This is a genomic window from Paenibacillus xylanexedens (assembly GCF_001908275.1).
GTDB classification, from domain to species: Bacteria; Bacillota; Bacilli; order Paenibacillales; family Paenibacillaceae; genus Paenibacillus; species Paenibacillus xylanexedens_A.
This window is the reverse complement of sequence record NZ_CP018620.1, coordinates 1,384,114-1,614,799: the sequence shown is the minus strand read 5'-3', so window position 1 is coordinate 1,614,799 and position 230,686 is coordinate 1,384,114. Positions and strand designations below refer to the sequence as shown.

201 protein-coding genes, 6 rRNA genes, 3 riboswitches and 1 other annotated feature (2 of these 211 running past the window's edge) are annotated in these 230,686 nt (G+C 47.8%); of the genes, 55 read left to right on the top strand and 152 right to left on the bottom strand.

The window, feature by feature from the left end; translation table 11 throughout:
• Positions 1-1,483, bottom strand: the 5' portion of a protein-coding gene (locus BS614_RS07255) for a DNA topoisomerase III (RefSeq protein WP_074093468.1). Its footprint begins 647 nt before the window's first position; the window shows 1,483 of its 2,130 coding nt (coding positions 1-1,483); it begins with the start codon at positions 1,481-1,483; the stop codon falls past the left edge of the window.
• 367 nt (positions 1,484-1,850) lie between these two features.
• On the opposite strand from BS614_RS07255, the gene BS614_RS07250 reads away from it, so the two are divergent.
• A complete protein-coding gene (locus BS614_RS07250; protein ID WP_074093466.1) occupies positions 1,851-3,785 on the top strand; it encodes an amidase family protein in 1,935 nt (644 codons plus the stop codon).
• Between the two features lie 174 nt (positions 3,786-3,959).
• On the opposite strand, the gene BS614_RS07245 is transcribed toward BS614_RS07250, so the two are convergent.
• A complete protein-coding gene (locus BS614_RS07245; RefSeq protein WP_074093464.1) occupies positions 3,960-4,967 on the bottom strand; it encodes a ketoacyl-ACP synthase III in 1,008 nt (335 codons plus the stop codon).
• Positions 4,968-5,268: 301 nt separating this feature from the next.
• On the opposite strand from BS614_RS07245, the gene BS614_RS07240 reads away from it, so the two are divergent.
• Positions 5,269-5,856 (top strand): NADPH-dependent FMN reductase, encoded by a 588-nt coding sequence (locus BS614_RS07240; RefSeq protein WP_074093463.1) that lies wholly within the window; start codon positions 5,269-5,271, stop codon positions 5,854-5,856.
• Between the two features lie 145 nt (positions 5,857-6,001).
• On the opposite strand, the gene rrf (BS614_RS07235) is transcribed toward BS614_RS07240, so the two are convergent.
• From rrf (BS614_RS07235) to guaA, 6 genes are all read right to left on the bottom strand, one after another.
• A 5S ribosomal RNA gene (gene rrf / locus BS614_RS07235) occupies positions 6,002-6,118 on the bottom strand.
• Positions 6,119-6,199: 81 nt separating this feature from the next.
• Positions 6,200-9,125 (bottom strand): 23S ribosomal RNA (locus BS614_RS07230).
• A gap of 312 nt (positions 9,126-9,437) precedes the next feature.
• Positions 9,438-10,990 (bottom strand): 16S ribosomal RNA (locus tag BS614_RS07225).
• The 16S, 23S and 5S rRNA genes sit together here, the layout of an rRNA operon.
• Positions 10,991-11,749: 759 nt before the next feature.
• Positions 11,750-13,126: an NCS2 family permease gene (locus BS614_RS07220; RefSeq protein ID WP_047841443.1), complete on the bottom strand. Its 1,377-nt coding sequence runs from the start codon at positions 13,124-13,126 to the stop codon at positions 11,750-11,752.
• A 171-nt stretch (positions 13,127-13,297) separates the two neighbouring features.
• Positions 13,298-13,397: riboswitch (purine riboswitch) on the bottom strand.
• Positions 13,398-13,798: 401 nt separating this feature from the next.
• Entirely contained in the window at positions 13,799-14,050 is a 252-nt protein-coding gene (locus tag BS614_RS07215; RefSeq protein WP_074093461.1) for a hypothetical protein, read from the bottom strand.
• A gap of 244 nt (positions 14,051-14,294) precedes the next feature.
• A complete protein-coding gene (gene guaA / locus BS614_RS07210) occupies positions 14,295-15,833 on the bottom strand; it encodes a glutamine-hydrolyzing GMP synthase (protein WP_074093460.1) in 1,539 nt (512 codons plus the stop codon).
• Between the two features lie 119 nt (positions 15,834-15,952).
• Here guaA and BS614_RS07205 point away from each other — a divergent pair, with 119 nt between their 5' ends.
• Complete coding sequence (locus BS614_RS07205; RefSeq protein ID WP_157116039.1) at positions 15,953-16,201, top strand: hypothetical protein; 249 nt, start codon at positions 15,953-15,955, stop codon at positions 16,199-16,201.
• Positions 16,202-16,211: 10 nt separating this feature from the next.
• Here BS614_RS07205 and BS614_RS07200 read toward each other — a convergent pair whose 3' ends face one another.
• The 4 genes from BS614_RS07200 to BS614_RS07185 all read right to left on the bottom strand — a co-directional run bounded on the left by BS614_RS07200 (position 16,212) and on the right by BS614_RS07185 (position 22,217).
• Positions 16,212-18,575 (bottom strand): transglutaminase-like domain-containing protein, encoded by a 2,364-nt coding sequence (locus BS614_RS07200; protein ID WP_074093456.1) that lies wholly within the window; start codon positions 18,573-18,575, stop codon positions 16,212-16,214.
• Positions 18,562-19,827, bottom strand: a complete 1,266-nt coding sequence (locus tag BS614_RS07195; protein WP_074093454.1) for a DUF58 domain-containing protein — start codon at positions 19,825-19,827, stop codon at positions 18,562-18,564. Before BS614_RS07195 ends, BS614_RS07200 begins: the two co-directional genes overlap by 14 nt.
• Positions 19,824-20,813, bottom strand: a complete 990-nt coding sequence (locus tag BS614_RS07190) for an AAA family ATPase (protein ID WP_074093452.1) — start codon at positions 20,811-20,813, stop codon at positions 19,824-19,826. Before BS614_RS07190 ends, BS614_RS07195 begins: the two co-directional genes overlap by 4 nt.
• Positions 20,814-20,915: 102 nt before the next feature.
• Positions 20,916-22,217, bottom strand: a complete 1,302-nt coding sequence (locus BS614_RS07185) for a polysaccharide deacetylase family protein (RefSeq protein ID WP_074093450.1) — start codon at positions 22,215-22,217, stop codon at positions 20,916-20,918.
• 240 nt (positions 22,218-22,457) lie between these two features.
• Here BS614_RS07185 and BS614_RS07180 point away from each other — a divergent pair, with 240 nt between their 5' ends.
• From BS614_RS07180 to BS614_RS07155, 6 genes are all read left to right on the top strand, one after another.
• A complete protein-coding gene (locus BS614_RS07180) occupies positions 22,458-23,105 on the top strand; it encodes a DedA family protein (protein WP_017690726.1) in 648 nt (215 codons plus the stop codon).
• Between the two features lie 133 nt (positions 23,106-23,238).
• Positions 23,239-24,753 (top strand): spore germination protein, encoded by a 1,515-nt coding sequence (locus BS614_RS07175; protein WP_074093449.1) that lies wholly within the window; start codon positions 23,239-23,241, stop codon positions 24,751-24,753.
• 20 nt (positions 24,754-24,773) lie between these two features.
• Positions 24,774-25,976 carry a Ger(x)C family spore germination protein gene (locus BS614_RS07170; protein ID WP_074093447.1) on the top strand — a complete coding sequence of 401 codons (1,203 nt, stop codon included), beginning with the start codon at positions 24,774-24,776 and terminating at the stop codon, positions 25,974-25,976.
• Positions 25,977-25,982: 6 nt separating this feature from the next.
• The gene (locus BS614_RS07165; RefSeq protein ID WP_074093445.1) at positions 25,983-26,219 is read left to right on the top strand and encodes a hypothetical protein; all 237 of its coding nucleotides are present in this window, start codon (positions 25,983-25,985) and stop codon (positions 26,217-26,219) included.
• A gap of 17 nt (positions 26,220-26,236) precedes the next feature.
• A complete protein-coding gene (locus tag BS614_RS07160) occupies positions 26,237-27,361 on the top strand; it encodes a GerAB/ArcD/ProY family transporter (protein ID WP_074093443.1) in 1,125 nt (374 codons plus the stop codon).
• Positions 27,362-27,457: 96 nt separating this feature from the next.
• Positions 27,458-28,585: a GerAB/ArcD/ProY family transporter gene (locus BS614_RS07155; protein ID WP_074093441.1), complete on the top strand. Its 1,128-nt coding sequence runs from the start codon at positions 27,458-27,460 to the stop codon at positions 28,583-28,585.
• A 91-nt stretch (positions 28,586-28,676) separates the two neighbouring features.
• Here the strand turns inward: BS614_RS07155 and bcp are convergent, their stop codons facing one another.
• The 4 genes from bcp to BS614_RS07135 are packed head-to-tail and all read right to left on the bottom strand — an operon-like array spanning position 28,677 to position 31,820.
• Positions 28,677-29,141: a thioredoxin-dependent thiol peroxidase gene (bcp, locus tag BS614_RS07150; protein ID WP_036668208.1), complete on the bottom strand. Its 465-nt coding sequence runs from the start codon at positions 29,139-29,141 to the stop codon at positions 28,677-28,679.
• Positions 29,142-29,186: 45 nt separating this feature from the next.
• The gene (locus BS614_RS07145; RefSeq protein WP_074093439.1) at positions 29,187-29,972 is read right to left on the bottom strand and encodes an ABC transporter permease; all 786 of its coding nucleotides are present in this window, start codon (positions 29,970-29,972) and stop codon (positions 29,187-29,189) included.
• Between the two features lie 5 nt (positions 29,973-29,977).
• Entirely contained in the window at positions 29,978-30,772 is a 795-nt protein-coding gene (locus BS614_RS07140) for an ABC transporter permease (protein ID WP_026081300.1), read from the bottom strand.
• Between the two features lies 1 nt (position 30,773).
• A complete protein-coding gene (locus tag BS614_RS07135; protein ID WP_036614079.1) occupies positions 30,774-31,820 on the bottom strand; it encodes an ABC transporter ATP-binding protein in 1,047 nt (348 codons plus the stop codon).
• A 212-nt stretch (positions 31,821-32,032) separates the two neighbouring features.
• Here BS614_RS07135 and BS614_RS07130 point away from each other — a divergent pair, with 212 nt between their 5' ends.
• Both BS614_RS07130 and BS614_RS07125 read left to right on the top strand, forming a co-directional pair.
• Entirely contained in the window at positions 32,033-33,076 is a 1,044-nt protein-coding gene (locus tag BS614_RS07130) for an LCP family protein (protein ID WP_074093438.1), read from the top strand.
• 131 nt (positions 33,077-33,207) lie between these two features.
• The gene (locus BS614_RS07125; RefSeq protein WP_074093436.1) at positions 33,208-34,527 is read left to right on the top strand and encodes a glutamate-1-semialdehyde 2,1-aminomutase; all 1,320 of its coding nucleotides are present in this window, start codon (positions 33,208-33,210) and stop codon (positions 34,525-34,527) included.
• Between the two features lie 138 nt (positions 34,528-34,665).
• Here BS614_RS07125 and BS614_RS07120 read toward each other — a convergent pair whose 3' ends face one another.
• Positions 34,666-36,060 carry an aminotransferase-like domain-containing protein gene (locus BS614_RS07120; RefSeq protein ID WP_074093434.1) on the bottom strand — a complete coding sequence of 465 codons (1,395 nt, stop codon included), beginning with the start codon at positions 36,058-36,060 and terminating at the stop codon, positions 34,666-34,668.
• Positions 36,061-36,219: 159 nt separating this feature from the next.
• On the opposite strand from BS614_RS07120, the gene BS614_RS07115 reads away from it, so the two are divergent.
• From BS614_RS07115 to BS614_RS07095, 5 genes are all read left to right on the top strand, one after another.
• Positions 36,220-37,155 carry a DMT family transporter gene (locus tag BS614_RS07115; RefSeq protein ID WP_074093433.1) on the top strand — a complete coding sequence of 312 codons (936 nt, stop codon included), beginning with the start codon at positions 36,220-36,222 and terminating at the stop codon, positions 37,153-37,155.
• Positions 37,156-37,182: 27 nt separating this feature from the next.
• Positions 37,183-37,496: a binding site (T-box leader), on the top strand.
• 339 nt (positions 37,497-37,835) lie between these two features.
• Entirely contained in the window at positions 37,836-38,828 is a 993-nt protein-coding gene (gene trpS, locus BS614_RS07110) for a tryptophan--tRNA ligase (RefSeq protein ID WP_074093431.1), read from the top strand.
• 69 nt (positions 38,829-38,897) lie between these two features.
• Positions 38,898-40,004, top strand: coding sequence for a GerAB/ArcD/ProY family transporter (locus BS614_RS07105; protein ID WP_074093429.1), 1,107 nt, complete (start codon positions 38,898-38,900; stop codon positions 40,002-40,004).
• Positions 39,985-41,454, top strand: coding sequence for a spore germination protein (locus BS614_RS07100; protein WP_074093428.1), 1,470 nt, complete (start codon positions 39,985-39,987; stop codon positions 41,452-41,454). The genes BS614_RS07105 and BS614_RS07100 overlap by 20 nt, the downstream gene beginning before the upstream one ends.
• Positions 41,451-42,608: a Ger(x)C family spore germination protein gene (locus BS614_RS07095; protein WP_074093426.1), complete on the top strand. Its 1,158-nt coding sequence runs from the start codon at positions 41,451-41,453 to the stop codon at positions 42,606-42,608. The genes BS614_RS07100 and BS614_RS07095 overlap by 4 nt, the downstream gene beginning before the upstream one ends.
• A gap of 86 nt (positions 42,609-42,694) precedes the next feature.
• Here BS614_RS07095 and BS614_RS07090 read toward each other — a convergent pair whose 3' ends face one another.
• From BS614_RS07090 to BS614_RS07025, 14 genes are all read right to left on the bottom strand, one after another.
• Positions 42,695-43,111, bottom strand: coding sequence for a sensory rhodopsin transducer (locus tag BS614_RS07090; protein ID WP_036614092.1), 417 nt, complete (start codon positions 43,109-43,111; stop codon positions 42,695-42,697).
• Positions 43,112-43,671: 560 nt separating this feature from the next.
• Positions 43,672-44,880, bottom strand: a complete 1,209-nt coding sequence (locus BS614_RS07085; RefSeq protein ID WP_074096724.1) for a rhamnogalacturonan acetylesterase — start codon at positions 44,878-44,880, stop codon at positions 43,672-43,674.
• A gap of 105 nt (positions 44,881-44,985) precedes the next feature.
• Positions 44,986-45,825: a carbohydrate ABC transporter permease gene (locus BS614_RS07080; RefSeq protein ID WP_017690747.1), complete on the bottom strand. Its 840-nt coding sequence runs from the start codon at positions 45,823-45,825 to the stop codon at positions 44,986-44,988.
• Between the two features lie 2 nt (positions 45,826-45,827).
• Positions 45,828-46,730 carry a carbohydrate ABC transporter permease gene (locus BS614_RS07075; protein WP_047841423.1) on the bottom strand — a complete coding sequence of 301 codons (903 nt, stop codon included), beginning with the start codon at positions 46,728-46,730 and terminating at the stop codon, positions 45,828-45,830.
• A 139-nt stretch (positions 46,731-46,869) separates the two neighbouring features.
• Positions 46,870-48,153: an ABC transporter substrate-binding protein gene (locus BS614_RS07070; RefSeq protein ID WP_074093425.1), complete on the bottom strand. Its 1,284-nt coding sequence runs from the start codon at positions 48,151-48,153 to the stop codon at positions 46,870-46,872.
• 222 nt (positions 48,154-48,375) lie between these two features.
• Positions 48,376-49,929 (bottom strand): response regulator, encoded by a 1,554-nt coding sequence (locus BS614_RS07065; RefSeq protein ID WP_074093422.1) that lies wholly within the window; start codon positions 49,927-49,929, stop codon positions 48,376-48,378.
• Entirely contained in the window at positions 49,904-51,691 is a 1,788-nt protein-coding gene (locus tag BS614_RS07060) for a sensor histidine kinase (RefSeq protein ID WP_074093420.1), read from the bottom strand. Before BS614_RS07060 ends, BS614_RS07065 begins: the two co-directional genes overlap by 26 nt.
• A 250-nt stretch (positions 51,692-51,941) precedes the next feature.
• Positions 51,942-53,264 carry an SGNH/GDSL hydrolase family protein gene (locus BS614_RS07055; protein ID WP_074093419.1) on the bottom strand — a complete coding sequence of 441 codons (1,323 nt, stop codon included), beginning with the start codon at positions 53,262-53,264 and terminating at the stop codon, positions 51,942-51,944.
• A gap of 425 nt (positions 53,265-53,689) precedes the next feature.
• Positions 53,690-53,980: a hypothetical protein gene (locus BS614_RS07050; protein WP_047841418.1), complete on the bottom strand. Its 291-nt coding sequence runs from the start codon at positions 53,978-53,980 to the stop codon at positions 53,690-53,692.
• A gap of 24 nt (positions 53,981-54,004) precedes the next feature.
• Positions 54,005-54,868 (bottom strand): inositol monophosphatase family protein, encoded by an 864-nt coding sequence (locus tag BS614_RS07045; protein WP_425320270.1) that lies wholly within the window; start codon positions 54,866-54,868, stop codon positions 54,005-54,007.
• A gap of 107 nt (positions 54,869-54,975) precedes the next feature.
• Complete coding sequence (gene uvsE, locus BS614_RS07040; RefSeq protein ID WP_074093415.1) at positions 54,976-55,977, bottom strand: UV DNA damage repair endonuclease UvsE; 1,002 nt, start codon at positions 55,975-55,977, stop codon at positions 54,976-54,978.
• Positions 55,978-56,132: 155 nt separating this feature from the next.
• Complete coding sequence (locus BS614_RS07035) at positions 56,133-56,456, bottom strand: hypothetical protein (protein WP_017690758.1); 324 nt, start codon at positions 56,454-56,456, stop codon at positions 56,133-56,135.
• A 30-nt stretch (positions 56,457-56,486) separates the two neighbouring features.
• Positions 56,487-57,587, bottom strand: coding sequence for a D-alanine--D-alanine ligase (locus BS614_RS07030; protein ID WP_036614110.1), 1,101 nt, complete (start codon positions 57,585-57,587; stop codon positions 56,487-56,489).
• Between the two features lie 137 nt (positions 57,588-57,724).
• Positions 57,725-58,744: an amidase domain-containing protein gene (locus BS614_RS07025; protein WP_197997991.1), complete on the bottom strand. Its 1,020-nt coding sequence runs from the start codon at positions 58,742-58,744 to the stop codon at positions 57,725-57,727.
• Between the two features lie 362 nt (positions 58,745-59,106).
• On the opposite strand from BS614_RS07025, the gene acnA reads away from it, so the two are divergent.
• Positions 59,107-61,821, top strand: coding sequence for an aconitate hydratase AcnA (gene acnA / locus BS614_RS07020; RefSeq protein ID WP_036614112.1), 2,715 nt, complete (start codon positions 59,107-59,109; stop codon positions 61,819-61,821).
• A 139-nt stretch (positions 61,822-61,960) separates the two neighbouring features.
• Here acnA and BS614_RS07015 read toward each other — a convergent pair whose 3' ends face one another.
• The 5 genes from BS614_RS07015 to BS614_RS06995 all read right to left on the bottom strand — a co-directional run bounded on the left by BS614_RS07015 (position 61,961) and on the right by BS614_RS06995 (position 65,512).
• On the bottom strand, positions 61,961-62,170 hold the full coding sequence (locus BS614_RS07015) for a hypothetical protein (protein WP_074093413.1): 210 nt from the start codon (positions 62,168-62,170) through the stop codon (positions 61,961-61,963).
• A 13-nt stretch (positions 62,171-62,183) separates the two neighbouring features.
• The gene (locus BS614_RS07010) at positions 62,184-62,744 is read right to left on the bottom strand and encodes a VanZ family protein (protein ID WP_074093411.1); all 561 of its coding nucleotides are present in this window, start codon (positions 62,742-62,744) and stop codon (positions 62,184-62,186) included.
• Positions 62,745-62,772: 28 nt separating this feature from the next.
• Complete coding sequence (locus tag BS614_RS07005; protein ID WP_074093409.1) at positions 62,773-63,636, bottom strand: M15 family metallopeptidase; 864 nt, start codon at positions 63,634-63,636, stop codon at positions 62,773-62,775.
• Between the two features lie 99 nt (positions 63,637-63,735).
• Entirely contained in the window at positions 63,736-64,824 is a 1,089-nt protein-coding gene (locus BS614_RS07000; protein ID WP_074093407.1) for a HAMP domain-containing sensor histidine kinase, read from the bottom strand.
• On the bottom strand, positions 64,817-65,512 hold the full coding sequence (locus BS614_RS06995; RefSeq protein ID WP_036668222.1) for a response regulator transcription factor: 696 nt from the start codon (positions 65,510-65,512) through the stop codon (positions 64,817-64,819). Before BS614_RS06995 ends, BS614_RS07000 begins: the two co-directional genes overlap by 8 nt.
• A gap of 84 nt (positions 65,513-65,596) precedes the next feature.
• On the opposite strand from BS614_RS06995, the gene BS614_RS06990 reads away from it, so the two are divergent.
• From BS614_RS06990 to BS614_RS32105, 5 genes are all read left to right on the top strand, one after another.
• Complete coding sequence (locus BS614_RS06990) at positions 65,597-66,547, top strand: helix-turn-helix transcriptional regulator (protein WP_036614123.1); 951 nt, start codon at positions 65,597-65,599, stop codon at positions 66,545-66,547.
• Positions 66,548-66,620: 73 nt separating this feature from the next.
• A complete protein-coding gene (locus tag BS614_RS06985) occupies positions 66,621-67,439 on the top strand; it encodes a zinc ribbon domain-containing protein (RefSeq protein WP_074093405.1) in 819 nt (272 codons plus the stop codon).
• Positions 67,440-67,903: 464 nt separating this feature from the next.
• A complete protein-coding gene (locus BS614_RS31425) occupies positions 67,904-68,071 on the top strand; it encodes a hypothetical protein (protein ID WP_017690769.1) in 168 nt (55 codons plus the stop codon).
• Positions 68,072-68,249: 178 nt separating this feature from the next.
• Positions 68,250-68,939, top strand: a complete 690-nt coding sequence (locus BS614_RS06980; protein WP_074093403.1) for a hypothetical protein — start codon at positions 68,250-68,252, stop codon at positions 68,937-68,939.
• A gap of 228 nt (positions 68,940-69,167) precedes the next feature.
• Positions 69,168-69,944, top strand: coding sequence for a hypothetical protein (locus tag BS614_RS32105; RefSeq protein WP_244898279.1), 777 nt, complete (start codon positions 69,168-69,170; stop codon positions 69,942-69,944).
• 362 nt (positions 69,945-70,306) lie between these two features.
• On the opposite strand, the gene thiC is transcribed toward BS614_RS32105, so the two are convergent.
• Together thiC and BS614_RS06965 are read right to left on the bottom strand one after the other, a co-directional pair.
• Positions 70,307-72,091 carry a phosphomethylpyrimidine synthase ThiC gene (thiC, locus tag BS614_RS06970; RefSeq protein ID WP_157116286.1) on the bottom strand — a complete coding sequence of 595 codons (1,785 nt, stop codon included), beginning with the start codon at positions 72,089-72,091 and terminating at the stop codon, positions 70,307-70,309.
• Positions 72,092-72,508: 417 nt separating this feature from the next.
• Positions 72,509-72,622, bottom strand: a riboswitch (TPP riboswitch).
• A 148-nt stretch (positions 72,623-72,770) separates the two neighbouring features.
• Positions 72,771-73,514: an IclR family transcriptional regulator gene (locus BS614_RS06965; protein WP_074093399.1), complete on the bottom strand. Its 744-nt coding sequence runs from the start codon at positions 73,512-73,514 to the stop codon at positions 72,771-72,773.
• Positions 73,515-73,874: 360 nt separating this feature from the next.
• On the opposite strand from BS614_RS06965, the gene BS614_RS06960 reads away from it, so the two are divergent.
• Together BS614_RS06960 and BS614_RS06955 are read left to right on the top strand one after the other, a co-directional pair.
• Entirely contained in the window at positions 73,875-74,900 is a 1,026-nt protein-coding gene (locus BS614_RS06960) for an alpha/beta hydrolase (RefSeq protein ID WP_074093397.1), read from the top strand.
• A 156-nt stretch (positions 74,901-75,056) separates the two neighbouring features.
• On the top strand, positions 75,057-76,337 hold the full coding sequence (locus BS614_RS06955; protein WP_074093396.1) for a Fe-Mn family superoxide dismutase: 1,281 nt from the start codon (positions 75,057-75,059) through the stop codon (positions 76,335-76,337).
• Between the two features lie 148 nt (positions 76,338-76,485).
• Here the strand turns inward: BS614_RS06955 and BS614_RS06950 are convergent, their stop codons facing one another.
• The 8 genes from BS614_RS06950 to BS614_RS06915 form a co-directional block, all read right to left on the bottom strand.
• Entirely contained in the window at positions 76,486-76,710 is a 225-nt protein-coding gene (locus BS614_RS06950; RefSeq protein WP_036614132.1) for a hypothetical protein, read from the bottom strand.
• 70 nt (positions 76,711-76,780) lie between these two features.
• Complete coding sequence (locus BS614_RS06945) at positions 76,781-77,635, bottom strand: lipoate--protein ligase family protein (RefSeq protein WP_084174437.1); 855 nt, start codon at positions 77,633-77,635, stop codon at positions 76,781-76,783.
• A gap of 189 nt (positions 77,636-77,824) precedes the next feature.
• Positions 77,825-78,418, bottom strand: a complete 594-nt coding sequence (gene folE / locus BS614_RS06940; protein ID WP_074093395.1) for a GTP cyclohydrolase I FolE — start codon at positions 78,416-78,418, stop codon at positions 77,825-77,827.
• Between the two features lie 98 nt (positions 78,419-78,516).
• Entirely contained in the window at positions 78,517-78,780 is a 264-nt protein-coding gene (locus BS614_RS06935; RefSeq protein ID WP_017690778.1) for a YneF family protein, read from the bottom strand.
• Positions 78,781-78,945: 165 nt separating this feature from the next.
• Complete coding sequence (locus tag BS614_RS06930) at positions 78,946-79,977, bottom strand: HD-GYP domain-containing protein (RefSeq protein ID WP_017690779.1); 1,032 nt, start codon at positions 79,975-79,977, stop codon at positions 78,946-78,948.
• A gap of 15 nt (positions 79,978-79,992) precedes the next feature.
• A complete protein-coding gene (gene queG, locus BS614_RS06925; RefSeq protein ID WP_074093393.1) occupies positions 79,993-81,873 on the bottom strand; it encodes a tRNA epoxyqueuosine(34) reductase QueG in 1,881 nt (626 codons plus the stop codon).
• Between the two features lie 171 nt (positions 81,874-82,044).
• On the bottom strand, positions 82,045-82,629 hold the full coding sequence (lepB, locus tag BS614_RS06920; protein ID WP_074096722.1) for a signal peptidase I: 585 nt from the start codon (positions 82,627-82,629) through the stop codon (positions 82,045-82,047).
• 347 nt (positions 82,630-82,976) lie between these two features.
• Positions 82,977-83,402 (bottom strand): GNAT family N-acetyltransferase, encoded by a 426-nt coding sequence (locus BS614_RS06915; RefSeq protein WP_017690782.1) that lies wholly within the window; start codon positions 83,400-83,402, stop codon positions 82,977-82,979.
• A gap of 420 nt (positions 83,403-83,822) precedes the next feature.
• Between BS614_RS06915 and BS614_RS06910 the strand changes: the two genes are divergently transcribed.
• Positions 83,823-84,434: a superoxide dismutase gene (locus tag BS614_RS06910; protein ID WP_036614138.1), complete on the top strand. Its 612-nt coding sequence runs from the start codon at positions 83,823-83,825 to the stop codon at positions 84,432-84,434.
• 310 nt (positions 84,435-84,744) lie between these two features.
• On the opposite strand, the gene mutY is transcribed toward BS614_RS06910, so the two are convergent.
• Together mutY and acpS are read right to left on the bottom strand one after the other, a co-directional pair.
• Complete coding sequence (gene mutY, locus BS614_RS06905; protein WP_074093392.1) at positions 84,745-86,112, bottom strand: A/G-specific adenine glycosylase; 1,368 nt, start codon at positions 86,110-86,112, stop codon at positions 84,745-84,747.
• 29 nt (positions 86,113-86,141) lie between these two features.
• Positions 86,142-86,540 carry a holo-ACP synthase gene (gene acpS / locus BS614_RS06900; protein ID WP_074093391.1) on the bottom strand — a complete coding sequence of 133 codons (399 nt, stop codon included), beginning with the start codon at positions 86,538-86,540 and terminating at the stop codon, positions 86,142-86,144.
• Positions 86,541-86,909: 369 nt separating this feature from the next.
• On the opposite strand from acpS, the gene BS614_RS06895 reads away from it, so the two are divergent.
• Positions 86,910-87,725: an alpha/beta hydrolase family protein gene (locus tag BS614_RS06895; RefSeq protein WP_074093389.1), complete on the top strand. Its 816-nt coding sequence runs from the start codon at positions 86,910-86,912 to the stop codon at positions 87,723-87,725.
• Positions 87,726-87,883: 158 nt separating this feature from the next.
• On the opposite strand, the gene nadE is transcribed toward BS614_RS06895, so the two are convergent.
• From nadE to BS614_RS06880, 3 genes are all read right to left on the bottom strand, one after another.
• On the bottom strand, positions 87,884-88,693 hold the full coding sequence (nadE, locus tag BS614_RS06890) for an ammonia-dependent NAD(+) synthetase (protein ID WP_017690787.1): 810 nt from the start codon (positions 88,691-88,693) through the stop codon (positions 87,884-87,886).
• Between the two features lie 139 nt (positions 88,694-88,832).
• A complete protein-coding gene (locus BS614_RS06885; RefSeq protein WP_017690788.1) occupies positions 88,833-89,267 on the bottom strand; it encodes a BrxA/BrxB family bacilliredoxin in 435 nt (144 codons plus the stop codon).
• A gap of 222 nt (positions 89,268-89,489) precedes the next feature.
• A complete protein-coding gene (locus tag BS614_RS06880; RefSeq protein ID WP_167544385.1) occupies positions 89,490-91,184 on the bottom strand; it encodes a two-component system sensor histidine kinase NtrB in 1,695 nt (564 codons plus the stop codon).
• Positions 91,185-91,379: 195 nt separating this feature from the next.
• Between BS614_RS06880 and BS614_RS06875 the strand changes: the two genes are divergently transcribed.
• Positions 91,380-92,648 carry a BaiN/RdsA family NAD(P)/FAD-dependent oxidoreductase gene (locus tag BS614_RS06875; RefSeq protein ID WP_074093388.1) on the top strand — a complete coding sequence of 423 codons (1,269 nt, stop codon included), beginning with the start codon at positions 91,380-91,382 and terminating at the stop codon, positions 92,646-92,648.
• 142 nt (positions 92,649-92,790) lie between these two features.
• On the opposite strand, the gene BS614_RS06870 is transcribed toward BS614_RS06875, so the two are convergent.
• The 8 genes from BS614_RS06870 to BS614_RS06835 all read right to left on the bottom strand — a co-directional run bounded on the left by BS614_RS06870 (position 92,791) and on the right by BS614_RS06835 (position 100,567).
• Positions 92,791-93,174, bottom strand: coding sequence for a hypothetical protein (locus tag BS614_RS06870; protein WP_074093386.1), 384 nt, complete (start codon positions 93,172-93,174; stop codon positions 92,791-92,793).
• Positions 93,175-93,286: 112 nt separating this feature from the next.
• Entirely contained in the window at positions 93,287-94,534 is a 1,248-nt protein-coding gene (locus tag BS614_RS06865; RefSeq protein WP_074093384.1) for an ABC transporter permease, read from the bottom strand.
• A gap of 19 nt (positions 94,535-94,553) precedes the next feature.
• Positions 94,554-95,285, bottom strand: coding sequence for an ABC transporter ATP-binding protein (locus BS614_RS06860; protein ID WP_074093383.1), 732 nt, complete (start codon positions 95,283-95,285; stop codon positions 94,554-94,556).
• 290 nt (positions 95,286-95,575) lie between these two features.
• Positions 95,576-95,917: a type II toxin-antitoxin system death-on-curing family toxin gene (locus tag BS614_RS06855; protein ID WP_074093381.1), complete on the bottom strand. Its 342-nt coding sequence runs from the start codon at positions 95,915-95,917 to the stop codon at positions 95,576-95,578.
• Positions 95,914-96,159, bottom strand: a complete 246-nt coding sequence (locus BS614_RS06850) for an AbrB/MazE/SpoVT family DNA-binding domain-containing protein (RefSeq protein ID WP_425320269.1) — start codon at positions 96,157-96,159, stop codon at positions 95,914-95,916. The genes BS614_RS06855 and BS614_RS06850 overlap by 4 nt, the downstream gene beginning before the upstream one ends.
• Before the next feature lie 168 nt (positions 96,160-96,327).
• Positions 96,328-97,629, bottom strand: coding sequence for a hypothetical protein (locus tag BS614_RS06845; protein WP_074093379.1), 1,302 nt, complete (start codon positions 97,627-97,629; stop codon positions 96,328-96,330).
• A 49-nt stretch (positions 97,630-97,678) separates the two neighbouring features.
• On the bottom strand, positions 97,679-99,028 hold the full coding sequence (locus BS614_RS06840) for a hypothetical protein (RefSeq protein WP_074093378.1): 1,350 nt from the start codon (positions 99,026-99,028) through the stop codon (positions 97,679-97,681).
• A gap of 207 nt (positions 99,029-99,235) precedes the next feature.
• Positions 99,236-100,567: an MFS transporter gene (locus tag BS614_RS06835; protein ID WP_074093376.1), complete on the bottom strand. Its 1,332-nt coding sequence runs from the start codon at positions 100,565-100,567 to the stop codon at positions 99,236-99,238.
• A 347-nt stretch (positions 100,568-100,914) separates the two neighbouring features.
• Here BS614_RS06835 and BS614_RS06830 point away from each other — a divergent pair, with 347 nt between their 5' ends.
• Positions 100,915-101,376 (top strand): MarR family winged helix-turn-helix transcriptional regulator, encoded by a 462-nt coding sequence (locus BS614_RS06830; RefSeq protein WP_017690799.1) that lies wholly within the window; start codon positions 100,915-100,917, stop codon positions 101,374-101,376.
• 424 nt (positions 101,377-101,800) lie between these two features.
• Here the strand turns inward: BS614_RS06830 and BS614_RS06825 are convergent, their stop codons facing one another.
• The 3 genes from BS614_RS06825 to BS614_RS06815 form a co-directional block, all read right to left on the bottom strand.
• Complete coding sequence (locus tag BS614_RS06825) at positions 101,801-103,306, bottom strand: MDR family MFS transporter (RefSeq protein WP_084174866.1); 1,506 nt, start codon at positions 103,304-103,306, stop codon at positions 101,801-101,803.
• Between the two features lie 46 nt (positions 103,307-103,352).
• Positions 103,353-103,925 carry a GNAT family N-acetyltransferase gene (locus BS614_RS06820; protein WP_074093373.1) on the bottom strand — a complete coding sequence of 191 codons (573 nt, stop codon included), beginning with the start codon at positions 103,923-103,925 and terminating at the stop codon, positions 103,353-103,355.
• A 199-nt stretch (positions 103,926-104,124) separates the two neighbouring features.
• Positions 104,125-104,421 (bottom strand): hypothetical protein, encoded by a 297-nt coding sequence (locus BS614_RS06815; protein WP_036614170.1) that lies wholly within the window; start codon positions 104,419-104,421, stop codon positions 104,125-104,127.
• Between the two features lie 185 nt (positions 104,422-104,606).
• On the opposite strand from BS614_RS06815, the gene BS614_RS06810 reads away from it, so the two are divergent.
• Positions 104,607-105,104, top strand: coding sequence for a GAF domain-containing protein (locus BS614_RS06810; RefSeq protein WP_074093372.1), 498 nt, complete (start codon positions 104,607-104,609; stop codon positions 105,102-105,104).
• Positions 105,105-105,255: 151 nt separating this feature from the next.
• Here the strand turns inward: BS614_RS06810 and BS614_RS06805 are convergent, their stop codons facing one another.
• The 7 genes from BS614_RS06805 to BS614_RS06775 all read right to left on the bottom strand — a co-directional run bounded on the left by BS614_RS06805 (position 105,256) and on the right by BS614_RS06775 (position 113,662).
• The gene (locus tag BS614_RS06805; RefSeq protein WP_074093371.1) at positions 105,256-106,068 is read right to left on the bottom strand and encodes a MerR family transcriptional regulator; all 813 of its coding nucleotides are present in this window, start codon (positions 106,066-106,068) and stop codon (positions 105,256-105,258) included.
• A 560-nt stretch (positions 106,069-106,628) separates the two neighbouring features.
• Complete coding sequence (locus BS614_RS06800) at positions 106,629-108,053, bottom strand: aldehyde dehydrogenase family protein (protein ID WP_074093370.1); 1,425 nt, start codon at positions 108,051-108,053, stop codon at positions 106,629-106,631.
• Positions 108,054-108,230: 177 nt separating this feature from the next.
• Complete coding sequence (locus tag BS614_RS06795) at positions 108,231-108,653, bottom strand: universal stress protein (RefSeq protein WP_084174435.1); 423 nt, start codon at positions 108,651-108,653, stop codon at positions 108,231-108,233.
• Positions 108,654-108,674: 21 nt separating this feature from the next.
• Positions 108,675-109,895 (bottom strand): MFS transporter, encoded by a 1,221-nt coding sequence (locus tag BS614_RS06790; RefSeq protein WP_074093368.1) that lies wholly within the window; start codon positions 109,893-109,895, stop codon positions 108,675-108,677.
• A 229-nt stretch (positions 109,896-110,124) separates the two neighbouring features.
• Positions 110,125-110,577 carry a helix-turn-helix domain-containing protein gene (locus BS614_RS06785; RefSeq protein WP_074093367.1) on the bottom strand — a complete coding sequence of 151 codons (453 nt, stop codon included), beginning with the start codon at positions 110,575-110,577 and terminating at the stop codon, positions 110,125-110,127.
• A gap of 189 nt (positions 110,578-110,766) precedes the next feature.
• A complete protein-coding gene (locus BS614_RS06780; RefSeq protein WP_167544384.1) occupies positions 110,767-111,123 on the bottom strand; it encodes an SdpI family protein in 357 nt (118 codons plus the stop codon).
• Between the two features lie 205 nt (positions 111,124-111,328).
• Positions 111,329-113,662: a heavy metal translocating P-type ATPase gene (locus tag BS614_RS06775; RefSeq protein WP_074093365.1), complete on the bottom strand. Its 2,334-nt coding sequence runs from the start codon at positions 113,660-113,662 to the stop codon at positions 111,329-111,331.
• Between the two features lie 227 nt (positions 113,663-113,889).
• Between BS614_RS06775 and BS614_RS06770 the strand changes: the two genes are divergently transcribed.
• Positions 113,890-114,261 (top strand): ArsR/SmtB family transcription factor, encoded by a 372-nt coding sequence (locus BS614_RS06770; protein ID WP_036614212.1) that lies wholly within the window; start codon positions 113,890-113,892, stop codon positions 114,259-114,261.
• 150 nt (positions 114,262-114,411) lie between these two features.
• Here BS614_RS06770 and BS614_RS06765 read toward each other — a convergent pair whose 3' ends face one another.
• The 11 genes from BS614_RS06765 to BS614_RS06715 all read right to left on the bottom strand — a co-directional run bounded on the left by BS614_RS06765 (position 114,412) and on the right by BS614_RS06715 (position 125,034).
• The gene (locus BS614_RS06765) at positions 114,412-115,572 is read right to left on the bottom strand and encodes an AI-2E family transporter (RefSeq protein WP_036614215.1); all 1,161 of its coding nucleotides are present in this window, start codon (positions 115,570-115,572) and stop codon (positions 114,412-114,414) included.
• A 317-nt stretch (positions 115,573-115,889) separates the two neighbouring features.
• Positions 115,890-116,924 carry an LLM class flavin-dependent oxidoreductase gene (locus BS614_RS06760; RefSeq protein ID WP_157116038.1) on the bottom strand — a complete coding sequence of 345 codons (1,035 nt, stop codon included), beginning with the start codon at positions 116,922-116,924 and terminating at the stop codon, positions 115,890-115,892.
• A gap of 159 nt (positions 116,925-117,083) precedes the next feature.
• Positions 117,084-117,395 (bottom strand): ArsR/SmtB family transcription factor, encoded by a 312-nt coding sequence (locus BS614_RS06755; RefSeq protein ID WP_036668255.1) that lies wholly within the window; start codon positions 117,393-117,395, stop codon positions 117,084-117,086.
• A gap of 114 nt (positions 117,396-117,509) precedes the next feature.
• On the bottom strand, positions 117,510-118,091 hold the full coding sequence (locus BS614_RS06750; RefSeq protein ID WP_074093364.1) for an NAD(P)H-dependent oxidoreductase: 582 nt from the start codon (positions 118,089-118,091) through the stop codon (positions 117,510-117,512).
• 166 nt (positions 118,092-118,257) lie between these two features.
• Positions 118,258-118,680, bottom strand: coding sequence for a MarR family winged helix-turn-helix transcriptional regulator (locus BS614_RS06745; RefSeq protein ID WP_074093363.1), 423 nt, complete (start codon positions 118,678-118,680; stop codon positions 118,258-118,260).
• Between the two features lie 182 nt (positions 118,681-118,862).
• Complete coding sequence (locus BS614_RS06740) at positions 118,863-119,540, bottom strand: NAD(P)H-dependent oxidoreductase (RefSeq protein ID WP_074093362.1); 678 nt, start codon at positions 119,538-119,540, stop codon at positions 118,863-118,865.
• Positions 119,541-119,749: 209 nt separating this feature from the next.
• The gene (locus tag BS614_RS06735; RefSeq protein ID WP_074093361.1) at positions 119,750-121,495 is read right to left on the bottom strand and encodes a methyl-accepting chemotaxis protein; all 1,746 of its coding nucleotides are present in this window, start codon (positions 121,493-121,495) and stop codon (positions 119,750-119,752) included.
• A gap of 195 nt (positions 121,496-121,690) precedes the next feature.
• A complete protein-coding gene (locus BS614_RS06730; RefSeq protein WP_074093360.1) occupies positions 121,691-122,149 on the bottom strand; it encodes a 2-thiouracil desulfurase family protein in 459 nt (152 codons plus the stop codon).
• A 58-nt stretch (positions 122,150-122,207) separates the two neighbouring features.
• The gene (locus BS614_RS06725) at positions 122,208-123,494 is read right to left on the bottom strand and encodes a hypothetical protein (RefSeq protein ID WP_074093359.1); all 1,287 of its coding nucleotides are present in this window, start codon (positions 123,492-123,494) and stop codon (positions 122,208-122,210) included.
• Positions 123,491-124,069, bottom strand: coding sequence for an RNA polymerase sigma factor (locus tag BS614_RS06720; RefSeq protein ID WP_074093358.1), 579 nt, complete (start codon positions 124,067-124,069; stop codon positions 123,491-123,493). Before BS614_RS06720 ends, BS614_RS06725 begins: the two co-directional genes overlap by 4 nt.
• Positions 124,070-124,299: 230 nt before the next feature.
• Positions 124,300-125,034 carry a class I SAM-dependent methyltransferase gene (locus BS614_RS06715; RefSeq protein WP_074093357.1) on the bottom strand — a complete coding sequence of 245 codons (735 nt, stop codon included), beginning with the start codon at positions 125,032-125,034 and terminating at the stop codon, positions 124,300-124,302.
• 162 nt (positions 125,035-125,196) lie between these two features.
• Between BS614_RS06715 and BS614_RS06710 the strand changes: the two genes are divergently transcribed.
• The gene (locus tag BS614_RS06710; RefSeq protein ID WP_074093356.1) at positions 125,197-126,552 is read left to right on the top strand and encodes an MATE family efflux transporter; all 1,356 of its coding nucleotides are present in this window, start codon (positions 125,197-125,199) and stop codon (positions 126,550-126,552) included.
• Between the two features lie 157 nt (positions 126,553-126,709).
• Here the strand turns inward: BS614_RS06710 and BS614_RS06705 are convergent, their stop codons facing one another.
• The 11 genes from BS614_RS06705 to BS614_RS06655 form a co-directional block, all read right to left on the bottom strand.
• A complete protein-coding gene (locus tag BS614_RS06705) occupies positions 126,710-127,063 on the bottom strand; it encodes a FlxA-like family protein (protein ID WP_074093355.1) in 354 nt (117 codons plus the stop codon).
• A gap of 276 nt (positions 127,064-127,339) precedes the next feature.
• A 5S ribosomal RNA gene (rrf, locus tag BS614_RS06700) occupies positions 127,340-127,456 on the bottom strand.
• Positions 127,457-127,532: 76 nt separating this feature from the next.
• Positions 127,533-130,580, bottom strand: a 23S ribosomal RNA gene (locus BS614_RS06695).
• A gap of 308 nt (positions 130,581-130,888) precedes the next feature.
• Positions 130,889-132,441, bottom strand: a 16S ribosomal RNA gene (locus BS614_RS06690).
• Positions 132,442-132,981: 540 nt separating this feature from the next.
• Positions 132,982-134,202, bottom strand: coding sequence for a TraB/GumN family protein (locus BS614_RS06685; protein ID WP_074093354.1), 1,221 nt, complete (start codon positions 134,200-134,202; stop codon positions 132,982-132,984).
• A 183-nt stretch (positions 134,203-134,385) separates the two neighbouring features.
• Positions 134,386-134,670 carry a hypothetical protein gene (locus BS614_RS06680; RefSeq protein ID WP_074093353.1) on the bottom strand — a complete coding sequence of 95 codons (285 nt, stop codon included), beginning with the start codon at positions 134,668-134,670 and terminating at the stop codon, positions 134,386-134,388.
• Between the two features lie 88 nt (positions 134,671-134,758).
• Positions 134,759-136,054, bottom strand: coding sequence for an ABC transporter permease (locus BS614_RS06675; protein WP_074093352.1), 1,296 nt, complete (start codon positions 136,052-136,054; stop codon positions 134,759-134,761).
• Positions 136,047-136,949: an ABC transporter ATP-binding protein gene (locus BS614_RS06670; RefSeq protein ID WP_074096719.1), complete on the bottom strand. Its 903-nt coding sequence runs from the start codon at positions 136,947-136,949 to the stop codon at positions 136,047-136,049. The genes BS614_RS06675 and BS614_RS06670 overlap by 8 nt, the downstream gene beginning before the upstream one ends.
• 20 nt (positions 136,950-136,969) lie before the next feature.
• A complete protein-coding gene (locus BS614_RS06665; protein WP_047840261.1) occupies positions 136,970-137,866 on the bottom strand; it encodes an ATP-binding cassette domain-containing protein in 897 nt (298 codons plus the stop codon).
• A 15-nt stretch (positions 137,867-137,881) separates the two neighbouring features.
• Entirely contained in the window at positions 137,882-138,271 is a 390-nt protein-coding gene (locus BS614_RS06660) for a GntR family transcriptional regulator (protein ID WP_074096718.1), read from the bottom strand.
• Between the two features lie 89 nt (positions 138,272-138,360).
• Positions 138,361-139,074, bottom strand: a complete 714-nt coding sequence (locus tag BS614_RS06655) for a hypothetical protein (RefSeq protein WP_074096717.1) — start codon at positions 139,072-139,074, stop codon at positions 138,361-138,363.
• A 200-nt stretch (positions 139,075-139,274) separates the two neighbouring features.
• On the opposite strand from BS614_RS06655, the gene BS614_RS06650 reads away from it, so the two are divergent.
• Positions 139,275-139,610 (top strand): hypothetical protein, encoded by a 336-nt coding sequence (locus BS614_RS06650; protein ID WP_074093351.1) that lies wholly within the window; start codon positions 139,275-139,277, stop codon positions 139,608-139,610.
• A 111-nt stretch (positions 139,611-139,721) separates the two neighbouring features.
• Here the strand turns inward: BS614_RS06650 and BS614_RS06645 are convergent, their stop codons facing one another.
• The 9 genes from BS614_RS06645 to BS614_RS06605 all read right to left on the bottom strand — a co-directional run bounded on the left by BS614_RS06645 (position 139,722) and on the right by BS614_RS06605 (position 147,337).
• Positions 139,722-140,093 carry a hypothetical protein gene (locus BS614_RS06645; RefSeq protein WP_074093350.1) on the bottom strand — a complete coding sequence of 124 codons (372 nt, stop codon included), beginning with the start codon at positions 140,091-140,093 and terminating at the stop codon, positions 139,722-139,724.
• Positions 140,094-140,235: 142 nt separating this feature from the next.
• Positions 140,236-140,700, bottom strand: coding sequence for a DUF420 domain-containing protein (locus BS614_RS06640; protein ID WP_074093349.1), 465 nt, complete (start codon positions 140,698-140,700; stop codon positions 140,236-140,238).
• A 34-nt stretch (positions 140,701-140,734) separates the two neighbouring features.
• A complete protein-coding gene (ctaG, locus tag BS614_RS06635) occupies positions 140,735-141,658 on the bottom strand; it encodes a cytochrome c oxidase assembly factor CtaG (RefSeq protein ID WP_074093348.1) in 924 nt (307 codons plus the stop codon).
• A 108-nt stretch (positions 141,659-141,766) separates the two neighbouring features.
• Entirely contained in the window at positions 141,767-142,087 is a 321-nt protein-coding gene (locus BS614_RS06630; RefSeq protein ID WP_036613178.1) for a cytochrome C oxidase subunit IV family protein, read from the bottom strand.
• Positions 142,088-142,090: 3 nt separating this feature from the next.
• Complete coding sequence (locus BS614_RS06625; protein WP_047840264.1) at positions 142,091-142,717, bottom strand: cytochrome c oxidase subunit 3; 627 nt, start codon at positions 142,715-142,717, stop codon at positions 142,091-142,093.
• Complete coding sequence (gene ctaD, locus BS614_RS06620) at positions 142,714-144,564, bottom strand: cytochrome c oxidase subunit I (RefSeq protein WP_425320276.1); 1,851 nt, start codon at positions 144,562-144,564, stop codon at positions 142,714-142,716. Before ctaD ends, BS614_RS06625 begins: the two co-directional genes overlap by 4 nt.
• A 71-nt stretch (positions 144,565-144,635) precedes the next feature.
• The gene (gene coxB, locus BS614_RS06615) at positions 144,636-145,688 is read right to left on the bottom strand and encodes a cytochrome c oxidase subunit II (RefSeq protein ID WP_047840266.1); all 1,053 of its coding nucleotides are present in this window, start codon (positions 145,686-145,688) and stop codon (positions 144,636-144,638) included.
• Between the two features lie 565 nt (positions 145,689-146,253).
• Positions 146,254-147,015, bottom strand: a complete 762-nt coding sequence (gene map, locus BS614_RS06610) for a type I methionyl aminopeptidase (RefSeq protein ID WP_074093346.1) — start codon at positions 147,013-147,015, stop codon at positions 146,254-146,256.
• A gap of 133 nt (positions 147,016-147,148) precedes the next feature.
• Positions 147,149-147,337: a hypothetical protein gene (locus BS614_RS06605; protein WP_017690840.1), complete on the bottom strand. Its 189-nt coding sequence runs from the start codon at positions 147,335-147,337 to the stop codon at positions 147,149-147,151.
• 399 nt (positions 147,338-147,736) lie between these two features.
• Here BS614_RS06605 and BS614_RS06600 point away from each other — a divergent pair, with 399 nt between their 5' ends.
• Together BS614_RS06600 and BS614_RS06595 are read left to right on the top strand one after the other, a co-directional pair.
• Entirely contained in the window at positions 147,737-148,012 is a 276-nt protein-coding gene (locus tag BS614_RS06600; protein ID WP_036613189.1) for a hypothetical protein, read from the top strand.
• A gap of 195 nt (positions 148,013-148,207) precedes the next feature.
• Positions 148,208-148,546 carry a DUF4870 domain-containing protein gene (locus BS614_RS06595; RefSeq protein WP_047840268.1) on the top strand — a complete coding sequence of 113 codons (339 nt, stop codon included), beginning with the start codon at positions 148,208-148,210 and terminating at the stop codon, positions 148,544-148,546.
• Between the two features lie 96 nt (positions 148,547-148,642).
• Here the strand turns inward: BS614_RS06595 and BS614_RS06590 are convergent, their stop codons facing one another.
• The 3 genes from BS614_RS06590 to BS614_RS06580 form a co-directional block, all read right to left on the bottom strand.
• Positions 148,643-149,734, bottom strand: a complete 1,092-nt coding sequence (locus BS614_RS06590; RefSeq protein WP_074093345.1) for a DUF418 domain-containing protein — start codon at positions 149,732-149,734, stop codon at positions 148,643-148,645.
• A gap of 448 nt (positions 149,735-150,182) precedes the next feature.
• On the bottom strand, positions 150,183-151,544 hold the full coding sequence (locus BS614_RS06585) for a nucleobase:cation symporter-2 family protein (RefSeq protein ID WP_036613194.1): 1,362 nt from the start codon (positions 151,542-151,544) through the stop codon (positions 150,183-150,185).
• Between the two features lies 1 nt (position 151,545).
• Positions 151,546-152,133: a xanthine phosphoribosyltransferase gene (locus BS614_RS06580; protein WP_036613196.1), complete on the bottom strand. Its 588-nt coding sequence runs from the start codon at positions 152,131-152,133 to the stop codon at positions 151,546-151,548.
• A 300-nt stretch (positions 152,134-152,433) separates the two neighbouring features.
• Positions 152,434-152,533, bottom strand: a riboswitch (purine riboswitch).
• A gap of 271 nt (positions 152,534-152,804) precedes the next feature.
• Here BS614_RS06580 and mscL point away from each other — a divergent pair.
• Positions 152,805-153,299, top strand: coding sequence for a large conductance mechanosensitive channel protein MscL (gene mscL / locus BS614_RS06575; protein ID WP_036613199.1), 495 nt, complete (start codon positions 152,805-152,807; stop codon positions 153,297-153,299).
• A gap of 242 nt (positions 153,300-153,541) precedes the next feature.
• Here the strand turns inward: mscL and BS614_RS06570 are convergent, their stop codons facing one another.
• Entirely contained in the window at positions 153,542-153,844 is a 303-nt protein-coding gene (locus tag BS614_RS06570) for a hypothetical protein (protein WP_074093344.1), read from the bottom strand.
• A 79-nt stretch (positions 153,845-153,923) separates the two neighbouring features.
• On the opposite strand from BS614_RS06570, the gene BS614_RS06565 reads away from it, so the two are divergent.
• Positions 153,924-154,577, top strand: a complete 654-nt coding sequence (locus tag BS614_RS06565; protein ID WP_074093343.1) for an NUDIX hydrolase — start codon at positions 153,924-153,926, stop codon at positions 154,575-154,577.
• 269 nt (positions 154,578-154,846) lie between these two features.
• Here BS614_RS06565 and BS614_RS06560 read toward each other — a convergent pair whose 3' ends face one another.
• Together BS614_RS06560 and BS614_RS06555 are read right to left on the bottom strand one after the other, a co-directional pair.
• Entirely contained in the window at positions 154,847-155,653 is an 807-nt protein-coding gene (locus BS614_RS06560) for a TrmB family transcriptional regulator (protein ID WP_074093342.1), read from the bottom strand.
• A 73-nt stretch (positions 155,654-155,726) separates the two neighbouring features.
• Positions 155,727-156,539 carry a zinc ribbon domain-containing protein gene (locus BS614_RS06555; protein ID WP_074093341.1) on the bottom strand — a complete coding sequence of 271 codons (813 nt, stop codon included), beginning with the start codon at positions 156,537-156,539 and terminating at the stop codon, positions 155,727-155,729.
• Between the two features lie 349 nt (positions 156,540-156,888).
• Here BS614_RS06555 and BS614_RS06550 point away from each other — a divergent pair, with 349 nt between their 5' ends.
• The 3 genes from BS614_RS06550 (at position 156,889) to BS614_RS06540 (ending at position 160,271) form a co-directional block, all read left to right on the top strand.
• Positions 156,889-159,471: a UvrD-helicase domain-containing protein gene (locus tag BS614_RS06550; protein WP_074093340.1), complete on the top strand. Its 2,583-nt coding sequence runs from the start codon at positions 156,889-156,891 to the stop codon at positions 159,469-159,471.
• 20 nt (positions 159,472-159,491) lie between these two features.
• The gene (locus BS614_RS06545) at positions 159,492-159,809 is read left to right on the top strand and encodes a hypothetical protein (protein WP_074093339.1); all 318 of its coding nucleotides are present in this window, start codon (positions 159,492-159,494) and stop codon (positions 159,807-159,809) included.
• A 93-nt stretch (positions 159,810-159,902) separates the two neighbouring features.
• A complete protein-coding gene (locus BS614_RS06540; RefSeq protein WP_074093338.1) occupies positions 159,903-160,271 on the top strand; it encodes a hypothetical protein in 369 nt (122 codons plus the stop codon).
• An 89-nt stretch (positions 160,272-160,360) separates the two neighbouring features.
• Here the strand turns inward: BS614_RS06540 and BS614_RS06535 are convergent, their stop codons facing one another.
• Positions 160,361-161,431: a Gfo/Idh/MocA family protein gene (locus BS614_RS06535; RefSeq protein ID WP_047840275.1), complete on the bottom strand. Its 1,071-nt coding sequence runs from the start codon at positions 161,429-161,431 to the stop codon at positions 160,361-160,363.
• Positions 161,432-161,477: 46 nt separating this feature from the next.
• Positions 161,478-161,954: a GNAT family N-acetyltransferase gene (locus tag BS614_RS06530; protein ID WP_074093337.1), complete on the bottom strand. Its 477-nt coding sequence runs from the start codon at positions 161,952-161,954 to the stop codon at positions 161,478-161,480.
• Between the two features lie 249 nt (positions 161,955-162,203).
• Between BS614_RS06530 and BS614_RS06525 the strand changes: the two genes are divergently transcribed.
• Both BS614_RS06525 and BS614_RS31775 read left to right on the top strand, forming a co-directional pair.
• Positions 162,204-163,274, top strand: a complete 1,071-nt coding sequence (locus BS614_RS06525) for a copper amine oxidase N-terminal domain-containing protein (protein ID WP_074093336.1) — start codon at positions 162,204-162,206, stop codon at positions 163,272-163,274.
• A gap of 137 nt (positions 163,275-163,411) precedes the next feature.
• Positions 163,412-163,756: a hypothetical protein gene (locus tag BS614_RS31775; protein WP_074093335.1), complete on the top strand. Its 345-nt coding sequence runs from the start codon at positions 163,412-163,414 to the stop codon at positions 163,754-163,756.
• 183 nt (positions 163,757-163,939) lie between these two features.
• Here the strand turns inward: BS614_RS31775 and BS614_RS06515 are convergent, their stop codons facing one another.
• The 13 genes from BS614_RS06515 to BS614_RS06450 form a co-directional block, all read right to left on the bottom strand.
• On the bottom strand, positions 163,940-164,803 hold the full coding sequence (locus BS614_RS06515) for an IS3 family transposase (protein WP_084174433.1): 864 nt from the start codon (positions 164,801-164,803) through the stop codon (positions 163,940-163,942).
• Between the two features lie 11 nt (positions 164,804-164,814).
• A complete protein-coding gene (locus BS614_RS06510; protein WP_036673079.1) occupies positions 164,815-165,132 on the bottom strand; it encodes a transposase in 318 nt (105 codons plus the stop codon).
• Positions 165,133-165,358: 226 nt separating this feature from the next.
• Positions 165,359-165,760 (bottom strand): RidA family protein, encoded by a 402-nt coding sequence (locus BS614_RS06505; protein ID WP_074093334.1) that lies wholly within the window; start codon positions 165,758-165,760, stop codon positions 165,359-165,361.
• Between the two features lie 235 nt (positions 165,761-165,995).
• A complete protein-coding gene (locus tag BS614_RS06500) occupies positions 165,996-166,970 on the bottom strand; it encodes a M15 family metallopeptidase (protein ID WP_074093333.1) in 975 nt (324 codons plus the stop codon).
• A 408-nt stretch (positions 166,971-167,378) separates the two neighbouring features.
• The gene (locus tag BS614_RS06490; RefSeq protein ID WP_084174432.1) at positions 167,379-168,191 is read right to left on the bottom strand and encodes a hypothetical protein; all 813 of its coding nucleotides are present in this window, start codon (positions 168,189-168,191) and stop codon (positions 167,379-167,381) included.
• 46 nt (positions 168,192-168,237) lie between these two features.
• Positions 168,238-171,441 (bottom strand): DEAD/DEAH box helicase, encoded by a 3,204-nt coding sequence (locus tag BS614_RS06485; RefSeq protein ID WP_074093331.1) that lies wholly within the window; start codon positions 171,439-171,441, stop codon positions 168,238-168,240.
• 227 nt (positions 171,442-171,668) lie between these two features.
• Positions 171,669-172,100, bottom strand: a complete 432-nt coding sequence (locus BS614_RS06480) for a chemotaxis protein CheW (protein WP_017690859.1) — start codon at positions 172,098-172,100, stop codon at positions 171,669-171,671.
• 703 nt (positions 172,101-172,803) lie between these two features.
• Positions 172,804-173,751, bottom strand: a complete 948-nt coding sequence (locus BS614_RS06475) for an aminopeptidase (RefSeq protein WP_074093330.1) — start codon at positions 173,749-173,751, stop codon at positions 172,804-172,806.
• A gap of 93 nt (positions 173,752-173,844) precedes the next feature.
• The gene (locus BS614_RS06470) at positions 173,845-175,797 is read right to left on the bottom strand and encodes an alpha/beta fold hydrolase (RefSeq protein ID WP_084174430.1); all 1,953 of its coding nucleotides are present in this window, start codon (positions 175,795-175,797) and stop codon (positions 173,845-173,847) included.
• A gap of 60 nt (positions 175,798-175,857) precedes the next feature.
• Positions 175,858-176,424, bottom strand: coding sequence for a TetR/AcrR family transcriptional regulator (locus tag BS614_RS06465; RefSeq protein ID WP_036607516.1), 567 nt, complete (start codon positions 176,422-176,424; stop codon positions 175,858-175,860).
• Between the two features lie 433 nt (positions 176,425-176,857).
• On the bottom strand, positions 176,858-178,156 hold the full coding sequence (locus BS614_RS06460) for an ABC transporter substrate-binding protein (RefSeq protein ID WP_036607334.1): 1,299 nt from the start codon (positions 178,154-178,156) through the stop codon (positions 176,858-176,860).
• A 600-nt stretch (positions 178,157-178,756) separates the two neighbouring features.
• Positions 178,757-179,593 (bottom strand): carbohydrate ABC transporter permease, encoded by an 837-nt coding sequence (locus tag BS614_RS06455; RefSeq protein ID WP_074093329.1) that lies wholly within the window; start codon positions 179,591-179,593, stop codon positions 178,757-178,759.
• Positions 179,593-180,474, bottom strand: coding sequence for a carbohydrate ABC transporter permease (locus tag BS614_RS06450; protein WP_036607341.1), 882 nt, complete (start codon positions 180,472-180,474; stop codon positions 179,593-179,595). Before BS614_RS06450 ends, BS614_RS06455 begins: the two co-directional genes overlap by 1 nt.
• A gap of 143 nt (positions 180,475-180,617) precedes the next feature.
• On the opposite strand from BS614_RS06450, the gene BS614_RS06445 reads away from it, so the two are divergent.
• The 3 genes from BS614_RS06445 to BS614_RS06430 all read left to right on the top strand — a co-directional run bounded on the left by BS614_RS06445 (position 180,618) and on the right by BS614_RS06430 (position 185,363).
• Entirely contained in the window at positions 180,618-182,447 is a 1,830-nt protein-coding gene (locus BS614_RS06445) for a cache domain-containing sensor histidine kinase (protein WP_074093328.1), read from the top strand.
• Between the two features lie 5 nt (positions 182,448-182,452).
• Complete coding sequence (locus BS614_RS06440) at positions 182,453-184,081, top strand: response regulator (RefSeq protein WP_074093327.1); 1,629 nt, start codon at positions 182,453-182,455, stop codon at positions 184,079-184,081.
• A 131-nt stretch (positions 184,082-184,212) separates the two neighbouring features.
• Positions 184,213-185,363 (top strand): IS3 family transposase gene (locus tag BS614_RS06430; RefSeq protein ID WP_157116034.1). Its coding sequence is split into 2 segments (ribosomal slippage): positions 184,213-184,474 and positions 184,474-185,363, totalling 1,152 coding nucleotides; the frame shifts between segments, so codons are not numbered across the junction.
• Between the two features lie 363 nt (positions 185,364-185,726).
• Here the strand turns inward: BS614_RS06430 and BS614_RS06425 are convergent.
• Complete coding sequence (locus BS614_RS06425; RefSeq protein WP_074093324.1) at positions 185,727-186,692, bottom strand: arsenic resistance protein; 966 nt, start codon at positions 186,690-186,692, stop codon at positions 185,727-185,729.
• A gap of 225 nt (positions 186,693-186,917) precedes the next feature.
• On the opposite strand from BS614_RS06425, the gene BS614_RS06420 reads away from it, so the two are divergent.
• The gene (locus BS614_RS06420) at positions 186,918-187,676 is read left to right on the top strand and encodes a tryptophan-rich sensory protein (RefSeq protein ID WP_074093323.1); all 759 of its coding nucleotides are present in this window, start codon (positions 186,918-186,920) and stop codon (positions 187,674-187,676) included.
• Between the two features lie 118 nt (positions 187,677-187,794).
• On the opposite strand, the gene BS614_RS06415 is transcribed toward BS614_RS06420, so the two are convergent.
• The 4 genes from BS614_RS06415 to BS614_RS06400 form a co-directional block, all read right to left on the bottom strand.
• Positions 187,795-188,169 carry a RidA family protein gene (locus tag BS614_RS06415; RefSeq protein ID WP_017690870.1) on the bottom strand — a complete coding sequence of 125 codons (375 nt, stop codon included), beginning with the start codon at positions 188,167-188,169 and terminating at the stop codon, positions 187,795-187,797.
• Between the two features lie 148 nt (positions 188,170-188,317).
• On the bottom strand, positions 188,318-188,974 hold the full coding sequence (locus BS614_RS06410) for an oxidoreductase (RefSeq protein ID WP_074096714.1): 657 nt from the start codon (positions 188,972-188,974) through the stop codon (positions 188,318-188,320).
• Positions 188,975-189,111: 137 nt separating this feature from the next.
• The gene (locus BS614_RS06405; RefSeq protein WP_244898277.1) at positions 189,112-190,269 is read right to left on the bottom strand and encodes an MFS transporter; all 1,158 of its coding nucleotides are present in this window, start codon (positions 190,267-190,269) and stop codon (positions 189,112-189,114) included.
• Between the two features lie 208 nt (positions 190,270-190,477).
• The gene (locus BS614_RS06400; RefSeq protein ID WP_074093321.1) at positions 190,478-191,893 is read right to left on the bottom strand and encodes a sensor histidine kinase; all 1,416 of its coding nucleotides are present in this window, start codon (positions 191,891-191,893) and stop codon (positions 190,478-190,480) included.
• A gap of 239 nt (positions 191,894-192,132) precedes the next feature.
• Between BS614_RS06400 and BS614_RS06395 the strand changes: the two genes are divergently transcribed.
• Positions 192,133-192,786, top strand: a complete 654-nt coding sequence (locus BS614_RS06395; protein WP_036607365.1) for a phosphatase PAP2 family protein — start codon at positions 192,133-192,135, stop codon at positions 192,784-192,786.
• Positions 192,787-192,790: 4 nt separating this feature from the next.
• Here the strand turns inward: BS614_RS06395 and BS614_RS06390 are convergent, their stop codons facing one another.
• The 6 genes from BS614_RS06390 to BS614_RS31920 form a co-directional block, all read right to left on the bottom strand.
• Positions 192,791-194,302: an HD domain-containing phosphohydrolase gene (locus tag BS614_RS06390; protein ID WP_074093320.1), complete on the bottom strand. Its 1,512-nt coding sequence runs from the start codon at positions 194,300-194,302 to the stop codon at positions 192,791-192,793.
• Between the two features lie 191 nt (positions 194,303-194,493).
• Entirely contained in the window at positions 194,494-195,477 is a 984-nt protein-coding gene (locus BS614_RS06385) for an anti-sigma factor (RefSeq protein ID WP_074093319.1), read from the bottom strand.
• The gene (locus BS614_RS06380) at positions 195,474-196,070 is read right to left on the bottom strand and encodes an RNA polymerase sigma factor (protein ID WP_074093318.1); all 597 of its coding nucleotides are present in this window, start codon (positions 196,068-196,070) and stop codon (positions 195,474-195,476) included. The genes BS614_RS06385 and BS614_RS06380 overlap by 4 nt, the downstream gene beginning before the upstream one ends.
• Positions 196,071-197,239: 1,169 nt before the next feature.
• A complete protein-coding gene (locus BS614_RS32100) occupies positions 197,240-197,551 on the bottom strand; it encodes a hypothetical protein (protein ID WP_017690878.1) in 312 nt (103 codons plus the stop codon).
• A 263-nt stretch (positions 197,552-197,814) separates the two neighbouring features.
• On the bottom strand, positions 197,815-197,922 hold the full coding sequence (locus tag BS614_RS31925; protein WP_017690879.1) for a hypothetical protein: 108 nt from the start codon (positions 197,920-197,922) through the stop codon (positions 197,815-197,817).
• 43 nt (positions 197,923-197,965) lie between these two features.
• Positions 197,966-198,070, bottom strand: coding sequence for a hypothetical protein (locus tag BS614_RS31920; RefSeq protein ID WP_017690880.1), 105 nt, complete (start codon positions 198,068-198,070; stop codon positions 197,966-197,968).
• A 447-nt stretch (positions 198,071-198,517) separates the two neighbouring features.
• Between BS614_RS31920 and BS614_RS06370 the strand changes: the two genes are divergently transcribed.
• A complete protein-coding gene (locus tag BS614_RS06370) occupies positions 198,518-199,642 on the top strand; it encodes a PsbP-related protein (RefSeq protein ID WP_074093317.1) in 1,125 nt (374 codons plus the stop codon).
• A 182-nt stretch (positions 199,643-199,824) separates the two neighbouring features.
• On the opposite strand, the gene BS614_RS06365 is transcribed toward BS614_RS06370, so the two are convergent.
• Positions 199,825-200,151 carry an MTH1187 family thiamine-binding protein gene (locus BS614_RS06365; protein WP_074093316.1) on the bottom strand — a complete coding sequence of 109 codons (327 nt, stop codon included), beginning with the start codon at positions 200,149-200,151 and terminating at the stop codon, positions 199,825-199,827.
• 773 nt (positions 200,152-200,924) lie between these two features.
• Between BS614_RS06365 and BS614_RS06360 the strand changes: the two genes are divergently transcribed.
• The 4 genes from BS614_RS06360 to BS614_RS06345 all read left to right on the top strand — a co-directional run bounded on the left by BS614_RS06360 (position 200,925) and on the right by BS614_RS06345 (position 206,856).
• On the top strand, positions 200,925-203,243 hold the full coding sequence (locus BS614_RS06360) for a ribonucleoside-diphosphate reductase subunit alpha (RefSeq protein ID WP_074093315.1): 2,319 nt from the start codon (positions 200,925-200,927) through the stop codon (positions 203,241-203,243).
• Positions 203,244-203,611: 368 nt separating this feature from the next.
• Positions 203,612-204,643: a ribonucleotide-diphosphate reductase subunit beta gene (locus tag BS614_RS06355; protein ID WP_074093314.1), complete on the top strand. Its 1,032-nt coding sequence runs from the start codon at positions 203,612-203,614 to the stop codon at positions 204,641-204,643.
• A gap of 182 nt (positions 204,644-204,825) precedes the next feature.
• Positions 204,826-205,800, top strand: a complete 975-nt coding sequence (locus BS614_RS06350; protein ID WP_074093313.1) for an SMI1/KNR4 family protein — start codon at positions 204,826-204,828, stop codon at positions 205,798-205,800.
• Positions 205,801-205,821: 21 nt separating this feature from the next.
• The gene (locus BS614_RS06345) at positions 205,822-206,856 is read left to right on the top strand and encodes a phosphotransferase family protein (protein ID WP_074093312.1); all 1,035 of its coding nucleotides are present in this window, start codon (positions 205,822-205,824) and stop codon (positions 206,854-206,856) included.
• A gap of 184 nt (positions 206,857-207,040) precedes the next feature.
• Here BS614_RS06345 and BS614_RS06340 read toward each other — a convergent pair whose 3' ends face one another.
• From BS614_RS06340 to BS614_RS31400, 17 genes are all read right to left on the bottom strand, one after another.
• Positions 207,041-208,852 (bottom strand): S9 family peptidase, encoded by a 1,812-nt coding sequence (locus BS614_RS06340; protein ID WP_074093311.1) that lies wholly within the window; start codon positions 208,850-208,852, stop codon positions 207,041-207,043.
• 107 nt (positions 208,853-208,959) lie between these two features.
• The gene (locus BS614_RS06335; protein ID WP_074093310.1) at positions 208,960-209,766 is read right to left on the bottom strand and encodes a 4'-phosphopantetheinyl transferase family protein; all 807 of its coding nucleotides are present in this window, start codon (positions 209,764-209,766) and stop codon (positions 208,960-208,962) included.
• 34 nt (positions 209,767-209,800) lie between these two features.
• A complete protein-coding gene (locus BS614_RS06330) occupies positions 209,801-211,024 on the bottom strand; it encodes a M16 family metallopeptidase (RefSeq protein WP_074093309.1) in 1,224 nt (407 codons plus the stop codon).
• Complete coding sequence (locus tag BS614_RS06325; protein WP_074093308.1) at positions 211,017-212,324, bottom strand: M16 family metallopeptidase; 1,308 nt, start codon at positions 212,322-212,324, stop codon at positions 211,017-211,019. The genes BS614_RS06330 and BS614_RS06325 overlap by 8 nt, the downstream gene beginning before the upstream one ends.
• Positions 212,325-212,349: 25 nt before the next feature.
• Complete coding sequence (locus BS614_RS06320) at positions 212,350-213,327, bottom strand: LpxL/LpxP family acyltransferase (RefSeq protein ID WP_074093307.1); 978 nt, start codon at positions 213,325-213,327, stop codon at positions 212,350-212,352.
• Between the two features lie 2 nt (positions 213,328-213,329).
• A complete protein-coding gene (locus BS614_RS06315; protein WP_074093306.1) occupies positions 213,330-214,511 on the bottom strand; it encodes an arginase family protein in 1,182 nt (393 codons plus the stop codon).
• A 27-nt stretch (positions 214,512-214,538) separates the two neighbouring features.
• Positions 214,539-215,927: an MATE family efflux transporter gene (locus BS614_RS06310; protein WP_074093305.1), complete on the bottom strand. Its 1,389-nt coding sequence runs from the start codon at positions 215,925-215,927 to the stop codon at positions 214,539-214,541.
• 18 nt (positions 215,928-215,945) lie between these two features.
• Positions 215,946-216,914, bottom strand: coding sequence for a hypothetical protein (locus BS614_RS06305; RefSeq protein WP_074093304.1), 969 nt, complete (start codon positions 216,912-216,914; stop codon positions 215,946-215,948).
• A complete protein-coding gene (locus BS614_RS06300) occupies positions 216,907-218,064 on the bottom strand; it encodes an acyl-CoA dehydrogenase family protein (RefSeq protein WP_084174427.1) in 1,158 nt (385 codons plus the stop codon). Before BS614_RS06300 ends, BS614_RS06305 begins: the two co-directional genes overlap by 8 nt.
• Positions 218,064-218,786 carry a hypothetical protein gene (locus BS614_RS06295; protein WP_074093302.1) on the bottom strand — a complete coding sequence of 241 codons (723 nt, stop codon included), beginning with the start codon at positions 218,784-218,786 and terminating at the stop codon, positions 218,064-218,066. Before BS614_RS06295 ends, BS614_RS06300 begins: the two co-directional genes overlap by 1 nt.
• A gap of 15 nt (positions 218,787-218,801) precedes the next feature.
• The gene (locus BS614_RS06290; RefSeq protein WP_074093301.1) at positions 218,802-219,758 is read right to left on the bottom strand and encodes a 3-oxoacyl-[acyl-carrier-protein] synthase III C-terminal domain-containing protein; all 957 of its coding nucleotides are present in this window, start codon (positions 219,756-219,758) and stop codon (positions 218,802-218,804) included.
• Between the two features lie 20 nt (positions 219,759-219,778).
• Entirely contained in the window at positions 219,779-220,657 is an 879-nt protein-coding gene (locus BS614_RS06285) for a hypothetical protein (protein WP_157116032.1), read from the bottom strand.
• Entirely contained in the window at positions 220,657-220,917 is a 261-nt protein-coding gene (locus tag BS614_RS06280) for an acyl carrier protein (RefSeq protein ID WP_017690901.1), read from the bottom strand. The genes BS614_RS06285 and BS614_RS06280 overlap by 1 nt, the downstream gene beginning before the upstream one ends.
• Positions 220,918-220,935: 18 nt before the next feature.
• On the bottom strand, positions 220,936-222,222 hold the full coding sequence (gene lysA / locus BS614_RS06275) for a diaminopimelate decarboxylase (protein ID WP_074093299.1): 1,287 nt from the start codon (positions 222,220-222,222) through the stop codon (positions 220,936-220,938).
• Positions 222,223-223,611 (bottom strand): preATP grasp domain-containing protein, encoded by a 1,389-nt coding sequence (locus BS614_RS06270; RefSeq protein WP_167544382.1) that lies wholly within the window; start codon positions 223,609-223,611, stop codon positions 222,223-222,225.
• Positions 223,550-224,560, bottom strand: a complete 1,011-nt coding sequence (locus BS614_RS06265; RefSeq protein ID WP_074093297.1) for a 3-oxoacyl-[acyl-carrier-protein] synthase III C-terminal domain-containing protein — start codon at positions 224,558-224,560, stop codon at positions 223,550-223,552. Before BS614_RS06265 ends, BS614_RS06270 begins: the two co-directional genes overlap by 62 nt.
• 121 nt (positions 224,561-224,681) lie before the next feature.
• The gene (locus BS614_RS31400; RefSeq protein ID WP_157116031.1) at positions 224,682-224,858 is read right to left on the bottom strand and encodes a hypothetical protein; all 177 of its coding nucleotides are present in this window, start codon (positions 224,856-224,858) and stop codon (positions 224,682-224,684) included.
• 185 nt (positions 224,859-225,043) lie between these two features.
• Here BS614_RS31400 and BS614_RS06260 point away from each other — a divergent pair, with 185 nt between their 5' ends.
• A complete protein-coding gene (locus tag BS614_RS06260; RefSeq protein WP_074093296.1) occupies positions 225,044-226,294 on the top strand; it encodes a helix-turn-helix domain-containing protein in 1,251 nt (416 codons plus the stop codon).
• Between the two features lie 128 nt (positions 226,295-226,422).
• Here the strand turns inward: BS614_RS06260 and BS614_RS06255 are convergent, their stop codons facing one another.
• Together BS614_RS06255 and fosB are read right to left on the bottom strand one after the other, a co-directional pair.
• Positions 226,423-226,626, bottom strand: a complete 204-nt coding sequence (locus BS614_RS06255; protein ID WP_074093295.1) for a hypothetical protein — start codon at positions 226,624-226,626, stop codon at positions 226,423-226,425.
• A 133-nt stretch (positions 226,627-226,759) separates the two neighbouring features.
• On the bottom strand, positions 226,760-227,179 hold the full coding sequence (fosB, locus tag BS614_RS06250; RefSeq protein WP_036672156.1) for a metallothiol transferase FosB: 420 nt from the start codon (positions 227,177-227,179) through the stop codon (positions 226,760-226,762).
• Positions 227,180-227,334: 155 nt separating this feature from the next.
• On the opposite strand from fosB, the gene BS614_RS06245 reads away from it, so the two are divergent.
• The 3 genes from BS614_RS06245 to BS614_RS06235 form a co-directional block, all read left to right on the top strand.
• A complete protein-coding gene (locus tag BS614_RS06245) occupies positions 227,335-228,234 on the top strand; it encodes a glucose 1-dehydrogenase (protein ID WP_074093294.1) in 900 nt (299 codons plus the stop codon).
• A gap of 123 nt (positions 228,235-228,357) precedes the next feature.
• Entirely contained in the window at positions 228,358-229,968 is a 1,611-nt protein-coding gene (locus tag BS614_RS06240) for a gamma-glutamyltransferase family protein (RefSeq protein ID WP_074093293.1), read from the top strand.
• A gap of 368 nt (positions 229,969-230,336) precedes the next feature.
• Positions 230,337-230,686 carry the 5' portion of a BMP family lipoprotein gene (locus tag BS614_RS06235; protein WP_084174425.1) on the top strand. 658 nt of this gene lie beyond the right edge of the window, so only the first 350 of its 1,008 coding nucleotides appear in the window; its start codon is at positions 230,337-230,339; its stop codon lies off the right edge, out of view.

Sequence of the window (230,686 nt, the reverse complement as noted above, 5' to 3'; positions counted from 1 at the left end):
GTTTTTCCATCTGGGAAAGCAAAGCAGCTTCGGTATACCGTTTGGGCGGCATCGTCCGTCCACTTTTAATATGGCAACGCTGAACCGTCACGGACTGCCCTTGCTGCACATCTGGCAAAAGCGCACGCTCATGGTCTGCTGCATCATCAGTACGGTCATCGTCATCATCGCTGTAATCGCCGCCGTATACTTCACGCCATCCACTTTCTTTCACCGTTGTACCTTTAACATGGAAGGAGTCATTCCCCACCTGAACCGTGATCGCAACCGAATCGTACTTCGCTGCCGGATAGAATAGGCTGATAAAACGACGTACGATCAGATCGTACAGTTTGCGTTCCTCTGGATTCAATTGATTCAGAAGCACCGTCTGCTCCGTTGGGATAATCGCATGGTGATCCGTAACTTTGCTGTCATCCACAATACGTTTGGTGATATTCAGATTTTTGCGCAACAAAGGACGTGCCAAAGACGCATAAGGTCCAATGGCTACACTATCCAGCCGTTCTTTCAACGTAGCTGTCATATCGGAAGTCAGGTATCGACTGTCCGTACGTGGGTATGTCACAAGCTTGTGCTGTTCATACAGACGTTGCAGGACATTTGATGTTTGCTTTGCAGAGAAACCATATTTCCGGTTGGCATCCCGTTGCAGTTCCGTCAGGTCATATGCCAGTGGATGTGGCTCTACTTTCTCGCTTTTCTTCACCTGGGCAATCATGCCCTTGCGCCCGTCTACCCGTTTCTTCAATTCTTGCATTTCCTGAGGGTCGAAAATTCGTGAATCTCCTCCAGCTGCCCGCCAGACAGCCTGAAAACCACCCAAATCTGCCGTTAACGTCTCATACTCCTGCGAGCGGAAACCATTAATTTCATTTTCCCTGTCCATAATCATGCCCAAGGTCGGAGTTTGGACCCGTCCAGCAGACAACTGTGCATTGAAACGAACGGTCAGCGCACGGGTCACGTTAAGTCCAATCATCCAGTCGGCTTCCGCACGGCAACGTGCAGATTCATAGAGACGATCGAATTGACTGCCTGGTTTCAGCGAAGCAAATCCGTCTTTGATCGCCTTATCTGTCTGGGATGAAATCCACAGGCGTTTAAAAGGTTTTTTCCACCCTGCCATCTGCATAATCCAACGGGCCAGCAATTCTCCCTCACGGGCTGCATCCGTCGCAATGACAAGCTCACCCACATCCTGACGTTTCATTAGCTGCTGCACGGCTTTATATTGATGGTTGGTCTCTTTAAGTACCTTCAGTTTCGTACGCTCTGGCAGAATGGGCAGGTCCTCCAGATTCCATGTTGCATACTTTTTGTCGTAATCCTCGGGTTCAGCTAATCCAACCAGATGTCCAAGCGCCCAGGTAACGATATATTTTGGGCCCTCCATATAACTTTTATGTTTATCACGCGCACCCATAACTCTGGCTATTTCACGTGCTACAGATGGTTTTTCTGCGAGTACCAATGTCTTCACTTCATATCTCTTCCTCTCTGGTAGAACGTTATGTCTCTTTTATCCCTATCTTTTCATTATATCATTTCACACTAAAGGTATGCTCTGTCATCTCTACTTCCTAACTACTCGCATCCCGTAACCTCATGTTTAATCAACTTATCAAAATGATGTTATATTTATTCACATTATATTATGTAATAGTTTTTCTGAGTACATGTAAACAGAAGCATGAATAAGTATTAACACGGTAAAGTATTGATGTATACGTTTTTTTGGATAAATATAAACCTTGTAAGATTACCTGACATAACTATACAATGTGTCAAAAGCATAGAAACAGAATCGCTACACACATCAATGAGACACAGGAAGGGAGTGTGGATGCATGACTTATCATGGATCTGTATTGAAAAAAAGTGGGGCTTTGTTACTGGCAGGTGCTGTTGTTGCCACAACATGGGGAGGAACGGTACCTTCGGCATCAGCCGCAACGGCAACGCCTACGAGTAAAACAACAGTCGCAGCTGTATCCAAAGGAAAAGCGCCAGCTACTCCTGCAGCATTTGTTCAGGCTATGGAAGAAGCGGCTACACTTGCAGGTGTTCCTTTTACCATGGACAAGCTCTCCGGCACAACCGTACAACGTAAAGATGCTGCGGTCGCCTTGCAACAATGGCTCAAGCTGGATTCGACTACCGTATCATTCAAAGATGTCCCGGATGAAGCCACTTTCGCAGGTGCTGTTGGTGCATTGAATACGGCAGGGCTAATGAAAGGTTATACCGATTCCCTCTTCCTTCCAAACGCTGTACTTACCGAGAATGACCTCTCCATACTGAAAGATCGCATTTATAACTACATAAAACCATTTGTGCTGGAGGAAGCAACCATCATGGATCTCCAGGCCGCAATGACGCAAGGAAAACTGACATCAAAAGAGCTAGTTCAGAAATATCTGGACCGCATTGAAAAATACGATGATCAAGGTGTAAGCATCAACGCCGTATTAACGCTGAACCCGGATGCACTCCAAATTGCGGAGCAATTGGATGAGGAACGTGCAGCCCAAGGTGCCCGCGGGCCTCTGCATGGCGTTCCGGTTTTGGTAAAAGACAATTTCGATACCAATGACATGCCGACAACCGCAGGCTGTATCTGTCTGAAAGATTCCATTCCTGCTCACGATGCTGAACAAGTGAAGAAACTGAAAGCAGATGGCGCCATTATTTTGGGCAAAACGAACCTGCATGAATTCGCATTCGGCATAACGACATCCAGCTCATTGGGTGGACAAACACTGAACCCTTACGCCCTGGACCATTATCCAGGTGGCTCAAGCGGTGGAACAGGCGCAGCCATTGCATCAAACTTTGCTGCAGCCGGCATGGGTACAGACACTGGCGGTTCGATCCGAATCCCATCCAGCTTCAACAGCCTTGTGGGTATCCGCCCAACCATCGGACTGTCCAGCCGTGAAGGCATTATCCCACTGGCTTTGACACAGGATGTAGGTGGACCTATGGCTCGTACGGTTAGTGACGCTGCAATCATGTTGGATGCTACAGCCGGATATGATAAAAAGGATGTCGCTACAGCTTACGCGGTTGGAAAAATTCCTTCCAGCTACACTGATTTCTTGGATGTAAACGGGTTGAAAGGTGCACGCATCGGTGTGGCCACAGAACTCATCCCAAGTACCAAAGCTGAAGAAAAAGCCGTTGCTGACGTAATCAACACCGCTGTGGAAGAACTGAAGACACTGGGCGCTACCGCAGTTCCCATTTCCATCCCGAACTTGACTGAGATCAATAAATATCCAAGCCTTAGTGGATATGAATTCAAGTTCCAGTTGAATGACTATCTAGACTCATTGGGTGCAGACGCTCCTTATCACAGTCTGTCCGAGATCATCGCTTCTGGAGAGTTTGATAAGTCCCAAGAACAATCCATGAAAACTCGGGATGCACGCCAAACATTGGAGACTACCGAATACAAGGACATCGTCCTGAAACGTACCCAAGTTACACGTGAGTCCCTGCTGAAAGTTATGGCAGACAACAACCTGGATGCCATCATCTATCCTACGTCCACACAAGCCGCTGGTGTTATCGGCGAAGGACAAAACTCTGGTGGTAACAACCGATTGAGTCCTTTCTCCGGCTTCCCGGCGATTACGGTCCCTGCTGGTTTCACAACTGATGGTTTGCCCGTAGGTATGGAATTCCTGGGTCGTGCCTTTGATGAAGGTACCTTGATCAAGCTGGCTTACAGCTACGAACAAGGAACTCATCACCGCCAAGCGCCTAAGCTTACGCCGTAAAATATTTATGGGATTAAGCAATTCCGGTTAACACAAAAAATAGATGCAATCATATCACTTTTTTGAAACGAGTTAACCCACTAAAGAGACCCCCCTCTTCATGACTACATGAAGTTTGGGTGGTCTCTTTTATGTTCTCTATTTATTTTTGTATTGCATACAGTCGTATGATACTCATTCCTGAACCTTGTCCGGCACGCCCCATTTCAGCACCAGACCTGCGTACGTCAGACCACCGCCAAAGCCAAAGAGAGTTACGCTCTGTCCTTCTTTCAATTTCCCTTCATCCACTGCAAGCTGTAAAGCAAGCGGAATGGAAGCAGCAGAGGTGTTCCCACGATACTCCACACTGGTTAAAGTACGTTCCAAAGGAATCGGACCACGCTCGCAAACAGCCTCAATCATTCTCATATTGGCACTATGCGGGACAAACCAGTCAATCTGCTCAGGTCTTAATCCAGCTTTCGTTATAAGATTACCTAATTGCTCTGGGATCGTCCGTACAGCCCACTTATAAATCTCTCGACCATTCTGAACAAGGCATCCCTCACCCTGCAAAGGCACACCATTCATCTCCGAAGACAGACCACTCTTATAGAGATGTACACCACCTTCTCCATGTGTACCTGATATGGCTGCCATAAAGTCACCTTCAGCACCCGATGATCTCTCGACCAAGAAGGCCCCCGCTCCATCACCAAACAGTACACAAGTCGTGCGGTCTGTGTAATCCGTAATTTTGGATAACGTCTCTGCTCCCATAACCAGTACTTTGCGGTACATTCCACTGGTCACCAGACTGTCAGCAAGCTGTAGCCCGTAGGTAAAACCTGCGCATGCAGCATTTAAATCCAGTACGCCCGTGTGTGGGATCTTAAGGTTAGCCTGTACTCTAGATGCGGTACTTGGGAAAGCATATTCAGGTGTACTTGTAGCCACAAGGATCATATCCACATCTTCTATACTTACATCATAACGATGTATCATATCTTCTACAGCCTTCGTAGCCAGGTCAGATACAAATTGATCTTCAGCTGCAATTCGCCGTTCTCTCATGCCTGTACGTTGCACAATCCATTCGTCACTTGTCTCGACTAATTTCTCCAGATCAGCATTCGTTAATATTCGATCCGGTACATACGTCCCCATTGCCGTGATGGTTGCCTTTGATTGATGATTCATACCGGTAGTCACCTCACTTGTTTTTTATCATTATAGCACTAAGTATTAGTACTTGGTACTAATTTTATAAAATATTTATTATGATTCTTTCGTTAGTTGTTTATTTTAAAGTGATCTCTTCATTCTATTACCAAGAGTAATACAAACGATGGCATGCATTTTTGATGAAGAATTGTGGATATTCCCTGACTAACATGAAGAATGCCTTAATTATATGCGTTTTTTATAGACAGCTCATTCAAACAGGAGGAAAATAAACAGATTGCCCTACATTACTACAGAATAGAGATGATCTATACCCATGAAAGAATTAAATATCCTTGCCATTTCCGGAAGTCTGCGCAATCAGTCCTCCAATACGTTACTAATGCACGCCATGATTAAGCTGGCTCACACTAATCTTAAGTTTGAAGTATATGATGGATTAAATGGTCTACCGCATTTTAACCCTGACCTCGATGTCGAGGAGGGTCCCGTGTCCGTACAGAACTTGAGAGGCCAACTTAAGCATTCGGACGGTGTCCTTATCTGCACGCCAGAGTATGGAAACGGCGTTCCCGGGGTCTTAAAAAACGTACTAGATTGGGTTGTATCTTCTGGAGAATGGCTCAATAAACCCACCATTGCCATCGCTGCTTCCCCAAGCCCCATGGGAGGTGACAAAGCCCATGCTTCCTTATTGCTGACACTAAACATGATCAATGCACAAGTTCTACAGGAGGGCTGTATAACTATTCCTCATATTACATTGAAAATGAACAAACAAGGCGTCATCATTGATTCGGAAACCCAGCGTGCATTGCAGAACTCCCTTACAATCCTTGGGGAGGCTTGCAACCAAATGAAAGTATATACAGATGTTGTACTTAAATCGATGATAGAGAAATGAACCATTTAAAGTTATTTAACATTCTCATAAATATTGAAATAAAAAAACAGCCTTGGTTATTTACCAGGGCTGTTAAGGTTTATACAAGTATTTAGGATTAAAATAAAAAAGACACACTCGATATCATCAAGTGTGTCTTCCTGTTGCTTGGCGGCGTCCTACTCTCCCAGGACCCTGCGGTCCAAGTACCATCGGCGCTAGAGGGCTTAACGGTCGTGTTCGGGATGGGTACGTGTGGAACCCCTCCGCCATCGCCACCAAACGCATAGCTTAGCTTACATTTCAGAGTTGTTGTTCTCTGAAAACTAGATTCGAAACGAAACATGCGAATTACAACTTGCTATTGGATAAGCCCTCGACCGATTAGTACTGGTCAGCTCCATGCATTGCTGCACTTCCACCCCCAGCCTATCTACCTCGTCGTCTTCAAGGGGTCTTACATACTGGGAAATCTCATCTTGAGGGGGGCTTCACGCTTAGATGCTTTCAGCGTTTATCCCGTCCGTACATAGCTACCCAGCGGTGCTCCTGGCGGAACAACTGGTACACCAGCGGTACGTCCATCCCGGTCCTCTCGTACTAAGGACAGCTCCTCTCAAATTTCCTACGCCCACGACAGATAGGGACCGAACTGTCTCACGACGTTCTGAACCCAGCTCGCGTACCGCTTTAATGGGCGAACAGCCCAACCCTTGGGACCTACTTCAGCCCCAGGATGCGATGAGCCGACATCGAGGTGCCAAACCTCCCCGTCGATGTGGACTCTTGGGGGAGATAAGCCTGTTATCCCCAGGGTAGCTTTTATCCGTTGAGCGATGGCCCTTCCATGCGGTACCACCGGATCACTAAGCCCGACTTTCGTCCCTGCTCGACTTGTAGGTCTCGCAGTCAAGCTCCCTTATGCCTTTGCACTCTTCGAATGATTTCCAACCATTCTGAGGGAACCTTTGGGCGCCTCCGTTACTCTTTAGGAGGCGACCGCCCCAGTCAAACTGCCCACCTGACACTGTCCCCGCACCGGATTACGGTACCAGGTTAGAACCTAGATACGATCAGGGTGGTATCCCAACGTTGCCTCCACGCAAGCTGGCGCTCACACTTCAAAGGCTCCCACCTATCCTGTACAGATCGTACCCAAATTCAATATCAAGCTGCAGTAAAGCTCCATGGGGTCTTTCCGTCTTGTCGCGGGTAACCTGCATCTTCACAGGTATTAAAATTTCACCGGATCTCTCGTTGAGACAGCGCCCAAGTCGTTACGCCATTCGTGCGGGTCAGAATTTACCTGACAAGGAATTTCGCTACCTTAGGACCGTTATAGTTACGGCCGCCGTTTACTGGGGCTTCGGTTCACAGCTTCGGATTGCTCCTAACCACTCCCCTTAACCTTCCAGCACCGGGCAGGCGTCAGCCCGTATACTTCGCCTTACGGCTTCGCACAGACCTGTGTTTTTGCTAAACAGTCGCTTGGGCCTTTTCACTGCGGCCCCCTCGTGCTATTCACACTACCGGGGCACCCCTTCTCCCGAAGTTACGGGGTCATTTTGCCGAGTTCCTTAACGAGAGTTCTTCCGCGCGCCTTAGAATACTCTTCTCGCCTACCTGTGTCGGTTTGCGGTACGGGCACCATCACCTGGCTAGAGGCTTTTCTTGGCAGTGTGAGATCATGACCTTCGCTACTATAATTTTCGCTCCCCATCACAGCTCAGCCTTACAATGTGCGGATTTGCCTACACATCAGCCTTACTGCTTAGACGGACATCCATCAGTCCGTGTCACTACCCTACTGCGTCCCCCCATTGCTCATAACGGCTTACGGTGGTACAGGAATTTCGACCTGTTGTCCTTCGACTACGCCTTTCGGCCTCGCCTTAGGTCCCGACTTACCCTGAGCGGACGAGCCTTCCTCAGGAACCCTTAGGCTTTCGGCGGATCAGATTCTCACTGATCTTTTCGTTACTCATACCGGCATTCTCACTTGTATAATGTCCAGCGCTCCTTACGGTACACCTTCAACCCTTATACAACGCTCCCCTACCCCTGATGCAAAGCATCAAGCCATAGCTTCGGTGGTGTGTTTAGCCCCGTTACATTTTCGGCGCAGAGTCACTCGACCAGTGAGCTATTACGCACTCTTTCAATGGTGGCTGCTTCTAAGCCAACATCCTGGTTGTCTGTGCAACTCCACATCCTTTCCCACTTAACACACACTTGGGGACCTTAGCTGATGGTCTGGGCTGTTTCCCTTTTGACAATGGATCTTAGCACTCACTGTCTGACTCCCGGAAGTAAGTCTATGGCATTCGGAGTTTGACTGAGCTTGGTAACCCTTGCGGGCCCCGCACCCAATCAGTGCTCTACCTCCACGACTCTAGTTTCCGAGGCTAGCCCTAAAGCTATTTCGGGGAGAACCAGCTATCTCCGAGTTCGATTGGAATTTCTCCGCTACCCCCACCTCATCCCCGCATTTTTCAACATGCGTGGGTTCGGGCCTCCAGTGCGTGTTACCGCACCTTCACCCTGGACAGGGGTAGATCACCCGGTTTCGGGTCTACGTCCACGTACTACATCGCCCTATTCAGACTCGCTTTCGCTGCGGCTCCGGCTCTTCACCTTAACCTTGCACGGGAACGTAACTCGCCGGTTCATTCTACAAAAGGCACGCCATCACCCCTAAAACGGGCTCTGACTTTTTGTAAGCACACGGTTTCAGGTTCTATTTCACTCCCCTTCCGGGGTGCTTTTCACCTTTCCCTCACGGTACTGCTTCACTATCGGTCGCTAGGAAGTATTTAGCCTTGGCAGATGGTCCTGCCGGATTCATACGGGGTTTCACGTGCCCCGCACTACTCGGGATCCGTCTCGGAGGGAACCAACTTTCAACTACAGGGCTTTTACCTTCTTTGGCGGGCCTTTCCAGACCTCTTCGCTTAACCGGTTCCTTTGTAACTCCATGTGAGACGTCCCACAACCCCAAAGAGCAAGCTCTTTGGTTTGGGCTTCTCCGCGTTCGCTCGCCGCTACTGACGGAATCACTATTGTTTTCTCTTCCTCAGGGTACTTAGATGTTTCAGTTCCCCTGGTATGCCTCTACACAACCTATGTATTCAGTTGTGAGTAACTGGAAATTACCCCAGCTGGGTTTCCCCATTCGGACACCCCCGGATCAAAGCTTGCTTACAGCTCCCCGAGGCAGTTTCGTTGTTCGCCACGTCCTTCATCGGCTCCTAGCGCCTAGGCATCCTCCGTGTGCTCTTAGTAGCTTAACCATTTTGTTCCGGTTTCGGTCGCTCGCTTCCCTTGGTTTGGACTGCGTCCAAATCCAAAAGTCGCTCTCACCCGATACCATCACAAAAGCAATTTAACTACCTTTATACACTTGACTTGTTTACACAAAATCAGCTTAAAGGAATGTTCTAATTCGCGTTTGTTTCGTTTCGATATCTAGTTTTCAAAGAACAAGCTCCATGCAAAAGCAAGCTGTTTGAGAGTTTGAGCTCTCAAAACCGAACAACGAGTGAGTGTTTTGCAGCTAAGCTGCGTATTTGAATGTTTCCGTTACAGGAAACGATTCTCCATAGAAAGGAGGTGATCCAGCCGCACCTTCCGATACGGCTACCTTGTTACGACTTCACCCCAATCATCTATCCCACCTTCGGCGGCTGGCTCCTTGCGGTTACCCCACCGACTTCGGGTGTTATAAACTCTCGTGGTGTGACGGGCGGTGTGTACAAGACCCGGGAACGTATTCACCGCGGCATGCTGATCCGCGATTACTAGCAATTCCGACTTCATGCAGGCGAGTTGCAGCCTGCAATCCGAACTGAGACCGGCTTTGTTGGGATTGGCTCCATCTCGCGATTTCGCAGCCCGTTGTACCGGCCATTGTAGTACGTGTGTAGCCCAGGTCATAAGGGGCATGATGATTTGACGTCATCCCCACCTTCCTCCGGTTTGTCACCGGCAGTCTATCTAGAGTGCCCACCCGAAGTGCTGGCAACTAAATATAAGGGTTGCGCTCGTTGCGGGACTTAACCCAACATCTCACGACACGAGCTGACGACAACCATGCACCACCTGTCTCCTCTGTCCCGAAGGAAAGATACATCTCTGCATCGATCAGAGGGATGTCAAGACCTGGTAAGGTTCTTCGCGTTGCTTCGAATTAAACCACATACTCCACTGCTTGTGCGGGTCCCCGTCAATTCCTTTGAGTTTCAGTCTTGCGACCGTACTCCCCAGGCGGAGTGCTTAATGTGTTAACTTCGGCACCAAGGGTATCGAAACCCCTAACACCTAGCACTCATCGTTTACGGCGTGGACTACCAGGGTATCTAATCCTGTTTGCTCCCCACGCTTTCGCGCCTCAGCGTCAGTTACAGCCCAGAGAGTCGCCTTCGCCACTGGTGTTCCTCCACATATCTACGCATTTCACCGCTACACGTGGAATTCCACTCTCCTCTTCTGCACTCAAGTCACCCAGTTTCCAGTGCGATCCGGGGTTGAGCCCCGGGATTAAACACCAGACTTAAATGACCGCCTGCGCGCGCTTTACGCCCAATAATTCCGGACAACGCTTGCCCCCTACGTATTACCGCGGCTGCTGGCACGTAGTTAGCCGGGGCTTTCTTCTCAGGTACCGTCACCTTGAGAGCAGTTACTCTCCCAAGCGTTCTTCCCTGGCAACAGAGCTTTACGATCCGAAAACCTTCATCACTCACGCGGCATTGCTCCGTCAGGCTTTCGCCCATTGCGGAAGATTCCCTACTGCTGCCTCCCGTAGGAGTCTGGGCCGTGTCTCAGTCCCAGTGTGGCCGATCACCCTCTCAGGTCGGCTACGCATCGTCGCCTTGGTGAGCCGTTACCCCACCAACTAGCTAATGCGCCGCAGGCCCATCCCCAAGTGACAGATTGCTCCGTCTTTCCAGTCTCCTTCAGGCGAAGAAAACAACTATTCGGTATTAGCTACCGTTTCCGGTAGTTGTCCCAAACTTGAGGGCAGGTTGCCTACGTGTTACTCACCCGTCCGCCGCTAACCATCAGAGAAGCAAGCTTCTCATCAAGTCCGCTCGACTTGCATGTATTAGGCATGCCGCCAGCGTTCGTCCTGAGCCAGGATCAAACTCTCCAATAAAGTATGAAAAGAGCGATAAGCTCATTTTGAATCTGACGAGATTAAAAATCTCATTTGTGCTCCAGTCGATTCAAGCCAAGGCTTGTCTCAACTTTCGCGTTCATTCTGCAAGCAGAATGTTTACTCACTCGTTGTTCAGTTTTCAAAGATCAAACTTGTTTTGTTACCGAATGTCGTTCTCTTCAGCAACTCTTATATAATATCATGTCCGAACCAACTTTGCAAGTTCTTTTTTTAAAGTTTCTTTCGAAGCTTATTTCATTCGCTTGCCGCACCGTGTATCTCGTGTTTTTTTGGCCGGAAATAGAATATACCATGTACAGTTATGAAACGCAAGTCTTTTTTAGATAAACATTAAATTCTTATAAAATGAGTACCCTATAGACCTTTTAACAAGTATCTCCTTATAACCAGCTAAATGATACATCTGCGCACTAACTTTAATGATCGGAGTAATTAAAAAAGGTTTTTCATATAATTCCTAATCCAATTATAGAGAAATCAAGTTGTATAGAGTACATACTCATCACGTTATAGAACTTATTAACCGATGATTTCATTGGATAAACAACCAACAGATCATAGAACATTATACTCATTCCTTCTATATAGAAGGAAAACATTTTTGAAATTCATTTTGCTCAAGAAAAGAATACAAAAAAAGCGAAAGCTCCGGGTTTAAATCCCGTGGCTTCCGCTTCTTTCATATATAAGGTATCAAACTTATCTCCGTATTCTTCATTAAAACCTAATGTACGCTTACTCCCCGCCAATAAATACGTATCGGCAGACTACAATGAGCGCCAAGATCCACATAAGCCAGTGAATTTTCACTTTACGCTCTGTAACCAAGTTACTGAACACTGCCAGAATCACATAAGATACGATACCTGCGGAGATCCCGTTTGCGATTCCACCTGTGAAAGGCATCAATACAATGGTAAGGAATGCAGGGAAAGCTTGCAGGAAATCATCCCACTCAATGCTGCGCACTTGACTCATCATAAGTACACCCACGATGATCAATGCCGGAGCCGTCGCAGCGGATGGAACAACCAGCGCAAGCGGTGCGATAAACAGGGCCAAAATGAACAATAAACCTGTCGTTACCGAAGTCAGTCCTGTACGTCCACCTGCCTCAACACCTGAAGCACTTTCAACGTATGCCGTAATGGTACTTGTACCTAGTGCAGCACCTGCGCTGACACCAACTGCATCGACGAGCATCGCTTTACCAATCGTTTTCTCGCCTTTTTTCTTATCCTTCATAATCCCCATACGCGTTGCAGTACCTACCATCGTACCAAACGTGTCGAACAATTCAACGAAGGTAAAGATGAAGATGATCTCAAACAATCCGAGACTGATGGCACCTTTCAAATCCAGCTGTCCAACCGCCAGATCACTGAAGTTAGGCAACCAGCTTGCGCCTGAAAGACCACTCAGATTCGTAACGCCCATCGGAATACCAATCAGCGTTGTTGCTACGATCCCGATCAGCAGAGCGCCTTTGACGCGCATAACCATTAATATAGCAATAAGGAGCAAACCAATCAGGGCCAGCAACGCATCGTGATGTGTTACAAAGTTGCCCAATGACAAGTTAAAACTGCTACCTGGAATCGGCTGACTCAGATCTGCGTCTGGTGCAACATTAACTGTTACAGCCACGAGGTTAGCAAGTTTGAAACCAATAATGGTAATAAAGAGACCGATACCAACCGTAATGGCCATTTTGATCGACTGCGGAACTGCAACAAGCAGCATTTGACGAATCTTCGTCACGGTCAAAATAATGAAGACGATACCGGAAAGGAATACCGCTCCGAGAGCCGCTTGCCAAGTAATCGCTCCATTCGAACTTAGAACGACAGTCATGAAGTACGCATTCAGCCCCATACCTGGTGCAAGTGCGATCGGAATATTCACGAACAATCCCATAATAATAGTCATTAATCCGGCGCCGACGGCTGTTGCAAAGAATACTGCATTATCCGACATCCCCGCACCGGCTTGTCCCAAGAACAACGTATTTACAAAAAGAATGTAAGCCATTGTCATAAACGTAGTGAGACCCGCAACAATCTCCGTTCTAACGTTTGTTCCGTTTTCTTTTAATTTAAAGAAACGATCCATAATTACTAACTCCCCCTTAGAGATGTTGAAGCCATATTGAAAAACGACAAATGACCCTGATGAAGATTCTTCACCCAGGGTTCAGCTGACAAGGAGTGGCAGGATGCCTTTACTAAGAACAAAAAAAATTCTAATGTGCGTGATGTCCCCGCAATCATGTAGAATTCATGTGCTTAGCCTTCTCCTCTTCGTAGCCAGATCATTAGGGTGATCTCGTAGAGACTCCCGGGCCAATCCCCAGGATTATACGAATAAGTATGCGCTATTTGTTTGTTTCCCATCACTATTTTAGGAGGGCAGTATGTTTTTGTCAATGAGAAAAACGAATATTAATATCACGCTTTTAGAATATCGTTCGTATTATTTAACAGATTGAACCAGTTCAGCGGTTTACAACCCAATTGAATACGCTTTTTTCGGTGTAATCTCAATGGGATATGTCCATTCTTTCAGACTGAAAGTTCCGCAGGATAACATAAAAAGCTAGCCTGATCAAAGAGCAGAAGCGCTCTAATCAAGCTAGCTTATATTTCTGATGCGTTTTAGCAATCAGGTGAATGATGATCTAGGAATAACGATATCTCGTATTCCGAAGGCTTATACTCATTAGGTATATGGAGCAATTTGCGACATGTTCCGGAGCTATTTTTTACCGGATCAGTCCTATGTTAATTATATCTCTGTCTGCGGAGCATCTTGTACCTCTTGTTGTTCCTGATTTGTGTTTGTTGTTGAGTCAGAGGGTAAATCCTGGTTTCTGGTCTGATCGGAAGAAGCATCCGCTGCCTCTAAATTCACAAATGGAAAGTCCCCCGAACCGGAAGCCAGATCTTGCATACCTGAACCGCATCCTGCCAGCATCACCATCAGAAACGCACTTCCAATACCCATCTTCCATTTGCTCATATAGTCGGTTTTACGCATACATTCAATTCTCCTTTCAGTAGCCATATAGCTCTTAGTATGTACTTATTGTACAGGCCCTACCTGAAAGGATCATGAAGTGAACTTTAAAATGGGATTAATTTTGAGAGTTTATTACTTGTAAAAAAAGTAGCCCTACAAAAATTTGATCACAATATTCTTCTTAATAAAAAAACGCCCTTTTATTTGCGAAATACCGCAGATAAAAGAGCATTTTTTAAATCTATCGTTAAGAGTCTATATCCTATTCCCACTCAATCGTTGCAGGTGGTTTGGAAGTTACGTCATAGACGATACGGTTTACGTTATCAACTTCGTTAACGATCCGTACGGAGATTTTCTCCAGCACATCCCAAGGGATACGTGCCCAGTCCGCAGTCATACCGTCGATGGATGTTACTGCACGAATACCTACTGTGTAGGAATACGTACGCGCATCACCCATAACGCCAACACTCTTCATGTTCGGCAGGGCTGTGAAGTACTGCCAGATTTCGCGGTCGAGACCGGCTTTGGCAATCTCTTCACGCAGGATGTAGTCTGAGTCACGAACAATTTTAAGTTTCTCTTCAGTAACCTCACCTAGAACACGGATCGCAAGACCTGGACCTGGGAACGGCTGACGGTGTACAATTTCGTCCGGCAAGCCACACTCGGTACCGACTTTACGTACTTCATCCTTGAACAGCGTGTTCAGTGGCTCGATCAGTTTAAAGTTCATGTCCTCAGGCAGACCGCCCACGTTGTGGTGAGATTTGATGGTCTGTGCAGTCGCTGTACCACTTTCCACGATGTCCGTGTACAGTGTACCTTGCGCCAGGAATGCAAAGTCATCGAACTGCTTGGACTCTTCGTCAAATACGTAAATAAACTCGTTACCGATGATTTTACGTTTTTGTTCTGGATCATCCACGCCAGCCAGTTTGGACATGAAGCGCTCTTGTGCATCAATTTTGACAACTTTCATGTCGAATTTGCCGACAAATGTCTCCATTACACTTTCTGCTTCGCCTTTACGCAACAGACCGTGGTCAATAAACATACATGTCAGTTGATCACCAATGGCTCTGTGAAGCAATGCAGCTACAACGGAAGAATCTACACCGCCGCTAAGTGCACACAGTACTTTACTGTCGCCCACTTTTTCACGAATGTCTTTGATCGTGTCATCGATGAATGTCTCCATCGTCCAGTTGCCTTCGCAACCACAGATTTCGAACAGGAAGTTACGAATCATGTCGTTACCGCGAACAGAGTGACGTACCTCAGGGTGGAACTGGACAGCATACAATTTACGCTCATCGTCACTCATGGCAGCGATTGGCGCACTTTCCGTGCCTGCATCCAGTTTGAAACCTGGAGGAAGTGTAACCACGTGGTCACCGTGACTCATCCATACCGTATGTTCGCCTTCAATACCTTTTGCCAGTGTAGATCCAGCGGCAAACTCAAGGTCTGCTTTACCGTACTCTCGCTTCTCGGAACGTTCTACTTTACCTTCGAGCTGTTGGGCCATAAGCTGCATTCCGTAGCAGATACCGAAGATTGGCAAGCCTAGGTCATAGACACCTGGGTCCACGTGTGGCGCATTCTCAGCGTATACGCTGGACGGCCCACCTGAAAATACGATTCCTTTTGGTGCCATTTCTGCGATCTTTTCCGCCGGTGTGTTATACGGCAAAAGCTCGCTGTATACGCCAAGATCCCGGATTCTTCTGGCGATTAACTGGTTGTATTGGCCCCCAAAGTCAAGGACAACCACAATCTCATTCTGCTTATTCATAACCGTGCCTCCCTCAATTCAATGAAACTAATTATACGCAACGACAAAACATACCGTCAAGGAAAGGCGAAACTCCTTTTTTCGACATATCAAAACAGGATTACCAAATGCCTTTAAATATGAAATTTCGAACAGAAAAGCTTGGCAGCAAGATACTGGTTCAAGTGTATGATCGTGGAAAGACGCCTCGTTCGCAGCGCAGCGCGAAAGGCGTCTTATGTATGGCATGCAGCGTAAACCAAATGCTGCGTTTAAAAACAGTGCGCCAGCCAATGGCGATCTTCATCTGCCCACATGTGGCCAAGCTCTATTGGAAAGCGATAGCGATTGTATGGCAGCTGCTTCGCATCTTTGGTGTAACGTTGTAACATCCTTGTGTTACAACGTCTGCAACCGCCGGGCCAAACGAAGTGCCCGGCGCAGGAAGTTCAGACTGTCCGCGCGCAGCGGACGGTCTGGCCCGTACAGCAGCCGTTCCCAGTCGGCTGCAAACCGCGCGATGTCCGCGCCGTCCGCGCCTGCGGCCACAGCTGGTGACGCTGCATATTCACGCAGCGTCATCCCCGGCGGCCGCGGGCCGTACCGGCGCGCGAGCGCCGCCCAGACCGGAGCGGCGGCACCCAGCAGCCGCTCGCGGTCCGGAAAGCTGCTGCGTGGCCACGCCAGCAGCAGCCCTAACCGCAGCGCGGGGCGTAGCCGCCGCATGCGGACCAGAGCAGCGGCGCCCAGCAGGGCCGCTGCCACAAGGGCTGCCGCGAGCCATGGCTCCGCGGCAATGGCCCGTGTGCGGGCGAGCAGCCATGCGCCCGCGTAACCCAATCCGCCGCTCATATTCGGCGGATTCTCCGCAACAGGCTGCGGCCCGGCGAGCGCTGCGACATCTTCGCCTGCGCCTTGCGCCATGGTGAAGCCAGGCGTGGCCTCAAACGGCATCCAGCCTGCACCCGGAAAATATACCTCTACCCAGGAATGTGCATCTCCCTGTGAAATCACATACTGACTGGGCACATCCGGGTCAGCAACTCCGGGGCCAAAACCTTTAACCCAGCGTGCGGGGATGCCCTCTACACGCAGCAACACAATCATGGCTGTGGAGAAATGATTGCAATACCCCTGCCGGGTGACGAATAGAAAATCGTCCACAAAATCGGTTCCACGCGGTGGCATACGGGTATCCAACGTATACTCGGCATGAGCAGCCAGATAAGTCTTGACGGCTTGCACTGCGTCATACCGGGTCTCACTGCCTTGAATGATTTCCTTGGCGAGCGTCTGCACTCGACCAGGGAGTGATGTAGGCAATTGCAGATAGGTCCTGCGAATGGCTGCCGGATCTTTCCCTTTATTCGTTTCCTCAAGCAGACGTAACTGTTCAGGTGTTGCGACAGGAACCATGACGTCTGCCGAATAATGTTTAACCATCTTATCGTCCCCTGAGCTCGAGAGCCACAGTGTTGCCGAATCGCGATTAGACAGCAAAGAAAACATGTTTTCCTGATTATCCTTGTTCTTATCCTGGAACGATACGTTGACCGGTATGCCCCCGGTAAAGAGTGGATTTGGCCCTTTCCACTCTCGCTGCATCGTAACGGTTTGGCGGATGCGACTCCAATAGGTTGGATTCTCCCATCCATCTGTGCGTAGCATTCCGGATGGACTGTTCGTTTCGAAGCTTTGACCCGGATCACTCCAAGTACTACCGTTATAATATGAACGGGTCTCCCCTCGCCAATACGTCACTTTCGGACTCTTCGCTATAAAAAAGATGGAGTTCCCCTGCACCAACGGTGCTCCCATAGGCGCGTCCGCTGTGCTATATCCCGTGACTGTCGTTGCAGCAGGGATACTACTGTGCTGTGTATAACCTGCCCAGCGAGCTATGCGTTCACCCATCTGCTCCAAAGATATGCGTTCCGGTTGAGGAATGGAAGCAAACTGGCCAGGTAACGCGGAGAGAAGCACCATACCTGCGGAAACAACGATAGTTACGGCACTCCAACGGCCATAGGGGCTGCCGCGATAACTCGGAGTAGTGACTCCTCCATTGAGACGTAATAGCTGGAGCAGAGCCTGAATAAGAAAAGTCCATAGGACAGACCGTATTACAGAAGCATACACTTCCAGCCCCGCAAAGGATTCAAGCAAAAGCAAATAGAGCAGTGTTGCACTGCCAAACAGCATAACGCTTCGACGTAACAATACAAGGGATTGCACAGAAGCCATGAGCATGCTCCAGCCGCACATCATGAACAAACCTCTCGTTTCTGTACTAATCGAGTGGAATCGCCAGTTATTTATAAACGTGTCCATATCCGCTGAAAATATCCCCGGATAAGCGACCGCCCAACGGGCAGGATCACTTCCTCCGTACATCAGACATAAAGCAGCGAGTGCAATGAATAATCGGATCAGTACTCCGGTGATCCATCCTGTACTAATTAACCCCGCGAGCAACAATGCTCCCGTTAATCCCGCCATTACGGACAAGAACCGTTCACTGCCCTGCTGATTTGATGATGTAACAGGATATATCCACTCCAGAGACAGTATAAGTAAAATGGCCGAAATAAAAATTTTGTACAGGACAGGTACGATAACATATCCCTCATCCTTTATATCCGTCACAGAATTCTGGTTCACAGCTTTATATACAGAATAGGCCGATTCTAATCTCGTACGGGCCGTTGACTCTAAGTCGGCCACAGTGGAATTGGGTTGCTGGTTACCATTACGCTCCCACATCCGTTACCTCCACCTTTCCCAATGAAGATAACGCAACGTCTGTAACCGCGTGGATCGGCACCCCGCTGTGACGAAGCCGCTCCAAACTTAAGTTGTCATATCCCAATCCATTCATCAATCTATCCGTTGATCCTAATTGGTCTTGGTTCGCTTCAGTCAATTGCACCTCTACACGATAACCCGACCCGATTGCAGTTATGATCCATTCGGCCAGAAACTGATCCATCTTACCTGTGAGAACCACAATTCGCGACCCGCTCGCCAGTCCATCCAGCATCTCCGTTCGAAGCGAAACCGAGCCTGATTGTGTTTTGGATATTCGTGCCCCCGCTAACTTGTCCAGTCCATGATTCTCATCATCTGCATGGAACGGCCCATGTTGCCATTGATCTTGTGCATCATAGTTCTTATCGCCGCCTTCCATCCACAGATGATAAGGAATGTCATCCCGCTCAGCGGTATGAATCCAGCGGGCAGCTGCACGAACCACTCGTTCAAAAGCAGGTGCATCCATGTTCTCCCGTTGTATTACGTCATAACCCGACGCGCCTTCATACACCAGGATGCCGAGAGAGGCTATATCCGTGGTATCAGGCAGAAAGGTCTGAAGTTTTCCCGTTTTGGCTGTACTTTTCCAATGAACTCTTCCCAGTGGGTCACCCTGCTGATATTCACGAAACTCAGGGCTACGGTTTCCCTGGCTATTTCTTCGCTCCGACAGAGTCCCTTCGATCATCGCAGCGAATTCTACCGAATCCCCCTTCCCCCAAGCCGTTGCTTGAGGAACAACAATCAGGGGTGTACCTCCTTCGGTCTCTGCGGAGAGGGTATTCCAGCCAAACATATCACCCCAATACAATCTGCCCGTATCCCATCTGTAGACTCCTCTGCGTAACCCGGAACATTCATATTGATAGGAAAATTGTCGCCGTGTTCCCGGGAAAATCAATTTGCGATGAACACCTGCAGGTGTGTTCTCACACAGAACGATCCATAACAATGGAATAACGCAATTGAATTCCAGTTCGACAAGAACCCGTACCTGCTCGCCTGCCTCAATCCGGTTCGTGTGTATTTTCCGACGGATGTGAATACGCCGTGGTCCGAACCAATGGAGAAGCAGACCTCCTGTAAACATCAAGAAAGTTATAACGGATAGAAACAACGCCGCTTTGCCCCCATGCCACTGATACAAGGAAGCAAAAGCCACCACCAAGACAGCACTCACAATCCGTTGTCCCAGCGCAGTCATTGCCTCCGTCCCCTTCCCTGTGATGCCATCTGTACAGGTACCGGGACCGATGACAATGCTTCTTCAATGACTTGAACTTGCCCCCAAACCTCCGCTCTGTTCTGTGCCTTCAATTGAATACGGTGGGAAAGGACAGGCACAGCTACCTCTTTCACATCATCCGGGATGACATAACTGCGTCCTTGAAGATAGGCAAATGACTGCGCCGCAGCCATCCAGGCCAGTGTTCCACGCGGACTGATGCCCAGTCTGACTGCCGGAAGGTTGCGAGAGGCTACAGCAACGGCCACCAGATACTGTTTGACGACCGGATCAACATGTACCTGTTTGACTTCACGCTGCATGGCTACGACCTCTTCAGCAAGTAGGACAGGGCGAAGTTCATCAAGCTCCTCTCTACCTTGCATGCGCGTTAACAATTCTAATTCCTGTTCCGGATCGGGATACCCAAGTCCAATTCTCATGATAAATCGATCCAGTTGCGCTTCAGGCAGACGGTACGTACCCTCGAACTGTAACGGATTCTGTGTCGCCAGCAGAAAGAAAGGGCGTGGCAAGGCATAGGTTGTGCCATCAACCGTAATACGTCGTTCCTCCATTGCCTCCAGCAGGGCAGACTGAGTGCGTGGTGAAGCGCGATTTATTTCATCAGCCAGGACAACATTGGACATGACGGGTCCGGGCCGAAACTTGAATTCAGCTGTATGTGGATGATAGATTGAAGTGCCCGTAACATCTGCCGGCATGACATCGGACGTGAATTGAATCCGGCCCATGGAGCAGTCCAGTGCAGAAGCAACGGCACGAACCAGCATCGTTTTCCCGGTACCCGGCACATCTTCCAGAAGTACATGACCTCCACTGAGCATTGCAGTGAGGACATAACGAATCTCTGTTTTTTTGCCAATAATCACACTCTCAACACGCTTCATGACCCTGTTTAACAATTCGACCGCATGTTCATGTTCCATTCGGATATAAGACATTTCTCTGATCTCCTTCCGTTCATCAGCATTCCTGAACCATAGTAATCTATGATTCAGTGTTGCCCGGAAGTAGAGAGAATAGTCCTGCAAGAATGACTTTCTTCAGATCATTTTATAATTAAATATGCTGTTCATTGCCGAAATGGATCTGGAAGTGCCCGCCTTTACCGTCCACTCTGCTTCATTACTGGTTAAGGAATTCACCCTCAACCCCATCTGCTCCAGTAACTCACGTAACGGAACCCAGATGGTTCCACCCTGACTCTGTACTGCTTCCGTTTCAATTGCCCCTGTTGTTGTCAGTGTTCCGCTCACACTGTCTGCATGAATCGTTCTTTCCTTCCATACTGCTATGGCCGTCCTTGTTTCAGAGTTCCAGCGAGTGCTGCCCCCGAATTTTTTCATAAACGTACGCAAAGGCACCATGATTCGCTGACCCTCCATGCGGAACTCACCCGGTTGCAAGGTAGCCGCAGCCAATCCCACCTCTACCTTCAGCTTCTTGCTTGCAAGCCATAACGTCGCGTTCGCTTCTACATGCTCTGCGATCCAGGCCTTTCCCGGCGCCTTGCGGGCCTTATACTTACCATCTGGATGTACACGGAATTGAACTGGTTGATCTGTACTCTTTATGGTGTCAAAACGATATCCATGATCACGATAATATTTGATAATACCCGGAAGTGCTTTGACCGTTTCAGCATGTGCACCACCGTCATGCATCAGGACAATGACCGAACGTGCTCCCGCAGGTACTTTGGTCGAATTGCTGAGGATCTCTTTGGCCGGAACACCTTTACGCTTGGAATCTCCACTATCGACGTTCCAGTCCATGACGGTGTATCCACCCAGTTGGAGCAAATCAAAATAACTCTGGTCAAAATGCCCGTAGGTACCACCTGGTGCTCGCACCAGATTCGGACGGAAACCGGTTATACGCTCCAGCACTTCCTCTGTTTGCTTGATCTGTTTCCAGAACACTTTAAAATCACTGTACAGCTGTTCGTATTGATGATTAAACGTATGATTCCCCAAAGCATGTCCATCCTCCACAAGTCCCCGGATTAACTCGGGATAACGCTCTGCCTGCTCACCCAGCACAAAAAATGTAGCCAAAACCTTCTCCTTGCGCAAAATATCCAATACTTCACGGGTATGGTTACCCGGTCCATCGTCAAAACTCAGATAGACTACCTTGTCTTGAGTATTCTTATCTTCCGAAATTGGATCACCTGAGCCGGAAGCAGAAGATGCATAAGCCGTGCCTGCATATACAGCAAATGCACATAACAATATCGCAATCCGCACGAGAATGACATACCATTTTCCAGATAAAAACGTATGTATGATTGTTGCAGAGTTTCCCCCTAATTCCTTGATTCTGAATTCCGGTCTCTGTACCATTTACGAATCGACCTCCACCGTCTCTAGTAATTTGCTGATAGACTTCAGCAGATTTGTTAGAATTATATGGAGGCTACATTGAAAAAAGACGTGATTTTGTTTAATATTTTTTCACAATTTGCTATGTAGCCTGATTGATTCTTCGCTTCAGATTAGGTAGCATAATGAACAGGCAGAACACATTAAAACACCTTGGAGAGTATTCATGCTCCCACCCCGTATTCAGGAGAGTGAAATCTATTGGAATTGCTTGAGAAGATCCAACATCTGTTTGGGTCCTACGGATACAGCGTTTTGTTTTTTGGCTTGTTGCTTGAATTCATCGCACTTCCCTTTCCTGGTGAAACAACGATGGCTTACGCAGGGTTTCTCTCCTACAAGGGGCATCTCGACTTTGGAATCCTCACCATACTGGCTTTTCTGGGGACAACGATTGGCATGACCATCACTTATTTTATTGGAGCCAAGGCAGGACTGCCCTTTATAACACGATACGGAAAATGGTTTCTGCTAAAGCAGGACAAGCTCGATAAAACGCAAAAGTGGTTCGCCAAGTATGGTAATGCCTTAATCTTCATCGGTTATTTCATTCCGGGTGTAAGGCATTTCACAGGATATTTCGCGGGCATAGCCGCTGTTCCCTTTCGCAAATTCGCTCTCTACGCCTATTCAGGCGCACTGTTCTGGGTTGTACTGTTTCTGGGCATTGGCAAAATATTTGGCCCTCAGTGGAACGCCGTATTCCATCTGGCTCATCAATATGCAGCATATATCGTGGGAGGAATCGGCCTATTGCTTATCGTAGCTGTGCTCTATCGTTACCGCAAAGCATGGACAGCAAGATCCACCGTATCCAAGCCAGCCCCTGTTCGACAAAGACAAAAGTAAATTCGGACAAAAGTCCATATATAATAAACAGGCAAGGAGTTGCGAATAATCGCAGCTCCTTTTTTTTGTGATAATCCGAATTCATCCAGGTCATACTAACTTGAAAATATAGGGTGTATAGGGAGGTGAAGGCATGAGTGAATCGTCGCTGGAACGCCAAGATCAGAGGCAAATCTCTCCGGATCTAAGCGAAAATATGGAATACTGCAAGCAAGTGATGGGGAACAGCAACGACTTGATGATGCGCCCGCTCCAGTGTTTACATAAATGGCCTGCAGTGATGTTGTACATTGATGGATTAGTGGATGTCCAGATTCTGAATCATTCCATCCTGGAATCCCTGTTAAAGACACATGAACTTCCGGAATTCTCTGCAGATGATGAGCATCTGAGCTACCTCCAGAATGACATTCTGGCTGCGAGCAATGTAACATTTGTGGATGACATGGAAGATGTGCTTAATGCTCTCCTATCCGGTTCGGCCATCCTGCTACTCGAAGGCTGTGCACGAGGATTGAAAATTGCCGCAGCTGGGTGGGAAGACCGTGCTGTTGGTGAACCCATCTCACAGACCGTTGTTCGGGGTCCTATGGAGGGATTTAATGAAAATTTGCGTACAAATACATCCTTGATTCGCAAACGCATTCGTGACCCTCATCTCTGGATCGAAGAAAAGGAGATTGGTCGTATCACCAAAACAAGGGTTGCGGTCTTATACCTGAAGCATACCGTTGATCCGGAAGTGGTAGAGGAACTAAGGCGCAGGCTCGATGAGATCGATATTGACGGGATTCTGGAGAGCGGGTACATCGAGGAACTTGTACAAGACGAAACCAGAACGTTATTCCCCACGGTTTACAATAGTGAACGTCCAGATACGGTTTGTGCTGCCTTACTTGAGGGCAGAGTAGCCATCATCGTGGACGGTACGCCTTTTGTGCTACTGGTTCCCGCCTTGTTCGTGCATTTCTTCCAATCGCCGGAGGATTACTATCAACGGGCCGATATCAGCACATTGATTCGCTTGATTCGTTATCTGTCCTTTTTTATCGCTTTACTAGCACCATCCTTCTATATTGCCATTACCACCTTTCATCAGGAAATGTTGCCCACCAATATGCTCATTAGTCTGGCAGCTCAACGTGAAGGCGTTCCTTTTCCAGCATTCATTGAAGCCATACTGATGGAACTGACCTATGAAATTTTGCGAGAAGCAGGTATACGTATTCCGAAAACGGTCGGTCAGGCCGTTTCCATTGTCGGAACACTGGTCATTGGCCAAGCAGCCGTAGATGCAGGAGTTGTCTCCGCTGCAATGGTTATTATCGTATCCATAACGGCCATATCCAGTTATGTCATTCCAGAGAATGGACTGTCCATCTCTGTCCGAATTCTGCGATTTGTATTGATGATACTCGCGGCAGCTTTTGGTTTCTACGGTATTCTAATTGTTTTGCTCATCACGGTTACACACCTGTGCAGCTTGCGTTCTTTTGGCGTACCGTATATGTCTCCCTTTGCGCCTCTGATTCAGAAAGATCTGAAAGATACGCTGTTTCGTGTACCCTGGTCCCGTATGAAAACCCGTCCACTCTCTACGGGTACACCGAACAAAACCAGACAAGGCAGCAAAAAAATGAAGCGTTAATTCGGTAAGGAGAACAACGTATGAACAAGAGCTTCCGATTAATTGTATGCATTGCATTCCTGCTCCCTCTCCTTACCGGATGCTGGGATCGCCAGGAACTGAATGAACTTGGCATTATGCTGGGTCTTGGTGTAGACAAGGATGGCGATTTGATTAAAGTGAGTGCTCAGGTCGTTGTGCCGAATGAAGTATCCTCCAAGTCAGGGGGAGGCAATGGCACTCCTGTCACGCTGTACGAAGCGTCCGCGCCCACGCTGTTTGAAGCGATTCAGAAGCTGACCGAGACAAGTCCACGCCGTATATTTATGGCGCATATCCGTGTGTTGGTATTCGGAGAAGAATATGCACGCAAAGATGGCATCTACGATGTCATGGAAGCGTTAATGAGGGAACCTACTGCTAGACCCGATTATTACGTCATGGTTGCACGAAATACTACAGCTTCCAAAGTACTGGACGTACTTACCCCATTGGAAAACATTCCTGCGGAGAAGTTATTTAATTCTTTGGACGTGTCTGCCAAGACCTGGTCTCCCACAACAACCGTAACCGGAGACCAATTAGTTGAATATATGCTGACACCTGGAATACAGCCTGTAATCACTGGTGTAGAGGTCGTTGGCAATTTAGCGAGAAGCGGAAGCAAAGATAATATTGGGACAATCAAGTCTCCTGCTCGACTGAATTCTACGGGATTAAGCATCTTCAAAAAGGACAAACTGGTTGGCTGGTTAACGGAAGATGAATCGAAAGGATACAACTATATCCGCGACAATGTGGTGTCTACCGTCAGTCACATGCCTTGCCGAAAGGGAGGAAATGTGACGTTCAAAGCTCTCCGCACCAAGACCCAACGAAAAGCAAAGGTCATTGACGACCAGCCTGTGATCCACATCAAACTCAAAAATGTGTCTTCCATTGGTGCAGTAGAGTGCGGAATCAGAATTGGTTCAATGAAGACGCTCAAAGAGTTGGAAAAGGACAGTGAGGAGCGACTGATAGACCTGATGGAAAAATCCGTGAATTCAGTGCGGCGAAAGTTCCATATTGACATTTTTGGATTCGGTCAGGAAGTGTATCATGCCGATCCTAAATTTTTCAAAAAGATTGAGAAAGATTGGGATCAATATTTTGAAAATCTGGATGTTAAGTATGAAGCCAATGTACAGATCAAACGTGTAGGTACACTGGATGATTCATTCAAGGAGGATTTGAAGGAGTGAGACCGGATGTTGATTACAATTACTGTCATTGTCATAGGGGGCCTCGTAGGCTTGGTTGATCTTCCAGGGCTCTTCCGCCGCAAGGAATGGAGGGAAACAGCTGTGTACAGCGGAATGCTCGTCATAGCCACAGGGTTCAGTGTGATTGCAGCCAACCTGTGGGATTTCCCTAGTCCGCTCTATATCATCATGTGGATCTATGAACCTGTTAATCAATTCTTGGCACATCTGACGGGAACCTAGAAAAGGAGAGGACCATTATGCTTGAACAGGGGCGCCTTGGAACAAGACAATTGACCACTCTCACTTTTATGATGGTGGTCGGGGATATGATGCTGATCTACCCCTCAGTTATCACGTCCTATGCCAAACAAGACTCCTGGATTTGTGCTTTTATAGGCGTTCCTCTGGGGATGGCACTAATGGCCATGATCCTGAAGCTATGCAGTATGCACCCAGAAAAAAATCTGGTGCAGATGGCACGAAGTATTCTAGGGTTCTGGCCAGGTACTTTCTTTTCCTGCTTCTACCTTTTCTTTTTCATTATCGGTGCCTCCACCCATACGAGAGAAGTCGGAGATTTCATGACCACTCAAATCTTTCAATACACTCCGATTCGCATCATCATTCTGATGTTCGTCATCGTGATCGGCTGGGGAGTCTGGCATGGATTGGAGACGATGGGACGAAGTAGTGAACTACTGATGCCTGTCGTTATTGTGTTTATTGTCGTTCTTGCAGTCTGTCTGCTTCCTGAGGTGGATACCAGCAATTTGAAGCCAGTAAGTGATACGGGTGTCGTCTCTATTTCCCAGGGCATTCTGGTGAGCATTATCTATCCCATCGGTGAGGTCGTCCCCATCATGATGATACTGCCCTATGCCGCCAAGCAGGCTCATCGAACACGGGATATGCTTATTGCAGCAGGCTTAGGCAGCTTGGTATTGGCAACGCTTGTTACCATATCCCTGCTGGTTTTGGGCGCCTTTCTCACGCAACATAACATATATGCTTCTTTTATTTTGTCCCAGAAAATCAGTATTGGGGGCTTTTTCGAACGTATTGAAGCCATTATGGCTTCTTCCTGGCTGATCTCTACGTACTTCAAAGCGATGATATACTTATACGCCTTTATTGTTGGCTGTGCGGAACTGTTCAAGCTTAAGCAGTATCGAATGCTTGTAATCCCCGCGTCCGTACTCGTTTTCGGATTAGCCAATCTGGTCTCACCCAGCATTACCTTTATCGTCATCACCGTTGTTCCATACTGGGTAGATTGGGATACCACATTGGGGATCATTCTCCCAGGCTGTCTTCTGTTGATACAATGGCTCAAGTCTTACAGAAAATCATCGGTTTCTGACAATAATTCCTCACAGGGATGAATACTTTTTTTGGGGAAGGAGCCTGGTATGGATGGAAAAATGGAGTTCATCCATGAGTATCATCCATGCTGAATATAGAGAAGGAGAACGGTGTCTATGTTAATTAAAGAGAAAATCACCATTAGGCAATTTGCAGTCCTTACCTTTCTGGTCATGATTGGGGACATGATTCTACTCTATCCCTCCGTGGTTACTGCTTCGGGTCAACAGGATGCATGGATCTGTTCTCTTATCGGTCAACCGATCGGCATACTCATCATGTGGGTGCTATACAAACTTCATCAGACGCATCCAGATCTTTCCCTTATTGAAATCTGCCAAAAAATACTTGGCCGGTGGGCAGGGTCTGTTTTGTCAGCTGCATATCTATTTTATTTCGCCATAGGTGCTGCCATATGTATCCGTGAGGTTGGTGACTTTATGACCACACAGATCTACCTTCAGACCCCCATCCGGGTCATTCTAATTATCCTTATGTGCGCTCTGGTCTGGGGGCTTATGCATGGCTTGCATACAATAGGAGGAAGCAGTGAAATGCTGACCCCCATCGTTGTTGCCTTTATGATTTTGTTGTTTCTCGGGCTGATGCCCAAAGTAAACAGTTCACATCTGCAACCTTACTTGAACACCCCTTGGCTCCATCTGGTTCATTCCATCATTCGGGGAGCATTTACTTCCTTTGGTGAACTCATCGTAATCACCATGGTTCTTCCTTACGTGATGTCCGGGCCTCATATCAAACGGGACATGTTACTCGCCACCTTATGTGGAGGGTTACTGCTAACTACACTTTTGCTCATTTCGCTCATGATTTTTGGACCCTTTCTGACCCAACATGACATCTATATCTCCTATACCCTGTCCCAGAAAATTAATATCGGCAACTTTTTCGAACGAATTGAGGCCTTCATGGCGACTGCTTGGTTAATTGCTACCTATTTCAAAAGCCTGCTGTATATGTTCTCCTTTGTCGTTGGAACAGCTCAGCTATTTCGGTTAAAGACATACAAACCTCTCATCCTGCCATCAGCGATGTTATTATTTGCTTTAGCTGTACTGATTTCTCCCAATGTCATTTTCTACACCAATACGATTATGCCCGCTTGGGTGGATTGGGATATCACGGTAAGCTTTATTATTCCTCTTTTCCTTCTGCTCGTGCATCGGCTTCGTTCTGGCAAGAGCAATAACAATTCATCCAATCAAAAACGATTGCCCACCTAAAAAGGCTGTGTTCACGGTAAATTCCGCGAAGCACAGCCTTTAATGATGAAACGGATAAGATGTATTTATTCACACCTGCCTAAATCATTTATTACAATGTCTTCAAAGCCTCAAGCGCAGCCTCGATATGTCCTTTGACCCGAACTTTGGACCAGTCCTTGATCAATTTCCCCTCTTCATCAATTAGAAAAGTGGAGCGAACCATACCCATGTACTCCTTGCCATACATTTTCTTCAGCTGCCATACACCGTATTGCTCGGCTACAACGTGCTCTTCATCCGACAACAAAGTGAACGGCAGTCCATATTTGGCGATAAACTTGTCATGTTGTTTCATCGGATCGGTGCTGATTCCGAGAATGACCGTGTTCAGCCCTTCAAATTCAGCATGTCGATCCCGGAAATCACAAGCCTGTTGCGTACAGGACGAAGTCATATCCTTGGGGTAAAAATAAAGCAGTACCCGCTGTCCGCGGTAATCCGAAAGCTTTACCGATTCTCCCGTACTGGACGGAAGCTCAAAATCCGGTGCCAATTCGCCTACATTTAACGTCATGTCAGTTCCTCCCTAATCTCCCCCATGAAATGCTATAGGGCGTTATTATGAACCTGCTCCGCGATACCGCTTCACGCCAAAATTCCACAACAGCAATCCCATAGAACCAAACACCAATCCCATCACAGGTGTAAGCAGCGCCATGCGATGCATCTCGGACCTCTCAAGGAATAACGCTGCGGGATAGATGCCCACGAAGGCAAACGGAATGATCCAGGTTAACAGCACCTGAATGGCACGGTTATAGATCGTTACCGGGTAGCGTCCATATCCTTGAATGTTATACATCAACGGCAGAATACCTGTTGGCGCGTCCGAATAAAAGGATAGTGAAGTCAATGTGGTATAGATGCCCGCATAGATCAAGACTGAGCTGAGTGCCAATATAATTAAGGCAGGGATATGCCACCACTCCAGCATCAGACCCATCTCTGCTCCGCTGAAGATCATGATGATCAAGCCAATAAACGAGCCCACGAGTGCAGGCGGATCTACATTTTCAAGCAAGATCTGGAACAGGTTATGTGCAGGACGTGTCAGGATCCGATCCATCTCACCTTTGACGATGTACCGCTCACTGAATCCCCACAGATTGATAAAACAACTGAAGATGCCATAGGGCACCATAAAATATCCATAAACAAAGAGCACTTCACTCTCACTCCAGCCGCCCAGGTTATCCGTGTGGCGGAAGACCACAAAGATAAAGATCAGGTTGGTTGCCTGGAACAGCAGATCCGATAGGATCTCCACCCAAAAATCAGCACGGTACGTGAGTCGTGTTTTCATGTAATTTTTCAAATATTCCCAGATCAGACCCATATAGTACATATCTGTTATCCCCCTTGCACGAACAGACGCTTGCGCGCCTTACGCCAGATCAATACCATCGGAAGCAGCAGTAAGGCAAACCAGAACACCTGAATACCGAGTACACTCCAGATGGCGGTACCTTCCACTCTTCCAGTGAAGACGGAACCGGGCAGATACGTAATGGCCTGAAAAGGCAATACTTTCATCACCGCGGACATCCAGCCTGGATACAGGCTGATCGGGATGATTAGACCGGAGAACAAATCAACCACGACGCGTTTCATACGCATCATGCCTTCATTGTTTTCCACAAAGAATGCCGCCAGTCCGGTTATCACATTAATCTGGGAATTAATGAGGAAACTGAAGAACAGCATGACGAGAAAGCCAATCCACGCGGATGGCGCCGTAGGCAATTCAACCGGGAACAGCAGAATGGCGATGAGCATCCCCGGAATCATGAGGAGCAGGAAGCGGAAAATACCTTCACCAAGCCCTTGCATCATTTTGACCATAACGTAATTGATCGGCCTGATGAATTGAATTGCAATGGAACCATCCCGTATATCTGCGGCAATCTCCCGGTCCAGGTTGTTAAAGTAAAAGGCACGTGCCATCCAGGATACAGCGATGTAAGTGGTCATCTGCGCTGCCGTGAAGCCGCCGAGTTCACCACTGCTACCGTAAATGGCTTGCCAGGTAAAGTAATACACGCCGATATTCAGCGTATATATCAAAATGCCGGAGTAATAATTCACCCGGTATGCCAGCATCGTTAGAAAACGGATGCGCATAAAATCAATAAATGCACTATTCATCTCAGGATACACCCACCGCTTCTTTCCCTGCTCCCACAATCTCGGGACGCTCGGCGGAACCGGATTGGTAAATACTGCGCACAATCTCATCCGTGTTGATCTCAATAATCTGAATATCGGTAATATCGGCTTGTCCAACGACACGTCCGAGTACATCCGAAACGTTCAGTTCCAGCGGAATCCATACGGATGCGGACAATTCATTCTCAACCGTCCAACGTACAGGCAACGCAGCAGTCCATTCCTGCATCTGACTGATGTTGTGAGCTGAACCAAACTTGAAGCGGATCTCCCGCTCCTTCCCCCACTGTGACTTGAGATGATCCAGACCACCATCATAGATGATGTTGCCCGCATCAAGCATGATCACCCGGGAACACAGGGCCTCAATGTCCTGCAAATCGTGGGTGGTGAGCAGGATGGTCGTTCCATGCTCCTTGTTCATATCTTTCAAGAAATCCCGAATTTCCGACTTCACCACAATATCCAAACCAATAGTTGGCTCATCCAGGAAAACAATACTCGGATTATGCAACAAGGCTGCCACTAACTCGCAGCGCATACGCTGACCAAGACTGAGCTTCCGCACCGGACGGCTTAACAGGTCCTGAAGCTGCAATCGCTCAACCAGTTCATCCAGACGTTTCCGGAAATCGACCTCTCCTACACGATATACTTTGCGCAATAAATGGAAGGATTCGATTACGCCAATATCCCACCATAATTGACTGCGCTGACCAAAAACAACACCAATATTCTGTACAAACTTCTCCCGTTCCTGATACGGAACATATCCACCAACCGATATTTGCCCTGAAGTAGGCACCAAAATGCCGGTCAACATCTTGATCGTTGTTGATTTACCGGCACCGTTCTCCCCAATATATCCGCATATTTCGCCCTGCGGAATCTGAAATGAAATATCATTTACAGCCAATACCTCCTGGTATTGACGTGCAAACAGGTCTTGGAATGCGCCCTTCAGCCCACCTCGGCTTTTCTGGACGCTAAACGACTTGCGCAAATCTTTGACATCAATCGCCAGCATGATTATACCTCACTTGGATTTTGTTGAAATTGCTTGTAGCCCAAAAAGAAATTATAATGGTATCAGTCAAAATTCAGCAAGCTTTAAAATAGTCTGGAGCCGCGTCCTGCCCTTATGTTGGGAAAAGACGTGTACGGAAAGCTCCGACTAGTTCTTACTTGAATACTCGAACTCGTTTTTTTATTTTATCTCAAATACAAAGGAGAGCTAGCATGACCAGAAAGACGAAGAGAACCATATGGATTTCTCTTGCCGCCTTCGTGTTAATTATTGGAGGAGCAGCGGCATATTATTTCGGTTCTATTCTCAATCAGTTGGACGGTTTGGCAAAGGACGGCGACGATTCACCATTCGCAGGCATCGAAAATGTGGAGAAAGTAAATACTCCTGACCCACCCAAATGGGAAGGCACAGAAACGGTAAATATTCTCGTTATGGGTGTCGATGCACGTGGATTGAAAAAAGGTGAAGTTCCTCGCTCCGACAGCATGATGGTTGTATCGCTCGACCCACTGACCAAAAAAATCAATCTGTTCTCCATTCTGCGCGACACTTACGTCAATATTGACGGATATGGCAAGGAGCGGATCAACACCGCTATCACCCACGGCCCTAATGCAGCGATGCAAGCTGCCGGCGATCTGCTCGGCATTCCTGTACAGTATTATGTGTATACGGATTTCCAGGGATTCATCAAATTGGTGGATGCCGTTGGCGGTGTTGATTTTGATGTGGAGAAAGACATGCACTATACAAGTAAAGCAGACAATAACGAATACGATATTGATCTCAAAAAAGGGTATCAGCATCTGGATGGCGAGACAGCGCTCATGTATGTTCGTTTCCGTCATGATGCGATGTCGGATTTCGCTCGTTCCGAGCGTCAGCGTGAGTTGCTGAAAGCTGTGACGGCGAAAATGCAGTCAACAACAACCATTGCCAAGCTGCCTTCCATTCTGGAACAGGTTAATCCTTATGTGGATACGAATCTGACACTCTCCGATATGTGGAAACTGGGTGGCCTCGGTTACCAGAGCAGCATGAATGGCAGTGAGCAGATCCCGCCAATGAACCTGCTGAAAGAAGAACGTACAGCAGGCGGTGCGCAAGTATTGACGGTTACCAATGAAGAGAAATTGAAGCAGCATATTCAGGATATTATTCACCCGCCTGCTACAACCGATGATAGTACAACCAGCACCGAAGATAAAACAGCCAGTGGTGACGATCAAAAGTCAGAGCAACCGGCTCAGTAATCCAAACATGCAGAGGGCAGCCATTACGCTGCCCTCTCGTTGTGCCCGGCTATACTATTATGAGAAAATCATCATATCTTTCTGTAGCTTGTACCTTTATCATATTTTGAATTACGAAAGGAAGTTATCTTATGAATACATCACGTTCCCGTTCCGAACTTCTATACGCAGAAGCACTTGAGCATATTGTAGGAGGTGTTAACAGCCCTTCACGCTCGTTCAAAGCCGTTGGTGGCGGTGCACCTGTATTTATGAAAAAAGCCCAAGGGGCCCACTTCTGGGATGTCGATGACAACCGTTATATTGACTATCTGGCTGCTTACGGTCCAATTGTTACAGGACATGCCCACCCGCATATTACGCAGGCCATTACGGAAGCAGCAGCAAATGGCGTGCTGTACGGTACCCCGACTGAACTTGAGATCAAGCTCGCCAAAATGCTGAAGGAAGCTATTCCTTCCATGGATAAAGTACGTTTTGTAAACTCTGGTACAGAGGCGGTCATGACTACGATTCGCGTAGCTCGTGCCTACACCAAACGTAACAAGATCGTAAAATTCGCCGGCTGTTACCATGGTCACTCCGATCTGGTGCTTGTGGCTGCCGGTTCTGGCCCTTCCACGCTCGGAATTCCTGACAGTGCGGGAGTTCCAGCCAGTATTGCACAAGAAGTCATTACTGTGCCCTACAATGATCTGGAAGCCCTGAAGGATGCTTTGGAGCGCTGGGGTGATGATGTTGCCGCAGTCATGGTTGAACCGATCGTTGGGAACTTCGGTATGGTTATGCCGGAGCCTGGCTTCCTGGAAGGTCTCTGTGCCATGACACGGGCCAACGGCTCACTGGTTATCTATGACGAGGTTATTACGGCTTTCCGTTTCCATTACGGTTCTACACAGACGTATGCCGGACTCGATAATCATGCGGAGATTGAACCCGATCTGACGGCTCTTGGTAAAATTATTGGTGGCGGCCTGCCAATCGGTGCTTACGGCGGACGCAAACATGTTATGGAGCAGGTTGCTCCACTCGGCCCTGCTTATCAAGCAGGAACGATGGCTGGTAACCCTGCATCCATCTCGGCTGGTATCGCATGTCTGGAGGTCCTGCAAGGCGCAGGTGTATACGAAGAGATGGAACGCCTTGCTATCGACCTGACAGCAGGTCTGCAAGCTTCTGCTGACCGTCATGGAATTGCACTGACAATCAACCGGATTCGTGGTGCATTCTCCACCCATTTCTGTGACCATCCGGTTACGAACTACGATCATGCTCAAGACACGGATGGAGAGCTGTTCGCTTCCTTCTTCCGTCACATGCTGAACCGTGGCATTAACTTGGCTCCATCCAAATATGAGGCTTGGTTCCTAACCACGGCTCATACAGACGAGGATGTTCAGGCTACATTGGAAGCCGCAGAAGCTTCCTTCAAGGCGATGGCTCAGGAATAAAACGGATTATTTCCATCTACAATATAGCGTACAAGCTGTATGGTCGGTGGAAAACAATTCATGGAAAAGGCGTCCAACAAGTGATCAACTTGTGTGGACGCCTTTTGTTATATACGGACAACACTCCGATTCTTCACGTTATTTCTGCCTGATCTGAAGTTTCAAAATTTCCTCCCGGATCACCTGCATCCCTTCTTCGATTCTCTGCTTCGGCACATTGGAGATGTTCAATCGCAGCATTTGATCCTCATGCACCTGATATGTTCCCTCCGGATAATACCGTTCTGTTGTATCAACGATGACACCACGCTTTTGAAGCCGGGACAGCAGAACACGAAGTGGGATATCACCCGCCAAAGGCAATACGGTATGCTCCCCTCCTGTTCGAGGAGCGTCCATAAACGGAGCAAATTCTGGATATGTGTCCAGTTGCTCATGTACTGTGTTCATCCGGGCAGCATAGCGGTTACGAATCACTTTCCTGTGATGAGCAAACATTCCGCTGTGGACATAGATCTCCAGCGCAGCTTGAGACAGGACTGAAGTGTCGATATCGAGCATTTTTTTGTACGCACCAAACGACTGGATCAGGGGTAAGGGCAGAACAGCTACGCCAATGCGCAGGCCTGGAAACAGAATTTTGGAGTAACTCTTCAGATAGATGACCCGGCCTTCCGTATCATAAGACCATAACGGGTCCTGTTTCGTATTGTCCTCCAGATCAGCCAGATAATCGTCCTCCACCAGATAGACATCGTACCGCTGAGCAAGCCGGATCAATCTCTTCTTCTCCGCAACAGTTAACGATGTGCCAATTGGATTGTGAAAGCGCGGCATGACATAGAAAAACTTGATATCTCCCTCAGCGAACTGACGTTCAAGCGATGCCCAGTCCAGCCCATCCAGGGTACGTCTAACACCGGCAATCGGCACATTCAATCCAATCAGTAGCGAGGGCATATTATGATAGGTCGGTAGTTCAAGCAGTACTTTTCTCTTTCCATTGGGAAAAGGCATCAATGCAAGTACAGCCAGTGCCTGTTGCACACCTGACGTGATAAAGAACTGCTCTGTTCTCGCAAACACCTGATAATCCGAAAACTGCTTCTGCAACAGCAGAATTAGCGAAGGTAATCCCTGATCCGTGCCATACATAAATAACTCTGCCTGCTTCTTCTCCATCGCCTGATCCACACAGTGACGAAAGTCTGCATAAGGGAACACCCTTGGATCGGGAGCAGCTGAAGCAAAGTCCAACGCTCCCTGCCAATCCATGTCCTGAGCACCTGTCCCGTTCTGTACAGCATAATAACCGGATTGAGGTATGGCGTACACCAAATGCCGCTGTTCCAGCCACTCATATGCTCGAATCGCTGTACTTACACTGCATTGATATTGTTCTGCTACAACTCGAACTGCTGGCAGTCGAATGCCCTTATCCGCCCACTGGCGACGATCCTGCTGCTGCATCTGTTCCTGAATCCATTGCTTTAACGCTTCGGCAATCACTTCGTATTTTCTCAATGCACCCATCCCTCTCCAACAACTGTACCGATACAGTTCAACCTTTTATCTATTGTAGCACGATGCACCCGGCAGTATATTGAATAAGGCCAGCACATGCCTCGAACCTGACATAACTCAGGATAATGAAAGATAAAACGCTATGACTACTGTATTGGAGGAGCATTCATGAACACAACACACACTCGGGGATATGCTTATATCGCAGCTATACTGTACGCAGCTATTATCGGTCTATCTTTTTTATTTGTTAAAATGACCGTCACTGTTGCACATCCGATTGATGTGCTTGCCCACCGATTCGCGCTGTCGTTGATCGTTGTCAGCATTCCTATCATTTTTGGCTGGATCAAAATTCGACTTAGCCTTCGTGATCTGTGGAGAATTATTCCACTTGGGCTGTTATCTCCTGTCTTATTTTTTGCCTTTCAAGCCTTTGGACTTGTCTCTTCCAACTCATCGGAAGCCGGAATTATTCAGGCTATGGCCCCTGTATTCACACTCGTTCTCGCTTCAGTATTCCTGAAAGAACGCACATCAACGATGCAGAAGCTATTCCTGCTTCTATCTGTCGCTGGAGTAGTTTTTATCTTCATAATGCAAGGAAGCGGCATGTCTATAGGTAACCTGAAAGGGATTGCATTATTGCTGCTATCCACAGTCTGTTTTGCAGGGTATGGTGTGCTTGCAAGACCATTAACCCAGAAGTACAAACCAATGGAACTAACATGGGTCACATTAATGGTTGGCTGTATTGTATTTAACGCCGCTTCCCTGATCCGTCATGCTTCCAGCGGTTCCATGATGGACTACATCAAACCACTTGGAGATACATCCTATCTGGGTGCGCTCGCTTATCTGGCAATTCTCTCCACCATGATCTCTACCCTGCTCGCGAGCTATGCCCTTACTCATCTGGAGGCTTCGCAAATGAGTGTATTCAGCAATCTGTCCACGCTCATCTCCATCGTAGGAGGTGCATGGATATTGCATGAACCAGTGGGTAGCTATCACTATATTGGTGCATTGTTAATTATCGCCGGTGTGCTTGGCACCAATATGAGCGGTCGTAAACATAAGCTGGTCAGTGGAATCAAAGCGTGATATAATTCTGGAAATTGTAAACATTTGTTATCCGCGATGATGAAGAGAAGTACGTATGTCAGGATGCTACAGAGAGCCGGCGGGTGGTGGAAGTCGGTGCATCGGATATGTGGAAATGGGCTTCGGAGTTCCGAGTTGAACAGAGTCTGTATCCGTTCCTAGGAATACACACTTTCAGTAGGCGAGGCGGCATGTCCAGCCGTTATCCATGGACAGGATATCGATAGGCATGGAAGCTCATAAACGGGCTCCTGGTAGATGCCTCATCCGTATCCCTCAAGTGGGCCGCAACAGAGCGGCCAATGAAGGTGGCACCGCGAGGCACAAGCTTCGTCCTTTATTCTGTTCCCAACCGGGGAATGGAATAAAGGACGAGGCTTTTTTTTATTAAATACCTATATAAGTTAACTAAACATTTACACGAGAACGTAGAGGACAGAAATAACCTGAAGAAGCGGAGCGGTCGCCTTTATCACCAGATTTTTACCTTTGTAAATTTGAATCAAAAAAATCGGGGGATAACAGCGATCGGAAGGTTGTTCTGTCATCGGAGTGGCAAGTGTAAATAGCCTTTAGTTCAACTTATAAAGATGCAGGCTGAAAGGAGGTGATGGTCGTGGAAGACGGCTGGTGGCGACAGCTCAACGTTGAAAAATTACAAAACCAAAGGAGAATAAACCATGGACAAAAACAAGGATATTATTTTGACAGGAGATCGGACTACCGGACAACTTCATCTCGGCCATTACGTAGGCAGCCTGCGCAGTCGGGTGCAATTGCAGGAAGAGTACAAAACCTATATTTTACTGGCAGATGTTCAGGCACTCACTACCCACTATGATCAACCTAGCCTGATTGCAGATAGTGTTCATCAAGTCACGCTTGATTACCTCGCCGTAGGCATTGATCCGAACAAAGCTACCCTGTTCATTCAATCCATGATTCCGGAAATTGCGGAATTGACTGTGATCTTCTCCATGTTTGTTACCGTCAATACACTCCGGCATAATCCGACCATCAAGAGCGAAGCACGTGATCGTGGATATACCGACCTGTACTACGGATTTCTTGGATATCCGGTCAGTCAGGCTGCTGATATTGCATTCTGTAAAGCCACCCTTGTTCCGGCAGGGGAAGATCAGATTCCTCACATTGAGACAGCACGAAAATTGGTTAGCCGGTTCAACGAGTTATATGCTCCCATTCTCCCCGAACCCCGCATTTTGACCGGAGAGCGGCTTGGAGGACTGGATGGCGTTGGTAAGATGAGCAAAAGCATGGGGAATGCGATCTCATTAAATGCAAGTCCTGAAGATGTAAAAGCCAAATTGATCAAGGCCAAGACTGATCCTGCCCGCATCCATCGTTCTGATCCAGGACACCCGGATATCTGCCCTGTTTTTGCCTTTCATCAGCTTTTCCGCAAGGAGAACGCAGACGAAATACATGCCAGTTGCAGTCAGGGGCGGATTGGATGCAAAGATTGTAAACAGATCGCAGGTGAAGCCATCAATGATCTGCTTGCTCCTTTTCGCGAACGACGGAATTATTATGAACAGCGTGATGATCAGGTGAAAGAGATTCTTATTGAGGGTACCCGTGAGGCCAGGAAAGCGGCCCGGGAAACGATGTTAGAGGTAAGAGAAGCCATGGGTATTCGTTATTTTGACTGACAGTATGAAGCGCTCCAATCCCGTTAACACTGCTGAGGACAGTCTATCGGGAAAAGGAGACCCCTCAGCATGAAACGAACACAACCTTCTTTTTTACAAGCTATGATGTTGATCATGTTGTCCGTTGGCTTGATCAGCCATGTTCTGATTATTCCTGCCCTTTTGGCTGCGGCCAAAAGGGATTCTTGGATTTCCGTCCTGCTATCAGCCGGACCATTTCTGATATTTGCGCTAATGCTCGCCTATGTCTCTCGTTTCCTCCAGCATCAAACCCTGCATGAATGGTTAACATCCCGTCTCGGCAAGCCTATCGGCCTGTTCTTTCGAGTTGGTAACAGTCTTTTTTTTCTGAGTGCAATCTATTTAACTCTGCACGATACCACGACTTGGGCCAAAACAAATTACCTGACAGAAACGCCAATATTGGTAACCAGTATTGCTTTGATGACTCTCTGTGCCTACGCTGCGTATAAAGGTATTCGCTCACTGGCATTTACGGCAGGATTGATCCTTCCACTGGTGGTACTGCTGGGTTTCTATGTTGCAATCGTGAACACTCAATACAAGGATTACAGTCGTCTCCTGCCTGTGTTAGAACATGGCTGGCATCCGGTGCTGAATGGCATGATTTACAGTCTTGCAGGCATGTTTGAACTGCTGTTCATCTGGTATATCCAGCCTCATCTCACCAAACGCATACGTGTATGGCAGTATCTGATGCTCGCACTCATTCTTGTGGGACTAACAGTCGGCCCACTCATCGGGGCGATTGTGGAATTCGATCCTTTTGAGGCTGCCAAAATGCGATATCCCGCCTTTGAAGAATGGCGAATCGCCTCCTTGGGCAAGTACATCGCCCAGACCGACTTCTTTTCCATCTACCAATGGCTCGCAGGCTCGTTCACCCGGATTAGTCTCGCCATGTATATTGTAGTAGAAATATGGAATATTAAGAGCTCTACCAGAAGGCTTATCAGTTGTATCTCGTTAGGTGTCTTCTTTATTCTAACCATGTTGTATCCTCTGGATGATATGACCTTCGAAAAGCTTCTGGTCGAATACATATTTCCGTTCAATCTCATGTATCTGAGCGGACTTGCGATTATCGCGACGACGGTTGCCTTTATCCATTCACGCCATCAGAGGAGGAAACATCATGGAGCATCAAGCGATTGACACCACGTCCCATGAAACACTGCTTGCCTCTTTGAAAGAGCAGTTCAATCCATGTGCAGATGTTGTTATTCAGACCTTTCCTGTCAAAGATGAATCTGATCAGCCCGTAATCCTGCTTTATTGTGACGGTCTCGTCGACGGTAAACAAATTAACCAATTTATTATTCCCCGTCTGGAAAAGCACTCCCTGATCATCGAGGAATCACATCCTAAAGAACTGGGATTAACCTTGAATCCGTTGGATGACCTCACAGATACTAACAAGCTTAATATGTTGATATTTAGTGGACAACTACTGATCATTTTCGGTAATGGTGTACAGTCCTGCAGTGTGGATATTGCTGATATCCCGGGACGCAGTCCCGAAGAATCAGCTATTGAGACATCAGTTAAAGGCCCGCGCGATGGATTCACCGAAGAACTCACCACGAACGTTGCCCTTATTCGCAAACGAATGAAAACCTCTTCAATGTGTTATGAGAAATATGTCAAAGGCGGTCGTACCCAGACATCCATCGGGCTTCTATATGTAAAAGATATTATCAATTCAGACATTCTGAAAGAAGCAAGACACAATCTGGATCAGATTGAGATTGACGGCATTCTGGGCACCTCAATCATGGAGCGAGCTGTCATGGGAGGGATTCGGAGTATCTTCCCACTTACAGATAATACCGAACGTCCTGATTTTGTCGTCGATTCCCTGTTAAATGGACGTTTTGCCGTTCTCATTGAAGGTTCTCCTGTAGCTGTCATCGCACCAACTACACTTTTCAATCAATTGAAGTCTCCGGAGGACGAAAGTACACCCTTTTTCATCGTTACCTTCGAACGGATTTTGCGTATTTCCGGTCTGCTGATTGCCTGTTTCTTCCCAGCCTTCTATATCGGCCTGACCAGTTTCAATGTGGAACAGATTCCGTTACCTCTCTTGGCTACGATTGCCGGTACTCGGATGGGCCTGCCCATGCCGGTGACGCTGGAAGCATTTCTAATGATTTTTATGTTTGAGCTATTTAACGAAGCCGGTCGCAGGTTACCACGTGCATTGGGCCAGACCGTCAGTGTGGTCGGTGGACTTATCATCGGGGATGCAGCCATTCGTGCCGGGATTACGTCTCCCACCATCATAGTCACGGTAGCGATCTCAGTCATCTCCAGCTATATTCTCGTGAACACCGTGCTGAGCGGGGCTACTGCACACATTCGTATCGGAATGCTCATTATGTCTTCGATCCTTGGATTATTTGGCTTTATGATCGGACTGTTCGCTCTTTTGGTGCACCTCGTATCGTTGGAGTGTTATGGCGTATCCTATCTGTCACCCGTATCTCCCTACATTCCAGGAGATTTCACGCAGGCCGTATCCATGCCCCCTTCTATGAAAAGAACCAAACGTCCAGCAGCACTTCATACCCAGGATTCCACCCGCCGGAGGAAGCGTCCGTGAAAAGATGGGTATCCATAAGTGGGCTTCTTATAAGCTGTTTGATCCTGCTAACGGGGTGCTGGGATTCCAAAGAGGTGCAAAGTATTAACTTCATCACGGCAATAGGAATAGACTATGTGGACAACCAGTATATTACGTATGCCCAACTGATTGACTTCTCCAGTATCGCAAAACAGGAAACGCCAACTTCCCGGGAGACAAGGGATATCTGGATTGGACGGGGCGAAGGTACAACACTGAGCATGGCTATTAACGACTTGTATGAAACGTCACAGCAGCAAACGCTCTGGACTCATGTTAAAGCCATTGTTTTATCCAAAAGAGCCTTGGATGGTCGACTGGAGGATATCTTTAATACACTTCTTCATTCAGGCCAATTGAGATATACTCCCTGGATCTACGCTACAGAGCATAACATTCCGGATATACTCTCTCCCTCTGCATTGTTGAACCAATCCGCCCAGACCATTGAATTATTTGAGCCCATGAGACTATACAAACAGCATTCCGCTTATGAACCTATTCGCCTCCATCAGCTACTTGATGGATTACGGGAACCCGCTTCTGTCGTTCTTTTACCCTCGGTTTCAACAAGGAACGAGACTTGGTTCAACGGGGATAAAACTCCCCCCCTTGTTAGAATGGATGGATTTTATGTTATTTCCAAAGGCACAAGTCAGGGTAGAGTTGCAGGAGCAGACGCAGACGGTACAAGATACGTAAATTATGAGCGCGTACATCAGTACCCACTATACGTATATGGGAATGGTCGAAAGACTCCTGATTTAACCCTGATGCTTCGTGATCCCAAGACTAGAATCAAGGCAAGGAAACAAGGAGATGGCGTCACATTTGATCTGGTTACCTCAGTAAAAAGTTCCATCACCGAAGACCATGGAGCCCCACGCACGCCTCATGCCATGGAACAAGAAGCCGAAAAACAGATCGAATCCCAAATCCGAGATACGTTCGAAAAAACCAAGTCACACAAGATTGATTCATACGGTCTTGTGGAACACTTATATCGCCACAACCTTCCCTTATGGAAACAGGAAGTCTACAACCGGGCGGACCCACTCCAACGTTTTAAGCTTGGAAAAGTGGAGGTTCACGTGGATATCCTGAATGCGAGCACGTATAAATACAGTGAATAAATGAAGAAATAGAAGCCCCGTACCTGCATTGAATGCAAGGTTACGGGGCTTCTTACCATCTCCAGCTATGCGGTCAATTGGGGAAGTTATCCTAATGGATACGCCATGACACTCATCAAAGCCAATTCAGGCTGGGTCGTGTCCAAACGACTGTACTGGACGATAACGGGGATATTGCTCGAAACCGTAATCGCATAAGGCACGCCCGGCGGAATAGACTGCTCCCCGGATCGTAGCGATGCAGTACGAATGTGCTTCGTCCTTCTCGCTGGCACTTCAGCGACCATACCTTCGAGTGGTTCTCTGTCTTCAAAGTAAATCGTGATGTGCAGCTCCGCATCCGTGGCACTGGTGTTCAGTACACAGATGCTCTCATGACTCTCCAATGTGCCCCGGCTCTCCGGGGGAATGTAACCATCCGGAATAACCCAGTAGGTGTGACCTGTAGCTGCTGAAACATTCTTACTTGCAGATGTGCCTGATTCTGTCTGGTCAGGTGTCATTGAAATACCTCCTCCTTTTTTTTTGCGAGTGCAATATAGGTTAAAAACAAATGGGCTCGCGGGGCAGTCGCTTCGGCGGACGGATCGGGCTACAGGCCGCTGTTGGCTCGGGATTTCTATTCAATTCCCCCTCAGCAGGGGAAATCCCGCTCCAAAGGCGGACGCTTCGCTCCCTCTACCCGATTCCGCCCTTCTTCGCTGCTACGCTCGCCGGACTGATTTAAAAGATTATTGCCTTCGCTATTCGCTGGGCAACTTTTGCTGGCTCGTTACTTCGTTTAACTCGCTACAGCTTTTAAACCCTGAATAGCTCGCAGGGCAGTCGCTTCGGCGGGCGGATCGGGCTACAGGCCGCTGTTGGCTCAGGATTTCTATTCACTCCCCCTCAGCAGGGGAAATCCCGCTCCAAAGGCGGACGCTTCGCTCCCTCTACCCGATTCCGCCCTCCTCCGCTGCTACGCTCGCCTGTTTTTTTAAAAGGTTATTGCCTTCACTATTCGCTGGGCAACTTTTGCTGGCTCGTTATTTAATTAACTCGCTTAATTATTAAGGGCATGAACCTACCGCAGATACATCTGCAACGGTTGCAATTGCAACTCGCGGATGGCTTCTGCCACCTGTTGGGCAAGCCGGCGGGCGCCTCGTTCCTGAAAATGCGTGTTATCCTCCACGCCTGAGGGGAAGTTCACATACTCGCCTGGCAGTACCCACATAAAGTCGTCCTTGGTGCCTTCAACGCCCGCCTGCTCGAACAGAAGACGGCTGCGCTCAGCCAGATCGATCAGCGGAACATCTTCCTCTTCTGCCAGCTCACGCACGGCGATGATATAATCGCCGTGCGTATCGGTCAATGTGCCATCATCCGCAAAATAGCGACGATGCACCGGGGTGATGAGCACTGGACGAGCCTTGGCTTCGCGCGCAGCATCGATATACTTTTTCAAATATTCCTTATATGTTGTGAATGGGTCAGTCCCACGTTCAGGGTCCGGCTTCTCATCGTTATGTCCAAATTGAATAAACAGAAAATCTTCAGGCTTGATTCGCTCCAGAATGGCGCTTAATCTGCCTTCATTAATAAAGCTGCGGGAACTGCGCCCTGACTGTGCGTGATTATCTACTGCCACATCATGTTTGAACTGTGCCGGCAATAACTGGCCCCAACCGCAATACGGATATCCACTTTCCGGCTGATCCGTTACGGTTGAATCCCCCGCAAGAAATACGGTCATGGTCTGATTCGCAAGGGTAATCTCCAAAGCATTAATTCTCGGTGCAGGACCGGAGAATGATAGACGAAGTCTGCCGCCGCTAACAACCACCGAGAATCTAATCTCTGCGTATTGTCCGGGAAGTGTGCGAATGGTTGGCAGTACAAGCCTGCCTTCACCAGCTTTCACGCGGGTCACTGTCTCAGCCAATTCATCACCTGCAACGAGTAATACTTGGTAGGTTCCGTCGGGAACATCCACGATAAACGATGCTTTTAGAGGAATACAGAAGCCTGAACGCAATCGGGCAGACATGTTTGTCTGCCCCGGATTGATATGATGTTGTTTCGTGGGATCCGACACATCGTCATCACTAATGCGTTGTTTTTCATACACCAGAGATCCTGCCTCGAATCCGTATCCTCCGCGTTCCTCATATGCGGTTGTTGCAGTTACTTTCAGATAATCCCCTGTCTCATCTGCTCTTCCCGAGTCCGGTCCAAAGTTAAACTTCCAGCTGGTCACGGACACTGCCTGGCCCTCTGCCGCTGCCTCCATGGCAACGGCCTGACTACCCTGAGCTTTATTCAAAAGCGATAACCTCCTTGGTTAACTTTCGTAAACGTTCATTCGGGCGAAGATACGAAGATACAGTAATCTGGCTTATCCTTTCAATCCGCTGGTGCTCATCCCTTGAACAATTTGTTTCTGGAAGATGAAGAACACAGCTACAACCGGAACCAGACTGACGATGGACATGGCGAACATTGCGCCCCAGTTGGAAGCAGATTCACTATCGAGGAACATTTTCAGCGCCATCGACACGGTGTATTTATCTGGCGAGTTCAGGTACAATACCGGACCGAGCAGATCCTCCCATCTCCAGTAGAAGGAGAAGATGGCTGCAGTCGCCAGAGAAGACTTGATTAGCGGCATAATAATCTGGATATACAGTCTGAATTTGTTACATCCATCGATGGTTGCAGCCTCATCCAGCTCCTTCGGAATCGTTCGAATGAACTGTACCATCAGGAAGATGAAGAACGGCATCCCGAAGAATGTAGGTACAACGATTGGCAAGATAGTATTCAGCCAGCCGAGCTTCGTGAAAATGATGTACTGAGGAACCAATACCACATCATGTGGCAACATCAGTGTTAACATCATCAAGGAGAACCAGAACGTGCGTCCCTTGAAATTCAGTCTGGCAAAACCGAAAGCGATCAGCGATGACGATATTACAGCACCGATGGTGGAAATCACCACGATTACAAGTGAGTTGGTGATGTAATCCATAAACGGTCTTCCAGCTGTGCCTTTCCAGCCATCCACATAGTTGCTCCAGATCCACTCCGCAGGAAACAGGGTATCCGCTGTGACAAAGATCGTACGGCTTTCCTTAAATGAACTGAATAGCATCCATAGGACGGGATAGAGCATCAGGAGGGCAAGAGCTGCAACGAACAGGTGATAAATGGGCCATTTCACATTTCTCCAAACCATCGTTACTTCCCTCCTTCAGATTCGTAAAACACCCAGTATTTGGATGTCAGGAACACAGCTACCGTGAGTATACCGATCATGATGAGCATGATCCAGGCCATTGCCGAAGCATAACCCATGTTGTTAAACATAAACGCCTGACGGAACAGATACAGGGAGTACAGCATCGTACCGTCCATTGGACCACCTTCGCCTTTGGAGATAATATAGGCAGGTACAAACGTCATGAATGCTCCAATCGTCTGCATAATCATATTGAACAGGACGATCGGGCTAAGTAGTGGCAAGGTGATGCTGAAAAATTTCCGTATAGGATTCGCGCCATCCACACCTGCTGCCTCGTACATCTCAGTAGGGATATTTTTGAGACCAGCCAGGAAGATCAGCATGGACGAACCAAACTGCCACACAGACAGTGAGATGAGCATAACCAGGGACGCATTCGGGTCACCAAACCAACTGATAGGCCCGATCCCAATTGCCGTTAGAGCACTGTTGATAACACCCTCATTACTGAAGAGGTTACGCCACATAATGGATACGGCCACACTACCACCGATAATAGATGGCAGGTAATACAGCGTCCGGTACGTTCCAATCATACGAGAGCCAGTGTTTAGGACCATCGCTACGAAGAGGGCAAAGATCAACCTTAACGGTACCCCAATGAATACATACAAAAACGTCACTTTGACCGAGTTCCAATATTTCGGGTCATCAAAAAACATTTTGGTGTAGTTATCAAGCCCAATCCACCGCGGAGAAGTGAACAAGTTATAACTTGTAAACGACATATATAAGGACACAAACATGGGGATGAGTGTGAAGCCCAGGAATCCAATAATAAACGGGCTTATGAACGCATATCCAGTTAAGTTTCTACGTAACGACGAATACTGCCTCAATGGAACGAACCTCCTTCATGGATCAGCTTGCTCCCTCATCCTGGCTTCGGTCATCTGGACGGGGAAAGGCCCTCGCATTCGCGAGTAGCCCCATTCCCGACCATCCCTGAGGTGGGACGAGCAAGCCATCATTCAACTGTTATTTATTGTTCGCAAGTACAGATTCGGCGTTCTTGCGGAATGTTTCTGCTGCTTGTTCAGGTGTAATTTTGCCAAAGTTCAACTCTTCAACCACATCTGCCAGAGCAGAGATTACTTCAGGTGAACCAACCGGTGGCGGAGAACTCATTGGTGAAGCCTTAGGCTCCATGGCTGCTACGAATTCAAAGACCTGTTTTGTTGCGTCACTCAGCTCAGGTGCGATAGCTTCTTTGATTGCTCCTGAGATTGGCACACCGCGCTCACCTTTGATCAGTTTGTTGGCTTCCACGTCATTCACCCAGAAATCAATGAATTTAGCCGCTTCTTCCTTCACTTTGGAGTTGGACGTTACACCCCAATACATACTTGGTTGCATATATAGTCCTTTTTCCATATCCGGTCCTGGCATTGGAGCGATTTCGAGCGGACGGTTCGCTACCTGTTGCAAGGCTACGAACTGGTTGGACCATTGCCATACGCCAATTCCTTTTTCCTTCACGAGATCTGATTCCTCAATAATGCCCTTGGTTTGGTTGGCTACATCCGGTGTAGGTGCTGCGCCCTGCTCGATCATGCGGCGCATAAGTCCGAAGAACTCTACAAACAATTGGTCATCATCATATCCAAGACCTGTACCTTCCGCATTGTATAGCGACAGTCCTTTGGTACGCAGGAAGTAGTGGAAGAAAATATCAGGAGCTACTCCTCCATCTAGATACAGACCTTTCTCTGCGGCTTGTTTACCCAGTGCTTCGTACGATTCCCAAGTCATATTGTCAGGGATTGCATCCACGCCTGCTTTTTTAAGCAATGCCGGATCATATTGGAAGCCCAGAACGTTAACGCCGGCAGGTACACCGTATTGTTTACCGTTAATTACACCTGTGCTAATAACATTCTCGGACACATCGTCCACTTTGATCTGGTTGCCCAGATAAGGTGCTAGATCCTCAAGCTGACCATTCTGTGCATATTGGCTGATGTAGGAAATATCCATCTGAACGATGTCAGGCAACTGATTTGCAGCTGCTTGTGGTGCGAGCTTTTTCCAGTAGTCATCAAATGAAGCATATTCCACGTCGATTTTGACATTCGGGTTTTTCGTTTTGTACAGGTCGATGACCTTCTGTGTATATTCATGCCTTGCATCCGAGCCCCACCAAGCGATCCGCAGGGTAACCGAGTCGTCCCCAGACGCTCCTTCAGTTCCTCCACCTGAACTACATGCCGCTGTAAACACGAGCAAAGCAGCCATCATCAGGAATATTGCCTTTTTCACCATGCCAATCTCCCCTTTTATGTTGATATGGTTGTGTGAACGAGTTATCTTTTTATTTCTGATAACGCTTTCACAAACTTGTTAATGTCATTTTCGCAAATGTACGACCATAGTTGAATACACAAAACCGTCTTGTTGGTTCAAAAAACAGAGGAGGGCAACAGTCCCCCCTCTCGGCGCTGTTCGTCCTCCCCAGACACGAATCACATGATTGGTAGCCCATTGTTATATGCCGATCCTGCGGAATTCCGTAGGTGTCATACCGGTCCACTTTTTGAACACCTGACTGAAATATTGTGAATTCCCACCAAATCCGAACAATTCAGCAAGCTCAAACACTTTCACATCCCCGCCTCTGCGAATATGATCACATGCTCGTTCAATGCGCAGACGATTCACGTAGTTGGAGAAATTCTCTCCCGTGACTTTTTTGAAAATTTTACCGAGGTAATCCGGATTCATATACAACATTTGATGGGCGACTCCATTGAGTGAAAGATCTGCCTCTCCATAATGACGATCCACGATGTCCATCATCTTCTCCACGGCTGAAGACTGGCGACTTATATGATTTTTGTAATAACCAGAGGTTAACCGGGCTGCACTGCTCGCTACAAAAGACTTCAAAGCAGATAACGTGTCCATATGGGGCAACTCTGCCATACGCTGAGTAAATTCTGTTGCCTCTTCAGGAGGACAGACATGAATCATCGCCGAGTACAGCTGCACTACATACGAACGTGTCACCTCAATCTCCAACTGCTGACCCGATAACAGATCGAAAAGACGATCAACCACTGCGGCTGTTTCCTCGCTATTGCCCGATTTGATCAACTGACACAACTGCTCGGCATCCTGTTCTACATGCAACCCGTCGCATTCTCCGGCCAGGACCAGATCGTTCTTGGTAATCAACTTGCCTTCACCGATAAAGAAGCGATGATTCAAATATTGTAATGCCTCACGGAATAATCGCCGAGACTGGATCATTCGATCTGCTTCACTCAGCGCAGCGGTCACTTCCAATTTATATAGTCTGGTAAATGCAGCCCGAACCTCTTCAATATTCTCGTTCAGTCCAGCCGGATCAACTGAATCCGCGAGCAGAATGAGGAGTTTGCCTTCAATGGTTGTGCTTAACAGTACATGTGGGAGCAGATCACTGGCGATATTTTTGATGGCAAATAAATGACTGTAATCATGTTCATCTGCAATTCGGAACAGCAGTAACCGAACTTCTGTATCTTCAAGTTCCAGATCAAACAGCTCCTGGTAATATTCCAGATCAACCGGCCCATAGGTTCGGTTCGTCATGAACTCCAGCAAAAATTGTTCCTTTACATGGGGAAGGACCCGTTGCAAACGCTGTTTCATCTCACCAGCGACATGCTCCTTCACCTGCGCATCCTGATGTTCCTGCAACAGTTCAGTTAACGCATCATGGATCTGATTCTCGTTGCAAGGCTTGAGCAAATAATGCTTCACACCATACTGCATCGCTCTACGGGCGTATTCGAACTCTTTATAGCCAGATAACATAATGAACCGTACTCCTGGGTATGCTTCGGATGCTTTCTCTATGAGTCCCAGACCATCCAGACCCGGCATGGAAATATCCGTAATGATAATATCGGGTTTCGACTGCCCGATTTTGTCCAGCGCTTCAATCCCATTCCGCGCCGTACCCACTAATTCCGTACCTGCTGCGGCCCAATCGACCACTTGGGATATTCCCTCCAGAATGACACGTTCATCATCTACGAGCATCACTTTGTACATCGTCATCGTCCTCTCTAATCCAAGGTATGCTGATCGATACTACAGTTCCTGATCCGGGCTTGCTGCTCATCACCATTCTGCCTTCTTCGCCAAAGGTCAGTCTGATTCGTTCCTGGATGTTAGATAACCCAATGCCCTGTCCTCTTGTCTGTATGCGTCCTTCTTGTAATTGTTCGAGGAATTCCGGTGTCATCCCTGGACCATCGTCCTCGACTTCAATAATGACTTGTTCTCCCTCTGCTCTCGCCCTTATTCGAATTCGGCAAGGATCAATGCTTGGTTCGAGTGCATAATGTATGGCGTTCTCTACCAGCGGTTGCAATGTTAACTTGGGAATTCGTGCTGATCCCACCTCAGGTGCAATCTCCATATCAAAATCCAGTCTCTCTTCAAAACGGGTGCGCTGAATTGTAACGTAGCTGCGGACAATGTCCAGCTCTCTTTCCAGCGTGATCCACTTCTCCGTCATATTCACAGAGCTGCGCAGCAGGAATCCAAGCGCCTCAACCATTTCCGAGATCTGACGTTGCTTCTGTACTTTGGCCATCCAGTTAATGGATTCAAGCGTGTTGTATAGGAAATGAGGATTAATCTGTGCTTGAAGCGCTTTCAACTCAGTCTCACGAATCACCAGTTGCTTCGCATAATTCTCATCAATTAATTCACGTATCCGTTGAAGCATCATCTTGAATGTGCGATGCAGCAGCCCAACCTCATTCTGTGGAGACATCGGAACGTTACCTAAGGCAGCTTCCTCCAATTTATCCAGATCACCTTTTTCGATATTACGCATCTTTTTGATCAGCTGCGCAATCGGATGGGTAATACTGCGGGAGAACTTTGCTCCAATTATGAGTGCCGCCAGAAAAATCATGATAAAAATAACCGTGACCAACTGTTTAACAAACTGAATCTTTTTAAACATCTGGTCAAAAGGAGTGGTGTACAGGTACGTCCAGTCTGTGTAGGAAGAATTGGCACGGGCTACAAAGTGTCTCCCCTGCTCAAACATGGCAATTCCATAGGGTTGGGTACGCTTCAGTTCCGATTCAATCTCAGCTTCACTTACCGAAGATTCGGTTGGATAGATTACTTGTTTTCCATCCGAAATCAATAACTGTGAGTCCTCTGCGGGTTCCTGCATCTGATCCTGTACGATTCGGTCCAGACGCACTCGGATAATTAGAGTCCCGAGCTTATCCAGTGTAAATGCGCCCCCAGTAAAAGATTTCACCTGTCGTACAGATAAAAGCCTGGCTTGTTTATCCCCGCTTGTGTGCCAGACATTGGAGCCTGTATATTGATCCCCCAGCGATACCAATTCCCTTTGCTTCGACTCCGAAATCCCTTCCCGGTTCCCTGCAGCCATGACGTTATTATCATTATCGATAAATAGCATGGAATAGACGTATTTCTCAGAACCCGCATAAGCAACCAATCGGTTGGTAATTTTCTTGCGCAGACCATTTCTCTCATATCCCGTCTCGGCCTTTTCAAGTTGAAGCAAATATTGTTGAAGCGGCTCGTCTGACATCACCTTGAAGGAGAGATTAGAAACTTCACGTAGTTGATTCTCAATGCCTACTGAAGACATATTGAGGACCTGCGAGGATTTCTCATAGATCTGACGGTCATAGATACTGAACACATATCGGAGTACGGATGCATAAAACGTAAAGCTGATTAACATCAAAAGTCCGATGAGAAGAATCGTTTTGTGATGAATCGGCAGTGTTGTGAAAGCGTTCTTAATTTTATTCATCCTAAGCGCTCCTTTGGCTTGCGAGGGGTGCCTGTCATGCTATAGGTTAGTGGTTTTATTGTAAGTTATTTTCATATTTACACATCCATTGGTCATCTGACAAGATATATTTATGCAACATTTTAGGTCATTAGAGAAGGTATACATCTGTGTCAGCAACTCAAAAAGAACACAAAACAGCCAGAATACCTTGAACAGATCAAGGTATTCTGGCTGTTGAATAACATCATGCTAAAGCATGAACTACAATTTACGGATTCACAAAAACAGTTTTCAGCTTCGCTACATATTGCACATCAAAGCCAAGACCTTCAGCCACCATGGCAAGGGGTACATATGTTTTGGACTCTTTGCCTACCTTATTCAGGAATGCAGGTGTATCCACAGTGACCGATGCTCCATTTACCTTCACAGCATTGGCACCAATCTTCACAGCAACTTTCCGGTCTCCATATGTAATGGTTGCGGTTGAAGCTTTGTTATCCCACACCGTAGTAGCCCCGACAGCGTTTACGATGTCTTGAATCGCCACAAAGTTTTTGCCGTTACGGATAATCGGTTTGTACGGAGTATTTAATGTTTTGCCACTCACAATAATGTTCATCGGCTCACCTGTCGCAGGTGCAGTCAGCTTGGTGTAGTCGCCCCAGATCGTTTTGGCAAATACTTCGGCAATGGCCGCATATCCAAATTGGTTCGGGTGGAAATCACGATCTTTGATCATATGTGTCATCGTGCCTTCACCACCAACAAACTCCTTGGCCACGTGTGCGACTTTGACATCGGTACCCTGAGCAGTAAATTGTGCTGCAATGCCATCAATGGTCTGTGTGAAACCTTGGGATGCCTCCATCAGTTTGGCATAGAGTGCCTTGCCTGCTACTTCTGGCATCGGTTGATACTGGTCAGCGATGACAATTGTAGCTGTCGGATTAATTTGATGGATATCATTAATCGTTGCACTTACATTGGCTGTATATGTTGCGAGTAATTCTTTTACCTTGGTTTGCAGTTCCTGATCACTCAGTTTGTCTGCTGTACCGAGAAGCTCAGATACATCATTACCCCCAATGGTAATTGCAATCAGATTGGCCTGTTTTACACTCTCACGGATTGCAGCAGTATTGGCTCCGATCTGTCCCGCTCTTGGATCAGGAAGACTTGGTTGAATGGCTTCAGAAGTCAGCGTTTTGCCATCCTTAATTGCAGTAGTAAAGTTTTTCAGGCCACTGGTTTTCAATCCGGCGATCCCGTAGTTGTCCACCTGTGTACGTCCATGCAGCAAACCTTGCTCCTGGAGACGTTCTACATAACCATAAGGCAATTCTTTTGTGTTGGGCTCATAACCTACCGTTATGGAATCTCCCAATGTGACGATGCGGAACTCTTTAGTTACGGCTACTGCATCTTTCTTCGCTGTCAGCGAAGTCTCGTTTGTACCCGCTGGCAATACACCGGTTTTGGTGTCAGCCGCGTGTGCAGGCAATGCAGATGATGTGAAGAGCAGCATTCCTGCCAACATGCTTACCGTTAAACCGGCAGCTGTATTTTCCCATATACGTTTACGCTTCATTCAGGTAACACTCCTTCTCGCAAATCTATAATTACACTAATATACGTGTTCAAAAAGGTCGGTTTTCAGTACCGAGAAGATGGGATGAAGCTAGAAATGGAGTAGCGGAGCGTAGGAAAACTACGTGAGCAACCAAAATGTTTCCTTCGGAAACATACTTCGTAAGCTTCCCGCTTATTTCGGCTAAATTCCATATTCGATGCTGATGATGCCGTTAGGCATCCTTCGTAATCAAAAGCGGACTTTTTGAACAACCTCACTAATATATAGTACATTGGTCATTCCAATGACATAGGTTGGTGTTACTCTATTCTATCATTTTAAAGTAGGTGTTGTCCTCTCTACTGAGAGCACACATGAAATAACAGACTCCCTAAAGGGGAGCCTGTTACTGGTTAAGCTCAGCTATGACGTTCAGTGATTAGTTAAGATTGCGGCTTATTCGAGTCTTCAGCAATCGAATGACCCTTGTCACTCTCCGGTTTGTTCCCGGTAGCTCGCTCCAGATACCGATCATAACGATCATCCACTTCGCGTGCCATCTTCCGGTACTTTAACGTTTCCTCGACAATTGGATCACGTTCCGTCTGGATTCGCACTTCATACTTGGGAGGAATCAGCTGGCGTTCACGCTGATTGGTGTCGCCGGACTCTTCCATGTCCCCTTCCGTCAGCATATCACTGAGCCGTCGTTCCAGTTCTTTGGATTCATCCATTGTTTTCGCTCCTTATAATGAATTTCATTCCAAGCCGGTAGCCTTCGCTTCCTTCAACACATCCATCAGTGCATCATGGATTTTGCCATTGCTGGCAACGACATGGTTCACAGACAGTTGGTAAGGCGTTCCGATGGTATCCGTCACCTTGCCGCCTGATTCTTCAACCAACAGTGCACCTGCGGCAATATCCCACGGTTTCAATCCAACTTCGGTGTAGGCGCTGAGACGTCCTGCAGCAACATATGCCAGATGAAGAGCGGCAGATCCTCCTGCACGTAAGTTACGAACTTGCGGAGCAAGCGCCTGCACAGCAGCCATATTCAGTGGCAACGCAAAGGTCGTGTCTGCGGGGAATCCAACCGCAATCAGGCTCTGAGCCAGTTTTTGTTCACCAGATACAAGCATCCGGTTTCCGTGAACATATGCTCCTTTCCCTTTTTCCGCAACAAACATTTCATCACGGGAAGGGTCGTAGATCACGCCAACAATGACTTCACCATTGTGAGCCAATGCGATGGACACCGAATAAAACGGGAATCCGTGTACAAAGTTTGTCGTTCCATCCACAGGATCAACAATCCACAGGAACTCTTCTTCCTCTGCTTCTTTCAGTGCTTTTGCCGAAGCTTCAGGTCCCGGTTCGACGCCTTCTTCACCCAGAATGGCATGGTGGGGAAAATGCGTAAGAATCAGGCGGCGGATCATCTGCTCCGCTCCTTTATCCACTTCGGTCACCAGATCTTGGGGTGAATATTTGGTGCCAAGTTCAGCTACCGTCCCAAGACGGCTTTTGATCCATTCGCCAGCTTTGGAAGCTGCATTAATGGCAACGGCAGTATAGCTTTTGCTTGTCACGACATAAGGTGTCTTTTCCTTCTCATTCAAAGCGTTCACTCTACTTTCTATATCAATCTACGAAAAGTTGAAATACTTGTTAAAAGTATACGCCCCACAGGTCGTAAAGTTTCTCGTTGCCCAGGCCCCTTTTGGCACTACGGATGAATGATGACGGTAGACTCGTCCACCCACTCCACACCCTCTTCGTGATAGAATGCCAGCTTCTGCATCAGTTGCACAAGTGCCTCATCCTTGCGTTTGGCTTCAATCATCACGTCAAGCCTTGGGGTGTCTGCTGCGATATGACGCAAGAAATCGAGCACAGGCTCTACCTCCACACCATCGGCATGACCTCGCAGATCCTTCTCACTCTTTGGACTGGAGACATGGATTTTGGGTGGCAATGGCTGATCAGCCGGTGAATCCGCCTGGGCAAGCGGCGACTGCCAGGTCTTTAGAATATCAGGCCACAGATCCCATGCCTGTTCTCCTTCGTTGTTCACCCAATGGTGATGGATATCCAGTACCATGGGCAATCCCAAGCGCTGGCACACGGCAAGTGTCTCAGGCGCATTGAACGTTTTGTCATCATTTTCGAGTGTGAGCCGCTCCTGAATGTCCCGATCCAGCTTCAAAAAGTTTTCTTCAAAACGAAGCGCCGCCGAAGGCTTGTCCCCGTATGCACCACCAATATGTATATTGTTCTTGGCAGTGGCATTCAGACCCATGGCATCCAGCATCCGAACATGATGACGAAGGTCGCGAATTGAGTTGTGCAGAACTTGCTCGCGGGGGGTACTAAGTACGGTAAAATGATCCGGATGAAAGGACACACGCATATGATTTTCCTTCACAAAATCACCAATGGCCGCAAAGTCCTGCTTCAGTGCCGGGAACGGGTCCCAGTCATTCAGGTCTTCGTGTGTTGCCAGTGGAATCAATTTGGAAGAGAAGCGATATACATGAATATGGCTACCCTTGTTGTGCCTGAGCAAACGTAATGTATTGTGCAGGTTCTCGGCTGCAATCCGTTCGAGCTTGCGGATCGCCGCTTCCCTGTCATCGATTTTGTTAAAACTCGACATGGTCATGGTCCGGGAAGGCGAGGCGTTCTCTATAAGCACGGACATTGCCACGTAACCAAAGCGTACGAGCATGAATCTCTTCCTCTCTATTAGGGCGGAGAACCCGCACGGCATATTCAGCCGTCAGGATGTACCGTCACTGTATATAACCAAGTTTTACCCTAAAAGAGTGACCATAATCGTATTCTGGCAAATCAGTCCTTCCGACCCGCACTTACAGTCAACAACTACTCCTGTGCTTGCTCCCCAAAGAACATCTCATCCGCAAGGGCAGTCTGGATGCGTGATTCTTCCTCAGTCAATTTGCGGATGAGTAGCATCTCCACCTCGGTTACCTCTTGCCCCTGGAAGTTGATCTCCGCAATGGAAACCACGATCTTGACGATGGCTACAGCCACGTTATCCGGTGTGTATGCAATCACTTTCTGGCCGGTAGGGAATACCCGGAAGCCCTGTTTGACCATTTTGCCGCGTCCGTATTCAAGCAGTTCGAACAGCTCCTGCTCATTCTTGAACTTGCATACGGAATTGAATTCAGTCTGAAATCCCATGCATATCCCTCCTGATCTTGTGGTCGCAGGCTACGCCTGTACGCCGTTCTCGTAATTCAGTGCCTGCTTGCGGTTGTAACGCTCCAGTGCCAGTTCAATCATGCGATCCAGCAGTTCGGCATACGATACACCTGTCTCACGCCAAAGAAGTGGATACATGCTGTATGGTGTGAAACCAGGCATGGTGTTGACTTCATTAATAAGCAAAGCGCCGTCATTTTTCCGAATGAAGAAGTCCGCACGTGAAATACCGTTACCTTCAATCGCACGGAACGCCTGCAAAGCCGCCTCGCGAATGCGATCTGCGGCCTCTGGGTCCAGTGGAGCTGGAATCAGCATCTGTGATTGACCATCAATATACTTGGCTGCATAGTCATAATACTCACCGGAGGATACGATCTCACCTGGAACGGAAGCCATGGGCTCGTCATTACCGAGGACACTGACTTCAACTTCGCGGGCTTCAACGAACTCCTCAATGACAACCTTCGTATCATACCGAAGTGCGAACTCAACAGCTGTCTTCAGCTCATCGCGGTTACGCGCTTTGGAGATGCCCACACTGGAGCCCAGATTCGCCGGTTTGATAAAACAAGGATACCCCAGCTGATCTTCGACCTGTACGATCATTTCGTGCTCTGTCTGCTTCCATTGTGTAGCATTAAAATACGTAAAGGCACATTGGTCGATGCCAGCCTGTGCAAACAGCTTTTTCATGACCACTTTGTCCATGCCGCCAGCCGAAGCCAGTACACCTGCACCTACATATGGCATATCCGCCATCTCGAACATGCCCTGAATGGTGCCATCCTCTCCAAACGTACCATGCAGCAGAGGGAACATCACGTCAAGCGCTTCTGCTCCGCCATACAAACGGCCAAACAGGGCGTTCAGCGCATCCTGTGTTCCACCCGCCGATTGCTCCAGCTTCAGATCTTCAATCTGCGCGAACGGCGCATGCATGACAGGTCCTTTTTTCCACGTCCCCTGCTTGGAGATATAAAAAGGAACCAGTTCATACTTTTCATAATCAAATGCGTTTGTTACAGCAAACGCCGTTTGCAGCGACACCTCATGCTCGCCCGATTTTCCGCCGTACACGACGCCTACTTTTAATTTATCCATACTCATGTGTACCCTCCGATTATCTGTGCCTGATGCTGTCATGCTTGCATGCTCAGCACCCTTGTTATTCTGCTTGCATTATCTGGTCTTATTTTACACGGAACTGGATGTCTGCGTCACCGCATCCCGAAAATCTTTCGTCATCAAAACTCATCTGCAATATGAAAAAGCCGGTATACCGTCCGCTCCGTCCAAGCGTAAGAATCCCGGTAATCCCAAAAGCGGTGACGGCTGCTAACCGTATGTGCGTTAACAAGCGGCATACCGCCTGCATCAAACGCGGTCACAACGGTGCTGTGCTGAAATCGTCCATCTCCATCCCAATCGTAGAGAATAACATCGCCGAGCATCAGCTGCTCAGGACGCTCCACTTCTGTCGCGGTCAGACCCCAGCTGCTGCCTGACAAATAACGCTCCAGACTGTTGGAAACTGCCCAACTGTAACTCCACATTTCGGAGCCGTTCACATATCCTTTATACCACCAGCCGGCTTCTCTTCTACCAGTATAGTGGATGGGTGCGCCCCCTGCAAAGAGACATTGGGACACGTAATTGGTACAATCCACATCAAATTCCTCAAATGCCGGATTCCCCGCATTCCACCATCGATCTGCATAGGCAACCGCCAGATCTCTGCGATATGACTGTTGCCGTGAGCTTCTTCCTTGACCCAACACTTCCCGATTCAGCAGCGGCCGATTCATCGCCTGTACAAAATCAGCTTGTTGAAACGGACGCCCTTCCCCAGCAGGGCGACGCTCCGGCACTTCTCGCTCGACCCGTCCAATAATCCATCCACCACTCTGCCGCAGAAAGGTTAACCGCTCCCGCTCAATCCGGTCCTCCCGGTGGGTGATCCCGCTCTTCTCGTAGAACAGTCTGCTGTACAATTGTACATCCACCACCGCTTCTTCCTGGCCATCCATAAGCGTGCGCACAAGCTTGGCGCTGGTCTCGCTGCGAAGAGGCACGGCGCGCCGCTTACGATACCATTCGTCCAGCCTTGCCATACGCTCTCCCCGTTCCACCACGAAGTCAGGATCAGTAACGATCCGTTCGCTGGTCTGTGGACGGTAGTCGATCTCACAGCGATTGTACTGGTTCACGTAAGTATATAAGGCACTCTTCCATTCCCGTTCCAAGCCTATGTCCCCCTTTGGCATGAGTTCTGTCTGGAATATTTCATTGCGTATATAAACTCCTACTATTCATATGAAAGGGTCTTCGGTTGTATGTACACGGCTCAGGAGGGAGATCCGAAATTCGGCAAATACAGGTACACAAGATATCTTATTCCTGCTCGCTTCACGAAAACGCCTTCATCGGTCCAAAAGCTTGCTTGATCAGGCAAAAAGACCTTTACGTACGGAGGTGAAAACGGTATACTTAAAACTAAAGTTATGATTATGAAATTACGTTTCATCTGATGAAACTAACGAACAAGAACACGGAACGATGAAGGCCTGTTCTTCACCTAAATGAACGTTTTCTTCATCTCACCGACACATCCCAAGGAGGTACATGTATGTCAGCAAAGAATCATTTCTCCGCCGCTCGCAGTCTTGAGGTTGGAGGCAAGTCTTACCGCTACTACAGTCTCGATGCTCTTCAGGAAAACGGCCACGGCGATCTTTCCAGGCTTCCTTTCTCCATTAAAGTGTTGCTTGAAGCAGCAATTCGTCAATTCGACGGACGTGCCATCACCGAAGAACACGTAAAACAACTGACCGGCTGGGCAGATGGCCGTGACAATAACAAGGAAATTCCATTCATCCCTGCACGTATCGTTCTGCAGGATTTCACCGGTGTACCGGTTGTCGTTGACCTCGCTGCAATGCGTGATACTGTAAAAAAAGCAGGCGGCGATCCAAAACAGATCAACCCGCTCGTACCGGTCGATCTCGTTATCGACCACTCCGTTATGGTTGATGCTTTTGGTACCAACGATGCACTTGATTACAATATCAAAGTTGAGTTCGAGCGTAATGAAGAGCGTTACCGCTTCTTGCGTTGGGCGCAAACGGCATTCAACAACTTCCGTGCAGTTCCACCATCCACAGGGATCGTTCACCAGGTTAACCTGGAGTATCTGGCTTCCGTGGCAGCAACCAAAACCGTGGACGGCGAAACCGTTGTATTCCCGGATTCCCTCGTAGGTACAGACTCCCACACCACCATGATCAACGGACTTGGCGTTGTTGGTTGGGGTGTTGGTGGAATCGAGGCCGAAGCAGGTATGCTGGGCCAACCGCTTTATTTTGTAACACCAGACGTTATCGGTTTCAAACTGACAGGGAGCCTGAGCGAAGGCGCAACAGCAACGGATCTGGCACTGACCGTTACCCAATTGCTTCGTAAAAAAGGCGTTGTTGGTAAATTCGTAGAATTCTACGGTCCAGGTCTTGCCAACATCGGTCTGGCTGACCGTGCAACAGTAGCCAACATGGCACCAGAATATGGCGCAACGATCGGTTTCTTCCCTGTTGATAGTGAAACGTTGAACTATTTGCGTAACACTGGCCGTCCTGACGAGCAGGTAGAATTGGTTGAAGCTTATTACAAAGCTCAAGGCATGTTCCGTACTTCAAGCACCGTTGATCCTGAATTCACAGATGTGATTGAACTGGATCTCGGCTCTGTTGTACCAAGTCTCGCAGGACCAAAACGTCCACAGGATCGCATCGAGCTGACACAAATGAAAGAAAGCTTCAACAGCATCATTCGCACACCTGTAGATAAAGGCGGCTACGGTTTGAGCGATGAGAAAATCGAACAATCCGTACCTGTGAAGCATCCGGACGGTTCCAACAGTGAACTGAAGGCAGGCGCAGTTGTGATCGCGGCGATCACAAGTTGTACGAACACTTCGAATCCAAGTGTTATGGTTGGAGCGGGACTACTGGCGAAAAAAGCAGTTGAACGCGGCCTGACCAAACCAGGATATGTGAAAAGCAGTCTGACACCAGGTTCCCTTGTGGTTACCGAGTACCTGGAAAAAGCAGGTCTGATCACGTATCTCGACAAACTCGGATTCAACGTTGCGGGCTACGGTTGTGCAACATGTATCGGTAACTCCGGCCCACTGCCGGACGAAGTGAGCGAAGCTATTGCTGAGAACGATATGACCGTAGCGGCTGTATTGTCCGGTAACCGTAACTTCGAAGGCCGTGTACACGCACAGGTTAAAGCCAACTACCTGGCATCACCACCACTCGTTGTGGCATATGCACTTGCGGGTACCGTAAATATTGACTTTGAAACCGATCCAATCGGTTATGATACGAACAATGAGCCTGTATTCCTGAAAGACCTCTGGCCTACCTCCGAGGAAATCAAGGATACCATCGCTAGTTCCCTGAACGCTCAGATGTTCCGCAACAAGTACGAGAATGTATTTACAGCCAATGAGCGTTGGAATTCAATTTCTGTACCGGAAGGTGAACTGTACGAGTGGGATCCGAACTCCACGTACATTCAGAATCCTCCGTTCTTCCAGGAGCTTGGCGACAAGTTGAACGATATCGCAGATATCCGTTCTGCACGCGTTATGGCATTGCTTGCGGATTCCGTAACAACGGATCACATCTCGCCAGCAGGTAATATTGCACCATCCAGCCCGGCTGGACTGTACCTGAAAGAACATGGCGTAGAGCGCAAAGACTTCAACTCCTACGGTTCACGCCGTGGTAACCATGAAGTCATGATGCGTGGTACGTTTGCCAACATTCGTATTCGTAACCAGGTGGCTCCGGGTACCGAGGGCGGTATCACGAAGTACCTGCCAACGGACGAAGAAATGTCCATCTACGATGCTTCCATGAAGTATCAGGATGAAGGACAGAACCTGATCGTTATCGCTGGTAAAGAGTATGGTACAGGAAGCTCTCGTGACTGGGCGGCAAAAGGAACATTCCTGCTCGGCGTCAAAGCCGTTATCGCAGAAAGCTTCGAGCGTATTCACCGTAGTAACCTGGTCGGCATGGGCGTAATGCCATTGCAATTCCAGGAAGGTCACGGCTGGTCCAGCCTTGGTCTGAACGGACGTGAAACGTATGACATTACTGGCCTCAGCAATGATGTGAAGCCAGGACAAGAGTTGAAAGTTACCGTAACTCGTGAAGACGGTACACAGTTCGAATTCCCTGTCATCGCTCGTCTGGACAGCATGGTTGATGTGGATTACTACCATAACGGCGGTATCCTGCAAACTGTATTGCGTCAAATGATGAAAAAAGCTTAATGATATAAATCATTATTGTGATGAAGTTATACAGAAAAGCTCCCCACCACGTGCACTCAGCACGTGGTGGGGAGCTTTTTTTGCTTTTCTTTTTATAATCGGGATACATTTAAAAATCATTCCTCAGCCTAACTTCCTTCTAATGCCCAATGTGATGTGAGGCTTGATCTAACAGTTGAATCGTGCCCATGATCAGAAACAAACACGACAGAGCAATTAACGAGCCTCCGACCCATCTAGACATGATCACTCGCTCCGTAATCTGTTTTTCCGAAGCATCCGTTACCTTGTGTGGATACACGAGAAACATTAGCCCTGCGCTAATGAACAGTACAGCCATTATAATCAAGTTCTTCTCCTCCTTACACGTGACTTTCCTTAGAATTTAACTTTTTCGTCGTCACGCGGGATTCTCCTCCCACCAACACCTTTTTCAGGCCGATGACCATGGTATAAATGATATATCCAATCAAGCCGCCGAGTGTATTAAGCATCAGATCATCCACATCAAATATGCCCATGCCAGTCACTAACTGTGTCACTTCATAACCCAGACTGAGCAGCAGTGACAGCAGGAGCACCTTTACTCCGGAGAATAACTTGTTACCCGTCAACACAGGAATGAAGATGCCCAGCGGGATAAAGGCCAGTATATTGCCTACCAGATGGATTGCGGTGCCCGGACGATGTAACGACAGACTGTTCCAGTCTCGTGAGATTTCCTGAAATGGTGTCAGGTTGACGGTTCGGGTATGGACCAGATCCGGTTGTTGCAAGAACGCCATCAGTCGATCCTTCACGATGCCAAAATCGACCGGGCTTCCTTTGAACAGGATCAGCTTCGTCAGCAGATATAAATAGATAATGAAAACGGCAATCCAAAGGATGTAATGTTTGCTTTTCTTCTGGTTGTTGTGCTTCATGTTGTTTCGCCTCCTTTGTGTTGCCCTGTTATTTCTTTACGGTGACAATGACGCCATCCATGTTATCACCCGATATTTCAGTTTGGCCTTGCTCAGGTATGTAAACGGTTGTGTCTCGGGTGGCCCGATAATAACGGATATGATACTCCTCACCCTCTACTTCAACAGTAATGTTCTCTTTTTCTTTTAACAAATCAAGATACTCTTCCAGCACCAAATTATTCTTATACATGACAGCACTGTGCGGCAGCCCTACATATCGAAAGTGCCATGGTTCATACTGAATACCGGTGATGCGCACTTTATCCTTTGGGTAACGTAAAATAAATCCGTATTTCCATGCATTCTTCTCCAGCCAAGCACCCTCTGGTGCTTCATTCATGGCAGCCAAGCTTGAGCCGATATCCAGGGATAACCCAAGATTGTGCTCACTGTGTCCCGCAGGAAGCGCATAGTCTGAACCCTTTTCCCGATATAACTCGTCCTGCTTTTCAAAGTCCCTGTATCCACTGCTGACGAGAAAATATCTGACTCCCTCTTCGCCTGCTGCTTCAACCATCCTCTGAAACTCCTGCGCCACCTGTCGTGATAACATGATTTTCTGATCCAGTATTCCATATCCACGAAGCAGATCATCCTCATGTGCCACATATACAATATCGGATTTAACTCCTTCCGGGTGAACGGGGTACTGCTTATCAACTAGTAACAAGTTGCCCTTATGTACCTGATCCTGAATGCTTCCGGTGACGGATACGGTATAACCTGCGGGATTTTCAAGCGTATTCTGAATCTCTATGGGCAACTCATCCTTCTGCTGAATCCATCCCGGTGATTGCGTAACGATATATCCGATCAAAACGATACATATCAAAAAGCCCCACTTTTTCATGCTTGTTCCTCCTTTTACCTCATACATCAAGGATAGACAACACAAGTTAAAGAAAAAGCAGGGCAATTTTAAAGTTTTTCTTAAATTTGAAGTTAGACCTCATTGAAATACGGGCAAACGAACTTCGAATAACGTCCGTACCACGTCGCTCTGAGCCGAGATCGTACCGTCATGCTGCTCCACAATATTACGAGCGATAAACAGTCCAAGGCCTGTCCCACCCTCCTGAGGGGTCCTGGCACGATCTCCGGTGTAATACATATCGAAGATATGTGGCAATTCCTCTGGACGAATATGTCCACCATAGTTAATTACCTGAATGATGACCTGTTCTGCATCCCGATATCCATTAATATCTACGTACATGCCATCCTTGCCATGCCGTGCAGCGTTAATTAGCAGATTCTCGAGCACACGAGCCAGTAGCTCGCCATCACCGGAGACCGTAAGGTCAGTGTCTATTTTTAGTCGGGCGACTAGTTGGTTCTTTTCAAATACAGGATAGAGCTCTTCGTTCATCTGCTTCAGCAGTTCGCTAAGATCCAGCTGTGTCTTGTTTATAGGCAGCATGCCATAATTCATACGGGTAATTTCGAACAAATCATCAATCAGCTTCTCCAGACGCTGTGATTTGGTGAATGCAATCGACGTAAAGTGCCGTACCTGCTCCTCCGTTAGCTGATCATCCTTCATGAGCAGATCCAAATATCCAAGCACAGACGTCAGCGGTGTTCGCAGGTCATGCGCCAGATTGACAACAAGCTGGTCCTTACTATTTTCAGCAAAATCCCCTCGTTCTACCGCTTCCCTTAGCTTCTCACTTGCCAAATTCACATCCTCCGCAATCGTACCTAACTCGTCCTTCGAGGAGATCTGCACACGATGCTGAAAGTCACCGTTGGCCAAATGCCTGATCCCTGTAGAAATGTCCTTGAAATACGTCGCGTAGGGCTTGGTAAACCAGAAGAAAAATAGAATGGCGAGTGGGATAAATAAGATCAGGAAGAAATAGATATCCCCGATACTTCTCATAAAATGACGATATTCAGCGAGCTGATCTTCTGCACGGACACCCGAATAATAGGCTTGCATAATCTTGTAAATCCCATAGGTAATTGCACCAGAGGCAAGCATGCTTAACCCTAGCAACATAATCATAGTTGTACGAAAACTTCTTCGTTTAGTCATTAAACGTGTACCCCACACCCCAGATGGTTTTGATAAACTTGTTCTTGTTCACATCTTCCCCCAGCTTTTTGCGCAGGGTCCGAATGTGGACCATCACAGTATTCCCACTCTCGTAATAGGCTTCTCCCCATACCTGTTCAAAAATGCTTTCTGCACTGAACACCTGCTTGGGGTGGCTCGCGAGCAGATACAAAATGTCAAACTCCTTCGGTGTTAGTTCCACTGGTTTGCCGTAGAGTGTAACGCGATGTTGATCTGGCGTGATGATGAGCCCACCTTTCTCCAGAATGGACCTCTGCACAGGCGCAGACTGGCTGAATTGCAGCGAACGACGTAACTGGGAGTTAACCCGGGCAACAAGCTCCATCGGATTAAACGGTTTGGTCATATAATCGTCCGCACCCATCACGAGTCCCGTAATTTTGTCCATATCTGATGTTTTGGCACTCAGGAAAATGATCGGCAAATGATGCTGCTCCCGAATTTTACGGGTCACCTCATACCCGTCCATGCCAGGCATCATAATGTCCAGAATCGCCAAATCTATCGCTTGGGTCTGAACAGCTTGAACCGCCGCTTTCCCGTCAAAAGCCTTGATGGTGTGATATCCTTCTTTTTGTAAATGTAAAGCAACCAGATCAGCGATCTCAACTTCATCGTCTGCGATCAGAATCGTAATTCGCTTCATTGCTTATTCCACTCCTATGTGTGATGCTCAACAATATAACATATTTGAATCCAACAGATAAACCAATGAAAGGAATCCATACATATGAAACTGGAGCGTTTATTAGCCATCGTAGTGTTGCTAATCAATCGTGGACGGGTACAAGCCAAAGACTTGGCAGATATGTTCGAAGTATCGATCCGGACCATCTATCGGGACATCGATACACTGGGTCAAGCAGGCATCCCCGTGGTGACGTATCAGGGGGCAAGCGGCGGGATTGGCCTGGCTGAAGGCTACCGGCTGGATCGAAACGTATTAACAGACAAGGACCTCGCTTCCATCGTCACTGCACTGCGCAGTGTATCCACTTCCCATGCTAATGCTGCGCGAGAGCTTCTGGTCGAAAAACTCAGCAGTATCGTACCTGAATCCAAAAATGACGATTTTCAGGCCAATACCAATCGATTCATCGTGGATTACTCAACTTGGACGCATCCCGAAGCGCTGAAAATCAAGCTTGAACTTATCGAACAGGGTATGGATCAATTACGCCCCGTAACCTTCACCTACTGCAGTGCGGAAGGTATCCATACTCACCGAACTGCCGACCCTCATACCATCGTACTCAAGAAACATTCCTGGTACCTGTATGCTTTTTGTCACGAGCGGAATCAATTTCGCATGTTTAAGCTTGTGCGCATGCAAGATGTCACGCTTGCTAATGAGCACTTCGAGCGTAAAGTCATCAACCCGCAGGACAGACCCTGGCAACAGGAATGGAGCCGTCCGGACAATCAAGCTAGATTAACCTTGAAATTCCATGCTCGCGTCCGTCATATTGCGGAAGAATGGTTTGGGATCGAGAACGTCATGCCTGATGGGACTGGTTATTATATTAGCCAGGTTGCTTTTCCCGAGGATGGCTGGTTATATGGGTTCATTCTGGGCTTCGGCGCGGACGTTGAAGTATTGGAACCTCAGCATATTCGGGATGAAATCTGCCGTATCGCGGAGCAAATTGTACAAAATTATATACCTCCGACTCAAACCTGACAGACAGCTGTCCAGTTCCTACCCGTATACTTCAGATATATTCAATCTGTACATATATGAGGAGGAACTAATCATGAACGTCACTGTATGTCAAAGCTGCGGCATGCCGCTCACAACCCCTGCCCAATTCGGAACGGAAGCAGATGGAAGCACAACCCGTGAGTACTGTATCTATTGTTACAAAGAGGGCAAGTTTGAGCAGCCCGGTATGTCACTTGAAGGCATGACGGAGATGTGCACTGCCATTCTGAAGGACGAAGGCATGGATGAGGAATCCGCTCGTTCGATGCTGCGTAACCAGCTTCCTTTTTTGAAACGTTGGCGCACGAATACAACGAATCAACATACAGAATCTCTGGCTGAAAACCCTACTGTTTCCGCTAATCCTGATCAGGTAACAACAGATCATTCGTTCTCTGCCCAGCCCGTTCGTTATGTCACTCTCCCTGGAAAACGTATTGCCGGCGTATCCGCCCGCACAACCAACGCCATTGAAATCAGTGGCAAAGGTTGTATTCAGGGACTCTGGAACAATTATTTTGCCTCAGAGCACCTCCCTGCACCTGAAAGTGCTCGCTATGGTTGTTACACGGATTACACCGATGGGATAACCGGAGAATACACCATACTGGTAGGGCATGAGGTCAGTCCGAACGAATCATTGCCTGAAGGATTGGACGACATTTTACTCCCTCCTGCAACTTACGCCGTATTCACTTCCAGAAAAGGACCGATGGCAGAGGTTGTTGGCGAAGCTTGGGGAGCCGTGTGGGCATGGGACAAACAAAGCGATCGTACGTTCACCGGGGATTTTGAATTGTATGATGAACGCAGCCTGAATCCCGAAAGTGTACAAGTAGATATCTACATCGCTGTTCGTCAAAATAGATAGAGACAACACTGTATACCTCAGACAAGATCAAATTTTCCTCGCATCCTTATTCATATCACGCAAGCTGCCGAGTTCGCTCGGCAGTTTTTTGTTATATCCGGAACTACATTACCACCTAAACAACCCGACCATGGTACCAAGTTAGTTAGCATGATTTGCATCATTTAACCAGACAATATGCCTCATAAGCGGGTACCATTGACTTCCTTAAAATTGGGACTATTCACATAACAACCATTGCTATCCTCCCACACAAAACCTTTCAAATCAGGTCCTTTACTCCTGAATTTCCCTAAAAACGTTTACATCTCCTTAAAACCGGGTAAAATCACTACAATCCAATTGGAATTACGCTTTAAACTCTTCTATTTCGTCTAACAAGTCACATGTACCTATATGCGCACCTGGCATGGTAACCAGTCGAAATACATAATTCAAAAAAATGCATCAAAGGAGGAACCAAGATGATCCGCATGCCTATTCAGCAAATGATCCCGTACCATCACCAATATCCGCGCAACACGGCGACCACTGCTCCTAAAAAGGAGAATGAGAACACTCAAGGTCTATCCTTTCATGAAATTTTACAGCAAAAAATGGCGAAGAAAAATGCTTCTCCTTCTCTTAGATAAAAATGGACACCGGACCCTATTCGAATCCGGTTATCAACCGTCTTTCCGCAGCTTGGCGGAAGGGCGGTTATTGGCGTTGAGCCATAAACGACTGTACAGTTCTCAGGCATGTTTCTATAATGGTTTAAATATCTAAGAGATCCATGACATATACGAACTGTAAAAGGGGACTTAACACATGATCACCATTGGTTGTTTTCACGCTCACTATTCCAACATCGCCTTAATTGAAGAAACGCTTGCTCCTTATGAAGTTGAATTGGTCCATTACGTCGATCCAGGTCTGGACCGTCTTAAACATGACGCTGACTTTTCGGAGGTCGTTATTCACGAGAAGGTAGCCCAGACGCTCCAATGGATCGCAGAGTGTCATGCCAATGCCATTCTGGTTACGTGTACCCTGTTTGCGACAGTATTGGAGCAGGAAGCCATACAGGTCCCTGTGCCTGTGATCGGCATAGATGATCCGTTATTGCAGGAGATGCGGCGAGTACCAGGAGATTACATAATCGCATTCACCAACCCGGCAACCGTTGAAGGAACGATGGCACGGTTGAATCAGGCATTACAACAAGAGGATGAGAATGGGCAACTACACGTTGCCAAGACCTCTCAGACGGAAGCGGTGTGCATCCCTTGGACATTTGAGTTGATTATGCGTGGAGATCAGCAAGGGTATCTCGAAGCGGTACGAGAAGGCTTACAGCAGATTGCTGAGCAGTATCCGGGTAAAACGGTAGTGGCAGCCCAACTGTCTATGGCTCCCGCAGCTGCACAGGTTACAGTAGATCGCGGTATTCCAATCCATAGCCCGCTGGCATTGCTTGCGGCGTATTTGGAGAAGAATTTGGGCCTGGCTCGACAGTAGATTCATCAAACAATTAATTGATACAAATTGGATGTGCTCCTGTGATCTAGTTAAGAGTTAGTAGAGTAAGTATAAGTATGTTTAATTTATTATTTACATAAATACATATTAATCCTAATTTTTAAAATAATAATTAAATATACATAATTTAGGTATACAAACCTAGGGTTATATGATAAATTTATATTGTTATAATTTAACAAATTACTCAGAGGGTGAGGTTTTACATTGAGATTATTGCGTTTATCGAAGTTACTGTTGGTTTGCTGTCTATGCCTATTACTTATTCCTACCAGTGCTTTCGCTTCTGCAGAGAATAAAACTGTGAAATTGGACATAACTTTATTAAAGCAGGGTATTCCTTATGAAGTAATAGAATCCTGGAGCCCTGAGTTTAAGAAAAGTCTTTCGAAAGAAGATGGATCAATTGAAGTAGTGGCTCATGAAAAAGCCTCAGCACCTGAATTCAACGGAGAGGTTGGACCACTCGGAAATATCAAGGATGATCAATTTGACTATTATATAACCATAGTTCGAACTGATAATGTTAATAATCGTGAGCGGTTTATGGTTGCATTAACAGGAAAGTGGAAATCAATGCCTTTTTGGCGCTTATCTGATGCTTATGGCGCTTCTTTTGATAAAGAAATTTGGAGAACAGTGCCAGGTTCTGGGTATTATGAAGATAAAGTCAAGTATAGCGGAAACTCTACGTTTACAACTTTAGGAAGTGGACGTAATTTCTCATATACTGGTGAGAATGGTGTTGGATTCAATGCTGATCTCAAAGGGGGCATTATTATAACAGAACAGGTTGCCTCTGCCGTCTTTACAATAGAACATAAAAAGCAAGGAAATCAAAGTGGTCTATCTCAAATACAATCCAATTACTACCACATTAAAGGTACGGGCAGTGTAGGATTGAGTTTTGGAGCTCTAGAGGTTAGCTTCTCAGGCTCTGCTGATAATGATTCCAGAGGTACACTTAAAAATTTTAATTATTAATGAAGTCTTTGTTAAATATGTATATGTAATATAAGGTAGAATAAAGTTAAATTCAAAAAAGAGAACGATATAAAAATCGTTCTCTTTTACACATTTCACTCAACAAGAGAGGTGAATAAATTAATGCGATTTTTATATATTCTTATCTTGTTCCTAGTCGGTATGGGTTCTTCCGCACTTCTACATGCTAGTAATCTTAAACTTTCTGATGGCGTGCTGTTTGTCATCGCAGGCATCCTATTTCAGATTTGGCGTAAGTTGGATTGAATCCAAAAGTTACGGTGAAGCGGGTTTGGCCTTGTCCAAACATTAATCAATATTTATAATTTAAAGCTTCAAAAAACCTTCATCACCTGGCTCCCTTAGGAGCGTGTCCGATATTCCTCGGCCTTTTCCTGCATCCCGGTAGCTACAGCCTCATTCTCGGACAATCCTTTATCAGCGGCAAAGGCACGAATGTCCTGCGTGATGCGCATGCTACAGAACTTTGGTCCGCACATGGAGCAGAAATGAGCTTCTTTGGCCCCTTCTGCTGGCAGCGTCTCATCATGGTAGGACAGCGCACGTTCAGGGTCTAGTGACAGGTTGAACTGGTCCCTCCAGCGGAACTCGAACCGTGCTTTGGACAATGCGTCATCCCGGCGCTGAGCACGCGGATGTCCCTTCGCCAGATCGGCGGCGTGAGCTGCGATCTTGTAGGCGATGACCCCTTCCCGCACATCATCCTTGTTGGGCAGGCCCAGATGTTCTTTTGGCGTAACATAACAGAGCATGGACGTGCCGAACCAGCCAATCATGGCTGCCCCAATGGCGGACGTGATGTGATCGTAACCCGGGGCAATGTCGGTCGTCAGCGGCCCCAGCGTATAGAACGGTGCCTCTTTACATATCTCCATCTGCAAGTCCACATTCTCCTTGATCTTGTGCATCGGCACATGACCCGGGCCTTCGATCATCACCTGCACATCATGCTTCCATGCGATCTGCGTCAGTTCCCCAAGCGTAGCCAATTCCGCCATCTGAGCTTCGTCATTCGCATCGTAGATACTGCCTGGACGAAGTCCATCTCCCAGCGAAAACGCCACATCATACCTTTTCATAATCTCGCAGATTTCTTCAAAATGGGTGTACAAAAAATTCTCCTGATGATGCGCCAGACACCATGCTGCCATAATGGACCCGCCCCGGGACACAATGCCTGTCATTCGCTTGGCGGTCATGGGGATATAACGCAGCAGTACACCTGCATGAATCGTAAAGTAGTCCACGCCCTGCTCTGCCTGCTCAATGAGTGTGTCACGGTACAACTCCCAGGTCAGCGCTTCTGCTTCGCCATTCACCTTCTCCAGCGCCTGATACAGCGGCACCGTACCAATCGGCACAGGTGAATTACGGATGATCCATTCCCGGGTGGTATGAATGTTTTTGCCTGTGGACAGATCCATTACGGTATCCGATCCCCAGCGTACCGCCCAGGTCATCTTCTCGACCTCTTCCTCGATGGATGAAGATACAGCAGAGTTGCCAATGTTGGCATTGATCTTCACATGAAAATGACGACCGATCAACATCGGCTCACTCTCCGGGTGATTGATGTTGGATGGCAGAATGGCCCGTCCACTCGCCAGCTCCTGCCTCACAAATTCCGGTTCCACGCCTTCACGAATGGCGGCAAACTCCATCTCTGCCGTAATGACTCCTTGCCTCGCGTAGTGCATCTGGGTCACACAGCGTCCTGGCTGTGCCCGCAGCGGTTTGCCACGTAATCCAGGGTACTCTTCGGCTCCAGCTCTCTTTCCTCCGGGCTTCAGTCCGTTATCCACCGGTTTAACCGTACGGCCTTGATAAGCTTCGACATCGCCGCGCTCTGTGATCCAACGGGTGCGCAGGGCTGGCAGACCTGCACGGATATCCGCATGAAATGCGGGATCGGTCATCGGGCCGCTCGTATCGTAGACACGTAGCGGTTCGTTATGCTCCACCCCTTGGGGAGTATTCGTGTCATGAAGGGCTATCTCACGCTCCGGTACAGCAATGTCCGGCCGTGAGCCCTGAATGTAGACTTTGCGGCTGCCCGGAAAGGGCTGAACCCGTCCGGCCGCTCCTGTTTCTTTTTCCACCTGCTGACCGTTATGTTCCTGTTCCATCGCTTGTTGTCCCGTTTGATTTCCTGTACTCATGTTCGCTTTTCTCCTCCTCAGTGTTCGTCGCTTGTTTGGTTGGAATAGTCATTAGCTCACTTACGTACCTGTCCCAAATCATGCGCATTGCAGAGAAGAAAGAGCGATCCTACACCAGACCAGGGGAGACACTTTTCATGTACAGTTAACAACAGACGGAGGCTACCACAGATCATCGATCTATAAGACTCCCCTCCTCATCCAAGCCCACTTCCGCAGGTTATCGAAAAAGAAGCCCATAAAATCCGCGCTATATCGCCCGTTCCCTGTATATAAAAAAGCCGGTCCCCGAAGGAACCGACTTTTATGTCCATCACCAATAATGCACCTTTATGCAGCTCCTTAACGGAGCCCTACAAGGGTCACATCATGTGGTGGTTGTGGTCATATCGCCGATTACTTCCCTACGCTGGTATGATCCAGATCAGGTGCAAAGGGTCCGGAATCTCATGCGATTCCGTCTCAGTCCGGACAATTCGGACTCCCCCAGTAACGTTAACAAGTTGCGGCTTACATAAGCCGCCGTTCATATTCAATGAAGCTGGCCCCGCTGGGCCGTCCATAACAGAGTAGCGCAACCGGAACATAAAAACAACCTTTATATTCCAAATGATCAACTCTATTGGAGAAAAACCTTACCTCAGCATCAGGATAACATGAGCCCCATTTGCGTAGCAGCATCCTTCAACACAGGTGCGTATTCATGCAATGTCTCCTGCGAAAGTCGACTGACAGGTCCCGAGACCGAGAGGGCAGCTGCGATATTGCCTCTGCGATCCATAATCGGTACAGATACCGCGGCAGCTCCCGGCTCACGTTCCTCATAACTCGTGGCATATCCGTTATCCCGGATATCTATCATTTGTGCCAAATACACCGCCGGATCAATAAACACCGGCCATTCCGGCCCGTTCATCAGTTCTTCACGATCCTCGTCCGTGGCAAACGCCATTAGGACTTTGCTGGAAGCGCCCACAGACAGCGGGAGTCTAACACCCACTGGAGCGACTCGGCGAATCGCCTGATCACTTTGCACAGCCTGAATCCGAATCCGTTCACTCCCATCACGCAGGTACAGACTCACAGTCTCCCCCAATCGATCTCTCAGTCGCTCCATCGCAGGCAGTAGCAGAATAGCGGGATCATCACTACGGGACATATGAGCTGACAGCTCCCAGATTCGGATGCCAAGTCGGTACTTCTCTGTTGCTGCATCGCGGATCACGAACCCTCGATCTTCCAGCGTAGCCATCAAACGGTGCACTGTACTTTTGTGCAGGCCGATCTGGCTGGCAATTTCGGTGAGTCCCAGATCACTGCGTGTGGTAAAACATAATAATATATCCAGCGCCCGTTCCACAGCCCGGACGGTTAACTTGCGATCTTCCATGGCATAATGCCCTCCTCATGTTTCATCACATGAAACTTGGTTACATAAATTATATGAGAAACGGTCTCATCTGTAAACCAAAAAGAGCCAAAATCAAAATAGGCCAACGTGTAAATTTTTCCTTTTTATAAGACTTAATCCCCTGTAATTTGCACACTAAGGTAATGTTACCCATATATCTTAAGAACTATATAACAATTGCGTAACAAATGCCCTCAATCAATTGACTTTGACTATATTGGAACATACGATAAAGATATATTACATTAAGATATCGCTCTGAAAACAGGCTCTGAAATCGACGCAATTCTCTTATCATGTCGTTGTTATCTTCAACTGAACTTCAAAGGAGGGGCATTCATGTATCAATCATCCCAGAGCGAAGCCCCGCTGCAAACAAAAGTGTCCGATCTGCCCTCTTCCCTATCACCGAGGCTGATTCGGTTCAAACATATTATCGTAGCGTTGCTGCTCTCCGTTGTATTTTTTCTACTGTTTTGTTTTATTGCACTGCATGGTTATATCGCATGGGTATTATCCAATCCAACGGTAGCGCCTGTCTTCTCCAATCCGATGCAAGCCAAGAACATGAAGTATGAAGACATCACGTTCCCGGCAGCAGATGGCAGCCGCACGATGCAGGGATGGTATATTCCTGCTGACAATGCTGCAAGCAAAACGATTATTTTCAGTCACGGCTATGGTGCTAATCGTGAAGAAACATGGGTACCCATGTATGACCTGGCACACTATGCCCATCAACTTGGGTTCAACGTGGTGATGTTCGATTACGGCTTCGCTTCTCAAGTGAACAAAGCTGTAGCCACAGGTGGCAAAGCTGAGTCACAGCAATTGCTGGGTGCCATCCAGTTCGCCAAGCAACGTGGTGCGCAGGAACTGGTTGTCTGGGGCTTCTCGATGGGTGCCGGTACAGCGTTACAAACCGGACTGATTACGAAGGAAGTGGATGCAATGATTCTGGACAGTGCGTTCCTGCTGGAGCCAGATACGCTGTACCACAACATTCACAACCAGATCGATCTCCCGCGTCAGCCTACACTGGAGATCATGAAACTGTTGTTCCCTGTTCTGAATGGTACCGGATTACAACAGATTCCATACCAGGAAGTGAAAAAGAAAGATTATCCGTTCCCGATTTTCTTCATCCATGGTACAGAGGACGAGAAGGCGCCTTATCCAATTGCGGAGCAACTCGCCGCCAACCAGACCAATCCGTACTCGGATGTATGGATTGTCCAGGATGCGCATCATGAGTTGATCTTCCGGGAGCATCCAAAGGAATATCTGCGCCGTGTCTCAACTTTCCTGAGTCATGTAACGAAAACAAGCAGTGACGATGTGCAAAACACGAATAATGGAGAATAACCAAATTTCAATCACCGAACTTTTCGTTGATTCCAGAGCCCTCAGGGGCTCTTTTTTTTGCACTCATAGGACAACAAGCTCGCGGAATATACTCTTGGGACGCATGAACAGACGGTCTGCATGCAATGTATTTCATCTGAAGGAGGTTCAACATAGATGAACTGGTATGAATATGGTCACCTGCTGCCTCTGCGGACATTGGAGGAAATCCGTTTCTGGAAAGAGCAGGAGAAAGAACATACACTCGTCATTCGTGCCCTGGTTCCTGATCTGGAGCCCCCATACGTCAAGCTACTGGAGGAATGGGAGGTTACCTTTGCAAACAGTGAGCGAGTAGCCAATCAGCTTTTAAAACAACTATTGCCCGCAACCCATCCACCTGCTCCCTACATGGTTCGTTGTATCGATCAACTTGTTTTGGCAGCTCGGCAGCAATCGAGAGAGTTCATCAAACAGCTGTATGTTCTTCTGGAGCAAAGTGCTGCTGTGCAAGCTGTTCCGCTTGCCAAAGTACTCATTCTGCATTTTATCCGCGAGTCGGAGTATTTTCTGGGCGTATTGGATACGCTTGGCCAACCTGGCATCTTGCGTGAAACGGATTCGGAACCGTCACTTTTTCTGGAAAATGCGCTGCATACGTCAGGGCCAGGAAGCATCCATCGCCAAGCTTCAGAAGCCCCAACTTCTCCAGAGGGAAATGTAAATGCACCTGCCGGTTCAGCTCATATCCAATCCGCAACCATTCAACCACCTTCTACCGGAACAACACAAGCCACACCCAGCTCTACAGCACCTCCCGTAAAAGAGAAGCCGGTTCCCATCGGAGGACACACACTGCCTCCTCTCCCCTATGCGTACAATGCGCTGGAGCCACATATTGATGAGCTGACGATGCGTATCCATCATGACAAACACCATCAATCTTATGTGGATGGACTAAATGTAGCAGAGAAGAAGCTGGCGGAATCGCGAAAAAAGAATAACTTTGAACTCATCAAACATTGGGAACGTGAACTTGCCTTCAACGGGGCAGGCCACTACCTGCATACGATCTTCTGGACAATTATGAACCCTGCTGGCGGCGGCAAACCTTCCGGTATGCTCGCAGAGCAGATCAAGCGAGATTTCGGGAGTTATGAAGCGTTTAAGAATCAATTCACAGAAGCCGCGAACAAGGTGGAAGGCAGTGGCTGGGCGATGCTTGTCTGGAGCCCGAGAGCACATCGTTTGGAGATTTTGCAGGCGGAAAAACACCAGAACCTGTCCCAGTCCGATATCGTACCACTCCTGCCACTGGATGTGTGGGAACATGCCTACTATCTGAAACATCAGAATGAACGCAAAAAGTATATCGAGGATTGGTGGAACGTTGTCTACTGGCCCGCTGTGGCCGAGCGTTACGAAACGGCACGCAAGTTGTTGTGGCCGCCTTATTAAGCTTGGGGTTAGATGGTTTAGAGAAAAAAAGAGATATCTCCAGCCGAATGACTGAACGATATCTCTTTTGGTGTATACAAAAAAGCAAGCCTCCTGTAAAAAGAGACTTGCTTGTATTTTGAGAGACTTCCTATTTCTAAATGTTCACTTAAGAAGCACAGCCCTCGCAAGCCACATAGTTGTCGCCAACCTGTTTGCTAATGGAGATCAGATCGCCCAGCTTGATATCAGACTCATCTGTAAACTCCAGATCGGCTATACGTGCAACGATCAGTGCAGCAGCCTCTTCCTTGCTTGTTGCCATTTGGCTGAACTCGGATTTTTCGCCTGTTGATACAACCTCATATAAATACGTATATCTCAATGTGTCCATCCTAACACTCTCCTTCCGAAATCACATCATATCATCTCTATTAACCAATTCCAAGCCCTAGTAAAAAGTGTTAATCGTAACGTAGCTTCATCTGCTCAGCTATCAGGCGTACTTCTTCAGAGCCAACGCTAAGCACCCTGCTGGTCTCCGCCTGTGGATAGCGATCGCGCAGTGTTCGAACCAAAGCCGCAGTATATGCCGCAGCTGAAGGTACACCTGCCAATTCGTTCAGACTTGCCATCGTGCCAGGCTGAACATCGGGATATCCTTCACTCGCCCCGCCTGCTGCATGCTGATAGAATTGTCGCACATCTGCTGCCAATTGATCACCCTGACCGTCCACGATGATAAAAGCCGTAATGATATACGCCTTTGCCTGCCTGCGCTGGGCAATACCACAGAATTTCAATCCACCTACACTGACATCATAATCTCCCGGGCAAAAAGCACCCTGAACCTCGCCAGTTTGCGCCTGATTCGACCACGGCTTTAGCGACTCCGCAATAATCGAAGCCATCTCCCGGAAATCATCATGAATATTGATGGCATGTCCGGGATTAGGCAGAATCAGCGACACATTAACTACCCCTGGGTTCAAGGGTACTGCCGCTCCACCGGAAGGCCGAACACAGACCGCTGTCCCTTGGCTTCTAATCTGTTCCATCGCTTCTACAGCCTGTGGCAACCTGCGGTCACGCAGACCCGCTACAAAGGCATCTGGGTGTCTCCATATATGTGCAACTGGTAGATGCCCTGCCCCAACCCGCCTGCACATAACTTCTTCCCAAGCAAAAGCTTCGAGTACACTGCTACCTTGTCGCATGAGTGGTGTCTCCCAGATTTGCAGACGCATTGAAGCCTGCTGATCTGCCTGTAGTCCCTTTTCCGGCTGAACCGGTTGATCTGAATGGGAAGGTACACTCATCGTTCCATTACCTCCGGCTTAACGAATTCATATGTATCCAGTATATAGGAATGACAACGCATATATAAATAAGCCGGTTCCCAGGGAACACGGCTTATTTATATCACATCCTATGGCTTAGAAACTGCTGCTTCCAAAACCAAAGGAACTTACTCATCAGGCTTGTCCAGCGAGTGGACATACCTGATCTTAATCTTTCATCAAAGACAAGAACTCCGCACGTTGTGCCGGATTCTCACGGAAAGAACCACGTACAGCAGACGTTACCGTCTTGCTTCCCGGTTTCTTCACGCCGCGGGAACACATGCACAAGTGCTCGCCTTCCACAACGACCATAACTCCATGAGGTTCAACGGCCTCTGTCAGAATGTCAGCGATCTGTGAAGTAATACGTTCCTGAACTTGCAGGCGACGTGTTACTGCTTCGACCAGACGAGCCATTTTGCTCAGACCAACGATCTTGCCGCTTGGTATATACCCAATGTGTACCTTGCCGAAAAACGGCGCCATGTGGTGCTCACACTGACTGTAGTAGACAATATCCTTGACGATAACCAGTTCTTCATGATTCTCGTCAAACGTTACACCGAGCACATCGCGCGGGTCTACTTCATATCCGCCAAAAATTTCTTCATACATTCGGGTCACACGTGCAGGCGTTTCAAGCAGCCCTTCACGTGTACTATCTTCTCCGATCAATTTCAGGATCTGCTCTACATGATACTCGATCTTCTCCCGGTTGTCGGATACTTTTGAATTCAAATAATCTTTAACGCCAGCCACTGCCAAACGCCTCCTTTCGAACCAAATACTTTAAGAGGTTGTTCAAAAAGTACGACCCAACTTTTTGAACACACACTTTAAGCAGTTATTCACTGCTATTATTTTCGGCGGCCCGAACTTTTACGCGCAGGATGCTGTTGCGGCTGAGGCATTTTCGCTCCTGGCTGCTGATTCTTCATCATCTGCTGGGCACGCTGCATTTGCTTGCCATTCAGGTTGTAGCCCATTTGCTTCGCCATTTTCTGAAGCATGTCCGGATTGCTTTGCATTTTCTCAAGTTGTTTACGCAAGTAGAACACCCCGATGAAAAATCCCCCGACCAGACCAACAATCAATGTAATAATCGGTATAACAATATCCATCTCTTAGACACCTCTGTATGCATTCTAAAAAGCCTGATAATCTGTGTCACTTCATGATGTTCGACACATAAGTTGTAAACCTGACACAGAGCGGATTTCCTGAAAGTATCATAGCATTTCCGCACGCCTTGAGCAAACGGATTTTCCAGTTGAACCGCACACAAGCTACGTCATGACAGCTTCAATGAAAACGGTTGTATGCTGAGCAAGATCGATTTCAACCACATCCAGAGAATAACGCGTACTTCCGCGCGCCACCCTGATTACAGGTCTGCCGGGCAATCCCCGATGTTGACGCACAATGACTCCAGTCTCTTTGGTAGACAGTCTTACCGCTGTACCATTGGGATACACGGATACACTCTTGTTGAACTCAATCAGAATGTCCCGATCCAGCTTTGTACCAGACAACGCCATCATCTCTTCACAGGCCTCATGTGGCATCAAACTGTCCTTGGATAAACCATTAATGAGATTATCATAGATATTAGCCACACTAACGATTCTCGCAAACAGATGAATGTCACTCCCCTTGATCCCTCTCGGCATGCCTGTACCATCTACATGCTCATGATGTTGCAGGGCCGTATGGGCGACCAACAGACTGAACTCCCGTTTGTTCTTAATCACTTCGAATCCACGCCATGTATGGTGCAGCGAAGAATTTGCAGCAGAGCCACTGCCAGGAGGTTCCCCCACTTTGCCAATATCATGCAATAATGCCCCCACAGCAAGGTCCTTCAGTTGGTTATAATTGAGTCCCATATTCAGTCCGATGACCGAAGACAACAAACATACATTCATCGCATGAACATACTGTGCATTGTCTTTGGTACGAATATCGGTGAGCTGCACAAGCATTTCACGCCCGTTCAGTACATCATTCAGCAACTTCTCTATACTGAGGGCAACTTTCCTCGGACTCCAGTCTTTCCCGGATCGAATGGATTCGAGTGTGACACTCATTTCGTTAATTATTGCCCGTTTCGTGGTTTCATCCAGAATGTCTTCTGCATCCACATCTTTATACGCTTCATCCTGGATGTATAACATGGTCACGCCAATACGCTTCAGCGTATTGACCATGTATACGGTGAGCTGGACTCCGGCAGACAGCAGTACCGTGCCGTTACTGGAATATACCGTCTTGCCCAGAAGCTCCCCCGCTTCCACGCTCTCCACGTTTACATACTTCATGAACGTCCCCCGCTCTTACGATAGCTGCTCCAATGCGAGCAATTGCTCCTTGGTTTGCAGACCGCCTACATAACCCACCAGGGTACCGTCTTTACCACTGATACGGTGACAGGGAATAATAATCGGAATCGGATTCTTGCTAATGGCGTCCAGAACTGCACGAACAGCCTTGGGTCTGCCGATGATTTCCGCAACCTGTTGGTGTGATGAGGCCTCTCCATAAGATATATCGGACAGAACTTGCCATACTTGTAGTTGGAATGGTGTTCCAAGCCGATCAAGCTGCAAGTCGAACGTTTTTCTCTCCCCTGCAAAATACTCCTTTAACTGCTTTGCAGCTTCGCTGAGCTTCTCTTCGTTCTTCTCATATCGATACTCGCCAATCCAGATGCGGGCCCATTGTTGCAGATGAGCTTCGCGTACGTGAAAGGCGCCAAAATCAATGTGACACAGTCCTTCATCCGTCGCGCATAACGTAAGAGTACCAATGGGTGTCAGTACCTCATCGTAGTATACAGGCTTGCCATGAAGACCCGTAACGGCTGAAGGTTTCCACGCTGCGGCTTCCGGTTTGGCAGGCTGTGCAGACTGCTCACTACCCGGTTCAATCCCAGCTTCCATTTTCAAATCCTGTTGTAACGCACGTAAGGCATTGTTCTCGTTGTTCTGTTCCTCTGACTGCTTCTCACTCACTTGTCCAGCCTGTGGCTGTTTGGGTAAGGTCTCGGACGAACTCAGTCGCTCCTCGGCCTTCTGCAGCATGCTTAGTACGTTCCCATCTTGTTCGTTAGCGGCAGCTTCCCCAATTGCTCTCATGGCGTCTTCTCCTCCAATTCTGCTTAACGCCCAGGCTGCGGTTCCCCGCAACTCGGGGCGCGGATCACGTTTTAGTACTTCTGTAAGTTTCGGTACAGCACTTTTGTCTTTGAAATTGCCCAGGGCAATAACGGCGTTGCGTTGAATCGGTTTCTTGCCCCGCCAAGCGGCGGAACTCTGACCGAAACGTTCCTTGAATTCCCGGTTACCGATGTCCAGCAGCGGCAGTAGGAGTGGCTTCACAATCTCCGGATCGGGGTGAAACTCGGGATGGTGATCCCAGTTCTTACCCCGGTTCTTCGGACAGACAATCTGACACGTATCACAACCGTATAGACGGTTGCCTATTTTCAGCATAAATTCTTCATCCACGAACCCTTTTGTCTGGGTTACAAAAGAAATACAGCGCTGTGCATTTAACTGCCCCGGCCCCACTAATGCCCCTGTAGGACAGGCATCAATACATTTTGTACATTCACCGCAGTCTTCGGTCACAGGTGTGTCTGGTTGAAAAGGAATATTTGTTACCAGTTCTCCGAGAAAAATCCATGAACCAAATTTGGGTGATATAATGGCACAGTTTTTGGCACTAAAACCAATCCCCGCACGCTGGGACACCGCACGATCCACCAATGCTCCGGTGTCTACCATGCTTTCGATCATGGCTTCAGGTACGCGTTCCTTTATAAAATTGACCAACTTGTCCATCGCTGCACGCAGGACCTGATGATAATCCTGACCCCAAGCCGAACGGGCAAAAATGCCTCGATACGCACCAGGCTCCGATTTCGGCGGATTCACCATTTTGGATGGGTATGCCACGGCTATTGCAATAAGTGAAGCGGGCTCGCCATCCTTTAAGGCGGGATGCACTCTTTTTTCAATATCCGGCTCTTCAAAACCTGAAGCATACCCCTTATCCCGCGACTGCTCCAGCAGCGACTTCAGGGAAACAAAGGGATCAGCCGAAGCAAATCCGATATCATCAATGCCCAGTCCGGGGCCAGCTGCCTTGATCTCCTGTTTTAACTTCTCCCATACGGAGGCATCCTGTGCTGCCCCGGTCTGTACGCTCGTCATTTCTCTTCCCTCTCTTCTTCCGACACTTATTCCGTAAATAGTGAACGCCCGCCTCACGGTAAGAGGACAGGCGTTAATTTCTATATATGCCTTGCATACTTGAATTCAAACGGAACAAGTCTATATGGTTTAACGCAAAATGCAGTCTGAAGTTGTTGTCCTGTCAGCATTTTACAATTTCTTCAATTCAGAAAACGGCCAGAAAATAAATTCAGCCTTGCCTACAATCTGGTCGGATGTAATACTGCCAAACACTCGGCTATCCTTACTTTTGCCTTCATGACGATTATCCCCCATCACGAAGAAATGATCCGGCTCCAGTGTGATTGGACCAAAATCCGGGTCCTGCACCTCAATATCGGTGTACGTTTCCGCTTGTTGCTCGCCGTTCACATATAGATGGTGATCCCTAACCTCAATTGTATCTCCCGGAAGTCCAACGATCCGTTTCACCAGAAAATCCTTCTTCTCCACGCCTTCGCTTGGATCACGAAGTACGATCACATCTGATCGGGAAGGAGTACCCAGATGGTATACAATTTTGTTGACGAAAAGGCGATCTCGCTCAACCAGTGTCGGCTGCATGGACTGTCCCTTGACCATCGACAGATTGAACACAAACAGGTTCAGCAGCATCATGATTACAAAAGCAACAACAATCGTTTTGACCCAGTCCCACAGCTCGACAACCCAGGATTTGCCCGGTTGTTCAGGCTTTGACGGTTCATTTCGTTGCTCGGAAGTCACATGTTCCATTGAATGATAATTGGAATTCAAAGGGACACCTCATTTATTAAATAGTTGAATTAAACTTGTAACATGGTAACCAAACTCCCTTTCAGTCTACTCCATTTGGGAGAGTGAAACAATTGGTTATGAGCACCAATACCTTGGTTATCGTGAATACAGCCGGGATAGTCAGGGTGATTTAAATAGAATTCAGGGACTCCGAAGCATGTTCAGAAAATGAGGGAACCAGAGGAATATGACGTGAAGAACACTCATATAAATAGAAAGGCACATCCCTCACGTTCTTACACGTTAAAGAGATATGCCTAATATGAAATGAAAATCTTTTTTTTATTTCTTTTTAAACATGCAAACTAAGCTTTGGACAAAATACTAAGAGTCTGGAAAGCGCTCATAATCTGATTGGCACCGTAACCCATTGCTTCATATAGAGGCATGGCTACTTTGTTGTGCTCATCACCCGCCACCCATACTTGGCTGACTTTACGCTGCTGGAACCGCTGTTCCATAGCCTCGACAAGTGTTTTGCCGACTCCACGGCGACGATAGTCTGGATGTACCGCAATACGGTAGATACAACCCTGGTTGTGATCAATCGTACCGATCAAAGCGCCTACGAGGTCTCCCTCTTCTTCCGCAACCATGATCAGGTCTGAATCCCATGACAATTGACGGGCAAACGGGCCCATCGTGTTCTCATAACACTCTTCCGATAGTGCAACCTGGAGAAGCTCCGTCATCTGGCTTGCATCACTCAACTGAAAGGAACGAACGTGCATGTCTTAAATCTCCCTTTTCGTTAGCTTAGATGAGGTTTTTTACAAAAAGGGAATCCCTTTTTACCAAAAACCCAATGTTCATATAATGACAAAAAACGAGAAAATACCGCTTCTTCGTCAATTAAACCATACTTTTCTCCATAAAACACGCATTTTCTTTTGAAAGCGCTTAATTGTAACCGTTTACATACGAATATTAAACTTTTAATCTATTTAAACGCCTGAAAACACATAAATAGTTGCATAAAGGGTAAAATATGTTTGTTATCTCTGGCCCATCATTAGATCAACGCCTCGGGGGACTTAATAAACAAAAATGTTGCTTAATTAGCTCGAATGCGGTTTAATATTAGTGGCAAGGGTATTATTACATATGTACCTGTTTTCAAAAAAACCTAAAATCTCAGGAGGTATTTCATTATGACTTTTCAATTACCAGCACTTCCTTACGCTAACGACGCACTGGAACCACATATCGATGCAAAAACGATGGAAATCCACCACGATCGCCATCACAATACTTATGTAACTAACTTGAACGCAGCTCTGGAAAGCGCTCCTGAACTGCAAGAAAAAAGCTTGGAAGATCTGATTGCTAACCTTGACAGCGTACCTGAAGGCATCCGCACAGCGGTTCGCAACAATGGTGGTGGACATGCTAACCACAGCCTGTTCTGGGAAATCATCGGACCTAACGGCGGCGGCGCTCCTACAGGCGATATCGCAGCAGCTATCGATAGCGAACTGGGTGGCTTTGATAAATTCAAAGAAGATTTCGCTAAAGCAGCTACAACTCGCTTCGGTTCCGGCTGGGCTTGGCTCGTAGTTGGTAAAGATGGTAAGTTGTCCATCACTAGCACACCTAACCAAGACAGCCCTCTCTTCGAAGGTCTGACTCCGGTTCTGGGTCTGGATGTATGGGAGCACGCTTACTACCTGAACTACCAAAACAAACGTCCTGACTACATCGCCGCTTTCTGGAATGTAATCAACTGGGATGAAGTGAACAAACGTTACGCTTCTGCAAAATAAGACTGTTAGCATGCAACAGTTAACATAAAAGAGAGCCTGATTCGGTCATCATGACCGTGATCAGGCTCTCTTTTTGCTATCACTATAGTTAATGGGTGTTTTGTTTCTAACGAACCCAGGACACGCTATTGCTCCATATTTCATCGTATCGCGAACCTAACGAATCTCAGAGTAGCTATTTCCCCAGATACGGGCTTTGATACGCACTTTTGGGTTGATTTGGCTATGATAACGTCACTCAGGTTCGTTAGAATTCATAATTGTGGTATATCCACATGATAAGACCTCTGGAGTTCGTTAGCTCCCCCATTTAATCATTCACTTGATCATACGCACCAGCAAAATAACTGCTGATCAGCTTCAAAAATATGTTGGGGAATGCCATCTTATCCATATCTTCCGGTCCGATCCAGCGGTAGGTCAAGCCATCACCTTTACCTGTCAGTGTCGTAGTACTCAGTGCTAGGTCACTAACGTCAGATGTTGACATCAACATTTCTCCATCGTTAAGCGATGTTGCGATGTTCTGCGCATTAGGCGTGCCTGGCTCCGATGAATGCGTTGTGTCTGACTCAGGTGACACAGCTGATGATGAGGCTGTACCCTCCCTTGTTGCCGCCTGTGCATCGTAGGCGGCTCTGGCTTCCGCTGCGATCAGCGGAAGCTCACTGCTCTGGTCCTGCTCGGTACACTTGTACACCTGCAGGCTCCAGACAATGTGGCTGAACACATGCTCCGCATGGGTAGCCAGCCCTTCCGGGCGGGCAGCGAAGCCTTCCGCCCACAGACTGCCGGCCAGCAATGCCATGGCCGGCTCATCCGCCAGCGGCGCCGCCTTCTTGCTCGCTGCGGCGGGCGCCGCGAGCACATGCGGCAGCTCCCACATACGGGCCAATAGACCCGTGTCTGGGCGCTGGCGTACAAGCACTTGGCCGCGATGAGCACCGCGGCCCTCCACAATCGCGACCAGCCGCTGCTCAGGGCGCGGCGGCTTCGCCTTGGTCTTGACCGGCAGTGTAAGCTCTCTTCCGGCGATGCGACCGGAACATTGCTCCATGACCGGGCAAGTCAGGCAGTGCGGCGCTTTGGGTGTACACACCAACGCGCCAAGCTCCATCAGCGCCTGATTGAAATCACGCGCACGCCCTTCCGGAATGAGCTCTCCTGCGAGCTCTTCCATCAACACCCGGGTGCTGCCCTTCATAATGTCCTCATCGATGAGGAAGTATCGGGACAGTACCCGCATGACATTGCCATCTACTGCAGGTTGTGGCTGGTTGAAGGCAATGCTGAGAATGGCCCCGGCAGTATACGGGCCCACTCCTTTTAATGCAAAGACAGCCGGCTTGTCCTGCGGCATCTCGCCTCCGTGCAGCTCCATGACTTGTCTCGCGGCTGCCTGAAGATTACGTGCACGGGAGTAATAACCGAGTCCCTCCCAATTTTTCAAGACATCCTCTTCGGGTGCTTCCGCCAACGCCTGTACGGTCGGGAAATTCCCGATAAAACGATTGAAATACGGAATTACCGTATCGACTCGAGTCTGCTGAAGCATAATCTCCGATACCCATGTGAAATACGGATTGTTGTGGCGACGCCACGGCAAATCCCGTCTGTTGACCATATACCAGTCCAGCAAATTCACGCTGAAATGTTGTTTCTGTTCCTGTAAACCCATATTTCCGTCCTCTCCTATTGCCAAGCTAACTACTTTTCCATCTGTTCCACGATCGCAAAGGCCGCTGCCAATTCCGTCTGATGTGTAATACTCAAATGAATGTCATATTGCTTATCATATGGCAGCTGCAGACGTTCCCAGGCTTGACTGGACAACGAGGCCACTGGACGTCCTGTCCCATCAGGTAGCACCTCAATGTCAGTGAAGCCCATGACACCACCAATACCGCAGCCAAATGCCTTAGACACCGCTTCTTTCGCTGCGAATCGACCGGATACAAACTCCGTCATCCGCTTCCCTCGACGAACCGCGATCTCCCGCTCTGCTGGCGTTAAAATTCGTTTTATGAAAGCTTCCGCATGGCGACCGGACAATAACTTCTGCATACGTCCAATCTCCAGCACATCATTACCTATGCCATATATCATCAACGCTTCACCCGCTTAATCTTTTATACTGTAAGAGGTTATTCAAAAAGTCCGCTTTTGATTACGAAGGATGCCTAATGGCATCATCAGCTTCGAACATGGAATTCAGCCGAAATGTCCGTTGCTCACGTAGCTTATACTACGCTCCGCTACTCCATTTCTAGCTTCATTCCATCTTCTCGGTACTGAAAACCGCTCTTTTTGAACATGCATTGTAAAAGATCTCCATTCAATCACATGGTCCGTAACTCTCCGAACACGTATTCTATTGTAGCAGGAGGGGCGATCAGAAGCGAGTACCTATCCGCATTACCATATATGCTAAAATATGAATCAGGAATCGTCTGAAATTCTTAGGAGGTCTGAATAATGCCCATAACTTTTGAATTGCCCACTGACGTAGATGCGATCATTCGCGGAGACTTTTTTCCTGCACAACAACCCGCTCAAGGTGTTATCATTCTGGCTCACGGATACAAAGGCTTCAAAGACTGGGGCATGTTCCCCTATGCAGCTGCACAGCTGAGCGATACGCATCATGTGTTGACCTTTAATTTCTCTCACAACGGTATCGGCGAATATCTGGAGCAATTCTCTGAACTTGAAAAGTTCGCAGTGAATACCTACAGCCGGGAGCTTGCCGATCTGGCCCTGGTATTGGAACATGTGGCTACACAACCTGAACTCACTGGACTTCCTGTATACCTGGTTGGTCATAGCCGCGGTGCGGGCGTAAGTCTCGTCTATGCACTGGATCATCCCGAGCAGGTGGCAGGTGTCATCTCCTGGAATGGCGTAACCAATCTGGATCTCTTCACAGCGGAGCAAAAAGAAGAAATGCGTACGCATGGCCGCAGCCATGTCCTTAACGGACGAACAGGCCAGCAGATGCCACTGGACGTGGCTATTCTGGAAGACCTGGACAAGCATAGCGAACGTTACGCTATCATTGACCGCTTGGGTGCTTCACCTGTGCGAGTCGCACTCATTCAGGGAACAGAAGATCCCCAGCGTCTGCGTGACGGTTCTGCCGCACTTGTGCAAGCACGCCCTGATATCCAATGGCACCAGATACCTGAAGGGAACCACACCTTTAATACGGTACATCCATTTAAAGAAACCACTCCACAACTGGAGCAAGCCATCACCCAAACCCTGCAACAGATCAAAGACTGGAATAACTAACTCATCTTTAATATAGTAGTCACCTGGATTTTGCGGTTTCTCGTTCCACATAACAAAAGAGTCACTGCGTGAGCAGTGACTCTTTTGCATTCCCTAAGAGGGACGTTATTTCAATGTTGGTGTTAACAGCTTATAACGATCATGCTCATCCACCCGTATTAGATACCAGGAATGGCATTGCGTTTGTGATGTGTGCGCGTATAGAACGCTTCGAGGCGCTCTTGTGCAGCCGGATCGATCTGTTTGCCTTCGAGATAGTCGCTGTTCGCTTCATACGAAATTCCCAGCTCATCTTCGTCCGTCTGACCTTCCCATAGCCCTGCCGATGGTGCTTTGTCCAAAACAGCCTGTGGAACGTTCAGATATGCTGCCAGCTGGCGTACCTGACGTTTGTTCAGAGTGCTCAGTGGTGTAATATCCACAGCACCGTCGCCCCATTTGGTATAGAAACCTGTGATGGCTTCGGACGCATGATCCGTACCTACAACGAGCAGGTTCTCTTCAAACGAAAGCGCATATTGCATAACCATACGAGTTCTCGCTTTGACATTACCTTTGCCTTGGTGAGTCATATGGCGTGGGCTGCCCAAGGATTTGAAACCTTGCTCCACTTCGAGTGCAATCTCGTTAACTGCATCTTCGATATTGGTTTCCACGACATGCTTCAGATCGTATGCTTTGGCTACAGCGTAGCTGTGGTCGATATCGGATTGTTCACCATAAGGTTGGAACACACCAAGCGTTTTGTACTCTTGGTTGTTCTCTTGCGTAAGCTCGTCCGTCGCTTTTTTGCAAAGCGCCGTAGCCACTGCACTGTCAATACCGCCGCTGATCGCAATCAGCAAACCCTTGGCACCCGCATTTTTCACATACGTCTTCAGAAAATCAACACGCTTGCGTACTTCCTCTTCCTCATTAATGCTTGGTTTAACCTTCAATTCAGCGATGATCTGTTGTTGCAAACTCATCGTTCACACACCCCGTTTCTAAATGAATGAAATTTGATGTCCAGCTTGAAAGGTCCGAATGGTTCAATAACCTTATCTATCCAAAATGAAACGCCCCGGCATCGGTGATCCGAAGGGCGGGGCGTTCTATTGGGGCGAATTAACGGCAGTAACGGTCAAATGCACTTTTGAGATCAGCCGCAATATCCTCTGCAGAACGGTCTTCCACTTGATGACGCTCGATAAAGTGAACGAGTTCTCCGTCTTTCATCAGAGCGATGGACGGTGAAGATGGAGGATACGGTGCAAAGAATTCACGTGCTTTTGCAGTTGCTTCTTTGTCCTGACCAGCAAATACAGTGTACAGGTGATCCGGTGTAATATCGTGCTGCAGTGCTTGGGACACACCTGGGCGACATTGACCTGCGGCACATCCGCATACAGAGTTAATGACAACCAGCGCTGTTCCTTTTGCATCCGGAAGACTTGCTTCCACTTCTTCAGGAGTACGCAACTCCTGGATTCCTAGACGAGTTAAATCATCCCGCATCGGTTGAACCATATCTTTCATGTATTGATCAAATGACATCGACATTCGGTTTCACTCCTTATAAATGGTTGTTCTATGATCTCGATAGAATTAAAGGCCAATAAACTTTCCAAAACAACGTTACATTCATATCGAACATTATGGATGTAATGATGTGCTATTCCTATTATACATCCATAAGCAATGAAAGCAAGATTCAGAAACCGCTTGCGGAAAGGCTTCTTCCATAATATTATGTCTCAATGTCTGGCAAAATATGCTGAATGACTAACGTTCAAATGCCACTTTGAAGGTCGTGCCCTGGCCTTCCTCCGATTCCACAGTAATGGTTCCATTATGTCGTTCCACAATACTCAGGCACATGGACAATCCAAGTCCGGTTCCCTTGGCTTTTGTCGTATAGAAAGGTTCAAACAGCTTTTCCTTCTTCACTCTGGGTAGACCAGGTCCTGTGTCACGTACACACAGTTCCACCTTATCATCCACTATCCGCGTCTCCAGCGTAAGCACACCCTTCTCATTCATGGCTTCCATCCCGTTACGGGCCAGGTTCAACACCACCTGTTTGATTTCCTTAGAATTGAGATGCAGCTTTGGCACATTATGGGCCAACATGAGTTCAATACTCTGACCACGCAGGTTCGCATCCGCCCATAACAACGGACTCAGTTCATGTATGATATCGTGCAGCTGGGATTCTTCTTTCTCGGCAATACGATTCTGAGCCAAAGACAAGAAATCATTAATGATACTGTTGGCCCGGTCCAGCTCTTCCAGAACGATCCGGTAATAGTGATCGAGGGAATCAGGACTCTTTTCCTGCATAAGTTGAAGAAACCCCCGCACAACCGCCATTGGATTACGCACCTCATGCGTAATGCTTGCAGCCATCTGCCCCACCAGACTGAGACGATCCACATTATCCAGCTCACTTCGCAACATCTCAAGCTCCGTGATATCCTGAATGATCAGCATGGCTCCTGTAACTTCTCTCGCAGGCTCTGTTGAAAAGGCATAGATCGGTACAGTTCGGGATTGAAATACGTGTGCACCGTAACGAACGGTCAACCCACTAATCTCACCATGAACGACGGCTTTGCGAATGCTTTTATCCATTTTATCCGCCTGACCTTGTTCAACAAATTGACTGGCAGGCTGTCCAATGAGATCTGGCGTGGAGGTGCAAGGCAACTGCTCCCTTGCGGTTTGCTCCATCATCTCATTGACAAACATCACTGTGCCTTGTTTATCTACGGTGGCAATGGAGAGAGGCACTGCGTTCAGAATCTGATGAAGTTTCTCCGTTTCGGCTATGTATCGCTGGTGGACTTCCGAAAGATGCTGCTCCAGCCCGCGATAGTGCTTCATCCGTTCCAGCCATAGCAGACTCAGACTGCCCGCAACAATGGCTCCAGCGGTATATCCAAGTGCTGTAAGTATCATGTAGGTCGCAGAGTATGTGGATTCATTCTGGAGGGATGCGATCCATAACAGACTCGTTACAATCAGTTCCATTGTAATCAGGATGATGAGGATCGCCATTTTGCGTGAAGGTGTATTATGCTTGAATCGTTTGGCAGACAACCATACAATAGGATAGAGAAGAATGCCCGTATGAAGGAGAAATCCGTACAGATCATAGGGATGCGCAAAAAGAAAATAGAAGAGAATATGTAGAATGGACAGCGTTACGCCTATAGCGGACTTACAATACAAAATAACAAGTATCACAGGTACGATGCTTAATGATATGGGTACGGCCACCGGGCTTGCATAGAGCGCAAACAGCAGACACAATAACATGCTCGCGACACTTGTCACAGCAAAACTGGTATGAACGATTCCGGCATGTTCCATTCTGGCAATAGCCCGCTTGGAGAGTACCAGACGGAATAAGGGAATCAGAAATACCGCCGACCCTGCCAACAGTACTTGTAAAAGCATGTCCTTTAACGCAACCACAATGCCATCTCCTCCTCTGCCTGCACATTCCCTCATGTATTTCTGATTAAAACATAGGCGACAGTATATTACAATATATCCCTTAAGACTGCAGAATAGAACTGCTCATAACTCCATTATATTTCAGAAAAAGCCAGGAGTAGACACATTTTTCGTAAAACAGACAAAATCAATGAAAAAAGAGGGTAATAACATATGTATGATGTCATTGTAATTGGTGGTGGATCTGCGGGCCTGATGGCTTGCGTTGCTGCTGCCGAGCATGGAGCCTCCGTGCTTCTGCTGGATAAAGGAGATCAACTGGGTCGTAAACTCGGCATCTCTGGCGGAGGTCGATGCAATGTAACCAATGCCAAGGAAACGGATGAACTCATCCGACATATTCCGGGTAATGGACGCTTTTTATATAGTTCGTTTCAGAATCTGGACAACCAGGGAATCATGCGTTTCTTCGAGAATCTCGGAATTGCCCTGAAAGAAGAAGACAACGGCAGAATGTTCCCTGTAACCGATAAAGCGAAAACAGTTGTGGATGCGCTGGTTGGCAAAATTGTCTCCCTCGGCGTTGAGATTCGCACCAAAGAACCGGTCAAGGAAATTATTCAGAATGGTCAGCAGATACAAGGTGTTAAATTGATATCCGGTAAAACCATTCTTGGGCGCTCTGTCATCATTGCTACCGGCGGCAAGTCCGTACCCCAAACCGGATCTACCGGAGATGGTTATCCTTGGGCTGAGGCTGCAGGCCACACGATAACGGAGTTATATCCGACCGAAGTACCCATTGTGTCTGGAGAGAGTTGGATTCAGTCCAAAGAACTGCAAGGTTTGTCTTTGAGGGATATCGCTCTATCCGTAGTGGATGCCAAAGGAAAAACAGTCATCTCCCATCGCGGGGATATGATCTTCACGCATTTTGGAGTGTCTGGACCGGTTGCACTGCGTTGCAGCCAATTTATTCGCAAGGTTCAGATGAAGTCTGGAAACCCACAGGTCATTATGAGCATTGATCTGTTCCCGGAACTGTCCTTAGGTGCATTGGAAGCACAGGTGCAACAAGTATTGGAACAAGAATCCCGCAAGGCTGTCAAAAACATTTTAAAAACATGGGTTCCTGAACGTATGATTCCCTTAATGATGAAACGGGCAGAGATCAGCGATGACCTCACGTTCCACCATTTCCCCAAAGGTATGTTAAGCAACTTGTGTGGGCTAATGAAAGCTTTTACCTTCCGTGCAGACGGAACAAGATCGCTCAAAGAAGCCTTTGTTACTGGGGGAGGAATCCACTTAAAGGAGATATACCCAAAAACAATGGAATCCAAGCTGCTGCCTGGACTATTCTTTTGCGGTGAAGTTTTGGATATTCACGGCTACACCGGAGGGTATAATATCACCGCTGCATTCTCCACAGGATATACGGCTGGTATGCATGCAGCTGAATATAAACACGCTACATCATAATAGGTATTACACACTTTAAGCGCATGATGAATTAGCTCAGATGCCAAAAACCCCGATATCCACATCTGTGGACGATCGGGGTTTTTGGGTATTGTTCCATTTTAGAAAAATTGGCTCGAACTGCTCTTAGCTTGTGATGCTTCTATGCTTTCACACTGCCTGAGAATCCATCAGCCGAATCATCGTATGTCGGGTCATCGCTATAGTTATATCTGCCTTGCTCCGTCTGGCTTCCCTGGTTTTGGCTCGCATAACCCTCATTCCAGTCTTCATTCACGAGATGAGCCGGAATCGATATATTCTGAAACTGATCCAGTTCTTCCGTTTGCGAGGCAAATACGGCACTACCTCCATGAGATTGTACAATCTCTACGGCAGACTGAGGATCTTGGCGATCTGTAGGGATGTACAATTCCAGCGGGCCGGATTGATACGGCTTATATCCCAATTCTTCCAAGGTTGCCCTGGCGGCATTCAACGCTGAATCGTCTGAAAAGTGCACCTGTAGTTCGCTATTATCCATCATCGTCTCTTCCTCCTTGCTACAGCTAATCTCTCATCGTCCATAGATGAGATACTTCTTCTATAGCATGGGCAGAACTAGCGCACGATATGCTCTGATTTAGAAAGGAATTCCTTTAGGCCTTGGTCAGCCGGACCCATCCGGCAATAGATAAGACGCAGAGTCCAAAAGCCACCGCACCTGCAGCTGTGAGAATACCGACGATCCAGCCGAGCCAGGCCAATCCTAGCGTGAAACCCATAAGAATGCCAATCGGGATGAACAACATCCGAACCATCATTGAACCTGCAAGATGCAGTGCCTCCGTGTCATACGTTATAAGCTGAACATAGTCGGACGTGGCAAAAACATCCCAGGAACGATAAAACATCACCGTCAACATGATGATTAATAACGCACACACAATGACATTGACCGGAAAAGGTGGTAATGCAACTGCTGCGATGGATAGTCCGCCAAGCTGCAGATACAATTTCATCGTGGCCGAGTTCCGGAAAAATGCCTTGAATGCAATCTCCGCTGTCCGATTCGCGATGGAACGATTACGTAACAGTTTACGCGGTTTACGGAAGATGATGGACCGTGTTCGTGGGGCTTTCGGCTTGATCACCGCCCGGCTTAACATTAGAGCTGTAAGCTGCAACCTGCTCCGCAGATCCTCCCGCACATCCCCTTCAAACGTTCCCTTCATCAATAGCCTCATCTGTCCAACTGTAATTAGAAGAAGCATGATAATTACGATTCCAAAACTGATTTCCCACGTCTGTCCATGCATCCATGATGTCGTATGAATGGTCATGTAACCTATGCCAATGACGAGAGGGATCATCTGAATCCAGCGTCGCCATCCAGTATGTCGAACCTTCGTCATATGTAGTGTTATGGCTTGGAATGAAGCTACCGCACCAAACCAGACAGCCATAAGTGCAATCTGGAGATTCGACATCTCATAGACACGGGACCACAGGGGTGCGGTCAGCGCTGTAATCAGGATCATTTTGCCCAGATGTTGCAGACAGGACCGGTAGAGCCCTTGCCTCATTAACGTGCGCATCCACAACGGCCTTGATTTCAAAAACAATACATCCGCTTCCTCCACAAATATCAACACACCACCGGTAAGCATAACGACGTCAATCAGCCCAGTCAGTACGGGGAGCGGTAATCCTGTCGCCCATGCAGGCAGTGATTTGGTCCACAGACTCGTGTACCATCCAATCAGATAGAGCAGACCCGGAACAAGCAGGTATACCCACACTGTCCAATCCACGACGAGTCTGAGATTTTTCATCTGTTCCTTGAAATGCTCTTTGCGTCTTCGTCTGTATAAACGAAGTGGGGTATAACGCTGGGAAGTTTCCATTCTCTCTCACCCTCTCTATCTAAGACGTCAGTACATCGAAACAATCAAACAAAGAGGCTCCCGGCAATCCTGCTGCTTCACGGATCTCATCCAATGTTCCCTCGGCAGCAGATCTGCCCGAAGCAATCAGAATAAACCGGTCGCAGATTCGTTCAGCGGTATCCAGTACATGCGTAGACATAAGCACACCCGCGCCGCGGCGACGTTCATCATCAAGTAATTTTAGAAAATCCTTGGTTGCACGAGGGTCCAGTCCGATGAACGGCTCGTCCACAATATAGATATCCGGTGAAGACAGAAATCCGATCATCAGCATCATTTTCTGCCGCATGCCTTTTGAGAAACTGGCTGGAAGATCATTCCGAACGTGGTCCATACCGAAACGAATCAACAGTTCCTCCGCTCTGGCAACAAAAGCTTCTTCCTCCATTTCATACGCCGCTGCCGCCAGATCAAGATGTTCCCATAGCGTCATATATTCATAAAAAACCGGTTGCTCCGGGATATAGGCATAACGACCATCTCCCCCAATCGTCACTTCATAGTTCGCATGTTCCAGCAGACCAAGAAGCGTTTTGATTGTGGTACTTTTGCCCGCACCATTGGGTCCGATAATACCTACCAGCTCTCCTCGCCCCACATTCATTCGAATATTGCGTATGGTCGATTGTCCTGGCTCGTATCCTGCCTCTGTAATATGTACGTCCAATATGGACTCCTGTATGGCTGTACCTTCATGCTCTATCTTCATATCGAACACTCCTGTTCTGATTCGGGCTTGAACTAAAGACTATTTACACTTGCCACTCCGATGACAGAACAACCTTCCGATCACTGTTATCCCCCGATTTTTTGAATCAATATCACAAATGTTAAAATCGGGGGATAAAGGCGAACGCTTCGCTTCTTCAGGTTCTTTCTGTCCTCTACGTTATCGTGTAAATATATATTTCGGGCTGCGTGTTTGATTATTTGAACGTTGTTCTTTTCTTAAAAAAATAAAGCAATAAATCATAGTAATGAATGACTTATTGCTTACTATTATATTTCATTTTCAGTAACACAGTATGTACGAATAATTGAGACTAGTTGTTCAAATGTGAACTTGTGGTTCACCATATCAACAGTAAAGTCCTCAGCAAACGTTTGATCCATTTTAAGATACACATTGTTATAACGCAGAAAGACTACCAATGCAGTAAAAGCCGTTCTTTTATTAGCATTATGAAAAGGATGGTTTTGACCCAAAGATTGAAAGATCGCAGCAGATTCAAGCAGACCAGAATCTTTAACTCCAATCTGCTCTCCAGGACTGTAACACTTAATCATAGCGACGTTGATCGCAATAACCTCTTGAATACTCAAATACCAGGTCATGCTCATCTATCCTTGAGACCTTTCAAGGTTTGATCATATTCACCCATCACATCAGCCAATGTATCCATAAAATCACTACTGATTCCGTTAGGCAAATTAACTTTTGTAGCCTTTTTAATAATAATCTCCCCATTAGACTGATTTACCTCGATTTGAACCATATCGCCTTGCTCAAGACCAATTTGTTTGAAGGCATCTGTCATTTTTAATCCAAGACTATTACCGAATTTCGTTACTTTTCGTTCCATCTTACTCACCCTATTCATTCATTACTACCTCTAGTTATACTATTTAATTGGTATAACAATTATAGTGAAACTTTTATCAATTTGTATATTATTTCGAATTTTGAAATGCAAAAAAGAAGCAGGGGTTCCGGAGCCCCTGCTTCTTCATATTACAGTGAAAATCTCATATTACCGATTTGTCTCCACCACGGAAGTAGTTTCACTCTCTGCATCTGCATCCACGTTCAGACCCAGATCCAGGGCTCCGCGGCTTTCACTCGCGTAGCTGCTGTTGTCGCTACGTTCACCGTCATTCACGCTGTTATTGCGTTCGGATTGAGTCCATGTCGCACTCTCTCCTTCTGCTTTGGCGTTCAGCCCCAGATCCAGGGCTCCGCGGCTTTCGCTTGCATAACTGCTGTTCACGTTACGCTCACGGTCTTTCACACTGTTGTTGCGTTCGGATTGAGCCATCGTTGCACTCTCACCTTCCGCTTTCGCGTTCAGACCCAGATCCAGTGCTCCGCCGCTTTCGTTTGCATAGTTACTGCTCACGGTACGCTCACGGTCATTCACGCTGTTGTTGCGTTCAGATTGAGCCATCGTTGCACTCTCACCTTCCGCTTTCGCGTTCAGACCCAGATCCAGTGCTCCGCCGCTTTCGTTTGCATAGTTACTGCTCACGGTACGCTCGGTGTCTTTCACGCTGTTGTTGCGTTCAGTTTGAGCTACTGTCGCACTCTCTCCTTCTGCTTTTGCGTTCAGACCCAGATCCAGCGCTCCACGGCTTTCGCTCGCAGTGCTACTGTTTACGTTACGCTCACGGTCATTCACGCTATTGTTGCGTTCAGATTGAGTCCATGTCGCACTCTCTCCTCCTGCTTTCGCGTTCAGACCCAGATCCAAGGCTCCACGGCTTTCGCTCGCGTAGCTGCTGTTTACGTTCCGATCACGGTCATTCACGCTATTGTTGCGTTCGGATTGAGTCCATGTTGCACTCTCTCCCTCCACTTTCGCGTTCAGACCCAGATCCAGTGCTCCGCGGCTTTCGTTCACGTAGCTGCTGTTTACGTTCCGATCATCGCCGCCTCGTGAATAGTCGCTCATCGTTGTACCTTCTCCCGACACATTGGCATTCAGGCCAAGACCCAGCTTGCCAGAACTGCTATGCTCAACTGTGTGGTCGGAAGAACGATCATTGTAACGGTTCATACTCTCGGAAGATAAGCCGGCGTTAAGGCCAAGATCCAGATTCAATGCTCCAGTTGCACTGGATGAACCTCCGTAGCTACCATGGCCTCCGTAACCTGTGTCACGGTGTCCTGACAGAAGAGATCCTAGCTCCAGGCGCAAACCTGCATTTAGATCCAGATTACTGCTGCTGTTATTGCTATAGCTATCTGCGTAAGTTGCCTGCGAAGCTCCCAGCAATCCAGCCACCAACGTACCCGACAATACCGACAATTTTACCCAACGATTCACTTTTTTCATGATGATATACACTCCTTCTCAATTTTGGTTGAATTAACGCCATTGTTGCCTATGAGAAAGAGGTATATTGCGGCGGCCGCCCAGGCGGTGCCTGTGACCATTGACTGAACCCATCGAGCCGTTCCATTCGGAAGGCAAAATCGTAATCTGGTGTAACCAGACCTGTTGTTGCTCCCGGAAGTGCAGCGGCTGGAGCCGTTGCTCCACCTCCAGTTACACCGGACGAACCGGAGCTTGTCCCGGCGGAAGCATTAGCTGCTCCGGGAGAAGTTGCTGCAACAGACCAACTGGTTGGTCGTTCTGTGCGAGGTTGCAATGGAGATGCTGCATCAGCATCATCTGGTTTCAGATTGGCTTCCAGGTTACTCTGCACTTGTTCAGTGACAGCTGGTTTAGCAGTTGTCTGATCTACGAGGAATAACTCGTTATCGGGCAAACCTGCACTAACATCGGAATCCGACGTCAGATCGGTTTCTTCCACAGGCAATGCCTGCGGGACAACAGGTTGTTCTGGACGTACTTCTGGTTCCGAGGCGACTTCAATCACTTTGCTCGTAACCTGTACTGCGTCTTGTCCTTCCTCGTTGTTCTGAGATGAGGCAGGATTTGCGAGCGCACTCGTATTGGAAGTTTCAACATTCGGTGTTTTGACGAGCGTCGGCTTTTCCGGAGTGACTACAGGCGGTTCCGGCTTCACACTGGGAATCTCCACCTTTTCCTGATCAGGATTGAGTTCAGCGGATACGTCTACAACTGGAACCTCTGCTCTCACAGAAGGAAGCTGGACATTTCCCTTACTCAGATCCACACGGGATGAAGAGATATTGACGGAAGTAACCTCAGGCACATCCACCTTAACGGAAGGTAATTCAACCTTGCCCTGCCGAAGGTCTGTTTTCACAGCAGACGTCTCTGCCTTGACCACCTCGGGTACCTCTGCGGTAACGCCAGGCAAGGAAGCTGTACCTTCGTTGAGGTTCACCTGACTGCTTGATACATCGGCTTTGATCACCGGTGTATCCGCCTGTACAGATGGCAGTTCGACGGTTCCCTTCTTCGCATCAATCCCAATCTCTGATGTTCCGGCCGATCCAAGCGGTGTATCTACTTTCAGCTTAGATACACTCAGCTTACCTGTCGATTCATTCGCTTTGATCGACGGAACTTCAACATCCAGCAGTCGTGTGGATACCGATACTGACGGAGTCAGGTTCAACCCGCCATCCGAATCACGTGAAAACAAACTGAGCGACAATCCGCTGGAAGGTTTTTCAGAAGATACCTGAGCCTCGTCTGCGTATACATGTGACGATCCAAACCCCAGCATCAAAGTCCCGGCAAGTATTGCCAGTGGTATGCTTCCAAGACGCACAATCGATTTTGGTAACTTTACATTCAAGTTGCTTCACCCCCTTTCCGCTAATGCGTTGGTGGGACAAGGCATATGAGTTTTCCCCTAGGAATAATTAGAATACAGGGATTTCTGCCTGTTCCTCATTAAACATGAAGGCGTTTACTCAAACGCTTTTTAATCATAAACTTAAAATTCGAAGTAAATTCAAACCTTCATTTTAACTGTTCTAACCTGAGCAAATCCGGCCTGTTTTCAGTCGCCTGCAATCATGGTCTTGGCTTCAATGGAGCCATTCAGATCGGCTTTTTCCCCGCTACGTTTCATCAAATAAATCAACCCAAGCAGGGTCAGCAAAATGCCTGAACAGACAAAAGCCGGCACTACACCAAACGAGGTGACCATAAATCCGCCTACCACCGGGCCCATAATATTACTGGCTGTCATCACGCTGCCTACCGTTCCAAATACCCTGCCTGTCATCGCCTCAGGTGTCTGTTCCTGCAACAGGATCTGAAAGGGTACAATCGCAAACCCAATTCCGACACCTGCCAGGGCAAAGAGGGATACTAACAACAGATTGGCACCTAATCCGGCGTGCGGCCAAATCCCAACAATAACTCCGGCTCCGCCGATAACCAGACCCATGAGTATGGTACCCAGACCCATTTTCAAAACATGCCCTGCATGCTTCCACTTCCGTACACTCATCGCTGCAATTAATGTACCTGCGCCACTTGCTGCCACGCACCATCCCAGCAGATCACTTGAAATTCCGGGAAGTTGTCTGAATAACACCACAGTCTGTGAATCGGCAAATTGCAGAAAAAGTATGGCTGAAGCAAGCAAAATCAGAGACGTTCCTACATGAGGGAGAGATGCAAGCATGCGGATACCCTCCAGTGTTTCTTTCCAAAAAGAGCCTTTTGGGCGGTTGCGAACACCCCCAGCTGTCTCTTCCTCTACTTCTGTTACGTTATGAATTGCGGTTTGGATCACCCGAGTCCCAGGAATCCACAATAAAATGATGCCAGAGATCAGAAAAGACGCTGAATCGAGAACAAAACACCAGGTAATTCCAAAAGCGGCTACCAAAAGTCCGCCAAGCGCCGGACCAATAATTTTGGACATCTGTTCGATCACCGAGCTGATGGATACAGCTTGGGCAAGGTGTTCGCGAGGTACAATTTCCTTCAGCTTTCCGTTTTTGGCCGGAGAGAAGATTACATCAAACAGGGATTTGAGGACAAGCAGTATGTAGACGTGCCAGATCTGGTCAGCAAAAATTAACGCACCCACGATGATGATCCGTGCACCATCGGCTACAATCATCAGCCATTTACGGTTCAGGCGATCTGCAAGCGTGCCTGCGAATGGCCCTGTCAACAGAATGGGTAGTGCTGCGGAAAGTGTGACAAATGTAATCTCCCAAGGCGTTGCATTCCAGCGGATACCCACGAGGGTCAGAATTGCGAGCAGATGCAGCCAATCACCCAGATTGGAAATGGCCTGTGCCACCATCAATGTTACAAAAGATCGGTTATTCTTCAGTGGTCGTTGTCCTTCAAACGTTAAATCACTTGTCATCCTTCTTCTCCTCCATTATATTCCAATTCATAGTATGAACTCATTATATAGAGCAGCCATTGACTCGACCTCCTGCCAGAGGCGGAGAAAAAGCGACATCTGAAGGATGAATTTTCAGCATGATGAATGATCAAATTTTAAATGCTAAAAATGCAAATCTTGTGACATATCGCATGTTTTTCGTAGAAATAGAAGTTTACAATTAAACCATGGCGACAACCTGAATCGTCAAACATAACTAACCAACTCATATAAGTTGAAATACTCTTTTACATGAACAGCATAACGGAGAGGACCCCTCTTCATCATTTCAACTTATAAAACTAATCTGAAAAGGCGGGATCAGCATGCTGGAATTACAAGAAATCGGAACCGAACGTTCACTTCATCTGTACCGCACCTTGGCCCAGACATTCAAGAGCGTGAATGAACACGCTGTATCCGGAAGCAAAGTGCATGGCTTCAACCCCACCGCGTACGGGGTACTCGAAGTGTTATATATGAAAGGAGCTCAGCCGATTCAACAGGTTGGCGCACAACTTCTGCTGCAAAGTGGTAATGTGACCTATGTGATCGATAAGCTGGAGCAAAAAGGATTGTTACACCGCAAACATTGTCCGCAAGACAGACGTATCATCTTTGTGGAACTGACCGAAGAAGGACAGCGCACCATGGATGACATCTATCCAGGCTATGCGTTGAAGATTGATCGGGCGGTAAGTGGACTAAGTGAGGAAGACAAGGAATTGCTGTCCGAACTCTTGGGAAGACTTGCACATTCCGCAGACCGTTTATCAGCGAGCAGCTAGAGCGTATCTTAAAACCTGTCGAAAGCGGGAGCGCTAACGCTAACGAACCTGTGACGTCTTATTCAGGGGTCTGAAGCGCTCGCAGCATTTTAAGGAATCTGACACACGCTATCTTTGGATAAACAGCCGTTTACAACGTGTTTTTCAGGTGATTTCGGGAAATAACGTGTCTCATGTTCCTTACAATTTAGAAAGACGAGCAGAAGGTCAAATAAGACGTCCTCGGTTCCTTAGAAATTCGTCTGGACAATTCATCAGGATCAGCCAGCCTGTACTTCAAAATGCTTTTGGCCCAGACACCCCCAACATATCACTTGCCTGAGTTTGAAGATGTAATCTAGTCCACTGCACGTGTGCCATCAACAAAAATAACCGGATTTGCCTGACATCGGCGAATCCGGTTTTTCGTATATATATCTTCTTTTTACTTTGAGCCTTGTGGCTGCGGTTGAGCATCTGCATCTTCGGGTACAATTAAACGTTTGCGTAGAGCCAGCGTCGTTACCCACGATACCAGTGCAATGACAAACATAATGACAAACAGGGAATGCAAGCTTCCTTCCAGCACGTTACGCAGCAGCGCCCATTTGTCATCCGATAGGGCAGCATCCGTATGTGGTGCGAGAAGCTCGTTCAGATCATTTTCCGAAATTCCGGCTTCCGCCAGATTCTGCTCACTGGATAACGTGGAGATCCGATAGTTCAACCAGGTACCAAAAGCCGCTGCACCAATCGTCTGTCCCAACGTACGCATGAACGTATGCAGTGCCGTAGAGGAGCCACGCTCCTTATACCCTACAGACGACTGCGCAATAATGGTGAAGATTGTAAACGCAAATCCGAAGCCGATACCATAAATAAAGGTCAATATAAAGAGCACAGCCTGCGGGGATGTCCCGCCAACCAGAAAGAGTCCACCCGATCCAATCGCAATACCGGTTAACCCAATCAATGCGGTCATACGTGATCCAATTTTCATTAACAGACGGCCTGCCATCACACTACCAATGAGCCAACCCACCGACATCGGTGCGAGTAACAGCCCGGATTCCGTCGCATTACCTCCCCGAACCCCCTGCACCCAGAGCGGCAAATAACTGGTCAGGCCGATCATCAAAGTACTGGTCAGCAGTCCGGCGATATTCGCTACACGGATGTCCCGAATTCGGAACAGATGTAGTGGAACCATAGGGGCCTGAGCTCTTTTTTCCACCACAAAAAATAAAATAATAAACAGAGCGGCGACCACACTCAGCACAACAATCAACGGAGAACTCCAGGCATAATACTGCCCACCCGCCGACAGGACAAATAACAATGCAGTAATGCCCACAGTGAAGGTCAGTGCACCGACATAATCAATCTTGGCCGTACGTGGAGAGATATCTTCCTTCAGATAACGAAATACAAACCACATCGCGAGCAGACCAAACGGCACATTAAAACCAAAGATCCACTGCCAGCCGAGATTATCTACAAAATAACCGCCAAGCAGCGGTCCCGCCAGAGAGGAAATGCCCCACACGGAGCTAATCCATCCCTGGATTTTGCCACGTTCTTCAATCGCGTAGATGTCCCCAATAATCGTAAATGTAACAGGAACTACCGCACCCGCACCAATCCCTTGAATAGCACGGAAAATAATCAATTGCTCCATGTTCTGCGACAGACAGCACAAGAGTGAACCCAGTAAAAATAACGCACAGCCAATCAGAAATACAGGCTTTCGTCCATACAAGTCACTGATTTTACCGAAAATGGGCGTACTCACAGCCATCGTCAACAGGTATGCGGTGAAAATCCAGCTCAGCAGCTGTACACTCCCCAGCTCACTGACAATGGTCGGCCCTGCCGGACCAATTACGGTGCCTTCAATCGCTGACAGAAATGTCGCGAGCAACAGCCCCGTCAAGATGAAACTGCGCTTCAAACCTCCAGTTGCATTCACACAAACCCTTCTCTCTTCGTTTCTCTCTTTATTTAGCTTTCTTGCGAAGGAACTCATCATACAACATGGAATACATTACCATATCCTTGTATCCAGTGGACGTATGTTGCACCTGTCGCAGCAATCCTTCACGCGTGAAGCCGCGGTTTGTCAGGAACTCGCCGGAAGCCAGATTACGCGGATCAACCAGCGCTTCAATTCGATTAAGACCCATGGTCTCATATCCAAAGGGCAGCAATGCGGAGAAAGCCTCCGTCATATAACCATGGCGCCAATAATCACGTCCCAGCTCATAACCGATCTCACCCCGGAATGCGCCTTCAAGCTGCCATGTGTTAAAGCCACAGCTGCCGATGAGCTTGCCTGTTTCTTTGAGTTCGATCCCCCACCGAATCGCATCCTCTTCTCCTGCCATTTGGTTGAGCAGTCCAATCATGTCTGCCGCTTCGCTTGTCCCAATCATGGGTGCAAGATTCATGTAACGGGTCACCTCGCGATCTGACCAGCATGCGAACATCTGGGCCGCATCCCGGCGACGCATTTTACGCAGACGAAGCCGCGCAGTCTCCATTTCGGGAATTCTTCCTTTGCATTTATACATATAAAGACACTCCGATCCGATCTATCTCCGCAGACCATAATATTCACTAGTCATCTAATCATAACCTGCGCCGAATGGCAACTATTCAGTCATGCACACACGTCAAAAAACCGGGCCAATTTCGCTCCCGGTCTTGTTGTACGTATGGATCCATTCAAGTTTGAGTGAATTACGGAATCATGGCTTGTCCAAATGAATTTTAAGCTTTGGACGTTTTCTTGCCCTTCCCCAGTAATTCATCGCTAACTCGGCCAAACACAGCCGTGATTTCCTTGAATTCTTCGATGCCAGTCCCGGTTAGGCTCCATTGGTCCCCGTGGGCGGTCAGGAAGTTCTCCTGTGTCAGGTGTTCAAGCTCCTGCTTGATCTCCCGCTCTCCAACGCGATATCCCCGTTCTTCCAATAGGGGCAGTGCCTCGCTAACGTTCAAATCCTGATTTTGCGCGAAATATAGTAGATGAATCCGTACAAAAAGATTCTGTACCTCTGCATGCATAAGCCAAGCTCCTTCCCGGGTTGTAGCCCTCCGTGGTTGCTAAGTAATTACCCCACGTAAGAAGCTGAGAAACAGGAGGATTCTTCAGGTATTCCCTTCCCTTTCCGAAATCCTCCGCTTGACTAACCGCATCCTCTGCACTATCTTGAAAATAAGTACCATTTTGCTCGGGAGGGTGATTTACCATGTTTCAAGCTGTTTCCTATGAAGGAACACGAAGTGAGCAGCACACCGCCGTCCTGGGACAGTTAAGTGCTCTGATCCGCGATGAACCTAGTGCGATTGCCAATCTGGCGAACGCTGCTGCGCTGCTCAATGTATTTATGACCGACACCAATTGGGTCGGCTTCTATCTGTATGATGGAAAAGAACTGGTCCTCGGGCCATTCCAAGGACTTCCTGCCTGTATCCGAATTCCACTGGGACGTGGTGTATGCGGCACTTCTGCTGCGGAAAAACGTACCCTGGTCGTTGATGATGTTCATGCCTTTCCAGGCCACATTGCCTGTGATGCAGCATCGAACAGCGAGATTGTCGTACCTATTATCAAAAATGGCGAACTGTACGGGGTGCTGGATATCGACAGCCCGATCAAAAACCGTTTTGATGACGAAGACCGCGTCTTCCTGGAGAAAGCCGTAAGCCTGCTCACAAAGCAGTTGGAGGCAACCATACCCCTTTAGGAAATGATGAATAAGGTGATCGGAGTCTCATCACACACGATGATGAAGAACCCGTAATAACAAAGAGCGCAGTCCTCTCAGAGGTCTGCGCTCTTTGTTATCCATTATGATTCACACCCATGTTCTTGCTCGCCCATGTTACTTTATGCATCTAGGATAAATCATGTTCCGCTTTAATCATCATCCCATCCCGCAGGAATTCAGCCAGCCTCGGGTGGTAACCATCGTACATCTGACGGAAATTTTTATGCTCTACATACAGATTGGCCAAATCCCGATAGATCTCAGCTGTGGGTGTATAATAACCTTTGATCCATTCAAGATGCCTGCCAATAATCTGTTGTACTTTTGCACTACCGGGCTCCAATCCATCCTCAATGGCCTGTTGCAAGTCCAGATGAACTTGATCAATTTTCGCCTGGGAATCCAGATAATCTTCTTTTGACTTCATCTCCTGATTTTCAGGCAATGTGGATGAATTGGAAGATTGGATGTCGGACCTCTGAACACCCTCTGTCTGCACATGGTTCATATCATTATTGACTACAGGGTTAGAACCCGATTCATTCAGCAACTGGTGACGCCCCTTATTTACAAAACCGATATACAGCTCATGTTCATCAAGTTCCTGTTCACCTTGCAAATGAGAGATCGTTTTGTCCAGTGTCTGAATCAATCCATGCAGACGAAGTGCCTTCTCCAGAATATCAATGCGATGCTGCTTCATGATGCGTATGACATCCTGAGGATTATCCCGGAGCATCGGGGCAATCTCATTCTCCTTCATACCTACTTCCTTACAGAAAAGGATTTGCTGGAGTCTCAACAATTCTTGCTTTTCATAATAGATGTCCTCATCTACATCCCCAAAAGCCGGATTTAGAAGACCAGTCTCTGCATACTGACTCAGTTCGTTCAGACTTACGCCTGACATTCCCGATACGTCAACCATGGAATACGCCATTTGAATACACCTCCTGCCTGTCCTGCAACTCCAGAGTTCAGGCTTAATTCATACTGCATTGTATTTGAATAATGAGAGAATATAAGACTTTCGGCAATGCTGTACCGCTTCATTCCGCTCGTGCTCTGGATGGGTACATCATGCTTCGGTGATATGAGCGGCGTTTGGTCAGTTATGTTGCGGTATGTTAACTATGTTTTACCCGTCTCATCAGATGTGAACCCGCAGTCAGTGAAGAATTCGTATGTATTTTTTTGATATATAAGTTCAAACAAATAATATTTACACTGGCCACTCGATGACAGAATAACCTTCCGATCACTGTTATCCCCAGATTTTTTTGAATCCCTTTTTAAAGGGAAAAATCCGGTGATAAAGGCGAACACTTCGTTTCTTCAGGTTATTTCTGTCCTCTCCTTTATCAGTGTAAATATTTAGTTGAACTTATATAATTTCTATGATCTCCTATAAAAAAAATCCTGTGCCATTATCGTGGCACAGGATCATATGATTATGTTTTCATTGGCATACGGAATATAGAGCACAGGAAACGAAAAGAATCACCCTTTGTTAAACATGACAAACTTCAATTCCGTCATTTCCTCTACAGCATATTTTACACCTTCACGCCCAATCCCACTTTGTTTCACCCCACCATAGGGCATGTGATCCACTCGGAATGTGGGAATATCATTAATCATAACTCCACCTGCTTCGATCTGATCGACAGCATGGAGGGCGGTATGAATATCGTTTGTAAATACCCCTGCCTGAAGCCCGTATATCGAATCGTTAACATGTTCAATACCCTCTTCAACGGAATCTACCGTATTGATCACAACGATGGGTGCAAACACTTCCTGACAGGATACCTTGGCATCACGCGGAACGTTAATCAGTACCGTTGGACGCAGAACGCCTCCTTCAGCTTGACCGCCTGCTGCCACTTCAGCCCCGGCCTGTTTGGCTTCTTCAATCCAGTCGAGTGTACGCTGTACATCCTTGGAGGTAATCAGCGCAGAGACCACCGTATCCGGGCTCAGCGGGTCTCCGACCACCACTTGTTTAGCCGCTTCAGCGAAACGCCGGATGAATTCTTCCGAGATGTCACGATGTACGTAGATTCGCTGTAGCGAGATACATACCTGTCCCTGATACGTGAAAGCTCCGGTCACACATCGAGGAACCACTTTGTCCAGATCTGCGTCCTTATCCACGATCACCGCTGCATTCGATCCAAGCTCCAGTGTCACGCGTTTCAGTCCTGCTTTGCTACGAATGCTCGTCCCTACCGCTGGACTGCCTGTAAACGTAATATGAGCAACATGGGGGTGCTCCACAAGCACATCACCAATCGTTTTGCCATCACCGCTCACCACATTCAGTGCACCATCCGGCAATCCGGCTTCCTGAAGCAGATTAGCAATGTAATAGGAAGACAGAGGCGTCTGCTCCGCAGGTTTGAGAACAATCGTATTGCCCGCTGCCAGCGCTGGACCTACCTTGTGGGCTACCAGATTCATTGGAAAATTAAACGGCGTTATGGCTCCAATGACGCCTAGAGGTTGCCGCATCGTATAACCGATACGCCCTTCCCCACCTTTGGCTGCATCCATCGGAACCGTCTCTCCGGTCAGTCGCTTGGCTTCTTCAGCGGCAAAACGATACGTTTCCACCGTCCGGTCAACCTCGGCCAGTGCTGCGGTAATTGGCTTCGCCGCTTCAAGCGCAATGATTCGCGCTGCTTCTTCCTTGCGTTCTTCAAGCATGGAGGACAACTTGTACAGAATATCTGCACGCTGATGTGCAGGCATCTGGCGCATTGCCTTCCCAGCTTGAACCGCAGCTGCAACAGCAGCCTCCGCTTCCTCGGCTGAAGCCGAAGAGACCTCTGCCAGCATTTCCCCGGAGTATGGTGCTTGAAGTGCTTTATAATCTACGGATTCGGTCGGTTTGCCACCGATAAACAGATGTTGTTTTTTCATATGCTGCATCCTCCATCCAATAATTACTTCAAGAATATGGCGGTATATTACCTTATCTATTTATACACTATTTCCGTTCCATCAACCCACTACGGTGTTCGGCAATCATAGCTTGTAACGTACCTGATGAGCCATTGTGGCGATCTTGAGCTGTTGCATTATAAAGGATTTCACAACCTATTTAACCGTCAGGACGGGGCACTCTGCATGTTTTAACACGCCATGGCTGACACTGCCCACGATCATCTCTGCGAGCATGCCTTTCCCGCCGGTACCCATCACGATCATTCCACAATCTCGTTCTCGCGCTACACGGCTGATCTCATTAACGGGATCACCTGCAATCAGCAGTGTTTCATACGCAACGTCCCGTCCAGACAGCTGTCTGGTCACTGGTTCTATAATATGTTGCCCTTCTTCGGCAATCCGAGCTTCCAGATCAACACCCAATGCAGGTTCATTAATGGAGATGGCAGGATTAACATGCACGATCAACAGACTTGCGGGTTGTTTCATATTCTCAGCCAGAATCAGTGCTTGCTCCAAAGCTTTATGCGCATGATCCGAACCATCAACAGCAACCAATATATGTTTCAGCATTGCAATTCCTCCTCCAGTGAATTAATGAGATGTAATGGCGGAATCAATATCCCGCAGATGATGACGGCGTACCAGCAGTACCACGACACCAACCAGAACCATTAATGCGCCAAAATAAAACGGCGTTTCCGGCAGGAACCACTCGGACAATTTACCTGCAAGCCATGGAGCAAGTGCACCACCCAGGAAACGAACGAAGCTGTATGCGGCAGAAGCAACAGAGCGTTCCACAGGTGCAGCTTCCATAACAGCCGTTGTAATCAATGTGTTGTTAATCCCAAGGAAAATCCCCGCTACAATAACTGCCACAATAACGGTAGTTGGCGAACCCATCACCGTACCTACTGCCATAACAACCAGATCAATCGCGAACAATGTAAGCATGACACTCATGGACGGAACTGATCCGAATCGGCGTTGCAATCTTGGTGCGACGAATACCGACGTAATCGCCAGCATCAGCCCCCAGCCAAAGAATACATAACCCAACCCGTGCTCATCCAGATTCATGACATATGGTGAATAAGCCATCAAGGTAAAGAAACCAAAGTTATACAGGAAGGCGGTAATCGCCAATGTTTTCAATGAAGGATAACTTAATGCTTTGAATGGATCGGACAAAGAACTGCGTGTTTTCGGTTTAGCCATTTTGGGCAGCATAAATGTAATGCTGATAAAGGCAATCGCCATCAGGACAGCTACGCCATAGAACGGGCCACGCCAAGAGATGGAACCTAGCTCACCACCAAGCAGCGGACCAACCGCAATCCCGAGACCAAGTGCTGCTTCGTACAAAATAATTGCCTTGGCTGTCCCTGACGTGGACAGTCCAACAATGGCAGATAACGCCGTTGCAATGAACAAGGCATTCCCAAGTCCCCAACCGCCACGGTAACCAACCAGTGCACCTACCGTGTCTGAGGTACCGCCGAGGAAAGAGAAGACAATAATCAACAATATACCGCTGAGCAGCGTCCACTTCACACCAATCCGGCTGGATACGACACCTGTAATCAGCATCGCTACCCCGGTTACAGCGTTATAACTGGTAAATAGCAGTGACACCTGGCTTTTCGAAGCATGCAGCTGATCTGCAATCGCGGGCAGGATCGGGTCAACCAGACCCAGACCCATAAAGGATATGATACATGCAAAGGCAACCGCCCATACCGCTCGCGGCTGGGATAACAGGCCCCCACGTGATGACGGCAATTCATCCGGTAATGATGGCTCTCTTTTCATACGTAATTCCTCCTGTGAATAATTTATGTGGTTAAGCTTTATATTTGAAAACGACCGTGAAAATAATGAAAAAATTCTATACATTTTCAGAATTAGAGGTAACAAAACGGCACAAATGACACCGAAACATCCGGTGTTTGTACAGGATCGCCACAGGTACTATGGTGCTCACTCCATGTAGCGATATGTGTATACAGTTTTGTTTATTAAATATTAGATGCCAATTCGGTTAGCCGTCTTCATCACTCTTCGGATCATGTGCCTGTAACTTCTGAATACCGCTCCGAACGCGTTCACGCAGCTCTTCCAGTTCAGTCTGTACGGCATGTATGCTCTGAAGTTTCTGCTCAATCAGTTGCAACTGACCATCCAGCGTTGTTTCCATCGCGGTAAGCTTCTCGATCCGTTCTCTTACTTCGGTCGTCTGCTGGTAGTCAAAACGTTGTTCGTTCAAGGCATCTGCCGTTGCCACATAGGTATGTAACTCCTGAAGGGAGAATCCAAGTACCTCTTTGGCGCGAACCACCTTCTTCAGATAATCGATATCCTCCCGAGTGTACAACCGCGTCCCACCATCTGTCCGCTGAGGTGAAGGCATGACACCGATCTCTTCATAATACCGAATGGTTCGCTTGGTCAAACCACATTCCTTGGCTACGTCGTCGATTTTATATAAACTCATTTCCCTCACCCCTCCCATATGTCTATAATTTTATGTACATAATTATATATAATATTAACGTTAACGTCAACGTTAGATTTTATATATGAAGTCTTAGCAAGTTGAACATCCTCTACAAATTTCTTTTCAACAAAAAAAGACCCGCTTCACACGCAGGTCTTCCTCTGTACACTATTCACTAATCTTACCTTAAGCGTTCTGCTCATTCTGTTGCTGTTGTGCACGCTGCATTTGCTTCAACCGGCCTTCAACTCTGGTAAACAATCTGAACGTATAAAATCCTGTAGCAACCAGACTCAGAACCAAAGCTCGTACATCTGTAAGCCAGAAACCGATAATGCCGAATATCGTGATAATCACACCAAATTGCATCATCAGATTGGCGCTATAACTTTGCGCTTCGTCCCATAACTCGGGATTACTCATTGCACGCGGGGTCCGATAACCATATATTCCGTTAATCATTTTCGGTGGTTTTTTGAACACCATGAACCCCAGAATGAAATAACACACCCCAATGATGATCCCTACTACTGCTCCTGTCAAAACGTTCTCCCCTTCACTGTTGTCTTCCATAGAGCTGCTTACACTGGCACTCCGATGACAGAATAACCTGCCGATGTAGCTTCACCTCTTCAGGTTATCTCTGCCCTCTCCGTTCTCGTGTAAATGTCTGGCTAGACTTATCTACATAAAAATATAAAAACGGCTCTACGTATATACGAAGAGCCGCCTGGATCGTTTCGTAAACTTAGATATTCTTCACTCGAAGTACACGCATGGCGTTCAGTACAGCCAGCACTGTGACACCGACATCCGAGAATACCGCTTCCCACATGGTAGCTATGCCGAACACACCGAGTAACAGGAAGATCGCTTTAACCCCCAGAGCAAACGCGATATTTTGCCACACAATCATTCGTGTACGCTTAGCAATGCGGATTGCACTCGCTAGTTTCGACGGTTCATCTGTCATGATGACCACATCTGCCGCTTCAATCGCGGCATCTGAACCAAGTCCACCCATGGCCACACCCACATCGGCGCGTGCCAGCACAGGTGTATCGTTGATACCGTCACCGACAAACACCATTTTCTCCTTCGGAGATTTGGTAGCTTCCAGTTGCTCCAGACGTTCGACTTTGTCCTGTGGCAGCAATTCAGCATAGACCTCATCCACACCCAGCTCACGTCCTACCGCTTCACCTACGGCTTTGGCATCACCTGTCAGCATGACCGTTTTGCGAATGCCGAGTTTCTTCAGCGCCTGAATGGCCGCGGCTGCGTCATCCTTCACTTCATCGGCAATGATCAGATGACCAACATACGTGCCAGCTTCAGCCACGTGGACTATCGTTCCAGCCGTCTCTGGTGTGGTATAGGATATACCCGCCTGCTTCATTAATTTGGCGTTGCCTGCCAGCACTTCCCGACCATCGACGCTCACCTTAATCCCATGTCCGGCAACTTCGTCATAACCTTCAACACCTTGCGTGGGAATGGCTTTGGCCCAAGCTGTGCGAATGGATTCAGCAATCGGATGATTGGAATTGGCTTCGGCAATGGCTGCAAGCTCCATCAGTTCTTCTTCCGTGCGTCCACCTTCGGGATGAATGGCTGTTACTTTGAATACACCTTTGGTTAGTGTACCCGTTTTATCAAAAACAACGACTTTCACATCGTTCAACGCTTCAAGGTAGTTACTGCCTTTAACGAGAATCCCGTTACGTGAAGCTGCTCCGATACCACCAAAGAATCCAAGTGGAATAGAAACGACCAGCGCACAAGGACATGAGATAACCAGGAAGACCAAGGCACGATAGATCCAATCGGCAAATGTTGCACCACTAAGTATCAACGGCGGAACAAATGCAATCAAGGCTGCAAGGATAACAACAACCGGTGTGTAATAACGGGCAAATTTACTAATAAAATGTTCTGTTTTCGCTTTTCGGCTGCTCGCGTTCTGCACCAGGTCCAAAATTTTGGATACCGTTGATTCACCAAACGTTTTGGTCACTTCAATCGTCAATATACCATTTTTGTTCACAAATCCACTCAGTACATCACTTCCGGGCTCCAGCTCACGAGGTACCGATTCACCTGTCAGAGCAGAAGTGTCCACCATGGAACGCCCAGCTCTAACGATACCATCCAGCGGTACTCTCTCTCCTGCTTTCACGACAATACGATCACCAATCCGTACGTCTTCTGGAGATACACGTCGGGTCTCGTCACCCGAACCCGTCAGGATATTCGCGTAGTCCGGGCGAATGTCCATCAGTGACTGAATCGACTTGCGTGACCGATTAACCGCCATGCCCTGAAACAGCTCCCCGAGCTGATAAAAGAGCATGACCGCTACCCCTTCGGGATACTCTCCAATAGCAAAGGCACCCAAGGTAGCGACAGACATCAGGAAGTATTCATCGAACACCTGACCACGGATGATGTTTTTGGACGCCTGGAGCACGATATCTCCCCCGGCAATCAGATATGCGAGCGCATAGAGAGTAAACTGTGCCCAGCCCTCCAGCGGCGACCAGATTGCAGCTGCGAGCAACACAGATCCTGCAGCAAGACGAGAAAGCAACACTTTTGTCTGTCCTGCGCCATGTTCATGCGAGTGGCCTGCATGGGCATCATCATGGGTATGGTTGTGATCATGCCCAGCATGACCCCCGTGCTCATGGGTATGATCATGTTGATGTTGATCATGAGTATGCGAATGTTTGCCATGTGAATGTGAATGTCCATGATCATGTCCAGTATGGTCATGACTGTGGTTATGCGCACCACCTGCACTCCCTGTATGGGTGTGCACATGTCCGTTCACGTGTTTTCCTTTTTCCGAAATGCGAATATGAGGCTCCAGCCGAAGCACTTTGCGCTTTGCTTCTTCCACTACCTGTTCATCCATGTCGGAAGTGGTGTGTAGCGATAATGTTTTGGTAACAAAATTGACAGAGCATTCGTTAATGCCCTTAATTTTTTTGACGCCATTCTCAATCTTTAATGCGCAGTTCGCACAATCCAGTCCATCAAGCAGCAGTTCCCTTCTCACCTGTTCCTGTCCGGTTCCCATGTGAATTCTCCCCTTTGCAGTACAAAACCGATGTTATATTTCAATTGTATTCAATATATGAGCACTCATTCATATGTTTGGTTACCCCTATTATATGCACGCCTAAACATGAGTGTCAACAATCGTTGTTGATTTTTCATACAGATTATGCTAATAGTAATCATTTCGCTTTAGGCGGGTTTTGGATATAATAGAGCTATAGTTGTTAAAATAGGCGGTGATAGGAAATGGAACAACCGGTTAAAGCACCAAGCGAATGTGATGCAGCCTGCTCAGGTACTGAAGCCGACGTGCAGACGATTCGCACTTCACTCATAGATCGGGAGACCTCTTCCGAGATGGCAGATTGGTTCAAGGCATTCAGCGACCCCACACGTCTACGTATTATTGATGCGCTGTTACAGAAGGAATTATGTGTTCATGACCTGACGGTTCTGCTCGACATGGGACAGTCGGCCATTTCACACCAGCTGCGTTCACTCCGCAACATGCGGATCGTCAAGCGGCGCAAGGAAGGCAAGACCGTGTACTACTCTCTGGATGATGCTCATATTGAGCAGATTTTCCTGCAAACGCTCCAACATATTAAACACAGCTAGGCAGCAGCCAAGCTTGTTCATGAAGAAGAACCCCCGCCTCTCGGCTATTTGCCGATGGACGGGGGTTCTTCTTGGTAAGGGTACCGTTTTATACAGGATACAAAGTGACTAAATCTTCTGATTAACTATCTCTTGGAGATTGCCACTCGGTTATAAAAGATTGTTCTTGTTCGGGTCGTACAGGCCCGATCTGTCCTTGAACCAGTTGAAGATATGTGATACACATACTTTGAGCACCGCGTATCCTGGAACAGCGAGCAGAATGCCCACGACTCCAAACAGATTACCCGAAGTCAGAATGACAAAGATAATCGTGATAGGATGGATTTTCAGCGTTTTACCCATGATCTGTGGTGAGATGAATTTACCTTCAATTAACTGTACGATCGTCCATACGGCAACCATTTTCAGCAGCATCACCGGAGAAGTGACGAGTGCCACGATCAATGCTGGTGTAATCGCAATTGCAGGTCCCAGATACGGAACAACACTTGTGAACGATGCGATAATGGCAAGAATCAATGCATAATCCAGACCAATGACCATATAACCGATGTAGAGCAGAATACCGATGCAGAAGCTGACGATAATCTGTCCACGAATGAATGAACTGATCTGGTGATTGATATCTTCCAGCACATGCATTGCGCCCGTACGGCTCTTGATCGGCAGGAAAGACAGAATTTTCGCTGGCAGCTTCTTGCCGTCTTTTAGCAGATAGAACAGAATGAACGGAACCGTTACGATGGACAGCACGGTCTCCGTGAAAGCTCCGAGGAATCCGCCCAATTTGGTCCAGGTCGAGTTCAGAATTTCAGTAGCCTTTTGGGAGATTGTTCCCCACCAGTCCTGCGAATTCAGATTCACCGTTTCCTGGAACTGACCGAACAATTTACTGCCCGTAAGCTCCTCAAACTGCTGTTTTACCGTCTCACTGTACGTTGGGAAATTTTCAATCAGCCCCACAATCTGGTTACGCACAACCGGAATGACCGCCAATACTACGACTGTCAGAATGCCTCCAATCGCAAGATACAGGATCAGAATGGACCAGCCGCGCTTGATTTTCCACCTTTCCATCACATCCACAATCGGATTCAGCAGATAATAGAGTATGCCTGACAGAATAATAGGTAACACAATGGTTTTGATGAGTACTGCGAGCGGATGAAGAACAAAGGATACTTTGGTCAGAACCATCACGTTCAGTCCCACCAACAGCAAAATTAGCAGAAATAGCACAAACTTGTTGTTAAGAAAAAATCGCTTGAACCGCTCCGGCCAAACGCGGGGTTGCTCAGGTTGCTCCATAGGCGTGTCGTCCTCTCTTATGACCCTTAATCAAAACTAAACTATTAAGCTAGATAAATGCCCCTTGCATCTGAAAAAAATAAAATACCTTGTACAAGCCAACATATGTATAACACTCTGGATTTATACGTATGGTGCTGATTAACCGTTTCAAATTAAACCGGTAAAGTCATTTTACCCCAAAATGAGTCTTCTGCCCCACACGAATCATTTGCAAATTCTCCCTATTCAAAAACAGCTCGCCTCACTGGGAGACGAACCGTAAATTTATAGCTATACCCTGCCATTAAGCCAGCTTTTACGCTGAAAATTTAAGATTAGGCTTTTCCCGCCAATTGTGCGATTAACTCATAGGAATGCAGACGTGCCTTATGATCATAGATCATCGACGTAATAATCAGCTCATCTGCCTGCGTCTGCCGAATGAAGGATTCCAACTGCCCACGTACGGTTTCTGGTGAACCATTAACAGCTGCCTTCAACGTCTGCTCAACACCAGCTTTCTCACGATCCGTCCATTTGCCTTCCATCTCTGCCGGAGGCTGTACCAATCCCGTTGTGCCGCGAATAATGTTCAGGAACTGCTGTTGCATCGTTGTACCCAGCCATGCTGCTTCCTCGTCTGTATCCGCAACAACAGCGTTGACACCAACAATCACATGTGGCTCCTTCAAGCTTTCAGATGGTTGGAAGTTGTTTCGATACGTCTCTAGTGCAATCCGGGTGTAATCGGGCGAGAAGTGGCTGGCAAAAGCAAACGGCAATCCCAGCTGACCTGCCAGACGTGCACTGAAATCACTGGACCCCAAGAGGTAAATTGGAATATTCAATCCTTCTCCAGGAACTGCGCGAACAGGTGCATGATAAGATGTCGCCGAAGCATCAAAGTATGCTCTAAGTTCTGCCAAAAGCTCAGGGAAATCTTCCCCACTGTTCAGATCTTTGCGTAGCGCAAGCGATGTACGGCGGTCACTACCTGGTGCGCGACCCAGTCCCAGATCAATTCTGCCAGGATACAAGGATTCCAGTGTGCCGAACTGCTCAGCGATGACAAGCGGTGCATGGTTAGGCAACATGATGCCTCCTGAACCCAGACGAATCGTTTTGGTACCACCAGCCAGATATCCAATAACGACCGAAGTTGCGGATGAAGCAATACCCGGCATGTTGTGATGTTCAGCTACCCAGTAACGGTGATATCCCCAACGCTCAGCATGCTGTGCCAGATCCAGGCTGTTGCGCAAAGCATCAGCAGGTGTTGCACCCACTACAACAGGAGCCAGATCCAGGATGGAAAGCTTAACGTCATTGATGTGTTCTTTATGGGATGAAGCCATATTTTCTGTAGTCATTATCGTTTAATCTCCTCGATGATTATATTTTTGTATATCCAGATATATAGATTAATTAAATCACAACTGGATATGGTGATGTGTTCATAAACTAGCCGTTTACATCCGGACGGAATCCCTGCCTGCATATGCATCCTAGCTTCCGTTCCGGCATCCGGCTTATAACTCGTTCTGTACGTATTCGGCAAACTGACGTATCGTCTCTTCGTTGCGCCGATAATACGTCCATTGTCCTCTTCGTTCGGAGAGCAGCAACCCTGCCTTGAGCATAGTCAGCAGATAACTGGAGATAACCGACTGAGCCAGTCCAGCCTTCACTTGAATCGTGCCAACACAGATTCCGTTCTTGCCACCATCCGGATGCTGAGATAGTTCCAGCGGTGGGAAGTGTTGCTCCGGGTTTTTGAGCCACAACAAGATTTGTCTACGTGTCTCGTTCGATAATGCTTTGAATATAAGTATAGGTTCCATGGGTACGATTATACCCCCTTTCATCCATTTTGCAAACACATGAACAAACAAACCGACTCATGATCGAGTCGGTCTGGAATCATATGGAATTCCTATAGGGTACCAACATCTATATTAGAATTTGGTTGTAACCGTTTGTTTAACCTGATCCAACATGGCTTGATATGCGGGTGCATCCAGGTATCCAATACTTCCAAAGAGCAGATGATCTACGGCTTCAATGCCTACAAAATCGAAGATACCTACGTCTGAAGTTATTTTCAATCCAGCAGTCATGCCAATCTGATCATAAATTTCACTTGGTGTACCATGTGTGTTGATGATGAGTCCTTTTTTGCCTGTCAGCAATTTCTCGATTCCCGCTTCACCTGCTGCATATGCAAAACCATAGGCGAATACACGGTCAACATATCCTTTCATAATGGCAGGAAGACCTGTCCACCAGATCGGATAGATGAATGTGATAACTTCTGCATCCGTAACAAACTGTTGCTCTGTAGCGATATCCTGGGGTGTCTGTCCTGCACGCATGGAAGCTGTGTCAGCTTCGGTCAGTACGGGTTGGAATCCAAGTTTGTACAAGTCACGAACAACCACTTCATGGCCTTGAGCTTCGAGAGCTTCTACAGCAGTATTGAGGATTGCGTTATTCAAGCTGTCTGTGCGCGGGTGAGCATATACGATAAGATGTTTCATAGTGTGAATCCCTCCAGGTTTGGTTTGAGTTAGGTTGGGAAAATGAGGTTACATTGATACGCTTCCACATACATAGATATCTATGTATGTGGGTAAAAAATATTTGGGCTCCTCTGCCTCCATCCCAGTCAAATCTGGAAGGGTTGCAGACAGAAGAGTTCATTCATTATAACTTTCGGACAATAATGGATAACAAGCTCTCCAATTGCTCCGACTGTTCATCGGACAAGCCACTATAGATGATGTCATTAATCTGCTCTGATACCTGATGAAAGATCGGTTCGAGTCGCTTCCCCTGTTCGGTTAGGCGAATCATCGTCACTCGGCTATCTTCGGCACTCTTGCTACGTTCAACATAGCCAAGCTTCTCTAGCTTGTTGACCAGTACCGTTACCGTTGGTTGCGTGCGTTGAATACGTTCAGCCAACATCTTGATCGACAACGTCTCTTCCCGGTACAAGAACATTAATACATCTCCATGAGAAGGTACAATCCCTGTTACCTCATGCTGTTCCAATTCGTGTACAATCCGTTTATTGACATGGTCTCTGATTCTTGCAATCAGTGCAATTGCGTTATATTTAGGCATGACCCCATTATACATAGATATCTATGTATTTTCAAGTTCTTTTTTATAAAAAAGAAAAACAGCCCTTTCCATCCTGCTAACATGTGGAAAATATCGGGCTGTTTCGATTCTACTTTAAGCCTGATCTATAATGTTAGATCTTAGCTAATCGTTTTTGAATTCATGTTGGATTCATGCTGAATTCAGTTAATCCATTGCGTGATTTTCTCAACGGATTGTCGGGACTTCTCACGCTGGGGCTCCTCTGCCCGATAACCGAAGGCTACCATCATAGAGACGCCCCATGCGCCATTTTCCAGCAAGCCCTCTTCTTCCATAATACGGTGGACGCCCTCGCGGCTGAAACCTTCGATTGGACAAGAATCAATCTCGATCTGAGCTGCCGCCGTCATCATGTTGCCGAGTGCAATATAAGTTTGTTTAGATGCCCAGTCGAATAATGATCGTGGATTATCCAGAATCTTCTGGTTATTTTGAAACTTTCCATAAGCCTCACTTGTTAGCTCAAATACGTTATCTGGCATTCCCTTTGTTTCCTTCAGCATGTACTCCGCATAGGGAGAATTATAACTGGCGTCGGACCGGGCCAAAATAACAACAAAATGGCTTGCTGTAGCCAATTGCTTTTGAGCGCCGGAAGAGACTTCGGACAGACGCTTACGCAGGTTTGGATTTTGTACAATCAGAAACTTCCACGGTTCAAGACCAATGGAACTTGGAGATAATCTGCCTGTTTCCAATATAAATTGGAAATCCTCATCCGAGATTTTGCGGGTATCATCAAATATCTTTGTTGCATGCCGGAAATGATATGCCTTTAAGATGTCTTCCTTTGTCTTAGACTTTGCTGTAACTTCCATGGAGCTCCACGTCCTTTTTATATATTTTTTATGTTGAACAATAATGTTAAAGTGGTTTCATCTCAAGTAGTATTTTAGGTCCTATGTGTATAAATTAAAAGTACGCACATTATTGTTTCTTGGTTTATAAAAGTAAGTATTGGATGAAAGACAGCAATAATCCACTGGGCACTTACATGGCCCAGTGGATTATCTATAACTCTTTTCTTTTAAATCTTGAAATCTTCAACCAGCTTATTCAGATTTAATACACTATCCTTCACTTGATCAGATTGTTTAACTACTTCCACAGATTGCGTAGCAGAAGCGACCATGTGTCCTGCGATTTCCTGACTGGATGCGGCTGATTGTTCACTTGCTGATGCAATCTCGTGAATGGAGCCCACTAGTATTTTGATATTTGCAGTCACTTGTTGTGAGGTTGCATTGAGATCTTTAACGGCATTGGCATGATCAAGGGAATCGACATAATACTGTTCAGCTGTATCCTCCAATAATTTATAATCTTTGCCAACCTGATTGAACATAAAGGATAGCAATTCTTTGGCATTCGAGGACAGATTGGTTACAGACTGCATAACTTCTTCCGTGACCTGCTGAATTTGATCGGCAGCCTGTCTGGAATCATCAGCCAACTTTCGAATCTCGCTTGCTACAACCGCAAAACCCCTGCCTGCTTCTCCAGCCCTTGCAGCTTCAATGGATGCATTGAGTGCAAGCAGATTAGTCTGCGCTGTAACATCCAAAATAGATTGAGATAATATACCAATCTGATCTACAGCAGTTGCACGTTCCAGCGCTTCTGACATCTTCTTACTCGTATGATCGTACATGTCTATGGCTGCTCGGCTCGATTCGCGGGCTTCCTGCTTCAACTTTTCAGCCTTCGTGCTGGTCACATAGGCGGACTCTGCTTGTTTAGATGTCTGTTCCGATATATATTCAGCTCCCTGTTGCATCTCTTTAGCCGAATGATTCATATTTTCCGTATGGGCTGAAGCCTCTTCCATTGCAGCAGAGAGCTCTTCAACTGTAGCTGATACTTCACGAATTCGTTCATTCAGACCAGCCATGTTCTGGTTGGTAAGATCGCTAACCTGGTTGATATGATGAGATTCCTGAACTACACCACGAATGACATTTGTTGTGGAATCGGTCATTGTACGAATAGCTCGTGCGATGACACTTATCTCATTATTTCCCTGTGTTAGATGCGGATCTAAGGATGCCGTTAAGTTGCCTTGTGTTATTTCTTCACAATAACGGGTGATAGCTTTCATTCGTTGACGTATACTGCGAATCACTACAAATGAAATAAGAATGAGTGCTGCAAGTGAAAACAAAAGAACCGAACCGAGCACCAATGCTCGCTGCTGAATCACTTCCTGTGTATCCGCATAGAGCTTGGCTGACTCTTCTTCGTTATGCGCACTCAAAAGGGTGATCGTCTCCACAATCGCTGTACTGCTTTTGTTAATTCTTCCTCTCTCATCACTATCGTAGGTGCCCGACATCTTTTTGGTATCCATGATTTGCTCAATATCCTGATAATATGTATCCATCTTTGCTGCCAAATCTGCAAATATCTCTTTTTCTTTGGTATCCAATGTTCTTGCTGAAAATTCATTCAAACCATCCGTGATACTCTTCTTACCTTTCTGAACCTGATCGTACTGTTTGTCGGTATACTCTGCATTATCAAGAACCTTTGTATAATTGGCACGCATATTATAGAAATTACTTTTCAATTCAAGAACATTGGTTTGATGCTGGAAGCGGTCATTGTAGAGGATACCTTGTCCCGTTTTTGCTTCGTTCATTCCGAAAATCCCAATCAGAAAAACAGTAAACAAGCCGATTAGACTAATCACAGTCATGATGATCATCGTTGTTGTTAATTTCATATTTTTGAGTTTATTTCCTTTCTTATATTTTGGCTTAGACTGAATTGACATGATTATTCCCCCACTTTAAATAGTAGATAGCCTTATATATCTTATATCTATATCGTATGTATCCATATTGTTTGTTAGCATTTCAGGAAAATCGACTTTATTCATTTAATGAGAAAAGTAATGGGAGACAACAGAAAAGCCGCCAGGATATAATCCAGCGGCTTTTCTGTGAATATGAAACGATATCTGTGCGACCTATAGTTGCTCCATCCACTCATTTTCAGAAATGACGGTATATCCTTCTTGTCTCAGCAATGCTGAGGTGACACCTTCTCCAGTTACCTTGTGATTGGCAAAATTCCCATCATAGATCATCTGTGTACCACAGGACGGACTAAACTCCTTCAGTACCACACACGATACATTCAATTCTCGCGCCCATTCGAGCGTCTGATAGGCTCCCTTGATATACAGCTCTGTGACGTCCTTGCCACTTTTCTCGATCACTTTTGCTGTGCCTGCCAGTACGTCCTTGCCCGTGCCACCGATAATTTCAGCCGATTCCCGTGGAGTGGAGAATCCGCCAAGCAGCTCCGGACATACCATCTTAGCCTGCTCCTGCTCCACCAGCTGCTGAATCTTCTCATCCAGACTCGCTGTTCCATTGTAACGGCAAGCTACCCCTGCCAGACATGAACTCACCAAATATTTCATCGTTATCTCCTTATACTCATTCCATCTATGAAGTAAATTGTAACATATAAGATCAGCCCTATAACTCGCCTCTGGTGATCATCTTGATCCGTCCATCTTCCCTGTATTCAACCTGAAAAACATCCGTGCTCGACTCCAGTTCAAATGTGACGACTCCCAATTGCTCGGCATTTCTATGAAGTTTATAGGCGTCAAAATCAATGTTAAATATCTTCTTAACTATTGGCCCCACTTTTTCTCTAAGAAGAGACTCATCTATATTATATAATTTTTCATGATAAGCCTCCATCTCTTCGATGTTGCCTATTTCTTGTTGCTCATAATGATTAGCATCCCCAACGGTATAACCCAAGCCCGCTTTTCCTTCGGTTATCTGGACAAAGTAGTTATCTTTAAAGGAAAAAAAGACTGTATCCTTGCCGAGTTCATCATCTTTGCTTCGGCTTACTCTTACCAGATCAAGATTGGCTTTACCAGACAATGCCTCAATCGCTTTTCTGGCATCCGCCAGTGCTGCCTGGGATACATGATCAGGTCTAAGGTCGCCTGTGATCGAGACAGCCTTGTCCTGCTGCCATACAATCTCCCCATAACCATCGCCAGTCTCATTCTCTAACGCTAATGTCGTATGCGATATTGGCTCCAATTCCCCTTGCTTCATACTCACAAAACGTTGGACTGATGCAGGTTTAAGCGTTGGAGTGCTGCCTATACTTTGCAAAAGCGACGGAACTTGACGCAGATAACGGTGCTCCAGCTCGCTTGGCTGCATCTCTCGTCTCATCTGTACTTCACGCAGATTTCCTGTTGTCGCATCGAGCCATATCTGTGCATACTCCTTCTCGCTTTCATTTCCAGCCTCTACATATACTCTGCCGGACACAGGCAAGTCTTCCACTTTCTTAATCTTCAGCTGTTTACCCAGATCATCTCGCATCGTAGTCGCAACATTTCTTTTCATTTTGTCGGTTAGCAGATTTGTGTTCAAACCATCGGATAACTGTAACGCTGCTGTCGGATAGACCTGCTCGATCACGGGTTTCACCAGCTGTCCATCATCCCAGATCCATAGGAACAATCCAGCAGCAATAACCAACGCACCCATACCGGCAACAAGAGGCCCTCTTCTAGGGCGACGCTTGTGTGACACGTTACCTACTTGCGGTCTAAACGGCCTGGATGACCTGGAACTGTCCTCTAACCTATCTCCCTTGCTTTCCTCTTCCGACTTCTTCATCCACTCCACCTGTTGAAGCACCTTTCGCTTGTGATCCTCTGTAAAAGGAGACAAAGCAAACGGTCCCTTCCGGATTTCCTTCTCCCATTGCTCATCCTTGTGTCTCATTTGCTTCGCTCCTCCCATTGTTTCCGTACCTTATCCTTACCTCGGGAAAGTCTGGATTTAACTGTGCCTGAGCTGATTTTCAACATCTCAGCAATCTCACTCGTCGTAAGCTCATACTTCAGATTCAGCAAAAGAATCTCCCGGAACTTCTTTGGCAACGCCAGAACAATATCCCAGATTTCATGGATATGCTCCTTACTCATCACTTCCATCTCGCCCGAAGGATGTGCAGAGTGCTCTGCAATCATGACTCTTTGGCTCGAACCCCCACGCTCTGTCTCAATGGGTAACGTCTCTCCCCACAGACTGCTACGAAAAAATCTGGATTTTCGATATGTAAAAGTGGTGTTCCTAGTAATCGTCAACAGCCATGTTTTCAGTGAGCAATCTCCACGATAATGAGCGATCCCCGAATACGCCCGAATAAATACCTCCTGTGACAATTCATCTGCCTGTTCGGCACTTTTGGTCAGAAAATAAGCGTAATTCCACACGTCATTTCCGTAGTGATCCATTATGCTGCTAAGTGTGTAATTGTCTATGGTCTGAGCCTGTGCCAGTAATTGATCATCCAACTGTTGTTCACCTCACTTAATATGACTGAGTCTAATGTGATTTGGTTCCCTGTTTTGGACATTATTTCTTATTAATGTAGCAAAATAAAAAAACAGCATGTTCATCATCGCTGAACACGCTGATCCCTTCAAGTTTACTTAGTTAGTAATCTCTAACAGAAATCTTTTAGGCGAACGCTCCACTTCCACAGTCTCTTTCTGCCCTCTGATCTAACGTACCATTTTCATCGTTATACTTTCACCGCAGCAATCATCAGAAACATCGGTCTCCGATTCTCGTCTCTCATGCCTGGAACCTGTTCGATCATCTCTGGTGATGGCTTGGATTCAGCTAACTGTTGAATAGCAAACCCTGCCTTTATGAGTTCATTCATATGTGTTGCCAGTGTGCGATGATATTTAACCACATCCTGATTCAGAAAGTTCGCCACACGCTTCCCTTCATCGTGATAATCATCCACGGGCCAGTGTAGGATCTCACCTTCGGGTCCATAATGCCAATCCTGCGCAGCGCGAGCGGTGAAGATAGGATGTTCGGAAGATAGTACAAATGTGCCCCCTTCTGCGAGACAATCATTGATCTTAGCATACACCGTGTCTAACCGTTCAATATAATGCAAAGCAAGTGAACTAATCACAACGTCGAATTGTCCCGGTGCAAAATCAATATCTTCAATCGCCAGCTGCTTGTACTGGATCTGTGGATCGTCCGTCATTTCACGAGCACGCTGAAGCATATTTTCAGACAGATCCACACCGATCACTGAACTCGCTTGTTGCTCTCGCGCATACCGGCAGTGCCAACCAAAACCACATCCCAAATCCAGCACACGCTTGTCCTTCAAATCAGGCAAAAGAGTCTGCAGTTCATGCCACTCCCCCGCTGCATCCAGCCCTTGAATGGAACGAGCCATCTTACTGTAGTTGTCGAAAAACTCAGCTTCATCGTATTTATTTTGTTTCATCAAGCGATTCCTCCCGCCTTATGAATATCCACCTACTCTAACACTTAAACGATATTGAAACGTAAAAGTTGCCAAGCGAATTCATGGCGTGTTATCATACAGAACGAACGTTCAGTATTATTGAACACAGAATGAACATTCAGTTTACTAACGGAGGTCATTATGAATACGAATTGGACGCATCCATTGGAAGGGCAATCAGTAGGTAAAGCTTTTATAAGCTACCTCGTGCCTTCTGTATTAGGGATGCTGGTAGTTGCTTTTAATTTTATTATCGACGGCATTATGGTTGGACACAAACTGGGTTCTACCGCGATGGCCGGAATCGGCATTGCCTCACCTGTCTACACGCTCTTTGTTGCCATGTCGCTGTGGATTGGTATGGGCGGGGCAACGTTGTACTCCAACGCTATGGGTAGAAAAGATATCACTTCAGCCAAACAAATTTTCACCAAATCCATTATGCTCATTATGTTAGTTACGGTAGCCATTGGATATGTTGCATTTACATTCAAAGACAAACTGGTATACTCCCTCGGTGCGAACGCCGAGACCTTCCCGTTTGCTTCGGACTATATGAATATCATGTTATTGTTCGGGTTTGTTTTCACCATTGAGAATGCACTCTCTGTCTTTGTACGAAACGATGGGAATCCCAACACGTCCATGTACGCTCAGATTACGTTTGCTGTAGCCAATATCATTATCAATTATATAACATTGTATGTACTCGAATGGGGTGTACGCGGTGTGGCCCTCGGTACAATTGTATCGGCGTCTCTTGCGCTACTTGTCCTGTTCACTCACTTTTTCAAAAAAACAAATAATCTCACGTTCACCCGGTTCAAATGGAACAACAAACTGTTGGCATCCCTTCTACTCATTGGTTTCCCCAGCTTTCTGGCTGAACTAGGCATGTCGGTCTTCTCTGTCTCCCATAACATCTCGATGGACCGCATTGCGGGCACGGATGGCGTAGCATCCTTTACCGTATTGAACTATATTCATGGTGTTGTATTGTTGGCTTTCCTGGGTCTGGCATCCGCTGCCCAGCCTCTGATCAGCTATTATCACGGTGCCAATCAGATTAAACGGGTACAACAAACGATACGGTTAGCCACTATAACAGCTCTGGCATGCGGTCTATTGTTACTGGTTGTTGTTCAGATCGGTGCACCTTATTTCGTACAAATTTTTGGAAACTTCAGTAGTGGCGTAACGGATAATGCCGTTTATGGATTACGTATATTTACATTTGCCTATGTGTTTATGGGTGTTAACTTTGTCATGAGCACCTATTTCCAATCTGTAGGTAATGCCAAAATGGCCATCTGGATCACAGCTGCGCGTGAAATGATCATCATGATTGCGTTGATTGCAGTCCTGCCTTCATTCTTTGGTGTCACGGGTGTGTGGCTTGCCGTACCGCTGTCCGAAATGCTGGTTCTCGCAACCATAGCCCTGTACTATAGAAAACGATCCCTTACGGATCGAATTAACGCGTTACAGTCAGAATAACGTTAACAGGTAGTAACAGCAACAGATAGAAGATCAATGGAACGTAGATAAAATGTAGGTAGACCTCATAAATAATCTAATAAACAAATTAATAAAGCCCTGCACGATCAATATAGATCGGGTCAGGGCTTTTGTTTTATCCTAAATTTAGATGGAATTAGATACGTATATCAAATCGACCATTGCTGTCTGTCGTTGCGTTTGCAATCTCCTTAGGGGTAGCTAATCCCATTCCATTGGATGGTGGTTGGGCCCGTGGAGCCTCCTTCGTAGCAGTTGTACCGGTTCCTTGGGAGCTTTGCTGTGCAATCTGTGCCTCAATCTGCTTGATCTGCTGTTCAAGCTGTTTGGTCTTTGTCTCCTTGGTTTGCTCATCGTCCTTGCTGGATTGCACTTTCTCCAGTTGAGCTTCGAGCTTCGTCTTTTGTTTCTCCAAGCTACTTGAATTGTCCGAACTCGAAGATGTCGATATGTATGATGTAGTGGAGCTGGCTGTAGAAGATATATTCATTATGGTTCTCCTCCTCTTTACTTGGCTTCACTATACCCTATCCCACTGAAACGTACGTTAAATTCAACTGAAAGGTTGCTGAACGAGCTAAGATTCAGAAGTTGATCATATGGAAGTATGTATATCAGCATTACTCCGTAGTCCAATTATTAATACTGTGAGTTTTCATATAAATGATTATATTGATGCTGTCTTATCTATATAGTTAGTTCTTTCTCGGCAGAAAATAGTAAAACAAAAAGACACACTCGATATCATCAAGTGTGTCTTTTTATTGCTTGGCGGCGTCCTACTCTCCCAGGACCCTGCGGTCCAAGTACCATCGGCGCTAGAGGGCTTAACGGTCGTGTTCGGGATGGGTACGTGTGGAACCCCTCCGCCATCGCCACCAAACGCGTAGCTTACATTTCAGAGTTGTTGTTCTCTGAAAACTAGATTCGAAACGAAACATGCGAATTACAATTTGCTATTGGATAAGCCCTCGACCGATTAGTACTGGTCAGCTCCATGCATTGCTGCACTTCCACCCCCAGCCTATCTACCTCGTCGTCTTCAAGGGGTCTTACATACTGGGAAATCTCATCTTGAGGGGGGCTTCACGCTTAGATGCTTTCAGCGTTTATCCCGTCCGTACATAGCTACCCAGCGGTGCTCCTGGCGGAACAACTGGTACACCAGCGGTACGTCCATCCCGGTCCTCTCGTACTAAGGACAGCTCCTCTCAAATTTCCTACGCCCACGACAGATAGGGACCGAACTGTCTCACGACGTTCTGAACCCAGCTCGCGTACCGCTTTAATGGGCGAACAGCCCAACCCTTGGGACCTACTTCAGCCCCAGGATGCGATGAGCCGACATCGAGGTGCCAAACCTCCCCGTCGATGTGGACTCTTGGGGGAGATAAGCCTGTTATCCCCAGGGTAGCTTTTATCCGTTGAGCGATGGCCCTTCCATGCGGTACCACCGGATCACTAAGCCCGACTTTCGTCCCTGCTCGACTTGTAGGTCTCGCAGTCAAGCTCCCTTATGCCTTTGCACTCTTCGAATGATTTCCAACCATTCTGAGGGAACCTTTGGGCGCCTCCGTTACTCTTTAGGAGGCGACCGCCCCAGTCAAACTGCCCACCTGACACTGTCCCCGCACCGGATTACGGTACCAGGTTAGAACCTAGATACGATCAGGGTGGTATCCCAACGTTGCCTCCACGCAAGCTGGCGCTCACGTTTCAAAGGCTCCCACCTATCCTGTACAGATCGTACCCAAATTCAATATCAAGCTGCAGTAAAGCTCCATGGGGTCTTTCCGTCTTGTCGCGGGTAACCTGCATCTTCACAGGTATTAAAATTTCACCGGATCTCTCGTTGAGACAGCGCCCAAGTCGTTACGCCATTCGTGCGGGTCAGAATTTACCTGACAAGGAATTTCGCTACCTTAGGACCGTTATAGTTACGGCCGCCGTTTACTGGGGCTTCGGTTCACAGCTTCGGATTGCTCCTAACCACTCCCCTTAACCTTCCAGCACCGGGCAGGCGTCAGCCCGTATACTTCGCCTTACGGCTTCGCACAGACCTGTGTTTTTGCTAAACAGTCGCTTGGGCCTTTTCACTGCGGCCCCCTCGTGCTATTCACACTACCGGGGCACCCCTTCTCCCGAAGTTACGGGGTCATTTTGCCGAGTTCCTTAACGAGAGTTCTTCCGCGCGCCTTAGAATACTCTTCTCGCCTACCTGTGTCGGTTTGCGGTACGGGCACCTTCACCTGGCTAGAGGCTTTTCTTGGCAGTGTGAGATCATGACCTTCGCTACTATAATTTTCGCTCCCCATCACAGCTCAGCCTTACAATGTGCGGATTTGCCTACACATCAGCCTTACTGCTTAGACGGACATCCATCAGTCCGAGTCACTACCCTACTGCGTCCCCCCATTGCTCATAACGGCTTACGGTGGTACAGGAATTTCGACCTGTTGTCCTTCGACTACGCCTTTCGGCCTCGCCTTAGGTCCCGACTTACCCTGAGCGGACGAGCCTTCCTCAGGAACCCTTAGGCTTTCGGCGGATCAGATTCTCACTGATCTTTTCGTTACTCATACCGGCATTCTCACTTGTATAATGTCCAGCGCTCCTTACGGTACACCTTCAACCCTTATACAACGCTCCCCTACCCCTGGATCGACTTCACTCCAGCTTCGAAGTCCTGTGTTTATCCCCTGGAAAGCATTTGGTCATCCAAGATAGAGTCTCTTGTCAGACAAAAATGTCCTTGTGGTAAACACCGCCTCAAAGAAGCAGTGAAGTCGATCCAAGCCATAGCTTCGGTGGTGTGTTTAGCCCCGTTACATTTTCGGCGCAGAGTCACTCGACCAGTGAGCTATTACGCACTCTTTCAATGGTGGCTGCTTCTAAGCCAACATCCTGGTTGTCTGTGCAACTCCACATCCTTTCCCACTTAACACACACTTGGGGACCTTAGCTGATGGTCTGGGCTGTTTCCCTTTTGACAATGGATCTTAGCACTCACTGTCTGACTCCCGGAAGTAAGTCTATGGCATTCGGAGTTTGACTGAGCTTGGTAACCCTTGCGGGCCCCGCACCCAATCAGTGCTCTACCTCCACGACTCTGTTTTCCGAGGCTAGCCCTAAAGCTATTTCGGGGAGAACCAGCTATCTCCGAGTTCGATTGGAATTTCTCCGCTACCCCCACCTCATCCCCGCATTTTTCAACATGCGTGGGTTCGGGCCTCCAGTGCGTGTTACCGCACCTTCACCCTGGACAGGGGTAGATCACCCGGTTTCGGGTCTACGTCCACGTACTACATCGCCCTATTCAGACTCGCTTTCGCTGCGGCTCCGGCTCTTCACCTTAACCTTGCACGGGAACGTAACTCGCCGGTTCATTCTACAAAAGGCACGCCATCACCCCTAAAACGGGCTCTGACTTTTTGTAAGCACACGGTTTCAGGTTCTATTTCACTCCCCTTCCGGGGTGCTTTTCACCTTTCCCTCACGGTACTGCTTCACTATCGGTCGCTAGGAAGTATTTAGCCTTGGCAGATGGTCCTGCCGGATTCATACGGGGTTTCACGTGCCCCGCACTACTCGGGATCCGTCTCGGAGGGAACTAACTTTCAACTACAGGGCTTTTACCTTCTTTGGCGGGCCTTTCCAGACCTCTTCGCTTAACCGGTTCCTTTGTAACTCCATGTGAGACGTCCCACAACCCCAAAGAGCAAGCTCTCTGGTTTGGGCTTCTCCGCGTTCGCTCGCCGCTACTGACGGAATCACTATTGTTTTCTCTTCCTCAGGGTACTTAGATGTTTCAGTTCCCCTGGTATGCCTCACACTAACCTATGTATTCAGTTAGGTGTAACTGGAAATTACCCCAGCTGGGTTTCCCCATTCGGACACCCCCGGATCAAAGCTTGCTTACAGCTCCCCGAGGCAGTTTCGTTGTTCGCCACGTCCTTCATCGGCTCCTAGCGCCTAGGCATCCTCCGTGTGCTCTTAGTAGCTTAACCTCGTTCTCCGGTTTCGACTGCTCGCTTCCCTTGTTTTGCTTGCGCAAAGCCAAAAGTCGCTCCCATTCGATACCATCGTACGTGCAATCTACCTTATAAAAACACTTCACTTGTTTACACAAGATCAGCTTAAAGGAATGTTCTAATTCGCGTTTGTTTCGTTTCGATATCTAGTTTTCAAAGAACAAGCTCCATGCAAAAGCAAGCTGTTTTGAGAGTTTGAGCTCTCAAAACTGAGCAACGAGTGAGTGTTTTGCAGCTAAGCTGCATATTTGAATGTTTCCGTTGCAGGAAACGATTCTCCATAGAAAGGAGGTGATCCAGCCGCACCTTCCGATACGGCTACCTTGTTACGACTTCACCCCAATCATCTATCCCACCTTCGGCGGCTGGCTCCTTGCGGTTACCCCACCGACTTCGGGTGTTATAAACTCTCGTGGTGTGACGGGCGGTGTGTACAAGACCCGGGAACGTATTCACCGCGGCATGCTGATCCGCGATTACTAGCAATTCCGACTTCATGCAGGCGAGTTGCAGCCTGCAATCCGAACTGAGACCGGCTTTGTTGGGATTGGCTCCATCTCGCGATTTCGCAGCCCGTTGTACCGGCCATTGTAGTACGTGTGTAGCCCAGGTCATAAGGGGCATGATGATTTGACGTCATCCCCACCTTCCTCCGGTTTGTCACCGGCAGTCTATCTAGAGTGCCCACCCGAAGTGCTGGCAACTAAATATAAGGGTTGCGCTCGTTGCGGGACTTAACCCAACATCTCACGACACGAGCTGACGACAACCATGCACCACCTGTCTCCTCTGTCCCGAAGGAAAGATACATCTCTGCATCGATCAGAGGGATGTCAAGACCTGGTAAGGTTCTTCGCGTTGCTTCGAATTAAACCACATACTCCACTGCTTGTGCGGGTCCCCGTCAATTCCTTTGAGTTTCAGTCTTGCGACCGTACTCCCCAGGCGGAGTGCTTAATGTGTTAACTTCGGCACCAAGGGTATCGAAACCCCTAACACCTAGCACTCATCGTTTACGGCGTGGACTACCAGGGTATCTAATCCTGTTTGCTCCCCACGCTTTCGCGCCTCAGCGTCAGTTACAGCCCAGAGAGTCGCCTTCGCCACTGGTGTTCCTCCACATATCTACGCATTTCACCGCTACACGTGGAATTCCACTCTCCTCTTCTGCACTCAAGTCACCCAGTTTCCAGTGCGATCCGGGGTTGAGCCCCGGGATTAAACACCAGACTTAAATGACCGCCTGCGCGCGCTTTACGCCCAATAATTCCGGACAACGCTTGCCCCCTACGTATTACCGCGGCTGCTGGCACGTAGTTAGCCGGGGCTTTCTTCTCAGGTACCGTCACCTTGAGAGCAGTTACTCTCCCAAGCGTTCTTCCCTGGCAACAGAGCTTTACGATCCGAAAACCTTCATCACTCACGCGGCATTGCTCCGTCAGGCTTTCGCCCATTGCGGAAGATTCCCTACTGCTGCCTCCCGTAGGAGTCTGGGCCGTGTCTCAGTCCCAGTGTGGCCGATCACCCTCTCAGGTCGGCTACGCATCGTCGCCTTGGTGAGCCGTTACCTCACCAACTAGCTAATGCGCCGCAGGCCCATCCCCAAGTGACAGATTGCTCCGTCTTTCCAGTTTCCTTCAGGCGAAGAAAACAATTATTCGGTATTAGCTACCGTTTCCGGTAGTTGTCCCAAACTTGAGGGCAGGTTGCCTACGTGTTACTCACCCGTCCGCCGCTAACCATCAGAGAAGCAAGCTTCTCTTCAAGTCCGCTCGACTTGCATGTATTAGGCATGCCGCCAGCGTTCGTCCTGAGCCAGGATCAAACTCTCCAATAAAGTATTGAAAAGAGCGATAAGCTCATTTTGAATCTGACGAGATTAAAAATCTCATTTGTGCTCCAGCCGATCCAAGCCAAGGCTTGTCTCAAACTTTCGCGTTTCATTCTGCAAGCAGAATGTTTACTCACTCGTTGTTCAGTTTTCAAAGATCAAACTTGTTTCGTTACCGAATGTTGTTCTCTTCAGCAACTCTTATATAATATCATGTCCGAACCAACTTTGCAAGCTCTTTTTTTAAGTTTCTTTCGAAGCTTATTTCAATCGCTTGCCCCACCGTATATCTCGTGTTTTTTTTGGCCGGAAATAGAATATACCATGTAGAACACACACTTGTAAAGAGTTAATTTCAAAACTTATCAAATCCACGATCTAACCATATTAAGGACCTTCAATCTACCATGAACTCTTAGGTTCAATTTTATTATCCTGCAGCTTAATCTTCTTTATTTAAATCTGTCTTTCTTCTATATATAAGAAGGCAACCCTCTCAACTCTTATATTCGAGACGAAAGGGTTACCTTCTATAGTAATCTATATTTATTTCCGTTCTACTTTATATCCTTTATACTCAAGCAGTTTCACGATGCCGTGATCGCCCAAGTAGTGTGCCGCACCAACAACAATGAAATACTCCTCACCTTTGCCGTTTTTCAAGTAACCATCGATTTTGTCCGCCATACCAATGTTACGATCAACCAGCATTGCTTTGTTATATTCCTCGTTAGTGGAGAAGCTGTTTGTCAGTTCAAGCAGTTGCTCGTCATTACCCGTTTTCCACATCTCAGCCATTTCTTTCACACTGTTATCCAACACGTCGAAGTTTTCGATTGTCGCTTTCAGTGTTTTCTCTTGTGTTTCTTTGGAAAAGTCGTTAAACATGCCAAGTTGAGATTGATAACTCTCCAACTCAATAACTGGAAGTTTGCGCTCGATCGCTTTCTGGATGAAATACAGATCCACTCCTGCTGACGCTTCATATCCTGCCGTTGTGGACTTCAAACTTGCAAGTGTGCTCTCTACTACCCAAGGCTTAAATGCATCCAAGGCGTTAGACTCCAGACCATTTTTCTTCAATACATCACCCAGCTTAGTATACGTTTCACTGGAAATGTGGTCTTTCAGTGTTGTTCCATCTTGATACGAACCCAGACTTAGAACCAGCTTTTGCTGCTCTTCATCAGCGGCTTTGCTAATATCAATCTCTACCCCGAGATAGTCAGCTTCCGCAAAGGCTTCTTCAAACTCCGGACGCAATGGATAGAAGCTCTCATCAGCAATATGCATGGACCCTACCAGATAGACCGTGTTGCCATTGCTTTCAACTTCCCACATGAAGCCACGTCCACCGGTTTGAGCAGTTTCAGTTGCTCCACCTTTGGATACCAACAGCACCGTGCGCGTTGCAGCATCCCAGCGAACTTCGTAACCTGCTGCATCACCAACGATGCGGATTGGAGCATACGTTACACCGTTGATACGTGTAAGCTTGCTTTTAAGTGTAATCGTTTTGCCATCTACCACTGCCGTGATCGTATCATCTGTGGCAGTTGTTAGCTTCACATCCATAGCATCCAGCGTAGTCCGCAGTGGAACCAATGTTGTACCTTTCTCCAGGATCGGCGCTCCTGTAGCATATTTCACAGCTTGGTCATTAACCTTGACGGAAGTTCCTTGTGGAGCAGCCATAGCTGGCACTGCAGATGCAAGCAAACCTACTGAGATGGTAAGAGATAAGAGCATGCGTTTCCAATTCTTCATATTATGTAATCTCCTTTAAGGAATATAGTTGCCAATCCAATTTTTAATAGAATAGACATACTTAGATACTACGGTTAAAGATGGGAATTGGTGCCACTCCACAAACGAAGCAGCACGTTCTCCCTTCATTACTCTCATTTAGATAAGAAACAATAAATGCGAAACCATCATATATGTTCGATGCTAGATATTCACAAAATCCAAGCCATTCCATGATAAATAGATACTGATCAGTGCCAGGAAAAAGAACGCTATAGCAATCTTCCGATTCCCCCGCAGCTTCACTCCATATGCGACGAAGAAAATAGCAATAGCTAATTTAGAAATGCTTTGGTAATAGCCCTGCTCTGAAAAGGCTGTACTACTAAATACAATGGAAAGTAGCAGTGTAGAGAGAATTAGTGCTTTAAACCACAGCGGTTCCCTCAAGAACTGTATAAAGAACCCTTTTAACTGCTGCATGATCATTAACCCTCTCCTGAACTCGATCTAATATGACAGCAACCACACAGCCGCACGCACACTGACCTTTTTTTTAAAAAAAACACCATCTATCTTAGATCTTATAAGCCTTCATCGCTTTAAACAATTCCTTGAAGGTTGGGCGTTTACCGTACATCAGCACACCTGTGCGATAGATTTTGGCTGCAAGCCATCCGAAGATGATAATGGATACGATGAGAATCGCTAAGGACGTTAGAATCTCCCAAGTTGGCGCAACTCCTGCGCCAATTCGTACCAGAATCGCGGTCGGCGACGTGAATGGAATGAAGCTTGCGATTTTCAACAACAGAATGTTCGGCGTAGAAATACTGAAGATCGCAATATAGAAGGAAACAAGCGACAACATCGTAATCGGCAGAACAGCCTGACCGAGTTCTTCAGTACGGCTTACCATTGAACCAATGGCAGCAAACAACACGGCATACAGGAAGTAACCCAGAATGTAGAATATGAGTCCGTACACAATAACTGCAATATTCACATCACTCAGACTCATATTGAAATCACCTAATACTGCACGGTTATGCGGCAGCAAGATATTTCCGGCAACCACCGCTCCGAAGATCCCGATTTGCAGCATCCCCACCATGAAAATACCGATGATTTTACCAAACATCTGACTGAGCGGTGATACACTCGTAATCAGAATCTCCATAATACGTGAGCTCTTCTCCGCCGTGATCTCGGAGGCAATCATGTTGCCCGTCATCATAGTCGAGGTGAACAACAGGATGATCAACAAGTACACTACAATATAGTTAATTGGGCTCATGGCACCTTCTGACTCTGCACCGGCCCCATTTTCATCTGTGCTCAGGCTTTGTTCGGTGAGCTTCACAGGTGTTGTAATCAGTTCCTTCTGATCTGCTGTGAGTACATCCTTTACAACCACATCCAGCTTCACACTCTGCAACGCTGCTTCAATAGATGCAATGATCTGAGGTGAGACATCTTCTGCTGAATAGAGAATCGGCTGCGGGAACTCTTGCCCGGCAACGGCTTCAAACTTCAGATAGCCATCAGTAACTCCTGATTCCGCATCGGCTTTGAGAGCCGCCTCATCTTTGTCACCACTGTTGATGAATCGATAAGCCTGATCTCCTTGAGCCGCAGAGAAACTCTCCAGTTTCTCGGAAATTTCAGGCTGCCCTGTACTCAAAAGACCAATATTTACAGGATTACTACTTGAAGCTCCACCAATGGAACCCCCATTAAACAAGGTAATGAAATACGGGACATTGAGTCCGATTGAAATTAAAAGTGCAAGTACAATGGTCGTTACCATGAATGATTTCGTTTTAACTTTGTTTTTGAATGTAAAACCCGTAATCGTTCCCATTTTATTCATTCGACTCACCTACCTCACGAATAAAGATTTGGTTAAGCGTTGGTTCCTTCAGTTCAAAGTGTTCCACTGTCGTCTGAGTCATGGCTGTTCTCAGAATCTCTTGAGCCGCTTCCACCTGACGAATATGTATCAGGTACCCACGCTCATTCCGCTCGACTTTCTTCACACCAGACAACTGTTCGAGTCCTTCCACACTACCAATCGTGCCCAGGAATACCTGTTCACGCGGATACCGGCTCTTGATCTCCTTGATCTCTCCTTGTACCACCGTGTTGGAACGATGCAGAATGGTGATCTGACGACACAACTCTTCAACGTGCTCCATACGGTGTGTTGAGAACAGAATGGCCGTGCCTTCATCACGCAATTCCTTGACGGTGGACTTGAGTAATTCCACGTTCACAGGATCCAGTCCACTGAACGCTTCATCCAGAATGAGAATCTGCGGTCTGTGCACTACAGCCGCGATAAAGCCCATTTTCTGCTGATTACCTTTGGATAACTCCTCGATCTTCTTATCGTAATACTCAGGTACCTCAAACCGATTCAGCCAGTACTTGAGGCTCTGATCTGCGTCTTTACCATTCATGCCACGAAGTCGTGCCAGGTAATTAATCTGTTCGCTGACTTTCACCTTCGGGTACAATCCGCGCTCTTCCGGAAGATAACCCATAATCTGTTGCAGCTCCGTATTATAGGGCTTGCCGTTGTACAGGATATTCCCTCCGTCAGGGTGAATCAGTCCAAGCACCATACGCATTGTTGTTGTTTTACCTGCACCATTGGCTCCGAGCAGTCCGTAAATCTCCCCCTCTTTTACATTGAGCGTGACTCCATTAACGGCTGTTTTGTCTGCATATTGCTTGACGACTTGCTTCAATTCCAATCGGTTCATCATTTATCGTCTCCCTTCGGTTATTTCCACTGTACGGGTGCATACCCGGCAATCCAGAATGCCAGCACTTCATCCAATTCCAAGTTACGGATTCTCAATACTCGGTTATTGGACAGCTCCAACCTTTCCTGTGCTTCGCTGACCCGGGTTGTAATTACGCGAACCAGACCTCCCTCTTCTATAGAAGATTCCACAACACCGGGGATACTCTCTGGTCTTAAGTCTCCTTCATACCAGACTTCCTTCCACTGATCGAGCACCATATCTTTCTCGGCCATCCCCAGCGACTGACCACGGTGCATCAATACGATGTAATCCGCAAGCCTTTTGACTTCGTCCGCAATATGTGTGGCAATCAGAATCGTGGTGTCTCCCCCCGCCATGAAGGTACGGAACTGCTCAACCATCACTTTCCAGGCAAAGGGGTCCAGTCCTGATGAAGGCTCATCCAAAAGCAATAGTCTTGGGCGAGCTGCAATTGCAGCTGCAATCTCAAATTTTCGCCGTTCTCCCTTGGACATCTTGTTCAGCTTCACATCAACAGGTACTTCCATATCCTGAATCAGTTGGTCGAACAACTTCATATCCCAACGTGGGTACCAGTACGCCCGGAAATGGGCTGCTTCCTGTGCTGTTATCCGGTTCTCTTCTGAACCAGCGTTATCTGCCACAAAACCAATCTGTTGTCTCAGTTCAATGGGAAGTGGCCCATCATGTTCCTGACCAAACCATATAATCTGACCAGCATCTGGCAGCACAACTTGCTGCAGCATGTTAAGAAGGGTGCTTTTGCCTGAACCGTTGTGACCGAGAATAGCCACTATATACCCTTCCGGGATGGTCAGATCAATTGGGCCAATAACTCTGCGTTTGCGCATTTTGGATACGCCGTTCAACTGGATTGCTATCGGTTCCACGTATGAATCACTCCCTTACTTCACGTAAATAGCCTTCAGGACTTCCCGGAACAGGATCTCCATCTCTTCTTCCGTACAGCCTACCGATTTCCCGGACTGTACCGCTGCCTGCATCGCTTCCTGTGCGGCCTTCAATCTATAATTTTCTCTGTCGCCGGCTTCTACCTGAGCCACAAATGTACCTGTCCCCTGCTTCGTACGAAGCAAGCCTTCATTCTCCAGATCCTGATAGACCCGTCTAACCGTAATAACACTGCAATTCAGTGCTCCGGCGAATTCACGAATGGACGGCAAATGTGTTCCCTCCCCCAACTGACCCGTAATTATCAACGATCTTAACTGATTTTCAATTTGGTGGTATAAAGGTTCAGCGCTATTTTCATTAATTTGAATGGGTATTTTCACATCTTGCACCTCGCCCTCCGGTACACTCCAGTCTGTTACCTGACCGTGCCGGTTTCATCCTGTATTCGTACATAAGCTCAATTCTCATTTTAATTCAAATCCCGATGAACCAGCTTCTTCAGCGTAAACCGACTAAACAGCCATAATCCCACTACGCCAGCCACCAGAGAAATCCACATGATCGGGGAAAGCAACCCCCATGTTTTACTTTCATCCAGTACAAGCCGTAATCCGTAACTACCGGACATCCGAATCAATAAGGACATGCCAATGGCGATTGGTACAAAAAGCGTACTGAGAAACAAATATTTCTTGCCACTGTTCAGAAACTCTCCGTAAATATACAATCCTGTTACCACAAGTCCATAACCTGTACAGGTAAGGCTAAAGGCCAGGTATTGATCCCATCGGAATCCTTCGGAATGAAGGTTAACCACATATAGCGATCCGTAGAAAAAGATACCGTTGTAAGCAAACGCCATCAGAGACTGCTGTAACCTGGACCACATCACCGCTTGTTCAGGGATAGGAATTCTACGATAGTAGGCCAGCATCTGTGTATAGGAATCCTCATGTATGTAACGGAAGGATCGCCTGCAGAACATAAACCCTTGAAATGGAAGCATAAGTAAAAAGAAGGCATCCACTACCGGATTAATGAAATCTGTCTGTTGTTGTCCTATTAACATCACACCGCTCATGCTGCCAGTGTATATCATGAATATTGCAGACCATAGCCATTGGAGCTTATCCTTACTCATCTGGCTGCGGGTCAACCACCACGCCTGCTTCCATTCGTTCATATGCATGCCTGCCTTTCACCTGTCATTCACTCATGTTGCTTACTGTGATTACTGTATATATCAATATACACAGTATACAGACCTATTTCTCATCCCGTCAACCCCTAATTTTCCTGAATCAGGAAGACGGGATGGGACACAGTACGAATTTACGTTAAAATAAATTATAGTAACAAATCAAAGAAAGGAAGGATACAGCTATGGATTGGCTGGTAGAGATCGGATTTGTTCTCCTTTTCCTTATCGTCGTTATCTGGTTGGTCCTCCGGGATGAGCCTCATCGTCATTCTGCCAAAAAAGGCAGACACCGCATCGGCCGTAACAACGGTTATACCGACTCTGCTTCGGGATATCCGGTCATTATGGGAGATGACTCCTACGATCGACATGCTAGACACACACCGGATCACAAACATCATGATTCGGATTCTTCAGGAGGCACACATTCTCATCACAACAGCGATAGTGGTAGCAGCAATGACAGCGGTGGAGATAGTGGCGGCGGAGACAGTGGGGGTGGGGGTGGCGGGGATTAAACATCATTCCCCCAATCACAAAAGAAGGGCTGTACCCGTTATTGTGTAAACACAATTCGGGTACAGCCCTTTGCCGCTCTCTAGCACCTGTTAGAAGAAGAGGCCTTACGATTAAACGAGGTTATAACCACTAGGCAGACTGCGGTTGGCGCGGATCGCACGAATCTCGGCCAGAGTCAGCCGCTGATTCGTAGAGATCAGGGATTCCACGTCATTGCCACGGATCAGATCATCCAAATCTCTCAAGTTGGTGTTGCCACGGAAGACCCGGAATCCACCTTGGAAGTTAGGACGTGTAAACACAACCAGTGTTGCATTGGAACTTGTTGAGAAAAAGCGCAGGCTCTCCACCCCATCCAAAATATTGTCCAGGTTACGAAGACCCGTGTTGCCACGATAGATGCGGCTTCTCCCTCTGTAGTTCTCTTCTGAATACACGGTAAGACGTGGATACGTCTGACTGACGTTGACTGTTTTTTTCATTTTCTTTCCCCCTCTCGAACTCATTCTATGAATGAATGAGAGAGGAAGCGTGGACGAATCGTCTACTAGATTCGTCCATTTTCATATTTTCAGAAAGTTATAGTGACGCACGCCAGAGTAGCCGGTGGTTATATCTATACTTTTATACGCCGAGGATAACTTCCCATACCGGACGTGTATGACCACCAGGATATAAGAGATATAGAAGAACATACACGACAACACCTGTTAGCGCTGATCCGAACCAGATCATGGAGGTGAACTTACCCCAGCGGCGATGTTTTCCGAACTTCTTTTTGAACCCCAGCACCAGTGTGGAGATGCCGAATATCGCTGCCACGGTAGCCAGGATAATATGAAAGATCAGAAATATCCGATAAAAGATCTCCAGATCCGGGTCCCCGCCCCAAGCTGTATTGCCCACGAACACTGTACGAGACATATAGATTACAAAGAAGATTAGAGCTGCAATAGCACCTGCTACCATGGCGGACTGATGAGCCTCACGTTTACCCCGAATAATCAGTACCCATCCAATCCCCACCAGTACTGCACTAATCACAATGAAAGAAGTACTGATCGTTGGTAGCCAAAAATACATATCCATCGTGTGTTCCCCCTCTTGTCAGAACATTACTTCATTATTTGGCAGTCGGATTGAGCGGCCCCCCTGTGCCCCCTGCAGGATACGAATCATCATCATCTTCCTGCTTCTCTTTCCGATACCATTGGAAAAAGACATAAGCCAGCATGGAGGCAAAGATTCCTTCCTGAATAAACTTCATTACAATGCCACCGACCTGCTGATCTTCCTTCGCGGAAGACAAAAAGTTGAAGAACGCAGGCCCACCGAATGAGCGAAGTAACGCCGTAGAATCTCCTGACACACAATACCGCATGGCTTCAGCCCATACTGCCGGGTTGCTGTACGTCTGATACAACGGCTCGGACGCAAAAATAATCAATCCACACGCAGGCGTGAGCAGTACCATATTCAGAAAAATAAAACCAATCTTGGATAACCCCGATGCTTGTCTGCCTTCTGGCAATGGATTCAGCAATGTCCACCACATGAGCATCGAGGTGATGAACAATGCAATATAATACAACCGGTGAACGGTAAAATTCAGCATGACGTAATCATGTACAATCGGTAGGTGATACAGCGAGAACAGCCCGTTAAAGAGCACTGCCGCAACAATTGGATGAGCCAGGAACGATAGCTGGCGTGTTGGCAACCAGGTTACGATTTTGCGCCATACCCAGATCGGCAAACCTTTCATCATCAGCGGCGGGGCTACCAGATAGGAGAACGCCATGCTCACCATGTGGAAACTAAACATCACGTGACCAAGCAGATTAAATGGTCCAGCCTGAGCCAGATACAGGACAAACAGCCCTGTAATAAACATGATTTTCTGTGCAGCAGTCGCAGGCTCTGCATCCTTTATTTGCTCGCTTAACGGTCCCACGAGCACCAGATAAGCCGCAGCAATGATCAGAAATAAAGCCAATATAAGCGGACTCCATAAGTCGTTGAAGCTAAAATATTGCAACCCGAGCATACGGGAAACCTCCCCGTGACCTGATTTGGTTGTTGCCTTCATTACTTTGTGAAGATTCATTCGCCAAAAAGGGGAAAAGACGGCGGCATTGCGCCGCCGCCATCTCCTTTACCACCAGACCCAATAGAGTGCCATAATGATGCACGTAAAGGCTACGAAAAAGCCAAAGGCCATGAACAGAATCGGCATCAAGTGCCCTTTGTCCTTCAAGTGCATCCAATAACCCAATTGAACGAATACTTGAAGAATAGCCATGACGAGCAAAATAATAATGATAAAGGTTGTGTTGACCCCTCCGGCAGAAGCAGCCGCAAACGCAATCAGCGTAAGAATAATGGAGAAGATAAACACCACGACGTGTTTCTGTGGCCCTTCCGTCCGGTGACGGTGTTTCACAGGCTGTTGATCTGTCTTATCCTGTGCCGACATGTGCTACCCCACCTTTCCGAGCAGGTACACGACCGTAAAGATGAACACCCATACCACGTCAATAAAGTGCCAGTACATTGCGGAGACGTATACTTTAGGTGCGGTTACGACCGTCAATCCTTTTTTGAACAGCTGACCGATAATGATTCCGATCCACACAATACCAAAAGCAACGTGGGCTCCGTGGAACCCGACCAGTGTATAGAATGCTGAACTGAATGCACTCGTGGTCATGCCAAACTCTTTATGTTTCACATACTCGTAGAACTCGTAAATTTCCAGTGCGAGAAATCCCATACCCAGCACTACCGTGATGCCAAGCCACAACGCCAGTGCATCTCGCTTGCCCTTATGCATGGCCTGAATCGCAAATACACTCGTCAAACTACTGACCAGGAGAATGAACGTTGCAGCGGCCACAAGTGGCAGGTGGAACAGTTCATTCGCCGTAGGTCCATCATTGGTTTGGCCACGAAGAGCCAGGAAGGTAGCAAAGAGTGTACCGAACAGTACCGTCTCGCCGCCAAGGAACAACCAGAAGGCGATAAGTTTGTTACGGCCTTCCAGCGTTGCTTTCTCCGGTTCATGCGGCAATTTGTCGTTCACCGGTTCGGCATGTGAGGTTGTCATGTTCTAGCCCCCTTCTCATCCTGATCCTCCGGTTCAATATGCCAGCCATGATCATCATAAAGTGAACGAAGTGCCATTGCGCCAAATGTGATTACGAGACCAATAATAACTACAATATAATTGTTGAAAATGACATTCATAAACGCATTACCAAATTCATCATTGCTGAACATCAAGCCAAGTCCGGCGATAAAGATACCTACTGACATTACAAACGGCAACGGCGTTGCTGAAGGCATATGAATCGAACCTACAGGTTCTGCCGGTGTCATCTCCGTATGTCCTGCCATTTTTTCCTTCCAATATGCATCAATTCCGCGTACCAGCGGTGTCTGCTTGAAGTTATATTCCGGCGGCGGAGATGGAATAGACCATTCCAGTGTACGGCCGTCTTCCCACGGATCGTTTGGCGCGCCAGCTGGTTTTCTCATTGTGATTACGATGTTCACGAGGAACAGGATAACCCCAACACCCATTAGAAACGCACCGACGGAGCTGACCAGATTGAGCAGGTCAAAGTCCTGATTCGGCAAGTATGTAACGATCCGGCGCTGCATCCCCATCAGACCGAGGAAATGCTGTACAAAGAACGTTAATTGGAAACCGATCATAAATGTCCAGAACGTCCATTTGCCCAGTGTTTCGCTGAGAATACGTCCGAACATCTTCGGCCACCAGTAATGCAGTCCCGAGAACAATCCAAGTACGAGTCCCCCTACAATAACGTAGTGGAAGTGGGCTACCACAAAGTACGTATCATGGAACTGGAAGTCTGCCGGAGCAGATGCCAGCATAACGCCTGTAACGCCACCCATAACGAAGGTTGGGACGAATCCAACAGCAAACAGGTTTGCCGCTGTAAAACGGATCTGTCCACCCCACATTGTAAAGAGCCAGTTAAAGATTTTGATCCCGGTAGGTACGGCAATCAACATCGTGGAGATGGAGAAAAGCGCGTTGGCTACATTACCCAGACCTGTTGTAAACATGTGATGCGCCCATACCATGAAGCCCAGAAAGGCAATCAGGATGGTGGCAAATACCATGGAGCTGTATCCGAACAACCGTTTACGCGAGAAGGTCGGAATAACCTCCGAGATAATACCAAATGCCGGCAAAATCAGAATGTATACTTCCGGGTGCCCGAAGATCCAGAAGATGTGCTGCCAGAGTACGGGGTTACCGCCACCTGCGACATCGAAGAAATTCGCTCCCAGTATACGGTCAAACGTCAAAAGTACAAGCCCTACCGTGATGGCAGGAAAAGCAAAAAGGATAATGGCAGATGTAATAAATGTCGTCCATGTAAACATCGGCATCCGCATGTAGGACATTCCTGGAGCACGCATTGTAATAATCGTTGCGAGAAAGTTAATGCCCCCGATGAGCGTTCCCAGACCCGCGATCTGAAGGCCGATGGTGTAGAAATCCACACCATGCGTTCCACTGTACTCACTGCCCGAAAGCGGCGTATATGAGGTCCAGCCCGCATCCGGTGCTCCGCCCATAACCCAGCTCAGGTTCAGCAACAATCCACCAAACAGGAATGTCCAGAAACCCAGCGCGTTAAGAAACGGGAAAGCAACGTCCCGTGCCCCGATCTGCAAAGGCACGACAGCATTCATAATGGCAAAAATAAGTGGCATGACACCAAGGAAAATCATCGTTGTTCCATGCATTGTAATCAATTCGTTGAAGACCTGTGCCGATACAAAATCATTCATAGGCTTCATCAGTTGAATCCGAATCAAAATGGCTTCAATGCCGCCGATTCCAAAGAAAAATCCACCCGCAACCAAATAGAGAATGGCAATTTTTTTGTGATCGACGGTGGTGATCCAATCCATCAAGCCCCTGTACCTCTTGACGCTATGCGCATGAGCCAAGGTTGTGTACCCCCTTCTTCGTCCTTGCTGTTCTATTCATAGTCCAATTTGTAGTTGGCCAGATATTCGGCAATTCCGTCGATTTCTTCATCCGTCAACCCAAGATCTTTGGGATTCGGCATGGTATTGCCCGGCTTCACGGATTGTGGATCATGGAGCCATTCTTTCATGTTATCCAGTACCGGACTACCTTCTTCCTGTCCCTCGCGAGAATTCAGCAAAATGCCTGCGACAGATTCCTTGCCGCCGATTCCCGTCAGGTTAGGTGCAACCGGTCCACCTTGATCACCAACAGCGTGGCAAGAAAGGCAGTTTGTTTTGAACTTTTCAGCCAATTGAGTGTCTTCAGGAAGGACTGCGGGTGCTTTCATCTGGTTCACCCATCTGTCAAAGGATTCCTGACTTACTGCTTTTACCTTAAACTCCATGAAAGCATGCGATCTGCCACATAATTCGGCACATTTACCACGGTAAACGCCTTCATTCGGTGCAGAGAAACTGAACTTGTTAAGTGTTCCATCCGGGTTTGTGTCCATTTTGCCCGCAAGTGACGGCACCCAGAAGGAGTGAAGCACGTCCGCGGTTTTTAATTCGAATGCAATTTTTGTTCCGGTCGGGATGATGAGATCTTGAGCGGTGGTTACGTCATATTGAGGATAAGTGAATTCCCACCAGTACTGATGCGAGGTGACTTGGACCTTAAGTGCATTTTTGTCATTGGACAGATCTTCGCCTTGGGCAAAAATCGTTTGGACCGTCGGTACTGCCAGAACAATAACCAGCAATAACGGAATGGCTGTCCAGATTACTTCCAGCTTGAAATTACCTTCAACCTGTTCGGGCATCTCAGTCTGCCCAGCTCGTCTACGAAACCGGATCAGAACATAGGCCGCTATGGCAAATACAATGATGAGCACCACGATCATAATCGCGATGGATAACTTCATCAGATCATATTGGCCTTGCGCTACAGGACCCTGAGGTTTCATTACCGACAAGTCTTCCCGCCCGCATGCGGATAGCAGCAAAGAGAACACCGCCAGCAAGGGGAGAATTCGCTTTGCAACCTGCCACTGTTTCATCATTGATCTACCCCACTTTTTTACGTTTTCGTAGATTACCGTTGTCGTTCGGTAGAAAGGCAACAAAAGGTACGTTTCAGCACGATACGCATAATCCTCTTCATCATACAGAACGCTTAGAAAAATAACGCTTCCAGTACTCCCGTGATTTCCTGCTCAGGGCATGTCTGCGCATTCTTCCAATTCATTCTATATGCTTCAATCACTTATTAAATATAAGTTGATGGTATGATTTTGTCAATCTTTGGACACATGTTCACAAATTGTTCACTTTATGTAAAAAACCGCTCTACAACTTGATTTGCAAACGATTTCAGTTAAAAGTATTACACTCTACATTTGAAAATTTTTGCCAAATTTCGGTGATAAAACTCGATTTATTGGTGAATTTTCTCACAATGAAAACATGTGCTATTATGCAAAAGAAAGATCAGAATTTATGGAAAACCTCTTCCATATCCATTCAGAAGACATGCCTATCGCTCCATACCGCTATCTTCAAGCTCAAAACAGCATGGAGCATTTGGGAGAAAGTTCAACTCAAGTCCTCTTCTTCACTGACTTCATCTCACGTACCATCGGTCAGAATCAAGGGGCCATTCCCAGTAATCGCAACCGTATGCTCATACTGGACCCCCCAGCTGCCATCTACCGTCCTTACCGTCCATCCATCTTCATCCCACACAACGGCCCCGGAACTGCCTTTTGTAAAGATTGGTTCAATCGTAATAACCATGCCCTCGGTGAGCATCGTGCCCGTTCTGCGTTTGCCATAAGGCAGAACATTTGGGGGTTCATGAATATATTGACCAATCCCATGACCAATGAGAGGCTTCACGATTCCGTACCGATACAATCTGGCTGTTCGTTCAATGGCACTTCCAATATCTCCGAGTGTATTCCCTGGAACTGCCTGGGCAATCGCCCGCTCAAGTGCCTTCTCCGTGCGCCTCATCAGCTTGCGAATGGATCTGCTTGTTTCACCAATTCCATATGTCCAGGCCGAGTCAGCAAGCCAGCCGTCTTTGTTCACCACCATATCGATGGTCACTACATCCCCGCTCGCCAACTCCTCTTCCCCCGGAAATCCGTGGCAGACCACTTCATTGACAGAGGCACACGTCGCGTACGGATATCCTTTGTACCCTTTTTGCTCCGGTGTGGCTCCTCGTGCTGCCAGAAACTCTTCCACCCGCTCATTAATCGCTGCGGTCGTGATACCAGGGACCATCCACTGCTCAATATGCTGGTGACAGCTCCACAAAATTCTTCCTGCTTCCCGCATGTAGCCAATCTCTTCTTTGGTTTTCAAAATAGGGTCCACATGCATTCATCCTTCCCGCTGTAGGTGTACTCCCATATATATGCAGCAGGAACGCAAAAAAAACCGCCTTCCGGAGCTTAACGCCCGAGAGACGGTTCTATTCATTATCGGAACAGTATAATCAGAGTTGTGTGTTGTTTCAGGACACGGAAGAATCCATCTTGACAAGCTCATGCTCAACCACAGAAGTCAATTCTTCCTCATATCCACCCGTAATCCGGTATTTTCTCACGTACTCCTTCACGAATTTTTTTGGATCTTTAGGACGGAAAATCCGAGTCATTTCCCTCAAACTTTCTTTGACCTCATTGTGACCTTTCGTTGCCATTGTAATTCCCTCCCAAAACGTTGAAAGTGAATGCTCCGTTTAGAGAATGCCGAATAAGTCTTAAATGCCATCCATGAAGTTGTGTGCGCGGCTTAAAGCAAGCTTTAGGTCGGGAACCTCGCTAGAAAGCAAGTACCTGACACTATAAATACCCGATATGATTCGGAATGAATCATAATCTTATTGTAGCATATTCGGAAGTATCTTACGACTTGACGATTTCCTCTAATAAATATAACGGTTTTCATGCCCAAAAAGTTTAATTCCGAATCATATCTTAAGATTGCCACCATTCTATACGGAATTAATATATCCAGCATAACACTGAACTATTCGGGGGATATTATCACGGACAACCCATACAGTTAAATTACTGGTATCCAAAGGAGGCGTCGTCTCATGGACCGCAAAGAACAAGATATGCTGCCCCTTTCGCATGAAAAGGTGGAAGTAGACGGAGTTTACATCAATGAAGCTGGACGTGAGGAACATCTGCACCGGGGGCAACATTTCCCGGCCGATCCCGTTCTTGGCAAGTCGGAATGGAAACTGACCGAATATGCATATGATAATCATCACGAAGGACGAACCGATGAGCGGTTGGTTCCCAAAGAAAACGACACCGATAAAATGGGCAAGATTACAAACCCTCGCAGACAGATCGAGGGCGGATAACGATTTCGTTCGTGCAACGTATTAATCGTAAACGACAATAGGGGCAGAGTAAGCTGTACAATGGCTTACTCTGCCCCTGTTTGCTTTTTCCTATGTGTTGCATCCCCATCCGTTCACAGGCAAATTAATTCATCGGTTCAGTTCTATACATCTCTCTCATAGCCTAGTTAAAAAGGTCAAAGGAGGCTGGACCGGATGTCCCCCATGAAATCGTCTAGCGGTCTGGATGAAAATATTGCCGGTATGCTTTGTTATCTGTTTACATTTGTAGGTGGGATTGTCTTTCTCGCTGTGGAGAAGCGGAGTCGGTTCGTGTTATTTCATGCGCTGCAATCTGTAACGGTCTTTGGCATCATTATGGTCGGGCATGTATTATCAGCTTTCCTTCCGTTGTTCGGACCACTGGTGGCATCGCTGTTATCCCTGCTTGGTGTAGTGGTCTGGCTTATTATGGTCGTTACCAGCTTGCAGGGGAAATGGCTAAAACTGCCGTGGGTTGGCGATTTTGCAGAAAAACAGCTGCGTCATCTGTAACTTCAAACAAAAGGTATACGTGTTCCAAAAAGAAAAGACGATCCGTTTCCGTTCAACCGGATGTGGATCGTCTTTGATTATAACGAGGGAAACGAGTCAACCTCTAGCCCTTGTATCATGAACACGTGGCTCAGAATGCTTTTTACGGATCGGAATGAAACTTAGATAGGTACCACATCTCCATACCCATTCCAGCGGCCCATACTGGTACCAGCGCATCCACAGATTACTGGCGATGACTTGTAAAATAACCATACCAATGCACACAAGGGTAGACACCATATACGATACAGCAGCATCTGCAAATATGAGTTGGTATACCACTAACAAAATGATGGTCTGTGCAATATAATTGGTCAGGGCCATTCGTCCGAATGCATGCAGGGGACTTAATATTTTGGAAAAGGTCATGTTCTGGTTCAATCTCAGTAATGTACTTAGATAAAAGATGGATACCACCGGACCAATTGCCACACCGATATGTTCTAATCGAAAAGCAGCATCCATATTGGCTTGCTCAGCAACAGGCAGGCTCGCACCAATCACTTCGTATAGAAACGGACTCATCGCATCCGGAGGAGCAACCCACCACATGATACCGATCCCCACCGTAGAAGCGATGAATGAAATGAACCAGATTCTGCCCAGATACGGAAGTCCTTTCTGGATCTTCTCCATCAGTTGATATTGACCTGCTGACAATCCCAGTATAATTAAAAAAGGAATCGTTAGCATTTTGACACCTATCGCGGCGGCTGCAATAAATCCCACCACACCGAGCACCAAATTCACAGTTCGAGGTGCCCAATATAACGGAATGACAACCAGCCCTATGATGGCATAAAGAAATAAAGCTTCTCCAGACTGATACTGTTGATGAATATATCCCAGCGCTAATAAAATAAGCATCCTGCGGATATAGAGAAACAGCTTGGTTTGACCTTTGGCAGCTGACCGGCTTAGAAAAAGATAAAATCCAAGGCCAAATAAAAAACAGAAGATATCGTAAAAACGTGCCTCCACCAAAAAATATAATGCTCGTTGGATCCAAAAATCTACACGAGTATCCGGCTTCAACATAACCCACAATGCCAATACATTTACGAATGGTAGGCCTATCAAGGAAAACCCTCGAAACAAATCCAGAAACTTCATTCGATCTTGTTTTAATACAGGTTGATAATTCATCGTTCCTCCCAGTGAAATTATTGTTATGTAATCAAAAAGCGATTGGATCGCTTATCTCTTTGGTGTATATCCCCATGCATGATAACAGTCTATCCTTCATACAACATGGCTTGCCATCGAATTAGGTGAATAACTTCTTACAACCGGCATAAGGTCTTGTTCCTGTATTGTTCCTGTACAGCAGCACATTGGACGCTATGCTGATGATAAACAAAGCAAAAAACACCGAAAACATGACTCTGTTGAGCCTGTATCTTCGGTGTTTCACATATAAAGAGGGCTTGTTCATGCGATTGAATATTCATAGCATAAATGATGTATGTCATAAACCATTCATGCTGTATATCACCATGATTAACCTGATTCATTATTTATCTTGTGAATCGTCTATTTATAACAGTTAACATAACAATACTGCTGGATAATAATCCTAGCCTAATTCGGCTATTTAAGCTGACTTGCCCGTCTCTCCGAGGATGGCATCTGCCTGTTGTTCAGCCATTTTGGCAGCCGTTTCCTTGGTACCCAGACCGTTGAACAGCAGGTTCATGAAGATCGCCGTGAAGCTTCCTGCAATGATACCATTACCGAGCATAATCTGAGCCCAGGCCGGTGCACCTGCGAACAACTCAGGTACAACGGTAACCCCAAGCCCCATACCTACAGAACAAGCGATGACAAACAGATTCTCATGTCGGTTCAGATCAACCTGACTGCCGATAATCCGAATGCCTGATGATACCACCATGCCAAACAAGGCCACCATGGCTCCGCCAAGTACTGCCCCTGGAACGAGCTGTGCGAGGGCTGCAATTTTTGGTACAAATCCAATGACCACCAGGATTCCACCAGCCACAACAATGACATCACGTGTCTTCACACGTGTCATCTGTACCAGTCCTACATTTTGCGAATACGTTGTATACGGGAACGAGTTGAAAATACCACCTAACACAATGGCTAGACCCTCTGCGCGATAACCGCGCGCCAGATCCTTGGACGACAGGTCCTTGTCCAGAATTTTGCCCAGAGCCATAAATACACCTGTGGACTCGGCCACGCTGACAATCGCCACCAGAATCATCGTCAGGATCGGTACAATCTCAAATGTCGGTCTGCCGAAGTAAAACGGCTGAACAACGTGGAACCAACTTGCATCGCGAATAGGAGCAAAATTAACCTCGCCCATAAACCCTGCCGCAATCGTACCTACGAGTAGACCAATCAATACTGAGATGGAACGGATAAAACCTGTAGTGAATCGAGTCATTAAAATGATAAAGAGCAGCACGCCGAAGCCGAGCATTAGATTAACTCCGCTGCCGAAATCTTCTGATCCCTGACCGCCGCCCAGATCGTGGAAAGCAACGGGAATCAAGGTTAAACCGATGATCGTAACCACCGAACCCGTAACCACTGGTGGAAAGAGCCGAATAAGCTTCCCAAAGATTCCGGAGAAGATTAATACGAACAGCCCTGAGGCAATAATTGCTCCGTAAATGGCAGATACTCCACTGTTCATCCCGATTAGGATCATCGGAGACACGGCCTGGAATGCACAACCGAGCATGACAGGCAGCCCTACGCCGAAATATTTATTTCCCCATACCTGAAGCAATGTAGCCACACCACATGCGAGCAAGTCAATGGCAATGAGATAGGTTAGTTGTTCCTGTGTAAAACCCAATGCATTACTAACGATCAATGGGACAACAACAGCTCCTGCATACATTGCAAGCACGTGCTGTAGTCCGAGGGAGAATGTTTTGATTGGATGCCGATGACGCTGAAAAATACGTTCGCGTGCCATATTAGTTCGTGCCCTCCTCGTCCGCAAATGTAACCTGTCCATCCGACAGTGCCCCGATGCGAACCAATGATTCCACACGGTATCCTGCTTCTTTCAGCAAGCGACCTCCCGGCTGGAATGCTTTTTCAATAACAATACCGATACCCACCACTTCGGCTCCAACCTGCTCCACAATGCGAGCCAGACCAAATGCTGCTTCGCCATTCGCCAGAAAATCATCAATGATCAGCACGCGATCACCAGGCTTCATGAACTTCTTGGCAACGGTAATTTCATTGGTCTCTTGCTTCGTGAAGGAGTAGACCTTCTCTACCAGAATGTCTTCCGTCAGTGTGAGCGACTTCTGCTTCCGTGCAAAGATCAGCGGCACGTTCAGCTCCAACGCAGTCATGATACCTGGGGCGATCCCTGACGACTCAATCGTCAGCACGCGAGTAATATTCTCGCCTTCAAAGCGGCGAATGAACTCCTTGCCCACTTCCTTCATCAAAACCGGGTCCATCTGGTGGTTCAGGAATGAATCCACTTTGAGTACTTGCTCGGACAGGACAATACCTTCCTGTCTCACCTTGTCTTTTAACAATTGCATTGTAATTCTTCCCCCTGAATGCCCTCCGCACAGAAGCTCACATGCTCTTCCAATCGCATGGTAAAAAAGCAAAAAGCCCGCCTTTTCACACGCTGCGGAATAACCGGAGACGGGAAAGACGGACTTGTACGTATATGGACAAGCCGTATGGATGCTGCAAGTGTACTGGATGGACAGAATGACAGGAGTTCAATCCTGCTGTGAGAAACCTCAAACAGTGTAGTCAGAAACAGATAAAAGCCACTTGAACCTGCTCTTCAGTCAAACTGTCTGAGAATGATCTCATGCCAACCCTACAAAACATTGCAACATCTTTCCCGTAGTCCGATCATTCCGGTGATCAGGTAGAGACATGCAGGCCTATTCCTGCACATATACGAGTAACGGCATATTTAATTTTTTGGCTCCATGATTCGTTACAATGTATGATCGCGAACCTGAATGTAAAAGGTTAAACATAACTGACAATGTTAGAAGTATACCGAATCGACGGCGTGAAATAAAGAAGTATTTTCATGGAAGTTGCGGAAACTTGTCTTAATTTGCAAACAGGGGGTGATTGGAATCTATTTTTTATGTACAATATGAGAACGGAAGCGCGGATCTGAACGGAGAATGGATGGAAACGCGGCCTAGATTTTGAATCGAATGATCAAAGGAGATATGTAAACATGAAAGGCGTACTTAACGAATTCAAGGAATTTGCCGTCCGCGGCAACGTCATCGATCTGGCGGTCGGTGTCATTATTGGGGCTGCTTTTGGTAAAATCGTCACCTCCCTTGTGAATGATATCATCATGCCCCCGGTTGGAAAACTGATGGGTGGAATCGACTTCAGTCAGAAAATCATCAACCTGGACCGGGATATCAAAACAGCAAACGGACAGGACATCACCACCCTCGCTCAAGCCAACGAAGCTGGGGCTACCGTGATTGCTTATGGACAGTTCATCAACGTCATGATTGATTTTCTTATCGTTGCGTTCTGTATCTTCATGCTTGTGAAGGGCATCAACTATCTGAAAAGCAAAGAACACAAAAAGCCCGAGCCGCAAAAAACGACCAAGGCTTGCAAGTATTGCCTATCAGAAATTCCAGCCGCGGCCACCCGCTGCTCGCACTGTACTTCAGAGCTCGAAGCTGAAGGCACCGGTGCTCTAGCATAATCACGATGAACGTTTAATGACGCACCGAGTTGAATTACGGATATAAATCCTGATGCGGGGGACAACCTCTTACGTGCTAGGGTTTATGTATGAAAAGCTAGCCATATGGGCTTCATTAACTATGGGTTGCGTAGCTTAAAGGTTTGAAGGTTCCACCGTAAAGGTGGGGCCTTTTTTTGTGCCTAACATACATGTATTACATATGCTCCCCCATGAATTTCATTTGCGGCCATTCTCATGAATTAGAAGCGGCGTGGCAGCAAATGCTCCAGGATCGACTTCAGATCCTTATCTTCCTTGTAAACTTCTTCCCCAGTATCAAGCTCTGTCACACGAATATATTCAAAGTTTGCCGAAGCATCCACTGGCTTGAACAACAATTGGGCCTCATCTTCCAAACGTACATTAAATCCCATATCCTTAAACATGCTGGTTAACTGACTGTTAGCCGGTTCCTGACCTTGCCCTACAAATATAAGTCCTCTAAGACTTTTACGTTCCTGAGGTTGCGGATAAATCACCTGAAAGTGTACAATGCATTCCATACGATGGTTCCCCTTTCGTTTAAAACATACTTTGTGAAATTTTGAACTTTAAAATCTGCTATATAAGGAGATACGTTTCATGACCCCAGAACGTTTCGACATTTATGACGATCAGCAAAATTGGATCGGCACTTCACTACGCAGCGAGGTCCATGCCAAAGGATATTGGCACCGTTCATTCCACTGCTGGATCGTGCGTGACGAAGGCGAGCAACGACAGGTTCTTTTTCAGCGGCGGCGTGATATTAAGGATACCTTCCCCGGATGTTATGACATTACAGCAGCAGGTCATCTCACCGCAGGTGAACAACTGCAAGACGCCAGTCGTGAGCTGGAGGAAGAACTGGGTGTGAATACTCCATTCGAGGCACTAACCTATCTACTCACGGCTACACAGCAGCTCCAAGGAGAGGTGCGTGGTGTCCCATTCATAGATCGGGAATTCAGCGCCGTCTATGGATTATGTCTGAACCAGCCGCTCGAAGCCTACGTTCTGCAGCCTAGCGAGGTGGATAGCCTGTATGAAGTGCCGCTGGATGATCTACTCGCTTTGTTTCGTAATGAGATCGACGTCATTCAAGCTACCGGAGTTCAGACCCACCCGTCTAGTGATCATGCAGCTGATGAGCCGGGACGTATCGTTCGCGAGATTCGGGCAACGGAATTTGTACCCCATGGTACAGCTTATTATACGGACGTGCTGGAAGCTCTATATCACGTGCCAAAAGAATGATCATGTAGTATCCTGTTCAACCCGATCCAGTTCAATCGAATGTTCATAGCTTCATTTTCTCAAAAATAGCATAACTTCATACCTTTACTATCGACTTGACTGGAAACAGATGCTGTGACGAACATCACTGTCATATCTCAAACCAGCACAAACAGGCGTCTGCCTTCGGGCAGCGCCTGCTTTATGTACACACGTATTCGTTTCATCAAGATAGATACCTTTGTGCTGGCATGTTCACTCCATCAGAGGTGAATTAGTCGCCGATATGTCTAGCTCTGGTCACCCTCTCCTGAAGGAGAAGACCAATAACGCGCAGAGAGTTCTTCGTACCGGTGCCCATAGCGGGACTCCAGTTCCTCCCCCATATCCTGTTCCAGTTCGTACAACACCAGCTCTTGAGCAAAATGATTCAGCAGCAGTCCGGTCATTACCGGATGCTCCGTCACCACTGCCTGTGTGGCGCATGATTCCCCGCGCATGCCCAGCATGCACCAGCGGCGATCCACCACCAGGGAAAATTTCCGACCATTACCTGTACCATACATAGGCAAACCCGGCCAAGGGACAGGCTGATCAAGCATGCCTTCGCCACCATCACACGACCATAACAGCCGCACACCCCGAGCTTCAGCCTGCTGTAAGTCATTACGCAGCAACTCTGCCTCTTCACGCCAAACGTCTACGACAATCTCATGCCGAGCCTCGGCCAATTCACGGCTCAGATTCTCAAACACATTTTTGTCCCCTTCGACGTTATAGAAGACAGGCTTCTCCGGTTCACTCTTGGGCATGCTGTTCTGAACATAATCCAGCGAGGTACGCATTTGATCGGAGATCATACGTGTCATCTCCTCCGGCTTCAGCACACTATACTTCGCCGGTTCCCCCGGACTACACCGCAAGAACCCACGCTGTTCCAGCCGTTGCAGGGTCGCATATACATTGGAACGGGACACACCCAGCCGCTTCGCAACCTCATATCCTGAGGCTGATCCCTGACGGGCGAGTTCCACCATAATTTTAGATTCCATCTCGGTAAACCCGAGATGACGCAAATGATGCAGCAGTTGGTCCATATTCCCGTCCCCCCATGCTGTCAGCAACCCGCACTGCCTAACAATGATGCGGCAGTGCTTCTACTGCATCAGATCAGATCTGTTCGGCACCACAGCGCGGGCACCACTTCGACCCTTTGGGTAGCTCGGCTGCACAAATCTGACAATTCACCATTTCACGTGACACTTCGGTCTGTACGTCCACCGTATTCACGATCGGATTGTTTTCTTTCCAGTAGCGGATGCGTTCGTCCAGTTCCTGCTGACGCTCACGTTCCCGTTGCATCTCTTCATCTCTGCGACGTTCCCACTCGGCATCAAACGCTTCCTTTTCTTCCTGGGTAAATTCCGTACTGTTATATTCGGATTCCGTTTCCAGATCCGCTATGGACGGAATGACCGTATGGTACGGCTCGTCTTCCTCCAGTTCCAACTCAGGTGGCGCATCGTAGAAGTCCGGCTCTGGAGTTGGGGTCTGAGCTACAGCTGCCTCCTGTCTTGCGGCTGTGGTGGCTCCTGCAACTCCTGCTGCTACTTTAGGCGCTGCTGTCTTGAGTTCACCCAACTTACGTCCGCATTTAGGGCAGAAGTTGGCATCCAGGGAAGCGACGTGTCCACACTCGCACAACCGTTCGTTCTTAAGTTGTGCAATCTTGTTGCGCAGACCATCAATCTCGTCCTGCAATTCGTCGCAGAGCTGCGACAGATCCACCATTTCTTTTTCCGCACGCGTCATATCCTGGGCCCGATAACCCTCATAGAAGATGCGACCCATATCTGTAAAATGGACTTCCTGTTCCTGTTGCAAGCCCACAATCTGGTTGTTCAGTTTCCCAATCTCAACGGCGTGTTGGGCACGCTCTGTTGCTTTGTTCGCTCCGTCTTTGATGCGCTGAAGCAGTTTCATGACCATTCCTCCTCTGTCCCGTCAAAACCAATATTATCATTTCTATTTAGTAGTAAATTAGCATATTACATCTTTCATGCAAAATGCTCAGGCATATAACTTATACGATATCATGCCAAAAAGTTGCGTAATCTCGTGCAGGTGCCCGTTTTATACCGATACTGGATGAAATCGGGGGCTTTCGTCAAGACCATATGTTCGGGTATAATGAAGCTTTGGCCCTACTTAACCGCCTGATTAGGCGACTAACTCTATCATACCAATTTACAATGCGATTGTGAAAAGGGCAAATGGTTTACTTTTAGCCGGGATAGTCCTATCCCTGAATGCATACAGAGGTGGATGAAACATGTTAAGTCCGAACTCAACGTTCTACCCCCGTCCGCTCGGGGTTACCCCGGCGGCGTCCCTGCCCCAGTCCCCGTCTGCTCCGCTGGAGACCAGTCGGCAACTCGTGGGTAATGAGCAACAGGATGCCTTTTATTTTCGTTCTCTGGAAGAGGCCGGCATCAAGTTAAACGCACCACAAATCTCGGCAGTCCGTCACGGCAGAGGACCGATTCTGACGCTCGCCGGAGCCGGTTGTGGCAAAACAACTGTACTGGCTGCAAGAGCCGGCTACCTCATAGAGGTCAGTGGCGTACATGCAGGCAGTATCCTGCTGGTGACGTTCACGAACAAAGCCGCCACCGAGATGAAAGACCGGATCGCCGCATTGCCAGGCATACGCCCGACAGCCGCGAGAGCCGTACAGGCTCGCACCTTCCACTCTTTTGCGCTGACATTATTGCGTCATTACGGTGTGCAGGAAGAGATCTTTGGCGAGTCGCGAGCCCAGCATACGGTGCTGAAGATGCTTCTTCGCCAAAATGGCATGAGTGAAGCCTTCCAGCCTGAAAGTCTGCTGGCTATGCTGTCCGCATGGAAGATGCAAGGATCGGAAACAACCGATCTGCCTGAAAAATCGCAGGAAGAACGCGATGCCAAGCGTGTTCTGCTTGGTTACGAAGCCTGGAAGCAGGATCGCGGCAAAATGGATTTTGATGATATATTACTACGGGCAGCCGCGCTGCTTCGTGATCCTGCTGTTCTGGGGCCGCTTCAGAAGCGTTTCCAGTACATTATGGTGGATGAGTTCCAGGATACCAACCATCTGCAGTATGAAATTGTGCAAAAACTGGCTTCCGCTCACCGCAATCTGATGGTTGTGGGAGACGATGACCAGACGATCTATACCTTTAATGGCGCACGCCAGGAATCAATTTTGGAATTCGATAAAGTATACCCCGGTGCACGCATCGTGACGCTGGATATCAATTATCGTAGTGATGCACGTATTCTGGGACTCGGAAGTGAACTGGTCGCCCGCAATAAACGCAGACGTGACAAACGGCTACGTGCCGCTGGAAACCGCGGCGATGCCCCCCGTTTCGCTACACCCTCCAATGCGGAGGAAGAAGCAGCGTGGGTCGTAAACCAGCTGTGCCAGCAGGTTGAAGAAGGACAACACACCTATCGCGATATTGCGATTCTTCACCGGACAGCCAGCAGCAGCCGGGCTGTATTCGAGCAGCTTGTGTTGAAAGATGTGCCTTTTGTACAGCATGGTGCTTCTCCGGTGTTCTATGACCAGTCTCTCATCAGACCCCTGATGGATCATCTGCGTCTGTCCCTTGACCCACGAGCCATGGATGCTCTTCCAAGTGCACTGGGTCCGCTCTACGTCTCACGCGATGCGGGTCTGGAATGGATACAGCGTTGTGAACAACAACAGGCTAAGAAATATCCGCTCATCCATCTGGTGAAATGGGAAAAGCTGAAACCATTTCAGCAGGAACAGGTCAAAGAACGCATCAAACTGATCAAATCACTGCACAAACTAAAACCCATCATCGCCATTCAGGAGATGCGCAGGCAGTTCTACGACAAGTATATGGAAAGTGGTGATCCCAGCATCTTCACCCACTATAAGGAAACGATGCTGGAAACTCTGGATGAATTCGAAGCTGCTGTCAAAAAATTCGAAACGGTAGAAGAGTTCATCCAATTCGCGGATGAGCTGTCCCGCAGACACCGTGAGATGGAATCTTTGCGCCGTGCGCAGGATAGTGACGCGGTACAGCTGATGACCATTCACCGGGCCAAAGGATTGGAGTTCCCTTGTGTGTACTGGATTGGAGCCAGTGAAGGCATTGTGCCTCACAGTACCGCACTACGTCAGGATATTCCTGAGGATCAGAAAGCTGCGCTTGCTGTGCAGCAGACAGATGCCGAACTGGACATGGCGCTGGAGGAAGAACGCAGGCTCGCCTACGTTGCCATCACACGGGCCAAGCAGTACTTGTATGTCACCTCACCGGCTAGCCATCACGGAAAACCAGCGGATGTGTCCCGTTTCCTGCTTGAAGCCTTCGGTATGGAAGTACCGGACAAACGCAAACCTCGTGAGGAGAGCCGGACCAGCAGTCAGGCTTCATATGGTAAAGGTAATGGACAGTATGCCCGCTCGTCCGGCTCGGGTGCCCGTTCAGAAGGTCGGGATGCGGCACAGCGTCGTGCCATCAGCCACAGTGACCGTCGTGACTACGAGGTCCACAACGAACGTGATGAGGATCGCCTCGGTGAACGGCGTGGTAGTGGGGAGATTCGCAACCATAAGGCATTTAGCACCACAGGTGTGAGTCCAACAGCTGCGAGTTCCTCCAGTTCACAGTCGCACACTTCAGGTTCAGGTAATGCTGAGCGTACGGAGACCGTTGCGGTCTGGAAGTGTAGTTCATCCACCTGTAAAGCGTGGCTAAGACAGAAGCCGGCTGTGCCTTCAAAAGCAACCAAGAAGGCATCCTCGGGCCCTCCCGCCTGTCCCCTGTGTTCAGGATCGATGGAGGCCGGCACCCGCCAGGTGCCCGTAACGGGGAGATTTGGGAAATAACTCAAAGGAAGAGGTCCCTTATGGAGTTAGACATGATTATTAAAGAGCGGATTCAAGAAAGATTCGACATCCTACAGGAATTGTACGATATGTGGTTTACCGAAAATCCGGCTTATATCGCTCCCAAAGAAAAACTTTTTCCACAAGCACATATTGAAAGACTTAGAACCATTACTTATCTATTAGATAAAGGGTTCATCGTGGTTCATCCCGTTAAAGATGAACCATCACTCGTGTCAGTTAGCATCACAGTAGATGGAATTGATTTTTTTGAACAAAGTCGATTAGAAGGTAAAGGCAATGGCTGGTCATATGTGACTGAACATATTGATGAGTAAATAATACGAGCATACTAGCTCGTTTCAGGGCGCTTTTTGCTGTTTATTAACAGTAGAAGCGTCTTTTTTCCATTTCAGAATGGGGGTTGGATTATGCAGGACGACAAACAACATCTGTATGTATCGGTAACTCATAACCTGATTGAACGAACAAAGAACGAATCTACACCCTTTGAAGTGTTGGTGGATGACGGGCAGTTGGGCCGATTGAAGGATCTGATGAAGGTGCTGGAGGATGACGATGCCTATACCTTGCAACGGGCCCCGGTACCCTACAAATCAGCAGACCACGATGAGGCAACAGAGCAATTTTCGGATGGCATGACCTTGCTGTACACCTTTCTGTATGACCATGGCACGCCGGACTCCCGGCAGGCGATTGAGAGCATGAACGTTCTTCCGAGGCTGCAGGATACGGATTACGATGATCCGGGGTACGAGAATTCACCACTGAACAAATGACTGATGCCAAAAAGCATGCGTAACCGCAGATCACGCGGAAGACGCATGCTTTTTAATATAATGAAGGACAACCGCAACGTGGACTGGATTCAATCCAGACGAATCTCCTGCCCCTTCTCAGCGGATTCGTAGATTCCGCACAGCATACGCGTGGAAGCCACACCATCCGCAATTGGGCTGATTGGCTCTGTGCCGTTCAGACAACAATCCACAAAGTGGTCAATCTGGTTCTGGAATGCACTATGAATATGGAGACCCGTATTGTCCGTCTGGGGTTCAATATTCAGGATAGTATTATTTTTCTCCGTGACGATCAGTGTCTCTGGCTCCAGTTCGAACCCACCACGCTCGCCATATAACTTCACCGATGATTCATCTCCGCGTGCATGCAAGGTAAAGCTTACATCCACCGCCAGCGAAGCCCCGTTCTCAAATCGAATGAGCGCATTCGCCATATCTTCTACGTCATTCACAGCTGCGCTGTAGTCGGCTGCTTTGTAAAAAGAAAGATGTTCGATATGGGCACGATTGCCCAGCTTCCGATACGTATTACCACTGACCGAAACAGGTTTCGGCCTGCCCATGAGGTACCAGCATTGGTCGATAATATGTACACCGAGATCAATCAGGGGGCCGCCGCCGGAACGGCTTTTGTCAGCAAACCAACCACCTGGATTGCCGTGACGCCGCAGAATGGAGGCTTTGGCATAATACAGTTCACCAAACTCCCCGGCATCAATGAATCTGCGCATCATCTGCATATTGTTATCATACCGACGCACAAATCCAACAATAAAGGTACGTCCGCTCTTCTTCACCGCTTCTTCAATCCGCAGCGCATCTTCCACATTGGTTGCTACTGGTTTCTCCAACAATACATGCTTGCCTGCCTCCAGTGCAGCAATGGCAAATTCGGCGTGTGTATTGTTCCAGGTACAGATACTGACAGCATCCACATGCGGGTCCTCCAGCATCTCCCGATAATCGGTGTATACGGATTGAGCATCATACTTTTGCGCAGCAGCCTTAGCCCGTTCTTCGTTCAGATCGCAAATGGCATAGATGACGGCATCCTCGTTTTTGGCATAACACCTCATATGAAGATCCGAGATTGATCCTGTACCGATCATTCCGATGTGCAACATTTGTTTCGTGCTCATCATCGTCCTCCCTTCCTTTTCCACAGCTTCCACAACATCATTATCGTTAGTCTGCCCGCAGCATGCCTTCGTAAATACCCGGCGTTGAATTTTCAATCTTCACGGCACCCAGCGTCCGGGCATAGAAATCCACAGGTCCCGCTGATCCGATAATCGCATACCCGTAACCGTCCGCCTTCATTGCATGCATACAGGCCAGTAACAGGGCTGTGCCTACACCTTTGCCCCGTGCATCCTGGCTCACACCTGTCGGTCCAAAGAAGTTGCGACATGTCGCTTCGTAACAGGCAAATCCAATCATTTTCCCATGCTCAACCGCAATATAACAGGACACCGGCTGACGCGCAAAAGCGACCTCACATTCATCCACCCAAGCCTGACTAAAATGTGACCTCACCCAATCCAGTACAAGCTGTTTCTCTGGGGCAATGGCTCTTCGAATCACAATGGAGGATTCCTCCAACGCGCTCAGTCCACTCTCTTGCTCCGGTAAACGATAGAGCGCTACCAACATATCACTCATCTAATCCGTTCCTCCTCGTACTTGAATGTGAAATAGGACAAAGGTTTGGCCACTTACCTGAAATTAACCTGATCCTGCTGCGGATAACCTGCAATACAAGCGATATTTCTAATTTAAACTAATCTACCGCTTACATTCATTACAATTCAACTGCAACACTTAGACGATTTGTCCCGTCTATTAACTTGAAGCGCGGCCCTAAGGAAGATTTTACCGCGTCAGTACACAGATTAGAAGGGATGAATATTGATGAACAACAACATGAAAAAAGTAAGTGCACTGATGGCCCTATCCATGGCATTGGGTGGTGGAGCCGCTTATGCAGCAACACTGGACAACACACAACCAGTCCATCAAACATCCGTTTCAGCAGATAGTAACACAGTGAGTGTAGTAAACGTATCCGTGAATGGTGCATCCATCTCCGATGGTTATTGGAACAAGGATGGCAAAGTAGCCATGATCCCGCTGCGTGATCTTACCGACGCACTGGGTATTGAACTGGAATGGAATAAAGAAACTAAAACTGCAGAGCTGACTCGTGGTGCTCTGTGGACACAGGTAATTACAGGCAAGGACCAATATTCCGTAAATAAAATGCTGCTCACGCTGGGCACAGCGCCCGAAATCACAGGCGGCAAATTGTATGTACCGGCTTCTTTTGCGGAAAAAGCTCTGCATGGACAAGTGAACACAACAGGAAATCAAGTGACTATCTCCAGTGAAGAGGACGTGAAGACGGTTACTGAACGTGGTGTAATTACCAGAATCTCAAACCAAGATAAATATCAGTCCATCCAGATTGGTGGTGCAGGTACGGAGGGTATTGTGCTTAATCTGAGCGATGAGACGAAATTCATCTCAGTTGAGGGGAAAGAGATTGCACTGACTGATCTGGCCATTGGCATGAACGTGGAAGCTGAGCATTCCCTGATCACCACCCGCAGTCTGCCACCACAAACGCCGACCTATACAGTCACTGTGTTGGATGCGGCTACAGCATCTGAGGCACAACCTAAAGAGCTTCTGGGTACAGCGGGTACAATTGAAAATGTAACAACAGCTGAAGGCAGCATCTCACAGATTGAGATTACAGGTACACGGTTAACAGAAACCGCTCCTGACCATGTCGTGCTGAACATTGCTAAAGACACGCTGATCGTGAACCACGAAGGTGAAACGGTGAAAGCTGAAGAACTCACCAAAGGCGCTAAAGTCATTGGGTTCTACAGCCCTGTGCTGACACGCAGCCTGCCTCCAATCGGAACAGCTTGGAAAGTGGTTGTTGAAACACCTGCAGCAGAGCTGGAAGCGAAATAATACGGTTAGAAAAACGTCTGGCTGAAACACATGTTATATGTTGTTGCAGACGACCGCGTGCATCGCTTAGCGCGGGATCATGAGTGTGGAGCATCATAAGACCAGCCATCCGCATGTAGCTCCTGGCGCGCGGTGTAATGAGTTTGGTGCATCAAGAGCTCAGCCGTGCGGCCAGGCGGCGAAGTCAATTCAAAATAACCTTATCCGCTTGTCTTCTGACAAGCACGGGTAAGGTTATTTTTTGGGGCTTTTTGGGTTTTGGTTTTGGTTTTGGCTTTGGCTTTGGCTTTGGCTTTGGCTTTGGCTTTGGCTTTGGTTTTGGTTTTGGTTTTGGTTTTGGTTTTGGTTTTGGTTTTGGTTTTGGTTTTGGTTTTAGTTTCTTAGAGCGTGTCTACAAACTGCTTCAAATCAAAGCGTACCTGAAACTTGTCCAGAGCAGACACGTGCGATGTGCGATGCATACGAAATACGTTGCATACTGAATGTAAGAGCAAGCGGCGTTAACGCTAACGAATCTGAGACGTCTTATTCAAGGCTTTGAAGCGCCCGCAGAAATCTAAGGAATCTCAGGCACGCTAATTTGAATAAATAGCTGTTTATAGCATTTTTATCAGAGGAATTTGGGAAATAACGTGTCTGATGGACCTATGTCAAAAAAGTAGACACTACGCTGCCGATTTGTCCGTAAATTTCATTGCAAAACGAGCAGGGGAAAGATACCCTAGCGCGCCATGCATTCGCTTGCGGTTGTAATAGAACTCAATGTACTGGTAGATGGCAGTATAAGCCTCTTCCGGTGTCTTAAAACGAGGGTTGCAGTAAATGAGTTCCTTCTTTAAAATACTGTGCCATGACTCAATACAGGCGTTATCATAACAGTTTCCTCGGCGGCTCATGCTTGATTCCATTCCGTATGATTTTAGTTGCTCCACGTATTCTTTTGACGTGTATTGAGAGCCGCGATCCGAGTGAGGGAGTAATCCCGGAGCGGGGCGTTTGGCCGTGTAAGCTTCCTCCAGTGCACCCATCACCAAACTGGTTTCCATATGGTTATATAGACGCCAGCCTACAATTTCACGTGTGCACAAATCCAGAACGCTGGCGAGATATAGACGACCTCCTCGGCAAGGAATGTAGGTGATGTCGGTAACCCATACCGTATTCGGTTTGGACGTTTTAAATTGCTGATTCAGCGTATTTGGCGCAAGGGGATGGTCGTGTTTGGAATCCGTCGTCTGAACGCGATATTTGGGCATGACCACAGAACGTAGATTCATTTGACGCATGTATATACTGACGGTACGGGAAGAGATTCGCAACCCTTCTAAATGGAGCAGATACGTAATTTTAGGGCTTCCACACCGCATCTGGTGGTCGTAAAAATGATACCGAATACGCTTCATGACCTCGTCTTTACGGTTCTGCCGCATGCTGGTTCGGTCCATTCGCCATTTGTAATATCCGCTCCGTGATACTTGAAAGGTTCTGCACATCTTCTCCAAAGAAAACTCGGAGCGATGATCTTCCACAAACTGAAATCTTAGCTCTTTGGTTTGCTGAAGATGTGCACTGCTTTTTTTACAATCGCCAGTTCTTCTTGTGTATCCGCAAGCGTGTGCTCTTTCTCTTGAAGCAACCGGCGCATCTCTTGAAGCTCTGCTTCCAGTTCCTTCACTCGATCTACGCTGGCAACAGGCTCATGTTTTAGTTCGCGGTACTTACTCATCCATTGGTGCAACGTACTTTTTGGAATGTTGAGTTCTTCTGCCAAATCTCCAAGTGTCTTCGTCTGCTCTTGAATGAATTTGACCGTTTGTTTCTTGAATTCTTCGTTATATCGTTGCCGCTGTTCTCCCATGTGGACACCTCCGTTAGTCCTATTATCCTTCCGTCCGTTAACGGGTGTCCACTTTTTATTCTAGCTCCACAGGCACGCTAATTTGAATAAATAGCTGTTTATAGCATTTTTATCAGAGTAATTTGGGAAATAACGTGTCTGATGTTCCTTACATTTTAGAAAGAGGACCTTATCGCCAAATAAGACGTCCTGGGTTCCTTAGAAATCATCCGGATAACCGTCAGAATCAATCGGCTGTGACTTCATCTTCAACAATCGCTTCCACTTCAATCTCAACCATCAACAAGGGATCAATGAGTGCGCTAACTTCAACCATGGTGGCTACAGGCTGGATCTGTCCAAAAAATTCACCGTGTGCCTTGCCAACTTCCTCCCATCTGGAGATATCGGTCACAAACATCCGGGTTCTCACCACATGCGACATGTCAGCCCCCAGTTCTTTCAGTGCATTCTCGATCGTCTGCAAAACGAACCTTGTCTGTGCATACGGATCACCCGCTCCAACAACTACACCATCTTGCATCGCGGTTGTACCCGCCACTTCAATTCGGTTCCCTACACGGATGGCACGGCAATATCCCACCAATGGTTCCCATGGGGAGCCCGTAAATACCTGCTGTCTGCTCATTCTCTCGTCCCTCGCTTTGGTTGTATTTGTCTCTTCAGATTAAACATGAATTATATCAGTCCCCCATCATCTCAGACAATGGAATGAAGTTTAATTCTATCTTAATTCCATTAACATTTTTGCACAAAAAATAAATCCCCTGAATGACTGCCCATTGGTTAGATCAAGGACGGTTCATTCGGGGATTTATGAGAATTAGTATTAGTATCTTTTCTTTAAGGATGAAACATCCAAATTACAACTTGATATTAGCCTCATCGAAGTATTCTTCCAAAGTTAACCCACTCTTCGCCACATCCGGTGCCAAATCTGTACCGATGTACCGGATATGCCAAGGCTCATAGACGTAACCTGTGGTATCTTCTTCACCTTGCAGATAACGGATGACATATCCGTATTCTGCAGCGTGTTCAGCCAACCACTGGCCTTCCTTCGATGTGCCAAATACCTCTTCCAGCACATTGCCCACACTCGGGCTCGATACATCGATGGCAAGACCCGTCTGATGTTCGCTTCTGCCTGGCACAGAACTCACACGATCTGTGTATTCTTGACCTTTGGTTTTGACATTATTGTTATAGATGGATACCTGACGCTGATATGAACGATAACCGGACACCGCACGAAGCTCAATGCCATCCGCTTTTGCACCTGCAAACAACTTCTCCAGTGCCTCCGCAGCTTCCTTGCGCATATGCCGCTTCTCGTGTGGTTCGTCGAAGGAGAACGGTACATTCGGCTCTACCAGATCGTCCGGCTCGTAACCGTCAGGCAGACTCCGTTGTTTGTTCACAATGACGGTCATAGACTCGGCATTGGTCACCACGGATTGTGCATCAATCGTCGTTTGCAGTGCGCTGATACTGCGTTTCTCCAGCAATGGATCTTCCGCTGTCGCACCATTCCCATTGTCCGAAGAGCCCTGCCCTTCGCCCGCTGAAGCATTCCCAGACTCGCTATCCGTGCCTTCACCGCTGTTGCCAGAAGATGATGTGTCATCACCGCCAGCATTGTCGCCATCCGTTCCTTTATCCTCCGTAAAATGAACCGTTGTGCCGTCCGTCTCCTGTTGTGTGTTACCTGTTCCATTCGGATTCTGGCTCTCCTCTGTGCCTGAACCGTTCTGGCACGCGGCAAGCAATGCTCCGCATATCATCAATGAGGACAGCATAACCACCATGCGGCGCTGTCTTCCCGTAGTTGATTTCATGTAAAAACTCCTATCGCAATAATATAAATGTTATATAGTTCTCAGCGTGCAATGTTCCCTGCGACAGTATACCTTAATTGAGAGCGAAGCTCCACCGGTAAAGACCTCCTTTAGAAGAGATCCGAATGAACATATACGGGCTGTACAGCCTGTATGATCGTTTTTTGGACTTTTAGAGCAACATCCCCGTGCTGTACACAATAGAATTGAAATGGGAATATACCTTCATATATCCAATATGCAAAAAAATTGATTATACCGAGATGCACTTTATTAATGAGCATTAGCATTGTTGGATAAAGACAAAATTCATCTTGTACCGGGAAATGAATTAAATCAAATAATGCAACATGCTGCAATAAAAACAAGCAGGGGTGATCTGAGATCTCCCCCGCTCTGATGGGTGCATCATTTGGTTGCCGGGCTGTCCGTCTTCTTCTGGACAGCCTGCCACATCCGCGCGGCTACACGCTCGCGGATCAAATCCAGCCCTGCGGTGGCTGGCACGCCCGGCAGCAGCGCCGTCAGCTCCGGCAAGGCCGGCGGCTTGCCCGGCTGCGCGAGGCGCACCTCAACGGCGCCAAAGCCCGGCCCCGGCTGGTGCATGGCGCCGTCCGCGGCGGCCTCGGCGATCCACTCGCCGACGGCCGCGCCGCCTTCGCCGCCCCGCACTTGCGGGCGGCCAGCCGTTTCCGCTGCGCGGCCGGGGCCGCTGGGATCATGGGCGAGTTCCTCCGCCCATGCCCCCAGCACGCCGGCGAGCAGCGCTTCGCGCGGCAGGCCGGCGTGCGCCAGCTGCAGCAGCGGCTCGGCCGCGAGGCGCGCGGCTACGGCGCGCTCAGCGGCCGCGGCATGCGCGCAGCCCGGGCGGCCGCAGGTGCATGCCACGGCCGCACTGGCCGTTGCTGCGCCTGGCGAGCCCTCGGGCGCTTGCGCAGCCGGCAGCAGCCCGGCGAGCTCCTCGGACGCCGGGCCGCCGCGCAGCAGGGCGTACAGCGTCAGCGGGCGCTTGCGCAGCTGAGCCAGTACAGCCTCGCGCTGGGCTTCGCTCAGTCGGGCGGGCGTTCCCGTGACCGTGAACATGCCTGCGGCCGATCCGGTCTTGCCCTCAACAGCGGAAGCGGAAACGGAAACTTCCTGGTCCGCTTCCGCTGCTGTATTTACTTCTGCTGTCCATCCACCGGGGGACATATGCAGCTCGATCTTCCATTTTTCGCTCACAATAATCCCCCTTTCTCAACATCTATATTCCCCTGAATGTTCAAGGTCACAGCCACGTCTCACCCTGAAGAGAAATCAGGCCACGCAGCTCATCATCCGACATCTCGGTCAGCCAGTTCTCACCCGAACCAACGACCTGCTCGGAGAGTGCCTTCTTGCTCTCAATCAGCTCATCAATCCGTTCTTCCAGTGTTCCCTGACAGATCAACTTATGCACCTGCACGTTGCGATTCTGCCCGATTCGGAATACACGGTCCGTCGCCTGATTCTCAACCGCAGGATTCCACCACCGATCATAGTGAACGACATGACTCGCTCGTGTCAGATTCAGACCCACACCTCCGGCACGAAGAGATAGAACAAACATGGACGGCCCCTCTCCTTTTTGGAAAGTCTCCACCATATCATCTCTTTGTGCCTTCGACACACCGCCGTGCAGGAAATAAGGTTCTTCCTCATATCGCTGTTTCAACCTCGATACCAGCAGATCTCCCATAGCAACATACTGCGTGAAGATCAGAGCCGATTCCCCGTTATCACGGATGGCGTCCAGCAGCTCAAGCAAACGTTCCATCTTACCAGATGCCTCAGCCTTGCCGTGGTCTTTCCGATTGCTGTCCGCCAGCACCGGATGATCACAGATCTGCTTGAGCTTGGTCAGGGAGGACAGAACAATCCCCTTCCGGGCAATGCCATTTCTGCCGTCCAGACCACCCATCAGATCATCCACCACACGCTGGTACAACACCGTCTGCTCCGGCGTCAGAGAACAATAGGATTTCAGTTCAAGCTTCTCTGGCAGATCCTTGCGAATATCCGGATCACTTTTCAGCCTGCGCAGCATGAATGGAGATACCAGTCGATGAAGCTCACGCAAGGATGCTGCATTTTCTTCGGATGGCCCCAGTCCCGTATACCGCTGGCGGAACGATGAAGCTGTGCCCAGATACCCCGGATTGAGAAACTGGAAAATCGACCAAAGTTCGCTCAGCCGGTTCTCTACAGGCGTTCCCGTCATCGCAATACGATGAAGTGTAGACAGACGCATCACGCTTTGCGCTTGTTTGGTACGGTAATTCTTAATATATTGTGCCTCATCCAGCACAATGGTGGACCAGTGCAATGAAGCCAGATCCGGGCCATCTCTGCCTGCCAGATGATAGGTCGTCAGTACAATGTCATGCGTCTGTGCTTCTGCCTGGAATTCGTTCCCGTGCAACCGTTGTCCGCCATGATGAATATATAGCGACAGATCCGGGGCAAACCGCTTCAGCTCACGCTGCCAGTTTCCAAGCAGCGAGGTAGGACACACAATAAGTGCAGGCAGATGAACAGGCCGCTCATTCGTGTGCTGATCCGCCGGGAAAGAATGATCTGATCCATTTAACAGCTCATTCTCACGGGCTTCCTCTTCAGCCGCCTGGCGTTCCTCGTGTTTGTGGTCCAGCAGACAGGTAATTACCTGAATCGTCTTCCCAAGTCCCATATCGTCCGCGAGACATACGCCAAAGCCCAGCTCACGCATCGCGGATAACCATTGGTAACCTCGTTCCTGATAAGGTCTGAGTTCACCATGCAATTCTGCCGGAACCTGACGAGGCTCAATGCTGCGAAGCACCTGTCCATCGAGCAGGAAAGCAAGCATCCCATCAGATTCGGCACCAAAGACGGAGAGGCCCTTCCATGCGGAATCCTCCCCTTCATCCGCTGCCAGATGCAGCCATTCGGAGAGAGGCATATATTGTTCTTCTTCTTTTTTCATATAACGCAGGACTTGGCGAATCTCTTTTGTATCCACTTCAATCCATTCACCACGGAACATAACATACGGAACTGTAGATTCAGCCAGTGCTGCCAGTTCCTCCGCCGTGACCGGTTTCCCATCCAACATAGGCTCCGCCTTGAAAGCAACCAATTGTTCCATGCCCAGTGCCGATGTGGCTCCAGGCAACCGCTCTGTTCCCCGATTCAACATCTGCAGACGCAGTCCCGCACGACGTTTCCCGGCACGACTCCACCTTGAAGGCATGAGAACGGTTATCCCGGCCTTCTGCAAACGTGGAACCGCATGCGTGAGAAACTCAAAGAAACCCTGCTGCTCCAGCTTAATTTCCTCCGGACGAGCGATAAGCAGCGCCGTCTCCAGTTCAGGTGCCATTTCTGCTGCTTGCCCGAGTGCCATCAATAATTGCTCTGCCGCCGAGGTATATAACACCTTCCCTCGGTCCAGATCTCGCTCTGGATGTGCCCAGATCGTCCGTGCAGGCAACCTCAAGCTTGGTTCCTGCTCACTGTCCGCCCAAAAGCTGATCCCCCAGATCGTTTCATGTTCGCCCAGCGGCGGCTCCAAGCGGAGCACCAGCTTCAATTGGCCTTCAGCAGGCGCCAACTCTTCTGCTCCCACGATCGGCATCGACGTTCCACCAACTTCTTGCAGCGTATGAATAAACGCTGTCATATCGTCCGTCGGCCCTTGCACCGTCACAGGACGGAACATTGAGATCAGACTATTCCACCAAAGTTCGGCTACTGGCGAAGATCCGCGTCGATATGGCGTGCGGTAACGGGACAGTTCACTGTCCATGCCCTCCAGTTCACTTGTCACTACAGCATGAATCATGCCACTCATGAATGAAAATAATACCGCAGCCCCTGCTTCTTCACGCGTTTCCGGTTCCAATGAAGCATAAGCTCCAGGAGCAGCCAATCCAATTGGAGGCATCGCTTCTGCAAGATCGCGGAAGCGTTCAATGTCCTCCTCCTGCTGCAAACGTGGCCGCCATACGCCTGTTAATGTCTCTTGCCCGGTCCGTCGCCGTGCTCCGGTTTTTGCTGCGAATTCAGCCGATGGAGCAATTGCTCCCCGCAACAGCAGCTCCTGTGTGAACTGCGCCGCCTTGATCCAGTAACGCATCTCTTCTCCAACCTGAATTCCAGCTGCATTTAACAAACGGTCATCCCATTGCAGCAGCAGCCTGAAGGCATCCTTAGGCGAGACTGCCAATCCTTCCAATGTGCGTCCCAGCAGTTGACGCCGCTTCGTGTTCTTCGCTTCAGCCGTGTTCCTCAGCGGATTCGGCCAGCGCAACTCCGCAAGACGCAGAGCGGCAGGCTGAAACAGACGACCCCCGTCGCCAAAATTCAACCTTCTTACCACGTGGCTCCATGCATCCACACGTGGTTCCGATGTTTCACCGGAAAAACAAAAAAATACGTCACCAAGCCATACTCCATACAGCGATTGCATCATTAAAGTCTCCCGTCATCCCTTCGCATTGTTACTCTCCATCATATACGAAAATGACCGGATTTAAAAACCTTTGCCCATAAAAAGTGGTTATTTCGATGGTTAGGGCGTGTCTGAAAACGCACTAGCGGCACAAAAAAATGTCCCTTCTCCCGAAAAGCGGATGAGGAACATTTGGGTCAACCGAAGGATAATACTGAATATTGAAAGAATTACGGATCGTTATACTACTATGATCTGATCAAGCTGCCCAGCAATACATCCAGGTTCAAAATACCTGCACGATGATCTTCACAGAACCCGATTTTGTCAAAAACGCCAAGCATGAAACGGCGGTGTTCCTCAGCTGGTTCCTCAAAACGATCGTAACTTACGACAGAATCGACCATATCTACGATCAGCGGTACAAATCCACCTTTGTAAGGCACCACAATAATACGTGTAGAAGAGGTATCCTCCTGGTCTGGCATGCCTAACAATACACGAAGACTCACCACCGAAACGACCTTACCGTACAGCGAAGCAAAACCTCGGATCTCCGGGCTTCCAAATGGGACCGTTGTCACCTGCACCATTCTGATGATCTCATGAACTTCATCAATTCGTAGTGCAAAGATCTGGTCTCCTACCGAAAAATTAATATATTGCATTCCCTCGTCCATAGTTATCCCATATCCTCTCATTCCGTATAATCAGATCATTATAAAATATAAAAACAAAACCACATGAAGAGCACTTTATTTGGCTAAGTGACCTGCTTGTGGTTCGCATTCACCAAGTCACCACAGGTACTTTCGTCCCATTAGATGTTACTTTGGTGTATCGGTTATTTTTGATCAAATGTTTAGGCTTCAGATCAATTTTGCCAACTTCAACAGACGTTGCATTACGGTTGCTGTCTCCGCTCTGCTCATTTACCCTGTTGTGGAGGGTGGTGGAAGTCAGTCGTTTTAGAATTGAGCGTAAGTAACCTGACATAGGATTGAAAAATTATATTCATAAAAAAGACCCTAGATCAGCTTTATGCCGATTTCGGGTCTTTTTTATCCCCATATATTATGGATCTGTTTCTATGTTTTCAAATACTTGGAACAAAAAAGCGATATTCCTGTGGATAACTTGTTTCATTACTCCAAAACGACTGTTTTATCGGATGAAAACACGAGTTATACCTGATTTGTGGATAAGTTGTGCACATATTGCACACATGCTGTGGATATCTTTGGCGTTTCATGTGGATATTCATTAATTTAATGTGGACATGTTGTGTATTTGTTTGTAAATCTGACGTAAAATCCGAATTTCCGCTTCAGTTATCCATTACTGTGGACACGTTGTGGACATGCCCATTTTCCTTCGCTGTAGTTATTCGACCAATTCACCCTGACGCATGATCAGCCTGTCATCGATGTACACGTCCGGCTTTTGTACAACTACATCAATATGAACACCTGCGGCAATCGTTCCACCAAATGTGTTATTGCTGCCAAAGGCCACATGAATTGTGCCGTACACCTTCTCATCTTCCAGCACCACACCCGTGATTCGTGCCTTGTTATTGGTACCGATCCCGAATTCGCCGAGAAAACGACCATCCCCCTCACCCAGCGTTTCCAGTAATTGAGCCCCATCAGGTCCTTCAGCTGACACCAACCGTCCTTCACTAACGGTTAATATCATCGGTTCACGGAGTGCCCCAATTCCAGCAACGGAACCATCTACAACAATACTGCCCTCGCCCTTGCCCTCAACGGGAGCAATATAGGCTTCTCCTGACGGCAAGTTGCCCGATTCACCAGGGTTCAAATACATACCTGTGCTTGGTACACCGTTACGATCTTCAATGGAAAAGGAAAGACTATGGCCCTGCTTCTCTATTCGCACATGGCGACCTGCGGTTAATAGAGCCGTTACCTTCTCGGTCAACGCCTTTACTTGCGAATATTCAGCTGTAATGGCTCCGTTCACAAACATATCCTCTGTCATGCCGGGCATGGTTGCCACTCGGGTCCCTGAAGCAGCGGCTTTTTTGCGTGCCTGGGTATGTGTTAATGAATATTTCGTTACACACACGGCTACATCTGCTCGAATCATGGCCTCTGCAATTGGCGCAGGTGGCTCTTCGCCGGATCTGCTGCGTTCCTCCATGATTAACAGGACTGATTCTGCTCCAAGTGCTTTGCCTGCCTCATAGATGGATTCAGCCAGGTCCCGTTTCATATCGTCTGCGATAACTACCAGATTCTCTCCGCTGCGCAGTCCGAGACATTCGGTTAGCACATTTTTACTGATTTCCACACGTTGCTTGCTCATACATTCATCTCTCCTGTCTTTGGTTCAGCTCTCAAAAGTCGACTTGACCCTTTCGACAATTGGCACGGGATTCCTGCATGTCCAAACCTGAACTCACCTTAAGGTATCGGCCCATTCGGCGAGAATTGCAGCTGTTTCCTTATACTGAAACGTCGGAAAGTAATGTCCATAGGGTACATCTATCCGTTTGACCTGTGAGTTCATATCCTGGGGATAGTGATATTCCTGATCTTGATTGGCCCATACAACTAATACATTCTTGGCATAATGCTGACTTTCCATTTTCGCCCACAACGTTGATCTGGCGCCTTTCCTCTGACCCGAGTGGATCCACCGCAATAAGTCTGCATGTGCTCCTGCAATGCGAGGGGACTGGAGACTGGAGCGTATTCTCTTGCCCATGGTATCGGCCATAACACCGTTGTCGCCTACGCCGCTATGTGAACTGAACATTTGATTCCAACTTTTCTCCGATCTGCCACGCAGCAGGGAGCGCATCACTCCTCTTGGCAAACGAGAAATCCATCTCAGCACATTCGGATTCGAATTGTCAGCTACTGGCTGAAGCAACCCCAGTCGAATGTCTGTCCGCCCGCTACGCACCTGTGCCGCAGCTGCAATAGCAGCCCCGATCGAATGACCAACCAGCTTCACCGGACCTTCAAACTCACCAAGAGCCGTAAGCAGTGCATCCACCTGACCTTCAAACGCTTCATCCCCCTGATGCACCGGAGACCGTCCGAATCCAGCGAGATCGATTAACCATACCGGGTTCCCGGTCCGGTCCCTAAGCTGTTTTCCTAACGGTAACATCTCATCCGCAGATTGAAGCAAACCATGCACAATAATCCAAGGCTCTCCCTCACCCTCCCAACCAAGCATAGCCATATTTCCGCTCCGCGACCGAATATAATCTGTCGGAAAACCCTCAGGTAACGGTGTATACCGAAAACGATAGTCCAGATCGGCTGTAACCAGCGGAAGCTGTTCCCGGATGTCCGGCCAGGATTGCCCCATACGTGTGAACAGAGCCTCAGTCTCTTCAACCGGGAATGACCTGTTGGTAATAAAAGCAACCGACTCCGCTGGAACACCACTGATGCGTGAACCACCTGACTTCATGATCCATTGAATCCATGGTAGTGGCACAGCCCCTTTGGGCTTGGGTACGTCCAATTGCTGCGCCAAGAGTTGCAGCAGTTCCTTCATATTGGGACTGTCTTCCTTCCGCGCCAACAGTGGATAAGTTCCTCCGACTGGAGCAGCTTCCCTGGATAGAAAAACCAGCGTCTGTGCAACAAGGTCATTCTCCACAAGCGGTAACCAATAGGATGAACCTCCCGGTACTACCGGCATAAGTCCTTTCTGAATCGCCTGAATGAGCAGCCCAATCCCACCCGTTTGCTCGGTTTCACCTGTGGGACGTGGCCCAACCACTGTACTCGGATTTACAACGGATAAGGGATAGTGATGCTGTTCTGCATGCTCGCGAATGTGCAGATCGGCATGGAACTTCATCTCTTCATATGCACTTTCATTGTTATCCACATGCTCAACCTGTAGATAATTCCCCTGTTCATTCCGCTCTCCATAAGGACTCATATAACCAACAACGTGGATAAAGTGTCTCAATCCATGAGTAGAGTGGATTTCCTGTGCTAGCTGTGCCAGTTCCCTGGCCCCGTTCATGAATATCTGCTCGGCTACTTTTCGTTCCAAAGTGACGTCCATCGTCCCTCCCGCATGAATGATCACATTTGCTTCAAGAGCACGCTCCCGATCTGGTGCGGTAAGGCCAAGACCCGAAATGGACAAATCACCTTTAATAAAGGTAATCCGGTCGAAATCCTTCACTCCATAAGCCTTCAGCACAGTTCTGGCTCGCTGTTCCGAACGAACCAGCAAGAGCAATTGTGCCTCTCCCTGCGTGAGTTGTTTGACCGTTTCTTTCCCGATAAAACCTGTACTTCCTGTCATAAAAATGGTCGTGGCTGCAATATCAGACTCTCTTATTACCTGATTCATGTTTGTTGTATGTACAATCATTCTGTTTCGGCTCCTTTTAGTACTATACAGTACTAGTTATATTCAAAAAAAGAGCTTCGATTAACGAAGCATCTGACAAAACGTACGTGCCGATTGTTCTATAATCCCTACATCACGGGCAGTTCCCGCTAGGATTAGTGAACCTTCCAGTGCTGCAATAAACAACAACGCAGCCGGTCCCGGCTCGATCTCTTTGCGAAATTCACCGCGATCCAAACCTTGCTGAAACAACTTCTCCACCATCGGTCTAAGCTCACGAAAGAATCTGGATATGCTTTCCTTCACTTGGGGTGCACTGTCCGGTGTCTGCATATATAACGTAACAAAAGGACAGCTCCCTTCGTAATTTCGGCCCTCAATGCCTGCCGACAACAATGCCATGAATGAGTATATGCGCTCCTCTACTCCTCGCTCACGCTGACTGAGCAGCAGATACAGCTCCGACTCATACTGGGCAATCCAGTATTGTACCACGGCTTGGAGCAGTTCCTCCTTGTTTTTAAAATGATAATAAATATTCGACTTGGATACCCCACTCACTCGCACGACCTCATCCATGCTGACGTAGCTGTACCCCTGACGCAGAAATAATTGTGCCGCTACTTCTACTGCCTTGGTCCGGTTCACCGGATTGGAACTTTTGGATTTGGCGGGTCCCGTGTTCATTTTTGGATTTGTCATATTTAGAACTATAAAGTACTAGTCAGTTTAAAACAAGTATTTCTGTTAACAAAAGAGGACCTCCCACTCCAACCACTCCATACTTGTCCACATTTAGAGTGTTATACACACAGGATATCCACATATAGTATTAACTCTGTGTTAAATACGTCATGAGATCGTTAAACTGCTTTCGGGTTATCCACATTTCAGGAATATAGGTGACTTTGAACTTTTCAGAGAGCGTTATTGACTCCTTGGAAAAACAAAAACAGGCCAACCAGAATAAGATTTCTGGCTAACCTGTTTCAATTGACTTATATATCCGATAGACTAACTTTTCTATCCAAAAATTTCTGAGCCGTTTTTGGTAACCTGTGGATACCGTCCATGATCCGGATTATTTTTTCAGACTATCCCAGTTCTGTTGCAATGCGTCGAGCAATCCGGCTTTATCCGATTTGCCTGCAACGTAAGCCTGAATTGTGCTGCCATACTCTTGTGGAACCCCCTCAGGGAAGCGGTTGAAGTTCCAGCTGAGTGTTTTATTTTCCTGGCTATACTTCATGATCTCTGTGGCGAGGTCACCCAGATCCTCTTCGGATGCTGTGATGGAACTGAACGCCGGGATGAATTTGAATTCTTTTGTCATGTATTGTTTCCCGATATCCGAAGTTACGAGCCATTCCAAAAACTCTTTTGCTTCCGGTTTCACTTGGGAATTCTTGTTCACAACCCAATAGTTCGGCACGCCGACAAACAATTTGTCATTTGGTTCATTGTTAATTGGCATCGGCAGAATACCCAGATTCAGATCCGGATCGATTCCATCGATCTGTACTTGAGTCCAGTTCCCTTGCTGCATCATCGCCGCTTCTCCACTCGCAAACAACGTAACTTGTGTATTATAGTCGGTTGTCAGCGGGTTTTTGTTGCTGTATTTCAGCGTTAAGTCGAGCAAGTTGATCCAGTCGGCGAACACTTGGTTGCCAGGAATCTTCTCCGTACTTTCGTTGAGTCCTTGGATGAATTTCACCGGATCTGCCTGATTTGCAAATGCGACGTTTACGTTATGATTGCCCAGCACCCACCACTCCTGATACCCGTTAGAGAATGGGGTAATGCCTGCGGCTTGAAGCTTCTGTGCCGCTTGATCCAATTGTTCCAGTGTCGTTGGAATTTCGGTAATACCTGCTTTTTGGAAGAGGTCTTTGTTATAAATGAAACCATAACCCTCCAGCGCGAGCGGCTGTCCGTAGAGCTTGCCGTCTTTGGTCATTGGCTCTTTGGCTACTTCGAGTGCATCCTTGGCCCATGATTCTCCAGACAGATCTTCCAGATATTCAAGCCATGTATCCAATTCACGATAACCACCTACGTTGAAAATGTCCGGTTGTTCGCCTGCGGCAAACTTGGCTTTCAGTGCAGCACCGTAGTCACTGCCGCCACCTACAGTTTGAATGTCCAGTTTGACGCCTGGATGGGAGGATTCATATTCCGCTTTGAGACGATTGAGCGCTTCCGCGATTTCGACTTTGAATTGGAAGATCTTAATGGTTTTATCTCCAGCAGCAGCCTCGCCACCACCTTGAGCATCCGTGTTGACCGGACTGCCACTCTTGTCCCCATTGCCACAACCCGCGAGCATTACCGAAAAAGCAATCAGCATAAGCAACGTCAACTTTGTCATTCTTTTCATACATACACTCTCCCTATAGTAGTTTCAGTATAACCGTTCCACTAATGAATATTTACACTGGCACTCCGATGACAGAATAACCTTCCCTTGAAGCGTGTTTTCATTCTAACGAACCGAGCGCACGTTATTCGCACCTATTTGCGTAAATCTCCAGCCTAACGAATCACAGAGACGCTATTTCGTCGATTTGGTCAATTTTTAGGGCTCTGACGCCGTTTTACATCCAAATAACGTTACTGAGGTTCGTTACAATTTGTATTCCTTGATTATCCACCTATTAAGATGCGGTGGATTCGTTAGCGCCTTGAAAAAGGAGCATACCATCACTCTGTAAAAGAAGTTCCTGGCTATACAAGCGTCTTTCTTGGTCTTTTCTCTTGATTAATCTTTTCCCCAGGAGTTATGCCCAAGCTATACGGGCATGACTCCCTTTGCACACCTCCATGCGAGGTGGGAGCAAAGGGATCAAGAATGCGTTGTAGGAGCGGAGCGTTCGCCTTTGATACTCGGTGGCTTCCTTGCCCTAATACATTCAGGCCACCGAGGAGCAACAGCGACCGAAAGCGCAACTTGATCCCGGCAGCGACCCTTCCCTCGCACTTACCCTTTAACTGATCCAGCCGTAATCCCCTGAATGATGTACTTCTGCATCAGCAGGAAGAAGATAATGATCGGCATGATACCGAGCACAAGTGCCGGCAAGGCTAGATCCCATTGCTTCGTATACTGACCGAAGAGTGCAAAGGTGGCAATCGGGATCGTACGTAGGTTGGAGCTTTGCAGGATCAGGGATGGGAGCAGATAATCATTCCAGATCCAGAGTGTGTTCAGAATGATGACGGTTACATACATCGGTTTCATGAGTGGAAATACGATCCGGAAGAACACCCCGTAGACCGAGCTTCCATCCACCCGGGCCGCTTCCTCAATCTCCAGTGGGACGGATTTCACGAATCCGTGGAACAGGAAGACAGACATCGGTGCTCCGAAACCGAGATAACAGATAATGAGACCGCCAAGGCTGTCGATCAATCCCAGATTACTGGTTACAGTAACAAGTGGAATCATGATAGACTGGAACGGAATCACCATCGCGGCAATGAACATGCCGAACAAAATACGGTTGAACCGGGTATCGCTGCGGACCATTCGGTACGCGGCCATGGAACTGATCAGCACAAGCAACAGATTGCTGACCACCGTAACGATAAGCGAGTTCATCAGCGCGGACGGGAAGTTAATTTTCTCCCAGGCGTTAGCATAGTTGCCCCACTGAAATACTTCCGGCCAAGCAGCCGAATTGGTGAGCAGATCACCGAAGGTTTTGACCGAATTCACAAACAGGAAGTAAAACGGAACCAGGAATAAAAGTCCAAGGAGTACCATGACTATCTCGGTAAAAATGGTACTGAAGCGGTAATTTTTCGTCGTCTCCATTAGGCTTCTACCTCCTTGCTCTTCGTCAGACGTACCTGAATCATGGTGATGATGGCAACGATTACGAAGAACACGAGTGCTTTGGCGGTTCCGATGCCATATCTGTTATTCACAAAGGCTTCATTGTAAATATTAAGTGCAACCGACTCTGTTGATCCGAACGGTCCACCTTTGGTCAGTGACAGATTGAGATCGAACATTTTGAACGACCAGGAGATCGCTAGGAACAGACAGATCGTTACACCCGGCATAATGAGCGGAAGAATGATGCTCCGCAGTACCTGCCAGCGACTTGCGCCATCAATCTCGGCGGCTTCCAGCAGATCAGGGGATACATTTGTCAGAGATGAGATGTAGATGACCATCAGATATCCTGCAGTCTGCCATACAAACACAATCACGATTCCCCAGAAGGCGGTTGGTTCGTCTCCCAGCCAAGGAAGGTTGAAGAAGGACCAGCCGGTCACATCGCCTACTGCTGAAAACCCTTTCACAAATATGAACTGCCAGATAAAGCCGAGCAACAACCCACCGATCACGTTAGGCATAAAAAAGATCGTACGCAGAATGTTTCTCGTCTTGAGCGGTTTGGTCAGGAAATACGCCAGGAAAAAGCCAATCACATTGGTCAGTACCACACCAACCACGGTGAAGCGCACCGTAAACCAAAACGCCGTTTGGAACTTGGGATCATTCGCAAAAACATGCACGAAGTTATCAAACCCTACCCAATTAATGTTCTCGGATACCCCGTTCCAATCCGTGAAGGAATACACCATGCCAAGCAGGAAAGGGACCACGATGATGAGAATAAAAAACACGATGGAGGGACCCACGAACACAAGCTGCTGTAACAGCTGTGAAGATTTGCGATGCTTCATATCGTTCTCCCCTTCTATAGATGGATGAAATTGGTCTCTTTTTCTATTAAACCCCATTATCACCGAGGGAAACACCGACCCTTGTGAACAGTTGGGGGTAAAATATTGTCCTCTCTTAACCTGCAACCAGAAGGGGTGTTCCGATGTCCAAATACTACAGTATACGCACCAAATTGATTGCCTTTATGCTCATCGCTACCACCCTTCCGCTGCTCGCATCGATCAGCATGACGTTTATCCAGACCAAGACGGCCCTGCGGGAACAAGCTGTGGAAGAAAACAAACGCCTGATCTACCAAGCGTCCACCAATCTCAACAACTATGTGGATAACGTGGCCAGAGCGTCGCTCGCTGTGTATAACGACCCGAACTTTCTGCGTAACTTGGCAAAAATTCCTGGTGATTATCGTGCGGTGGCCGAAGTGTACACCACTTTGCAGACGATACGCGCGGCTGTGCCGGATGTATTCCAGCTGTATTTGCACTCTTTTGCCGCCAATCAATCCACCTTAATTACAAATCCCTTTCCGAAGCGGGAGGAACGAAAACAGGCCTATTCCGGCTCGCTTCATGGAAAAACAGGCGGTGACAGCCCGGATATCTGGGTGGAATCGGCCCACATGAGTCACACGTACGGATTCAAGGCCGCCTCACCCGATGACCCTGCAAGAACGGTCATTACCCTGCATCGGGTGATCAAGGATATTCCGTCCACCGAGCGTCTGGGTGTACTCGCCATTGATCTGAATATGAATACCATTGCAGCAATCTGTGGCAGACTGTATGATCCGGCTAAGGAACAGATCTATGTTGTGGATGGTCAGAATCAGATTATTTACCAAGGACGTTCCGAGGTCAATCATACGGATGCACTACGAGAGGAAACGGCTAGTGAACTGAATATCGCGCGATCTAGCACAGGTACAGCCCAGAATGTCGCAGGGCATTTTGAACAGGATCGTTCCATGTATGTATACCAGCAACTTGGCAGCACGTACGCCGACTGGACCATTGTCAAACAGATTCCGAATGAGACGTTATATGCCAGAGCGACCACACTTACGTGGAATAACGCGATGATTGCCATTGCGGCACTTGTATTGGTCATTGTTGCAACCTTGTTCATCTCCATCCGAATCACCGGTCCGCTCAAGCAACTCATGCGGTATATGAACCAGATTCAAGCCGGGCGTCTGCATGTGGATATCCATCTATCCAGCCGAGATGAATTCGGGGTACTCGCTCGTCATTTCCGGGATATGATGGATACGGTAAATAATCTTATTTTGCGGGAATATCGACTCGAGATCGCCAATAAGACAAATCAGCTCAAAGCGTTGCAAGCGCAGATTCATCCGCATTTTCTGTATAATACACTGCAATCGATCGGTACACTTGCCCTTCAACAGCAAGGACAACGGGCGTATACACTACTCTCTAGCCTGTCCAAAATGCTGCGCTACAGCATGCGGGATCAGACCTGCGTGACCTTACGCGAAGAGGCGGAGCATGCCCGATTATATCTGGAACTGCAGCAGGAGCGGTTTGGTGACCGCCTTGAGGTGGATTTGGATTTTGCCGAAGATACCCTGTCTGTCGAAATGCCAAGAATGACGTTACAACCTTTAATTGAGAACTATTTCAAACATGGAGCAGATATTCAGCCTGGCAAAGGTCACATATCCCTATCCAGCCGCCGGATCAATGATCATTGGATTGAAATAGAACTGAATAATAACGGCCCCTCCATACCTGAAGATAAATTACTGGAGATCCGCGGATGGCTGCATCAAAGTCATACAACAACCGGGTTATCCACACAAGAATCCGACGAGTCTGAATCCATCGGTCTACGAAATGTAATACGCCGACTTCAATTGAACTCACATCCCGGTCACTCAGCCAGGCTTGAGATCAACAATCAGGAACCCAATGGTGTGAAGATCACGGTTAAACTATACGCGGGAGAGTGAACAACATGAAGGCACTGCTTGTAGATGATGAAAAACATGTCCGCGATGCCATAAGGTTGCTTGGTCATTGGGAAGAGTTTGGCATTGATACATTACTTGAAGCAGCAGACGGGGATGAAGCCATCGCCGCCATCACGGCACATCAACCTCAAATCATACTCAGTGACATGCGTATGCCGGGCAAGGACGGTATGGCATTGCTTGAATGGATATCGGCTCATGCCCCACACAGCAAGGTGCTGGTTATTAGTGGATATGATGATTTTGAACTCGTGAGGCATGCAATCAGACATGGTGGCATGGACTACCTCCTGAAACCTGTGGAAGCAGATGAGCTGAATGCCTCTCTATTAAAGGCCGTTACAGCTTGGGGAGAGGAAGACGCCATTCGGATACAATCCACCAGGCAATCCATTGTCGTTAATCGAATGCGCCCCCACTACCAGGATCGTCTGCTCACTGAACTTGCCGTCGGAAGAGGCAGCAGTTCATCACACATGCAGCGATTGCAGGATGAGTTAAATCTCCCCTGTCTAATCCCTGTCTGTAGTGTCGCTGTCACCAGCCTGTCCCATCTGGATGCAGATTGTCTGGCAAAATACCGCAGTCAACCGGACCTGCTTGTGTTCTCGGTGCTCAATATCTGTGCCGAGATGTTATCCACACCAGACGAAGGCGTAATGTTTCGTCAGTTGGATCAACCGGACGAGATTGTTCTGCTGCATTGGGGTCCATCCACTTCATTGGAACATATTCTGGACAAGGTCAATCATGGATTGGAGCAGACGATTCAGCGCAGGCTTCATTTTGGCATCTCCACCTGTGAGTCCTACCCTGGCGGAATCTCAGCGGCCTATCTGGAAGCGAGTTCAAGGTTGTGGCGACGTAATGCTGTGCAAATTAAACAGCGAATCCATGCCTCAGTGGAATCATCAAATGGGAATAAAATCAGGCGTTTAACCGCCCATGAAGAACCCCTGCGTATGGCAGCCATGAGCTGCCGGGCTTCCAGTGTATCTGCTGCGGTCGCCGAGTGGCTTGACCCGATTACTGATCTTGAGGTTGTCAGTGCTGAGCAGATCCAGCAATGGATCGATGAGCTGGAATGGATGCTGAGCCGCTGGCTTGATGATACGGCAGGTTCGTCATTCCATGAGGAAGAAGTGACGGAGGAACAGTCTATTCCCTTTGCCGAGTTACCTTTGGACGCTGAAGGACTGTTATCCTTCCCCCTGCTTCGTTCATTGTTGGAACAACGGCTGCTTGCCGCAGGAAAGGCGCTCACCGCTCATCACCATGCCAATCCTGATCCCATGAGTGAGATTGCACGTTATATGGACGCCCATTATCAGGAGGACCTGTCCTTACAGCAGATTGCCGCGCGTTTCTATCTGAGCCGGGAGTATATCTCCCGTAAATTCAAACAGCAATTTGGTCTGAACTGGTCGGAATATCTGGGCAAACTGCGGATCAACAACGCCAAGCTGTTACTGCAAAATCCTTCCCTGCGAGTCGTCAAAATTTCGGAGATGGTTGGATTCCAGGACGAAAAGTATTTCAGCAAAGTGTTCAAAAAAATAGAGGGCATCACGCCAGCGGAATATCGTAAAACATTATTGGAGGCTGGTACGTAACGAGTATTTGATCCGAATTAAAAAGAGTACTCCCGGCATGGCCCATTGGTATTATCCCCTCAAGGTAGACAGTGAAAAAAGAGATCATGTTAAAATGAACTCAACACTGAAAACCGGAGGGGATTTTTGCTATGCCAGCGAAAAAAGGCCAAACTTTTAATCAATATAGTGAAGAAACGAAGAAAGAGGCTGTTCGTCTGCGATTGGAAGAAGGTTGGACATACAGTCGGATCATGGAGAAGTTTGGTATTAAGAGTGAGAGCCAGATTATTACTTGGGTACGGAAAAGCCAAAATGGAGAGAGTTTTGAGGATTATCGAGGACGTTGGACGAAGAAGCATTTTAGCAGTGCAGAAGAAGAAAATGCTTATCTGAAAGCGCAGGTAGAATATCTAAAAAAGCTCAATCCGAATTTGCACGGAGAGGGAAGCTGGATTTCGAAGCCCGGTGCCAGTCCGTTCGAGAAATAAGTAAGTGGGCACCTGTGGTTTGGTTGTGTAAAATTGCTGAAATTTCTCGTGCAGGTTACTACAAATGGAAGAAGAATATCGTCCTCCGAGAGAAACGAGCAGATCGGGATGCGGATCTAAAAGCACATATTTTAGGCATTCACCGGCTTCGTCCTTATTTCGGCTACAAACGTATGCGAACCGCATTAGGAAAGGAAGGCCTCGTGGTGAATCACAAAAAGGTACGCCGCTTAATGAGAGAACTCCAGATTCGTTCCGTGATTCGCAAGAAACGTCCATTTGCTGGCCGGAAACCGTCAGTTCTATTCCGTAATGTCTTAAATCGGGAATTCTCGGCGGCAGCTCCTGTACAGAAACTCGTGACGGATATTACGTATGTCCGGATCGGGCATGATTTTGCTTATCTCTCGGTTGTGATGGATCTATACAACAACGAGATTGTAGCTTGGGAACTCTCCGAGCGAAATGACTTAAAACTTGTGATGGAAACGGTAAAGAAACTGAAATGTGGACCGGCCTTACTCCATTCCGACCAGGGGTTCCAGTATACAACACAGAGCTATGCCAAATTGCTTGAAGAGAAGAAGCTAACAGGAAGCCATTCTCGGCGTGGGAACTGCTATGACAATGCATGTATTGAGTCGTTCTTCTCCCACTTAAAGACAGAGAAGTTGTATTTGGAGAAGCCTCAGAATTTGGAACAAGCAAGGAACCAAATTACAGAGTATATGTTGTTTTACAACAAGGACCGTTTCCAAAACAAACTCGGCGACCTCTCCCCAATTGAATTCCGAGAAAAAGTCGCCGCTTAATGGAGTTTCTCTTTTTTTATTGTCTACTTGACGGGGCTATGACCACATCGGAAGTACTCTTTTTAATTTTACTTTTACAGAAAATAGCCTATATCATGACGATTTGTTGACTCTTTCTTTTCTAAGATAGGATACGATCCGAGAGATTGTACCTATTAAAATTACAGCCATAAATCCATAAGCCATATTATTTCCTGTCTTATGAGCTACTACGGGGAAATAGATGAGGCTGAACAGTAATAGGACAATATCCAGGTAGAACATAATCTTTCGATAAATAGGGATTCTCACCTCCCCCTTTTATTTACCAAAAATGGTTTTATTAATTGTAATATATCATAACATAGATACACCCTAGTACGCTCACCGATCCCGCAAAATCACCGCAGGTACAAGTCGAATGTAGATTAGCTCCCCTGCAAGTTCCACCATCGTCTGTGTAACGATGACTGCCGCAGCTATAGTTGCCCATTCTGGCGGCAGTGCGAGGGCCAGCGGCAAAACGACCAGCGAATTCCGTGTGGCTGAACTGAAAATTAACGCCCGCCCTGCACCCGGATTCAATCGAAATCCATTAGCAATGATCCGAGATATCCAAGGCATAATGATCAGAAAAGCAATGTAGATCGGGATCACGTTTACGATGATCGCCATATCATTGTAAACTTTGCCAATCTGGGAAGCGACAACCACGATCAGTGCAAGTGCCATCATGGGAACCGGGAGCCATGCCGTCGCATTCATGAACCGCTCCCCGCTCACTGTACCTCTGGAGAAAACTTGTGTAACAACAGCGAGCAGCAGTGGAATAACGATCAGGAACAGAAAAGCCTCTACAAACGGCCCTACCTGCATGATCTGCGCTACCTCGGTACCCATCAATAACCATAAATAAAACGGCAACAGGATCATTTGTATAACAAATAAAAAAGGTGTTGCGGCGAGCATCAGCTTCTCATTGCCCCGGCCGAGCTGTGTGAACACAATGACGTAATCAATACAAGGAGTTAACAGTACCAGATAGACTCCGACCAGAACGCCTGGTGATTGCGGAAAGACAAGTGTGAGCAACCATACAACTACAGGTACTACGATAAAATTAGCCACCAGTAGCGCCACCATAAATCGAAGATTCGACCAGGACTCTTTTAACTGTAAAAAGGGAATCTGTACAAACATGCTGTATAACAGAACGGCAAGAACCGGGGACACGGTGTAGTGTAAAACATTCCCCCATACCGGATTACTCAGCCCTATCACTGCTCCTACGAACAGTGCAACTACATAGAACCAAGTTTGCTGTTGCTCCATCGTTTCTCTTGTGAGCATTCTCTTCCTCCTCTTCCAGTGGGACATCGTGGGCATGGACATATTTCTGCTTCGTTTCGCGTACATTGGGACAGAGTGCCGTTCCAACATAGCGGCAGAGCACAAGGATCTGAAAGATCAACTTGTGAATTTTTTGCGGCTGTTATTAGAATGTGCAAGAACTGGGTATATTCATTGTAGACTGACCCGTGGTTCATTCATTCGTTAAACCAAGGAGGAAACACAATGTCACGTAACAATCCGTACAAGTGGTTAAACGCCATTGGTTTTATCGCTGTAATTATCGTGAACTACCTCTCCAACGCTCTGCCAATCGGAGGCAAGACCAATAAAGAAGTATCGGATATGTACCCTGTGCTGCTCACACCTTCTGGCTATGCCTTCTCTATATGGGGTTTAATCTACTTGCTGCTGGCAGGATTTGTGGTCTATCAGTTCGTGCCCGCTTCCTGGAAAAGGGACTCGATTACCCGTCTCGGGTATTGGTTTCTGGCAAGCTGTGCTTTCAACGTAGCCTGGATTTTTGCTTTTCAAAACTTGCAGACCGGTCTCGCTTTACTGATTATTGTACTGCTTCTGTTGTGCCTGATCATGCTGTATGTAAAAACACGTACCATTACGGTTCCAACCACTGCTGAGATCTGGCTTGTGAAGCTGCCATTCAGCATCTATCTCGGATGGATTAGTGTGGCAACGATTGTCAATGCAGCGGTACTATTATATAAAATAGGCTGGGATGGTTTTGGTATCAGCGAACCGACCTGGACGATCATCATGCTGATTGTCGGTATGGTTCTAGCTGTTCTCGTTAGCTTCCGTTATCGCGATAGCATATACCCTCTTGTATTCACATGGGCGTATATCGCCATTGCACTTAAACAGAAGGATGTCACTTCCGTATATTATACGGCAATCATCATTGCGATCGTACTGGCCATCTACGCGGTATGGCTATTCTTCGCCCGTAATCAGGATCGCGATTGAGTAGTTTCCATCATATATAACGCTTAAATATAACGAAAAAACATAAAGCAAAAAGCCGATTCTAGTCATTCGACCTGAAATCGGCTTTTTATGTATACTGCAGCGAATGAAGGTTGTCCTATTTAAGGGCAATAACTTCAATCTCCACCAGTGCATCTTTTGGCAAACGAGCAACTTCCACAGCACTGCGTGCAGGGTACGGCTGTTCAAAGAACGTGCTATACACTTCATTCACAGGAACGAAGTCATTCATGTCCTTCAGGAACACCGTTGTTTTCACGATTTTATCCATACTTGTGCCTGCTGCTTCAAGGATAGCCTTCACATTGCTCAAAGACAGACGTGTCTGCTCCTGTACATCTGCACCGAATTCTCCCGTTTGAGGATTCAGGCCAAGCTGCCCGGAAGTGTAGATGAAATCGCCTGCATCAACGGCTTGACTGTATGGACCAATGGCGCCTGGCGCCTGATCGGTAGAGATTGGTTTTTTCATGGACGAGTTCTCCTTTGTGTTCGTTATCCTGCTGCCGCATGGAGTCAGGGTTCGAACTCATTTTTGTTGCCTATTATACCACGATCTACCTCAAGCGAGAAACGCTCCTCACTAGCCACATGAAGCAAACAGCTCGTTCAAAGGTTTCTTAGCCCCCGTCCACACCAAGGACATGAATGACTTCATTTGAATACACATGGTTTCCCTTGGCTTGCACCAGCGCAATATTGGTCATGGCCTGTGCAATGGTTGCGGCGTGGACCGCCCGGTATTTGTCCGCTCCGCCTTTCATCCAGCGATCCAGAAACTTCATGGCATAGGCAGCCATCTGCTCACCGAACCGCTTCTCGTTTCGATCTCCCAGAATTAAAGAAGGGCGGAAGATATGCAATGACGGAAAACCGATATCGGACAATGCATCCTCCATTTCCCCTTTGGTCCGACTGTAAAAGACCCGGGAACCTGCACTCGCTCCCATGGAGGAAATCACCAGCATCTGTGATACACCATGTTGCTTCGCAATCGTAGCTGCACGAACCGGGTAATGATAATCCACCTGACGGAAATTGTCCTGACTGCCTGCTTTTTTGATCGTTGTCCCCAAACAACAGTACAGGTCATCGATTCCATCGAATAAGTGGTCTTGGCTCTCCAGCTGTTCCCAGTCCACCACATGCTGTTCCAGTTTGGGATGTTGCAGCTCAAGCGGACGTCTAACCAGAACGCGAACCAAGCTGTATGCCGGGTGCTCCAGCAGATGATGAACCAGTAATTCGCCTACAAGCCCCGTGGCTCCAATCACCATGGCTTTCCGTTCGAGACGATTCAATTACATCCCTCCACTTCGCCAACTTTTTTTGAAGTCATACCAGATATATATGATCAATCTAAACATTTACAAGGTTGTTCTGTCATCGAAGTGCCCGAGTAAATATTCAATATCTATTTTAACAGCACACGACGTCCAAGGGTAAATGTCAGAATCAGCATCACGACACCAACCCCCATCTGAAATCCATAGGCTGAGATCCAGGCCAGCGCATCGGACCAAGTCCCCATCTTTTCATACAACCAGCCGCCCAACAGCGGCCCAATAAATGAAGTTACTCCGGTCAGAGCCGAATACACCGCGACAAACATCGGTCTTTCACTTTTGGGCGTGTCTCCAATCGTAAAGTTAAATGCCAGCTGATTGAATCCACCTACACCAATCCCAAGGAAAATATGCGATAAAAATAGTGCGATCAATACAGGCATGAACGACATTAACCCCCACGACAGACAGGAGAGCGCAATGACTGGCAATGTCCAAAATAGGAGCGTTTTGTTGCTGAATCTGGCATTCAGATTGCCCCAGACATAGAAACCGGCCATCATAACCAGCGTCTGGACTACCGTGATCAGGGATACGGTCTGATAATTAATATTCAATAGATCCAACATCACATAGGAATAGAGCGGAACAATCAAGGTCTGGATCAATAACCAGACAGCCAGGAACAGCGTTGCTTTCAGGAAAGAACGATCCTGGAACGGCTTGATGAACATGCGCCAGAAAACCTTTTCGGTAGAACGTTCAAATGGAACGTCCGGATAGAAGAAATAAATGACTGTGTTGGCAATGGCACAGATCCAAACCGGAATAAACAGGATCAGAAAGCCCATTTCTCCGGGGTAACGGTCCAAAACAATACCACCAGCGAATAAGCATACGCTTCCAAGAGCATTCAGAATCGTATTTCGAATTCCAAAATAACGCCCTCTCACCTTGGCAGGTACAATATCGCCAATTAGTGAAGTCCAGATCATACCGCCGATGGTATTTGATATAAAAGCAACCGTATACACGCCAATATATACACTTACCCACCACTCTTTGGGGAATATGAACGGGATCAGTCCCGTTGCACTCCACAAGATGCGATGTGTGCCCACAAATAACAGCAGCATGCGCTTACGGCTGCGAATACGCTGCATCCAGTAAGCTGCTCCGATCTGGGCAATGTTTACAAACGTCGTAATCGCGAGCACAAAGCCGATATGTCTCGACCCGGCCCCAAGGTACAGCAGAAATCCGGTTAAAAATGGGCCTCCCAGCAAGGTCTGTAAAATAATTGCCGGTACACCCTCCCATGTTGCAATCGATAAATTCGTGCGTTGTGTCGAACCCTTGCGCCGTGGTTTGCTTGCTAACGGGGGAGGGTTAACGTTGACCGTCTTCTGTATGGGGATACACTCCTTAGACCGGGTCTCAAAAGCCGGTCGATGCTAGTTGTCATCCCAAATTCTACTCACGGCGCGAAGGTTGTCAACTCATTTTTTCACGGTCCAACGGGAGATAGAGATGGAAGGTGCTTCCTTTACCTTCAGCGCTCTCCAGTTCAATCGATCCCCCTAGTAATCTCGCTAAATCCCGACTGATCGACAGGCCTAGTCCGGTACCGCCAAATTTTCGACTAATCGACCCGTCAGCCTGCTGAAATGCTTCAAATATGGAATGATGCTTGTCCTCCGAAATACCAATGCCTGTGTCCTGAACGGAGAAAATAAGCCATCGATTCTGAATACCTGCATTCTTAATCTGCTTGGTGCTTACGGTTAGCGTGACCTTCCCCCGGTGAGTGAACTTGATGGCATTGGACATCAGATTCCGCAAAATCTGTTGAACCCGCTGAGGATCAGACCAGAGCGTCTCGGGCAGTCCCTGTTTTTTGTCCAGAACCAACTGAATACCTTTTTTCTCGGCAACAAGCTGAAAGTGGCTCATGGCATCTTCTGTAAGTTGTGCGACACTGATATCCTCGAGTACAATATCCAGCCGCCCCGCTTCTACTTTGGAGAGATCCAGAATATCGTTAATGAGCGTAAGCAGTTCCTGCCCGGAGTGGTCGATCATATTGGCAAAACGTACAATATCCTCCTGATCCATCGTGTCGGCATTCTCGCTGATCATCTGGGCAAAGTTAATGACACTGTTCAGTGGTGTACGCAGTTCATGGGACATATTGGCGAGAAATTCGGATTTGTACTGTGAAGCAATCATCAATTGTTTTGCTCGATCCTCCAGTACAATCTGGGCTTTCTGTAACTCTTCCTTTTGCACAGATAAAAGCCGGTTTGTACTCTGGATCAGCAAAATACGATTCTGTTCATTCTGAAAATCACGTAAAATAAATGCAAAAATAAGGCTCAGCAAAATGCCTGTAGGGAGTGTATAAGGCATAATATGTGAAAAGAAGTATGTAGCCGGGATCACACCAACGATAGCAATGTTTATACTATTGACCACATTGACGATAACTGTAACAAGGATTCCTTTAATAATCAGCCTGTAGTTGCTACGTCTCATCCATATATTCAGACCTGCACATATCACGCCCAAAACAGACATGTTAAGTACTGCCGCCAATGTAGCATCCGTGATGCCAAAAGTCAGCCTCGACAGCCCAATTCCAATACCCACGATAATTACGCTATAGGGTTGTCTATACGTTAGAACGGCTACAATTAAAGGAACATATCGAAGATCAAAGACCACTTCATCGTTGAGTTGAAACCCAAAAACCGTACTGATCCAACCTGCAAATATAAGGACAAGCACGGAGCTGATCTGCTTCACTCGGGAAGAGGTACGTATGACGACATATTTATAGAACACACTAGCAAGATATGCAATGGTAATAAGCATCCCCATATTCAATACGAACATTTTTGAAAATTGCATTCACTCACTCCTGTTGAACCGACTTTACTGGCCAAATTACCTTCGTCCGTATGTGTCTCTATCATATCATGCCCATTGAAGCTTCGGCATTCCTTCTTCGTCAAAAAAATACACAAAAATACACAAATCAGGATTCAATTTGTGCGCTGGTCGTAGTAGAATATATTGTTGTTTAAATTTGAATTAGTTATTTGCTGGGGTCATGTTCGTCGGAACATGAATGAAAGGAGAAAGATGTTGTGCAATTGTTAAAAAGCAAATCCTATTGGCTGTCATTGAGTTTAATGCTGTCTTTGGCCGTCATGGGGCTCTTCTATGATATTCTTAATAGTCCAGAACGCGGGTTCGTAGTGCTTGATTCGCCGCTCGACCGGATCATTCCCTACGTGCCTGGCATGTCCATTCCATATTTGGGCTGGTACCCGTTTGTATTCGGTGTGCTCGCTTACCTGTGTGCCAAGGATCGCCTGACGTATTACCGCGTCTTGTTATCCATGAATATCTGTGTCTGGATATGTTATCTGATCTACTTCAACTTTCAGACCATGGTACCGCGCCCGGAACTGACGGGTACAGGCCTGGGAGCATCTGTTCTCGGATGGCTCTATAGCCAGGATCGTCCTTATAATTGTTTTCCAAGTATTCATTCTCTTCACTCTTATCTGGTTATGCGTGCCGTTCTCTCGGTTCCAAGCATCCGCAAACCCATCAAGATTTTGGTAGCCGCCGGGGCAGCAACCATTATAGTATCCACGCTAATGATCAAACAACATGTGATCTATGACGCCTTGGGTGCAGTCATACTCGGCGAATGTGTTCTCACCATCATAACAGGCCTCGCTCTTCACCGGAGACGCAGAAAAGAATCGAAGTGGACAGAGGGAATCAGCTGATCCCTCACTTCGATTCTTTCTGAAGATGCTGTTGTCGTCTCCATTCATCAATAAACAAACCTGCAAAATAGGGGTCCCATTGGGTCCCTTTTCCTTCTTCCAAAATCGTTAGCGCTTTCTCGTGACTCATCCCATTCCGATAGGGTCGATCAGACGTCATGGCATCAAAGGCATCCGCTACCGCAATGATGCGGCCAAAAAGGGGAATATCGTCACCAGCCATCCCATCCGGGTATCCTTTGCCATCGTATCTTTCATGGTGAGATCGTACACCAGGCAGAAAATCCGCCATGGCATCAATGGGTTCTATCTGGAGCAGAATACTCTCTCCCTGCACGGGATGTGTACGAATAATCGCGAATTCCTCATCGCTTAGTTTTCCATCCTTCAGCAGCACCTCATCAGGTATGCCGATTTTCCCAATATCATGGAGCAGAGCTGATTTGTATAATAAATCCGCCTGTTCCTCATTCATTCCGCTCAGCTTGCCAATCATCAGCGAATACTCTGCCACACGCATGGAATGCCCTGCCGTGTACTTATCTCGGGCGTCTAAAGCAGCAGCCAGTGTAGAAAAATAACTTTGCAACAGTTGCCGATTGCGCTCCTGTCTCATCTCCAGCCGATTAATCATCATATTAAAACCGGAGATCAGTGCCGAAAACTCATCCGCATATAGATCCGGAGCTCGTCTGCCAAGATCTCCCCCCTGAATTCGGTTCATCTCATGCGTCAGTTCAGCAACTGGATCACGAACATCACGAATCAACAGCCAGCTTCCCACCAGCGCAAACCCCGCGCCTAGAACAACGATGAGAATTCCCCACAGTATGTACTCTTTCGCAAATTCACTGTCCATATACTGAAGTCGGATATATGTAGCCAGGAAAAATAGAAATAGAGGAAATAAGCCAATCAGTGCCGTGCTTAGCTGAAATTTACGCTGGATCGATACCAGGATGCGCCCTCCCAGTGAAGGTTCCATCCCGTATTGGACTTTGCCGCGATGTCGAATCTCAAGTAACAGGGGTCTAATCGCCCGCACCGTTAGGTAATACTCAATCAGCGCATGCATGATGGCAATCAGAAAGGCACACGCAGCGGCCACGACAGTATAGAAGTAAGGAAATTCAAGCCACCCTGTGGATATCATCCATATTGTTAATCCGGCTGCCGGAAGTGAGAAGCCAAGCATGTGCGGACCCATGATCCGATATATGGTCTGTCCCGGGAAACGATGAATTTTCTCATACATGTGGTTCAATTCGTCTCTCTCGTGATGCTCGGAATTGAAAAATTGTCTTATGGGGCCAAGCTGCACCCACAGCGTAATTAATTCTGCAACCAGCATGAACAAGAGTGAAATCAGTACAATGAAGATGAGCCGAACAAATTGAATATTGGGTATTTGCAGAGTAGATACCATAACTACTGTACCGACAACAAAAACAGCTGCCAGTGAACCGATCAGATAATTGCGTATCAGGCGAAAGATAAATGAACGGTATGCTTCCAACTGAACCCCTCACTCTCTATGTGCAACCAGTTCTCCCTTGAGATACAGGGAGATTAAGGGTATTGCCTTCTATTTGTTTATCGGTTGCTCCGACTAAAAAAATTAATAAAATCCAATGGATGGGCATCAGAACTGGAAAACACAAAAAGGCTGCTCCACGACGGAGCAGCCTTTGGTGATATATCCTATATTTATCCTTTAATCTTGGCAGCCAGAATCATTGTACCGCGCGGCTCATCTCCCATTGCATCCGGTTCAAGCGTGATGGCAACCGTATCATAGTCGTTGGCCGAATCCAATGTGTAGTATACTGCTCCCGTTCCGTCACGACTAAGGAAAGTACCCGCATTCTGAGGGGTATCTCCTTTGATCAACCAGACCTGAAAAGCCTCGTTGCCTTCCAGGTTCGGCAGGTTCTCAGCCTGCACAACCAGGTGAGTGCCTTTGCTGTCGATAACGATGGTTGCGAGACCCTGAGCTACAATGTCCTGCGTTGCAGGATTCAGCTTCACTGCCTCGCCAGTCTGCATGCCCTGTGCAGGTTCCAGAGCTGATGCCAGCTGCTCTTGCAGCTGCGCATTCTGCGCCTGTGCCTGCACCAGTTGCTCTTGTGTAGCCGACGAGCCCGCCGCTTGCTGCGTCAGCGAGTCGATCTTGCTCTGTAGCTGCGCCGTGTACACGCCCAGTAACAGTGCCGCGGCCGCAAGGCCGGCACTGGCTATGCGCCAGGCGCTGCTGCTGCGCGCACGCGCGCGCGCTTGTGGCTGCCATGGCTGTGCCTGGGCAGCCTCTTCCACCCGGGCCGCAGGCACAGCCGTTACCGGCGGCAAGCCTGGCCCGGGCTGCGCCGCACGTTTGTGCTGCGGCGCAAGATCCTCCTGAAGCACCACGGGTGCTTCAGGCTCCGCAGGAGCAGCCGCTGGCTTCGCCTCGGCGCTCTCCTGCGCATGTCCAAGCACGTTGCCTAGCACACGTGCTCGCATGCCTTGCGGCGGTGCTACAGGTTCCGCCGCCAGTGGCAGGAAGCCAGTCACTTCCTGCAATTCCCTTACCTCCTGGCGGCAAGGTTCGCAAGTTGCCATATGCGCTTCAAACGCCGCCACTTCCTCTGCTTCCAGTCCGCCCAGCACATACATCGGTGCCAGATCAGACCACTCCTCATGTCGTTCTATCATGGATGTATGCCCTCCCTTCCCGCGTCCGGATGCAATTCAGCATCGGCCAGCAACTTATGGAGCTGTCGCATGGCAAGCCTGACACGGCTCTTTACTGTACCCAGCGGAATCCCGAATCGGCTGGATACTTCCTGCTGGGTTAATCCCGCATAATAAATCGATTCTATAACTTGTTGCTGATCACCGTTTAATTGGGACAACGCCTCTTTAATCCGGGTACCTTCCCATTTACGCTGCACTTCTTCTTCCGTGTTCGTATGTTCATCGGCATAGGCCGCCAGTGTCTCGTGTTCAACTGAAGTAGTCGCTGCCCCTTTTGATTTCCGCCTCAGCATGTCCACTGCAATGTTACGCGTAATCGCAAACATCCATGTGGTCAGCTTCCCCTGTGAGGCATCGTAACGCTCAGCATTATTCCAGACCCGCATAAAAAGTTCCTGAACGGTCTCTTCTGCCGTCATGGGATCACCAACGATCCGGTAGGCAAAAGAATACACCGCTCGCTCATATCGGTCATATAAAAGCTCCAGTGCGGAGGCATCACGTTCCGCAATCTGCCGCATTAACCTGCTGTCCTCCATCGATTCAGTCATGCGAGGGCCCCTTTCTGTTTCTTCCCTCTTATTATAACCTACGTAGAATCTTTTGAAGAGGATTACCCCTATGAAGAAATAGTTTGAAAAATTTTCTGTATCTTTTCAAACTAACCTTTCACTTCCTAACTTAAAAACAGTCCGAAAAAATGCTGCTCTGGTCGCGCTTTCCTTTTTATTGCAGAAAATTACAACCTGTGGTATACTATAAGAGTTGTATTAAACAACCTCATATGATTTCTGTCTTCTTTAAACCCCGGAATATTTTCTTCATGCTGCGACCGCAGCGAACTATAAGCACAATTAACCTATGAAGATTGAAGAACCTGAATCACAATAACCCGGTAGTACAGAGTTTCACAAGATGTTCCCATTCACACTGGCGCGGTCATCGGAGCCGCAAGGACAAAAGAGAGGTAGGGCTTTTGTTGTTTTGGATATCACTTATTCTTGAGAAGATTGAAAACATACACAAAGCACCCGGAATTGGGTTCCGGGTGTTTATCCATGTCTACATATCAAATTTAGCAACATCTACAGACTGTCGGACACCCTTCCTTCATTAAGAAAAGTCCTCCCTTCACATATAGGACTAGCCAGATAAATTCGGCTCTGCTTTTAAAACTTTTCCGTTCGCCCACTGACTGCACTCCTCGATACTTCCTTACTTCTTACTTCTTACTTCTTACTTCTTACTTCTTACTTCTTACTTCTTACTTCTTACTTCTTACTTTTCTAATTGTGCAAATAACCCCGGCTTATAAAGCAAATGTTTACGCTCACCAGACGCTAACGAATCCTGCACACCTTATATTGAGGATTTCTATGCTATGTAAAATCTAACGAATCTCAGCCACGTTAATCCATGTCACTTCATGAATATAGGCTCCAAACATGCCCAGATTCAGATAATAAGACGTCTACGATTCGTTAAACTTGTGAAATAGCAAAAATGCATGGAATAGCGTCTGTGGAGTTCGTTAAAGAAAGTAATCCCAACGCTCCTTCACTTCTAATAAAAAAGGGACACCGCAGGATGGAATCCTACGCTGTCCCTTTCTGAATCATAGGTACGTTATGCCCCAACATGGAACTCAAACTCGGAGTTTATTTGGAGCACCTAATGTAACGATCCACGATCAGCACAGTCTCCTTGCACTCACAAATCCTTAGATAAACATCGTTTTGGAGATGATGACCAGCAAGATAAACAGTACAAGGATCGTACCCATGGAACCCCAGCTTCCGCCGCCATGACCATAGGATACTCCACAACCCTGTTGATAACCGTGCATCATTGGAGCCTGATTGGCATGGTGTCCGTATCCATAGCCATATCCCATTGGCATTGTTCCACAACCATATCCATACCCATGCATTTCATGACCTGTGTATTGGTATCCTTGCATATGCTCATAACCTCCCATATGTCCGTATACGTGTCCCTGTCCGTTCGGTGAATTCGGTTTTACTTCGCTCATTGTTCATTCCTCCTTAACATTTGCCTACACCCCTAAGCTATGTATTCAGCCTACCTCTGGACCGGGCTATCGCCCTCATTTTGACAAAATGGGCGTTTAGCCATCAGGTACCTTCCCCATTTTCGAAGCATACGCCATCCTTCCTTTTCTTGAATTCCACCAATTCTTCCGTTCAACCACAAGCTATCTTATCTTCCTGGCTCTCCACCATGCTTGTCCTCTAGAAAAAAAACCCCACCGGTTGCCCGGCAGAGCTCGCCATATTATACCCAGAAAGATTTAGTGATGATTACGAGAAGAATGAACAGAACCAGGATTGCTCCAGTCGATGTCCAGCCGCCGTATCCTACGCCTTCAACTACGTTGCTCATGCAGAACCCTCCTTTACAAATATATTAGGGTCCAAGCGGTTTATTAGATCAAGAATGCTTTAGAGATGATGACCAACAAGATAAAGAGAACCAAGATCGCGCCAGTCGATGTCCATGCGCCGCCGTATCCACCTACTACTCCACTCATGTAAACCCCTCCTTTGATTTGAGGTACAGTTCACTATATGCACCAATCACACATGGGACCGGGCTCAGGTCGAAAATGGGCTGTTTTTTTCCCACCGACTATTCGTTAATTGCACCTACATAAAGGGTTAGTTCTTAAGTCGGCATGTTATGTTCATATATATGTTTAATTCATAAATAAATCCCACGGTTATATCAACCAAATGTATGTACTATCGTTCAAAATGGATACCCATACGGTATATTATTAGCTTTTAACTTGTTAGATACAGATAAATTACCTTTTTAGTAATTATGAATACTGAAATCTTTATTTATGTTATTATTTTACTAATAAAATAGAAAGGAGTTTCCATCCCCGCCACCTTAAACTAGATTATCCCAAACGAATGATGACCTTAGAAAAAATCCCAACCGATGGGAAGCACATTAGGAGAAATTAGACATAATGAAGAAACTTATTACGATTTTGGCATTAGCCACATTGCTTACTGCTTGTGGTAATTCAGAAACAAACACAACAACCAATAGCCAAGCGTCCGAAGCATCCAAAGCAACTGAAACTGTCTCAACAGAAGCAAAAGCTACGAAATACACTACATATAGTGGAGAAGGATTTTCTTTTGCATATCCTGAATCCTGGAAAAGCGTAGATACAAGTCAAATGAATGCTCCATCCATTAAAGCTGCTTTTTCAGACCAATCTTCGGCAGCCACATTTGCAGATAATATGAATCTGACGATTGAGGCCAGCTCAACCGGTTCAATTAATCCTGAAGAATACGCCAATAATATAGTGGATTATTACACACAAAGCGGTTCAAGCATCGGCATTTCCGATTATAAAAAAACCAGCTATACAAACAAGCCTTATAAAGAATATAGCGCTGGTGTCTTGGAAGGAGCCTATAAGCATTCCTCGGGTACAGATGTTATCCTTGTGCAGTATCTGATTCCGACCAATACAGAACTCTATACCATGACGTTAACCTACGCCAAGGATACTTATAATCAGGATGAGATCAAAGATATCCTTGATTCCCTAAGCATTACTGCTTCTCTGGAGCAAACAGCACCAACTGCAACGACTGGAAATTCATCTGTTACGGCATCAGCTGCCGATTTCTTTAATGAGTTAACTCCGTACATTACAGAAGACACAGCCTTTATGGAGCAGGCATCTTATGATTTCTTTGGTAAACATAACGATGTATTCCCTGCCATTACGGCAGAACTAAGCAAAAAAGTACAGGGGCTCGTTGACTCCAATGTAACGACCCGTCATCTGAATAAAAATGTAGCCAACTATTACAATACTTTCGTACAAGTTAACGGGGAAGTCATTTCCGTTGAAGAAGATAGCTCTCTCGGAGCAACTTTCTCTATCGTTCATGTCATGGATGAGAACGGAAACGATATTATAGCGCTATATCCTGCAACGACCGGAGATTTGCTTGATGGTGATTATGCCACTGTTATCGGTGCGCCAATTACCAACTTCTCTTTTGAAAATGTTGGCGGTGGTTACACCAACGCCACTTTGATTGGAGCCTCATTGGTAGTTGCAGATTAATTAAAATGTTAAATGAGTATACAAAAAGACCAGCTTAATGAACGTTAAGCTGGTCTTTTTTGTCTTTCTGTTTATAGATGTCAGAAGTTCACGGTAACTACACATACAGACACAATTTAACCTTTAATTAATGACTTATAACATACCGAATAACCGTATATACGGATGTTTATACTAAACCATTAATTAGGTCTTGCCTGAAGTGACGAAAGTTTATCCTGAACCGATTGTAACTTCTGTATACTTGAGGCATCCGGTTTATCACGACGGTCGTCAATTTTGAAGGATGTGGAAACGCGCTGAGCTCCTGACAAAAACGGTGCTTCATGCAGAGCCGCAATTGCTGTAAAGATCTCGTTAAGCGGTCCCTCAATAATGGTGCTCATGGAAGTTAACTGATATGTAATGCCCCGTTGATGTTCCAATACCTTTTGCATGTCCGCCACATAACTGCTTAGACTGGTTGTACCCGTTCCGATTGGAATTACAGTCACTTCTGCTATTGCCATTTTGCTCCGCCTCCTCTGGGCCCCGTGAACAACCGCTGCCGCTAATTTTAGTCGATTTTTGACTATTTTTATTCTACCAGTTGAATACGTTACAATTCAAACTGACGTGAAGACGTCATTCAAATTGGCCAAAAATTTTTTTTGATAAATCTTCAAATCTTCCAGTCCTTTTCCTTTGCGGATTCCTGGCTTAAATGGTATACTCGGAATTACGTTTTACTGTATCGGCCCACTTTACAAACACAATATGTTGGGTTACAGTATGTTGACAGCTACAAAATGTAGTAACACTAGATTTCTCCGCTTCTATTAGTCACCTTCTGCATTCTCGCGAAAAACAGGATGAAATCACCTCCAAAGGCACGTCCCTGTAGGTGTAAATCGCTTTCTCGAAACAGAGTTGACATGGAGGTTAACGGGGCTGTTTGGACTGCATCCGGTATCCTCAAACTACAGGCACATCTGCAATAGACCAAAGCTTACATAAGCACCCTTTTCTGTCGATATCCAGAACTTCTAAGACAGTAAGGAAGCCAGAGCATCCATGGGCATTTTCAGCCGCGAGGCGGGAGAATGCTTTTTATATGAGCATGTTCTGAATTGTGCTGTTTTGTGCTCCTCAAGTTGAGCGATTTAAGACATGAACTTGTCACCGCCGTTTCAGTCTGCCAAAAGCAACCTTTACCTTTTTCTCACCGTAAGACAACACTCAATTCTTTATATAAAGAATTTCTCCAATTTATCTCTTTAACATGCGAAAGCGAGGAATATTCATGCCACAAGTTGTGACCAAGCCGAACAACCGCCAGCTTGCCTTTGATGATATGCGCATCTCGGTATATGCCGACCGTACTCTGGAAGGACTGGAAATGCTGGACAAGGAACGTCTGGTACGTGGGGTAAACAGCAAGCTCCGCCGTGATGAAGTTACCGGAGACGAAATCAGCAACGCTTTTATCATGAGCGCACTGGAACTGGTAACTAAAGAGGAGCCTAATTGGAAATTTGCTGCGGCACGCTCCCTGCTCACTTCCCTATACAAAAAAGCGGCTACCAACCGCAGATACAAGTCTTACCCGGACGAGCCTTATGGCGCATTCCATCCTCTTCTTGTAGATCTCGTGAAGAAAGGTATCTACCGCGAAGAATTGCTGGAATGTTACACCAAAGAACAGATCGACGAACTTGCTGAGTGCATTGACTACCGCAACGATCTGCTCTTCGATTACATCGGCTTGCTCACACTGGCAGAACGTTACCTCGCACACGATTTTGATGGAAAAGTAATGGAATTGCCGCAAGAGCGTTATATGGTTATCGCCATGTTCCTAATGCACCAAGAGCCTGCCGAGAGACGTATGGATCTCGTCAAGGAAGCATACTGGGCAATGAGCAACATGTACATGACCGCAGCTACTCCTACGATGTCCAATGCAGGTAAAAAAGTAGCCGGTCAACTCTCCAGCTGCTTCATTGATACGGTGGACGACTCACTCGAAGGTATCTTCGATTCCAACACGGATGTAGCTCGTCTGAGCAAAATGGGTGGCGGCATCGGCGTTTACCTCGGCAAAGTCAGAGCTCGTGGTTCGGATATCCGTGGTCACCAAAATACAAGTTCCGGTGTAATCCCTTGGATTCGCCAACTGAACAATACAGCGGTCAGCGTAGACCAGCTCGGTACGCGTAAAGGTGCCATTGCCGTGTACCTGGACGTTTTCCACAAAGACATTCTGGCCTTCCTCGATCTGAAGCTGAACAACGGTGACGAGCGTATGCGTGCGCATGACGTATTCCACGGCATCTGTCTGCCTGACTTGTTCATGGAGCGGGTATCCACCCGTGGCGAATGGAGCCTGTTCTGTCCGCACGAAACAAAGAAAGTGATGGGCTGGAAGGACGAGAATGGTCGTGCACTCGGACTGGAAGATTTCTATGATGAGTCCTTTGGTGAAGGTGCGTTCCGTGATAAATACGAAGAAGCGGTGAATCACCCACTGCTGTCCCGGATTACAGTACAGGCGATTGACATCATGAAGCGTGTACTAAAATCCCAACTGGAGACAGGTACGCCATACATGTTCTACCGGGATACGGTTAACCGCTCGAATCCTAACCGTGCACACGGTATGGTATACTCCTCCAACCTGTGTACCGAAATTATGCAGAACCAGTCTGCCACTGTGATTGAAAAGGAAGAACTTGTAACCAAGGATGGACAAACTCGCATCGTGATTTCCAAAGTGCCTGGCGACTTTGTTGTCTGCAACCTGAACTCCATCCACCTGGCACGTGCGATACCTCATAATGTATTGGAGCGTCTCGTTCCAATTCAGGTGCGCATGCTGGACAACGTTATCGACATTAACAACATTGAAGTGTTGCAAGCCCAATATACCAACAGCCAATATCGCGCAGTCGGTCTGGGAACGTTTGGACTTCACCACCTGCTTGCTCTCGAAGGCATTCATTGGGAGTCTGACGAAGCTGTAACGTATAACGATAATCTGTATGAAAAAATTAACTACCTGCTCGTAAAATCCAGTATGGAGCTGTCCAAAGAAAAAGGACATTATCCGAAATTCAAAGGTTCCGATTGGGAAAGTGGTCACTACTTCGACCAACGCGAGTACACATCAGGTGAGCGCGTAGGCGAGTTCGTGACAACCGAACAGTGGAAAGAACTGCAAGCCGAAGTACGACAAAACGGTGTACGTAATGCCTGGTTGTTCGCCATTGCACCTAACGGTTCCACGTCCATTATTGCCGGTTCAACGGCTAGTATTGATCCGCTCTATGAGCTGTTATCTTATGAAGAGAAAACAACTTACAAAATTGCCAATCCGGCTCCGGATCTGTCCGAAAAAACAAGCCCTTATTACCAAACGGCGTTCCAAGTGGACCAACATGCTTCCATTAATATGGCGGCTGCCCGTCAGCGCCACGTCGATCAGGGACAAAGTTTCAACTTCTACGTTCGACCAGATATCAAAGCAACAGAATTCCTGGAATTGCATCTGCACGCCTGGAGAGCCGGCATGAAATCAACTTATTATGTTCGTAGCCGGGCATTAACGATTGAAGAATCTTGATTTTTGCGCAATTTACGCTTTATCCATGATAGAGAAGATTTACTAGATTCGAGGTGACCACCAGGGCATCCTGTTTTGATTGCAAAATGGCGTTGCCCTGGTTCTTTTTTGCCTAAAACACGATCACAGCATCGCAAGATGTTGATATAGATGCCACATTATACAACCCTAATATAAATAAAAGAATTAATGATTACACGATAACGAAGAGGACAGAACAAAGCTGAAGAAGCGGAGCGCTCGCCTTTATCACCGGATTTTCCCCTTTGAAAGAGGGAATCAAAAAAATCAGGGGATAACAGCGATCGGAAGGTTGTTCTGTCATCGTAGTTATACAGTGTAAATTCATTCAAGGAGTGAACGGAACAATGCAAGTACAGAAAATTTTCAACACCGAAGCCCCTAACCAATCAACCCGTATTATTGAAGGTGAATGCTCCGGTATCCTGAACTGGAACGACATTCGCATGCCTCATATGTACAAATTGTACAAAGTACTGCTGCTCAACCACTGGATCGCAGACGAGATTCCAATGTCCAAAGATGCTTCCCAGTTTGCTCAACTGGACGAGGAAGAGCAACGTACGTTTAAAATCAACATCTCTCTGCTCGCGGTACTTGATTCCATGCAGACGATGTTTGTTGGTGACGTAAAACGTTACTTTACTGATTCTTCACTCGAAGCGATCTCGGCCATTATCGGACAACAGGAAGTCGTTCATAACCAATCGTACTCCTACGTCCTGTCTTCGATCGTATCTGATCGGGAACAAAAGGAAATTTTTGAATACTGGAAGCATGATCCAGTCCTGCTTGACCGTAACCGTTTCATCGCAGACATCTACCAAACATTCCGGGACGAGCCGTCTCCACAGACGTTCTTCCAGGCTATGGTAGCCGATCTGGTACTCGAAGGTATCTTCTTCTATAGTACGTTTGCCTTCTTCTACAACCTGGCCCGTGACCAGAAAATGATGGCAACCAGCCAGATGATCTCGTATATCCAGCGGGATGAAAACCAACACTGTTACTTCTTCGCTGAAGTGTACAAACAGTTGCTGGTGGACTTCCCTGAACTGAACACACCTGAGAACATGGACTACGTATACACAACCATCCATCGTGCTGTTGAGCTTGAAGCCAACTGGGCACATTACACACTCAGCAACGTGCGCGGTATTGACCTGAACGAGTTGGAAGATTACATCAAGTACATCGCCAACAAACGTCTGCGTCTAATGGGTATGGAAAAAGCATATGAAGGTGTGGATGTAAACTGCATGCCTTGGATCAAACCATTCTCTGATGAAGCACTAAATGCAACCAAAACAGACTTCTTTGAAGCTAAATCCCGTAACTACGGTAAAGTTGGCGACGATAACGGATTTGATGATTTGTAAAATCTTCTGATCGGGTATCTACTACTTGAGTATATCCGGTATAAATAAACACAAATTAAAGCACTCCCTTTGATAGAATGCCTTCATGGCTATCTGCATGCGGGAGTGTTTTTTTGTCTCTTAACCTTGTAAGATAGTTTTGAAAGAGATTCATACCCCTCCTACGGAAGTGAGGCCTATTCATGGAAAGAGAACTGCTGGAACAAATCAACTTGTGGCATGAGCAGGACCAATTCAGTCTCATTATTGAACATATTGAACGAATCCCCGTCTCAGAGCGGGATTATGATCTGATTGGTCAACTCGCCAGAGCCTATAACAATGACGCACGTTACCGCGAAGCCGTTCAACATCTGTTGTCTGTCCAGGAGCAAGGGGTGAACGACCCGCTCTGGCAATACCGTTTGGGTTATGCATACTGTTACATAGCCAACTATGAACAGGCACTACTGGCTTTTGAGAGAGCTAACGAACTTCAGCCACATGATGAATCAACCCTTGAATTTCTAAGTCAGATTCGTCCCCAAGCGGAGAAGATGCGGATGGATCGTCAACGCCATGAAGAGGAGCTTGCCGCATTCGAGCAGAGCGGTATACAGAACCATCTAAGAGCCGCTTCAGGGACTTATGATCCCGCAACGTTCTGGGTACAGAGTGATTATGCCCAGGAAAATCATGTATCAGAACCTTTTGATGAAGAAGAGATTGTGTCTATTGAGAAGGAATTGGGTTACAAGCTGCCCGCTTCCTATATTCAACTGATGAATACGCAAAACGGCGGTATCCCTGCGCTCACTGTATTTCCCACCAAAGAAGCGACTTCCTGGGCTGAGGATCACATTGCCATTTCAAGCATTATGGGAATTGGACACGATAAAATATACGCACTCGCTGGTGAGCTGGGAAGTCGGTTCATGATCGAAGATTGGGGATACCCCGACCTAGGGATTGTGATCTGTGATTGTCCATCTGCTGGTCATGATGTTGTTATGCTGGATTATCGCTTCTGTGGCCCTGAAGGTGAACCCTGTGTAGTTCATGTCGATCAGGAAAATGATTATGAGATTACATATCTTGCGCCCAATTTTGAAGCTTTCATCCGTGGATTGGTCGATGAGGATACGTATGACCTGTCTGACGAAGAGAATGAGGACTAACACCCAGGAGGGTCTGGCCATATGACAACCCGTATATATTTTGGTTCCAATCAACTTGGCGAAGTGGCCGCAGTTCCATTGCAGGATGCGCTGAATGAGCTTGACCTGGGAACCCTTGAAGATTATCGACGAACAGATAAAGGGGTTATGGGTCAGACACTGCTCATTCGCTCTTCCCGTGGAGAGTATATTCTGAAAGGCAATCCTTTATATGCAGGACAGTTACAGGAAGAAAAGTTCTTTGTAGAACAACTGGCGAAACATACGTCCATCCCTGTCCCTGATCCATATTTGTTACATGAAGATACCCATCTGCTAGGCTGGAGTTATGCCATAATGCCACGCCTGCCCGGGAATCACCTGTATGATCCAGCATTCCAGGCTTCACTGTCACAGCAAGATCAGGAAGAGATCGCCTGTATGTTTGCCCATACTTTGGCTGAACTGCATCGCTGGAAGGTGCCTGATGCCGGGGAATATGATCCTGTAGCGCAGCAGATTGTTTCCTTTGCAGGCGATTATCTGGACTGGTTGTACGGAACCATTCGTCACTGGTTACATGATGCTGAACAGTACTCGGTGATTACGGATGAAGATGTTCAGTGGGTGGACGAGCAATTCAAGAATGCTGAACCGGCATTTCGGTCCAGGGCTGTTCCGTGTTTTGTTATGGGAGACTTCAAGGTCGAGAATATTCTGATACAAAATCTGGACGACCGTTCTTCAGGGTGGCAGATTAGTGGTCTGTTCGATTTTACAACGGCCTATTTCGGAGACGGTACAGCCGACCTAACCAAAATATCCACCAGGTATGTTCGTGAGGGTCAACCAGAACTGGCCGCACAGTTCCTTCGCTGCTACCGGGATCTGGTCTGTGCAACAGATGCGGAGAAATGCCAACACTTCCGCACACGTCTCAGCATGCATCTGCTCTATCAACGTATCTTGTGGTGGGGCGAAGCCAAAGCGACAGGACAAGTGACGTGGGCAGCCGACCTGCCTTTTGCACAGTGGGCGCAGCAGTCCATCGATTCGATTGTCGCATTGTTAGATTAGTAGATTAGTTAGTAGATTTGGACAGGTCGCTCAATGGATAGCGGCCCTCCAAACTAACGTATGTATCGTTCCATATATATCGCCCAACATCCGGGCATACGCATAAAACCGCCAAAGATCAATGAAGATCTTTAGCGGTTTTTGTCATCTCACTATATTTCAATCAACGATGGAATCTCTCAACTTAAGCTTGTGCAACGGGTGACTCCTGATGTTTCTGCAAAAACTCCAGCATCCGGCGGTACACAAGGATCTCGTTTGTCTTTCTGGAGAAGCCATGGCCCTCATCATCCAAAACGATGTATTCCACATCAAGTCCCTTCGACTGGAGCGCAGCCACGATCTGATCGGATTCAGCCTTCACGACCCTTGGATCATTGGCACCCTGAATGACCAGCATTGGGTTAACCATCTGATCGAGATACGTAATCGGTGAATCCTTCGTTAAACGTTCGCGGTCACGGACCGGATCACCCAGCCAGTTATCCATCATCGGTTTCCAGTCTTCCGGAACGGATTCCAGGAATGTGAACAAGTTGCTTGGCCCAAAAATATCGACCGCTGCCCGGAACAGTTCCGGATGGCGACCTGCCAATAACAGGGTCATATATCCCCCATAACTTCCACCTACCACAAACAACCGCTCTGGCGAGGTAATTCCCTGTTCAAACAACCAGTTGATGCCGGCAACACAGTCCAGTCTTGGGCCTTCTCCCCAATCCCGCTCAACCAATTTGACGAATTCCGCACCATACCCGGTACTGCCCCGGAAGTTAGGTGCAAAGATATGATAGCCCTGAGCGAGCATCATCTGGAACATCGGCCGGAAAAACTTCGCTTCGGATGCTTGCGGCCCACCGTGTGGCCAAAATACGGTGTAACCATTGGCCTGCTCTGGCTTTGCTTTGAACAAGAGAGCTTCGATCTCCAGTCCGTCGTAGGAGTTATAATGAATAACGTCAGGGTACACGAGATCACTTGGGTCCAGTCCGGTTACCCGATTGGCAGTCAGCTGCTCCCAGGACTCAGCACCTGCCATTTTGCGATAAATGTTATGCGGTTGGATCGCTCCACGTCCGAGAATATACACATTGCCAGCCTTCGTAACGTTCACCTGCTCTATCGTATCCAGCGGCATCTCTATGCGCCGAGGCTCATCGGCATTTTTGCCCAATACGTACATACGATTCTCTGGCCCTGTAAGTGTCCAGAAATATAAGGTCTCGGAAGCCTGATGCCAGCGGATAAACTCCACATCTTCCCCTTCGATTCTGCACAATAAGCGGAATTCACGGGTATCGATACGGTATTCAGCCACATAGGCGTATGCGGAGTCATCATTGGTAATGAATAGAAGGCGATTATCATCTGCAAAAATCAGATCGGATACCTGACTATAACGTTCTGAAGCTGGCAGAATCACCATTTCTTCATTGTTACGATACAGATGCGCCGTCTGATACGTATTGGAGTACATTTTTAAAATAACATAACTCTTCTCGTCAGGACTTACAGCGACCAGGCTGCTTGTAACCTCTTCTCCACTGTATAACAGTTCATCTTCACCTGTCTCCAGATCAATGCGGCGTGAATTCAGATAATTCGGATTACCCGCGCTGGTGACATAATAGAGACGCTGTCCATCCTCGGACAACTCAGCGAAATAACAGCGATCATTCGGTTCCGCCGGAACCACAGGCAGTGGAACACCACCCTCGGGTGGAAGTGCATATAGATGATAGTTCTCATCTCCATCCCGATCAAACGCGGTAAGAAGATGACGTCCTTGCGGGTCTGCTTTGATAAATTGACTGCTCTGATTCAAGTACGTTAAAGGATACGGGTATCCTCCAGGCAAATCCATCGCCCAAATATTCGGCTGACCGTTCAGATTGCTGTCCATGAACAAACGTTTCTCGTCTGCCGATACGGCAAAATGTGAAATACGGTATGTCTGAAAATATTGCTCGACATCCGGTTTAGGGAACTGAATCATGACAAACCTCCTTGGAATTGAACCAACGAATTTAACATTGGTAAATTAAGGTACCATTTGTCCATATTATAGGTAATGCCAATGTTTAGACAATAGATATGTAAGATTTAAATACCAACTCCCTCATAGCTTTGTATATTATTATCCATATTCATCCAGCGTATGAGTGGTATCTCCCTCCCTGTCACGCATAATGATGCGGAGTAGCTTTTGCCCATTTTCAGAGACTGCAGCACATACTTCTGTCCGGCCCATTCCAGCAATTGCTCATGATTTCGTATCGCTTGTATCGTATTTAAATTTCTCCACTGTCCACATAAAGATTGACCTGAAGCCTTGATCCAGGCCTCCTTGCCTGTGAGGACTTTCCACAGCAGGGAAGAAGAATCCTCCCCGGAACATATGGCTTCCAGCACATGATCCCGCTCTTCTTCCGTAAGGAAACGTTGGATGATGGCTTGCTCTCGCAGTAGTGGACGTACCCATTCCACATCCACGCCAAGCTTGTTGTTAGTGGATGTAACCGCCAGTACACATAGCCCATTCGTATGCGAAAGGCTGAATTGTGGACCTCCCACGAGATAAGGCTTTCCGGAAGTGCCGTATTCGAATCGAATATCCCTTGCCTGAAGCTGCATGTACTGTGCCAGTACTCTTCGCAAGAAAACCCTTGAAATCATCCAGCAATGAGCCTGTAGCCGTGAGGTTGTGCTGATTCTGGCCATACGTTCATATTCTTCTGAAGTCATTGCATCGGAGTCCATGGCAGCCGCTGTCTGCAGTTGATCCTCCCTTATGGGCAAAGTCTGTGTCCAAATGTGGACCTCTGGTTCTCCTGAAAATGGCATGGACGTATCATTCCCTTGTGCCCTCATTGCCAGAAGGCTGCTGATTGTTCCGGTTCTGGAATCCATAAGTCCCTCCTCCCTATGCGGGGTTACGTACATGCTATCGTATAACAACCATCCGCAGACGAGCAGACGTTGCAATAGTTCTGAGACCACTCCTAACCTCTTCTTCTGTCAATTCAAGTGCATACGTGCCAAGCTGTATATAATCCAGTCCGATCACCTCATATTCGGAGACGTGCATGCATCGCTGTTTTAACGAATCCATGTCTGCATAATACTTGCTTAACCACTTCATCCGTGCATAGTTGAAGTTGGATAGGGACAGCGTTCCGTTCTGAATATGCTCACACATCTCCTCAACCCGGTTATATAAAGAAACGGGATCAGCTGAATACCCACAAGCGTTCGAAAAGGCAAATTCCTTACGATAATAGTGGTCCCATTCTGCACCTTTATGAAGCAGACCCAACTCCATACATTCCGCATGGAAATTGGAAGTTTCACCCAATAAAGCATCAATGCCGATCATGCAAGCGATTTGCTCTTTTAACTGCATCCCATCTTCGGCACGGAACCCATACCTTACAAGTGGCAAGGACAATCCGCATTCAATCTCCTGATATTGCTTATTGGGGTCCTCGCCCAAATAGTCGAGTGTAACTTCTGGCAGGTAGGCACCATTCAGTGGTTCCATCGCAGGGAATTTTTCCAGCATATCCGTAATGAACTCCGTTTCAACCGGACCGGCAACCGCTATCGCCATGCTCCCTGTGGCATAGTGAGTGTTGTAGGCATGCTTCAGCTCATCCGTTGTCATTTGGTATATACTATCCGGTGTGCCTGCAACATCCATCGTGATGGGGTGATTGCTGCCATACATCATCTGAGTCAACTGCTGCAAAGCTCGCCAGGAGGGCTGGTCTGCATACATGGACAGCTCCTGATGAATGGCGGACCGTTCCTGTTCCAGATGCATCGGGGTGAAATAGGGAGCAGCAAGCATGCCGGTGAACAACGCCAGACTTCGTTTCAAATCGCCTGTGCAGGCCATTTGATAAGTCGTTACATCGTAACGTGTCAATGCAGATGTCGAAGCTCCAAGAGTATGAAATAACGGCTTGACGGGCCGCTGATCCGGATTGTAGAACATCATATGCTCAAGAAAATGTGCTCTGCCAGGCAGGGCTCCATCATGGATTGAGCCATAGGACACGGACCACGAAACAAAAGTATGATGGAACTGGGGTTCGGGGAAAATGTGGACCGACAGACCATTGGACAAGCGCCTGCGGACAGGTGCGATATTCACAATACTATTCATGAGTCACCTCCTGCACTGGTGCGGAATATTCACTCTCAGGATACAAAATCCAGGTGACAGCCTTTTTCATGCCAGAGGCTACCTCGGCCACTTGTTCCGTAGTAACGCAGGATATGGCTTCCAGGAATTGCGGAGTTGTCATCTGGACCCGGTTGAGCAATCGATCGATATGAAGGTTGACTACCTGCTCAGGCAGATCGTATCCCACTTGCACATAATGCATCACATTCTGAATGGCTCTATTCAGCTCCACTTCCTGAATGTCTCCGCTGCATATCCTCAGCCATTCAGCATCTATCGCTTCAAGCACATCCGTCACATATCCACTGCTTGTTCCCGTTGTCACATGAAGCGTCCCACGATAATCATCCAGTGTGCTGTAGATCTGATACACCCATTGCTTTCGTTCACGAAGCCCGGATTGAAGCCTGGACGCAGGCGTAGCGCCAAACAGGGAATGAAAAAGAAACAGGGCAGGATAGTCCGACGATCCATACGTCACCCCGGTGGTGAAGGTCACATTAATCTTGCATTGCTGAACATCCATCAGTTCAAGCATCATCTCGCCTTCCTCCCGGTGCTGAGTAGGCTGATCATGCCCGATCACAGATGGGATAGCTCCCCCCTCAGCCGTGACAAGCAATGGCACAAAGGTCTCCATGACCTGAGCTATCATCACATCCGATTGGAAATCACCGATCACATGAATATGTAGTGGGCTGCAAAGCACCTCCCGGTACCATTGCTGCAATTCACCATCACGCACACAATGTTGCAGTTGCTCCACGTCGGCATCCCTGCTTCGTTCCGCATACCCAAGCCATTCCAGACTGCGCCCCTGTACCACCTTGTCCCAATTGGAAACATCATAGCCCGCATGATGTTCTGCCCAAACAAGTTCCTCCTGGATCTGCGCTTCATCAAAATCAAATCCGCGCTTAAGGCTCGGTTCGAACATCATGTCTGCGAGCAGCTTCAGCGCATCGAGCGTCCGTGCATCGGTCCCGGGCAGCAACCCTGCAGGGATACGCAACCGGATGGATGCGAGTTGAGTCTCCCCCTTCTGCTCCAATTCGCATCTTAGCTCATCGGCATACATGGACCATAGTTGCTGCTGTAGCTTTCTTTTACCGAGTGAACCCTGCCTGAAAAGCAACCGCACAATGACTGCAAACACCGCTGATGGAATCCTTCCCTGTTCGTTAACGATACCCAGGTGGAGATAGCAGTTGCCGTATTGGCTTGTTGGCATCACATGGACCGATAGACGATTGTACTGCTCCGTAATGAAAGACTGCATCCTTGCCTCCCCCCTTATCTGACGGTTAACCCAAATTGTAGATCATGCCACTCGCGGTGTTCAGTCCAAGCTGACCGAATCCCTCCAGCGGCTTGGAGAACCAGTCCACCTGACTCTCAGCTTCCGCTGAATGAAGATTAGTCTCATCCTCTTTCCAGTGAATCACTTGCTGATGGTGACGGTCCCAGAATCTCCATAATGCAGGCTGCTTCAGCAGTTGGTTGCGAAACGGCTCATATACACGTCCTGCTGATTCCTGAATATCCCCTTCTAAGATGAAAGGCGGCAAGAAAACAATTTTGGAACGAAAATCTTCAGTCAATGTCATGAAATAGGGGCATACAGGCTTGCGTGTCTTGGCTAAAATACGAAAAATACCGCTCCTCGTCCGGATGCGTGAACTCAGGAAAGGAAGCTCCACTGCGCGATTATCCGCGTTGAACCCGGTCTGACCATCTACGAAAAGGTTGAATGAACCTCCCTTCCGCAAATGAGAATATAATCGTATGCCAATCATCTCATCCTCGGCATTCAACAGATCAGCACCTGCAAACTGTCGTAGAGTGTTCCAGGATGACAGCTTCTGCTCCTGCTCTACGGTACCTTTTTCAGCCACCAGATAGAAGGGTAAGCCGGACTTCATGTGGCCTGCGCGAATCTCCTGTCCGATGGTAATCATGTTATGCCGGACGAATCCGTAATGCCAGGTCAACAAGGCCCCACCTTCCTGCAGTGTCGCTTGCAAATGTTCAAGCCCCTCGACTTCATCCCAATCCATAAAGGAGTAAGGGTTTTTTTTATGTTCGTCAACCGTCCGCAAAAAAGCCAGGTAATCCATCCAGATCAACTCCGGTGACGTTTCTAATTGAAGAGGCGAAAGTTCCTTAACAATATTCATTAGCGCATAGAAGAATCCCAGTCGAATTCCGTCTGTCTTTTCCCGATACAGCTCCTCCCTGACCTGTTCCCGATGAAACGTATATAATGTACGAAAATCCTTCATACTCAAACCTCCTTTAAGCCCTTATTCATGGATGCTCCCGCTCCCGACAGCATCTCTTCTCTGGCTACTCTAATACTGGAGGAATTTTTAAACCGCTGACGATTCCGGTCGATGCCATCCACCATATAGGCCAACATCCGAAGCGCCAGCTCATATTGTCCGGGAATGTGCCGATCTGATTGCACACCCTGTCCCTCTACCATATCCATCCCTTGATAAGCTATCGGTACTTCCAGTGCTGCAGTAACGCAGTCTCGAATGTTCTGCCACGTCGGCCCTGCAGCAATTGGAAAATCAACAAAGGGAAAGCTACCCGGATCAAGGGAATCCAGATCAAACGTTAGATAAGCCGAGTCAACGTCGTACTTCTGCCTTACCTCGTTCAGAACATGGCTCACCCTCTCGGGTGTCATATGCTCTGCCGATATTTGAATCAAGCCAGGATGGCTGTACATCTGATCTGCTGAGCGAAGACCACGCAGGCCAATCTGTACAACAGCAGCAACCGTACCCTGCTCTAGCAGATGTCTTACAAAATTGGAGTGACTGGGATTCTCCTGATGAATGGCATCGATACCGCAATCATGATGGGCATCGAACTGTACCAGCATCCTTCGACTGCCCAGGGCCTTTGCCATCATCTGAAGCACTGCATGCGTAATGGAATGGTCTCCACCAATGCAGCACAATAGTGCCTGTTGATCCAGCGCATGATCCAGTGCGGTGGCAAGCCCCTTTTGATAAGGAACAGCTGTATCCGCCTCCGCTTCATTCATAAGACAAGTACCCCAATCCTGCATGGCTACGCTCTCAAGCAATCGTCTCCCACTTCCAATATCGTACAAGCTCGAATTCCCGGACTCTTGTAACGATGGATAGATGACCTTTTTCCATGATTCTACCCGTAACGCATGCGCAAGTCCGGCAACGGAGGAGTTTAACATGCTTGTCCCACCAGAATGAGGGATACCCAAGATCCCCAGTTGAGGAGCCCCATGACCGATGAGAGGCTCATACAAAAAAAAAGGCGCTTCCGCAGGTTCCACCCCCGGCAAATCCGGGGGGAGTTGTGGCTCCAGCTCTTTCGCTGGTTCCAGCTCATAAAACTGGCTGAACGTTTCATCCGCAGCGATCCACGCATCTGCAATGCGACGTACCAGATAAGCAGGTTCTGATGTTCTCATGCAAAAACCTCCTGTACGTAGTTAGAGTCAAGTCTGTGTGGAATAGCTCTTATTCGGCAACGTCGCTTCACCTTCTGTACTGATGTCCTTATCCCCAGACGACTCCACATATTCCCGCTTCAGCATTCGCATGAAAGGTAGCAAGAACGACGACATGCCGACCACATTCATGCCAGCAATCACCGCATAGAAGTAAGTAACTTCATTAAAGGCCCGAGTCAGTCCCCAGCCAAGTGCGATAATAATCAGAAAATACACCGCATTCAGGAGTATGGCCTGGTATCCGCGCCCGCTCTGTTCCATCGTCAGCAGGGTTGTCATCATGGGACCCATGCCAATATAGGAAAGAGCTACGATGGACAGATACCGCGCTGCTTCTGCTCGGGTTGCCGCGTCTTCGATTAGGAATGCGATAAGCGGATCTCGCCAGATCCAGACGGCAACGGCAATGATTACGTACAGAACAAAGGATTGTAGCAGACCTTGGCGATAACTTGCATAGGCCCTTGGCCGGTGTGGTGACTGCAAATTATGATTGATGATAATGCCGATGGCCGAGCCAATCACGATACCCGGCAGGATCGCCATCGTCTGAATTCGATAACCAACGCCAAAGCCAGCAACCGCCCCTTCGCCAAAGTGACTGACAATTTTATTAAAAAAAAATGTACTCAGAAAAATCATGCAGTACGAGATGAACACAGGAATACCGACATGCCTGAGGGCCATCAGATGTTTTTGGGCAAAAACAAAGCGTTCAAAGACCATTTCCCGGCGAAGGAACAGAATAAGTAGAGAGATGGCCAAGGACAAGACGGAAGTGATCAGGTTGGCATAGATGATGCCCTTCAGATCCAACCCAAAGACCGACACAAATGTATACACGAGAGCAATGTTTAGCATCGCCATCCCAACCGCGTTCCACGACGCTGCCTGTGCCCGGCCCAGCCCTCGTAACGCCGCACTGGTCACTGCAGCTAGGACAGCCGGGATGCTCACTGCCATCATGCCCCCTACGTACAGCGTAAACATGGGCCCAATGTCGGCAGGCACACGGTAAAACCATGAGAGCACAGGGGTCATTAACATCACAATTCCCCCGGTCAGAATGGCAAGCAGCATTGCACTGCCCATCATGTGCACGAATAGCTGGGTAAATGCACGAGAGCCCCCGGCACGACTGCGCGCTACCGCTACCTGAACAGACAGTTGCATCGCTTCGATGATGGCAATCATGACGAATGAGACAGGAATATACAATGAGAGCACATATAATACATTTTGACTCGTATGACCCAAGAAAAATACATTGGCCAGTTGTGTAATCACGTTAACCAGAGAAGCGAGCAGCATCGGAACGGCCGTACGGAATAACAAACGATGGATCGAGCCGGCCGTATAATCGATCCCCTGCATGGGGTTCACCTCCATAATTCATGAAGTCTTGATTTCTTGATTCATTGTAAGCCTGTTGAGTATCGGCAGACGTATCACATGCACGCAACAAGCAGATATCATCCGATCATCATCCCACGAGACCAGCATGACTCGATCATCCGGCCTGATGATACCCCGCTCTAGCTTATCTGCCAGCTGTATCCATACATCTCCGCTCTGATAATCGGTTCGTGGTACGCAGATGGTCTTCGAAGGGGAAATATGCAAAACAGAACTGCCATTGAGACGTAATCCCAGTCTCGACTGAAGAATGACGTGCTCAGCTGCATAACCATCCAGCCATTCGCGGATCATGCCGAGTGCCTCGGATGCAAAAGCCGTGGCTTCATCCGACTTGATGATTCGTTTTCCCGCATAGTGTACCTGCAACGCCCCTTGGCCCAGTCCTGCCTCAAGCGCCACAGCCATGTCGCCGAGATCACCTTTAGGTTCGGGTGGTTGACCATATCCAATCTGTCCATCGTCATGGAGAATTCGCTGCTCCACCAGCACAATCGCAGTCCGTTCGTTAGGAAGCATGCTCCAAAGAGCAACCTGAATGGCCTCGGTGCCTGCGAGCGCACCCATATGGGTAATACCAAGTGGATGATTAACTCGCCACGGAGCCGTTTCAAGCATTCGGGCAAGTGGAGCATTCAATGCATGTCGTTCGGGACAGGTCTGGGCAAGGATCAACCAATCCCAATGCGGCTTTGTGGACAACTGCTCCAGCACCATAAGCGCAAGATCACCCGCTGTCACCCGTCTCCCGTCTGCCATAAGGGAGCGAGTCAGCGTTCCCACGCGACCATAATAGTGATCCTCCATATATATGTGCGGCGATACGTAAACATAATCATCCGGTGTTGGCCAATCCAGCGTGTACAGATGATCCTCCGCAGTAAGCCAGCAAATATGATCCACATAGATTGGTGCGCCAATATCATCATGAAGTGAATCAGACATGCTGCATCTTCCCGTTGGCATACGCCTGAAAAACGTTTATCTTCTGAATGGACGTTGTGCCTTCCATGAACTCAAAGGCCCTTGCATCGCGATACCATTTGTTCAGCAGAGGATGCTCCAGCATGGAACCTGGCCCCATCATCTCCAGTGCCCATTCCGTCGCTTCCTCGGCAACTGACGCAGCCCGTATTTTACTGAGGGAAGCCAGATATCCCTTATTCGCATCATGGTCAATCTCTGCTGCTGCATTCCGAATCATGCTGCGTAGCGCATGAAGACGCATCTCCAGTCGCTCCAGTTCTGTCTTTTCACGTTCTGTAAAGATCGTTCTGTGCTCTACAACATAATCATAAGCAGCCTGTGCAACACCAAGCGCCAAAGCCGCCACGCTAGGGCGCATCCGGTGGAATGTACGCAATGCTCCCCACAATCCACGCTTGGTTGGGCTTAGGTGACGACCCAGAATATCTTTCTCTTCCAGTGGGAAAGCCTCAAATTGCAGATGACTGAGTTGCAGACCGCGAAGCCCCATCGTGTCCAGCGGGGTTGCTGTGAAACCCGGCAGAGAAGGATCAACTATAGCGACCTGAATGCCCAGAGGCGTGCGATTGGTCTGGGCGAATACCAGTCCAATACTCGCCCGGTGTCCGTTCCCAATGTAGAATTTATGTCCGGTTAGCTCCATTCTCCCATCCGGATGTCGCGTAATCCGCGTGCTGATCTCAGTTGCATCTGAACCCTTCTCCGGCTCTGATAAGGCAAAAACAGCCCAGGCTGGACCTTTCAGAAAGTGGCTATAAAAGCGTTCCTTCTGTTCCTCGTCGCCCAAGTCAATCATGACGATGCTGGACATGGAAGGACCAGGTCCTCCCAGAAAAACGCCTGCATCTCCTGCGGACAACTGCTCGATCGTAATGACTCTTTCCAGCGAAGAGAGTCCATAATATCGATCCTGACCTATGGTTACAATTGGCTGGCCGCCATACTCCGGGGGAATCATCATATGATTGATGGCCTGCAGGGCAGACGTGTGCAAAAACTCGGTGAGCCGGTCTGGCTCCCGGTCAATCGTCAAGCCAATCTGACGAAGCTCCGCAGCATACTGCTTCATCACTTGCTCGAAAATCGCAATCGTTGATGGAGTAATCATCAATATTCCTCCTTAGCTGGCAACAGCATGTTTTTCACCAGTTGGCCTGCATATGTATATGCAGATACGCCATGTCTCAAAAAACCGAAACCGCCGCCAAGACGTTGAATCTGTCTGAAGGCTTCGTCCAATTCCTGATGTATCCACGCATGGACCCGGACCGATGGAAGACCTGGATTTGCTGAGAGGAAGCGGTCTTCAGGCAACGTTTCCGCCATGTAGAGCGTTGTCAGGATGTCAGCGACCATGCCTTTCACGAGCTGGTGCTGAAACGTGGATTGCCCGCCTGATATTCGCACCGACAAATGCTTGCGAACCTGCTCCAATCCAGCCTTGCACAGCTCTACGCGGAACTCATGCAGGCGTGTTCTCAGCTCATTCGAGGTCACTTTCTCGCCTGATATCTCAGCCTTCTCACCCTCATTCGGCTGTACCCGGTATAACAGTAGTCCGGAGGGCTCCAGCATCCGATCCTGTACATGAACGGCATGTAGTTGATTCCAACGATACAGCCCAGCTGATTCTTCATGCCAAAGTAAAGCATCTTGTTCAATGAGATGAGCGGTCGCGAGCACGTAGGGACCTGTTGCCAAAAGCACTGGACAATTGTTCACCAGCAAGGTTTTTGCCTCCAACATTTCCGATAACGGAGCAACGGGGTTGCCTGCTGCCTTTGATCCGACGGGCTTTGCATCTGGGCCCTGGAATTCAATAACGTGCATTGTCATTCCTCCTGTTCATTCTTCTTCGCATCCTCCATGCTCCACCAGTGCAAAACCAAAAAAACTGCCGAGCCCGATACTGACCATGATGGAGCGCCCCTTCCTGCACACCCAGTCCTGCTCCAATCCCGAACTCAGGTTAATGAACGGGTCGGTGGAAAAGGTATGTCCGATTCGCTGAATGTTATCCAGATATATCCGTTCAAGTCCAACTCCCGTACGTCGCGAGAATTCCTTCCAGGTAGTCCAGTTCACATTATGTGGAAAAATATGATCCACATCTTCGAAACTCAGGCCTTGCGTTGACAGCAGCTCTTCCATCCCTTGAATGATATGGTCCACATACAATCGGTTAAATGCCGAGATCTCATCGGCGGTTGCATGATAACCAGTATGGAACCGGGTATCTCGCAGCACATGCGCCGCCTGAACGACATGCTGACAGCTCTCTCTGCTCAATAGAACAGCTACGGCAGAATCACCCAGAATGGCCGATTTGCGCAGATAGCGCCATTCGGGAGGCAAAAAATTGAATTGATCCGCACAGATCAACAACACATTCCGAATGTGAGGCTGCGTTTGCGAGATTCGCTCAAGCCATTGAAGAGCGGCTATCGACGATGCACAGTTCATTTGGGATATGCCATAGAACGGTACATGTTCCAGCCCTAAGCGCTGGAGGACACGCTGCACAAGCCTGTAATCGCTCGGTGTCTGCACCTGAAAGGAATGGACATAGAGAACAAGGTCGATTCCGGAAAGGGCAGGTCTGGTCTGGAGCCGTTCCACAGCCTGTGCGATCGTATCGTCAAGCATCTGGCCCGATTCCGTTACAGGCACACCTTCCAGGCGGTGGTACTTGCGCAGAAACTGAATCTCGCCTTTCCCAAGCTCCAGGGCAGCCAGCACCTCTTCCGGCTGCTGAATCTGTTCAGGCAAATAGACGCCAATATCCACAATACCGAACCCCAATGTTCTCCCTCCTTTTGCGATTAGTGTCCATCCATACTCCATTCACAAGTTCGGATCAGCAAGGCATGAATAAACGAATCCGGCTGCTCCAGATGCATAAGACATATGTACTCGTCCCCGTCCTTCTCCTCCAGTAACTCCTGTAATGCGAAGAATGGCGCTGCACTCCAGCGCGATGGATCATAATTGCTCTTCGATCCACATTCGCTGTACCAGACAGCCTGATTGCACTGCTGCTCCAGATCAGGATGGATAAGCAGGTTAATCTGATTCCGGTGAATGGATGCCTGGGCACATAATCGATCCAGTACCATCTCCGCAGTATCGGCTATGGAATTCTCGGCATGTCGCATCTCTACCCCAAGCAGGGAAGGTCCTACGCCTGTCATCCGATCAAGGTATATTGCTGCAGCCGTGTCCGGTCCATGCGGTGAAACAAGTTCCATCGTTTCATAGGGGAGAGCCGTCTGGTCCATAACCAGAAGCATGCCTTTCATGTAACCTTCTCTACCCAGATAGTGCTGAAGCATGTGGAGCGCCGCAAAAGGAGCACCAAAACCAAGATCATTTACAGCAAAACTGATAAAGCGAGCCTGATAACGATCCATCAAATAATTCACAATTGATATATCCGGGCGGGTATTCGGAAAATTGTATGCCAGCAGTAGCACATCCACATCCTGCATAACCCGATCAAGTCCCGTTTCCTCCAGCAGTTCCACACTCATCTCGTGATAGGCATTGTTGTTACGCCCCTGCAAAAGCTGAACGTCGTACTTGATCGGAGTACCTGCAAGCATATCCTGATGAAATCGCAACAGTTCCGGATGTTCGAACGGAGGCTTCTTCTCCGAGAACAACCTGACTCCCATCTCCCGTATGGCAACAGGCGAAGCCATCAGGCCGCAATGAGCTGCTTCTCAATATAAGCAGCCAGGGAGCCTACCGTATCAAATACATCGGGCTCCAGATCATCCGGGTCAATCTCCAGACCTTCAATCCGGTCTTCCAGCGTCATCAACAGTTCCAGAACAGAGGTCGAATCCAGATAGAGTTCGTCAAATAAAGATGTGCTTAATTGAATATCCTGCCTGGCTTCCGTATTCAACACTTCAGCAAGGGCACCTTTGATCTCTTCAAGCAATACTGCAGTCGTCATGATCATCATCTCTCCTCATCAATTGGTTATTGCCGTGTGGGACACTTGAATCAAACGTTGCTTGGACAGTAGATCCTGCGGAGTATCTCGCTCACGGATCAAGTGAGCCTCCCCAGCGACAATCAGCACTTCCGCCGGACTTCCATGACTCAAAAAGTGTGTGGGAGAAGCCGTTGGTCCGTAGGCTCCCGAATGAAAAACACCGATTAGATCGCCCCGTTCAACAGGAGGAAGCAATACCCGTTTCCCAACAACATCATTCGGCGTACATAAGGGACCCGTAATATTGTATTCGGCTACAGGGGACTCACCATAACGCGTCAGGGAGGCAATCGGAAAGTTACGCTTCACGTAAGAACCTGTGCCCACCGCCGCCATATGGCAGTTCGTTCCACCATCGGTTACGACGAAGTGCTCTCCATACGATTGCTTGACGTATAGGGCTCGACTGACCAACATACCGCAGGTTCCTACCAGATATCGCCCAAGCTCCATGAACAGCCGGGTGTTGGCATGACTATGCCGAAACGATTCGAACATTGGATTCAACTGTTCTGTCAGTGCGGTTATGGATAGGAACTGCTCACCTTCATGGTAGGGCACGCCCAATCCCCCGCCTACATCGACCATACGCAGCGTGATATCCAGCTCGTTCTCGATTCGATCAGCCAATTCCAGAATATGGCGGGTATTCTGAACGATCGGCTCTACATCCAACATGCGGGTTCCCATGTACACGTGAAGTCCCATGATCTCCACATGGGAGAAGCTCTCGAACTGTTCTTTCCCCTGGAGCACACTTTGTTCATCCATACCAAACTGACGTGGTTTGCCACCCATGGTCAGCCTGGAGCCTTTAACAGAAAAAGATGGATTCACTCGCAGCGCCACCGGCACGATTCGCCCCTCACTTGCAGCGATGCTCTCAATGCGCTCCAGCTCCTGAAACGATTCACACACGATCGCATATATGCCCAGACGTATGCATGCCGTAATCTCGTCATCGCTTTTTCCCGGTCCCAGAAAAATAATGCTTTCTGCTGCTACTCCAGCCTGTACAGCCGTATGCAATTCGGCCAGGGAACATACCTCTGCCTGTGCTCCCATCTCCCGGAGCATGTGTACGATCGAAATATTGGGATTGGCCTTCAATGAATAGAACAGCTCCACTTGAGGCGTAAGCAATCCCCGAAGCTCCTGATACACCTGCTGCAACACATCCCCGTCATATACATACAGCGGGGTCCCGAATCTCTCGGCGATGTCCGAAACAGGCAACTGCTGAATCTGATATTCCTTAGACACTCACATCACCTCGTTAATGGAAGATAGGACGGCTTCTATCGCTTCGTCGATTACTCCCAGCCGTTCAGGGGAGGACGCAATAATCACGCCATACAGACGTCCGGAGAACAAGGTCCCCTCACTTCTGAATGCCGCATTGACTGTGGCAAAATTATTGATCAATAATCCTTCGCCGCGTTCCGGTTCGAACATCAACGCACCCAACCGGGAACGAAGTACTCCGTATTCCAGCAGGTGATTGAGCCGGAGCGTATATTTTTTCGCCAGTCCACATTGATCTTCGGGCAGCCATTGCTGTTGAATGTTGGTCTGATAGGTAGACATATTAAACCTGGCATTAATCTCAAGATTGGGCCAGATTGTACCGTCCTCGTCCAGAATGGCGTCCATGCCGGCAATGCCGTAGTATCCATCTCGATACAGAGCTGCTCCAATTCGCATGGCCGCTTCGCGAATAACCTCAAGTTGAACATCGTTGAGCCGCGAAGGCATGAGATGCCCCTGATGCACACCTTGCTCTACCAACGATTCCTTTACGCCAAGAAACTCAACTCCGCCGGAGCGATCGATGAGAATCTGGTAATTCAGGTCACAGATTTTATCAATCCATTGCTCAAGCACGTAGTTGATTTGCCGTATTCCCTTTTTGCTTGCCTGTTTCTCCAGCATACTCATGCATTTGTGAAACCTGGCTTCATCGGTGATGACGGTAATCCCCTTGCCTGATACACCCATGGAATCCTTCAGCACAAGGCGTCCACCCTGCTCTAGAACGGCCTTTAGCTGATCGAAACCGGACACCAGTTCATCCAAAGACGTGCATTCAACGCCTGGGATCTGACGAATACCCAGCTCTGCGTTGAGACGGCGGGAATACCCCTTGTCATTCACCTTGCGGAAGATATCTGAAGATGGAACAGCCAGCGGAATGCCGGTCCGTCGGGAGAATTCCTCTTCCTGATCCGAGGTTCCAAAGGGAACCAGATAAACATTCGTTCCAGCAGCCTGTGACAGCTCTCGCAGCTTGTCCATTGTCCTTGGACAATTCAGAAGATTCGCAGTAATGTTCAGTGCCGGATCATTGTGCTCCACCGTTATGCATCGGGAGCGACCAAACCCAAGCGCCTGTGCATCTGCCATGAATCCCTGATTCGGCGGCTCCTTGAGCAGGATGATATCGTTCTCTCCGGCGAGGAAAACACCCAGTTCCTCCATCCGATTAACGACATCCGCGGCCGAGCCTATGCTTAATGAGGGCAGCTTGAGAATACCCGTTTCACTCCAGTACTCCTCTACCTCAAAATTGTTAAGATACACAAAAGTAACGTCATGCTGGCCCGTTAACGCCCACTTGAGCTTGCTCGAAAAATCCGTCAATACGGTGGTCAAGGCCATCCCCTCCTATTCCTGCATACTGCATCACTGCTACGCTGAATGTAACCCCAAGTCCGACCGTAACAAGCAGATAATACTCCTCTGGTTGCAACAACTTCTGCTCTAGAATGGCTTGCAGATTAATAAATGGGTCCGAACAGAAACAATGTCCGATCTCCTGTACGTTGGACGTATATATGCGTTCAAGGGGATAGGATAAACGGATAGCCACCTTCTTCCACGAGGATAGATTCACATTGTGTGGGACGATGTATCGAATATCCTGCAGCGTCAGACCCGCCTGCTCCACGGCTGCAACAATGGCTTCACATAACCGAGGCGTGTAGATTTCCTGAAACTCCCTTAGAATCTGCGGGGTTCCCGTTAGTACATTACAGAATTGGCCCAGGGTAACACTCGTGAGTCCGACGACACGACTTCCGTTGCCCTTGTTACCCACCAGCACGGCGGCTGATGCCTCTCCCATCACGGTGGTATTGGGGATCAATTGCACAACGGGACTAAAGGTTTTTTCACCTGTCAAAATTAAAATATGATCATCCGCTTCCAATGAAGGCAGCAATGTCTCGGCAACATTCAGGGCAATTAAGCCCGATGCACAGTTCTGCTGCGTAAGCGAAAACGCGATGGCATGCTGCAACCCGTAAGCCCGTTTCAGGACTTGCAAAACTTTCATAGGAAAGGGGAAATTTTCCTGAATTGTGTGGCAATAAATGATATACTTAATCGAGTTAGGAGCGATCTCAGGGTTATTTACCACCTGGGTTAATACGCGCCCTAGTAACGAAACCAGATCTCCATCCCTGTCTTGCCGAACCTGTTTCAAACCATGAATTTTTTCCAGTACCTTCGTCTGGGCATTATTGAGTCCCAGCACCTCGTTCAGTTCCCTGATCGGCACAATGTGCTCCGGAATGTAAGACCATATTTGCTTGATATGCATCGGCTTCAGACACCTCGTTATCACTAACGTACGAATCTCACTGAAATATAGGGAGATAAAGAGCTTCCGCAGAAGCTCCCATCTATGAATCTAGCGTAATACGATAAGTAAGTAGGAAAAATCAGGCACGAGCCGCCGCTGCACGAGCTGCTACAGCACGGGCTTCAACTGCGCGAGCGGAAACCGCGCGTGCACTGACTTCACGTGCCTCGCCCAGTCCACTCGTTTCCAATTGTGCTGCTTCAACTTCTTTGCGCTTCAGTTGCTCCAGTGTAATGGGAGTCGCTTTAATGACCATTCATATCTCCTCCTTTCATCTTGGATACTCTGATTCTATAATCTCCCAAATTGCATTTAAACTGTAAATGGGGGTAAATGAACCTCTCACTCTCCTTACCCCTGCTTCTGGACACACACGATAGACCCAACATACCAATCAGATCTCCATTCCAATCAAACTATATCAAGGGACGGTGAACGATCATGCTCGGACCGAAAATCCGGCAAATCCGGGAGCAGCTTGGACTGTCTCAGAAGCAACTGGCAGGTGAGGATATGACGCGTTCTTACATCAGCCTTATCGAAAAAGGTAGAGCCGTTCCCTCGCAGCGTATGTTAAAAATCATTGCCAGGAGACTTAATACACCCATGGAGTTTTTTTTGGGAGGAAGTGCAGCAACAGATACGGATATTGGGGAGGCTGTACTGGACAAGGCCAAAGCCTGTTATGCCGAGCAGAATGATTCTGCCTGCATCCGCATAGCCCATAAAGTGCTGACGTTGACGGAGGATACATCGGATCAGTCAGAAGCCTACCTGCTCATTTTACGAAGTCACAACAGACTTGGGGATTATCGACAAGCCTTGGATGAAGGGGAAAACGCAGCATTTACAGTCATTCGAACGGGTGACAGGGAGCGTATTGTTGAATATTATCTTGAAATGGGGAGAGCGGCTTTTCATGCAGAGCTGTTTCATGCTGCCCGGAAACATTATGAACAGGCGTATACGTACAGCAGCAGACTCAAACATCTACAGGAAGAACATATCCAATCGCTGACCTTTCTTGGCACAACCCATTTAAGATTAGGCAATGTGAATGAGGGGTTGAACTACTATCTCAAAGCGGAGAAGGAAGCCCAGATGGCGGGGCAACCGGAACTGTATGGCGAGATTACGCTGGGTTTGGGCAAAGCCTATTATATGTCCGAACAGGACGGACACATGCTGTTAAGTTATGACTGGACCAAGAGATCCGTACAGGCCTATAAACAGGCGAGCAGCGAATCCTACGTTCTGGCACTTCACAACCTCGCCGTGATCCAGCTTCATATGGGGCAAAAAAAAGAAGCCCTCCCCTTGCTGGATGAATGCGCACGAATTTACGATAAACGCAATCTTCCCCACAAGAAGGCTTCCATATTAGAGGAAATCAGTAAAGTTTATTTGGAACAGCGTGAGCCAGAACAGGCAGAGGCCATCATCAAAGAAGCCCTTCAACTGCTGGATCAGCAAGATGAAGGGATGCTTCGTGCCAAACTGTATCGCTTGCTTGGTATTGTATTTCATGAGAAAAACAACAGCAATGAAGGTTATTATTTTCTAAGAATGAGTCACGATCTACTTAAACGCATCTCTGCAAACCGCGAGGCTGGCATCAGCCATCAACTCCTTCTGCTAAGCCTGCAAGAGCGTAAAATGAACTACGAAGATTATAAGTCATTGATCAAATAAAACAGATACTCTCTTCATCTAACAACTGAGGACACGGGAAAACAAAATGATGGAGTTCAGGGTCTCTTCAACAGAGACCTTAATTCCGGGAATACATGGTGACAAAGCATAGGATCATCTTAAACCGCTCATCGAACAGGTACAGGATCATTCAGCTCCAGCAGCGTTTCCGTAGATACGGCATGCTTTTGTCCCTGCTGACCACTAAACTTAGCCGATCCTGCATATGCCTCCGAAACATGAAGCTGTCCTGCAATAAAAGGTAGAAGCATGATAGTAACCATGCAGAGTTCACTTGCCGTTGTAACGAATTTGCTTCCTTTACTCTCCATGCTCATCTCTCCTCATGTTTATTTGGGTAGCATATTCCACCATCGATTCTTGGCAACCTAAGACGTATTTTACGGATAATTGCAATGACTTTAAATACGTTAATTACCATTTACCTCTACTTGCACATGAAACTCACGTATAAAAGGTCATATGATCTTTGTCTTCGCGATAATAATCCAGCCTTTGCTTCATCGTACCTGTATGCAGTTCAAACAGATGACCATCTGGATCAGTAAAATAAACAGATAATGCATCCCGTGGATCTCTGGGCCTTCCAGGAAGAATGTCCGCCCCGGCTGCTCGCAGCTGCTGCACAGACGCGTCGAACTCCTCTTCTGTAACGGTAAATGCAATATGGGTATAGGTTCGTTCCGTATAGTTGCGAATAACATCCTCCTGATTCAGGGCAATCCACAGACCGGCAAGCTCAAAATAAGCCAGTTTGCGTCCTTTCACCTGAATTCGGGCACCGAGAGCCTGCTCATAAAAGGTAATGGCCCGCTCCAGATTGGATACGGAAAAACACAAATGATTAATTCCCTGAATATTCATGTGACTCCTGACACCTCCATCGATTTAAGAATCTATCCTTATTATGGTATATTCCGTGCAAAAAACAACCGCTCTGCTGCTTCCTCCCGCACCTTCTTCTGGGCGAATGCATAGGTTATCCGTATCAATGAACGTTCGAGGAGGATGTAAAGCGAATGAATCCTGTCTATCCTTTTTATGGCGAGAAAACGGTATGCAAGGAGCAAAAGCTGGCATTTCCACCCCAGCATCAGGACCAGCAACCCGGTCTGGAAACCCTGATGGTGCCTGAACCGATCAGTGAAGATCCTGCCTATATCGGCAGCTGCAAACTCCAAGGTAAAGTTGCCATTATTACGGGTGGTGACAGTGGAATCGGCCGAGCGGCCGCCATCGCTTTTGCCAAGGAAGGTGCGGATATCGTCATTGCTTATCTATATGAGCGGACAGATGCCGAAAGGACTCGTGAACGGATCGAAGAACTGGGACAGCGCTGTCTCTTGATCGAGATAGATCTCCGCTTAAAGAAAAACTGTGAAGCCGTCATTCGCACAACGATGGAAACCTACGGGAAGATCGATATTCTGGTCAACAATCATGGCGTACAGTATGTGCAGCCAAGCATCGTTGATATTACGGAAGAACAGCTGTATCACACCTTTCAGACCAATGTGTTCGCCTATTTCTTTCTGATTCAGGCCGCTCTCCCCCATCTGTGCAGAGGTGCCTCCATCATCAATACGGCTTCCATTACGGCATATAAAGGCAATACCCAACTAATCGACTACTCTTCTACCAAAGGAGCCGTCGTATCGCTGACTCGTGTACTCGCCCAATCACTCGCTGCACAGGGAATCCGTGTGAATTCCGTTGCCCCGGGACCCATCTGGACACCGCTCATTCCTGCCAGTTTCTCCGCGGAGGATGTACAGGTATTTGGAACAGATACACCCATGGGTCGGGCTGGTCAGCCTTACGAACTGGCGGCAGCCTACGTTTATCTCGCTTCCCCCGATTCATCCTACGTCACAGGTGAATGCATTCATGTAAATGGCGGCGATATGGTAACGACATAGACTGATGTCAAGTTGGATTTTGCAGGTGTGGCAGGATATCGGTTGTCCAGTTGCGAAGAGGGTTAGGAGTATGACCGGTTATACCGGAACCTGACATCAAGCGACAAGGAGCTGAACAACCTGATGAACTTCGATCCACTCTACCAACCGTACCCCTCTTACCGCATGCCTGTGTATGCGAAACAAGGCATGGTCGCCACGTCACAGCCACTGGCTGCACAAGCCGGTCTCGATGTATTGAAAAAAGGCGGCAACGCCATCGATGCCGCCATTGCAACTGCGGCAGCACTCACGGTGCTGGAGCCAACGTCCAATGGCATTGGCGGCGATGCTTTTGCCCTCGTCTGGACCGAGGGCAAACTGCATGGCCTGAATGCCAGCGGCCCTGCGCCTCAGGGCATATCCATTGAGGCGCTTCAAGCGGCAGGCCATACGGAGATGCCGAAGCTTGGGGTTGTTCCGGTGACGGTGCCTGGCGCACCGGCGGGCTGGGCTGAGCTGAGCCGCCGTTTTGGGCGGCTCACGCTGGCGGAAGCGCTGGAACCGGCCATCCGCTACGCGGAGGAAGGTTACCCGCTTGCGCCTGGGCTGGCCCGCCACTGGGCAAGGGCAGCCGAGATCTATGCACGCCAGGGTGATGCGGAAGCAGGGCGTGCGTGGTTTGAGACATTTGCTCCAGGCGAGCGTGTTCCCGCAGCTGGAGAGATGTGGCGCTCGCCGGATCATGCGGCGACTTTGCGCCAGATTGGCGAGAGCGAAGCGCGAGACTTTTACGAAGGAGAACTGGCAGACCGCATTCATTCCTTTATGGCAGAGCACGGTGGTTATCTGACTCGCGAAGATCTGGCGGCTTTCCAGCCGGAATGGGTTGATCCCATCTCCGTCTCCTATCGTGGTTACGATGTATGGGAGATTCCGCCGAATGGACAAGGATTGATTGCTCTCGCAGCACTTAATCTCCTAAAGGGATATGATTTTGACGAGAAAGAATCTGTTCTGGCATATCATCAGCAACTTGAAGCCATGAAGCTGGCATTTGCCGATGGGGAGAAATATATTACTGAAGAACGCAAAATGGGTGTGACGGTGGAGGAACTGCTGTCGGAGGCATACGCGGAAGAACGGCGCAAACTCATTGGTGATACCGCACGAGCACCTGAGGCAGGTGATCCACGTGCAAGTGGAACAGTCTATCTGGCTACGGCTGATGGTGAAGGCAACATGGTTTCGTTTATCCAGAGTAACTATATGGGCTTCGGCTCTGGATTGGTTGTTCCGGGGACTGGCATTGCTTTGCAGAATCGTGGACACAATTTCTCACTGGACCCGAATCATGCAAACGCCCTGGAGCCGGGTAAACGGACGTATCACACGATCATTCCGGGGTTCCTCACCCGCGGGAGCGAAGCGGTCGGGCCATTCGGTGTCATGGGCGGTTTCATGCAGCCGCAAGGTCATGTGCAGGTGGTCATGAATACGATCGATTATCATCTGAACCCACAGGCCGCCTTGGATTCTCCGCGCTGGCAATGGACGAAGGGCAAAACAATTCTTGTTGAACCGGGTTTCCCGCAGCATATCGCTCAGGCACTCGCCCGCAAGGGACATGATATTCAAGTGGCACTCGATCCATCCCAGTTTGGACGCGGTCAGATCATCTGGCGCAACCCGGACAATGGCGTATTATGCGGGGGTACGGAAACCCGAGCGGATGGCTCGATTGCGGCTTGGTAAAACTCGCGTAATTTTATAATAGGATGATCACCTTATCATCCGTATAGGGTGCTATTCTATGGCACAACAGAGATGATTCATGTCATCTCTGTTGTGCCTTTTTTTCGACTTCTAACATCAGTAAACAACATACTGTAGATATTTATGTACCCTTTTAACTAGAGAAATGTGAAAATAATGTGTAATTCATGAAAAATATTTATTTTTTCGTAAATTTTCACTACATACCATAAATCACAGTGCCTTTCTGACCGATATAGATAAAGGGAAATCCTCACCATACGTGTCATCATGTACACGTCATTCCCTGGAGCTACGGAACCATGCAAAACAGAAAAATGCGACTACAGAAATGAGGGTACCAACACATGAAAACAAACAAGAATAGACGCGCAGGTCTAGGTCTCATCATAATGATGATCCTGACGGTACTGATCCTGGGGGCATGTTCAGCCAACAATACAACAACGGCAACAGACAAAAGAACAAAGGTTGGGATCGTGCTTACGGAAGTGGGTCTGGGTGACCGTTCTTTTAATGATGCTGCTTTTGATGGACTGGTTCAGGCCAGAAATGAGAAAAGCATTGTCTTTGACTATCGTGAACCGGGCGACAATGCCGAAGCTGCATTTGAAGAATTTGCGCAAGCCAAATTCGATCTGGTTATCGGCCTGAGTGATGCTGTCCAAGCGGATATGGAGAAAGTTGCAGCCAAATA

Excerpts from the sequence above, each read along its gene's own strand:
- BS614_RS06335 (WP_074093310.1), bottom strand. The coding sequence starts at position 209,766 with ATGGATTCCAGAACCGGAACAATCAGCAGCCTTCTGGCAATGAGGGCA.
- BS614_RS06740 (WP_074093362.1), bottom strand. The coding sequence starts at position 119,540 with ATGGAAGTTACAGCAAAGTCTAAGACAAAGGAAGACATCTTAAAGGCA.
- BS614_RS06240 (WP_074093293.1), top strand. The coding sequence starts at position 228,358 with ATGAACTTCGATCCACTCTACCAACCGTACCCCTCTTACCGCATGCCT.
- BS614_RS06580 (WP_036613196.1), bottom strand. The coding sequence starts at position 152,133 with ATGCAATTGTTAAAAGACAAGGTGAGACAGGAAGGTATTGTCCTGTCC.
- BS614_RS06330 (WP_074093309.1), bottom strand. The coding sequence starts at position 211,024 with ATGAATAGTATTGTGAATATCGCACCTGTCCGCAGGCGCTTGTCCAAT.
- acpS (WP_074093391.1), bottom strand. The coding sequence starts at position 86,540 with ATGATATATGGCATAGGTAATGATGTGCTGGAGATTGGACGTATGCAG.
- BS614_RS07100 (WP_074093428.1), top strand. The coding sequence starts at position 39,985 with ATGGAGCATCAAGCGATTGACACCACGTCCCATGAAACACTGCTTGCC.
- BS614_RS07005 (WP_074093409.1), bottom strand. The coding sequence starts at position 63,636 with ATGAAAAAGTGGGGCTTTTTGATATGTATCGTTTTGATCGGATATATC.
- BS614_RS07155 (WP_074093441.1), top strand. The coding sequence starts at position 27,458 with ATGTTAATTAAAGAGAAAATCACCATTAGGCAATTTGCAGTCCTTACC.
- BS614_RS06295 (WP_074093302.1), bottom strand. The coding sequence starts at position 218,786 with ATGCACGTTATTGAATTCCAGGGCCCAGATGCAAAGCCCGTCGGATCA.
- BS614_RS06535 (WP_047840275.1), bottom strand. The coding sequence starts at position 161,431 with ATGAGCACGAAACAAATGTTGCACATCGGAATGATCGGTACAGGATCA.
- BS614_RS07220 (WP_047841443.1), bottom strand. The coding sequence starts at position 13,126 with ATGGATCGTTTCTTTAAATTAAAAGAAAACGGAACAAACGTTAGAACG.
- BS614_RS06935 (WP_017690778.1), bottom strand. The coding sequence starts at position 78,780 with ATGGATATTGTTATACCGATTATTACATTGATTGTTGGTCTGGTCGGG.
- BS614_RS06870 (WP_074093386.1), bottom strand. The coding sequence starts at position 93,174 with ATGATGGATAATAGCGAACTACAGGTGCACTTTTCAGACGATTCAGCG.
- BS614_RS06855 (WP_074093381.1), bottom strand. The coding sequence starts at position 95,917 with ATGAGCATGACCTGGTATTTGAGTATTCAAGAGGTTATTGCGATCAAC.
- ctaG (WP_074093348.1), bottom strand. The coding sequence starts at position 141,658 with ATGCTCGGGTTGCAATATTTTAGCTTCAACGACTTATGGAGTCCGCTT.
- BS614_RS31400 (WP_157116031.1), bottom strand. The coding sequence starts at position 224,858 with ATGGTCATTAAAGCGACTCCCATTACACTGGAGCAACTGAAGCGCAAA.
- BS614_RS06630 (WP_036613178.1), bottom strand. The coding sequence starts at position 142,087 with ATGTCGGCACAGGATAAGACAGATCAACAGCCTGTGAAACACCGTCAC.
- BS614_RS06770 (WP_036614212.1), top strand. The coding sequence starts at position 113,890 with ATGGAACAACCGGTTAAAGCACCAAGCGAATGTGATGCAGCCTGCTCA.
- BS614_RS06945 (WP_084174437.1), bottom strand. The coding sequence starts at position 77,635 with ATGAGTGTACCTTCCCATTCAGATCAACCGGTTCAGCCGGAAAAGGGA.
- BS614_RS07105 (WP_074093429.1), top strand. The coding sequence starts at position 38,898 with ATGAAACGAACACAACCTTCTTTTTTACAAGCTATGATGTTGATCATG.
- BS614_RS07185 (WP_074093450.1), bottom strand. The coding sequence starts at position 22,217 with ATGGTACAGAGACCGGAATTCAGAATCAAGGAATTAGGGGGAAACTCT.
- BS614_RS06990 (WP_036614123.1), top strand. The coding sequence starts at position 65,597 with ATGAAACTGGAGCGTTTATTAGCCATCGTAGTGTTGCTAATCAATCGT.
- BS614_RS06505 (WP_074093334.1), bottom strand. The coding sequence starts at position 165,760 with ATGAGCAGACAGCAGGTATTTACGGGCTCCCCATGGGAACCATTGGTG.
- BS614_RS06835 (WP_074093376.1), bottom strand. The coding sequence starts at position 100,567 with ATGACAAGTGATTTAACGTTTGAAGGACAACGACCACTGAAGAATAAC.
- BS614_RS06300 (WP_084174427.1), bottom strand. The coding sequence starts at position 218,064 with ATGATTACTCCATCAACGATTGCGATTTTCGAGCAAGTGATGAAGCAG.
- BS614_RS06305 (WP_074093304.1), bottom strand. The coding sequence starts at position 216,914 with ATGTCTGATTCACTTCATGATGATATTGGCGCACCAATCTATGTGGAT.
- BS614_RS06315 (WP_074093306.1), bottom strand. The coding sequence starts at position 214,511 with ATGAGAACATCAGAACCTGCTTATCTGGTACGTCGCATTGCAGATGCG.
- BS614_RS06795 (WP_084174435.1), bottom strand. The coding sequence starts at position 108,653 with ATGCTGAAACATATATTGGTTGCTGTTGATGGTTCGGATCATGCGCAT.
- acnA (WP_036614112.1), top strand. The coding sequence starts at position 59,107 with ATGTCAGCAAAGAATCATTTCTCCGCCGCTCGCAGTCTTGAGGTTGGA.
- BS614_RS06600 (WP_036613189.1), top strand. The coding sequence starts at position 147,737 with ATGGACCGCAAAGAACAAGATATGCTGCCCCTTTCGCATGAAAAGGTG.
- BS614_RS06565 (WP_074093343.1), top strand. The coding sequence starts at position 153,924 with ATGACCCCAGAACGTTTCGACATTTATGACGATCAGCAAAATTGGATC.
- BS614_RS07175 (WP_074093449.1), top strand. The coding sequence starts at position 23,239 with ATGAGTGAATCGTCGCTGGAACGCCAAGATCAGAGGCAAATCTCTCCG.
- BS614_RS06480 (WP_017690859.1), bottom strand. The coding sequence starts at position 172,100 with ATGGACGAGGGAATGCAATATATTAATTTTTCGGTAGGAGACCAGATC.
- BS614_RS31425 (WP_017690769.1), top strand. The coding sequence starts at position 67,904 with ATGATCCGCATGCCTATTCAGCAAATGATCCCGTACCATCACCAATAT.
- BS614_RS07130 (WP_074093438.1), top strand. The coding sequence starts at position 32,033 with ATGACCAGAAAGACGAAGAGAACCATATGGATTTCTCTTGCCGCCTTC.
- uvsE (WP_074093415.1), bottom strand. The coding sequence starts at position 55,977 with ATGCTCGTACGCTTTGGTTACGTGGCAATGTCCGTGCTTATAGAGAAC.
- BS614_RS07035 (WP_017690758.1), bottom strand. The coding sequence starts at position 56,456 with ATGGGATTTCAGACTGAATTCAATTCCGTATGCAAGTTCAAGAATGAG.
- BS614_RS07090 (WP_036614092.1), bottom strand. The coding sequence starts at position 43,111 with ATGACACCTGACCAGACAGAATCAGGCACATCTGCAAGTAAGAATGTT.
- BS614_RS07080 (WP_017690747.1), bottom strand. The coding sequence starts at position 45,825 with ATGGTTTGGAGAAATGTGAAATGGCCCATTTATCACCTGTTCGTTGCA.
- BS614_RS06800 (WP_074093370.1), bottom strand. The coding sequence starts at position 108,053 with ATGAAAAAACAACATCTGTTTATCGGTGGCAAACCGACCGAATCCGTA.
- BS614_RS06380 (WP_074093318.1), bottom strand. The coding sequence starts at position 196,070 with ATGACTGAATCGATGGAGGACAGCAGGTTAATGCGGCAGATTGCGGAA.
- BS614_RS06625 (WP_047840264.1), bottom strand. The coding sequence starts at position 142,717 with ATGACAACCTCACATGCCGAACCGGTGAACGACAAATTGCCGCATGAA.
- BS614_RS07055 (WP_074093419.1), bottom strand. The coding sequence starts at position 53,264 with ATGAAGCGTAAACGTATATGGGAAAATACAGCTGCCGGTTTAACGGTA.
- fosB (WP_036672156.1), bottom strand. The coding sequence starts at position 227,179 with ATGAATATTCAGGGAATTAATCATTTGTGTTTTTCCGTATCCAATCTG.
- BS614_RS06415 (WP_017690870.1), bottom strand. The coding sequence starts at position 188,169 with ATGAAAAAACCAATCTCTACCGATCAGGCGCCAGGCGCCATTGGTCCA.
- BS614_RS06715 (WP_074093357.1), bottom strand. The coding sequence starts at position 125,034 with ATGAAACAAAATAAATACGATGAAGCTGAGTTTTTCGACAACTACAGT.
- BS614_RS06930 (WP_017690779.1), bottom strand. The coding sequence starts at position 79,977 with ATGAAGTATGTAAACGTGGAGAGCGTGGAAGCGGGGGAGCTTCTGGGC.
- BS614_RS07070 (WP_074093425.1), bottom strand. The coding sequence starts at position 48,153 with ATGGTGAAAAAGGCAATATTCCTGATGATGGCTGCTTTGCTCGTGTTT.
- lepB (WP_074096722.1), bottom strand. The coding sequence starts at position 82,629 with ATGGAACATGTGACTTCCGAGCAACGAAATGAACCGTCAAAGCCTGAA.
- BS614_RS06570 (WP_074093344.1), bottom strand. The coding sequence starts at position 153,844 with ATGGAATGCATTGTACACTTTCAGGTGATTTATCCGCAACCTCAGGAA.
- BS614_RS06670 (WP_074096719.1), bottom strand. The coding sequence starts at position 136,949 with ATGAACCGATTGGAATTGAAGCAAGTCGTCAAGCAATATGCAGACAAA.
- BS614_RS07065 (WP_074093422.1), bottom strand. The coding sequence starts at position 49,929 with ATGTACAAAGTGATGCTCGTAGATGATGAACGTGTCATTCTGGAGGGA.
- BS614_RS31925 (WP_017690879.1), bottom strand. The coding sequence starts at position 197,922 with ATGAGCAACGTAGTTGAAGGCGTAGGATACGGCGGCTGGACATCGACT.
- map (WP_074093346.1), bottom strand. The coding sequence starts at position 147,015 with ATGCATGTGGACCCTATTTTGAAAACCAAAGAAGAGATTGGCTACATG.
- BS614_RS06470 (WP_084174430.1), bottom strand. The coding sequence starts at position 175,797 with ATGATTGTACATACAACAAACATGAATCAGGTAATAAGAGAGTCTGAT.
- BS614_RS07050 (WP_047841418.1), bottom strand. The coding sequence starts at position 53,980 with ATGGATGAATCCAAAGAACTGGAACGACGGCTCAGTGATATGCTGACG.
- BS614_RS06590 (WP_074093345.1), bottom strand. The coding sequence starts at position 149,734 with ATGAATTATCAACCTGTATTAAAACAAGATCGAATGAAGTTTCTGGAT.
- BS614_RS06425 (WP_074093324.1), bottom strand. The coding sequence starts at position 186,692 with ATGCTCACAAGAGAAACGATGGAGCAACAGCAAACTTGGTTCTATGTA.
- BS614_RS07240 (WP_074093463.1), top strand. The coding sequence starts at position 5,269 with ATGAAAGAATTAAATATCCTTGCCATTTCCGGAAGTCTGCGCAATCAG.
- BS614_RS06560 (WP_074093342.1), bottom strand. The coding sequence starts at position 155,653 with ATGGACCAACTGCTGCATCATTTGCGTCATCTCGGGTTTACCGAGATG.
- BS614_RS06545 (WP_074093339.1), top strand. The coding sequence starts at position 159,492 with ATGGAGTTAGACATGATTATTAAAGAGCGGATTCAAGAAAGATTCGAC.
- BS614_RS06420 (WP_074093323.1), top strand. The coding sequence starts at position 186,918 with ATGTCACGTAACAATCCGTACAAGTGGTTAAACGCCATTGGTTTTATC.
- BS614_RS06285 (WP_157116032.1), bottom strand. The coding sequence starts at position 220,657 with ATGGCTTCGCCTGTTGCCATACGGGAGATGGGAGTCAGGTTGTTCTCG.
- BS614_RS06750 (WP_074093364.1), bottom strand. The coding sequence starts at position 118,091 with ATGAAACATCTTATCGTATATGCTCACCCGCGCACAGACAGCTTGAAT.
- ctaD (WP_425320276.1), bottom strand. The coding sequence starts at position 144,564 with ATGGATTGGATCACCACCGTCGATCACAAAAAAATTGCCATTCTCTAT.
- BS614_RS06860 (WP_074093383.1), bottom strand. The coding sequence starts at position 95,285 with ATGAAGATAGAGCATGAAGGTACAGCCATACAGGAGTCCATATTGGAC.
- BS614_RS06595 (WP_047840268.1), top strand. The coding sequence starts at position 148,208 with ATGTCCCCCATGAAATCGTCTAGCGGTCTGGATGAAAATATTGCCGGT.
- BS614_RS07125 (WP_074093436.1), top strand. The coding sequence starts at position 33,208 with ATGAATACATCACGTTCCCGTTCCGAACTTCTATACGCAGAAGCACTT.
- BS614_RS07160 (WP_074093443.1), top strand. The coding sequence starts at position 26,237 with ATGCTTGAACAGGGGCGCCTTGGAACAAGACAATTGACCACTCTCACT.
- BS614_RS06865 (WP_074093384.1), bottom strand. The coding sequence starts at position 94,534 with ATGGAAACTTCCCAGCGTTATACCCCACTTCGTTTATACAGACGAAGA.
- BS614_RS06265 (WP_074093297.1), bottom strand. The coding sequence starts at position 224,560 with ATGCATATCAAGCAAATATGGTCTTACATTCCGGAGCACATTGTGCCG.
- BS614_RS06775 (WP_074093365.1), bottom strand. The coding sequence starts at position 113,662 with ATGGGAACCGGACAGGAACAGGTGAGAAGGGAACTGCTGCTTGATGGA.
- BS614_RS06540 (WP_074093338.1), top strand. The coding sequence starts at position 159,903 with ATGCAGGACGACAAACAACATCTGTATGTATCGGTAACTCATAACCTG.
- BS614_RS06360 (WP_074093315.1), top strand. The coding sequence starts at position 200,925 with ATGCCACAAGTTGTGACCAAGCCGAACAACCGCCAGCTTGCCTTTGAT.
- trpS (WP_074093431.1), top strand. The coding sequence starts at position 37,836 with ATGGACAAAAACAAGGATATTATTTTGACAGGAGATCGGACTACCGGA.
- BS614_RS06755 (WP_036668255.1), bottom strand. The coding sequence starts at position 117,395 with ATGGAACCTATACTTATATTCAAAGCATTATCGAACGAGACACGTAGA.
- BS614_RS06455 (WP_074093329.1), bottom strand. The coding sequence starts at position 179,593 with ATGGAGACGACGAAAAATTACCGCTTCAGTACCATTTTTACCGAGATA.
- BS614_RS06385 (WP_074093319.1), bottom strand. The coding sequence starts at position 195,477 with ATGATAGAACGACATGAGGAGTGGTCTGATCTGGCACCGATGTATGTG.
- BS614_RS06410 (WP_074096714.1), bottom strand. The coding sequence starts at position 188,974 with ATGGTGATTGGAGCCACGGGGCTTGTAGGCGAATTACTGGTTCATCAT.
- BS614_RS06280 (WP_017690901.1), bottom strand. The coding sequence starts at position 220,917 with ATGACGACTGCAGTATTGCTTGAAGAGATCAAAGGTGCCCTTGCTGAA.
- BS614_RS06675 (WP_074093352.1), bottom strand. The coding sequence starts at position 136,054 with ATGAATAAAATGGGAACGATTACGGGTTTTACATTCAAAAACAAAGTT.
- BS614_RS06350 (WP_074093313.1), top strand. The coding sequence starts at position 204,826 with ATGGAAAGAGAACTGCTGGAACAAATCAACTTGTGGCATGAGCAGGAC.
- BS614_RS06735 (WP_074093361.1), bottom strand. The coding sequence starts at position 121,495 with ATGTCAATTCAGTCTAAGCCAAAATATAAGAAAGGAAATAAACTCAAA.
- BS614_RS06355 (WP_074093314.1), top strand. The coding sequence starts at position 203,612 with ATGCAAGTACAGAAAATTTTCAACACCGAAGCCCCTAACCAATCAACC.
- BS614_RS06450 (WP_036607341.1), bottom strand. The coding sequence starts at position 180,474 with ATGAAGCATCGCAAATCTTCACAGCTGTTACAGCAGCTTGTGTTCGTG.
- BS614_RS06340 (WP_074093311.1), bottom strand. The coding sequence starts at position 208,852 with ATGATTCAGTTCCCTAAACCGGATGTCGAGCAATATTTTCAGACATAC.
- BS614_RS06980 (WP_074093403.1), top strand. The coding sequence starts at position 68,250 with ATGATCACCATTGGTTGTTTTCACGCTCACTATTCCAACATCGCCTTA.
- BS614_RS06805 (WP_074093371.1), bottom strand. The coding sequence starts at position 106,068 with ATGGCGTATTCCATGGTTGACGTATCGGGAATGTCAGGCGTAAGTCTG.
- mscL (WP_036613199.1), top strand. The coding sequence starts at position 152,805 with ATGAAAGGCGTACTTAACGAATTCAAGGAATTTGCCGTCCGCGGCAAC.
- BS614_RS06485 (WP_074093331.1), bottom strand. The coding sequence starts at position 171,441 with ATGATGCAATCGCTGTATGGAGTATGGCTTGGTGACGTATTTTTTTGT.
- BS614_RS07165 (WP_074093445.1), top strand. The coding sequence starts at position 25,983 with ATGTTGATTACAATTACTGTCATTGTCATAGGGGGCCTCGTAGGCTTG.
- BS614_RS06445 (WP_074093328.1), top strand. The coding sequence starts at position 180,618 with ATGTCCAAATACTACAGTATACGCACCAAATTGATTGCCTTTATGCTC.
- BS614_RS06640 (WP_074093349.1), bottom strand. The coding sequence starts at position 140,700 with ATGGATATGTATTTTTGGCTACCAACGATCAGTACTTCTTTCATTGTG.
- BS614_RS31775 (WP_074093335.1), top strand. The coding sequence starts at position 163,412 with ATGAGTTTGGTGCATCAAGAGCTCAGCCGTGCGGCCAGGCGGCGAAGT.
- BS614_RS06985 (WP_074093405.1), top strand. The coding sequence starts at position 66,621 with ATGAACGTCACTGTATGTCAAAGCTGCGGCATGCCGCTCACAACCCCT.
- coxB (WP_047840266.1), bottom strand. The coding sequence starts at position 145,688 with ATGATGAAACAGTGGCAGGTTGCAAAGCGAATTCTCCCCTTGCTGGCG.
- BS614_RS06830 (WP_017690799.1), top strand. The coding sequence starts at position 100,915 with ATGCTGGAATTACAAGAAATCGGAACCGAACGTTCACTTCATCTGTAC.
- BS614_RS06810 (WP_074093372.1), top strand. The coding sequence starts at position 104,607 with ATGTTTCAAGCTGTTTCCTATGAAGGAACACGAAGTGAGCAGCACACC.
- BS614_RS06325 (WP_074093308.1), bottom strand. The coding sequence starts at position 212,324 with ATGCAGTCTTTCATTACGGAGCAGTACAATCGTCTATCGGTCCATGTG.
- BS614_RS06400 (WP_074093321.1), bottom strand. The coding sequence starts at position 191,893 with ATGCAATTTTCAAAAATGTTCGTATTGAATATGGGGATGCTTATTACC.
- BS614_RS31920 (WP_017690880.1), bottom strand. The coding sequence starts at position 198,070 with ATGAGTGGAGTAGTAGGTGGATACGGCGGCGCATGGACATCGACTGGC.
- BS614_RS07140 (WP_026081300.1), bottom strand. The coding sequence starts at position 30,772 with ATGAATAGTGCATTTATTGATTTTATGCGCATCCGTTTTCTAACGATG.
- mutY (WP_074093392.1), bottom strand. The coding sequence starts at position 86,112 with ATGGGTTTACAGGAACAGAAACAACATTTCAGCGTGAATTTGCTGGAC.
- BS614_RS06760 (WP_157116038.1), bottom strand. The coding sequence starts at position 116,924 with ATGACTACAGAAAATATGGCTTCATCCCATAAAGAACACATCAATGAC.
- BS614_RS06910 (WP_036614138.1), top strand. The coding sequence starts at position 83,823 with ATGACTTTTCAATTACCAGCACTTCCTTACGCTAACGACGCACTGGAA.
- BS614_RS06260 (WP_074093296.1), top strand. The coding sequence starts at position 225,044 with ATGCTCGGACCGAAAATCCGGCAAATCCGGGAGCAGCTTGGACTGTCT.
- BS614_RS06555 (WP_074093341.1), bottom strand. The coding sequence starts at position 156,539 with ATGAAACTGCTTCAGCGCATCAAAGACGGAGCGAACAAAGCAACAGAG.
- BS614_RS07205 (WP_157116039.1), top strand. The coding sequence starts at position 15,953 with ATGAAATTTCGAACAGAAAAGCTTGGCAGCAAGATACTGGTTCAAGTG.
- BS614_RS07190 (WP_074093452.1), bottom strand. The coding sequence starts at position 20,813 with ATGTCTTATATCCGAATGGAACATGAACATGCGGTCGAATTGTTAAAC.
- BS614_RS07030 (WP_036614110.1), bottom strand. The coding sequence starts at position 57,587 with ATGAGTATGGATAAATTAAAAGTAGGCGTCGTGTACGGCGGAAAATCG.
- BS614_RS07000 (WP_074093407.1), bottom strand. The coding sequence starts at position 64,824 with ATGACTAAACGAAGAAGTTTTCGTACAACTATGATTATGTTGCTAGGG.
- BS614_RS06500 (WP_074093333.1), bottom strand. The coding sequence starts at position 166,970 with ATGAAATCAACTACGGGAAGACAGCGCCGCATGGTGGTTATGCTGTCC.
- BS614_RS06655 (WP_074096717.1), bottom strand. The coding sequence starts at position 139,074 with ATGAACGAATGGAAGCAGGCGTGGTGGTTGACCCGCAGCCAGATGAGT.
- BS614_RS07200 (WP_074093456.1), bottom strand. The coding sequence starts at position 18,575 with ATGTGGGAGCGTAATGGTAACCAGCAACCCAATTCCACTGTGGCCGAC.
- BS614_RS06995 (WP_036668222.1), bottom strand. The coding sequence starts at position 65,512 with ATGAAGCGAATTACGATTCTGATCGCAGACGATGAAGTTGAGATCGCT.
- thiC (WP_157116286.1), bottom strand. The coding sequence starts at position 72,091 with ATGGAACAGGAACATAACGGTCAGCAGGTGGAAAAAGAAACAGGAGCG.
- queG (WP_074093393.1), bottom strand. The coding sequence starts at position 81,873 with ATGACGAGCGTACAGACCGGGGCAGCACAGGATGCCTCCGTATGGGAG.
- BS614_RS06845 (WP_074093379.1), bottom strand. The coding sequence starts at position 97,629 with ATGAAAAAAGTGAATCGTTGGGTAAAATTGTCGGTATTGTCGGGTACG.
- BS614_RS07060 (WP_074093420.1), bottom strand. The coding sequence starts at position 51,691 with ATGAATAAAATTAAGAACGCTTTCACAACACTGCCGATTCATCACAAA.
- BS614_RS07145 (WP_074093439.1), bottom strand. The coding sequence starts at position 29,972 with ATGTACTATATGGGTCTGATCTGGGAATATTTGAAAAATTACATGAAA.
- BS614_RS06460 (WP_036607334.1), bottom strand. The coding sequence starts at position 178,156 with ATGAAAAGAATGACAAAGTTGACGTTGCTTATGCTGATTGCTTTTTCG.
- BS614_RS06440 (WP_074093327.1), top strand. The coding sequence starts at position 182,453 with ATGAAGGCACTGCTTGTAGATGATGAAAAACATGTCCGCGATGCCATA.
- BS614_RS06550 (WP_074093340.1), top strand. The coding sequence starts at position 156,889 with ATGTTAAGTCCGAACTCAACGTTCTACCCCCGTCCGCTCGGGGTTACC.
- BS614_RS06745 (WP_074093363.1), bottom strand. The coding sequence starts at position 118,680 with ATGCCTAAATATAACGCAATTGCACTGATTGCAAGAATCAGAGACCAT.
- BS614_RS06310 (WP_074093305.1), bottom strand. The coding sequence starts at position 215,927 with ATGCAGGGGATCGATTATACGGCCGGCTCGATCCATCGTTTGTTATTC.
- BS614_RS06765 (WP_036614215.1), bottom strand. The coding sequence starts at position 115,572 with ATGGAGCAACCTGAGCAACCCCGCGTTTGGCCGGAGCGGTTCAAGCGA.
- BS614_RS06725 (WP_074093359.1), bottom strand. The coding sequence starts at position 123,494 with ATGAGACACAAGGATGAGCAATGGGAGAAGGAAATCCGGAAGGGACCG.
- guaA (WP_074093460.1), bottom strand. The coding sequence starts at position 15,833 with ATGAATAAGCAGAATGAGATTGTGGTTGTCCTTGACTTTGGGGGCCAA.
- BS614_RS06875 (WP_074093388.1), top strand. The coding sequence starts at position 91,380 with ATGTATGATGTCATTGTAATTGGTGGTGGATCTGCGGGCCTGATGGCT.
- BS614_RS06585 (WP_036613194.1), bottom strand. The coding sequence starts at position 151,544 with ATGGCACGCGAACGTATTTTTCAGCGTCATCGGCATCCAATCAAAACA.
- BS614_RS06815 (WP_036614170.1), bottom strand. The coding sequence starts at position 104,421 with ATGCATGCAGAGGTACAGAATCTTTTTGTACGGATTCATCTACTATAT.
- BS614_RS06960 (WP_074093397.1), top strand. The coding sequence starts at position 73,875 with ATGTATCAATCATCCCAGAGCGAAGCCCCGCTGCAAACAAAAGTGTCC.
- BS614_RS06915 (WP_017690782.1), bottom strand. The coding sequence starts at position 83,402 with ATGCACGTTCGTTCCTTTCAGTTGAGTGATGCAAGCCAGATGACGGAG.
- BS614_RS06710 (WP_074093356.1), top strand. The coding sequence starts at position 125,197 with ATGAATACGAATTGGACGCATCCATTGGAAGGGCAATCAGTAGGTAAA.
- BS614_RS06730 (WP_074093360.1), bottom strand. The coding sequence starts at position 122,149 with ATGAAATATTTGGTGAGTTCATGTCTGGCAGGGGTAGCTTGCCGTTAC.
- BS614_RS06895 (WP_074093389.1), top strand. The coding sequence starts at position 86,910 with ATGCCCATAACTTTTGAATTGCCCACTGACGTAGATGCGATCATTCGC.
- BS614_RS06685 (WP_074093354.1), bottom strand. The coding sequence starts at position 134,202 with ATGAAGAATTGGAAACGCATGCTCTTATCTCTTACCATCTCAGTAGGT.
- BS614_RS07115 (WP_074093433.1), top strand. The coding sequence starts at position 36,220 with ATGAACACAACACACACTCGGGGATATGCTTATATCGCAGCTATACTG.
- BS614_RS06965 (WP_074093399.1), bottom strand. The coding sequence starts at position 73,514 with ATGGAAGATCGCAAGTTAACCGTCCGGGCTGTGGAACGGGCGCTGGAT.
- BS614_RS07195 (WP_074093454.1), bottom strand. The coding sequence starts at position 19,827 with ATGACTGCGCTGGGACAACGGATTGTGAGTGCTGTCTTGGTGGTGGCT.
- BS614_RS07170 (WP_074093447.1), top strand. The coding sequence starts at position 24,774 with ATGAACAAGAGCTTCCGATTAATTGTATGCATTGCATTCCTGCTCCCT.
- BS614_RS06705 (WP_074093355.1), bottom strand. The coding sequence starts at position 127,063 with ATGAATATATCTTCTACAGCCAGCTCCACTACATCATACATATCGACA.
- BS614_RS06530 (WP_074093337.1), bottom strand. The coding sequence starts at position 161,954 with ATGAGTGATATGTTGGTAGCGCTCTATCGTTTACCGGAGCAAGAGAGT.
- BS614_RS06320 (WP_074093307.1), bottom strand. The coding sequence starts at position 213,327 with ATGAAGGATTTTCGTACATTATATACGTTTCATCGGGAACAGGTCAGG.
- BS614_RS06785 (WP_074093367.1), bottom strand. The coding sequence starts at position 110,577 with ATGAGTTTATATAAAATCGACGACGTAGCCAAGGAATGTGGTTTGACC.
- BS614_RS06370 (WP_074093317.1), top strand. The coding sequence starts at position 198,518 with ATGAAGAAACTTATTACGATTTTGGCATTAGCCACATTGCTTACTGCT.
- BS614_RS06510 (WP_036673079.1), bottom strand. The coding sequence starts at position 165,132 with ATGGGAGAACAGCGGCAACGATATAACGAAGAATTCAAGAAACAAACG.
- BS614_RS06950 (WP_036614132.1), bottom strand. The coding sequence starts at position 76,710 with ATGGACACATTGAGATATACGTATTTATATGAGGTTGTATCAACAGGC.
- BS614_RS07135 (WP_036614079.1), bottom strand. The coding sequence starts at position 31,820 with ATGCTGGCGATTGATGTCAAAGATTTGCGCAAGTCGTTTAGCGTCCAG.
- BS614_RS06645 (WP_074093350.1), bottom strand. The coding sequence starts at position 140,093 with ATGAAAAAAACAGTCAACGTCAGTCAGACGTATCCACGTCTTACCGTG.
- BS614_RS06850 (WP_425320269.1), bottom strand. The coding sequence starts at position 96,159 with ATGGAACGAAAAGTAACGAAATTCGGTAATAGTCTTGGATTAAAAATG.
- BS614_RS06790 (WP_074093368.1), bottom strand. The coding sequence starts at position 109,895 with ATGAAAAGAGAGCCATCATTACCGGATGAATTGCCGTCATCACGTGGG.
- BS614_RS06365 (WP_074093316.1), bottom strand. The coding sequence starts at position 200,151 with ATGGCAATAGCAGAAGTGACTGTAATTCCAATCGGAACGGGTACAACC.
- BS614_RS07025 (WP_197997991.1), bottom strand. The coding sequence starts at position 58,744 with ATGCCAAAGGGGGACATAGGCTTGGAACGGGAATGGAAGAGTGCCTTA.
- BS614_RS32100 (WP_017690878.1), bottom strand. The coding sequence starts at position 197,551 with ATGAGCGAAGTAAAACCGAATTCACCGAACGGACAGGGACACGTATAC.
- bcp (WP_036668208.1), bottom strand. The coding sequence starts at position 29,141 with ATGACGTTAAATGTAGGCGAATTGGCACCGGATTTTGAGCTTCCGTCC.
- BS614_RS06255 (WP_074093295.1), bottom strand. The coding sequence starts at position 226,626 with ATGGAGAGTAAAGGAAGCAAATTCGTTACAACGGCAAGTGAACTCTGC.
- BS614_RS06605 (WP_017690840.1), bottom strand. The coding sequence starts at position 147,337 with ATGGCAACGAAAGGTCACAATGAGGTCAAAGAAAGTTTGAGGGAAATG.
- BS614_RS07010 (WP_074093411.1), bottom strand. The coding sequence starts at position 62,744 with ATGAAGCACAACAACCAGAAGAAAAGCAAACATTACATCCTTTGGATT.
- BS614_RS06955 (WP_074093396.1), top strand. The coding sequence starts at position 75,057 with ATGAACTGGTATGAATATGGTCACCTGCTGCCTCTGCGGACATTGGAG.
- BS614_RS07250 (WP_074093466.1), top strand. The coding sequence starts at position 1,851 with ATGACTTATCATGGATCTGTATTGAAAAAAAGTGGGGCTTTGTTACTG.
- BS614_RS06650 (WP_074093351.1), top strand. The coding sequence starts at position 139,275 with ATGGATTGGCTGGTAGAGATCGGATTTGTTCTCCTTTTCCTTATCGTC.
- BS614_RS06475 (WP_074093330.1), bottom strand. The coding sequence starts at position 173,751 with ATGAGCAAGCAACGTGTGGAAATCAGTAAAAATGTGCTAACCGAATGT.
- BS614_RS06345 (WP_074093312.1), top strand. The coding sequence starts at position 205,822 with ATGACAACCCGTATATATTTTGGTTCCAATCAACTTGGCGAAGTGGCC.
- nadE (WP_017690787.1), bottom strand. The coding sequence starts at position 88,693 with ATGAGTTTGCAACAACAGATCATCGCTGAATTGAAGGTTAAACCAAGC.
- BS614_RS07215 (WP_074093461.1), bottom strand. The coding sequence starts at position 14,050 with ATGCGTAAAACCGACTATATGAGCAAATGGAAGATGGGTATTGGAAGT.
- BS614_RS06245 (WP_074093294.1), top strand. The coding sequence starts at position 227,335 with ATGAATCCTGTCTATCCTTTTTATGGCGAGAAAACGGTATGCAAGGAG.
- BS614_RS06820 (WP_074093373.1), bottom strand. The coding sequence starts at position 103,925 with ATGTATAAATGCAAAGGAAGAATTCCCGAAATGGAGACTGCGCGGCTT.
- BS614_RS06525 (WP_074093336.1), top strand. The coding sequence starts at position 162,204 with ATGAACAACAACATGAAAAAAGTAAGTGCACTGATGGCCCTATCCATG.
- BS614_RS07085 (WP_074096724.1), bottom strand. The coding sequence starts at position 44,880 with ATGGAGGCAGCGGCAGAGGGCCAGGCAGTGTCCGTGACCAGCTGGAAG.
- BS614_RS06885 (WP_017690788.1), bottom strand. The coding sequence starts at position 89,267 with ATGTCGATGTCATTTGATCAATACATGAAAGATATGGTTCAACCGATG.
- BS614_RS07120 (WP_074093434.1), bottom strand. The coding sequence starts at position 36,060 with ATGGGTGCATTGAGAAAATACGAAGTGATTGCCGAAGCGTTAAAGCAA.
- BS614_RS06680 (WP_074093353.1), bottom strand. The coding sequence starts at position 134,670 with ATGATCATGCAGCAGTTAAAAGGGTTCTTTATACAGTTCTTGAGGGAA.
- BS614_RS07245 (WP_074093464.1), bottom strand. The coding sequence starts at position 4,967 with ATGAATCATCAATCAAAGGCAACCATCACGGCAATGGGGACGTATGTA.